A 210,106-nucleotide genomic window follows, 5' to 3' on the forward strand; every position below is an offset into this window, starting at 1 on the left:
GGACGGCGACGGGCTCGCGCTCGGGGTCGGGGACGCCGGGGCCGGCCGGGCCGACGCCGCGCTCGCCTCCGGGGACGCGGGTGCCGAGCTGGTCGACGCGTCCGGCACGCTCGCCCGGACCTCCTTCGGCAGCGCGCTGCCGCGCTCCGGGCTGTCGTACGAGAACAGGCCGCTCGCCAGGCCCGCCGCCGCGACCACCGTCACCAGGGCGACGCCGACCGCGCCCAGGACCAGGGTGCGGCGGCCGGGGGAGCGGGGTTCGTCGGGCGCGCCTTCGCCCGCGGGGTCCGGAGGGCTCTCGAAGAGGCTCAGGTCCGTGGTGCTCGGGCGGGGCGGCACGGAGATCGGGTGCAACTGCATCGTTGCGTCGGATGCGGATGCGGATGCGGATGCGGATGCGGATGCGGGTGCGGGGCCGGCTCCGGGTGCGGGGCCGGATCCGGGCGGGGGTGTGGCCGGGGGCGCGGGTGTGGGGGTGGCCGGGTGCGGGGGTGCCGGGGTGGGGGCTTCGGGCTCCCGGCTCTCCGCTGCCAGGTCGACGTACGGCCGTATGCGCAGCGGATCGAAGTCCTCCGCCGCCGCCTGCTCCGCCTCGCGCGCGTCGCGCAGGGCGTCGGACGCCCGCTGGGTGCACCCGCAGGACGGGGTGTTGTCGACCCCTCTGGGTGCCCCGCACTCCGGGCACAAGTGGCCGCTCGTCTCCGCCATGTGTTCGTCCCTCCCCTCGCGAACTCCAGAGATTATGCAGACCCTCTTCACACTCGCGTCCCGCCAACCCCCGGAACAGTGGATTCCAACAGGACTTGAGAGGCCAAAACTGGTCACACCGACCACGATGGAGTCGTCACGAGTCACACAGGAGGTCTTCATGGCCGCGGATGCGCACGCCAGGACGGGAGAGGTGCGGGGCGAGCGGGACGAACACGTGCCCGGGAACGTCCTCGTGTCGATCGGGGCGCTGCTGCTGGGGATGCTGCTCGCCGCGCTGGACCAGACGATCGTGTCGACCGCGCTGCCGACCATCGTCAGCGACCTGGGCGGGCTCGAGCATCTGTCGTGGGTCGTCACGGCGTATCTGCTCGCCTCCACGGCGGCGACCCCGTTGTGGGGCAAACTCGGGGACCAGTACGGGCGCAAGAGGCTGTTCCAGATCGCGATCGTGATCTTCCTGGTGGGGTCCGCGCTGTGCGGGGCCGCGCAGAACATGCCCCAACTCATCGCGTTCCGGGCGGTGCAGGGGCTCGGCGGCGGTGGGCTGATGGTGCTGTCCATGGCGATCGTCGGGGACCTCGTGCCGCCGCGTGAACGCGGGCGCTACCAAGGGCTGTTCGGGGCGGTGTTCGGGGCGACGAGTGTGCTCGGTCCGCTGCTGGGCGGGGTGTTCACCGAGCATCTGAGCTGGCGTTGGGTCTTCTACGTCAACCTGCCGGTCGGGGTCGTGGCGCTCGCCGTCATCGCGACCGTGCTGCGGATTCCGCGCAAGGCGACGCGGCATGTCATCGACTATCTCGGGACGTTGCTCATCGCGTCCGTCGCGACCTGTCTGGTGCTGGTCGCGTCTCTCGGCGGCACGACGTGGGCGTGGGGATCGCCGCAGATCGTGGGGCTGGCCGTGCTCGGGGTGCTGCTGGGAGTGGCGTTCGTGGCGGTGGAGCGGCGGGCCGCGGAGCCTGTGCTGCCGTTGAAGCTGTTCCGGATCCGGACCTTTGTCCTGTCCGCGGTGATCAGCTTCGTCGTCGGGTTCGCGATGTTCGGCGCGATGACCTATCTGCCGACGTTCCTCCAGGTCGTGCAGGGGGTCTCGCCGACCATGTCCGGGGTGCACATGCTGCCGATGGTGTTCGGGCTGCTGCTGTCGTCGACGGTGTCCGGGCAGGTCGTGAGCCGCACCGGGCGGTGGAAGGTGTTCCCGGTCGTCGGAACGGCTGTCACGACGATCGGGCTGCTGTTGCTGCACCAGCTCGACGAAGGCAGTTCCACGTGGGTGATGAGCAGCTGCTTCTTCGTGTTCGGGCTGGGACTCGGGCTCGTCATGCAGGTGCTGGTGCTCATCGTGCAGAACGCCGTGTCGTACGAGGATCTCGGCGTCGCGACGTCCGGGGCGACGTTCTTCCGGTCGATCGGGGCGTCGTTCGGGGTCGCCGTGTTCGGGACGGTGTTCACCAACCGGCTCGGGGACAAGCTGGCCGACGCGTTCGCCGGGGCCGGGGCCGGCGGCGGGGGTGTGTTGCCGGGCGGGGTGACCGTGGACGGGCTGGAGGCCGACCCTCGTGACATCGCGAACCTGCCGGCCGCGTTGCGGCCCGCCGCGCTGCATGCGTACGCGTCTTCCATCACCGACGTGTTCCTGTACGCCGCGCCGGTCGCCCTGCTGGGGTTCGTGCTCGCGTGGTTCCTCAAGGAGGACCGGCTGCGGGCGTCGGTCACCGCGCCCGATGTGACGGAGACGCTGGCCAGCAATCCGGTGGAGCGGTCGTCGTACGACGAGGTGTGCCGGGCGCTGTCGGTGCTCGGGACGCGCGAGGGGCGGCGGGAGATCTACCGGACGATCACCGTCCGGGCCGGGTACGACCTGCTGCCCGGGGCGAGTTGGCTGCTGCTGCGGATCAACAAGTACGGGTCGGTGGAGCCGGCGACCCTCGCCGCGCGGAGTTCCGTGCCGCTGGACGTCGTCATCGCGGCGGCTCGGCAGGTGGAGGAACGGCGGTTGGCGGTGCGGTCCGGGGTGGACCTGGTGCTGACGGCTGAGGGGGTCGCGGTCGCGGAACGGCTCGCGGCGGCTCGGGAGGCTTCGTTGGCGGAGCTGCTGGGGGACTGGTGGGGGGCTGACCGGCCGACCGATCTGGTGCAGCTGGTGGGGGAGTTGAACGCGGAGCTGTGCGGGTCGGATCGGGAGCAGCCGCAGAACGCCGGTGGGGGTCCGCCTTCGCGCTGACGGTCGGGGGTGGGTCGGGGCCGCGCCGGGGGGTGTCCGTCCTCGGAACGGCGCGGAATCGGTCACCTGTAGAGGGCGGCCGTGTTGACGCGCCAACCGCTGCGGGCGGACACCCCCCGACACGTCCCCTTCCCGCCGTGCGCGGGTGCGGCGTCGCTGGGCTACAGGTTCTTCGTGAACCAGTGCTCCGCGTACTTGTCGTCGTTGTGTGGCTCCGTCTCCTCGTAGTCCAGGCGCTCGTACAGCGCCCTTGCCTCTGTGAGGTCGTGGCGGGTGTCAAGGATCATGCGGGTGGCGCCCAGGGCTCGCGCTGTGTCTTCCGCTGCTGCTACGAGGAGGGCTGCGCCGCCCTTGCCGCGTTGCGGCTCCTGGATGAACACCCTTTTCAGTTCCGCCGTTTCCGGGGTCAGGAGGCGTACGCCTGCCGTGCCCGCCGGTTCGCCTTCATAGCGGGCCAGCAGGAGTTGGCCCTTGGGCGGGGTGAGGTCGGACCAGTCCGCCTTGGCGATCTCGCGTTCCAGCTCCTCCGGGGCTGTGCGGCGGTTCTCGTGGAGGAGGTAGTAGCGGTCGCTGACCTCCGTGTAGTACGCGCGCCAGAGGGCTGCTGCGGCGGGGGAGTCGTGGGGTTCCGGTGTGACGGTCCAGGTCATGTCCGTCATTCTCGGGTGGGGGCTGGGGCGGGGCACAAGCGGATATCGGGTGGGCGGCCCGTTTGAGGGGGGTGGTCGGGGCTACTCGTAGCGCATGACTACTGGCGTGATCATCGCTCTGATCGTGATCGTGGCGGCCGTCGTCGTGGTGGCGGTCGTCCTGGCCAGGCGCCGGCCCGGCGGGCAGGACCTGAAGCGGCGCTTCGGGCCCGAGTACGACCGGACCGTCGCCCGGCACGACGGGGACTCCCAGGCCGCCGAGCGCGAGCTGGCCGAGCGGGTGGACAAGCACGGGTCGCTGCGGGAGCGGGACCTGGAGCCCGCCCAGCGGCAGCAGTACGAGGCCCGGTGGGCGGCCGCCCAGGAGCGGTTCGTCGAGTCGCCCCGCGAGGCGGTGAGCGAGGCTGACCGGCTGCTCGCCGAGGTGGCCGGCGCCCGCGGGTTCCCCGACGGGGGGCAGTACGAGGAGCAGCTCGCCGCCCTCTCCGTGCACCACGCGCACCATGTGCACGGCTACCGGCGTGTCCACCGCGTGGCGCACATGCGGACGGAAGACGGCGCGCAGGGCGGCACCGAGGAGATGCGTGAGGCCATGGTCGAGGCCCGGGCCCTGTTCGAGGAGCTCGTCGGCGCCGGTGGGCGCAGGCGCGAGCTCACCGAATCGTCGTCCGGCGACCGGTCCGCGCGCCACAACGGCCACGGCCATCTGCCGTGGGCGTTCAGCCGGCGTCAGGCGAAGGGGAGTTGAGAGGCATGACGGATGCCGTGAGCGGCCCGCAGAAGGGCTATGGGGACGGTTCGCCCCTCGTGGCGGGGCATGAGGGGGAGGGACGCGGCTTCACCAAGGAGCGCGAGAAGGCTCCCCTGGTGGCCAGTCATGAGGCCGCGGGGCGTGAGGCCCACGGCGGGCGGTTGCTGGCCGACGAGCAGAGCGAAAAGCTCGCCGGACAGCTCCAGCACGCCATGACCGGGTTCGTCGACGAGCCCCGGGCCGCCGTCGAGGAGGCCGACCATGTGCTGGAGGAGATCACCTCCCGGTTCACGGAGGCCATGACCCAGCGGCGGCGCACCCTGCGCCAGTCCTGGCAGGGCGCCGACCACGGGGACGGGAAGCACAACGGTTCCGGTGACACCGAGCAGCTGCGGCTCGCCCTGCGTGACTACCGCGAACTCACGGAGCGGCTACTGAAGCTCTGAGTCCGGATTCTTCGCCGCCCGGCGCTCCCGCCACTGGCGTACGACCTCTTCGACGTCGTACGGCTTCATGCCCAGCGGGGGGCCGGGCGGTGGCCTGAACATCATGTCGCGGATCTTGACGTTGACGTCGGTGATCAGTTTGCGGACCGCGCGTTCGGAAGGGGCCGCGTAGGCGGCGGCCAGGGTGTCCTCGGCCTCCTTGCGCAGGGCGAGGGCCGGGGGGAGCGACGACAGGCCCTCGCGGGCCATCTTGCGCTTGATCCACCAGAGTTCGTCGTAGGGCGTGCTCAGTTCCGGGGCCAACGGCTCGCCCGCGCCCGGGAGTCGGTCGAAGTCGCCGCGGCGCTGCGCGTCTCGGATCTGCTTGTCGACCCAGGACTCGAACGGGACGCCGGGTGGCTTTCGCTCGGTCATGAGTCCATTGTGCCGGACGCGATGTGGCCGGGCGATTTATCATGCGGCCGCTGTGCAAGGACACTTGCTCGGGAACGGTTCAGGAACTGCAAAGGGAGCGCACGTGCTCGAACTCACCATGGCCGCCGTCTCCGCGGCGGAGGAGGGTGCCACGGCCGGCATGCTCATGGCCGACGCACCGAGCGAGCCCGGCGCGCTGCTGCGGGTGGGCCGCGACAAGTCCGTCTGCAGGCTCGCCACGCCCGACGACTGGCTGTTCGTCTCCCGGGTCCACCTGGAGTTCCTGTGCGGGCCCGAGGGCACCTGGCAGGTGACGTGGCTGCGCGGCTCGCAGGCCGAGCCGTCGAGTGAGGTGCGGCTGACCGTCGGGGAGTACGTCCAGCCGCTCGCCTACGGCGGGACCGTGCCGCTGCCCCGGGGCGGCAGCGGGGAGATCGTCGTCGTGGACCGCACCGCCCCGCGCAGCGTCAACGTCGGCTTCTATCACGAGGTCTGAGGGCTGCCGAGGGCTACGACCGCACCCGCGCGAGGGCGAAGCCGTCGTAGCCCTTCGTGCCCACCGTCTGGATCGCGGTCGCCGACAAGCGGGGGTGGGAGCCCAGGAGTTCGATGGCCTCGCGGGTGCCGACGACGTCGCGGTCGGTGTCGTCCGGGTCGGCGACGCGGCCGCTCCGTACGACGTTGTCCACGATGATCAGGCTGCCCGCGTGCGTGAGCTTCAGCGCCCACTCCACGTAGTGCGGGTTGTTCTCCTTGTCCGCGTCGATGAAGACCAGGTCGAAGGGGGCCGGGTTCTCGTCGGCCAGGCGGGGGAGGGAGTCGAGGGCCGCGCCGACGCGGATCTCGACGAGCTGGTCCAGGCCCGCCCGCGCGATGTTGCGGGCCGCCACCTCGGCGTGGTGCGGGCTGTACTCCAGGGAGATCAGCCGGCCGTCGGCGGGCAGGGAGCGGGCCAGCTGGATCGTGCTGTAGCCGCCGAGGGTGCCGACCTCCAGGATGCGCCGGGCGCCCTGGATCTGTGCCAGGAGCTGGAGCAGCTTGCCCTGCGGGGCGCTGACGGCGATCCGCGGGAGCCCGGCGGCCTCGCTGTCCCGCAGGGCGGCTTCCAGTGCCTCGTCGTCGGGGGCGAGATGGGCGGTGAAGTAGGCGTCCACGGCGTCCCAGTGCTTCGACTCGCTCATGATTCCTCATTCGTAGAAGTAGAGGTAGAAGTAGGTGGTAGCGCTAACCGGCCTGCGGGGTCATCGGTTCCGTGGCGGGTGCGGCGTACGACGAACACCGCCACCGCCGCCGTGAGCGCGGCCAGGGTGCCCGCGACCGTCAGCAGCCAGGCCGGGACGCCGGCCACCGTGCGCAGCCGGTCCTCGTAGATGACCTGCTGGAACGGGGTGTCCGTGGCGGTGCGGCGCAGGGTGTGGTCGCCGTCGATCAGGGACGGCTCCGGGAACTCCTGGCCGATCGCCGTCAGGAACGGGGTGCCCGCCGTCAGCTCGGCCAGGGGGCTGCCGCGCGGGGGTGCGATCCGGCCGGCGAAGGTGACGCGGGGGCGGGAGCCGCCGATCGCGGAGGCCGGTTCCATGCGGTGCGCGGCCAGGACGTACAGGCCCAGCGACTGGGGTGTGCGGGCGAGGCGGGACAGCCGCATCGGGTAGACCGGCTCGTCGGCCGTGAAGGACAGGCTCAGGGGGTCCAGGGTGCCCCGGAGGGGGGCGCCGGTGGTTTCCGGGGCCAGCCGGATCGCCACGTACTCCCAGCGGCGCGTCACGTACGGCTGGAGGGCGCCGCTGAGGCGGGGCGGCAGAGTGAAGCCGTTGTCGGCCAGCCAGTCGCCGAGGGCGGCAGGGTCGGTGGCGGTCAGGCGGGCCACGTCGAAGGGGCCGAGTTTCTGGCGGCCCACCACGCCCACACCGGGGGTCGCACCGACGCCGGGCGGGGGTGCGCCCGCGTCCCGGCCGCTGCCGGAGACCAGGGGCCAGTCGCCGTCCTGCGGCCAGAAATGGGAGCGGGTGCGGTGTACGGGCGCGGTGGCCGCGTCCAGCTCGTCGAAGACGGCCGGATCGCCGAGCGTCACGTCCGCGCGCCGCGGGACCGGCATGATCCAGGCCGCCCGGCCGCTGTCCCCGTCGACCGTCAGCCGCATCACGATCCGCTCCCGGCGGCCGTCCCAGCGCACCACCGACACCTCGCGTGCCACGGCGACCCGCCGGGCGGTGTCCGGGACCACGGCGCCGCAGCCGCAGGCGTACGCAGGGGCGATCAGGGAACCCAGCTGGGTGGCGAGTAACGCCAGAACGACCGCCGACAGGCGACGGCGCGCCCGGCCTCTCAGGAAACCGACCATTTCCCCACACCCTCCGCTGCGCCCTCAGACGGTTACGCGGAGCATACGGCTCCGTGCCCTGGAGCTACGCAAGTGATCCACCGCGCGCTCAGCGAGGCGGTACGAGCCGGTGCGGACTATCGTCTTTCGGACAAACGCAGGACGGGTGCCAGGCAAAGCGGAACCGTCTGCGTCTCTTCTCCGGGGGCGGTGCGGGCCTCATAGGCTGCGCACGACAACCTTCGCGTATCGGACGTGAAGGGCGAACGGGGCGGGAGGCCCGGGCACGTGGTGAACACGAACCCCAGCGGAGGACCGGCGGAAGCGTTCGGAGCGACGGCCGTGGAGACGGCCAGAGCGAGAATGCGCGTGGCCAGATTTCTGCTGTGGGTGGTCGCCGCGATACTCGCCGTCCGGCAGGTGGCCGTCGTCCTCAGCACCCCCAGCGGAGAGCGGCTGACCGACCTGGAGACGTGGGTCGGACCCGACGGCGTCCTCCATGTGAAGGGCTCGCTGTACGACTCGACGGAGTTCACCGGCACCCCCTTCGGCGGCCTCGTCCTGAAGCCGCTCACCAAGGCGGCCGAACAGACGCTCGGCTGGGGGTGGACCTTCGGCACGCTGCTTCTGGTCGTCGCGCTCGGACTTGTCGTCGCGCGGGCGCTGCCTCAGCCGGTGAACAGACGTACGTCCTTCTTCGCCGCGCCGGTCGCGATCAGCCTGCTGATGCTGTCGCTGCCGGTCCGCAACACGCTGTATCTCGGGCAGACCAGCATCATGCCGGTGCTGCTGGTGCTGGTCGGCTGCTTCGTCGTGCGCGGACAGCGCACCAGCGGCCTGCTGATCGGCCTCGCCGCCGCGCTCCAGCCGACGGTGCTGCTGTTCGCCGGGCTGCTGTGGTTCACCGGGCGGCGCCGGGCCGCGCTCACCACCGGCGCCACGTTCGCGGCGAGCACGGCACTGGCGTGGGCGGCGCTGCCGCACGACTCGTACACCTACTGGGTCCACCACATGGCGGGCGCCGGGCTTGGCGGGGACGCCGACGACCTCGCCAACCAGTCGCTGCACGGGGCGCTGCTGCGGGCCGGGTTCGAGGGGCCGGTCGAGGTCGGGCTGTTCCTCGCGCTCGGCGCGGCCGTGGCGGCGCTCGCCCTGCGGCGGGCCGTGCGCTACGCCCGCGACGGGCAGCTGCTGCTCGCGGTGGCGGTCACCGGCTGCGCGGCGATCCTGGTGGCGCCGATGGCCTGGCAGCACCAGCTGCTGTGGGTGCTGCTCGCGGTCGTCGGACGGGTCGGCAAGCGGGCCTCGGACCGGTACGTGTGGCCCGTCGCGGTGGTGCTGGTGATGACGCTGCCCGCGAAGATGATCCTGCCGAACATGGCCTCGCTGTACCCGCTGCGCGACAACGTCGTGCTGCTGGCGGCGCTGGCCGCGGCGACCGTCGTGCCGTTCCTGTCCCGGACCTCGCCGTACTACCAGACGCCGGTCCCGACGGAGTGCGCCGAGCCGGTCCCGGCCCGCTTCCGGCGGGTGCCGCTGCTGCCGTTCCTGAAGAGGGTGCTGACGCGGCCCAACCTGCTGCTGGAGTTGCTGCTTATTCGTGTCACCTACGCCGCCTACCAGAAGGTGCGGCTCGCGGCGACGGGCGGCACCAACTCCGAGGGGCGGGCGCGGGCCGAGGAGCACGGGCAGCAGATCCTGGACCTCGAGCGGTGGCTGCACATCGACATCGAGCACTGGGCGAACCACGCGGTCGTCAAGGTCGACTGGCTGCGGAACTTCTTCGACTTCTACTACACGTCCTTCCACTTCGTGGTCCCGCTCACCGTCCTCGGCGTCCTCTACTGGCGCCGCCCCGTCGACTACCGCTGGGCCCGTGCGTCGCTGGGCTTCGCCACCCTGCTCGCCCTGGTCGGCTTCTGGCTCTATCCGCTCGCCCCGCCGCGCCTGATGCCGGACCTGGGCGTCATCGACACCGTCCACGGCGTCCAGGACTTCTCCAAGCCGGACTACGGCACTCTGACCGCCCTCACCAACCAGTACGCGGCGATGCCCTCGCTGCACTTCGGCTGGGCGCTGTGGTGCGGGATCGTCATCGCGATCGTCGCGCCGAAGTGGTGGCTGAAGCCGCTGGGGCTGCTGCATCCCTTCTTCACGGTGACGGCGATCGTGGCCACCGGTAACCACTGGGTGCTGGATGCCGTGGGTGGTGCGGTGGTGGTGAGCGCCGGCTTCGGGCTGTCGTACCTCTTCCAGGGGCCGCGGGCGCGGATGGTGCGGGAAACCGCGGCGGCCGAGAAGCCGTCGCTGGTGCGTGCTCCCGGGAGCGGGTGACAGGCGCGCCTTCGTGGGGGTGCCATGGGGGCGCAGGCGCTGCCCGGCCGGGGCGCCGAGCATGTCGTCCGGCGCATCAGCGTCCGGCCGACGGCCGCGTCCACGTCCGTCGCGGCGGACGCCGTCCGCCTCGGGGGAGGCAGGAACGGGGCGTGAGGGTGGGGATGCTCCTGCCTCCCTCGGGGTCCGGACGGGCCGGCGGCGCCGGGAAGCCGCCGGCCCGGGAATGGGGGGAGTCAGACCACGCTGACCTGGAGTTCCTTCACGCCGTTGATCCATGCCGAGCGGAGGCGGCGGGGGTCTCCGGTCAGGGCGAGGTTCGGCATCGCGTCGGCGATCGCGTTGAAGATGAGGTCGATCTCCAGCACGGCCAGGGACTTGCCCAGGCAGTAGTGGGGGCCGCCGCCTCCGAAACCGAGGTGGGGGTTGGGGTCGCGGGTGATGTCGAAGGTGTCGGGGTCGGTGAAGACCTCGGGGTCGTGGTTGGCGGCGGCGTAGAAGATGCCGACCCGGTCGCCCTTCCTGATGAGCTTGCCGCCCAGTTCGGTGTCCTGGGTGGCGGTGCGCTGGAAGGCGTTGACCGGGGTGGCCCAGCGGACGATCTCCTCGGCCGCGGTCGCCGGGCGCTCGGCCTTGTACCGCTCCCACTGGTCGGGGTGGGTGAGGAAGGCGTGCATGCCGTGGGTGATGGCGTTGCGGGTGGTCTCGTTGCCCGCGACGGCCAGCATCAGCACGAAGAAGCCGAACTCGTCGGAGGCCAGGTTCCCTTCGTCCTCGGCGGCGACGAGGGTGGTGACGATGTCCTTCGCCGGGCACTGCTTGCGGTCGGCGGCCATGTTCATGGCGTAGGCGATGAGTTCGGTGGCCGACTCGGCGCCGACCTCCTCGGTGATCGCGTACTCGGGATCGTCGTACGAGATCATCTTGTTGGACCAGTCGAAGATCTTGGCCCGGTCGTCCTGAGGGATGCCGATGAGCTCGGCGATGGCCTGGAGGGGCAGTTCGCAGGCGACCTCGGTGACGAAGTCGAAGGAGCCGGGGTGTTCACGGGCGTGCGCCGCGATGGCGCCGGCGCGGGCGCGGAGGTTGTCCTCCAGGGCGCGGATGGCGCGCGGGGTGAACACGCGCTGCACGATGCTGCGGACCCGGGTGTGCTCCGGCGGGTCCATGTTGAGCAGGATCAGCCGCTGGGCGTCGATCGCGTCGCGCTCGATGTGCTCGTTGAAGCGGATGATCGCCGTGTTGAGGGTGGAGGAGAAGAGTTCGGGGTGCGTGGACACGTACTTGACGTCCGCGTGCCGTGTCACCGCCCAGTAGCCCTCGTCCTGGAAACCGGCGACATTGCCCGACTGGGGGATCCAGCGGACCGGTTCCGCCCGGCGCAGTGCGGCGAACTCCGGCAGCGGCACGCGCTGTTGCAGCAGATCGGGGTCGGTGAGGTCGAACCCGTCGGGGAGCTCTGGACAGGTCATGGGGCAGCTCCAGCCGTGTTCCAGCCATGTGCGGCGGTCTTCTGACGGTCCATCAGGTCGTGCGGTGAACGTAGTAACGGGTTCTAGAAGTAGCAAGAGGCGTGCACGACTCTTGCGGCGACGGACCCCCTGTCAGCAGACTGCACGTGGAACTAGAACACGTACTAGTTCCGCGTGGCGGGCCGGGCCGGGACGCCCCCGCGCCGCGCGGGTACGCAAGGAGAGGAACTCCTTTCATGGCCGCGGAACCCGTGATCGTCGAAGCCGTACGCACCCCCATCGGCAGGCGCGGCGGCGCGCTCGCCAACCTCCACCCCGCCTACCTCCTGGGCGAGACCTACCGTGAACTCCTCGGCCGCACCGGCATCCCCGCCGACTGTGTCGAGCAGATCGTCGGCGGCACGGTGACCCACGCCGGCGAGCAGTCCATGAACCCCGCGCGCACGGCCTGGCTGACGATGGGCCTGCCGTACGAGACGGCGGCGACGACGGTCGACTGCCAGTGCGGCTCCTCGCAGCAGGCCTCGCACATGACGGCCAACCTCATCGCGGCGGGCGTCATCGACGTCGGGATCTCCTGCGGTGTCGAGGCGATGTCCAGGGTGCCGCTGGGGTCGGGTTCGAAGCACGGTCCGGGGAAGCCGTTCCCGGACGAGTGGAACGTGGACCTGCCCAACCAGTTCGAGGCCGCCGAGCGGATCGCCCGCCACCGCGGTCTCACGCGCGAGAACGTCGACGCGCTCGGGCTGATCTCGCAGGAGCGGGCGGCCGTCGCGTGGAGCGAGGAACGCTTCAAACGGGAGACGTTCGCCGTGCAGGTCCCGACGACGGAGGACGAGCAGCACGCCGGGCAGGGCATGTGGCGGCTGGTGGACAGGGATGAGGGCCTACGGGACACGTCCATGGAGGCGCTGGCCGGCCTGAAGCCGGTCATGCCGACCGCCGTCCACACGGCAGGCAACTCGTCCCAGATCAGCGACGGCGCGTCCGCGATCATGTGGGCGTCGAAGCGGATGGCGCGGGCGCTGAAGCTGCGGCCGAGGGCGCGGATCGTCGCCCAGGCGCTGGTCGGCGCCGACCCGCACTTCCACCTCGACGGGCCCATCGACGCCACCAAGGCCGTGCTCGGCAAGGCCGGGATGTCCCTGAAGGACATCGACATCGTCGAGATCAACGAGGCGTTCGCGTCGGTGGTGCTGAGCTGGGCGCAGGTCTTCGATCAGGACCTGGCGAAGGTGAACGTCAACGGCGGCGCGATCGCGCTCGGGCATCCGGTCGGGGCGACGGGCGCCCGGCTGATCACCACCGCGCTGCATGAACTGGAGCGCGTGGACAAGGAGTTCGCGCTGATCACGATGTGCGCGGGCGGCGGACTGGCCACCGGCACGATCATTCAGCGGATTTAGACTCGACAGAAGTTGACGTGGGCTGATCAACTTGCCCGATGTTTCTCAATCTCATCCTCCGCGTTCTGCCCTTCTACCTCCGCGAGCCGATCGTCATCGCCATCTGCCTGACCTTGGCCGGTGCCTCCTTCTACTGGTTCGTCCAGGTAGGGGGCTTGGGCAGGGGCGGCTTCGGGCTGCTGTTCCTGGCGATCGCGGTACTGCGCGCGTACTTCTTCCGCAAGGAATGGAGAGCCCACCAGGCGGCGAAGGTGCTGGGGTTCAGACCCCAGGTGTAGTACCGCTCCAGGAGACGAAGTGGCGGAACGCGGCGGGGTCGATCGTGAGGATCGGGCCCGCCGGGTTCTTGGAGTCGCGGATGGCGACGAGGGCGGTGGCTTCGGCGACCTCTACGCAGTTGCCGCCCTGGTCGCTGCTGTAGCTGGACTTACGCCACTTGCTGCTCTCCATAGCGTTCCTCCATTACGCGCCGGATCATCGCCGCCGAGTCCCTGAGCGGGAGTGCGGCAGCCTGCAGATGATCGTAACGGAGTGTGCAGTTATTGACCGTGTCCGGGTTCGCGGTCGGATGCGCACTGCCGTAGCCCTCCGTATAGACGATGGTCGGGTCGCTCGCGAACCGGTAGACGTCGAACGAGCCTGTCAGTCCTGCATGTGCTCCGGCCGCGAACGGCAGGATCTGGATGTTGATCCTGGGGTTGGTCTCGAAGGTCAACAGGTGGGCGAGTTGACCCCGCATGGTGTCCGGGCCACCAATCCTCTGGTAGAGCGCGGATTCGCCCAGCACCGCCCAGAAGACGGGTGGCTTCTCCTTCTCGAAGATGCGCTGACGAGCGAGCCGGACCGCGGTGCGGTCGTCGAGGTTGGTTTCGTCCATTGCCCCGAGCACGGCACGGGCGTAGGCGTCGGTTTGCAGGAGGCCGTGGATCATGTGGGTCTCGAAGGAGCAGATCTCCGTGGCCCGCGACTGGAGCTCGGCCACCTGCCTGAACCACGCCGGGAGTTGACTCCGCAGCACCAGTTCCACGAGCCGCGACAACAGCCCGTCCGACCCCAGCGCCGCGTCCGCCCGCTCGCTGAACTCCGGTGTCGGGACCTTCCTCGCGGTCTCGATCTGGCCGACCAGGGAGCCGGTGTAGTTGAGGATGTCGCCGAGCTGTTTCTGGCTCAGTCCGGCCGATTCCCGTAGCCGCCGCAACTCGAAGCCGTAGTAGTCGAGCGGCGAGGCTCCCGGGTCAAGGACGTTGATGTGCGTCACGAACAGCCCCCACTCCAGAACGGGTTGTATCCAGCCTGTAGCCCAGCGTAGTCAAGCCAGTTCAGGCTCGTCCCGTGAACACATACTTTCCCCCCACCACGCACTACCGCATGCGTGTCACGGTCGGCGAGCACTCCGTCCGCCACATCCGCCGTATCGTCCGCTCGCTGCTCACCGAGTGGGAGATGCTCCATCTGGTCGACGCCGTCGAGCTGGGCGTGACGGAGTTGGTGACCAACGTCGTACGGCATGTTCCGGACCGGCGGTGCGAGGTCGTCGTACTGCGAAGGGCGGGGGTTCGGGTGGAGGTGACGGACGGGTGTGCTCAACGGCCGGTCATGAGACGTGAGTCGGCGTTGGACGCGGAGGGCGGTCGGGGGCTCGTGCTGCTGGACGCGGTCGTGGACAAGTGGGGTGTGGCCGGTGCGGCCGGGGGAGGGAAGACGGTCTGGTTCGAGTGCCGCCGGTGAGCTTCCTACTCGCGGCCCGACGCCACCGCTGCGAGCACGCCCACCACCGCGGTCGACACCAGCAGCGGAAGCCCCAGCCCGTGGTCGTCCACCAGCCACGCCCCCACCGCCGCGCCCGCGATCATCGCGGCGACCGCGGCGGTACGGCGGAACCGGTGCGTTCCCGGGCCGTCGGCGGCGAGGCCCGTCAAGGTCATCGTCAGGACGGTGGTGGTGAGGTCGGCGACGCCCAGTTTGCGGACCGTGGCGTTGCGCAGGCCCATCGCGAAGGCCGTGACGGCGATGAGGGTGTAGACGGTGGCGGTGTCGTCGGGCGCGGCGAAGGCGACCGCGGTGGAGGCGGCCAGGAGGAGGGCCTCGGCGGCGAGGGTGCGGCGCACCCAGGTGCGGCGCGGCCCGTCGCCGAGGCGCTGGGCGATACGGCCGCCGACCGCCGCGCCGACCATGAAGGCGAACAGCGAGGTCAGGGTGTGGGGGACGGAGAAGCCGGGGGCGCCGGCCGCCGCGAAGCCGAGGACCACCACGTTGCCGGTCATGTTCGCGGTGAAGACATGGCCGAGGCCGAGATAGCTGACGGCGTCGATCAGGCCGCTGACGAGGGTCAGGGCGAGCAGGACCGGGACCAGGCGCAGGCCGCGGTCCGGGTGGGTTTCGGTGCTCTGCGTGCTCACCGGGTCAGTGGACCACGTACGACGAAGGCGGCGACCCCCGGGAACGGGAGTCGCCGCCTTGATGCGTCGGTCGTCTGTCGTCAGACGGCTCAGTACCAGCCGTTGGCCTGCCAGAACGCCCAGGCGCCGGACGGGCTGCCGTAGCGGGAGTTCATGTAGTCGAGGCCCCACTTGATCTGGGTCTTGGCGCTGGTCTTCCAGTCCGAGCCGGCGGAGGCCATCTTGGAGCCCGGCAGGGCCTGGACCAGGCCGTAGGCGCCGGAGGAGGCGTTGGTGGCGTTGACGTCCCAGCCGCTCTCGTGCTCGACGATGTGGCTGAACGCGTTGTACTGAGCGGCGTTCGGGATCATCTTGTGCGCGATGGACTTGGCCTGGGTGGCCGAGTCGGTGGTGGCCGCCTGAGCGGGCGCCGCGGTCAGCACGAAACCGGCGGTGGCGGCGGCCATCGCGACGGTGGTGATGGCCTTCTTCGGGGAAGCGATGCGGCGAACGATGCGGGAGACGGACACGGAGAACCTTTTCTTCGGGGACGTGGTCTGTCGCGGGCCGTGCCGGTTGCGCGGGGCATCCGGTACATGCGTCGGCGCCGAGGCCCGTGGGCTTGTCGGCGCCGTGCGACGTTGTCCAGAGAAACAGGCTCGGAGCCCGTCCGCAATGACCCCTTTTGCTAGTGGTGGTCGTATCTGGGGCGGAAGGGGTGCGTGTGAGCTGGCTCTCAATGCGCAGGTCAGAGGCCGTTATGGCATGGGCATGGCGTCCGATATGTACTACTAGGGCGGTTAGTTCGTGATGTGGGTCATGTGGGGTGGTTCACCGGTCAACGGGGTTCGAATGTGACCGCGCTCTCGAAGGCGGCGCGGCGGGTGGCTCTGCGTAGCGCCCTGAGCACGGCCGGGCCGAGCGTGAAGGTGAGGACGACCGTGCACAGCGCCCGGCCCAGGTCCCAGCCCAGCGAGGTGGCCACGCAGTAGAGGAAGAAGCGGGCCAGATTGCCGGGGACGGAGTCGTCCGGCTGGAACGCGATGTTCGAGGCGGTGCCGCTCAGGAACGGCCAGCCGGCGAGGTTGGTGATCGTGCCGTAGGCGAAGGCGGCGAGGAAGCCGTATACGGCGAGCAGGACGAGTTCCGTACGTCCGCGCAGGCGCCGCGCGCCCGGCAGCAGCCCCGCGCCCATCGCGAACCAGCCCATCGCGAGCATCTGGAACGGCATCCACGGCCCCACCCCGCCCGTGAGCAGGGCCGACGCGAACATCGACACCCCGCCGAGCGTGAAACCGAAGCCGGGGCCGAGGACCCGGCCGCTGAGCACCATCAGGAAGAACATCGGCTCGATACCGGCGGTCCCGGCACCCAGGGGTCGCAGGGCCGCGCCCGTCGCGGCCAGGACGCCGAGCATCGCGACCGCCTTCGGGCCGAGGCCCGACTCCGAGATCGTCGCCGCGACCACGACCACGAGCAGGATGAGCAGGCCCGCGAAGAGCCAGGGGGCGTCAGTCGCGTGGGCGGTGAGCTGGGAGCGGGGCGGGGCGAGGAAGGGCCAGCCGAGGGCCGCGACGCCCACGGCGCTGACAAGGACGAGGGCGGCGATGGAGCGGGGGCCGAGGTGGATGACGTTCACGTTCATGAGTGCCCGGTGCTTCCCGTGCTTCCGGCGCCTCCGGTGCCCCCGGTGTCTCCGGTGCTTCCGAGGGCTTCCTTGACCTGGGCCACCGTGAGCCACTTCTGCGGGGCCAGGATCTTGCTGACCTGCGGGGCGAAGGAGGGGGACGCCACGACCACGTCGGCCGCCGGGCCGTCCGCGATGATCTCGCCGTCCGCGAGCAGGACGACACGGTCGGCGATCTCGGCGGCGAGTTCCACGTCGTGGGTGGCGAGGACGATCGCGTGGCCTTCGGCGGCGAGCGTTCTGAGCACGGCCGCCAGACGGGCCTTCGCCGCGTAGTCGAGGCCTCGGGTCGGCTCGTCGAGGAGGAGGAGCGGGGGGCGGGCGGTGAGGACGACGGCGAGAGCGAGGGTGAGGCGCTGGCCCTCGGAGAGGTCGCGGGGGTGGGTGTCGTCGCTCACGCCGGGGAGCAGGTCGGTGAGGAGGGTGCGGCAGGTGCCGGGCGCTGCGCTTGCGTCGGCGTCGGCTGCGTCGCATTCGGCGGCGACGGTGTCCGCGTAGAGGAGGTCGCGGGGTTCCTGGGGGACCAGGCCGACGCGGCGGATCAGGTCGCGGGGCGGGGTGCGGTGGGGGACGGCTCCGCCGGTGCGGACTCCTCCGGAGGTGGGGGCGATGAGGCCTACGAGGGTGTTGAGGAGGGTGGACTTTCCGGCGCCGTTTCTGCCCATGAGGGCGACGGTCTCGCCGGGGGTGAGGGTGAGGGTGATGTCGGTGAGGGCGTGGATGTGGGAGCGGCGGACCGAGAGGGCTTGGACTTCGGCGGCGTGGGGGGATTCGTGGATCGGGGCGGAGGTGCGTTTGAACCAGCGGCGGGCGGGAGGGGCGCCCAAGGGGGTGGGGGATGTGGGTTGTTGGCGGGTGCGGGTTGTGTGTGGCTGGTCGCGCAGTTCCCCGCGCCCCTCAAGGGCGTCAGCCGTGCCGGTGCTCAGTTGCTCCCGTAGGCCCGCTGCCCTTCGCCTTGCGTCTCTTACCGTCAGGGGGAGTGGTGACCAGCCCGCCAGCCGGCCCAGGTCCACCACCGGCGGGTACACCGGGGAGACGGCCATGATCTCGGAGGGGCTGCCCAGCCGCAGAGGTTCGCCACGGCCGGGCAGGAGGGCTATCCGGTCTGCGTACTGGATGACGCGCTCCAGGCGGTGTTCCGCCATGAGGATCGTCGTGCCCAGGTCGTGGACCAGGCGTTGGAGGACCGCCAGGACTTCCTCCGCCGCGGCGGGGTCCAGGGCGGAGGTGGGTTCGTCGAGGACCAGGGCCTGGGGGTGGGGGGTGAGGACCGAGCCGATCGCCACGCGCTGCTGCTGCCCGCCGGAGAGGGTGGAGATGGGGCGGGACCGGAGGTCGGTCAGGCCGAGGAGGTCCAGAGTCTCCTCTACGCGGCGGCGCATCACGTGCGGGGGCAGGCCCAACGACTCCATGCCGTAGGCCAGTTCGTCCTCGACCGTGTCCGTGACGAAGTGGGAGAGCGGGTCCTGGCCCACCGTGCCCACGACGTCGGCCAGTTCACGGGGCTTGTGCGTGCGGGTGTCGCGGCCCGCGACCGTGACCCGGCCGCGCAGGGTGCCGCCCGTGAAGTGCGGGACGAGACCGCTGACGGAGTTGAGGATCGTGGACTTGCCGGTGCCGGACGGGCCGACGAGGAGGACGAGTTCACCCTCGGGGACCTCGAAGTCGATGCCCCGGACGGTGGGTTCGGTCAAGCCGTCGTAGGTGACGGAGACGTCCTCGAAACGGATCACGACGGCTCCTCGGGAGGCGGGGTGACGAAGGCGGGCAGCAGGCCGAGGAGGATCGCGGCCGCGGGGTAGAGGGGGAGGGTGGGGGTGGTCAGGGGGATGACGCCGGGGTGGAGGGCCGCGGGGTCGTGGACGGAGGCCCAGGCGAGCGCCGCGGCCACCGCCGCGCCGGAGGCGGTCACCAGCCAGGCGCGGGCGCCCCAGGGGTCGGGGCGGTAGCGGGTACGGGGGGTGCGGCGGCCGCCCAGGCGGAGTCCGGCGAGGGCCGCGGTCACGCCGGCGAGGAGGACGGGAACGCCGTACGTGCCGCCTTCGGCGGTGAGCAGGCCGTACGTTCCCGCGCAGACGCCGAGCAGGCCGCCGAGGGTGAGGGTGTTCGTCGTACGGCGGACGCGGGGCGGGACGTCGGCGGTACGGCCGTAGCCGCGGGCGTCCATCGCGGCGGCGAGGGCGACGGAGCGTTCGAGGGCGCCTTCGAGGACGGGCAGGCCCACCTGGAGGAGGCCGCGGAGGCCGGAGTCGGGGCGGCCGCGGAGCCGGCGGGCGGCGCGCAGACGCTGGACGTCGGCGATGAGGTGCGGGGCGAAGGTGAGGGCGACGACCACGGCCACGCCCATCTCGTACAGGGCGCCGGGCAGGGACTTGAGCAGGCGGGTGGGGCTGGCGAGGGCGTTCGCGGCGCCTACGCAGATGAGGAGGGTGGCGAGTTTCAGGCCGTCGTAGAAGGCGAAGGTGAGGGTCTCCGCGGTCACTTTGCCGCCGAGGCGGATGCCCTGGGCCCAGTCCGGGAGGGGGACTTCGGGGAGGGTGATGATCACGTGCGTGCCGGGGAGGGGGGAGCCGAGGGTGACGGCGAAGGTGAGGCGGATGAGGAGGACGGCGAGGGCGAGCTTGACGAAGGCGGAGTAGGAGCGGGCCCAGGGGGTGTTCGGGCGGCGGGCGGCTACTACGTAGGCGGACGTGGCTATGAGGAGGGTGAGGAGGAGGGGGTTGGTGGTGCGGGTGGCTGCGATGCCGAGGGAGAGGGACCAGAGCCACCAGGCGGCGGGGTGGAGGGGGGCTTGGCGGGTGCGGCGGGTGGGGGTTGCGGTGGGGGGCGTTTCGCTTGCCCGCGCTGGCGGGGTGCCGCCTGTCTTTGGGCCGGGTGCCGCCCTGCGGCACGACTGCCCGCAGCTAGCGCTGGGCACTTCTACGCCGTCGAGCTTGCCGTGCCGCCGCAGCGCCCAGCGCCGCCACCGCTGCCGCGCCTGCCAGTAGGCCCACCGAGGGGCCGGAGTCGTTCTTGGTCTCCTTCTTCGCGGACGCCTCCTTCTTCCCCTTCTCGCCCGTCGCCACCTGCTCGCCGCACCCCTGCTCCGGATACCCGGCGATCGCGCACAGCAAGGCGTTCGGGTCGTAGCGCAGCGGCTTGGCCACCGAGGCCAGGGCCTCTGCCGTGGTGGCGTCCTCCGGTACGACCGCGCACTTCGTGCGCAGTGCCGGTGGGGTTTCGCCCGACGGGGCGTCCGTCGGCGTGCCGAAGTCGATGACCAGGGCGACGCGCTTCTTGCCGTCCTCGGTGGGAGTGTCTGCGCAGATCTTCGGGAACGACGCCGTGCCACGTGGCTTCGTCGCGTCCGACGAGTCCTCGCTCACCGCGAAGCGGAAGCCCTGGACGTCGCCGTCGGAGGGGACCGCGGTGGCGGGGCCCTGGGTGGCGTAGGTCCAGGTCGTGCCGGTTCGGTCCCAGAAGGACCAGTAGCGGTAGCCGGTGGCGTGGGCGGCCTGGGTGGAGAGGGGGAGGAGACAGAGGGCCGTCAGGAGGAGGGGGGTGACGCGGCGCATCACTGCTGGCGCTTCCGGCCGCGGAGCATCAGGCCGAAGCCGATGAGGGAGCCGAGAAGGAGACCGCCGCCGACGGTCCAGGCGACGGTGAGGGCGCCGTCGTCGTCGTTCTGATCGGACGCCTTGACGTCCTCGGCGGAGGCCGTGGGGGGCTCCGCATTGATGGCCCTCGGGGTCGGGCCGGTCGCGTTCAGAAGGGTGACCAGGTCCTTGCCGCCGAAGCTGTGGACGTCACCCCGGCCGGCCTTGGTGGCGAAGATCAGCTGGGCGTAGGCCGCCGGGCCGCTCTGCTCGGCCCACTTCACGGCGTTGGCCTCCAGCCAGCGCAGGGACGCGGCGGCCTGGTCGTTGTAGCCCGCCGAGGCGAGGGCGACGACCGCGTCGGCCGTGTTGCCGTAGTCGGGCTGGTCCTCGGAGCCGGGCAGCGCCGACTTGAGGTAGCCGTCCTTCTTGAGGGTCTTGGCGAGCCAGGCGGCGCCGTTGTCGGCGGCCACGTCGGCCAGGCCGTCGTCCTGCTTCCCCCGGCAACCCACGGAGGTGTCGGCGTCCTCCTGGGGCCCGGCCGCCAGCACCTCGCCGTAGCCTCCGAGCACCGCCGCGACGGTCGCGTCCGCGTTGGCCGTCAACTTGCCCTTCTTGTCCGGCTGGTAGGCGAAGGCGCCCGCGTCCTTGCTGTCGCACGGGAGGCTGAGCTGCCACAGCGCGTCGAGCGGGGACTTGCCCTCCTTGCGCAGGTTGGGGACCGTCACGCCGGCCTGCGCGAGGGCGCCGACCACGAGGGAGGTGGAGTTCGCGTCGGTGGCCGAGCCCGCGGAGTAGCCCCAGCCGCCGTCCTTGTTCTGCACGGACTTCAACCAGGTGACGGCCTTCTTGACCTGGGTGTCATAGCTCTCGGTGAGTGTGGTGAGCGCCTGGACCGCGACCGCCGTCATGTTCGTGTCGACCATGACCTTGGCGTCGCACGGCTTGTTGGTGTCCGCGCGGAAGGCGGGGAAGGCGCCGCTCGCACACTGCTGTCCCGCCAGCCAGGCCACCGCCGTGTCGGCGGGGTCGACGCTCACCTCGTTCTGCGCCATCAGCGCCAGCGACTGCCGCCACACCCCGTCGTACGTCGGATCACCCGTCCCGTACAACCCGTCCGGTATCACCACCGAGGGCGACGGCGAAGGCGAGGTGGACGGATCGGCGGCCACGGCCGGTGTGGCCGTGCCGATCACGGCGGTGGCGGCCAGGACCGCGGCGCTGCGGCGGACGTTCATGATCGGCGGATGCCTCTCCCTGCAAGGGAGCCGGGCGCACGGGAAACCCCCGGGCGGCTCGGCCCCGTAGACCTCGACGGTGCCGTGCACCGGCCGGATGCCGGTGCGCGTGAGCCGGTCAACTGCTCCGCGCGGGGCGATCCGGCTCGCCGCCCGGACGGGACGGCTCACGGTTGCGGGTCAGCGCCGGAATTGCACCGGCTTCCCCCCGTACGGGTGTGATGACGACGCGGCCACTCTACCCGGCCGTAAACAACCGGCTGAGGGGCTCCTGTGAGGGGCTCCGGGGCGGGGGATAAGTTCGGCCGCATGGAGATCACGGGGAGACTCATCGGCTCGGGGCGGGCGTCCGACGTGTACGAGGTCGACGAGGACTGGGTACTGCGGCGGGACCGGGAGGGGTATGCGGACGCCCTCGCGGAAGCGGCCGTCATGGAACATCTGCGCCGGCACGGCTACCCCGTACCCGAGGTCCGACTGGACGCCTCCTCGCGCAGCGACCTCGTGATGCGGCGGCTGCACGGGCCGACCATGCTGGCCGCCTTCGCCGCCGGCCGGATCGACGCCCGGGAGGCGGGGGCGGTGCTGGCCCGGTTGCTGCGGCAACTGCACGCCGTTCCGGGACGGATCGTCCACCTCGACCTCCACCCCGACAACGTGATGCTCACCGACGACGGGCCCTACGTCATCGACTGGGCCAACGCCGAGGAAGGCGACCCCGGCCTCGACTGGGGCATGTCCGTGGTCATCCTCGCCCAGGTCGCCGTCGGCGAGGAGGCGATCGCCGAGCCCGCCCGCGCGATGCTGGCCGCGCTGCTCGCCGACCCGTCCGAGCTCACGGAGGAGGGGCTGGCGGAGGCCCTCAGGCGACGGGCGGTCAATCCGACGATGAGCCGGAGCGAGACCGAACTGCTCGGTGCCGCCGCGGACTTGATCAGGACGTTCCTGCCCTGACCACCGGCGTCGGCCCCCCGAACGGCAGCCTCAGCCGTCGCGCCGCCAGCAGCCACGTACCCTCCGCCGACCTGCGGAACTCGTCCTCGTACTGACCCACCTGCACCGGCGGCCCCGGCGGGACCGGGCCCTGGCCGTCGCCCTCGTGGCCATCGACGCGGTACGTCGTGAAGTACGAGGTCGCCGTCGCCGTGTCCGGGGACGTCACCGTGACGAGGATGTTCGACATCACGCGGCGGGAGAGGCGGTCCGCCGGGCGGGAGCCGAAATACGTCCGCAGCGCCTCCCGGCCCTCGGCGCGCCGCCCGTCACCGCCCGGAGGCGGCCACTCCCAGACGCCGTCCTCGGTGAACAGCTCGGCGACGGAGCCCGGTTCGCCGAGGTCGAGGCGGTGGACGAAGTCGATGATCAGACGCTCGCAGGCGCGCTCGGCCAGCAGCCTCTCCAGAGGATCCATGCCGCCATGGGATCACACCGGCCAGGTGTCACACCGGCCACGGGTCAGACCGCCACGTACGTCACCGGCTCACTCCCCGCCACCGCCTCCGCGCGCCCCAGCTTCACCAGCCGCCGCAGGTGCGCCTCCGCCTCCGAGACGGCGATGTTCCGTGATCCGTAGGGGATTTCGGACCAGGGACGGTTCCACTCCATGCGTTCGGCGACCTGCCAGGGCGTGAGCGGCTCGACGAGCAGCATGCGCAGTCCGTCGAGGCGCTCCTCGTGGTGGGTCAGCAACTCCCGTACCCGGGCGGGCGCGTCGGTGAAGACGTACTGGTGGGCCGGGAGGATCTCCGCGGGGGCGAGGCGGCCGACGCGTTCCAGGGAGTCGAGGTAGTCGCCGAGGGGGTCGGTGACGGTGGCGTCGTCGGGGTCCTCGTACAGGCCGATGTGCGGGGTGATCTCGGGGAGCAGGTGGTCGCCGGAGAACAGGCGGCCGTGGCCGGGGAGTTGCGCGGGGTGCTGTTCCTCCAGGTGGAGGCAGACATGGCCGGGGGTGTGGCCCGGCGTCCAGATCGCGCGCAGCCGGCGGCCGGGGAGGGGCAGGAGGTCGCCGGGGACGATCTCGCGGTCCGGTACGGCGGGGGAGAAGCCGGGGAGGCGGCGGGGGCGGGCGGCGCGGAGGGGTGCCAGGTGGTCCTCGGGGGCGCCTGCCGCCTCCAACTTGGCTGTCATATAGGCGAACCAGCGCTCGGGGCGGGTCTCGCCGGTGCGGCGGACGATCGCCGCGTCCGCCGCGTGCATCGCGATCCAGGCGCCGGACGCGTCCCGCACCTGGCCCGACAGGCCGTGGTGGTCCGGGTGGTGATGGGTGATCACCACTCCGTGGATCCCGGCGGGCGAGGTGCCGCAGGCGGCCAGCCCCGCGGTGAGGGTGTCCCAGGACGCCGGGTCGTCCCAGCCGGTGTCGACCAGCACCGGGCCGCCGTCGGTGTCGACGACGTACACGAGCGTGTAGCCGAGCGGGTTGTCCGGGATCGGCACCCGGATGGAGCGGACGCCGCCGCCGTGGTCGGTGACCTGTGGGCTGACCTGTGCCATGGGTTCCCCCGTCTCCGCGTCCCGGCGTCCTCGCGGGCCGAGGCAACTATAACTAGAACGGGTTTCGATGGGAGCCCAAGTCATCCATCAGTCGCGTGTGCGGGGCTGTGGACTCATGGGAGTAGAACTGGTATCAGTTCCGGTAACTGAGTATCTGATGAACCGTCAGAGTCAGCTCCCGGGGAGGCAGTCGGCCATGACCGAGCTCGTGGAACACGGACAGCTGTTCATCGGCGGGGAGTTGACCGACCCCCATGGCAAGGACGTCATCGAGGTGATCTCCCCGCACACCGAGGAGGTCATCGGACGCGTCCCGCACGCCGCGCAGGCGGACGTGGACGCCGCCGTCGCCGCCGCCCGGCGCGCCTTCGACGAGGGGCCCTGGCCGCGGATGAGCCTCGACGAGCGCATCGAGGTCGTCACCCGCATCAAGGACGGCATCCTCACCCGGCACGAGGAGATCGCCCGCGTGATCTCCTCCGAGAACGGGTCGCCGTACTCCTGGAGCGTGCTCGCGCAGGCGCTCGGCGCGATGATGGTGTGGGACGCGGCGATCACCGTCGCGCGGAACTTCACGTACGAGGAGCAGCGCGACGGCGTGCTCGGCAAGATCCTCGTCCGTCGGGAGCCGGTCGGTGTCGTCGCGGCCGTGGTGCCGTGGAACGTCCCGCAGTTCGTCGCCGCCGCCAAGCTCGCGCCCGCGCTGCTCACCGGCTGCACGGTGATCCTCAAGCCGTCGCCGGAGTCGCCGCTGGACGCGTATCTGCTCGCCGAGATCACGCGCGAGGCCGGGCTGCCGGAGGGTGTGCTGTCGATCCTTCCCGCCGACCGTGAGGTGAGTGAGTACCTGGTCGGGCACCCCGGTGTGGACAAGGTCTCCTTCACCGGGTCGGTGGCCGCGGGCAAGCGCGTGATGGAGGTCGCGTCGCGGAATCTCACCCGGGTCACCCTCGAACTGGGCGGTAAATCGGCGGCGGTCGTGCTGCCGGACGCGGAAGTCGAGTCCACGGTCGCCGGTGTCGTCCCCGCCGCCTGGATGAACAACGGGCAGGCGTGCGTCGCCCAGACCCGCATCCTCCTCCCGCGCTCCCGCTACGACGAGTTCGCGGACGCTTTCGCGGCGGCGGCGAGCGCGCTCGTGGTCGGCGACCCGCTGGACCCGGCGACCCAGGTGGGCCCGCTGGTGGCACAGCGCCAGCAGCGCCGGAACCTCGACTACATACGGATCGGCCAGGAGGAGGGCGCGAAGATCCTCACCGGCGGCGGCCGCCCGCCCGGCCTGGACAAGGGCTGGTACGTGGAGCCCACCCTCTTCGGCGACGTCGACAACACCATGCGGATCGCCCGCGAGGAGATCTTCGGCCCGGTCATCTGCCTTCTCCCGTACGGCGACGAGGCCGAGGCCGCGAAGATCGCGAACGACTCCGACTACGGACTCAGCGGCAGCGTGTGGACGGCGGACGTGGCCCACGGCATCGAGTTCGCGCGCGGGGTGCGGACGGGCACGTACAACGTCAACACCTTCAGCCTGGACATGCTCGGCCCGTTCGGCGGCTACAAGAACTCAGGCCTGGGGCGGGAGTTCGGGCCGGAGGGCTACGGCGAGTTCCTCGAACACAAGATGATCCATCTGCCGGCCGGCTGGGAGGCGTGAGCGCGGCCATGGGGGACCGCTGGCAGGTAGAGGTCGACCGTTCGATCTGCATCGGCTCGGCGCAGTGCGTCCACCGCGCCCAGGGCGCCTTCCGGCTCGACTCCGGCATGCAGTCCCACCCCGTCGAACCGGAGACCGACGCCAACGAGAAGGTCCTGGAGGCCGCCGAGAACTGCCCGGTCGAGGCGATCATGATCACACTCCTGGGGAGCGGGGAGCCGGTGTTCCCGCCGGAGGAGTGAACACTTAGGCTCCTGCGGTCGTCATCAGGGACCGTAGGGGTGGGTGTGGAGAAGTCCGAGGCCAAGCAGCTGATCGAGCAGGCGTACGAGGCATGGGATGCCGAAGAGTGGCTGGGCGCGGCCGAGCTCTTCGAGCGGGTTCTCGCCCACTTCCCGGACGTGGAGCCGAGCGCGGTGTGGTGGTACGACGCCGCGCTCGCCCACAAGTTCCTGCGCAACTGGCAGAAGGCGTACGAGCTGGGGCGCGAGGCCGCCGCCCGCGCGCCGCGCGGGGAGGGTGACCCGGCGTACTGGAACCTCGGCATCGCGGCGACGATCCAGCGTGACTGGGCGACGGCGCGGGACGCCTGGGCGGGCTTCGGCATCGAACTCCCGGACGGGGAGGGCGAGATCGAGGTGCTGGGCGGGCACGCGTGCGTGCGGCTCGACACGGGCGGCGAGCGGGAGGTCGTATGGGTCGAACGGGTGTGTCCGACCCGCGGCCGGGTGGTGAGCGTGCCCGTCACTGGCGGTCGGCGCTACGGCGAGATCGTCGTCCACGACGGCGCACCCAACGGCGAGCGGATCGTCGACGGCACGGCCTTCCCCGTCTTCGACGAGCTGCTGCTCTTCCAGGAGTCCGAGCTGCCCACCCTGGAAGTGACGGTCGCCGCGGGCGAGCGTGCCGACCTGGAGGCGCTGGTCGGACTGTTCACCGAGCACGGCTACGGCGCCGAGCCCGCGAGCAGCGTCCGGATGCTGTGCGCCTGCTGCAGCGAGGGCACCCACGAGCAGGAGCGCGGCGTCGAGGCGGGCGCCCAGCAGGTCTCGCTCGCGGCCCCGCCGGAGGAGGCGCGCCGGTTGCTGGAGCGGTGGGCGGCGGAGGTGGCGATCGGGCGGAGCTGGAGCGGGCTGGAACCGGTCGGATAGGCGGGGTGGGGCCGCGAAAAAACATCCAGAATATCCAGATCGGGGGGTTTCATCCCCGCTCTGGCGTTCTATTCTGGAAGTGGCCTACGGGACGAGTGAGGGAGTCCGAGCGGAGTAGCCGACTCTGGCGCGACGCGGAAGCAGAGCATCCGCCGGTGCCGACGTCGACGGTCGGGCTGAGAGGCCGGAAGGCAGCGGTCAGGCCGGAAGGCGACCCCCAGCACCTGATCCGGACCATGCCGGCGAAGGGAACCCGTCTCGTAGGTTTTCTACGGCCCCTCGGGCGCCGTGAGGTCGATCAGTCGGCACACCGTCTCGATGTCGATCTTGACCTGGGCGATGGAGGCGCGCCCCGAAAGCCAGGTGATCAGCGCCGAGTGCCAGGTGTGCTCGATCACCCGGACCGCGGAGAGCTGGTCCGGGGTCGGGTCCGCGAGGCCCATCGCGTCCAGGATGATCACCGTGGTCTGCCGGGAGACCTGGTCGACCTCGGGGGAGACGCTGCGGTCGGCGAAGGTGAGGGCGCGGACCATCGCGTCGGCCAGGTGCGGCTCACGCTGGAGGGCGCGGAAGGCGCGCATCAGGGTCTCCGCGACCCGCTCGGCCGCCGTCTCGCCCTGCGGGGGCTTCTTCCGCAACGTGCCGTGCATGTGCTCCAGTTGGTCCTGCATGGTCGCGACCAGCAGATGCACCTTGGAGGGGAAATAGCGGTACAGCGTGCCGAGCGCCACCTGGGAGGACTCCGCGACCTCCCGCATCTGCACGGCGTCGAAGCCGCCCCGGCTCGCCAGCTGGGCGCTCGCGTGCAGGATGCGGCGTCGGCGGGCCGCCTGCCGCTCGGTGAGCGGCGGCGAGTCGGTCCGCACCGTACCGGCTTCGACCTTGACCGGCTTGACCGGTTTGGCCGGTGGCTTGGCTTGCGCAGGCATGGGTCGGGTCCCGTTCCGTGACAATCGGTGAGGGCGAATGATCGCACAGCATGACAGGGGCTTCGGCCGTGGCGCGAATCACCTGATCCACTGCTCACACCGCCCCTACCTGCCGGTAGATTCAGAGCCTCTTGGACGATCAAGTCTGAAACTTGTTCTAGATTAGCGTCCCGGCGTAATCTCGCGGGAAACAGCAGGAAGAAGGGGGCCCGGAGTGACCGCTGAGGCCAGTCAGGCGGGGTCCCAGGAGGACCCGGCCGCGGACGGCGAGCGACCGCTCAACATCGCACTCCTCACCTATAAGGGAAACCCGTTCTGCGGCGGCCAGGGCGTCTACGTCCGCCACCTCTCCCGCGAACTGGCCCGCCTCGGCCACCGCGTCGAGGTCATCGGCTCCCAGCCGTACCCGGTCCTGGACGCAGGCCTGGAGGACCGGCTGTCCCTCACGGAGCTGCCGAGCCTCGACCTCTACCGCTCCCCGGACCCCTTCCGCACCCCTAAGCGCGACGAGTTCCGCGACTGGATCGACGCCCTCGAGGTCGGCACCATGTGGACCGGCGGCTTCCCCGAGCCCCTCACCTTCTCGCTCCGCGCCCGCCGCCATCTGCGCGCCCGACGCGGCGAGTTCGACGTCGTCCACGACAACCAGACGCTGGGGTACGGGTTGTTGGGAGACGTGGGGGCGCCTTTGGTCACCACCATCCACCACCCCATCACCGTGGACCGGCAGTTGGAGCTGGACGCGGCCGAGGGCTGGAAGCGCCGCTACTCGGTCCGCCGCTGGTACGCCTTCACTCGCATGCAGAAGCGCGTCGCCCGCCGGCTGCCGTCCGTCCTGACCGTCTCCGGCACCTCCCGCCAGGAGATCGTCGACCACCTCGGTGTCCGCGACGACCGCATCCACGTCGTCCACATCGGCGCCGACACCGACCTGTTCAAGCCGGACGCGTCGGTCCGCCGGGTGCCCGGCCGGATCGTCACCACCTCCAGCGCCGACGTCCCGCTCAAGGGCCTCATCTACCTCATCGAGGCACTCGCCAAGGTCCGCGTCGAGCACCCCGAGGCCCACCTCGTCGTCGTCGGCAAGCGCGCCGAGGACGGACCCGTCGCCCAGGCCATAGAGCGGTACGGCCTCGAAGGCGCCGTCGACTTCGTCAAGGGCATCTCCGACGCCGAACTCGTCGACCTGGTCCGCTCGGCCGAGATCGCCTGCGTCCCCTCCCTCTACGAGGGCTTCTCCCTCCCGGCGGCGGAAGCCATGGCCACGGGAACGCCGCTCCTCGCGACGACCGGCGGAGCGATCCCCGAGGTCGCCGGCCCCGACGGCGAGACGTGCCTCGCCGTCCCGCCCGGCGACGCGGGGGCGCTGGCCGCTGGACTGGGCCGGTTGCTGAGCGACCCGGCCTTGAGAGCGCGACTCGGCTCGGCCGGGCGTGAGCGGGTACTGGCGAAGTTCACCTGGGCCAGAGCCGCCGAGGGAACGGTCGCCAGATACCGAGACGCGATGGCCCGCTCCGCGACCACGCTTCCAGGCCGCTCCGCGGCCTCAGTGACTGTTGCAGGCATCTCATCCGAAAGCAGGGCCACGTGCTGACCGTCGACTTCTCCCGGTTCCCGCTCGCCCCGGGCGACCGCGTCCTGGACCTCGGCTGCGGAGCCGGCCGGCACGCGTTCGAGTGCTACCGGCGCGGCGCCCAGGTCGTCGCCCTGGACCAGAACGCCGAGGAGATCCGCGAGGTCGCGAAGTGGTTCGCGGCGATGAAGGAGGCCGGCGAGGCCCCCGAGGGCGCCACCGCCACCGCCATGGAGGGCGACGCCCTCGCGCTCCCGTTCCCGGACGAGTCCTTCGACGTCGTGATCATCTCCGAGGTCATGGAGCACATCCCGGACGACAAGGGCGTCCTCGCCGAGATGGTCCGGGTGCTCAAGCCCGGCGGCCGGATCGCCGTCACCGTCCCGCGCTACGGCCCCGAGAAGGTCTGCTGGGCGCTGTCCGACGCCTACCACGAGGTCGAGGGCGGCCACATCCGCATCTACAAGGCGGACGAACTGCTCGCGAAGATCCGTGAGGCCGGCCTCAAGCCGTACGGCACCCACCACGCGCACGCGCTGCACTCGCCGTACTGGTGGCTGAAGTGCGCGTTCGGCGTCGACAACGACAAGGCGCTGCCGGTGAAGGCGTACCACAAGCTCCTGGTCTGGGACATCATGAAGAAACCGCTCGCGACCCGGGTCGCCGAGCAGGCCCTCAACCCTCTGATCGGCAAGAGCTTCGTGGCCTACGCGACCAAGCCGCACCTGCCGCGGGTGGACGCCAAGTGACCACTCCCCGGACAGAACACCTCGTCCTGCCCGGGGTGCTGACCGCCGAGCAGGCCGCCGCGACCGTCGCCGGCATCCTCGCCGTACAGCGCGAGGACGGCGCGATCCCGTGGTTCCGCGGCCACCACCTCGACCCGTGGGACCACACCGAGGCCGCGATGGCCCTCGACGCGGCCGGCGAACACGAGGCGGCGGAGCGGGCGTACGAGTGGCTGGCCCGGCACCAGAACGCGGACGGCTCCTGGTACGCCGCGTACCGGGACGGGGACTTCGCGGACGTCACCGACCGGGGCCGCGAGACCAACTTCGTCGCCTACATCGCCGTAGGGGTGTGGCACCACTACCTCTCGACGGGCGACGACACCTTCCTGGACCGCATGTGGCCGTCGGTCTACGCGGCGATGGAGTACGTGCTGCGGCTGCAGCAGCCCGGCGGCCAGATCGGCTGGAAGGGCGAGGAGGACGGCAGCTTCACGACGGACGCGCTGCTGACCGGTTCCTCGTCCATCCACCACGCCTTGCGCTGCGCCCTGGCCATCGCCGAACAGCGCGAAGAGCCGCAACCGGACTGGGAGTTGGCGGTAGGAGCCCTGCGCCACGCGATCCGCCGCCACCCGGAGCGGTTCCTGGACAAGGACCGCTACTCCATGGACTGGTACTACCCCGTCCTGGGCGGCGCGTTGACGGGCGCGGAGGCCAAGTCCCGGGTGGAGAAGGACTGGGAGCGCTTCGTCGTCCCCGGGCTCGGGGTGCGCTGCGTCGTCCCCAACCCGTGGGTGACGGGCGGCGAGTCGGCCGAACTCGCCCTGGCCCTCTGGGCGATGGGCGAGTCCGACCGCGCGCTGGAGATCCTCCAGTCCATCCAGCACCTGCGGGACGAGGAGTCCGGCCTGTACTGGACGGGCTACGTCTTCGAGGACGACGCGATCTGGCCGCGGGAACTCACGACCTGGACGGCCGGATCGCTGCTGCTCGCGGTCGCCGCGCTGGGCGGCGACGAGGCGACCTGCACGGTGTTCGGCGGGGAGCAGCTGCCGAGGGGGCTGGATCCGGACTGCTGCGCCTGATCCCCGTGAACAGCCGGGCGGGTGGTCAGTGCCGCGTCATCCGTCCGGCGATCGCGTGGCCGACGAACAGGTAGACCACCGCTGCCAGGCCGTAACCCGCGACCACGCGGGCCCAGGCCTCGTCGAAGGTGAACAGGTCGCGCGACCAGCCGGCCAGCCAGTTGGCCACGTTGTGGACGAACTGCACCAGCTCGTTGGCACGGTTGGCGTCCAACAGGTACATCAGAATCCACAGGCCCAGGATGAGGGCCATGACGTCGGCGACGATCGCTATGACCGCGCCGGCTCGATTACCGCTTCTGTATCGAGACATGCCTTTCGGATTGCCGCCGGATGCTATATGAAACCCGAACGGCTGCCCTCAGGAGTTCAGCTCCGCCAGCACGCGCAGCGACTCCCGGTCGGGGGAGAGGGCCAGCAGGTCCGTCACGGGCCCCTTGCGCCACGACTCCAGCCGCTCGGCGATGCGTTCACGCGGGCCGACGAGAGAGATCTCGTCGGCGAAGGCGTCGGGGACGGCCAGCACCGCTTCCTCCCTGCGGCCTTCGAGGAACAGCCGTTGAATCCGGCGCGCCTCCTCCTCGTACCCCATGCGGGCCATGAGGTCGGCGTGGAAGTTGCGGCGGGCGTGGCCCATGCCCCCGATGTAGAAGCCGAGCATGGTCTTCACGGGCAGCAGCCCCTCGCGTACGTCGTCACAGACGCGGACCTGGGCCATCGGCGCGACGAGGAAGCCGTCGGGCGCCTCGGCGAGCGAGGCCTCGTACACCTCGGGGCGGGTGGGGGACCAGTACAGGGGGAGCCAGCCGTCGGCGATACGGGTGGTCTGGGCGATGTTCCTGGGGCCCTCGGCACCGAGGAGGACCGGGAGGCGGCCGGGGCGGAGGGGGTGGGTGATGGGCTTGAGGGGTTTGCCGAGGCCGGTGGCGTCGGGGCCGGTGTAGGGGTGGGCGTGGAAGCGGCCGGCCAGCTCGACGGGGCCCTCGCGGCGCAGGACCTGGCGTACGACGTCGACGTACTCGCGCGTCGCGGTCAGCGGCGACGTGGGGAACGGGCGGCCGTACCAGCCCTCGACCACCTGCGGCCCGGACAGCCCCAGCCCGAGCATCATGCGGCCGCCGGAGAGGTGGTCGAGGGTGAGGGCGTGCATGGCGGTGGTGGTGGGGGAGCGGGCCGCCATCTGGGCAACGGCCGTGCCGAGCTTGATCGTTGTGGTGTGGGCGGCGATCCAGGTGAGGGGCGTGAAGACGTCCGATCCCCAGGACTCGGCGGTCCACACGGAGTCGTAACCGAGCCGCTCGGCTTCCTGCGCGAGCGGAACGTGCTCCGGGTTGGGGCCACGCCCCCAGTAGCCGAGCGCGAGACCGAGCCGCATGCCTGCCTCCTGACGGTACGTCAGACTCCGGTCGAGGGAGGCGACTGTACGACAACGGCCCCTCACCCGGAAGGGAGAGGGGCCGTGCGTTGGTTGTCGCTCCGGGCTCAGCCGCGCTGGATGCCCGAGGTGTCCTGCAGCACGCCACGGCGGCCGTCCTGCGTCTGGGCGACCAGGGCCGGGCCGCGCTGCTCGACGGCCAGGTACCAGGTGCCCGGCGCCAGTTCGGCGATCGGCGTCTGCGAGCCGTCCTCGGCGAAGAGGGGGCGCGGGACGGGTACGGCGAACCAGAACGGGGAGAAGTCCGACGCCGCCTGCGTGGGCTGACCCGGCTGCGGCTGCGGCTGGCCGGCGTTGAACGGGGCCGTCGGCTGCGGCTGGCCACCGCCGTAGGGCTGACCGGGCTGCGGGGCACCGGCGCCGGGGTAGCCGTAACCGCCCTGCGGCTGGGCGCCGTAGGGCTGGGGGGCGGCGGGGCCCTGGGCGGGGAGGAGGGCGCCCTTGAGGGCGGGGACGAGAGGGGTGGCAATGGCGCCGCCGGCGAGGAGCAGCGCGGCGATCATGCCGAGGATGAGACCGGCGCCCGCGCCGTCCGCGTCGATCGTCCACCACAGCAGCGCCCAGGCGGCCGCGACCGTGAGGGCAACACCGACGGTACCCAGGTCCAGGCCCGCGACCTTGCGAGGCTGGGGCAGAAGCCGGGCGAGCACAACGAGTGCGCCGCCGACCACGCCGGTCATGTAAGTACCGAGCCCGAGACCGAGGCTCAAGCCCCACGCGTTCGGAGCATCGACGCTGCCACAGTAGGGGCCGTCGCAGCTGGCAACGTCGAGGAGGGACGCGATGAACAGCAACACCGCTGCTCCGATCACCACGCCGTCGCCTCTAGTGAGGGAGCGGATATTCACTTCAAGGTCCTTCGGTTCAGTCGTCTCGTCATCGGCTCGCTGGAGGCGTCGCTGTCACCATGTCGCCGTCAGGCCCCGGTGTGAAGCGCGGGGGTGGCCCCTCATCGTAAAGACGACCTTATCGTCCGTCCGACGAGGCTGTCCGCAGGGATCAACCCGCGAACCGCTAGCCGCGCAGGAAACTCACGATTCCTTCAGAGATTCCCTGCGCCGCCTTCTGCCGCCAGGCACCGCTGGTCAGCTGTGCCGCGTCCTTGGTATCGCGCATGTTGCCGCACTCGATGAACACCTTGGGAACCGTTGACAGATTGAGACCGCCCAGGTCCTTACGCGTGACGAGGCCGGTGCCGTCGCCGACGTAGTTGGAGGGGGCGCTGCCCGTGACGCGGACGAAACTGCCCGCGATGCGCTCGCCGAGATCCGCGGAGGAGGCGACGATCGGCCGGGTGTCGGCGGCGCCCGCGTGGACGCTGCCCGGGAGGATGACGTGGAAGCCGCGTTGGCCCGCGCCCGCGCCGTCGGCGTGGACGGAGACGACGGCGTCGGCGTGGGCGTTGTTGCCGATACGGGCCCGCTCGTCGACGCACGGGCCGTACGGCCGGTCGCCGTCCTGGGTCAACTTCACCGTGGCGCCCTGCTGTTCGAGGAGCGTGCGCAGCCGGTGGGCGACGTCGAGGGTGAACTTGGCCTCGGTGTAACCGGAATTGGTGGACGTGCCCGTCGTATCGCATTCCTTCCAGTTCGTGCCGATGTTCACCTTCTTGTTGATCTCGGCCGTGTGCTGGAAGTTGCTCGGGTTGTGCCCGGGGTCGATGACGACGACCTTGCCCTTGAGAGGGCCGGAGGCGGCCGGGGCGGAGGTGGTCTTGCTCGGAGCCGGACTCGGGCTAGGGCTCGGCTTCGCGTCGTCGGTCGCCTTGGTCGTCCTGGGGCCGGAAGCCGAGGCCGGCGCGCTCGACAAGGAGGTCGGCGTCCCCACGGCCTCGCTCGCGCCGCCACCCGACCCGCCCACCGCCTCGTACACCAGCCAGCCGAGCAGCGCGCCCGGCACGAGAGCGGCCACCGCGACCGTGAGAGGGCGGCGCCTGGGACGGCGGGGCTGGGGAGGATCGAAGTCCGGGCCTACGTACGACACGACAGCCACCCTAGCGGCGGGTGAGTGGCGAGGCGGGGTGGTGTACGCCGGGCGGGTCGTTTCATCCGAACGGCACACCGGCGTCGCTCACGGCTGGGCGGTATGCGAAGAATCGCCCATGAGATCACATGTGCGCGTCATAGCCGGCGCTCTCACGACCGTCACCGTCGCCGCGACCGTCGCCCTGGGCGCGCCCGCGGCCCAGGCCGACCCGTTCCCCTGCACTCCGCCGGAGGACGCCTGCGCCGTCGACTACGTCTACAACCAGCCGGGCGTCGGCACCGGCAACGTCATCCAGACCCCGGTCGACATCGACATCAACGTGAAGCCCTGAAGCCCTTCAGATACCCACGCCCGTGCGCCGCAGCACGCGCAGCGTGGCGGTCGCCGAGACCTCCGTGAAGGCGCCGGACTCCAGCGCCCGCAGATAGATCCGGTACGGCGCCTGCCCGGTGAACTCGTCCTTCGGGTCCGGATGCACGTCGTGGATGAGGAGCAGCCCGCCCTCGGCGACGTGCGGGGCCCACCCCTCGTAGTCCGCGCTCGCGTGCTCGTCGGTGTGGCCGCCGTCGATGAAGACGAGGCCGAGCGGCGAGTTCCAGATCTTCGCCACCTGCGGGGAGCGGCCGACGAGGGCGACGATGTGGTCCTCCAGGCCCGCCCGGTGCAGGGTGCGGCGGAACGTCGGCAGCGTGTCCATCAGCCCGAGTTCGGGGTCGACCGTCTCCGGGTCGTGGTACTCCCAGCCCGGCTGCTGCTCCTCGCTGCCCCGGTGATGGTCGACGGTCAGCGCCGTCACCCCGGCCGCGCGCGCCGCGTCCGCGAGGAGGATCGCGGAACGCCCGCAGTACGTACCGACTTCGAGGAGGGGGAGCCCGAGCCGCCCGGCATCGACGGCCGCCTCGTACAGGGCAAGCCCTTCGTGCACGGGCATGAACCCCTTGGCACCCTCGAACGCGGCGAGGATCTCGGGCTTGGGTGCCGAGGCGGTCATGGGGGTCCCTTTCGGTCGTACGGGGTCATGGGCGCCCATGGTGCACCACACCCCCATCACGCAGGTGACGGGGGTGCAGGTCAAGGGCCCTTAGGGGCGCGGGGAACTGCGCGACCAGCCACAGTGGACCCGCACCCGACAACGAACCCTTACGCGGTCACCGTCTCCCCGGGCAAAGAAAGATCCACGTCCACGGCACTCTCATCCCCCGCATGCGTGGCCGACGAAGCAAGCGGCCCATGGCCGGAGGCCTTCGCGGCGAGCACGTACGCCCCCTCCGCCGGAACGGCGAGCGCATAGCTCCCGTCCTCCTCGGACAGCGTCGCCCCCGCCTGCCGCCCCCGCCGGTCGATGAGCGTCACCTTCGCACGCGCGACAGGCGAACCGTCGGCGCCGAGGACCCGCCCGCGGAAGCAGCGCAGCACCGCCTCCGCGCGCTCCAGGTTCGCGTCCTCCTCGCTGCTCGCGTTGAGCCGCGGCGCGCGGTCGGGCTTGGGGAGGAACAGGGCCATCAGCAGGCCCACCCCGACCGCGCCCGTCGCGATGAGGAACGAGACGCGGAAGCCGTGCATCGTGGGGATCTCGACGCCGTTCACGGTGTTCGCGGTGTTGGCGAGGACCATGCCGATGACGGCGCTGGACACCGACGTACCGATGGACCGCATCAGGGTGTTGAGGCCGTTCGCCGCACCCGTCTCCGACGCGGGCACCGCGCCGACGATCAGGGCGGGCAGCGAGGAGTACGCGAGGCCGATGCCCGCGCCCAGCACGACCGCGATGACCAGGCTCTGCCAGGCCGCGCTCATCAGGCCGAGGCCCGCGCCGTAGCCGATCGCGATGATCAGCATGCCGAGGATGAGGGTGAACTTGGGGCCGTACTTCGCGGACAGGCGGGCGTAGACGGGCGCCGTGAACATCATCGTCAGGCCCAGCGGGGCGACCAGCAGACCGGCGACGACCATGGACTGGCCGAGGCCGTAGCCGGTGGCCTTCGGGAGCTGGAGCAGCTGGGGAAGGACGAGCGAGACGACGTAGAACGAGACACCGACCATGATCGAGGCCAGGTTGGTGAAGAGGACCGCGGGGCGGGCCGTGGTGCGCAGGTCGACGAGGGGGGCCGCGGCGCGGAGCTCGTAGACGCCCCACAGGACGAGGACGACGGCGGACGCGGCGAACAGGCCGAGCGTGGTGCCGGACGTCCAGCCCCAGTCGCTGCCCTTGGTGATGGGCAGCAGGAAGAGGACCAGGCCGGTGGAGAGGCCGAGGGCGCCGAGGAGGTCGAAGGTGCCTTCCGCGCGCATCGTCGATTCCGGTACGACGAGCAGGGTGAGCACGATGGAGAGCGCGCCGAGGCCCGCGGCGCCGTAGAAGAGGGCGTGCCAGTCGGCGTGCTGGGCGATCAGGGCCGCGAGGGGGAGGGCGAGGCCGCCCCCGACGCCGATGGAGGAGCTCATCAGGGCCATCGCCGAGCCGAGCTTCTCGCGGGGCAGCATGTCGCGCATCAGGCCGATGCCGAGGGGGATCGCGCCCATGGCGAAGCCCTGGAGGGTGCGGCCGGTGATCATCAGGAGCAGGTCGCTGGTGAGCGCGCTGACGAGGGCGCCGACCACCATGACCGAGAGGCTGGCGATCAGCATGCGGCGCTTGCCGTACAGGTCGCCGAGACGGCCCATGATCGGGGTGGCGACGGCGCCGGAGAGCAGGGTCGAGGTCAGGACCCAGGTGGCGTTGCTGGGGGCGGTGTCCAGCAGCTGCGGCAGGTCCTTGATGACGGGGACGAGCAGGGTCTGCATCACCGCGACGACGATGCCCGCGAACGCGAGCACCGGGACGACGGCGCCGCTTGCGGTGCGGGCGGGCTGGTCGGTCGGCGTAAGTCTCATGTGTGCAATGAACTCGGTGTGCCGGGGCAACTATTCCGATGCTTCGAGCCACTAACGATTTCTTTATCTTCTCTTGACACTGGGACCACGGGCCGAGGGCCCTGGACCTAGACCCAAATCCCGATGCCAGGGGCGCAGAGCGGTTGAGAGTATGACGCCCATGTCCCGAGCCGCCGAAGTCCCGATCACCGTCGCGCCCCCTCGCCGTACCGCCCCGCCCGCCTGGGTGGTGGTGGCGCTCGCGTGCGCCGGACAGTTCCTCGTCGTGCTGGACGTGTCCGTGGTGAACGTGGCGCTGCCCTCGATACGGGCCGATCTGGGTATGAGCGCCTCCGGGCTGCAATGGGTCGTGAACGCGTACGCGATCGCCTTCGCCGGGTTCATGCTGCTCGGCGGGCGGGCCGGGGACCTGTACGGGCGCAAGCGGATGTTCCTCGTCGGGCTCGGTCTGTTCACGCTGGCCTCGCTCGCCGGCGGCCTCGCCCAGGAGGGCTGGCAGCTGCTGCCGGCGCGGGCCGCGCAGGGGCTCGGCGCGGCGGTGCTCGCGCCCTCGACGCTGACGATCGTCACCTCCGCCGTCCCGGAGGGACCCGCACGCGCGCGTGCCATAGCCACCTGGACCGCGGTCGGCGGAGGCGGCGGCGCGGCGGGCGGCCTGGTCGGCGGGGCGCTGGTGGACGCGTGGTCGTGGCGCTGGACCCTGCTGATCAACGTGCCGGTCGGGGCCGTCGTGCTCCTCGGCGCCCTGTGGTGGCTGAACGAGAGCCGGGCCGGGGACGGGCGGCGGCTCGACCTGCCCGGCGCGGTGCTGGTGACTGCGGGGCTGGCCACACTGGCGTACGGCATCTCCGGGACGGAAGCCTCGGGGTGGGCGTCGGCGGCGACGGTGGTGCCGCTGCTCGCCGGGCTCGCGCTGATCGGGCTCTTCCTCGCCGTCGAGGCGCGTACGGCCGCCCCGCTGATGCCGCTCGGGCTGCTCCGCGTCCGGTCGGTGGCCGCGGCGAACGTGGCGATGTTCCTGTCCGGCTCGGCGATGTTCTGCATGTGGTTCTTCATGACGCTGTACGCCCAGAACGTCCTCGGCTACTCGCCGCTGGAGGCCGGGCTCGCCCTCGTGCCCAGCTCGCTCGCCGTGATCCTGGGCTCCAAGACGGCACCGCGGCTGATGCGGGCCGTGGGCGCGCGCATGGCGGCGGTCCTGGGGACGTGCGTGGCGGTGGCCGGGTTCGCCTGGCAGTCGACGATGAGCGTCGACGCCGGGTACGTGGTGACGGTCATGTGCCCCGGCATCCTGATGATGCTGGGCGCGGGCCTGGCGACGACACCGCTGGCCGCACTGGCCACGTCGGGGGCGGCGCCCGGGGAGGCCGGGCTGGTGTCGGGGCTGGTCAACACCTCGCGCACCATGGGCGGCTCGCTGGGGCTCGCGGTGATGTCGACGGTCGCGGCGTCGCGCACGGGGGACCGGGCGACGGCGGAGGCGCTCACCGACGGGTACGCGCTGGTGTTCCGCACGGGGACCGGGGTGCTGATCGGCGGGGTGCTGCTCATGCTGGTGTGGCTGCCCCGGAGGGTGGTGGCGGCGCCGTCGAAAAAGTCCTCGAACTGAGGCAACGGTCCGAGGGGCCCATGGACTCCTTTGAACATCTAGGAGGTGCCCATGGGGGATCGCAAGGAGGCTCGGGACGCTGAGTTCCAGAGCTTCGTCATCGGCCGCTGGCCGCGGCTGATGAGGACGGCATTTCTCCTCACGGGGGAGCAGCACGCCGCGGAGGACCTGGTCCAGTCGACCCTGGAACAGGTCTACGTGGCCTGGCGCAGAGTCGGCTCGGCCGACGACCCGGAGGCGTACGTACGGCGCGTGATGATCAACGCGCACGCGAGAAAACACCGCAGAAAGCTCAGGGAGTTCCTGGCTCCCAAGGACGACTCGGGACTGGTCCGCGAGATCGCCGACACCGGTGACCGCATCGCGCAGGCCGAGGACCGCAGCGCTCTGCTGAAGGCGCTGGCCCAACTGCCGCCGCGGCAGCGCGAGGCCGTGGTCCTGCGCTACTGGGAGGACCTGACCGAGACCCAGACCGCCGAGGCGATGGGCTGTTCCGTCGGCTCGGTGAAGAGCAACGCGGCCAAGGGGATCGCGAAACTCCGCGCCATACCGGGGCTGGCCGACATGGTGACGCAGGGAGGGCGGAAGTGATGAGCGCGGACCGGGAGACGAACCACGACATGGCGAACAGCGACATCACCCTCCTGCTGGCCGACGCCACGGACGAGGTCGAGATCGGCATAGCCCCTTACGAGGCGGTGATCCGGGGCGGCCGCCGCCGCAAGGCCCGCCGCTGGGCGGTGGCCGCGGCCACCGCTCTGGTGATCGCCGGCTCCTCGGCGACGCTCGCGGTGGCGGGGCTGCCGGGCGGGAGCGGCACGGTGACACCACCGGCCACCCAGGCCCCCACGGCGACCCGGGCGGACCTCTACACCCCCCAGCGCACGACGCTCCGGACCGGCGTCGAGGACGGCAAGGAGTGGCGGGTCTTCATCGACGTCTGGGCGGCCCCGAGGAGCGAGGCCGAGGCCGCGGGCCAGCTGGCGGCGATGGGCGAGTACGGCGACGTCCCCACGGGCGTGACCAAGGCCTCCGAACTGATCGGCAAGAGCTCGTACGTCACGTTCTTCAGCGACGGCGACAGCGCCGACCGGGACAACCGCCGGGGCGTCTACGAGGACGCCTTCGAGGCGGCCGACGACCCCATGGGGAGCACGGACGTCCAATCCGCCGCGATTCCCTTCAGGACGACAAACGAGCATGTGCAACGCCTGGTCGTCGGCATGGTCGGCAAGGACGCCGAGCAGGTCACCTGCACCTGGAGGGACGGCACGAAGACGAAGGTCGATCGCCCGGGCCAGGACACCGAGGTCAGCACCGACCAGGCGGCGATCCGTACGGCGAAGGGCTCACCCGTGGACTGGTTCGTGTGCCTGGCACCGAAGGGCACCGGATACGGGACGGCCGATGTGACGGCGGTCAGGTAGGGGAGAAGGCCGGTCGGGGCCGGCCTGGGCGGGGCACGGGGGTGTCCGTCCCGGCCGGCGCCGGCGACACGCGGTGCGGGCGCGGCCGGCGTTCAGTGGATGTCGTGGTCCGGGTGGGTGCGGTCGTAGGCGTCGCGGGCCTCGGCGATGACGGGGCGGTGGGTCAGGGACCAGTCGGTGAGGGCCTTGACCAGGTGGGTGAGGCTGCTGCCGGTCTCGGTGAGGCGGTAGTCGACCTGGGCCGGGACGGTCGGGTAGACGGTGCGCAGGACGAGACCGTCGCGTTCCAGGCGGCGCACGGTGAGGGTGAGCATGCGCTGGGAGATGCCGTGGATCGCGCGCTGCAACTCCCGGAACCGGCGCGGGCCGGAGGCGAGTTCGACGATCACGTACACGGACCACTTGTCGCCGATGCGGTCGAGGACGTCACGGATGCCGCAGTCGGGGTGGTCCTCGTGGCCGCAGGGGTCGAGGTCGGCCGGGGCGGTGGTGAGGGGCGGGGCGGGCGCGGTGGTTACCTCCGTGTGCGTGGGTGACATGGAACTGCCTCCTTGTGGGCGGTAGTTGGCCGGGCAAGGATCAAGCGTAGTCACCGCGCAGATCCACGACGGGGGAGACATGACCGGCATGATTCTGGTGACCGGAGCGAACGGCGGCCTCGGCTCGGCCACGCTCGCGGCACTGCGAACGGGCGGTGCGACCGCGACCGGCGGCAGCCGCACCCCGGGCGAGGGGATGAGAAGGCTCGACTTCGACGATCCCGCCGGCATCGACCTCACCGGGGTGACCACCCTGGTGCTGGTCTCCGCCGGCTACGCCGAGGACGACCAAGTCGTCGCACGACACACGGCGGCGGTCGACGCGGCCGTGCGGGACGGCGTACGGCACGTCGTCTACACGAGCCTGGCGGGCGCCGGTGACCATCTCGGCTTCGCGCTGGCCCACCGCGCGACGGAGCGGCTGCTGCGCGCGTCGGGCCTGCCGTGGACGATCCTGCGCAACGGGCTGTACGCCGAGCTCTTCGGCGGGCTGCTGATGTGGTCGGCCGACGGGGCGGGCGTGGAGTCGGCGTTCGGCGACGGCGCGCTCGCCGCGGTCACGCGGGCCGACCTCGCCGAGGCCGCGGCGGTCGTGGCGGCGGACCCGGCCCGCCATGCCGGGCGCGTCCACGAGTTGGTCGGTACGCCGATCACGGCGGCGGACGTGGCCGGCCGGCTCGGGGTCCCGCACCGGGGCATCGGCCTGGGCGAGTACCGGCGCAGGCTCCTCGACGAGACGCCTGGGCTGCTGCCGTTCCAGCCGCCCATGCTCGCCTCGATCGCGACCGCCGTACGGCACGGCTTCCTGGACGGCACCCACCCCGACCTCGCCGAACTCCTCGGCCGACCGTCCGAGGACCCTCTGGAGACGGCGGTGGCGGCGGCGTCGGCTGCGAGGCCGCGGGTGGCGGCGTAGCCCGGCGGTCGTGCAGCGTCTCCCGCCGACCCCTACAACCACCCCTGCTGACGGGCCTCCCGCAGGGCCTCGGTCCGGTTGCGGGTGCCTGTCTTGCCGATCGCGGAGGAGAGGTAGTTGCGGACCGTGGACTCCGACAGGTGCAGGGCGACGGCGATGTCGGCGACCGTCGCGCCGTCCGCCGAGGTGCTCAGGACCTCGCACTCACGAGCCGTCAGCGGGTTGGGACCGGCGCTGAGGGCGGCCGCGGCGAGGGCGGGATCGATGACCGTCTCGCCGGTCAGCACCCGGCGGATCGACGAGGCCAGTTCCTCCACGGGGCCGTCCTTCACCAGGAAACCGGCGGCCCCGGCCTCCATGGCCCGGCGCAGATAGCCGGGGCGGCCGAAGGTGGTCAGGATCAGCACCCGGCAGTCGGGGGCCTGGTCGCGGAGCTCGGCGGCGGCGTCCAGGCCGCTCTTGCCCGGCAGTTCGATGTCGAGGAGCGCGACGTCGGGACGGTGCGTCAGCGCGGCGTCCACGATGAGGTCACCGGCCGCCACCTGCGCGACGACCTCGATGTCCGCCTCCATCCCGAGCAACAGCGCGAGCGCGCCCCGCATCATGCCCTGATCCTCCGCGAGGAGGACCCGGATGGACTTGGCGGGCCGATAGTCCCGCGGCATCTCGTTCACGGCCCAAGGGTAGGACGCGCTCGCCTGCGGCGCTGGGCGCGCGGGGGCATGTGCGGGTGGGGTGCGGGGCTGGGCGTGGGGGGCGTGTGCGGTTGGGGTGCGGGGCTGGGTGCGCGGGGGGTAATTGCGGGTGGGCTGCGGGGCTGGGTGCGCGGGGGCAATTGCGGGTGGGGTGCGGGTCATGTGCGGGTGGGGTGCGGGTCATGTGCGGGGGTGGGGTGCGGCTCTGGGCGGGGGGCAATTGCGGGTGGGGTGCGGGGCTGGGCGCGCGGGGGCAATTGCGGGTGGGGTGCGGGTCATGTGCGCGTGGGGTGCGGGTCATGTGCGGGGTCATGTCCCCGTGGGCACGGACACCCTCTCGCTGGCCGGACCGGCCGACGTCACCACGTGCCCGGCGTCCCCCACCCCCACCGGCAGCTCCGCCGTGACCACGAACCCGCCCCGAGCTCCCGCTCCGGCCTCCAACCGGCCCCCCGCCACCGCGAGCCGCTCCCGAAGCCCCCGCAAGCCGGTGCCGGTTCGTGTGCCGCCCTCGCCCGTCTCCCCGGCACCGGCTCCGATGCCGCTTCCCGCGGTGGCCGTACCGTCGGGCTCGCGCGTCTTCCCGGCGCCGACTCCGACGCCGCTCCCCGCCGTGGCCGTGCCGCCGCACCCGCCCCCGTCGTCCGTCACCCGCAGCCGAACCCTCCCGACCTCCCCCTCCACCGAGATCTCGCACCGAGCGACCCCCCGCCCGTGCCGCACCACATTGGTCACCGCCTCCCGGACCACCCACCCCAGCAACGCCTCCGTCTGGGCCGCGAGCGGCGGGCCGGAGTGGTGGACCACCGGCTGCACGCCCGCGGCCTCCAGGACCGACCTCGCCCGGTCGAGCTCCGTGCTCAGGCTGCCCTCGCGGTAGCCCGTCACCGCCTCGCGGATCTCCGTGAGGGCCTGGCGGCCGACGGACTCGATGTCGGTGATCTGGGCGACGGCCGCGTCCAGGTCGCGGGGGGCCAGGCGGCGGGCCGCCTCCGACTTGACCACGATCACGGACATGGTGTGGCCGAGCAGGTCGTGCAGATCGCGGGAGAAGCGCAGCCGCTCCTCCTCGACCGCGCGCCGGGCCAACTCCTCACGGGCGGCGCGCAGTTCCCGTACCGCCTCGGACAGCGACAGGATCGCCGCCGTCACCATCGTCGACAGGAACGTGGCGTAGGCGATGTTCACCGCGTCCCAGCCCTCCCGGTACGAGGCCACGGCCGCCGCCAGCGCGGTCAGGGCCAGGCCGGTCCTGCCGAGCCACGGCCCGCGGGTGACGGCTCCGGTGGCCAGGCCCAGCAGGGGGAAGAAGTACAGCCAGCTGCCGCCGTAGCCGAGGGCCAGCGCGCAGGTGAGCACGCCCATGAGGACCAGGGCCACCCGGGTCGAGCGGGCCTCCCGGGTCTGTTTCGTGAAAGCGCGGAAGACGACGTAGATGTAGAGGGAGTTGAAGACGAACAGGCCGATGCCGCCGAGCACCGGCTGCCGCGTGCCCGCCTGGAAGAGGTTGGAGAACGCGCCCATCCCCAGCAGCAGCCAGGGGAGGAGCGTGAACCCGGTGGGCGGTGGGCCGGGTGTCTCCGACGACTTGCGGGCCTGGCGCGCCTCGAGACGGCAGGACGCCGGGCCCCACCAGTGCCGCCTCTTCTTTGTCCCTTGCTTCCCCTGTGTCATGGCTCCACGCTACGAACCCCACCGACCCGCGCGGCAGAGCCGGTCGTACGGATTCCCGCAGGACAAATGTCACGGTGCCCGAAGCCGAGAAGGCATCGTCAGCTGACACTCCGTCAGTAGTCTTCACAACTTCCGTGCGCTGGGCTATACAGGGGGCGCCGGACTGGAACGCGTTCTAGATCGGCCCGTGACGACCTCGGTGCGGCCGACGGTGCGGACGGCCGTACCGGGGTCTCTGAGCCCGACTCCGAACCCGAGGGAGCCGCCTTGCCCATCGACGCCGCCAAGGCCCTTGCCGCTGAACCCCGTTCCGGCGAGATCTCCTGGAACTCCAAGGACGTGCAGCTCTACCACCTCGGCATCGGCGCGGGCGCGAACCCCGACAAGGCCAGCCCCGCCACCGACCCCGACGAACTGCGCTACACCCTGGAGTCCCGGCTGCACGTCCTGCCGAGCTTCGCGACCGTCGCCGGTTCCGGCTCGCCCGGCGTGATCAGCGGCCTGTCCATGCCCGGCATCGAGGTCGACCTGGCCCGCGTCCTGCACGGCGGACAGTCGCTGACCATCCACCGCCCCCTCCCCGTCGACGGCACCGCGACCGCCACCGGCCGGATCGCCGCGATCTACGACAAGGGCAAGGCCGCCGTCCTCGTCATGCGCACCGAAGTCACCGACGCCGAGGGCCCGTTGTGGACCAATGACGCGCAGATCTTCGTCCGGGGGGAGGGTGGTTGGGGTGGGGGCCGGGGGCCGTCCGGTCGGCTCGAACCGCCCGCCGGTGAGCCGGACCGGGTCGTCGAGCGGGCCGTTCGCCCCGACCAGGCGCTGCTCTACCGCCTCTCCGGCGACTGGAACCCGCTGCACGCCGACCCCGAGTTCGCCAAGGTCGCCGGGTTCGAGCGGCCGATCCTGCACGGCCTGTGCACCTACGGGATCGCGCTCAAGGCCGTCGTCGACACGCTGTTCGGCGGGGACGTGACGCGCGTGCGGTCGTACGACACCCGGTTCGCCGGTGTCGTCTACCCGGGCGAGACCCTGCGCATCCGCATGTGGCACACGCCCACCGAGACCCGCCTGGCCGTCAGCGCCGTCGAACGGGACGACGCGCCCGTCCTCGCCGACACCGTCGTCGCACACTCCTGAACTCCGCATGATCTGAGGGGAGCCGCACCATGCGCGCAGCCGTACTGCACGAGATCGGCCAGGACAAGCTGGAGGTCCTCGACGACGTCGAGGCGGTGGGCTTCGGCCCGGGCAAGGTCAGGATCCGGGTACGGGCCACCGGGCTGTGCCACTCGGACCTGTCCGCGATGAGCGGCGTCCTGCCGCAGCCCGCGCCCTTCGTGCCGGGACACGAGGGCGCCGGGGAGATCCTCGAAGTCGGCGAAGGCGTGAGCGACCTGAAGGCCGGGGACCGGGTCGTCGTCTGCTGGCTGCCCGCCTGCGGCGTCTGCCCCGCCTGCAAGCGCGGCCAGACCGAGCTGTGCCTGGCCGGGTTCATGAACGCCGGCACCCCCAACTTCAAGCGCCCCGGCGGCGACCTGTTCGGCTTCGCCGGCACCGGCACCTTCACCGAGGAGGTCGTCGTCGACGCCGGATGCGCCGTCCCGATCCCCGACGACGTGCCCTTCGACATCGCCGCGCTCATCGGCTGCGGAGTGACCACCGGACTCGGCGCCGCCCTCAACACCGCCGATGTGGCGGCCGGTTCGTCCGTCGCCGTCATCGGGTGCGGAGGGGTCGGCATATCCGCGATCCAGGGGGCGCGGCTCAAGGGTGCGGCCGAGATAGTCGCCGTCGACCCGGTCGCCTCCCGGCGCGAGTCCGCCCTCAAGTTCGGTGCCACTAGGGCCGTTTCCCCCGACGAGCTGCCCGACGCCAAGCAACAGGTCACCGGCGGCGAGGGGTTCGACTACGTCTTCGAGGTCGTCGGCAAGTCCGCCACCGCCCGCACCGCGTACGAGAACACCCGGCGCGGCGGCACCCTCGTCGTCGTCGGCGCGGGCGCCATGGACGACTTCCTCCAGCTCAACATGTTCGAGCTGTTCTTCGACGAGAAGCGCATCCTGCCCTCCATGTACGGCGGCGGCGACGTCCTCACCTCCTACGAGCGGACCATCGCGCTGTGGCGGGCCGGCCGCATCGATCTGGAGGGGCTCATCACGCACCGGGTGCCGCTCACCGACATCAACGAGGCCCTCGACCAGATGCGCACGGGCACCGCGCTCCGTACGTGCATCGAGATCTGAGGAACCCGAGCCATGTCACTGCCACTTGAGGGGCTGTCAGCGATCGTCACCGGCGCCGGCCGGGGGCTCGGCCGGGCCGAGGCGCTCGAACTCGCCCGGCTCGGCGCCGCCGTCGTCGTCAACGACTTCGGACAGCCCGGACGCGACGGCTCCGGCGCCGCCTCCGCAGGGCCCGCCGAGGAGGTCGCCGCCGAGATCCGCGCGGCGGGCGGCACGGCGCTCGCCCACACCGGGGACGTCGCCGACTTCCAGCAGGCCGGGGAACTCGTCGGGTCGGCGGTCTCCGAGTTCGGCAGGCTCGACATCCTCGTCAACAACGCCGGCATCCTGCGCGACCGCATGGTCTTCTCGATGACCGAGGGGGAGTGGGACGCCGTCATCCGCGTCCATCTCAAGGGTCACTTCAACACGACCCACTTCGCGGCCGCGCACTGGCGGGCCCGGGCCAAGGAGGCCGGGGGGCGGGTGTACGGGCGGATCGTGAACACCTCCTCGGAGGCGTTCCTCGCCGGTTCGGCCGGGCAGCCCAACTATGCCGCCGCGAAAGGCGGGATCGTCGGCCTCACCACCTCCACGGCCCTCGCCCTCGCCAAGTACGGCGTCACCGCCAACGCCATCTGCCCGCGCGCCCGCACCCGGATGACGGAGGACGTCTTCGCGGGCTTCCAGCAGCCGGACAGCGGGCTTGATCCTCTCGCCCCCGAGCATGTCGCCCCGCTCGTCGGCTACTTGGCCTCACCGGCGGCCGCCCGCGTCAACGGACAGCTCCTCGTCGTCCACGGCGGGATGGTCGCCGTAGTCGAACGGCCGCGGGTGCGGGCGAAGTTCGACAGCAAGCAGGAGACCTTCACCTACGACGAACTCGATGCGGCCCTCACCCCGCACTTCGCGCAGCGGCCGGAGGGAGAGACCTTCGGGGCGGCCGAAGTACTGGGACTGAAGCGCGAATAGCTTCAACTGGCTTCTGGCTTCAACAGAGAACGGCCCCGCTCACCACGAAGGTGAACGGGGCCGTACGTCCTGCGTCCTCAGGCCGCCGACTCGGTCTCCTCGGCCGGCTTCCTGTGCCGGCCACGAGGGGCCGACTCACCGTCGTGAGCCGAGACCTGACCGCGGTGCCTGCCGTGGCCGGAGGCATCCTGGGAATCGGTGTGCGGCGGCTGGATCGTGCGTGCGTCGCTCATCGGAAGAACTCACCCCGTCAACATGATCTTTCTAACAGCCGGGCGAGTTTAACCGGCACCCCACGGGCCGAATCCAGGCGGCCACGCCAACCGGCACTAGTTCGTTACAAGACGTGCCAGAGGCGCTTTGCCGAGCGGCACCGGACGAGGCACCACCGGTTCCACCGGCTCGGGTTCGGCGTCCGCCGCGGACTCCGTCGGCTCAGGTCCGGCACCCGCCGCGGGCCCCGGGGAATCCGGCTCCGACGGCCCGCCGGTACCCGAGTCCGACGCCGTATCCGGCGTCTGCCCGGCGGCCGCCCCGCCCCTGTCCGGATCCCCCGGGCCCGCGTCCCCCGCGGTTCCCCCGTTCCCGATGGCTCTTCCCCCCGCTGCGGGCATCGTCAACTCAGCGATCCCGCACGGCACTTCGTCCGTGGCGTACGGCAGCCGCAGCACCCTGTCCGGCGTCCACAGCCCGCTGCCCGCCAACCAGCCCACGGGCGCCGCGAGATGGTGCACCTGCCGCCCGTCCGGCCGCCACATCCCGACCCAGCTGCCCAGCGGCCCGTCGATGCGCAGCGCCACCGCGCAGCTCTCCGGCATCAGCACCTGCCCCGGCTGGATGGCGAACGGCGTCACCGTGCACTCCGGCAGCCGCAGGCTCTCCGGGAAGCGCACCGGCAGCGTGGAGCCCATGACCCCCCAGCCCAACCGTTCCTGCCCCGGCGACGGCGCGTCGGAGGCGATCAGCAGCAGCCCGCTGTCCGGGTCGGCCAGCAGCAGCCGGTCGTCGCTGCCCGCCGCGATCTGGAGCAGCGGCGACACCTCGCCGCCCCGCGCCAGGTCCACGACGATCGCCTTGGTGCAGCCGCCGACCTCCCGGTCCAGGGCCAGCATCCGCCCGGCCCGGTCCAGCCACACCCCGCCCGAGCAGCGCCCCGGGATCTCAGCGAGGTGCTCCGGGCCGAAGGCACCCCCCGCCACGAGCCACACCGCCGTCGTCCGCCGGCCCACGGCGAGGGCGTACGCCTTCTCCCCGCCCGGTGCCGGTGGCAGCAGCCGCAGCCGGGTCTCCTCGTCCGGGCACTCGACCGCGCCGAGGAGCAGCTCACCGGTGCCGGGGCCGGTCGGGTAGAGCAGCGAGAAGTTGTGCCGCCCGTCCGTGAACCGCCGGATCAGGACCCGGCCGTCGCCCATCGGCTGCACCTCGGTGCCGGGCTCCTCCGGCTGGTTGCCGGGCAGCGGCACCGTGTACGGCTCCGGGCCGTCCATCGTCCAGCGCTCCGGGAACCAGGAGTCGCCGTCACGCGTGAGGCGGGCGGCGTAGCCGCCGTCCGCGGTGATCACACAGCCAGCCTGCGGCGTACCGTCCTCGTCCGCCGCCGTGGGCTCGATCGCACAGGCCGTCATCGTTCGGTCACCTCCGGCCACGAAGCTAGTTTTCGCACGCACGGACGTGGGACCAGGCGATGACCGCTTCACACAAAGGGGTGGCCCAGGAACGATTCGCCTGAGGAAACGGAGATGGGTGTGCTGGGCGGGGCCAAGGGGAGCCACACCGGTACAAGGGCGCAGAACAGCCAGGTAGCCTTTTGTGCGTGCCCCGTCTGTCTGAAGTCTCCCCGCCCCGCCTCTCGGACGTCGTCGCCGCGCTGGAGAACCTCTGGCCTGCCGAGCGGGCCGAGTCCTGGGACGCGGTCGGCACCGTCGTGGGCGACCCCGACCAGGAGGTCACGCGAGTCCTGTTCGCCGTCGACCCGGTCCAGGAGATCGTCGACGAGGCGGTGAAGCTGGGCGCCGACCTGCTGGTCACCCACCACCCGCTCTACCTGCGCGGTACGACGACGGTCGCGGCCACCCACTTCAAGGGCCGGGTCGTCCACACCCTCATCAAGAACGACATCGCGCTGCACGTCGCCCACACCAACGCGGACACGGCGGACCCGGGGGTGAGCGACGCGCTGGCCGGCGCCCTGGACCTCCGGGTCGTACGACCCCTCGTACCGGACCCGACGGACGAGACCGGCCGCCGGGGACTGGGCCGGATCTGCGAGCTGGACCACCCGCTGACCGTGCGGGAGCTGGCCGCCCGCGCCGCCGAGCGACTCCCCGCCACCGCGCAGGGCATCCGCGTCGCCGGCGACCCCGAGGCCGTCGTCCGCACGGTCGCCGTCAGCGGCGGCTCCGGCGACAGCCTCTTCGACGTCGTACGCGCCGCGGGCGTGGACGCCTTCCTCACCGCCGACCTGCGCCACCACCCCGCCTCCGAGGCGCGGGCCCACAGTCCTCTCGCGCTGCTCGACGCGGCGCACTGGGCCACCGAGTGGCCCTGGTGTGAGCTGGGCGCCGCCCAGCTCGACGAGATCTCCGACCGGGAGGGATGGGGCCTCAGGGTCCACGTCTCCCGCACGGTCACCGACCCCTGGACCGCCCACGCGGCGTCCAATCCGACTTCTCACGCAATGGGAGCCCCCAACTGAACGCCGCGCCCGCCGACCAGATCCGTCTTCTCGACGTCCAGGCCCTCGACGTCCGCCTCCAGCAGCTCGCCCACAAGCGGAGGTCGCTGCCCGAGCACGCCGAGATCGAGTCCCTGACCAAGGACGCGACCCAGCTGCGCGACCTCCTCGTCGCCGCGCAGACCGAGGAGAGCGACACCGCCCGCGAGCAGACCAAGGCCGAGCAGGACGTCGACCAGGTCCGCCAGCGCGCCGCCCGCGACCAGCAGCGCCTGGACTCCGGCGCGGTCACGTCCCCGAAGGACCTGGAGAACCTCCAGCGCGAGATCGCCTCGCTCGCCAAGCGGCAGGGCGACCTGGAGGACATCGTCCTGGAGGTCATGGAGCGCCGTGAGTCCGCGCAGGAGCGGGTCGCCGAGCTGACCGAGCGGGTCGGCGCGGTCCAGGGCAAGATCGACGACGCGACGGCCCGCCGGGAGGCCGCGTACGAGGGCATCGACGGCGAGGTCGCCACGGTCACCAAGGAGCGCGAGGTCATCGCGGCCACCATCCCCGCGGACCTGCTCAAGCTCTACGACAAGCTGCGCGAGCAGCAGGGCGGCATCGGCGCGGCGAAGCTGTACCAGCGCACCTGCCAGGGCTGCCGCCAGGAGCTGGCGATCACGGACATCAACGAGATCCGCGCGGCGGCGCCGGACACGGTGGTCCGCTGCGAGAACTGCCGCCGCATCCTGGTGCGCACGGCCGAGTCCGGCCTCTAGGGGTCTGTGTCGTGCGGGAGTTCATCGTCGAGGCGGACGGCGGGTCGCGGGGCAACCCCGGCCCGGCCGGGTACGGCTCGGTCGTCATCGACGTTGCGACGGGCGAGACGCTGGCGGAGCGGGCCGAGTACATCGGCGTGGCCACGAACAACGTGGCCGAGTACCGGGGGTTGGTGGCCGGCCTGCGTGCCGCCGCCGAGCTCGACCCGTCCGCGTCCGTCCACGTCCGCATGGACTCCAAGCTCGTCGTCGAGCAGATGTCGGGCCGCTGGAAGATCAAGCACCCGGACATGAAGCCGCTGGCGATGGAGGCGGCACGGGTGTTCCCGCCGGGCCGGGTGACGTACGAGTGGATTCCGCGCGAGCGGAACAAGCACGCGGACCGGTTGGCGAACGAGGCGATGGACGCGGGGGCGAAGGGGGAGCAGTGGTCGGCTTCGACTTCGGTGGCGGAGTTGCAGGCGAGGGCTTCTGCGGGGGCGGCTTCGGCCGCTGCTTCTTCTGCCTCTTCGTCTGTCTCTTCTTCTCCCGGTCGGGCTTCCCGCCGCGGAGCGGCGGAGTCTCTGGGCGGCGGAGCCGCTAAGGCCGATGCTGATGTCCGGGCGGCTCAAACCGTCGCCAGCTCTGGCTGGGCCCCCGCGGACATGGGAGCGCCGGCGACCTTCGTGCTGTTGCGGCACGGGGAGACGCCGTTGACTCCGCAGAAGCGGTTCTCGGGGAGCGGGGGGACCGACCCGTCGCTGTCCGAGGTGGGGCAGGAGCAGGCGCGGCTGGTAGGGGAAGCGCTGGCCCGGCGTGGCACCGTACAGGAGATCCTGGCGTCGCCTCTCGCCCGTACCCGGCAGACCGCAGCCGCCGTGGCCGACCGCCTCGGGCTGGACGTGACCGTCGAGGACGGCCTGCGTGAGACCGACTTCGGGGCGTGGGAGGGGCTGACCTTCGGGGAGGTGCGGGAGCGTTACCCCGACGACCTGAACCGCTGGCTCTCCGACCCCGACGCCGAACCCACCGGCGGCGGCGAGAGCTTCGCGGCGACGGCCACCCGTATCGCCGCCACCCGCGACAAGCTGATCGCGACGTACGCGGGCCGAACCGTCCTGCTCGTCACGCACGTCACGCCGATCAAGACGTTCGTACGCCTTGCTCTCGGCGCCCCGCCGGAGTCCCTGTTCCGCATGGAACTGAGCGCGGCGTCACTGTCGGCGGTGGCGTACTACGCCGACGGCAACGCCAGCGTCCGCCTCTTCAACGACACGTCTCACCTGCGTCCCTGAGTTCAGCGGCAGCGCGGGCGAGTTCCTCGATCCGCGCCCAGTCCCGGGCGGCGAGCGCGTCCGAGGGGAGCATCCAAGTCCCGCCCACGCAGCCGACGTTGGGCAGGGAGAGGTAGTCGGGAGCGTTCGCCGGGCCGATCCCGCCCGTCGGGCAGAACCGCGCCTGCGGCAACGGCCCGGCGAGCGACTTCAGATAGGCCGTACCGCCGGCAGCCTGCGCCGGAAAGAACTTCATCTCCCGCACCCCGCGCTCAAGCAGCGCGACGACTTCAGAAGCCGTGGACACCCCCGGCAGGAACGGCACCCCGGACGCCCGCATGGCGTCGAGGAGTACGTCCGTCCATCCCGGGCTCACCAGAAACCGCGCCCCGGCCGCCACCGACGCCGTCACCTGCTCCGGCGTCACGACGGTGCCCGTCCCGACCACGGCCTCCGGAACCTCCGCCGCGATGGCCCGTACGGCATCCAACGCGGCCGGAGTCCGCAGGGTCACCTCGATCGCGGGCAGCCCCCCGGCGACGAGCGCCCGTGCGAGCGGTACGGCGTCGACGGCGTCCTCGAGGACGACGACGGGCACGACGGGGGCGAGATCCAGCACACTCATGGCGACATCGTGCCGAGGAGGAGCGGTGTGCGCAACGAACGTTGCAGAGGATGCAATGGGGTAGAGGTCAGTGGACCTCGTCCACCAGTACGTCCAGCGTCCACGCCTTCCCGGCCCCCTTGGGCGGCTCGACCTCGACGACGTACCCGAGGTCCCGCAAGGCCTCCACCAACTCGGCAGGCCCCGTCGGCGCGATGCCCGCCGACAGCAGACTCCGCACGATCCGCCCCTTGGTCGCCTTGTTGAAGTGACTGACCACCTTCCGCGTAGGCGCATGCAGCACCCGCACGCTCGCCGTCCGCCCGGCCACTTCCCCCTTCGGCTTCCACGAGGCGGCGTAAGCGGAGGACCGCAGATCAAGCACGAGTCCGGCCCCCGCCGCCTCCGGCATGACGTCCGCCATGGGCCCCCGCCAGTGCGCACTCAGCGCGCCGAGCCCCGGCAGCTTCACGCCCATGGAGCACCGATACGAGGGGATCTTGTCGCCGATCCCGACGGCCCCCCACAACCCGGAGAACACGAGCAGCTGCCGACCGGCCCGCCGCTTCGCGGCGCTGTCGAGCGTGCCGAGCCCGAGCGCGTCGTAGAGCACACCGGTGTAGATCTCCCCGGCAGGCCGCGCTCCGGCCCCCAGCAGCTCGGCGTTCTTCGCGACCTCGCCCCGCAGCCCCTCGCTCAGCCCGAGCACCTCGCGCGCCTTCTCTTCATCCCCGGCACACAGCTCGACGAGCTCAGCGAGCACGGCGGACCGCGCCTCGGTCAGCCCCGGCAGCGACAAGGACTCCAGCTTCACGGGGGCGCCACGGCCGGAGGAGGCCTTGCCTTCGGACGGCGGCAGCAGGACAAGCACGGGTTGGATCTCCTTCACGCCTTCACCTTGAGCTTCGCCATAGCGTACGGCGTGCCACCCCACGCCCTCCGCTCTACGCTCGCTGGTATGCCCCGCCGCCACATCAGCGTGACCGGCGCCCCCGAAGCCCCTCTCCGGGCCGCCCTCACCGCACTGCGCACGGAACTCGGCGTACCGGACGCCTATCCGCCGGAGGCCCTGGCCGACGCCGAGCGTCCTCCCGTACTCCCGACGTACGACGCCACCGACATCCCCCTCTTCACCATCGACCCGCCCACGTCCGTCGACCTCGACCAGGCGATGCACCTCTCCCGCCGGGGCAGCGGCTACCGCGTCCGGTACGCCATCGCGGACGTCGCAGCGTTCGTCGTACCCGGATCGGCCCTGGACGAGGAGACCCACCGTCGGGTGATGACCTTGTACTTCCCCGACGAGAAGGTCCCCCTGCACCCGCCCGTGCTGAGTGAGGGCGCGGCCAGCCTGCTCCCGGACCAGACCCGCCCGGCGGCCCTGTGGACGATCGACCTGGACGCGGAGGGCCGGACGGTGGCGGTGGACGTGCGCCGCGCACTCGTCCGCAGCCGGGCGAAGCTCGACTACGAGGGCGTGCAGAAGGAGATCGACGGGGGTACGGCGGAGGAGCCACTGGCCCTGCTGAAGGTGGTCGGCCGGCTGCGGGAGGAGCTGGAGGTGGCCCGGGGCGGCATCTCCCTGAACGTCCCCGAGCAGGAGATCGTCGAGCGGGACGGAGGCTATGAGCTGACGTACCGCGCCCCGCTCCCGGCGGACGGCTGGAACGCCCAGATCTCCCTCCTGACGGGGATGGCGGCGGCGGATCTGATGCTCGCGCACGGCACGGGCGTACTCCGCACGCTCCCCGCCGCCCCCGACGGCGCGGTCGGCCGCCTGCGCCGCACGGCACACGCCCTGCACATCGACTGGCCGCACCATGTCTCGTACGCGGCGCTGGTACGGTCGCTCGACCCCCATGACCCGCACCACGCGGCGTTCTTGCAGGAGTGCACGACGCTGCTGCGGGGCGCGGGTTACACGGTGTTCCGGGACGGGGTTCTTCCTTCGATCACCACCCACGCGGCGGTGGCGGCGCCGTACGCCCACTGCACGGCCCCCTTGCGCCGCCTGGCCGACCGGTACGCGTCGGAGATCTGCCTGGCGGCGGTGGCGGGGGAGGCGCCGCCGGAGTGGGTGCCGGCGGCGTTGGAGTCCCTCCCGCAGGAGATGGCCGACGGCGGCCGGCGTGCGGGCACGGTCGAGCGGGAGTGCGTGGACATTGTTGAGGCGGCGCTGTTGAAGGACCGGGTGGGGGAGGTCTTCGACGGGTGCGTGGTGGAGGTGGAGGAGCGGCGGCCGTCGGTGGGGGTGGTGCAGTTGGAGTCGCCGGCGGTGATCGGACGCATCGACGGAGACGATCTCCCGCTGGGGGAACGCCTGCGCGTCAGACTGCTGCAGGCCGATCCGGGGGCGGCGAAGGTGCGGTTCGCGCCTGCGTGAGGGCGCGGTGTGGGCGCCGATGGGGGGGTGCGGGCGTCGGCGGTGCGGGAGTTCATGGTTGAGGTCATCGCCGTTGGACAGCCACTCGGGTTCGGGCAGCAGCCCCTGATGGCGGTAGAGCGAGGCAAAGGTCTGGCGTGAGTCCGGCGTGCCTGACGGCGGCCGGGATCGTGTGCCACGATCGAGGGAACGGTTTCCGATGTCACGGACAGGTGATCAGCCGATGTCCCAGTCTGGCGAGCGACGCAAGGAGGGGCGTGACATGACTGCCGTGGCCCATGAGCCGCTCACGCCGGCGGATGTCCTGCTCGAGGGCTTTCTCGCCCTGGAGACGCCGGAGGGTTTCCGGGCTGAGCTGATCGAAGGGGAGATCGTCGTGACGCCGCCGCCGGACGGGGACCACGAGGACTACATCGGACTGATCGTGGAACAGGTGCTCCAGCAGTCCCAGACCAAGATGCAGTTCTCGGGCAACAAGGGGCTGAAGCTGGAGAGCAGAGGCGACTGCCCCAAAGACCGCGTGATCCCGGATGGCACCTTCGCTCCCAGGGAACTGCGGCTGTACCGCGGTGCCGACTCCTGGATGGCCTGCAAGGGCGTAGCCATGGTCTTGGAGGTGACGTCCAGCAGGCCGAAGGCCGATCGCGAGGCCAAGCGCCGTTGCTACGCCCGTGGTGGCATCCCCCTGTACCTGCTGGTTGACCGTGAAGCCTCCTCGATCACGCTCTTCAGCGATCCGGAGAAGGACGACTACCGCGAGCAGTGCACCAGGCCTTTCGGTAAAGCGCTCGCACTCCCCGAGCCCTTCTCCTTCGACCTGGAGACAGCGGACTTTCTCTGAACAGACCGGCGTTGCACCCTGAGGACGACGGAGGACAGGGGGCGCGGCGTGGAACAGGCACTGTGGACTCGGGCGAGGCTGGGCCGCTGTGGCCCACGCCTGGACCTCCTCACGGCCCGCTTCGACAAACACGTCTACGCCCCCCACGCCCACGACGAGTTCACGGTCGGCGTGTGCGTCGGCGGCTCGGAGATCATCGATTATCGGGGCGGGCACATCCGCACGGGCCCGGGCAGCATCGTCGTACTGGCACCGGGGGAAGTGCACACGGGAGGCCCGGGAAACAAGACGGACGGTTACGCGTACCGGGCCCTGTACGCGGCGACGCCCCTGCTGGCCGACGGCAGCGTCGGCTTCCCCCACTTCCGCGAGCCCCTGATAGACGACCCGGAACTGGCCACGGCCCTCCGCCTGACCCACACGGAACTCAGCGCCTGCCCCGACCCCTTGGAGGCGGAGTCGCGCCTGCCATGGCTCCTGACGGCACTGGCCCGCCGCCACTCGACGGCGCGGGCGACGTGCGATGAGGTGCAGGGCGGCGAAGGAATCGCCCTGCTAGTACGCGACCGCTTGGCGGACGAGTTGCTGGCCCCTCCATCCCTGGCGACGCTGGCCGAGGACGTGGGCCTGTCCCGCTACCAACTCCTACGGGCCTTCCGCACGACGATGGGCCTGCCCCCGTACGCCTGGCTGGCGCAGTACCGAGTCCACCGAGCCCGGACCCTGCTGGAATCGGGCCTGCGCCCAGCCGAGGCGGCGGCCGCGGTGGGCTTCGCCGACCAGGCGCACCTCACCCGCTGGTTTCGGCGGGTGCTGGGGGTGACGCCGGCGGCGTACCGCAACAGCGTTCAAGACGGACGCTGACCGCCGCGACGAGCATGGCGGTATGACTGCACGCGGCTGGTTCCTGTTCTCCCTGATGGGAGTGGTGTGGGGCATCCCCTACCTGATGATCAAGGTGGCGGTGGAGGCTCCGCTGTCCCCGTCGTTCGTGGTGTTCACGCGGTGTGCGCTGGGGGCGGCGCTGCTGCTGCCGTTCGCGGCGCGGGGGCTGCCGGCGACGGTCCGGGCCCATTGGAAGCCGCTCCTGGCCTTCGCGTGCATAGAGATCATCGGCCCGTGGTTCACGCTGACGGACGCGGAGAGGCATCTGTCGAGCTCGACGGCGGGACTGCTGATCGCGGGGGTCCCGATCGTGGGCGTGGCGCTGGCCCGCTTCTTCGGGGCGACGGAGCGGCTGGGGGCGCGGAGGGTGACGGGGCTGGGGCTGGGCCTGGCGGGGGTCGGGGTCCTGACGGTGCCGCATCTGACCGGGGGAGACGCGCGGTCGATGGCGGAGGTGCTGGTGACGGTGGTGGGGTACGCGACGGCGCCACTGATAGCGGCGCGCTCTTTGCGGGATGTCCCGTCACTGCAGCTCACGGCGTCGTGCCTGGCACTGGCGGCGGTGGTGTACGCACCGGCGGCGGGGGCGACGTGGCCGTCGTCGATGCCCTCGACCTCGGTTCTGCTGGCGCTGGCGGGCCTGGGAGTGATCTGCACGGCGGTCGCGTTCGTGGCCTTCCTGGAGCTGATCAAGGAGGTGGGTCCGACGCGGTCGACGGTGATCACGTACGTGAACCCGGCAGTGGCGGTGGCGGCGGGGGCGCTGTTCCTGGGGGAGGAGCTGACGGCGGGGGTGGGGGTGGCCTTCGTCCTGATCCTGGCGGGGTCGGTGCTGGCGACGGCGTCTGGAGTCCGGGGCTCTGGGCGCCCGGTAACATGGTCGACACGGCAGACGAGCCGGGCGGACGGCCGCGTGGAGTCCCCTTGACGGGGGGCTTCCCGAGGAACGTCCGGGCTCCACAGGGCAGGGTGGTGGCTAACGGCCACCCGGGGTGACCCGCGGGACAGTGCCACAGAAAACAAACCGCCTGGCGCTTCGGCGCCGGGTAAGGGTGAAACGGTGGTGTAAGAGACCACCAGTGCTCAGGGTGACCTGGGCAGCTAGGTAAACCCCACCTGGAGCAAGGTCAAAAGGGGCCGCCTTCTTGAAAGAGGGGCGGCTCTGCGGGGACGTTCGAGGGCTGCCCGCCCGAGTCCCCGGGTAGACCGCACGAGGCCGGCGGCAACGCCGGTCCTAGATGGATGGCCGTCGCCGAGACGTCCGCGAGGACCCTCGGCACAGAACCCGGCGTACAGCCTGACTCGTCTGCCGCTCCGTATTTCCGCAGGTCAGAGGCATTGTTTACCGGCTAAACAAACCCTTGGGGTCGAATCCGGGTCGAATCCGAGCTGTGAGTATCGTCGTTTCTGTCTCCTGCTCATGTGACATATTCGGGCATTCAGGGTGGTGAATGCGGTCCAGTGTCGCTCTCCAGCAGACATCTCGGATGCTGATGCAGTCGGAAGTACATGTACGAGGTGTCTCCTCGGGAGCCTCCTTTGGCATCGGTGGCGCGTCCTCCGGTGAGCCGTGGTCAGATCGAGATGGGTGGCACTGCTCGTGCGGCGTGTCGAGGCGGCCGTCAATGGCGCCCCCGCGGGAGTCGTTGGACACACCGGACTGAACCCCCGCCGAGACCTGTCCGTCTGTCCCTCTCCGTGCTGCTCCGCCGCGACCGGCCAGCTCGATGTCCGGGGCGCGCCCACGCATTTCTGCATGTGGGATCTCGGTGGTGGGTTCTGGGTGTCTACAAGGGGAGAGGGGCGAGGGCTCTGGCTGAGTGGTGGGGCCGAGGAAGGCGACGGTGCCCTCGCCCCCGGCGGCAGAGTGTGTGACCTGGACCCAACCCTGGCGGCGGTAGAAGGAGACGGCGCGTGGGGAGCGGGCAGAGGTCAGTAGTCAGGAGCGGCCTTCGGGGGCGTCCGCGATGACCGCTTGCAGCAGTGCAGCGGCCAGGCCGGTGCCATGAGCGGCCGGGTGTACGGCGAGTTCGTCGATCTCGCGCGCGCTGCACAGCCATTCCACGGCGCGCTGCGCTCCCAGGCCGGCGGCGGCCTGCGGGCAGCAGGGGTCGGTGGGGAAAGGCGCCGCCGTCGTCCACGCCGTGGCGAAGCCGACGGCTTGCGTTTCGGCGAAGGCGAGCGCGGCGGTGAAGCCGGGGCGCCGGACGTTGCCGACCAGCCGGCCGAGGAACTCGATCGCCTTCTCTTCGTCCTCGTTCGGTGGACGCTGTGGAGCGGGACGCCCAGCGCGTAGGCGAGTCCCTTCGCCGCGGCCAGGCCGACCTGGAGCGCACCGGACAGACCCGGCCCGGAGGTCACCGCCACCGCGCCGACGTCCGTCAACCGCAGTTCGGCCTCGTCCAGGGCGCGCTGGATCACCGGCCGGACCGCGTTGACATGCGCCCGGGCGGCGATCTCCGGTACGACACCGCCGTAGCGGGCGTGCTCGTCCATGCTCGACGCCAGCGCGTGCCCCAGCAGTTGCCCGTGCCGGACCAGTCCCACCCCGGTCTCGTCGCAGGACGACTCGGTAGACGGCCTGAACGGCTCGGGAGGCGTTCACGAGGCATGCGTGTTGCGGATAGGGTCGTACACCACGTGGCGGCCGTCATCCGCAGCCGGCCGTACTTGTCGAGGGCGCCCCTTTCCTCCGCGGAGAGGGGCGCCCCTCGGCACTGCCCACGAACGGGAGTGTCCGGCCTTAGAGAATCCGGAACCCCTCATCTACCTCACCGTCGCCGTCCCTGCCAGAAGATCGCCGCGACGCCGTTGGACAAGACGGCCAAAGTGATCTGTTGCGGGCCCCAGGTTGCAGCAGGGGCTCAGGGCCGGGCCGTCGCGACCCCGTGCAGGCGCTCTACACCCTGCTTGAACCGACGCAGCAGGAGCAGCGCGGTCGTGGCGAGGCCGGCGAGCAGGCCCAGCCAGATGCCGACGGTGTCCCAGCCGGTGGCGAAGCCGAGAAGTGCGGCGGCGGGCAGGCCGACGAGCCAGTAGCCGACGAGGGTGACGCGGAAGCCGCCCTTGGTGTCGTCGAGGCCGCGCAGCAGGCCGACGCCGATGTTCTGGGCGCAGTCGAAGAACTGCATCACCGCGGCGATCAGCAGGAGGTTCGTGGCGAGGTCGGTGGCTGTCCGGCTCTCGCCCTCGAAGAACGGCGCCAGAACCAGGCCCGGAAGAGCGACGTAGACGACCGCCACGACCGTCATGACCGCGGCGGCGCACGCGAGGGCCGTGGCCTTCAGCCGTTGGGCGCCCCTGGTGTTGCCGAGGGCGAGTTCACGGCTGACGCCGAGGGATGCGGCGTGGGAGAGGCCGACGGCAATCTGGAAGATGATGTAGACGAGTTGATTGACGGCGGTGTGCGCGGCCAGCGCGGCCGTGCCGAAGCTGCCCACCAGCAGGGCGACGACGGAGAAGAAGCCCGCCTCGGAACCGTAGGTGGCGGCGATCGGCGTTCCGAGTGCCGTCAGTCGGCGCAGGGTGGCCGGGCGGGTCTTCCAGATGCTCAGCGACAGCACCGGCGCCAGCCGTGGATCGCGGCGGGCGGAGAGGTACAGGGCGAGGAAGGAGAGTGCGTACACCGAGCTCGTCGCGAGCCCGATGCCCGGCAGGCCCAGCTTCGGCAGGCCCCAAGTTCCATGGATGAAGACCCAGTTGAGCCCCGCGTTGACGGCGATCGAGGCGATCGTGATGCGCAGTAGGGCCTGAGGGCGGCGCATGCCGACTGTGAACTGGCGTATCGCCTGGAACCACAGGCAGGGCACCAGGCCGGGCGCCATCGTGTACAGCACCGGCTTCGCCGCGGCGACCACGTCCGCGTCCTGGCCGAGGAACACCACAGCATGCCCGATCAGCACCATCAGCAGCGCGCCCGCGAGACCTGCGAGGGTGGACAGCAGCAGGCTCGCCCGGACGAGGTCCCGGACCTCCTCGCGAGCGGCCTCCGCCTCGGCGCCATCGGCCTCCGTGCCCCGCGTCTCGGCGCGCGCGTCCGCCGCGGCGACCTGGTTGCCGACGGCCGTGACGAGGCCGACGCCCATGGTGCGCAACTGGTTGAAGATCACCATGGCGAGGCCGCCGGCCGCCAGGGCCTCGGTGCCGATCAGGCCCATCATGATCGTGTCGGTGGTGGTGAGCGCGACCTGGGCGAGCTGGGTGAGCGCGAGCGGCACGGCGAGCGTGGCGAGGGCACGGCCGTCGGTGAGGAGGCGGGCGAGGGCGGGCTGCATCAGTCCTGTTCCTGCGAGGGGTCCGGCGAGGAGTGCGGCGACGTGGGGAGTCGGCGGAGTTTGGTCAGCAACTCGTCGACCTCGCGCTCCACCTGGGGGGAGAGCAGAGCACGGGCGGCCATCCAGTCGTCGTCGAAGACGGTGTCCATGTACTTCTCCCCGCCGTCGTTGATCAACGCGACCATAGTCGTGCCGGGCGGCAGCGCGGACAGCCGGGCCAGGGCCTCGTACACGACGCCGCCCGCCGAGCCGCCGAGGAGCAGTCCGGTGCGCCGGGCGACGGCCCGCGCGGTGGCGAACGCCTCGACATCGCCGACCTTCACGCCCTCGTCCAGCAGCGAGTAGTCGACCATCGCCCCGATCGTCGCGCCCTCGGGCGTGCCGGTTCCCGACTGGTGGTAGTCGTGCGCGGGCGGCCCGAACGCGATCGAGCCCTTCGGCTCCACGCCGACGATCCGCACCCCGGGTACCGTCTCCCGCAGCGGACCCCCGGTCCCGAACAGTCCGCCGCCTGTGCCCACCGCGCCGATGAGGATGTCGATACGGCCATCCAGCGCGGCGTGGAGTTCGCGGGCCACCGGGTGATAACCCACTCCGTTCGCCATGTTGTTGTGCTGCTCGGTGAAGTAGGCGTTGTCCAACTCGGCGGCCATCTTCTCCGCGAACTCCTCGCGGGCGGCGGTGGCCAGTTCTTCGTCCCCGTCGTCGGCGACGTACACCAGCTCCGCGCCGAGTGCCTTCATCGCGCGCAGCTTGTCGACGGCGGCGTGGTGGTCGACGACGGCGGTGAAGGTGTAGCCGCGCTCGGCGGCCACGACGGCGAGGCCGAGCCCGGTGTTGCCGGAGGTCGACTCGATGATCCGGCCGCCGGGGCGCAGCAGTCCGCGTTCCTCGGCGTCGACGACCATCTGCCGGGCCATCCGTATCTTGGCGGTGCCGGTCGGGTTGAACTGCTCCAGCTTCAGCAGCAGCCGGGCGTCGCTCTCCGTCCGGGCCAGCTCGAACAGCGGGGTGGCGCCGATGAGTTCGGAGACCTGCCGCACGATGGGCGGCCGGTACAGGGGGTCGTCCATGGAGGCTCCTGTGGTCTTCAGGCGGTCTTTGGTCGGTCGTCGATCGGTCTTCAGCGGGGATGGCGGTCGAGGCGCCAGCGGAAACGGGATCCCGAGAGCTCGACGACGACCTTCGGGGGCAGCGGAAGGTCGTGGAACGGCGACTCGTTGGAGTCCATCTGGTAGCCCGCCGTGTTCAGGTACACGAGCAGGTCACCGACGGCCGGCCGCACCGGGAAGGGGATCTTGCGCCAGGTCAGCATGTCCGACTCCAGGCAGGTCGCCGCCCCCACGCACGCCGGGTACGGCCCCGCGTCGGCGACTGGACGGGCAGTGGCGGGCACGAGCACCGGGTCCGGCAGGAACTCGCTGTCGAACCACTGTTCCGACAGGCTGAGGCTGCTGCCGTCCACGGTCAGGATCGCGTATCCGTCGCGCTCCTTCACGCCCTGCACGCGGAACACCGTGAACCCGGCCTGGTCCAGCAGCGCCCGGCCCGGTTCGACGAGGAGGGCGACCCCGGCCGCACGCAACAGCTCGGCCAGTGTGGTGACTTGGCCCGTCGGGGTGGCCGTCAGGATCGTGCGCAGAGCGTCGGCGCCGGCGACGGGGGAGTGGTACGGATAGAAACCCTCGAAGGACTTCTCCGCGTGGAAGTGTTCGGGGCGCTGGCTCTCCTCGAACCGCCGCCAGTCCTCCGCCGCCACGTAGTCCACGGCGAAGCCGCCGCCGACGCTGATCCGGTCGGCGCGCAGTCCGAGAGCCCGGGCGCGGGTGCACAGGGTAACCAACTCCGCGGCGAGGTCCGTGCGTTGGCGGACGTCGTAGCCGGAGAGATGGAAGCTGAACCCCTCCATGCCGACGGGCCCGTCGACGCATCGCCGCAGGGCCGTCTTCAGTTCGCCGTCGCTCAGACCGAAGCGGCTGTGCGGCTGCTCCGGAGGCAGGCGGCGCAGCAACACCCGTGCCGGACGGCCGAGTTCATCGGCCAGGGCGATGAGCCGGTCCAGTTCGTCCAGCGCGTCCACCGCGATCAGTGCGCCCTGGAGCACGGCGACCCGCAGCAGCCCGTCCGCCTTGGCCGGACCGGTCGCCACCAGGTCCTCGCCGCGCACCCCGGCTGCCAGGGCCTCGCGCAGCTCCCCATGGCTTGCCACGTCCACGCCCAGGCCGGCCACGGCCGCTCGTTCGGCGTAGACGGCCGCCTTGTTGGCCTTCTTCGCGTAGTACACGCGGCCGTCCACATCCGCCTCGGCGAACACGTTCCGGAACGCCGCGGCGTTCGCGTCGAAACGTTCGGGGAGCAGTACGTGGTACGGGCCGTCGAGGCCGTGGCTCAGCTCGTCCAGCAAGGGGCCGGCGAGCAGGGCCCGTACCGCGGGTGTCGTGTGCGAGGGGAGTGCCGTGGTCATCTCCACAGCGGCACCGCCGTGCCCAGCCCCTGGGCGAGGGCCAGTTGGGCGAAGCGGTGGCCCAGGGCGATGTCGGTGACGACCAGCCCGCTGTTGTAGGCGAAGATCCGCTGCTCCGGGTCCGTACGGCCCTCGGCGCGGCCCGCGAGGACCTCGGGGAACTCGGCGTCCACGTCACGGAGTTGACCGTCCGCGTCGGCCATGTCCACGCCCGTGACGCGCATCTGTGCCGCGCTGGTGGCGATCACCCGGTCGGCCCGGTGCAGGGTCGAGGGCCCGATGCCGTAGCCGATGAGGACGGACAGGGCGGCGGGCTTGAGCCACTCCGCGTCCACGGACGCCGGGGTGTTGGGGCCCGCCGTGGCGAGCACGATGTCCGCGTCGCCGGCCGCCGCGCGCAGATCGGTCACGATCTCCAGCTCCCGGTCGGGGAAGTACGTGTGCAGCTGCTCGCGCACCGCCCGGATACCGTCCGGATGCGTGCCGAAGAGCATCAGCCGCTCCAGGTCCGGCAGCGTGGTCAGCAGGAACGGCAGCGCGAGGCGCCCCTGTGTGCCGGTGCCGATGACCAGGGCGTTGCGCGCGCCGGGCACGGCCAGTTCGCGCGCCAGCAGCGCCGAGACCGCCGGGGTGCGCAGTGCGCCGACCCGGCCGCAGTCCAGCATCGCGACCGGCAGGCCGGTCGCGTCGTCGTACAGGGTCAGGGTCGTGTAGTAGTGCTGCTTGTCGCGGTCCTCGTGCAGGCCGTGCTTGTACGAGGTCTTCACCGCGACCACGCCCCGCTCGCCGTCGCGGCCGAGCATCGCGTACGCCACCGAGTGGCCGTCCTCCGGCTTGACGGTGAGCTTGCGAGGGTTGTCGGACCTGCCGTCGGCCAGCGTGCGGTACGCCTGCTCGACGACGGAGACGACGTCGGACAGGGTGATGTCGATGCCAGCCACGTCACTGGTGCTGAGGATCCGCAGGGCCGTGTCGTCGGACGCCATGGTGCTCCCCGTCTTCGCGATGTCGGTGTCTGTGCCGGTGCCGATGTCGGTCATGCGAACGCCTCGACGGCCGCCTGGCCGTAGCCGTGCTCGAACCGCTCGGCCTGCGGACGGGTACGGCGGCCCGGTACCCGCACGGAGGAACGTTTCAGCCATCGGTCGCTGCCGTCGTAGCGCGCCTTGAAGGGGACGCGGCCGTGGACGACGAGGTCGTTGTCGACGACCAGGACGTCTCCCGGCGTCAGGGCGACCGCCACGGAGACGCGGGAGAGCTCGGCCTCCAGTCGGCCGTAGGCCGCGCGGTGTTCCTCGGGCGCCTCGTCCAGGGGTGTGTAGGCGGGGTCGAAACGCAGGGTCGGCCCGTCCGGCGACTGCCACACCGTCGGCACGGGCGGCGGGGTGCCGTCGTAGCCCTGTGCCTCGGCGTAGGCGTCGTCGGGCAGGATCGGCAGTACCGGCAGGCTGAGCAACTTCTGGTCCTGTACGTCCAGTTCGACCCGGCGGATGCTGGCGGCCGTGGTCGCGACGGCGTCCGGGTTGCGCAGGCAGCCGAGGACCAGCAGATGGGCGCGGCCGGGGTGGAAGGCGTCCTCGGTGTGCGGGCTGAGCAGCACACGGCTGCTGGCGCCGGTCTGTTCGGCCTCGTGCCCCGGCGAGGGGACGATGTTGTGCACGAACCGGCCGTCCTGCTGGCCCTCCCAGGCCAGCGGCGTGCCCATCACCGTGGAGAGCAGGAGCAGGACCACGTCGTGCAGCGCGCCGGCGTTCCCGGCGGTCGACCAGTGACTGGGGGTGAGGCCGATCGCCTCGTCGTCGACCGGGAGGCCGCGCAGCACGAACAGTCCGTCGGCAGTGTCGACCGGGCGGCAGGCGTGCCGGATGCCGTCGCTCAACTTGGCGGCGGTATCGGGGACTTGGGTGAGCAGTCCGGGGTGGGTGGAGACGCCGTCGAAGGCGTCGAGCAGGGCACGGGCCGTGGTGAGGAGTTCGGTCACGGCCTGGGGGTGGAGCTGACGCACAGGTGTGGCTGCCGTCGGCATGGGTGAACCGTCCGTTCCGGTGCGGGTGAGGGGCGGGCGGTGGGCCTCTGTCGATGAAGAGGCCGCATTGGCCGAACGGAAACATAGCCACACCACAGCAAGTAGGCAAGGCTTACCTAAGTTGATCAGGATCACAGTGCGTGCCCTCTTGTGCGACAGCCGTAAATCAGGATAGGCAAACCTAAGCATTCGAGCCACGCGCGAAATCGAGGACAAAGTGGACCTGAACAGACGTCAACTCCTGTGGGCCGGTGGCGCCGTCGGCGCGACCGCTCTGCTGGCCGCCTGCGGCGGCGGCGATGACGCCGAACCGACCGGGTCCGCCACCGGCTCCGCCAAGCCCCGCAAGGGCGGCACCCTCCGTGTCGGCGCCCTGGGCCGGGCCGGTGCCGTCACCCGCGACCCGCACGGCTCCCAGGCCAACGAGAGCGACTACCTGATCATCAGCCTCGTATACGACACGCTCACCGTGCCCGGTACGAAGCCGAACACCGAACCCCGGCTGGCGGCGAGCTGGACTCCTTCCGGGGACCTCAAGACCTGGAAGTTCAAGATCGCCCAAGGGGCGACGTTCCACGACGGGGCCCCGGTCACCGCCAAGGACGTCGTCTACTCCCTCAAGCGTCTGCGCGCCACCCCCGCCGGCGCCTCCCGGCTGCCCGGGATCCAGGCGAAGAACATCACGGCCGAGGGCACCGACACCGTCGTCCTGGTCTCCGACTACGCCAACGCCGAACTGCCGCTGCTCACCCGCCTGACCACCTTCGTCATCCCCGACGGCACCACCGACAAGGAGATCGCCACGGCACCCGGCACCGGCCCCTTCAAACTCGACTGGTTCCGCACCGGCAACGCCCGCCTGGTCCGCAACGACGACTGGTACGGCGGCGACGTGTACCTCGACGCCATCGAGGTGAAGATCTTCGAGAGTCCGCAGGCCATGGCAAACGCCCTGTTGGCCGGGCAGATCGACCTCGCCTCCAACGTCGGCGCCGTCGCCGCCCGGACCGCCGAGTCCCGCAAAGACGTCCAGACCGTGCGCCGCCCCAACGACATGGCGATGCCGATCGTCATGCGCACCGCCGACGGCCCCTTCGCCGACCCCAAGGTGCGCGAGGCACTGCGCCTCGCCGTCGACCGCGAGGCCATGGTCAAGCAGGTCCTGTCTGGCTACGGCACCATCGCCAACGACATCCTCGGCACCGGCGACCCCGCCTACGACAAGAGCATCCCGCAGCGCGCCCGCGACCTCGCCAAGGCCAAGGAGCTGCTGAAGGAAGCGAAGTTCGACACCTCCAAGACCTACGAACTGCTCACCACCGAGGACATAGCCGGCCTCGCCGAGTCGGCCACCCTCTTCGCCACCCAGGTCCGCGAGGCCGGCGTCAAGGTGAAGGTCGTCAAGCAGGAGTCGGCCGTCTTCTGGGACAAGACCTGGCTCAAGGGCGACCTCTACACCACCTACTGGGGCACCAACGACTCCGTGGTCTTCTTCGCCAGCAAGACCATGGTCTCCGACAGCGGCCAGAACGAGGCCGGCTGGAAGTCCACCGAGTTCGACACGGCCTACCAGAAGGCCATCGGCACTGCCGACGCCGCCCAGCGCACCCAACTCCTGGGACAGCTCCAGCAGATCGAGTACGACAGCTCCGGCTACCTCCTGTGGGGCATGGCCGACGGCATCGACCTCGCCGGGGCCAAGGTGCGCGGCCTGCCGAAGCTGCCCGGGTACGGAAGGGTGCAGCTAGAAGGCGCATGGCTGGCCAGTTGACCTCCGAGCCCGTCGCACCGGCCGCTGCCCCGCCCGCCCCGGGGAAGCGGCCAGCCCGCGCGTCCGTCCTGTTCCTGGCACGGGTGGGGAGCGCGCTGCTGAAGCGGACGGCTCTGCTGGCGCTTTTGCTCGCACTGGTCTTCGTCGCCGTCGAACTGCTCCCGGGCGACGCCGCCGACGCGACCTCCGAACGCGGTGAGAGCGCGGCCGACCTCGCGGCGCGCCGCGAACTGCTGGGCCTCAACCGCCCTGCCCTGGAACGCTTCTGGGACTGGATGACCGGCCTGCCCACCGGCGACCTCGGCATCTCCGCGCGCGGCGAGAAGGTCACCGACCTGGTCTCCTCGGCCTTCCCCAACACCCTGCTCCTGGGCGGTGTCGCCCTGCTGCTCACCGCGGTCCTGTCCCTCGCCCTGGGCTGCTGGGCCGCCCTGAGGCCCGGCGCACGCCTGGACCGGGCAGTGTCGGGCTCGGCGACCGCGGTCCTCGCCCTGCCGGAGTTCGTCGTAGCCGTCGCTCTGGTCCTCGTGCTGTCCCTGTGGACCGGCTGGCTGCCCGCGGTCACCCTCACCGGCGCCGACGGATCCCCCGCCTCCTGGGACATGCTCGTGCTGCCCGCCCTCGCCCTGACCATCCCCCAGGTCGGCTGGAACACCATGATCGTGCGCGCCGCCCTCGCCGACGAAGCCCGCGCCCCCCACGTGGAGACCGCCGTGCTCGACGGACTGCCACCCCACCGCGTCCTCACCCACCACGTACTGCCCGGAGCCCTGCCCGCCATCGCCGCGGGCCTCGCCACCTCCACCGGCATGCTGCTCGGCGGCGCGGTCGTCGTCGAAACCGTCTTCAACTACCCCGGCATCGGATCAGTGCTCGCCTCGGCGGTCACAGACCGGGACAGCCCCGTCATCGCCGGCGTCACGGCACTGTCCGGCGCCGTCATCACCGCAGTACTGCTTCTGGCCGACCTGGTACGCACCGTGGTGACAGGAGGACGACGATGACGACGCCCGGCAGCGACGCCGAGCCGACAGTGAAGCCCTCCCGCAGCGAGGGGAGGCTGACGGCGAAGGCATCCCGCACGAGGGTCGCCCTGCGCGTCCTGCCGGCAATCCTCCTGACCGGCCTCGCCCTGATCGGCCCCTGGATCGCCCCGCACACCATCGGCACCCCGGTGACCGTGCCCTACGCGGAACGCGGCGTGGACGGTGCCCTGCTCGGCGGCGACCAGCTGGGCCGGGACGTGCTGAGCCGGCTGCTGGCCGGCGGACGCGACCTCGTCCTGTCCTCCCTGCTCGTCGCGGGCCTGGTCACGGGCACAGCCGCGCTCCTCGGAGCGATCGGCGCCGTACGCCCCCTCGTAGGACGGCTCGTGGAACGGACCGCCGACCTGATGATGCTGCTCCCGGCCGTCCTCGGCATCCTCCTCGTCACGCTGTCCTGGCCCGACGGCGGCCGGCTCGCCGTCATCGCCGCAGCCGTCGTGCTCGGTGTGCCCTACGCGGTCCGCCTCGCGGCGAGTGCGGCGGCGCCCATCGCCGAGGCCGGGTACGTCGAGGCGGCGGCAGCGGGCGGTGAACGCCTCTGGTACCTCGTCGCCCGGGAGATCCTGCCCAACCTGCGCGCCACCCTGCTCGCCCTGTTCGGGCTGCGCTTCGTCGCCGCCGTGTACCTCGTCGCCACGGCCGGCTTCCTCCAGGTCGGCCCTCAACCCCCGGCCGCCGACTGGGCGTTGATGATCCGAGAGAACTCCCCCGGCATCCTCCTCAACCCCTGGTCCGTGGTCGCCCCGAGTGTCGCCGTCGCCCTCCTCGCCCTCAGCGTCAACCTCGCGACCGCCGCCCTCGCCCCCCAGACCGGCCGGAAGGCGATGACCGCCCTGTGAGCCACACGCCCGACCGGTACGCCAAGCCCGAGAATCCGCCGAGCGGCACACCCGCCGTCCAGATCACCGGCCTGACGGTGACCGCGCCCGACGACCGCCTCCTGCTGCGCGACGCGTCCCTGACCGCACACCCCGGCCGACTGGTCGCCCTGACCGGCCCCTCGGGCGCCGGCAAGACGACCCTGCTGCGCGCGCTGACCGGGCTCCTGCCCCCCGGAACGAAACGCACCGCCGGCCACGTCGACGTTCTCGGCCACGACGTCTTCGCCCTCTCCGACCCGCAACTGCGTGCCCTGCGCGGCACCCGACTCGCCTACGTCGGCCAGGACCCGGGCTCCGGTCTCAACCCCCGTATGCGCGTCCGCGGCCTCGTTCGCGAACTCGCCGCGGACCGCAGCGCGGAGGCAGTCGCAGCACTCCTCACCGAGGTCCGACTCCCCGACGACGACGGCCGCCTGGCCGCGCGCCGCCCCGGCGCCCTCTCCGGCGGACAGCAGCGCCGCGTCGCCCTCGCCCGCGCCCTGGCCCGCCGCCCCGACATCCTCCTCCTGGACGAGCCGACCGCCGGCCTCCATCCCGAACTGCGCGACGAGATCGGCCAGTTGCTGCAGCACCTCGCCCGCGAACACCACCTCGCCGTCGTGTTCGCCTGCCACGACCCCGCTGTGGTCGAGCAGTTCGCCGACGAGGTTGTACAACTGGGTGTCCACCTGCCCCCGCCGATGCGTACGCCCGCCGCACGTCCCTCAGCAGCCCTGACGGCTGAGAGGAGAAGCGCACCCGCCCTCGAAGTACGGGACCTGCACGTGAGTTTCCGTGGAACGCCCGCCCTCACCGGCGTCGGCCTCACCGTCACCGCCGGTTCCGCGGCCGGCATCGTCGGCGTCTCCGGCTCAGGCAAGACCACGCTCGTCCGCACCGTCGTAGGACTCCAGCGCAGCACCTCCGGCACGATCCACCTGTCCGGCACGCCCCTGAGTACCGGCCTGCGCGGACGCACCCGCACACAGCGGCGTCGACTACAACTCGTCACCCAGAACCCGCTCGGCGCGCTGAACCCGAGCCACACCGTCGGCGCCGCCGTGGGGCGCCCGCTGCGGCTGCACCGCCGCTGCGCGGCCAGGGACGTCGGCGAACGAGTGGCCGACCTCCTGGAACAGGTCGGACTGCGGCCCGCCTTCGCCGCCCGCTACCCGCACGAGTTGTCCGGCGGGCAGCGCCAGCGCGTCGCCATCGCGCGAGCACTGGCCGCCGAGCCGGAGGTGCTGATCTGCGATGAGATCACCTCCGCGCTGGACCCCGACACAGGCCACGCGATCATGGACCTCCTCACCGACCTGCGCGAGCGTCGCGGCACGACCCTCGTCCTCATCAGCCACGACCTGCCCCTCATCGCCGACCGCACGGACACCGTCACCGTCCTGGAGGCGGGCCGCGTCGTCGAGTCGGGCCACACGGCCGATGTCTTCAGCGACCCACAGCACGAGGCGACACAGGCACTGCTGGGCACGTCCGCGCCTGCCGCGAGGCCCTGACTGCGATCCGCCGTGCACCGCCGAAGAGACTTGAAGCCGGTGACGCGGACTCGGCCCGTATGGGTTCTCGTGCGGTGTCCGTACGAGATCGATACAGGAGACTGGGGACGCTGCACGCTGTTTCGACCTGCCTGAGTCTCTGCAATCTTGTGTGTGCCCAAGTAGGAGCGTCGTGAGGACGAGCGTGAGCCACTGCGGCGAAATCCGGAGTTGAAGGGGGACACCGACAGCCGAGGCTCCCTCTTCGATCAAGCTCACCCCCTGGGAGGTCTTGCATACGCTCGGACGTGCCAGCCACCGTGCTGTCCCGGCAGGGGGTGGGCCGGAGTCGAGTACCTGGCAGGGGCAGATGGAGTATTGAGATGCGAGAACCTAGGGTCAGCACGTGGCTTTCATCCTGGTGTGCGAAGACGACGCGGCGGTTCGCGGCATTCTCCGGCGTGCCCTGGAGCACGACGGTCACACCGTCTCCGTCGCCGCCACGGCAGACAGCCTGCTACGGCAGCTCGCACCGGTGCCCCAGCTGGTCGTCCTGGATCTCGGGCTGCCGGACGCCGACGGCCGCGATGTCTGCCTGGCCCTGCGGGCTCGCGGCGTCGACGTGCCGGTGCTGATGCTCACGGCCCTGGACGGTCTGCACCACAAGGTCGGCGGGTTCGAGGCGGGCGCCGACGACTACATGACCAAACCCTTCGACATACCTGAGCTTCTGGTCCGCGTGCGGGCGCTGCTGCGCCGGGCCACCGCGGCGCCCGCATCGCACGAGGTCGTCCTCGATCCGGCGAAGCACATGGTGACCTACGATGCGGCGAGTATGAGCCTGACCCCCACCGAGTTCCGCCTGCTGGGCCGCCTGATCGCCTCGCAGGGCGACGCCGTGCGCCGCCATGCCCTCGTCGCCGCCGGCTGGCCGCACGGGGCGCACGTCAGCGACAACACCCTCGACTCCTATGTGCGCAGGCTGCGGACCAAGCTCGGTCCGCTGGGTGTCGCCGAGCGGCTGGCGACCGTCCGCGGCGTGGGCTACCGATGGCAGTGACGGGCTTTCGTAGAAGCGTCGTCGCGCTCACCGTCCTGATCGCCACCGCCGTGGTCGCCATCCTGGTCGTCGTCTCGCACGTGCTGCTGAGCAGGGTGACGGACGCCGACGCGCACGACCTGGCCCGTACGCGCGCCGAGGCGGTCGCGGCGAACGTCACCGCCGAGGGCGGTCGCGTCGTGCTCACGGAGAACGGCAGTGAGGCGCTGGACGAGGTCGCCTGGGTGTATGCCGACGGTCGTCTGATCGACGGGAACGTGCCGGCGAGCGTGGTCGGGCGGGTCGAGGAGCTGGTGGACTCGGGGCGTTCGCAGACCGCGACCGTCGGCGACTCCCTTCTGTACGCGCGGCGGGTTCCCGTCGACGGCCACCAGGCGATGATCGTCGTCCGGGTGGACCTCACGCCGTATGAGACGTCCGAGCAGCGCAGTCTGACCTTGTCGTTGATCCTGGGCGGCCTCACGATCGTCCTCGCCGGCGGTGTCGCGCATCTCGTGGTGCGGCGCGCGCTGCGGGTCGTGCACGAAATGGCCGCCCTCGCCGACGACTGGGGTCATCACGAACCCGGGCGCCGCTTCAACCTCGGCGTTCCCCGCGACGAGTTCGGGGAACTGGGACAGACCCTGGACCGCCTCCTGGAGCGTGTCGACAACGCGCTGGCGGACGAGCGCCGGCTCACCGACGAGATCGCCCACGAACTGCGGACTCCGCTCACGGTCCTGAGGGGCGAGGCGCAGCTGGCGCAGCTGTCCGGCGAGCCGGTGCCGCCGGAGGCGGTACTGAGCGAGGTCGCCCGTCTCGACGCGGCGATCACGACGATTCTGAGCGCCGCGCGCGCCCGCACGGACGAGGGGACCCGGTGCGATCTGCGCTCCGCCGCGCGGCAGGCGATCGGCGGTCGCGCGGTCGAGGTCGACGTTCCGGCGAAGATCGAGGTGGCCGTGGCGCCCGACGTCGCCGTGTCGCTGCTGTCACCCCTGCTGGAGAACGGCCTGCGGCATGCCAGGACGCGGGTGTGGATCACCGCGCGCCACCAGGGTGCGGCCGTCGTGGTCGATGTCCTGGACGACGGCCCCGGATTCGATCCCGCGGACGTCGAGCGGGTCTTCGAGGCGGGTGTGACCGGCGGCGACGGATTCGGGCTGGGGCTGCCGGTGGTACGGCGCATCGCCGCCTCGGCCGGTGTGGAGGTCCGCGCGATCGCGGACGGCCGCGGTCACGTCGAGGTGACGCTCCCGGCCGCGGGTGCGGTCACGTAGTCAGGTTGCTTGCAGGTTCCCCGCGCGAACCTGGCCCGCATGACAACGACAACGGAAGCGCGCACGCGCAACGGGCGCCTCATGCTCAACAAGGTCCCCGAGGTCACCATCTGGTTCTGGGTGATCAAGATCCTGTGCACCACCGTGGGGGAGAGCTTCGCCGACTGGATCAACATGAAGCTGGGCGTCGGCCTGGTGAACACGGCCTGGATCTTCACCGGGGTGTTCGTGGTGGTCCTGGCCGTTCAGTTGCGGCTGAAGCGGTACGTCCCGTTCCCGTACTGGCTGACGGTGGTCGTTGTCAGCGTCACGGGGACGCTGTACACCGACATCCTCACCGACCAGCTCAACGTGCCGCTGTGGATCAGCTCCGCGGTCTTCTCGGTGCTGCTCGCGGTGGTCTTCGGCGTGTGGTGGGCGCGCGAGCGCACGCTGTCGATCCACTCGGTCATCACGCTTCCGCGCGAGTCGTTCTACTGGCTCGCCGTTCTCGTCACCTTCGCGCTCGGCACCGCGACCGGCGACTGGACCCTGGAGCTCACCGGCTGGAGCCCGGGGGCCTCGGTGCTGCTGCCGCTCGGTCTCATCGCCGCGATCACGCTGCTGTGGAAGTTCGGCGCGAACCCGGTGCTGTCCTTCTGGCTCGCCTACATCCTGACCCGCCCGCTGGGCGCGAACATCGGCGACTGGCTCGCCTCCCCGAAGGTCGCACAGCCGGGCGAGCCGACCGGTCTCGCGCTGGGCACCTTCACCACCAGCCTGATCTTCCTCGGCCTGATCCTGGCGACCGTGGTCTACCTGACGGTGACGCGCTCGGACGTGACCGAGACCTACGAGGCCGCCCACGCCGCCCACACCACCGGCGACCTGCGAAAGGAGCGGGTCGGTCTGGCCGGCTTCGCCCTCCTCGCCGTCGCCACCACGGGCCTGCTGATCTGGGCCCACAGCCAGCCGCACACCGGCCCGGCGCCGGAGGAGGACAACACCTCCGCCGTCCAGATGGCGCCCGGTGAGGCGGTGAAGAAGTTCCCACCCGCCAAGGTCACCGCCCTGAAGATCCTCGCTTCCACCTCGCTCAAGGACGCCCGATCCGGAGACGCGAAGGGCGCGCACGCGGCCGCGCAGTCGCTGCGTGACCTGTGGGATGCCGACCAGGCCTCGCTGCAGCCGCTGGACCAGACAGGGTGGACCTCCATCGACGCCCAGATGGACAAGGTGCTGGGCACTTTCGGCATCGATCACTCGAACCCGCCGATGCCGGCCGCGCAGCAGGAGAAGGAACTGAGCGCCCTCCTGACGGACATGGGCTGACCGTCCAACGCCTCTCCGCGAATCCGTCGGGGCGGTCGAAGCCGGTGCTGACGGCTCCGACCGCCCTGTCCCTCACAGCCTCACCTCATACAGCGGCGTGCGCGCCCCTGTCGCGCTGTGACACCGCCAGGTAGCCGACGAATCCGATGATCGCCACCGTCCAGGCGAGGGTGACCGGTGCCAGGCCTAGGGCCAGGCCGCCACGGGTGCGGGGGAGGGCCATCCAGTCGGCGAGGGACGCTCCGAGGGGGCGGGTGATGACGTAGGCGGTCCAGAAGGCCGTCACCGCACCGAGGGCCCCGAAGCGGTGGGCCAGGGCGGGTACGCAGATGGCGGCCGCGAAAAGGGCGACCGAGCCCAGGTAGCCGAAGCCGACGGTGGCCGTGAGATCGCCCGCCGCGGTGCCGAGGGCGAAGGTGGCCAGGACGGCCGCCCAGTAGAACGCCTCGCGGCGCCTGGACCGGATCGTGTGGATGGAGAGGGTCCGTTCGCTCGCGTACCAGAGGGCGAACACCGCGGCCAGTGCGACGAGGAACGCCGGGGTCGAGACGGCGTACGGCACGCCGAGGCCGACGTGCAGGACATCGGCGGCCATCGTGCCGAAAACGCTGACCATGACGACGGCGGTCCAGTACGCCCAGGCGACATACCGGCGGAGCGTGAACTGCACGGCCAGGGACGCCACGAGTGCGAGGCCGCCGAGCGCCACCGCAGGGATCGGGCCGAGCGTGCGGGCCAAGAGGTCCGACGCCGTCTCGCCCATACCGGTGGTCAGCACCTTGATGATCCAGAAATAGACGGTCACCTCCGGCACCTTGTTCGCAAGTTGGCGTGCGGGGGTGAGGGGGCGTTCGTCGAGGACAGGCTCTGCGGTCATGATCCGCACGATGGCAGTCCGAGCATGAACGCAACCTGAACGGTCCACTACGCCGTTCGGGCCTCCTGCGTGGGCTGCGGCCCGCCCTCCCCTCACCGTGGACCGGGGTGAGGGAGACGACTCCTCTCACCCGTCTCTAACCGACGAGCCGTACGGTGAAGTGGCCTCCTACGACGTGTAGGAGATCATGGTTCCGGGGCGCGTGACGACGAAAGGTGCAGGATGGCCGATGGCTCGAACGTCACGATGACCGGTGCCTCCCGCACCGGTTTCCCGCCTCGGTCGGCCCGGCCTCGGCGCCGGTGGGGCGAACCTTGGCTCGCGGCGGTCGCGGGGGCTTTCACACTCGCCCAGCTCATCCTCGTACGACCGGATCTTGGTCTCGGCTGGGACGAGACGGTCTACGTCAGCCAGGTCAGCGGCCAGGTTCCTGCCGCCTTCTTCAGCGCGCCCCGTGCCCGTGGCATCTCTCTGCTCGTCGCGCCGATCGCGTCATGGTCTGACTCCACCGGCCTTCTCAGGGTCTACCTGGCGGTCCTCTCCGGTCTGGGCCTCTACTTCGCCCTGCGTGTCTGGCGAGCCCACGTCATGCCACGTGTCCTGGCGCTGGCGGGTGCCCTGTTTACCTCCCTCTGGGTGACCTTGTTCTACGGCCCTCAGGCCATGCCCAACTACTGGGTCGCCGTCGGAGCCCTGGTCGCGGTCGGCTGCTTCGTGCGGGTCCGGGAGAACGCACGTGACCGGGCGGCTTGGTGGGGCGTGTTCGCGGGCACGGCGCTGATGGCGTGGATGCGCCCGATGGACGCCGTCTACGTGGTGCTGCCGCTGCTCGCCCTCGCTGTGCGCCGCCCCCGCCTCCTCGCCGTGCTGGTCGCCGGTCTACTGGCCGGCGCCGGGGAGTGGGTGATCGAGGCGTACGTGAGTTACGGCGGTTTGGGTCAACGTCTGTCCGATGCCTCCCGCATCCAGGGCGGCCTCGGCTGGCATCTGGCGGTCGTCGACCAACTGCGCAGCCTCGGCGGGCGTACGCTCTGCCGTCCCTGCACCGGTTCGGCCCCCAACCCGGTGGTGACCCTGTGGTGCTTCGCGCTGCCCGTCCTCGCGGCGCTCGGCGCGGTCACCGCCGTCCGCGCCCGCCGCGCCCTGCCCGTCCTGCTGCCGCTGGCCTGCGCGGTCACGGCCGCCGTCCCCTACCTGTTCCTCATCGGCTACGCGGCCCCCCGCTTCCTGCTACCCGCCTACGCCCTGCTCGCCCTCCCCGTCGCCCATGGTCTCGCTCACCTGGTCGGCGCCCCGAGTCGGAGGACCGCGCGCATCGTCGCCGTGAGCCTCGTGGCGGCCTGCCTTGCGGCTCATATGGCCGTGCAGTACGTCGTCCTGGAACACACCGTGCGCAGTTCCGCCGCCAACCGCGACGGCTGGTCCCGTACCGCCTCGGCCCTCCACACGCTCGGCGTACGGCCGCCGTGCCTGCTCAGTGGCTATGAGGCCGTGCCCATCGCCTTCTACACCGGTTGCGGCTCGGCACAGACCGACGGCCACGACACCAGCACCACCGCGGCCGCACTGACCCGGGCCGCCCACCGGACCTCCCTCGCCGTCCTCACCCGGCCCGGCGACCGCCCGCCCGCCTACGCGCGCACCTGGTCCATGGAGCGGGCCGGCGCTCTCCACGCCTACGTCGCTCCCTTCGTCCGGCAGGGGCGGTGACCAGGGTGACCGTGTCCGACAGCATGACCGTGACCGCGGACAGGCGCCCCTACGTCCGGCTGGGCATCACCCTCGCGGTGCTCGTCGCCGCCGGAGGCATCCTCGCGGCGCACCTGGGCACACTCGACAGCGGTACCGACCAACTGGTCGCTGCCGACGGGGAATGGCTCGTGCTCGCCTGCTTCGCCACGCTCGCCACGTGGGTGTGCGCGGCTGTGGCGCAGCAGGGGGCGGTCGTCGAGCGGCTGCCGAAGGGACGGCTGGTGGCCGCACAGTTCGCAGCGTGCGCCGCCAACCACATCCTGCCCGCGGGAGCCGGGGCGAGCTTGGTCAACCTACGGTTCCTGACGCGGTGCGGCCTGTCCACCAGGCGCTCGGCGACCGCGCTGGCGGTGAAGGCGGCCGTCGGCGGGATCGTCCGGTGCGTGCTGGGCGTCGTCCTGCTGGTGGCGTCACCGGGCGCGGTCCCGCTGTCGGCGCGGGTCCCGCACGTGCTGGTCCTGGTGCCGGTGGTGGCGGCGGCCGTCGTGGTCGCGGTGGTGGCCAGCGGTCGGCTGAGGCGGGCTGTGGGGCGGGCCGTGACCGATGTGCGGGAGGTGCATCGTTCCCGAGGACGGGCCTGCGCGCTGTGGGGCGGCTCGGTCGGGTTCGCGTTGCTGCACGCGGCCGTGGTCGTGGCCGTGATTCACGCGCTCGGGCTCGCGCTGCCCACCAGCCATGTGGTGATGGCGTACCTCGTGGCCAGCGGGGCGGCGGCCCTGCTTCCCACGCCCGGTGGACTGGGGTCGCTGGACGCCGCGCTCGCCTTCGCACTCACGGCCGCCGGGGCACCGGGGCAGACGGCGATCTCGGCGGTCATCGGCTACCGCCTGCTCACCGGCTGGCTGCCGATGGCACCGGGACTGCTGGTCCTGGGGTTGCTCGCCCGCCGGTCGGCGCTCTGAGACAGCGGAACGCCCTCGCGCGGGCAGCTCCAGCGGCGGCGCACGTCCCGGCTCCGCTGTCCTCAGCGACGCGGCAGCCGTGTCATCAGCTGCCTCGCCCTGCGTGCCGCTCCTGTCGGCGTGCCGGGCAGCGGGCGGTGCAGGCGGTCGCGGGCGACGAGTTCGAGCGTCACCGCGACCGCGACGGACTGCACCGCCATGAGCGCGATCAGGACGAACAACTGCACCGCCCCGGCCATGACGGGACTCGCCCCTGCCATCAGCATGCCGACGAATGCGCCGGGGAGGGTGACCAGCCCCACGGTCCGAGTCTGGTCGAGGCCCGGCAGCAGTGCCTCGGACGCCGCCGGCCGTGCGATCTCCATCCGTGCGTCCCGGTCCGGGAAGCCCAGGGCCATCGCGGCTTCCACCTCCCCATGGCGCTGGGTCAGTTCGTCCAGGGCACGGCGTCCGGCGAGGACGGTCACGGTGAGTGCGCCGCCGATGAGGATGCCCGTGATCGGGATCAGTGCGATTCCTCGCAGCGGCACGAGCCCCGTCAGCAGCAGAGCCGCGACGACCGGCACCACGCCGGCGGCGATCGGGGCGGCCGTGAGCCACCAAGTGTGGTCGCTGGTGATTCTCCGTCCGGCCGTACGCACCGCCACCGAGAACATGACGACCAGGAACGCCAACAACCCTGGCACGGACTTGACGGCCCACGTGATGACCACCGACACGGCGGCCAGCTGGGCCGCGGCCCGCAGCCCGGCGACAATGATCTCCCGGGCCCGGCTCTTGTAGGGGTGCGGGTCGAGATGGAACCGCCCCGCGACCACGGCCGCCGCCAGGAGCAGAGCGGCGAGCAGGACGCCGAGGGTGAAGTTGACCGGTACAAGGGATGCCGCACTCGACGTCACGTTCCCCACCTGTCCATGCTCGCTGACACGTCAGCCGTTTCTCAACCCACCGGATTCGGCGGCCGTTCCAGCCGGTATCCATGCCCTCGCAGCGTAGTGATCTCCGGCAGGCGGACAGAACCGCCCCAGACCTGAGCCGCCTCGGTCAGCCTGCGTCGCAGCCCCGCCATCGTCACATCGAGCGTCTTGGTGGGCCCGAACCAGTTCTCGTCCCACACCTCGGCCATCAACGTCTCCCGCGACACCGCCTCGCCGACCCGCTCGGCCAGCACCGCAAGCAGGTCGAACTCCTTGGCCCGCAGGGGGATCTCGACACCGTGCAGCGCGCATCGCCGGGCGGAGACGTCGACCACCAGATCGCCCAGCCGCACCGGCTTCCGGACCGGGGCGGCCCCTGCCTGCCGCCGCAGATGCGCTCGCAGCCGGGCGAGCAGCACCGTCATGCTGAACGGTTTGACGAGATAGTCGTCGGCCCCGGCATCCAGACCGGCGATGACGTCGATGTCCTCGGTCCGTGCGGTCAGCACCACGATCAGTAGATGGGGGAGGCGGGCCCGCAGCTCCCGGGCCACGTCCAGGCCGTCCATGTCGGGCAGCCCCAGGTCCAGCAGCAGCACGTCGTACGGTGCCCGCGCGGCCTCGGCCAGGGCGCCCGCGCCCGTACGGCACCAGGTCGGCGCGTACTCGTGGCCGCGCAGGCCGGCTTCCAGGTGGCGGCCGATGGTGTCGTCGTCCTCGACGACGAGGACACGGTGGTGGTGGCGGTCCGGTGCGGCGGGCGTGCGCATGGACCACAGCCTAGGAGTGGACAGGGTGGGGAGCCCGTCGCGGGCGTGGGGAGCGTTCACAGGTCGCGGAGCTCCTCCACGGCGGGGCGTCGGGTCCTGCGGATGCCGTTGAGGGCCGCGGCGACGATGGCGGCGAGGGCGGCGGCGCCGGTGAGTGCGAGGTAGGCGCCGGGGACCGAGAGGCCGGCGGGTGGCGGATCGAAGACGCCGGTCAGGACCTTGACCAGCATCTGTGACAGGGCCCAGCCGATCAGGGCGCCTCCGGCGAGACCGCCGGCGGCCAGCACCAGGGCCTCGGTGAGGACCATGCCGCGCAGGTGACGTGCCCGCGCGCCGAGGACCGTGGCGATCGCGAAGGTACGGCGGCGTTCGGCGAGCCCGAGGGCGAGGACGAGCCCACCGGCCCCCGCGGCCAGCAGCACCGCGAAGGCGAGCTCGATGCGCGTCAGGCCCGCCAGATCGACCGAGGTCAGGCTGGTGCCGACCGTGCCGCGGGACTGGGTGAGGTCGGTGACCGTGGCACCGGTGCCGAGCTGCCCGCGCAGCTGTGCGGCGATCTGCTTCTGGTGGCTGCCGCCGGTGTCGAGGAGGAAGGCACCCACCGCGTCGCTGCCGGTGGCCTTGGCGACGTAGGAGGCGTTGGCGACGAAGAAGCTGTCCTTGGGGGCGGTGGGGAACTCCTTGGCGATGCCCGCGTAGTGGAAGGGCACCGTGTGCAGAGCTTTGGTGCGGGCGTCCTGGACGCGCAGGTTGACGGTGTCGCCGGGGGAGAGCTGGAAGTCGTGGACGGTCTCGACGCTGACCAGGAGGTTGTCCGGGTGCTGGGCAAGGCGTTGCATCAGTTGCCGGGCGGTGCCGCCGGCGAAGTAGGCGTCCTGGAGCGAGGTGGCCCCGGCGATGGTGTCCGGGCGGACGCCGTAGAGGTCCTGGAGGTCGGATCCGACGTAGGCGAAGCGGTGCTGGAGGGGTTCGACGTGCCGGACACCCGAGATCTTCAGGGCCGCCCCGGAAGCGGGTGGGACCCGGGCTCCGGGTGGTTCGGTGACGGTGACGTCGGCGCCGTTGGTGAGCCGGGCGTCGACCTCGGCCTGCTGGTGGTACGTGGCGTTGAAGACGGCGGTGGACACGGCGAAGGAGACGGCCAGGGCGAGCAGCACCACCGAGCGGGCGAGCGGTCGCCGGCGCCGGGTCAGTACGGCCGCGGTGGTCCCGGCCAGGGTCGCGGTCAGTGGGCGGGCCAGCCGGGTCAGCACGGGACGGCCACGGGTGAGGACCAGCAGGGTCAGGCGCCACAGCAGCAGGGCCGCGCCGATCCACAGCAGGGCGGGGCCGAGGAAGGCCCAGTAGGAGACGGAGATGCTGGGAACGCCCTCGGGGGCGAGGACCAGCGCGTACTGGTTGCCGGAGGAGGCACGGAAGACCAGCCACGAGCCGATCAGGAGCACGAGGTCCAGGCCGTACCGCAGCCACCAGGGCGACCGGGAGGGGCGTACGCCCTCCTGCTTGCGGGTGTCGGCGACGGTGACCGAGCGCAGGTCCCGCAGCGCGGGGACGAGAACGGCACCGGCGGCCACCGCGGCTCCCAGTACGAAGGCGATCGCGTACCAGACGACCCACTGCCCCGCGCTCGCGCCGAACGAGGCCGCACCGAACGCGAGGCGGCCGGTGAGCGCGGCGACACCCAGCCCCGCGAGGCCCCCGGCGAGACCGATGAGGGCGGCTTCCAGGCCCGCGAGGCCGGTGATCTGCCGGGGCCGCAGCCCGCGCAGGCGCAGCAACCCCTGTTCCTGGCGCCGCCGTTCACCACCGGCCGAGGCGACCGCCGCCGTCAGCGCGGCCGCCAGGACCGCGCCCGGCACGCCGAGGAAGAGGAAGAGGATCTGGGCGTACAGGGCGTCCTGGCGGGCGGAGTCGAGGGCGGCGCCGATGTTGTTGCCGACCAGGGCGGTGCCCGCCGAGCGGGCCTCCAGGTTGTGGGCGGCACCGGTGACCGAGGAGAACGCGGCGGCCGGGTCGGAGGGCAGCCCGGAGTTGCTGCGGGCGACGTGGATCTGGGTGGTGACGGCGGTGGCGCCGCGGGTGAGGGAGGCGAACCGGGCGGCGGGCAGCAGGACGACGTTGTCCGGGGGAGCGGTCGGCTGCGACTGGCTGGGGGCACCGACGGTCTGGAAGAGGGAGTCGGCCTGGGGCAGGTCGACCACGCCGTCCACCTTCACCCGGTGCAGTCCGGCACCGGGAAGCCGGATGGTGATGGTGTCGCCCGGGGCGGCGTGCAGGTTGGAGGCGGTCTGCTGGGCCAGCAGGACGCCGGTGGAGGAGCCCGACAGCGTACGGACGGCGTCCGGGAAGCGGGCCCGGTAGCCGTCGGGCAGTCCGAGGGCCACGCCGGGGCCGGTGGTCTGGGTGCTGCCCTGCACACGGGCCGTGAAGCCGCTGGTGTGGGCGAAGCCGACGGGCAGCGCGGTGCGGGTACCGGGAGTCTTCTGGACGAGGGACAGGACGGCGTTCGGGTCGGCGCCGGGCTGCACCTGGACCTGCCAGTCCACGGAGACCGAGCGCAGGGCGCGCTGGGTCATGGTCGCCTTGGACGCGGTGAGAAAGGAGCCGAGCGCGGCGACGAGGGCGACCGCGAGCGTGACGCCTGCCAGGGCGGCCAGCAGCCGGCCGGTGCGGTGGCGGGCCAGACCGTGCACCCATGCGGTGATCATGACACCTCCTCGGGTGCGAGCAGCCGTCCGTCGCGCATGCTGCGCCGGACGGCGAGCCGGGCGGCGACGGCCGGATCGTGGGTGGTGACGACGAGGGCCGCACCGGTGTGGTCGGCGGCCGTCAGCAGGGCCTCCAGGACCCGGGCGCCGGTGGCGTGGTCGAGGCGGCCGGTGGGTTCGTCGGCGAGGATCAGGCGAGGCGCCTGGGCCAGCACCCGGGCGGCGGCCACCCGTTGGGCCTGGCCGCCGGAGATCTCCTCGGGCAGCCGTTCGGCGAGGTCGGCGGCGTCCACCCGGGCGAGCGCGGCGAGCGCGGCCCGCCTGGCCTCGTCCTCCGCGCGGTCGGTGAGGACCAGGGGCAGGGCGGTGTTCTCGGCCACGTTCAGGGCGGGGATCAGGCTGTCGCCCTGGAAGACGAGGCCTATGTCGTACGGCCCGAGGGAGGCGGCGCGGGTGACGGTGCCGCTGGTGGGCTGTTCGAGTCCGGCGATCAGATGGAGCAGCGAGCTCTTGCCCGATCCCGAGGGGCCGACCACCGCGAGCCGGTCCCCGGCCCGGATCGTCAGGTCGGCGCCGTGCACGGCCACCACCGCCTGGGCTCCCCGGCCGAAGGTCAGGGCCGCGTCCGTGCAGCTGACGAGCACGTCATCCGACGACATCGGGTGCCTCCTCGCGGTCGTGCGGCTCCTCGCGGTCGTGCGGCGGAGGGGCACCGGCGGCCTTGCCGTCCGTCAGCGTGATCACCCGGTCCGCGACCCGGACCGCCTCCGCGCTGTGCGTGACGAGCAGCACCGCGCAGCCTTCCGCGGCCCGCTCCCGCAGCAGAGAAAGCACCAACTGTTCGGTCTCGCCGTCCAGTTCACCGGTCGGTTCGTCGGCGAGCAGCACGGCGGGCGCGTTGGCCAGGGCGACGGCGAGCCCCGCCCGCGCCAGCTCGCCGCCGGACAGCTGCCGGGGCAGGGCACGTGTCCGCCCCGCCAGCCCGACCTGCGCCAGCAGGGTCCGGGCCGGGACGGGGGCCCTGCGGCCCTGCGCCCGCTGCGGCAGGCGGACGTTGTCGAGCACGTTCAGGTGGGGCAGCAGATTGCGGGTCTGCAGCAGGACGCCGATGTGCCGGGCGCGCAACCGGGCCCGCTCGGTCTCCGGCCGGTGGCTGATCCGTACGCCGCTCACGTGGACCTCGCCGCCGGACGGTTCGTCGAGTCCGGCCAGGCACGCCAGCAGAGTCGACTTTCCGGCCCCGGACGGTCCCACCACCGCGACGGTCTCACCACGTCGCACCGTCAGCGACACCCCGCGCAGCGCGAGCGTCTCCTCCTCGCCGGCCCGGTAGAAGCGGTACAGCTCTCGGGCGGTCAGCACATCGTCGGCCGGGGTGCGGGAGTCGTACGAGTCGACTGGCATCGTGCTCACCGCCACGCGAAGGAGTCGCTGACGATGCGCCAGGGATCGACGTTGTCCGCGTTGACCGGGCCGGACAGGGTCAGGTCGACCTCGTGCCCCGCGCGATAGAAGGCATACCGTTCGAACGCGTCCCGCACGACCTTGCCGGTCACCGGGTCCTTCCCCGAGTCGCCCTGGTAGGTCAGCAGGACCACGCGGCCGGCGTGCCGCGTCACCTCCGACACCTTGGGAGCGGCGAACTTCGGCACCTGGGAGCGCAATTGCGGTATCACCTTGCTGGTGACCGAGCCGGTCGTCGGCGCGGCGGCGGCGGAAACCGCCGTGATCTTCACAGTGTTGAGCTTGTCCGTGAACACGGTGGTGCTGCCCTGGCCGGTGCGGGCCCAGCCCTCGGGCACCTTGACCGTGAAGCCGGTGAAAGAACCGCCGCTCGGCTGGTAGGCGACGAAGGCCTGGTTGTCGGGGATGTCGCCGGGAGGGTTGGACTCGGTGGGCGCCGCGTTGTTCTGCCCGCCGCCGCCCCCGCCTCCGCCTCCGGAGGAGGAACCGGCCGGGGACGTCGTCGAACTGGAGCCCGAACCCGAACCGGTCCCGGAGCAGCCCGCGGTCACCGCTGCCACCAAGGCCAGTCCGACGACTGCGTACGTCCGTGTGCGTGATGCCATGACCACTGCCCTCCAGCGGAGCCCTCGGACCTGATGACGGTCCACGTCACCGACGCTAGGGAGCGGCCGGTTAACGCCCTGCTCGCGACGGGTTAGAGGACGGCAAAAGCGTGTGGCGCAGCACGTCCGCCCAGGTGAACGGCCCGCATGATGGGCTCATGAGACAGCGCGTGGTGCGAGTCGCCCTGACCGCCGCTCTGGTCGCCGTCGTCCTCCTCGCGGTCCCGCTCGCCCTGGCCATCAGGTCGACCCTGTACGCCGACCAGCGCGACACCCTTGAGCGGTCCGCCCTGGCCGGGGCCGTACGGGTGAGCCCGGACTACGCGACCGGCGACCCGGCGGAACTCCCCAGGCCCCCGGTGGGCGGGCACCTGGGTCTGTACGACCCGCAGGCGCGGCTGCGGGCGGGCAGCGGTCCCCGTGCGGGCGACGCCCCGGTCCGACGCGCCCTGGGCGGAGAGGCCGTACGGGGCCACTCGGGCGGTGATCTGGTGGTCACCGTGCCTGTCTCCCACGCCGAGCAGGTGATCGGAGTCGTGCGGGTCTCGTCCCCCGCGGCCTCCGTGCGCGACCGCGTCCTCGTCGCGTGGGCGGTGTTGCTGGGGGTGGCGGCGTTGGCGCTGGCCGTCGCGGTGGTCGTGGCCCGCCGTCAGGCCCGGGCCCTGGCGGCCCCGTTGGAGGATCTGTCCCGCCACTGCCGGGCCGTGACCGAGGGCGACCTGAACGCCCGTGCCGCCCGCAGCAGCATCGGCGAGATCGACCAGGTCGCCCGCACCCACAACGAGATGCTGCGCAGCCTCTCCGAGCTCCTTCGCCACGAACGCGACTTCACCGCCAACGCCTCCCACCAGCTGCGCACCCCGCTCACCGGTCTGCAACTCGTCCTGGAGGCGGGCCTCGCCCAGGACGACGACGCCGGCCTGCGCCCCGTCCTGACCGAAGCACTGGCCACCACCCACCGCCTGCACCACACGGTGGAGGAGGTGCTGCGTCTGTCTGGTGCCGCCAAGGTGTCCCCCTCCGCCGCCGGGAAAATCGCGGTGGGGCAACTGCTGCGGGACGCCGAGGAGCGGTGGCACGGCCTGTTCGCCAGGGACGGCAGACGCCTGGAGTGCGCCGCGCGGGACACACCGACCGATGTCCTGGTCCCGGGCGCGCCTGTGTCGGAGGTGCTCGGCATCCTGCTGGACAACGCCCGCGTGCATGGGCGCGGGACGGTCCGGGTCACCGTGCGGGACCTGGACGACGCCCTCGCCTTCGACGTGAGCGACGAGGGTGCCGTGGCGGGGGAGCCGGCCCGGCTGTTCGACCGTGGGCACACCGGGGGCGGACCGGGGGCGGGTATCGGATTGGCGCTCGCCCGGGACCTGGCCGTCTCCCTGGGCGGCAGGATCTTCCTGGCCAGTGCTCGCCCCGCCACCTTCACCTTGCTCATTCCCGTCGACCGGGACGAGGGGCCGGAGTCGTCCGCGTGAGAGAACTGCTCGACAGGGCTGTGGCCGTCTCTCGGTCTTGAAGAAAAGCAGACCTGCCTTGATGAAGACCCGACCGCTTCTTCCGTGTGCGTTCACACATGCGCCGTTTCCGGTACGCAAGACGCGACTCTGATGGGCCCGCCTCGCAAATCGCCCCAAAGAGCCGGGAGATGCACACATGTCCAGAAGTCATGTCAGACTCGCAGCCGTTCTCGCTGCCGCCGGAGCCCTGACCGGCGTCACCGCCCTCCAGCCCCCGGCGTTCGCCGCCTCCCACCACCAGCCCCACGCCAAGCACGTCCTGCTGATCTCGGTCGACGGACTGCACCAGTCGGACCTGGCCTGGTACGTCTCCCGGCACCCGAACTCGGCACTGGCGCGCCTGGTCGGCGGCGGTGTGGAGTACACCCACGCCAAGACCACCACGCCGTCCGACTCCTTCCCCGGCATGGTCGCCCAGGCGACCGGCGGCGGCCCCGGCACCACCGGCATCTACTACGACGACACCTACAACGCGGCGCTCCTGCCCGCCGGGACCACCAACTGCAAGGCCGTCAAGCCCGGTGTCGAGGTGGACCTCACGGAGGACCTGGACAAGAACCAGGCCTCCATCGACGCCGGTCAGGGCCTCACCGGCCTGCCGGACAGCATCCTGTGGATGACCGGTAACCCTGCGAGTCTGATCAACGCCGCCAAGCTGCCGGTCGACCCCAAGACCTGTAAGCCGGTCTACCCGCACTCCTACCTCAAGGTGAACACCGTCTTCGAGGTGGCCCGCAGCGCGGGCCTGCGCACCGCATGGTCGGACAAGCACGCGGCCTACGAAATCCTCAACGGGCCCTCGGGCACCGGCATCCAGGACCTGTTCACGCCCGAGATCAACAGCGACGCCCTCGGCTACCCGGCGGGCGACGACTGGACCAAGGACAACCAGGCCACCGAGCAGTACGACGGCTACAAGGTGAAGGCCGTCCTCAACGAGATCGACGGCTACGACCACAGCCGTAGCCACAAGGTCGGCACCCCGGCGATCTTCGGCCTCAACTTCCAGTCGGTGTCCACCGCGCAGAAGCTGCCCGCCTCCGACGGCCTCAAGGGCGGCTACACCGCCAAGAACGTGCCCGGACCGCTGCTGGCGAAGAACCTGGACTTCGTCAACGCGCAGATCGGTGCCCTGACTTCTGAGATCACCAAGCGGCACCTGGCCGGCAGCACCACGGTCATCCTGTCCGCCAAGCACGGTCAGTCGCCCACCGACCCCACCGCGCTTACCCGGATCGACGACGGCCCGCTGCTGGACGGCCTCAACGCCGCCTGGAAGAAGCTCCACCCCGCCGCCGGCGATCTGGTCGCGCACTCCGTGGACGACGACGCGATGCTGCTCTGGCTGACCGACCGCTCGCAGGCCGCCACCGAGTTCGCCAAGACGTACCTGCTGGCGCAGAGCGGCACCGGCACCGACATCAACGCCGCGCCCAAGGGCTTCACCCGCAGCGGACTCAGCAAGGTCTACGCAGGGAAGGCCGCGGCCCACTACTTCCACGTCGAGGCCGGCGACGCCCGTGTCCCGGACATCTTCGGCATCGCGCAGTACGGCGTCGTCTACACCGGCGGTACCAAGAAGATCGCCGAGCACGGCGGCTCCCACGCCGACGACCTAGACGTTCCGCTGGTGGTGTCGGGCGCCTCGGTTCCGGACGGCGTGCGCAACTCCGCCCACGTGCAGACCAAGCAGATCGCACCGACGATCCTGAACCTGCTCGGTCTGAGCCCCCGCTCTCTGCAGGCCGTGCGCGAGGAGCACACCCCCGTCCTGCCGATCCGCTGAGTGGTTCAGTGAGCACCGGCCCGACGCGGGCGGGCCGCCCAGGTGGATGTCACCTGGGCGGCCCCGTGCCGGGCGGGGTCAGCCGTTCGGACCTGCCGGGGTCGTGGTGGTCTTGAAGCCTTCGGTCTTGTTGGCCTGGAGGGCGAAGTCGTTGGTGAACGTCTTGCCGAGATCCACCGACCCCTTCACGTTGCCGACCAGTTTCTCCGTCGCCAGGGAGGTCTTCGGACCGCCGGCCGGCATGATGCCGTCCGGGAGGAACTGACCCTTGTCCTCGGTCAGGGCCGAGATGTAGTCGGCCTTGGTCACCAACTGGTTCGACACGTACGACGCGGGCAGCTTGTTCGCTATGTCGGCCGCGCTGTGGGTGTTGATCCAGTGCATGGTGGCGACGAGCGCGTCGACGACCTTCTGCACGGTGTCCTTGTGCGAGTTCACCCAGTCGGTGCGGGCGAGCACACTGGCCGCGGGATAGGCGCCGCCCATCGCCGCCGTGGCACCCTGCGTGGTGGCCAGGTCGATCGCGGAGCTGCCGACGCCCTTCTTCTGGATCGCGGCGACCGTGGGCTGCGTCGTCATGGCGCAGTCGACCTTGCCGTTCTGCAGCGCGGCGATGGCGGTGGAGCCCGCACCGACCGCGATCCGGTGGAACTCGCTGCTCTTGACGCCCTGCTTGGCGGCCAGGAACTGGGTGAGGGTGTCGGTTCCCGAGCCCAGGTCGGTGACACCGAGTGTCTTGCCCTTGAAGTCGGCGCCCGAGGTGACGCCCGACTTCTTGGTGCACATCTCCCGCTCGCCCGGTGCACCGGACAGCTGGACGACGTCCTCGACGGCCTTGCCCTTGGCCTGGAACTCGATGGTGTGGTTGTACCAGGCGCCGGCCATGTCCACCTGCCCCGAGGCCATGGCCTCCTCGGCGCCGACGCCGCCGTCCTGCTCGGTGCTGAGCTCGACGTTGACGCCGTACTTCTTGTAGAAGCCCAGTTGCTGCGCGAGCTGGTACGGCAGGTAGATCTGCTTGTCGATGCCGCCGACCATCAGCTTGACGGTCGGCGTGCCACCCGAACCGACGGTCGAGGCGGAGGAGTTGCCGGAGGAACAGGCGCTGACCGCGCCGAGGGCGAGAACGGTGAGGAGAGACGCGGCGACGGCGACGGGTCGTCTGGACATGGCTGACCACATTCCTTTGCTGAGGGTGAGGGTTCCGGTACGGATGAGAGGCGGGGGCGTCAGATGGAGTTGGCGGCCTCTGAGGGGGCCGGCGGGCGCCAGGACAGCAGCCGGTGTTCGAGCTTGCCGATCAGCCACTCGGCGCCGAGCACGATGACCGAGATGACGAGCATCGTGGCGAACACGCCGTTGGGGTCGAAGTTGTTCTGCGCGGTCTTGATGACCAGGCCGAGGCCGCTCTGTGCGCCGAGCACCTCGCCGACCAGCGCGCCGACGATGGCGAAACCGAAGGCGCTGTGCAGGCTGGCGATGATCCAGGTGAGTGCGGAGGGCACGGTGACGTGCCGGATCGTCTGCCACTGCGAGGCGCCGAGGACCTTGGCGTTGGCGAGGATGTTGCGGTCGACCTCGCGGACGCCCTGGAAGGCGTTGAAGAAGACGATGAAGAACACCAGCACGGCGGCGAGCAGGATCTTCGGCAGCACACCGATGCCGAACGCGACGATGAAGATCGAGCCGAGGACGATGCGCGGGATCGCGTTGACCATCTTGATGTAGGGGCCGAGCACGTCGGCGAGGAAGCGGCTCTGGCCGAGCGCGACGCCGAAGACCACTCCGGTGACGGCTCCGAGGGCGAAGCCGGCGAGCGCCTCCTGGATCGTGGTCCAGATGTTGGCGTAGAAGGTCCCGAACTCGGTGCCCTGCCGGAAGAGATCGACCAGCCGTTGGGCGATGCCGGATGGCTGCCCGAAGAAGAACTTGTCGACGATTCCCCAGGCGGTGAACGCCTGCCAGCCACCGAGGACGAGGACGGCGAGACCGATGCGTCCCGCCCACACCAGCGCGGTGCGCCGCCGGACGGCGCTCCTGGCGGCGGCCGCGGCTGACACGGGTGAGCCGTCCTTGGCTGGGGCCGTGGAGAGGGTGGATGCCGTGGTCATGCCGTACCTCCTGCGGTGCGTGCGTAGGCGCGCTCCACCTCCTCGCGCAGCGAGTCCCAGATCTGGTGCTGGAGTTCGATGAAGCGGGGCTGGAAGCGGATTTCCTGGACCGAGCCGCGGGGGCGGGGCAGGTCGATGTCGAAGACGGCCTTGACGGAGCCGGGGCTGGACGTCATGACGACGACCCGGTCGGCGAGCGCCACGGCCTCGTCGAGGTCGTGGGTGATGAAGATGACCGACGGTCGGATCTGCTCCCACAGGCCGAGCAGTTCGGTCGACATGATCGCCTTGGTCTGCACGTCGAGGGCGCCGAACGGCTCGTCCATGATGAGGATCCGGGGTTCGTTGATCAGTGCCGCGGCCATCGCCACGCGCTTGCGCATGCCGCCGGAGAGCTGGTGCGGGTAGCGGTCCTCGAACCCCGTCAGGCCCACTCGGCGCAGCCAGTCGCGTGCCGATGCCTGGGCCTGCTGCTTGGGCACCCTGCGGAAGACCGGGCCCATCAGGACGTTGCCGAGGACCGTCTTCCAGGGCAGCAGCGCGTCGCTCTGGAACATGAAGCTGACGCCGTCGGTGACGCCGTCCACCTCACGGCCGCCGACCTTGACCGAGCCCTCGCTGGGCCGGTCGAGCCCGGACACCATGCTCAGCGTCGTCGACTTGCCGCAGCCGGTCGGGCCCACCACCGCGCAGAACTGGCCCGGCTCCACGGTGAACGAGACGTCCTGCAGCGCCGTGAACACCTCACCCGCGGGAGTCAGAAACCGTTTGGTGAGTCCTGAGATCTCGACTCGTGCGCTGTCCCGGCCGGTCTTCTCGGCGCCGGGGCTCGTCGCAACGTCGTTTCGCGAAGCCATCTGAGGCTGTCTCCTTCCTGACCTCGGAGGTCGAGGAAGGCAGACGCTAGAGGCCGGCGGGTGTTACGTCGCTGTTTCAGCCGTATCTCGCGTTAGCCGTGTTAGCCATGCTTTTGCTCGTTCTGCTCAGTAGGCCGGGGGTGGGCAGAAGGCCGGTGACGGGGGCACAATCACGCCACCACGGGTACGGCGCAGGGGCCGCGCCCGGGCCCCGTACGACAGGCAGAGACACCCGTGACACGCATCCGTATCCCGATCGGCCGCGGTGGGAAGGGGAGGCTCTCCGCGCGGATTCTGGCCAACCAACTGGCCATCCTCGCGCTGACCGGGCTGATCGGTTTCGGGCTGTTCGCCTTCGCGCAGCGAGGCGAGATCGACCGTGCCTACGAGAAGCGGGCCCTGGCCATCGCCGAGACCACGGCCGCCGAACCGCAGATCCGCCACGCCATGCAGTACGGGGGCGGCGGCGACGTGGTGCAGACGGTCGCCGAGCGGATCCGCAGGGCGTCGGGCGCGTCGTACGTGGTCGTGCTCGACCTGCGCGGTATCCGCCACTCGCACCCCGACCCGGCGCTGGTCGGTGAACCGACGGGGGACCGGATCGTGGTGCTGGACGGCAGGACGCACGTCGGCACCGACCAGGGCGCGACGGGGCGTTCCGCCAACGGCAAGTCCCCGCTGTACGGGCCCACCGGCAAGCTGGTCGGCGAGGTGTCCGCGGGGATCCCCGAGCACTATGTGCTGGGCGAGCTGTGGCGGGAGCTGCCCACCTTCGGCCTGTACAGCGCCATCGCCGTCGCCCTCGGCTCGGCGGCCGCGTTTCTGCTGGCCGGACGGCTCAAGCGGACGACGTTCGGGCTGGAGCTGGAGGAGATCGCCGGCCTGTTGCAGGACCGGGAGGCGATGCTGCACGGAATCCGTGAGGGAGTCGTCGCCTTCGACCCGGACGGCCGGATCACGCTGGTCAACGACGAGGCCCGCGACCTGCTCGGACTGGGCACCGCGCTCGGCAGCACGCTGGCGGAAGTCCTGCCCGACGGGCGGCTGCGCCGAGCCCTGGACGGCACCCTGGCGGGCGGCGACATCAGCGTGCTCACCGACGACCACTGCCTGGTCGTCAACCGGATGCCGGTCGCCTTGCACGGACGGGAACTGGGCGCCGTGGTCACGGTGCGGGACCGCACCGAGCTGATCGGTCTGCTGCGCGAGCTGGACTCGGTGCGCGGGCTGACGGACGCGCTGCGCGCCCAGCAGCACGAGTTCACCAACCGTATGCACACGGTGGCCGGGCTTCTGGACATCGGCGACCACGACGCCGCCTACGAGTTCGCCGTCGAAACGGCCGGTGCCGAGCAGGCGCTGACCGAATCCGTACGGGAACGGATCGGCAACCCGCTGCTCGTGGGACTGATCGTCGCCAAGACCACGGTGGCCGCGGAACGCGGGGTGCGGATCGTGCTCAGCGAGGACTCCGCCCTCGGCGCGGACCCGCCGCATCTGCCCCGGCTGCTGACCATCATCGGCAACCTGCTGGACAACGCGATCGAGGCGTCCGCGACCGGACCGGCGCCCTCGGGCGGTGCCGAGGTCTGTCTGTCGCTGATCGAGGCCGTCGACGTGGTGCGGGTGGAGGTGGCCGACACCGGCCCCGGCATCCCGCCGGACACCGCCGAGTCCATCTTCGAGGACGGCTGGTCGACCCGTCCGGACCGCGGCACCGCCCGGCGCGGCCTCGGCCTCGCGCTCGTCCACCGGCTGGTGCAGCGGCACGGCGGCACGATCGCCGTCACTGAAGGACGCGGCGCCGTCTTCACCGTGATGCTGCCGGTGCCCGACACCGCGCCAGGCCCAGGGGGCGGCCTGGTCACGACGGCTTCACCGGTACTGGACGGCGTGGGGGGAGGTGATCGCTGGTGATCCGGACGCTGGTGGTGGAAGACGACTTCCGGGTGAGCCGCATCCACTGCGACTACGTGTCCCGTGTCCGGGGCTTCGAGGTGGTCGGCCGGGCGGCGACGGTGGCCGAGGCGCTGGCCGCGGTGCGCGACCTCCACCCCGACCTGCTGCTGCTCGACATCTTCCTGCCGGACGGCAGCGGACTGGACGTGCTGCGCCGGCTGAGCGGCGACGAGGGCGGCGACCGCCCCGACGCCATCATGATCACCGCGGACCGGGACATCACCTCGGTACGGATCGCGATGAAACTCGGCGCCGTCGGATACCTGGTCAAGCCCTTCGGCGCACCCGACCTCGCCGAGCGGCTCACCGCCTACCGGGAACTCCAGCACCGTATGGACGCCCTGGGTACGGTCCCCGAGACCGATCAGGCCGACGTGGACGCCCTGTTCAGCGCCGCCCGGCCGCCGGCCGTGCCCCGTATCCCTGCGAAGGGGCACTCCGCGCCGACGCTTGCCCTGTTGCACCAGACCCTGCGCGGCGCGCCCGACGCTCTGTCGGCTGCGGAGGCCGCCGAACGTACCGGTGTCTCCCGTGCCACGGCTCAGCGTTATCTCTCCTACCTGGTCAAGGAGGGCATGGTCCGTCTCGAACTTCGCTACGGGGCGACCGGCCGCCCCGAGCACCTGTATCGCATCACGCACTGAGCGGACGCTCTTGTTCTTGAGCCTGTCCGCTTTGTTCATCGAGCCCGTCCGCGGTGTTCACGGTGACGCAGGGCAGGGCGGGTGCCGACGACCTGCCGTCCGCACAACCCTGCTCGCGGCTGTCTTCTGCAGCAGCCCGTAGGCGAGCACCGGCAGGAGCAGGTGTGGTTTGTCGGGCAGCGCGGTGGTGATCAGGACCGCGCTCGCGCTGCTGTTGTTCATGCCGCAGGCGAGCGTCAGCGAGGAGGAGGCGGGGCCGTCCAGATGGAGGAGCCGCGCGGCGGTCCGGCCCAACGCGAAGGACAACAGGCAGACGAGCGCAGCCACGGCCAATGCGGCGGCGAACAGGAGGGGGCGTGGGTGGGCGAGGAACGAGCCCAGGGCGCCACTGGCGTTGACGTAGGTCAGGACGAGTGATCCGGTCAGCGCCACGGGCACGATCACACGCAGGGACCGGTCGAGCCACGCCGTCGGCAGTGCGAGTCGGAACAGGATGCCGACGGCGCAGGGGAGGACCACGGTGACGAGGGCGAAGCCGCCGTTGACCGTGCGGCCGGTCGTTGCGAGCGTGTCCGCGTAGCCGCCGTCGAGGAGCGGCACCAAAGTGGTGATGACCAGCGGGATGGTGAGCGGGCTCAGGAGGGTGGAGGCGAGGACGAGTCCCACCATGGTGGGCTGGTCACCGGCACCCTGGCCGGTCCAGACGGTGGCTCCGGCGGCCACCGGCATCGCCACGATCAGGATCATCGAGGTGATCAGCCCGCTGCCGCCGTCGCTGTCCGGCGTGCGGTGCAGTCCGAACGCGACGACCGGGATGACCAGGAGCGGGATCGCGAGGTGGAGGACCATCCCGGCCAGCAGGGTGGTCGGCCTGCGGAGCAGACGGCCCAGTTCACGGACGGGTACCTGGAGTCCTGCGGAGAAGAGCACCAGGGACAGCAGCAGCGGGGCGGTGCTCAGGGGCAGGCCGGTGACCGTGCCGATCGGCACGATGTGGTCGCGACGCAGCCACAGGCCGGGGTCGGGCAGGAGGAGGGCGGCGACGTAGGACAGCACGACAGCCCGGCCGAGCCGACGGTGCAGCCAGGTCGTCACCGGGTCGGCAGGCGGTGGGGAGGCAGTCGGACGGCTCAAGGCGGCCTTCTTCCATGGCGGCGGAGGGGACGGGGCGGAGCGCCGCTATGCAGGAGCCGTGATCACGAGTCGTCATGTCACTGATAGTGCTCGGATGAGGCGGATGTGCCAGCCGATGACGCACGGCGGTCAGGATGCGTTCAGGTCTCCCGTGGCGCACCGGCCCCCTTCTGGCTGATGAAGGTGCCGAACGTGCTGCTGTAATCACGTCATCCGGCGGGCAGGTCGATCAGGAATCGTGCTCCGGGGGTGTGCTCGGGGTCGTGGGAGACCTCGCCGCCGACGGCGCGGGCCAGGCGCCGCGCGAGCGGCAGTCCCAGGCCCGCCCCGTCGTGCCCGTCGCCGAAGTCCGCGCGGCGGCCGGGCTGGAAGAGATCGTCGAGGAACTCCTCCGGTACGCCGGGACCGTCGTCGGTGACCTCGATGCGGACGCCGCCCGGCTGCTGCCGCGCGGACACGGTCACCGTGGCACCGGCATGGCGAACGGCGTTGGCCAGCAGCGGGCTGACGATGCGTTCGAGAAGAGCGGGGGCGACGCCCGCCTCCATCTGCTGGTCCGGCACGTCGACGACGGTCGTCAGCTGTTTCCGTGCGTCGAGGTCCTCGACCAGTCGCCGCAGCACGGGAGCGACAGCGGTGGCACCGACGGCCGTGGTGGTGTCCCGCGCGCCTTCGCGGGCGTCGTTCAACAGGGTGTCGCAGATGGTGCGCATGGTCTGGGCGGCCTCCGCGATCACCTCGTGGGTGGCGTTAGTCTCGGCGGCCGAGCGCGGGCGGGCCTGCCACCAGTCGAGCTCGACGACGATCCGGGTGAGCGGAGTGCGCAGTTCGTGGGACAACTCCCCGGTCAGCTGCTGCTCGTGACGCAGCACCGTGCGGATGCGGTCCAGCAGTGCGTCCAACGAGGTGCCCAGGCGGGCCAGTTCGGCCGGCTGGTCCTCGGCGCCGAAACGCTGGTCGGAACCGACGGCGCTCCACTGGGTGGCCTGGTCGGTCATGGTGCGCACGGGGCGCAGCGCCCGTCCGACAGCCAGCCGCGTCAGCGCGTAGGTGCACGCGAGCATGACGGCGTCCAGGATCAGCGAGCCGGACAGCAGGATGCCGGCGGAGTTGCGGTAAGGCGCGAGATCCACGGCTGTGACAACGGTGGCGGTGCTGCGAAGGCCGGACACGGGGTGGGAGCACAGGCGGACGAAACGGGGGTTGCCGGTCCGCACCGTCGCGCAGACCGGCCCGGCCCGCGCGGCGAGCCGGTCGGCGGCCCGGGTCAGCGCACTGCCGGCCGTGGCGGACGGTGGTTTCTCCAGCAGCCGTGTCCCGGCGTAGATCCACACGTTCGCGTCGAGCAGGCTGTCGTTGACGGTCTCCAGGACCCGCACTCGGGGCCCCCTGGTGTCGACGGTGGTGGCGACGGCGGCGGCACGGTTGCGCAGTTCGTCGTCGGCCTGGTGCTGGAGGTGCCGGTCCATCGCGGTGTTGAACACAACGGTCAGCACGGTCATCAGGAGCGCGGCGGTGGTCAGTGCCACGAGCGAGAGCCGACCACGCAGTGTGCGGGGCGCCAGTCGGCGCGCGAGCCGGTTCATGCCAGCCGGTGCCCGATCCCGCGTGTCGTGGTGAGGCCGAGGCCGCTGCCCGCTTCGCGCAGCTTGCGGCGCAGTCGGCTCAGATACTGGTCGAGGGTGTTGTCGCTGACCTGGGCGCCGTCCGGCCAGGCGGCCCTGACCAGGTCGCGACGGGACACGAGGGTGCCACCTGCGGCCATGAGCGTGGCCAGCAGACGGAACTCCGTGGGGGACAGGTCGATGTGGACGCCCCCGACGTGCGCGCTGTGCCGGGTCGCGTCCAGGACCAGGTCTCCGACGGTGGCCATGGCCGCTGGTGCGGCCCGTTTGAGTGCGGCCCGAAGCCGGGCGACGAGTTCGGCGAGATGGAACGGCTTGGGCACGTAGTCGTCGGCCCCGGCGGAAAACCCGGACAGCCGGTCGGTGAGGTGATGGCGGGCCGTCAGGAAGATGATCGGCGCGGCGAACCCACCCGCGCGCAGCGCCTGGCAGACGTCCCGGCCGTCCGCGTCGGGCAACCCGACATCCAGGACGACGGCCGCGATGTCGTCCGTGGCCAGCCGCAGGGCGGTGGCCCCGTCGGCGGCGGGCACGGGGTCGAAGTCCTCGTCGAGCAGGCCGCGACGCAACACGTCACGCAGGGCGTGATCATCCTCGACGACCAGGATCTTGTGGCGCATGGCCCTCCGTTGGACTGTCCGGCGCACGGGGCGTGCCGGAGACGAACGAGGCGGGCAGCCACCGGGCCATCGCGTACAGGCACACTCCGAGCCATCCGGTGGCGAACAGCCAGCCGCCGATGACGTCGGTGAACCAGTGCACGCCGAGATAGACCCGGGACAGGCCCACCAGCACGCCCCAGCACCCGATGACGACCCGGAGCGAGGTGGCGCCGCGCGGGGCGCGCAGTGAAACGGCGAGGATCAGCAACCCGGCGGTGAGGGCCGCTGTGGTGGTGTGTCCCGAGGGGAACGCCCAACCGCCTGCGGACGCCGCCCAGTCGGCATGGGCGGGACGCGGCCGCTGGACGGCTTCCATCACCCCGTAGCGCAGCGCCTGACCGGTTCCCAGACAGGCAAGGCCCAGCGCGGCGGCCCCCATCCGTCGCCGTGCGGTTCGTCCCGCGACCATGCCCGCCAGCACGGCGAGGACGTAAGGCACGACACCGCTGCCGGTATCGGTCACACCTCGGGCCAGAGCCAGGGCGACATCCGGCCGATGGCCGAGCGACCATCTCAGGAAACCGTCGTCCGGCCACAGCGGTGCGCCATTCTGGCCGATCACCACCATCGTGAGGACGCCGAACGCCACCCAAGCACCGAGACCGACCGTCCCGGCCAGGTCGCCGGCGTCGCGCCGATTCATGACGCGCTCAGCAGCCGGCGCAGGCTGCCGGAGCCGATCCACCGGGCCATCGATCCCGACCACCGTCGAAGTGCGAGCATCGCCACCAGGGAGACGAGGCCACCGACCAGCACGCCTGCCACGACGTCGTGCGGATAGTGCGCGCCGACCCACACCCGCGAGACCGCCATCGCCAGGGCCGCCACTGCAGCGACCGCCCCCAGCCGACGCGAGACGAAGAACAGGGCCACGGCAGCGGCGGCCGCGATCGCCGCGTGATTGCTGGGGAAGGACCAGTCGCCGGGCGCCGGACACGTCTCCAGGGTCTTCACCCGAAGGCTCTGGCATGGCCGGTCCTCGCGCACCGCCAGCTTCACCAGGGCATCCACGCCGTACGCGACGAGCACGAACACCGGTACGGCCAGCGCCCTCACCGCAGCCGCGTCACCACCCCGTCGAGCGAACCACCAGCCCACGATCGCGAGCACGGCGAACGCCGCGAGCCCGTACGTCGACCAGAACGACACCGCTCCGTCCAGCCAGGCCGGCGCATGCCGAGTCAGACGCACTACGTCCAGATACGCGGAGCCGTCGACAGACGACCCGTCGAAAGCCATGATCACCTGTATCCTCCCTCGGGCCGGCCGCTCCGGCGTGCCCTGTAGACCTCGGCTGCCAGGGGGATCAGCGACACGAAAACGATCAACGCCACGAGCGGGAGCAGGTAACGGTCGACGTTCGGGATCGACGAGCCGAGCGCGTACCCCGCGAGGGTGAGTCCGAGGCTCCACACCAGGCCGCCGATGATCTGCCACAACGTGAACGTGCGCACCGGTACCTCCAGCGCGCCGGCCATCGGGTTGAGTACGGTCCGCACCACCGGCACGAAACGGGCCAGCGTGATCGCCTTCGCATGGCCGTATCGCTCCAGCAGTTCCTCGGCGCGTTTCGCACCCTCGCGCAGGCGCTGCGAGCGGCTACGGGCCAGCAGTGCCCCACCCGCCTTCCGGCCGAGCAGATAGCCGCACTGCGCCCCGGCCAGAGCGCCGGCCGCAGCCGCGACCAGGAGTGGTCCCAGCGACAGGTGCACACCCGACTCCGCCGAGCCCGTGCACAGCAGACCGGCCGTGAAGAGCAGCGAGTCACCCGGCAGGAAGAAGCCGACCAGCAGCCCTGTCTCGGCGAACATCACCACTCCGACGCCCAGCACGCCGAACGCCGCCAGCAGCGAGTGAGCGTCCAGCACGTTCACGGCCAGCTGTGATGCCGGATGGATCGGTGTGGTCATGGCAAGGCGGCCTTTCCAGCAGGTGACTCGGTGTCTGCGATTCGACCAACCGCGTGTACGTGGCCTGGAGGGAACCGCACTCGCCGAGCCTACATCTACAAGATGTAGTAGATGTTCTGTGGGTGGCCGGATGCAAACGGCCACTCAAACGGAACCCGAGGCGGAGGAGACGGGCGTCATGGCTGACACCTATCGCACAGGAACCGGCACCTGGACTCCGCGGCGTGCGGCCACGAACCCGACGGCGCCACCCCCGACCCCCGGCCGGGTATCCGGTGTCCCGGGCGCCGGGCCCCAGCAGTTGCATCGAGGGATGACCCTCGTGGCCACGATCAGCCTGTTCATCGGGACACGGGCCGCCTGGACCACCGCCATGGCCTCACGCCCGGCCGTCGCCGGCCTCATCTCCGTCTGCTACGCCTCGATCCTCGTCTGCGCCGCTCTCAGCCTCCTCGTAGGGAGCCGTCGCGCGCTGACCAGGGTCGACGCCGTCGTACTGATGACCGCAGTCGCCCTGGTGATCTGCGGCTATCTGCTCGATCACGCGGGCACCGACGAGGGAGTGCTGACCGCCCAGGCAGCGAACGAGATCCTGCACGGCCGTCCCGTCTACGGCCAGCCGTGGCCCTGGCTGTTCGGCTCACCGCGCGTCGGGATCACCAAGACCATGTCCGGGGGCGCCGACTACACCTACGGCTACCCGCCGCTGACCGCGCTGCTCGCGGCCCCGGTGCACGCCGTCGTCCACTCGACGGCGGCCGCCACCCTGGTCACCACAGTCGCGCTCCTTGCCTCCTCGGCACTGCTGTGGTTCTTGCTTCCGGCACCCTGGAGGTCAGCCGCCACCGCGGTCTGTCTCGGCTTCGGCATCCTGCCCCACTACGCCTACGCCGGCTACCCGGCGATCACGGCTCTCGCCCTGCTCGTCCCCGTGGTGGTCCGCTGGCCCGCAACCGGTGAGGGCGGCCGCCTCGGCACAGGGGGAGTGCTGCGGGCGGCGTGCCTGGGTGCCGCCTGCGCGGCCCAGCAACTCGCCTGGTTCCTGGTCCCGTTCCTGCTGATCGGCCTGTACGCCGTCAGGCGCGGGGAACTCGGTCCGAGGCGGGCTCTGGCGGTGACCGCCCGTTACGCGGCTGCCGCCGCTCTCACCTGCGCGGCGGCCAACGGGTACTTCGCCGTCGAGGGCTTCTCCGCCTGGCTGCAGGGCGTACTCCTGCCGCTCGACCAGAAGGCGATCCTGCACGGCCAGGGCCTGATGGGCATCTCCTATTACTTCACACACGGCAGCGGCCGCCTCGACTACTACTCCTACGGCAGCCAGCTGCTCCTGCTCGGGCTGCTCGTCGCCACCCTGCTGTTCGTCCGGCGACTCGGCCCCGCCCTCACCGTCCTGCCATGGGTCGCGTTCTACCTCGCCATCCGCTCCCAGGACGGCTACTTCCTGCTGATGACCCCGCTGTGGCTCGCGGCCGCCGCCACCGTCCCGGCCGCCGCGTTCGCCACCGCCTGGCAGCCGCGACTGCCCCACGTCGCGAGCCGTGCGAAGGCAGTCTTGGCGGGCGGGTTGCTCGCGCCCGCCCTGGTGTGCGTCGCGATCGCCGCGGCGAGCCCGCCGCCCCTGCGCATGAGCCTGTCGCCGCGCTTCGCCACGCATCACGCGCGCGTCGGTGTCACCGCCATCGACGTGCGGGCCGTCAACACCACCGGTACGGCGCTGTCCCCGCACTTCGCGAGCCGTACCGGCCAGGGCGCCTCCAACTGGTGGACCATCTCCTCCGGCCCCGCAGTGCTCGCCCCGCACGCCTCCGCCGAGTACCACGTGAAACCCGCGGGAGGATTCCGTGCCCTGCCCGGCGGCCGCGGTCCCGGGACCTACCTCATAGCCGTCACTGGTACCCCGATGACGATCACCACGGCCCACATCTCGGCTGCTCCTCCCGTGATCCAGTAGCGAGGGCGCCAGGCGGGCCTGCACGCGCAGGCGCGCCTGGCGAAGCCGCGGCAGCTGCCGGCGGGGCGTGCTGCCGGGCCGGTACCCCGACTGTTCGGCGTTCGTGCTGGTCAGCCGTGGTCGCGTAGCGGGCCGACGTCGTAACCCCGTTCTTGGCAGGTGTCGAGGATCCGGGGCAGCGCGCCCAGCGCCGAGCGCCAGGCGCCGGGGGAGGAGGTGCAGTCGGAGTCGTGGAGCAGGATCGTGCCGCCGCCGTCCAGGTCGGTGGTGATGGTGCGGTGGACGGAGTGCGGGGTGGCGCGTGCCGTCCAGTCCTCCCCCCAGCAGGTCCACAGCACCGGGGTCAGGTCGAGGCGGCGGGCCGCGAGGTGGGCCGCGGTGGACATGACGCCGTACGGGGGCCGGAAGAGCGAGGGCTGCCGTCCGGTGATCGCGGCGACGGTGTCGCGGGCTCGGCGGAAGTCGTCGTAGGTGGCGCGCGGGCCACGCAGCAGCAGGGGGCGGTGCAGCCAGCCGTGGACGGCGACCTCGTGACCGGCCGCCGCGATCTCGCGGACCAGGCCGGGGGAGCGGTGTGCCTCGCTGCCGAGTAGGAAGAACGTGGTGTGCACCCCGCGCCCGGCGAGCAGCCGTAGAAAGTGCGGGGTGGAGCGGGGGTCGGGGCCGTCGTCGAAGGTCAGGGCGATGTGGTTGGTGCGGCCGCGGCCCGAGAGACGGGGCATGAGGCGGTTGCGCAGTGGTCCGAAGGTGGAGACGACGGGTGCGGCGTGGGCGGCGGCGAGGAGGGGTACGGCGGCGAGGGCGGCCGTGCGCAGCGTCGGGGCGATGTTCACGAGTGGTCGTCCTCCGACGGGGAGGTGTGTTCCGGTGGGAAGCCGTCCGGGTCGAGGTGGTGGCTGATGGTGTGGATGAGGTCGGGACCGTCGTAGGTCGTCGCCACCCCGGTGGCGACGGCGCCGGCGCACACGACGGACGCGAGGACGGCCGTGGCGGCGAGCCGGCGCGTCGTCCGGTGCCGGTGTGCAACCGGGCGGAAACCCCGGCCGGGGACTCCGGACCGGTGCACGCGCGCAATCTCGGCCGTCGGGCAGCCGTCGGGGGACTGAGCGAACAGGGCGAGTCCCGTTGCCCGTTGCCGGCGTCCGAGCGGGCCGTCGATCAGGTCGCACAGCACCGCCTTGAGGTCGGCCGGGTCGCGTATCCAGACGGCCGCACCGGCCTCGTCCAAGGCTGCGGCGTTGGTCAGCCCGTGCCCGGGTATGCAGCGGTAACTGGCGACGGGCAGGCCGCAGGCGAATGCCTCCAGGGAGGTGAGCCCGCCGGCGTTCTGGACGAGGACGTCGGCGGCGTGCATCAGGGAAGGCATGTCGTCGATCCAGCCGAAGGCATGGTCGATGCCGTCGGCGCGCAGCTGTTCGGCCAGGGCCTCGTTGCGGCCGCAGACGACGACCGGGACGGCTGCGCCGCAGTCACGCAGCTCCCGGGCCACCGTACGGACCGGGCCCACCCCCCAGGACCCGGCGACCAGCAGAGCCAGCGGTGCGTGGGACGGCAGCCCGAACCTCTCCCGGGCGCGGCCACGCTCCCGTACGTCGCAGGGCCGGAAACGGGGGTCCGTGACCGGCCCGCGCACTCGCACGTCCCGGGCCCCGGCCGTGCGCGCCTGGGCGGCGGGCACGGCGTGGGCGGCGAGGTGGACGTCCACGCCCGGCGCGACCCACAGCGGATGCACCGAGAAGTCGGTCAGATAGGTGAGGACCGGCACGGCCAGCCGACCGTCCAGGCGCAGGTTGCCCAGGACTCGGCTGGCCCCGGGGTAGGTGGAGACGACGGCGTCGGTGCCCGGCGGCAGGGCGCTCAGTACCCGGTCCTGTGCCGTGCGCAGCAGCGCCCGCGCCACCGGGCCGCCGCCCCCGGCCCGCTCGGTGCTGGAGTAGATCCGCTGGTAGGCCCAGGGGGCTCGCACCAGCATCCGGTGATAGCCCTCTTGGACCGTGCGGCCCAGGTGGGCGGGGAGCAGGTCCAGCAGGTCGAGGCGGTCCACGGCGTAGCCCTGCGCGGTGAGACGGCGGGCGAGTTCGGCGGCGGCACCGTCGTGACCGGCCCCGACGCTCGCGGAGACGATAGCGACCCGCCCCGAGCCGGGCGTGGCGGCGGACTGCGGTGGAGGGGTGCCCGTGAGTGTGGGTCTGGGCGCACTCGCGCGGTGGGGCATGGGTTTCCTCCGCAGGGACGGGAGCGATGGAACTCTACGAGTTGTAGTAGTTCGCGGATCGAAGCCCGGAGCATACCTCCTACAACTAGTAGGAGGTGGGCGGGTAGTCTGTGCGGACGGTCGGCGAACGGAGGCATCCGGTGCAGGAACGAGAGGACGGCGGCGCCCGCGAGGCGTCCGGCAGGCGGGCCCGCGGCGAACTGGAGAGCGATGTGCTCGCCGCGCTCTGGGGCGCCGACGGCCCCCTGACCGCCGGCCAGGTCCGGGACGCGTTGCCGGGCGACCTGGCCTACACGACCGTCCTGACCATCCTGTCCCGGCTGTACGACAAGGAGATGCTCGTCCGACACCGCGAGGGCCGCGGCTACGCGTACGAGCCTGTGCGTGACGAGGCGTCGCACACCGCCCAGCGCATGCGGTCGCTGCTTGAAGGTGGTTCGGACCGCGAGGCGGTCCTGGCCCGCTTCGTCTCGGAACTGTCCGAGCAGGACGAGCACGTGCTGCATCAGCTCCTGTCCGGGCACGACGCTCGCACCGGAGATGATCGCTCGGCAGGGAGGGCGTAAAGCCGTGCTGATCAGTGTCTACGTCCCCTTCGCAGTCACGGCTGTGCTCGCCGTGCTCGCACCCCGACTGGCGCACGTGCTGCCCCCGCGCCGCGCTGCCTGGGCCCTGGCCTGCGCCGCGCTCGTGACCGCGATCGGCTGGGCGGGGGCACTCGCCTTGCTCGCCTTCACCGGCGTGGCACAGATTCCGGAAGTCGCGGAGGAGGGCCGCTGGTCGGTGGCCGCCCTGCAAGCCGAGGATCCGGTCTACCTCGTCGTCGCGGGAGGCAGCGCCCTCATGCTGGCCGTGAGCGTCGTCTCGCTGGGCGTGGCCGTCGTGGAACAGGTCCGCCTCATCGTCCGGGCGCGGCGGGAGTGCGCCCGGCTGCCGGAGGAGACGGAGCTGGTCGTGATCGACGACGACGTCCCGATGGCCTTCGCGTTGCCCGGGTCACCGGGCCGGATCGTGGTCTCCCGGGGAATGCTGCGCTCTCTCAGCGACCGCGAGCGCGAGGCCCTCCTCGCACACGAGCGTGCTCACCTGCGTTGCCGTCATCACCTCTTCCAGATCCTGTGGCAGCTCACGGCGGCCTTGAACCCGCTGCTGCGGCCGCTGGCCATCGCGGGCGGATTCGTCCTGGAACGCTGGGCCGACGAGGAGGCCGCGCAGCGCGTCGGCGACCGAAAGACCGTCGCGCACGCCGTCGGGCGCGCCGCGCTGGCATCCGCCGGTACCTCGTTCCCGGCCGCACTGGCCGCGACCGGCGGGGCGGTGCCGCAACGGGTGCGGGCCCTGCTGGCCCCGCCGCCCCCGCGCCGGAACCTCCCCCTGGTCGCGGGTGGCCTTCTGCTCGCCGCGTGCTGCGCGAGCCTCGCCAACGCTGCATCCGACAGCGATCAGATGGTGGACAGTGCGCAGTGCGCGGCGTATGCCGCCACGGCGAGCGCACCAGTGGCCGGAGAACACCGGCATGGGCCCGACTTCTGCTTCGGGGAACACGATCGCCGGGAACTTCAGGAGCACCGCCCGTAACGAGGCGGCCGGACCTGTCGGCTACGCGTAGTCAGGTCGCCCGCAGTCCGCGGCCGAACCAGTCCTTGCTGTCGCGGAGCCGGGCAGGGCGAAGAAGCACAGTGAGCCTTTTCCAACCTCACGCTGATGCGTGGTGAAGGACGAGGACGGCCTTCACCACATCGGTGATTCGGTTGGTGCTGCAGCGGAGCTTCCGCAGGAGGCGCCAGCCCTTGATGGTGGCCATGGCCCGCTCGCCGAGGCAGCGGATCTTGGCGTGGGTGATGTTGTGGCGACGCTTCCATCGCTTGGGGCGGCGGCCCCGAAACGGAACCCGAACGGATCCGCCGGCGCCTTGATACGCCTTGTTCGCCCGATGATCCCGTGCTGCCGCGCGGCGGTCAGGTCGTGGGTCGAGCCGGGCAGAGCCAGCGAGGCCCAGAGCAGTCGTCCGAAGGGATCGGTGAGGACCTGGACGTTCATGCCGTGGCGTTTATGTTTCCCGGAGTAGTACGGGGTGTCGGCGGCGATGCGGTCGATGGGCAGCAAGGTGCCGTCGAGGATGACGAACGCCTTCGCCCGGATCGTCGTCATCGCCTCCTCCAGGGACGGGGCGAGGGCGGCCAGGGCCTCGACGGCTTCACGTATGTAGCGGTACGCGGTCGCGATCCCGATGCCGAACCCGGCGGCGAGCTGGGCGTAAGTGTCACCGCACCGCAGGTGGGCCAGGGCGAGCAGGGCCTGACGTCCGGCAGGAAGGCGCCGCCACCGCGTTCCGATCTCATGCCGCCGGGCTGTCAGTTGCCCGGTCAGGAACCGCAAGGTGCGGCTGGACAGATCAATCGAGGACGGGTAGACAAGCACGCGAAGCTCCTGGCGGACACGGGTGATCTTGGTCGAGAACCCGTCTACCAGGAGCTTCGCCGTTGCGCAGGACAGTCCAACTCGCGGTCAGCACCGCCAGCTTGAAAAGGGCTCACTGAACCCTGAGAGCGGTGACGACATGTCGTGAATGGGGGTGGGCGCTTTCGCGTGGCACGGACTTGGTGCGGTGATGGTCGGGCCCTCCCTGTGTGACCACCTGGGCCTGCCCGTCTCTGCGTCGACTTGTTGCGACCGACCGCCTCGATGTCCGGGGTGTCACGCGTTGGATGCACGTGGATCGCTCGTGGCCACCGATTGCGTACGGCTTGGGGCATGCCTGCGCTGGGCGAGGTAGTCCAAGACGCTGTGGCGGGCCTCGGCGGCGGGTTCTGGGTGTCTACAAGGAAGAAGGGGCGAGAGCTGTGGCGGGGTGGTGGGGTCCGAGGAAGACGACGATGCCCGTGCCCTCGGGAGAGGGGTGGGTGGCCTGGGTCCAGCCCTGCCGGCGGTAGAAGGCGACGGCGCGGGGTGAGCGGACGGAGGTGAGCAGCCAGGAGCGCCCCTCGGGGGTGTCGTCGGTGACCGCTTCCAGCAAATCGGCGGCCAGCCCTGTGCCGCGAGCGGACGGCTGGACAGCGAGTTCGTCGATCTCGCGGGCACCGCACAGCCACTCCACGGTGCGCCGCGCTCCCAGTCCGGCGGCGGCCTGCGGATAGCAGCGGTCGGTCGGGAAGGGGGCCGCGGTCGTCCAGGCGGTGGCGAAGCCGGCGACCTCGGTGCCTGCGAAGGCGAGCGCCGCGGTGAAGCCGGGACGCCGGACGTTGTCCACCAGCCGCCCCACGAACTCGACCGCCCGCTCCTCGTCCTCGTTCCAGGGCGGGGCGCAGAAGGCTTCGACGTATACGGAGTGCAGGGCGTCGGCGTGCTTCAGCAGGTCCTTGCCGCGGAAGACGCGGATGTCGAAGCGGCTGTTGGTGCCGGTGACCGCGGGGGAGCCCACATCTTCTCCTTGTAGCCAATCATTTGTTGTTGCGAGTAGTGTGCAATAAGCCTCCTCGGATGTGTACCCGGGCGCATGAGATCTGATCGACTGCGCCGGAGGAGCCGGCGGCACGGGCACCGGCCCGCGCCGCCGTCCCGTACCGGATGCGGGGCGCTGTTTCGCCTGACAGCGTCCGTCCCATGGCAGTGCCCCGCATCCATATGAACTTCGCCTACGGCTGGGCGTTCTCCAAGCCGGTCCGCAAGGTCTACTGCAACCTCACCATCACCGGCCTCTCCGTCGCCGTCGCGCTCATCATCGGCACCGTCGAGCTGCTGGGCCTGGTCGCGGAGAAGGCGGATCTGCATGGCCCGTTCTGGGACTGGGTCTCGGGCCTCGACCTGAACATCATCGGCTACGTCATCGTCGGCCTGTTCTTCGCCACCTGGGCGGTCGCCCTGCTGGTGTGGAAGGTCGGGCGGATCGAGGAGAAGTGGACGGCGGGCCTGGCGCAGTCGGCCCCCGTGGAACAGGCCGCCGACTAGGGCGATTCGAGCCCACTCGTCGCCGGTCAGGCGCAGCGGGCGCACTGGCCGTAGACGAGAAGCGCCCCCTCGGCGTCGGGACGCAGGCCAGTCAGTTCCGCGAGCCGGTCCACCGCCTCGGTTAGGTGACGGCTCGACAGGCCCGTGACGCTGCCGCACTCCCGGCACACGGTGTGGTGGTGCGGTTGTCCCGAGATGCCGTAGCGCGCCGGCCCGGGGCCGTGGACCGCGTGGACGAGACCCGCCGCCGTCAGCGCGTCCAGCGCGCGGTACACGGTGGTCGGGTCCACGGCATGCCCGGAGAGGGCGAGTTCCTCGCAGACCTCGGCTGGCGAGAGATGCCGATCCGACGCCGACAGCAGGACCAGTAAACCGAGGCGGCCCGGCGTACAGCGCAGCCCGTGCCGCTTCAGCCGCGCCCGGGCCTCCGCCCGCACTGCTGCCGCCGCGTCACGCGCCGGCTGCTGGACCACGCTCACGCTTGCGCCCCTTCCCCGCGGCCGGTGCCCGACGGCAAAGACTTGGTGGCAACTGCCCCGCCACGGCCCCGAGTCCTAGGTCCAATGCCTGACCGTCGGCGACACTTCTTGCTGCTAGCGTGCAGCTGCACATCATTCGCAATTATGTCGGAGGACGTTGGACATGCCGGTGTACACGCTCCCGGAACTTCCGTACGACCACTCGGCGCTCGCTCCGGTCATCAGCCCCGAGATCATCGAGCTGCACCACGACAAGCACCACGCCGCCTACGTCAAAGGCGCCAACGACACGCTGGAGCAGCTGGCGGAGGCGCGGGACAAGGAGACCTGGGGCTCGATCAACGGCCTGGAGAAGAACCTGGCCTTCCACCTGTCCGGGCACATCCTGCACTCGATCTACTGGCAGAACATGACCGGCCCGAAGGACGGCGGCGGCGAGCCCCTCGCCGCCGACGGTGTCGGCGACCTCGCCGACGCGATCACCGAGTCCTTCGGCTCCTTCGCCGGCTTCAAGGCCCAGCTGACCAAGGCCGCCGCGACCACGCAGGGTTCGGGCTGGGGTGTGCTCGCGTACGAGCCGCTGAGCGGGCGGCTCGTCGTCGAGCAGGTCTACGACCACCAGGGCAACGTCGGCCAGGGCTCGACCCCCATCCTGGTCTTCGACGCCTGGGAGCACGCCTTCTACCTCCAGTACAAGAACCAGAAGGTCGACTTCATCGACGCCATGTGGGCGGTCGTCAACTGGCAGGACGTGGCCAAGCGTTACGCCGCCGCCAAGGAGCGCGGCGACAGCCTGCTGCTCCGCCCGTGACGCCGTAGCAGCACCCCGCAGACGCCCTGCTCGTGATCGTCTTCTCACCCTTCACGCGGCAGGCGGTACAACGGAAGGCTCCCGCAGGCCCGATGCCCGCGGGAGCCTTCCTGTCGCTGGGGTTCCTGTGCGCCGTCAGGCGGTGGTGAACCGCAGTTCGGGCCGCTCCCAGCCGACCTTCGGTGGTGAGGGGGCGATCGTCCCCGCCCGCTCGGCGCCCAGGCGCCGGTAGAACTCCTCCGCCGGGGGATGGGAGACCACCCGCACCTCGGCCAGCCCGGCGGCCCTGGCCTGGGAGATCATGTGCTCGATGAGGAGCCGGCCGACGCCCTTGCCCTGCACGTTGTCCGCCACGAACGCCAGGTCCAGCTCCGGTGGCTCCAGTAACAGGGCGTAGAAACCCTGGAGTTGTCCGGCCGTATTGACGGCATCGACGGCCACGAAGACCTGGTGACGGGTGATGTAGTCGGCGGTGACCCGGTAGCCGGAGATGATCGAGGCGTATGTGCCTTGGTAGGTAGCGGAGTTGTGGATAGATCGGTGAGGCGGTCCGCGTCCTGTGCGTCGGCGCGCTTGATGATCGTGGACTGCATCCCTATCGGTCCCCGGCTTCCGCGGAGGTCAGTTCCTCCCAGTGGACGGTGCGCTCGCACCAGCGGTCCAGCAGCACCTGGTCGTGGCCGACGGCGAGCAGTCCGGCGCCGGTGGCGGTGCGGTAGTCCTCGACAGCGGCGACGAGGGCGGCGGTGGTGGAGGCGTCCAACATGGCGGTCATCTCGTCGCAGATCAGCCAGCGGGGGCGCAGGACGAGAGCGCGGGCCAGGCAGGCGCGTTGGAGCTGGCCGTCGCTGACCTCGTGGGGCCGGCGCTCCAGCAGGTCGGGGGTGAGCCCGACGGCTGAGGCCAACTCGGGCAGGCGCTGCGGTAGTTCCTCATGGCGGCCGGTGGCGCGCAGCGGCTCGGCGATCAGGTCGGCGAGCCGCAGCCGGGGGTCGGCGGAAAGCCGGGGCTGCTGGAAGACGACGCCGAAAGCGGTGCGCTGGGCGCGCGGGGCACGGTGCCGCCAGCGGCGTACGGGGTCGCCGCCGAGCGTCACGGTGCCGCTGTCGGGGCGGTGCAGCAGGGCCGCGACCCGGGCGAGAGTGGACTTGCCGCAGCCGCTGGGCCCGAGCAGACCGACGGACTCGCCCGGCGCGATGGCCAGGGAGGCGCCGCGGACGACGGGGGTTCCTCTGCCGTATCCGGCGGTGATGTCGTGCAGTTCAAGCACGGAGGTCCTCCGTCACGTGCGGGTGGTGGCAGGCGATGCCGCCGACCGCTTGAGGCAGCGCGGTGCAGGTGGTGGTGGCCCGCTCGCAGCGGGGGGCGAAGGCGCAGCCCTCGGGAAGGTCGCCGAGTTCGGGTGGCATGCCGGGGATCGGGGTGAAGGCGCGGTCGGGCAGGGCCTGGAGGAGACCGCGGCTGTAGGGGTGGCGGGGGCCCGGGGCGCCGAAGAAGGCTTTCGCGTCGGCGAGTTCGACGATCCGGCCCGCGTACATCACGGCCACGCGGTCGGCGATGCGCTCGGCGGCGGCCAGGTCGTGGGTGATCACGAGCAGGGCGTGCCGGCCGGTGTCGACGTGGCGGCGCAGTTCGTCGACCGTGTGGTCGACCAGGTCGCGGTCGAGGCCGGTGGTGGGTTCGTCGGCCAGCAGCAGAGGTGTCTCACCGACGAGGGCGAGGGCGGTGGCGGCGCGCTGGGCGAGGCCGCCGGAGAGTTCGTGCGGGTGACGGTCGAGGTGACCGGCGGGGAAGGCGGCCCGCTCGGCGGCGGCCTCGGCCGCCTTCCGTACGGCGGCCCGACCCCGTACGCCGGTCAACGCACGGACGGTTTCCTCCAGTTGGGAGCGGACCGTGCGCACCGGGGTGAGATGTGCGGCGGGGCTCTGCGGGATCAGGCCGATCAAGCGGCCCCGTACCGTGCGGGCGAGGATGCGTTCGTCGGCGGCCAGCAGGTCCAGGTCGCCCAGACGGGCCTGGCCCGCCGCCTGGGCGTTGGCGGGCAGCAGGCCGAGCAGGGCGGAGGCCAGGACGGACTTGCCGCAGCCGCTCTCGCCGATCAGGGCGAGACACTCACCGGCCGACACGTCGAAGCGGGCGTCGGTGACGGCGGCGATCCGCCGCCCGCCGGGCATGAGGAAGCGCACCGAGAGTCCGCGTACGGAGAGAACCGGCGGGGTCACAGCATCAGCTCCGATCGGCGCCGGGGGTTGATCCGCTCCCGCCAGGCGCCGGCGAGACCGGCGATGGCGAGCGTGGGCACGATGATGAACAGGCCCGGGAAGAGGGTCGGCCACCACTGCCCCGCCAGCAGCGAGCCCCGGGCGCCCTGGATGAGGTTGCCGAGGCTGGCCAGGTGGGTGGGCAGGCCGAGGCCGAGGAAGGACAGCGCGGACTCGTGCCACATGGCGTGCGGCACCATCAGGACGGCGGCCAGCGCGGCCTGCGGCAGCACCGCGGGCAGCAGATGCCGTACCGCCACCCGCCACCGCGACGCGCCCCCCGAGACGGCAGCGTCGATGTACGGCCGCGACCGCAGGGACAGCACCTCGGCGCGCACGATCCGGGCGGTGGACAGCCAGTGCGTGAGCGCGACCGACACCACCACCGGCCACACGCCGGGCCGGAACATGGCCACGATGAAGATGCCCAGCAGCAGGTGCGGCACGGAGGAGACGGTGTCGACGACCCGCATCAGGGCCCGGTCCGCCCAGCCGCCCAGCGCGCCCGCCGTGGCGCCGACGGCCGTACCGATCACGGTCGCCGTGAGCGCCGCCGCCACCCCGACCAGCAGGGAGACGCGCAGACCGTAGACGCAGCGCAGGAGGAGATCGCGGCCGAGGTCGTCGGTGCCGAACGGGTGCGACCAGCTCGGCGGGAGCAGTTTCGAGGACAGGTCTACGGCCTGCTGGTCGAGCTGGACCAAGGGCGGGACGAGGAGGACGGCCAGCACGGTCGCGGCCACCAGTGCGGCGGATACCCGTACCCGTATCGCCCGGGTGGAGCGCCGGCTGGTGCCGTAGGACCGCCAGACCGGCTCGGCCGTGGTCGTGGGTTCACATGTCACTGAACTTCACCCTCGGGTCGAACAGGCCGTACAGCAGGTCGGCGAGGAGGTTGCCGAGCAGCACGGCGGCGGTGGCCAGGGTCGTCAGGGCGGCCAGCAGCGGGAAGTCGACGGCGGTGGCCGCCTGAACGGTGGCCGCCGCGATGCCCGGCCAGCTGAAGACGCTCTCCACCAGCAGGGCGCCGGTGATGAGTTCGGGCACCCGGGAGCCGACCAGCGTGAGCACCGGCAGCAGCCCGGAGCGCAGAGCGTGGCCGAGCAGGACGGTGCGTTCGCTCAACCCCCGGGCCCGGGCGCCGCGTACGGGGTCCTCGGCGAGCGCGTCGCCGACGCCCTGCCGCACGTACAAGGTGAACCAGGGCAGCTGGGAGACGGCGAGTACCCCGGCCGGAAGGACGACATGGCTCGCGACCTGCCCGAAGGTGACCTGCTCGCTGGCCGTGTCGGTCAGACCGCCCGCCGGAAGCACCCCGAGCTGGAGGGCGAACAGCCAGACGGCCAGCAGCGCGAGCCAGAAGACCGGCGCCGCCTCCAGGGAGTAGGCGACGGAGGTGACCATCCGGTCGAGCGCGGATCCGGGACGGCGGGCGGCCAGCACGCCGAGCACCGTCCCCGCCAGCACAGCCACCACGAAGGCAACCGCGCACAACAGCGAGGACCAGACCAGGCGTTCGCCGATCACCTCGGCCACCGGCTGCCGTAGGACGCTGGACTGGCCGAGGTCGCCGCCGAGCGCGGCGGTCAGCCAGTGCCACCAGCGGGAGGTGAACGGCTGGTCCACGCCCAGGTTCTCCCGCAGCCGCGCCAGCGTCTCGGCGTCGGCGCCGAGCGCGGCCGTACCGGCGTACGCCTTGACCGGGTCGAAGGGGGAGGCCGCCGCGATCGCGAAGACGCCGAAGGTGACGACGAGCAGGATCGGGGCGGCGAACAACAGCCGCCGCCCCGCCAGCCGCGCCATCGCACCCCAGGGGACTCGGCTCACTTCTTCGGCTGCCAGGCTTCGAGGTTCCACCACGGGCCGGAGGCGAAGCCGTGCTCGTGCGGCTCGACCTGCGTGGTCAGACCGCTCCAGCGGTCGGCGAGGACGTAGACGTGGTTGATGTGGGTGAGGAAGGTGTAGCCGGGGTTCTTCACCAGCTCCCGCTGGAGGCTGTCGTACGCGCTCTCGCGGGTCGCCTGGTCCGAGGTGCGGCGGCCGGTGTCGAGCGCCTCGTCCACAACCGGATCGTCGTAGCGGGCCATGTTGTTGAAGCCGTCGCCGGCGAGCGAGGAGTGCAGCAGCGTGTAGAGGCCGTAGTCGGGGTCGCCGTTGCTGCCGAAGCCGGCCAGGACCGCGTCGTCCTTCATACGCGGCTCGATGACCTCCCAGGTGGCGCTCTCCACCTTCACCTCGATACCGGCCTTCTTGGCGTCGGAGGCGTAGGCGAGGGCGTGGTCCTGGCGGACCTTGTCGCCGGAGGGGTAGAGGAGGGTGAAGGAGGCGCGCTGCCCGGCCTTCGCGCGGATACCGCCGTCGCCGGTCTTCCAGCCGGCCTGGTCGAGGATTCGCTTCGCCTTCGCGAGGTCCTGCTCGCGCTCGATGCCCTGGGCGAACCAGGGGTCGTCGACGGGCAGTGGCCCGTACGCCGGGCGCCCGGCACCGTCGAGGATCTTGTCGACCATGGCCTGCCGGTCCAGGGCGGCATCCAGGGCCTCGCGGACGGCGCGGTCGGCGGTGACCTTGTTCTCCTGGGGGAGGGTGACCGTGCGGAAGTCGTAGGTCTTCGCGTCGTACGTCTTCTTGGTGCTGTCGCTCTTGAAGGCGGCGGCGAGGTTGGGCGGCAGGATCGCGCCGTCGAGGTCGCCGGAACGCAGCCGCGTGGCCCGCACGTTGTCGTCCTGGATGACCGCCATGGTCACCTTCTTCACTGTCGGCGCACCGCCCCAATAGTTGGGGTTGGCCTTGAAGGTGAGCTTCTCGCCCTTGCTCCAGGAGGCCAGGACATACGGGCCGGTGCCGACCGGCTCGGTGTTGAAGGAGCCGGTGTTGGGGTCCTGGCCCTTGGCTATGTGCTCGGGGACGACGGGCAGGACCGTGCGCCCGGCGAAGGGGGCGTAGGGGTACTTGAGGGTGAAGACGACGGTGTCGTCGCCGTCCGCGCGGACCTGCTTGACGGCGTCCAGCTCGCCGCGGTTGGTGTTGTTGGTCTTCGCGTCGAGGATCGTTTTGTACGTGAAGACCACGTCGGCCGACGTCAGTGGCTCGCCGTCGCTGAACTTCACGCCGTCGCGCAGGGCGTAGGTGTAGGTCAGGCCGTTGTCGCTCACCTTGGGCAGGGCCTTGGCGAGGGCCGGCTTCAGCTTCAGGTCGGTGTCCCGGGCCAGCAGGCCGTCGAAGATCTTCGAGTTGCCGTCCTTGCCGTAGCCGAGCAGCGGACTGAGCGTGTCCGGCTCGGAGGCCACCCCGATCACGACGGAGTCGGCGGCGCTGGCGCTGCCTGTGCTGTTGCCGGGGGCCGAGCAGGCGGCGACGCCGGTGAGTATCGCCGCCGTGGCGGCGGCTGTCCGTATCCGACGGACCGTCATGGACCTCACACCCTTAATGATGATCTTAAGCTGTTGCATATTAATTGCAATAAGGGCTACCCGGGCGGGTCGGAGGGCAGTCCGGTACCGGGAAGTTCTTCTCGGGCTTCATCCGGACCGGGACTGTGGGGGAGAGGGCGGCGTCCATGACGGAACTTGCGAGAGTCGCTGGTTGTCGTGGCGGCTGCCGTCGTGCGATGGGTCTCCGGTGCTGAAGACGGCGTTGACCTGGCTCCGGGCCTGATGGCGTGCTGAGCAGGCTGGACTTGGGCCGCCCGCCCCGTCGCTTCGGTGCGAGGAACACAGCGATGTCCGTTTCGTTGCCAGGCGGGGGATGTCTCCGTGACAGTCTGGAGTTCCCTTCTCAACGGCCCGTAGAATGCGGGGACTTCGTGAGCGCGCGACCGGGGGAAGCCGGTGTGAATCCGGCGCTGACCTGCAACCGTGATGGGTCCGCAAGGGGCCGTGAGTCGGGATACCCGGCGTGCGCAGTGAACTGCTTCTCGCTGTCATGGTCTACAGGAGGGCTCAGCCTTGCGCCGCACATCTGCACACCGCACCCTGATCACCGCGACCGCCCTCGGTCTCGCGCTCGCGTCCGCGCCGGCGGTCGCCCATGCTCAGGGCGTGGCCGACACGAACTCTCCCGTCAGGGTGACCCTCACGGTGCAGGGGCCGGACGGGCTTCTCTTCAAGGGGAAGATCAGAACCCGCGGGCATGACGTCACGACCGCGACCGGCGGTACCCATCACTGCGATGGCACCAATGGCGGCGCCAACCCCTCGGCCGTTCCGACGCCGACGGCCGCCCTCGATGATGCGGCCCGTAAGCGGCACTTCACCTGGGACGGGGCCTGGTACGCCTCGTTCGACGACTACTTCGTCGACACGATCAAGGAAGTCAGCGGCGGCAGCTCCGCCTACTGGAACCTCTCCGTGAACGGCACGTCCACGCCCGTCGGCGGCTGCCAGTTCAAGCTGAACGCCGGTGACAAGGTGGCGTTCACCTGGACCGCGTTCTGAGCCCAGCGGCTCACAGGGTGCGGGCCTCGGACGCCGTGACCGGCTCCCCGGCCCGCACGCCGTGCAGGACGTGGGCCAGTACCTCCGTCCCGCGCACCACCCGGGGCCCGGGCCGGTTGAAGTAGGACGGCCCGTCCAGCACCCAGACCCGGCCCGACCGTACGGCGGGCAGCTCCGCCCATCCCGGCAGCCCGGTCAGTAACTCCGTCTCCCGCAGAGTGCGTTCGGGCGGGAAACCGCACGGCAGGACCAGTACCACGTCCGGCCGTGCGGCCCGTACCGCCTCCCAGGTCATCGGTTTGGTGTGCTCACCGGGCGTAGCGAGGAGCGGGATGCCGCCGGCGGTCGTGATTTGCTCCGGGACCCAGTGTCCGGCCGGCCACAACGGGTCGAGCCACTCGATCGCCACCACCCGGGGCCGGTCGAGGCCGGCGACCGAGGCGCAGACTTGTCCGAGACGGGCCCGCAGCTCGGTCCGGCGCCGTTCGCCTCGCTCCCGTACGCCGAGGAGTTCGCCGACGGTGACCAGGCAGTCCAGGACGTCGTCGAGCGTGCGCGGCTCCAGGCTGAGGACACGGGTGTCTGCATCGAGCAGCCGTACGGAGCGGCTGACCTTCTCGTACGAGACCGCGCAGACGTCGCACAGGTCCTGGGTCAGCACCACGTCGGGGCGCAGGGCGGCCAGGGTCTCCGTGTCGAGGGTGTAGAGCGAGGACCCTGAGTGCGCCGAGCCCCCTACGGCGTCGGAGATCTCCCGGCTGGTGAGTGTGTCCTGGTCGAGGTCGGCTCCGGTCACCACGGGTACCGACGCGATCTCGCGCGGCGGCCAGTCGCATTCGTGCGTGCGACCGACCAGCCACGCGGACAGTCCGAGCCCGGCGACGATGTCGGTCGCGGCGGGCAGCAGGGAGACGATGCGCATGCCGCGACCCTACGGCTCCGAGGAGCCCGTCAGGCGCCCCAGCGCACCGCGATCGTGTCGCCGACGCCCACGGTCGTCTCCCGGGCGGCGGTGGTGAAGGTTCCGCCGTCGATGCTGGCCTTCCAGGTGTTGGAGCCGCTGTTGGCCTTGCCGTTGAGGGAGGTGATGGTGCCGGTGCCGAAGGACGGCGTCACGGCCGTGACGCAGCCGGAGGGGGTGGCCGCGCTCACGGCGGCGTCCAGGACCGCGCCCAGGGTGGTGGCGGAGCCGGTCGGTGTGAGCGCGACGGAGCAGACCTTCAGGTTCCCGGCGCCGTCGTCCACGGTCAGGGCCACCTTCGTCGCCGTGCCCGAGGTGAAGGCCGGCTGGCTGACCCACTGGGGCGCGCCGGACGTCACCGGCGTGGGCGGGGTGGCGGTGAAGCCGCCGCCGGCCACGGCCCGCAGGCCGTCGATCGAGGCGTAGGCGGAGGGGCTGGTGTCGCTGGGCAGGTATTTGAAGCCGCCGCCGGGGTTGAACTGCTGCGTGATGAGGAAGTCGACTGGGGTCTTGCCCTGGGCGGTGAGGAAGTCGCCGGTCTGCGGGTTGATGCCGCACGCGTTGAGGCCGGAGACGGCCCAGCCGTTGGAGTCGGTGTTGACGCCGAACAGGGCGTTGAAGGCGCCGCTGCTCGCGATGAGCTTGCTCTTGAGGAATGCCTTGGCCTGCACGATGTCGGTGTCGGTGTTCGGTACGCCGGAGACGCACAGGGCAGCCATCGCGGCGCCGGTCATGTCGATGTCGCTGGCGGCGGCGAGCTGGGTGGCGTTGCCCTCGGCCTTGCTGTAGTTCCAGCCGCCGTCGTTGTGCTGGTTGGCGCGCAGCCGGGTGATGATCGCGTCGCGCAGCGCCTGCGGGATACGGACCTGGCCCGCCGTCGTCTTTGCGCCGTTGAGGGCGAGGGCGGCGAAGACGGTGCCGTTGAAGTTGGCGGAGGGGCCGAAGTAGCCGGTCTCGGCGGTCTGCCAGTAGCCGTAGATGTCGGCGATCAGGTTGCGGGAGTCGGAGACGCGGGCGGGGTCGATGCCGGCGGCGTAGGCGTTGAGCGTGGCGCGTTCGTAGTCGGTCACGACGGGGGAGGAGGAGGGCCAGCCGCTGGTGGAGAGCAGGGTGCGGTAGACGGTTCTGGCGTTTTTGCTGGTGTCGCCGCCCGGTGTGACGTCCACGGCGGCGGTTCCGGCCGCGGCGAAGGCGCTGAACGCCCACTCGTTGGACAGCCCCGACCCGGCGTACGAACCGTCTGCGGCCTGAAGGGACTTGAGGTAGGTGATGCCGTTGGTCTTTGAGGTGGCGATCTGGGCCGGGGTGGAGGTCGCCGCCGCGGGCAGCGTGGTCAGTGCGAAGGCGCCGACGGCGGCGGCGACGGTGAGGGCGGAACGACGGGACATGGCCTGCTCCTTGTGGGGAAGGACGCCGACCGGACCCGTCTGGGATGGGTGGGGCCGCCGTCCGGGACGCGTGGATCGGCTTGGCAAAGGTGCTGCGCCGCTTGGGCATTCGGGCTCGGTCCGGCCCCCTGCCGTCCCACACCGCTGCGCGTCAGCCCCGGACTCCCACCGGGTTCCCCCACTCGGCAGTGCGGGACGGTACCCCAGCCGCCCGCCCGTCGCCAGAAGGCGTCCGGCCGACCTCAGGTGTGGCCTGTGTCCCGTCTTGACGGTGTCTGTGAACCATGTTCAAATCCGGCTGATACGCAAGAAGTTCCAGGGGAAGCCGGTCGAATCCCGGCGCTGACCCGCAACCGTAGGCCCGGCAACCGCTGGGCGAGCCGGACTGCCTGGAGCGTGTTCTTCAGCAACAGACGCCGTCGCGGACTACGGCGTGGTGCGACCAGCCTTCCCCGGCACGGGCCTGTCTCGTGCGGTGGAGGCCCCTCAGCCACGCCTGCGCGTCGGCCACACAACGAGGGGCCGTGGTGGGGACCGAGAAGCGAAGAGACGGGCGGGCGGCGAGCAGACCGCGAGCCCTGACAGCGATGGTGGCGGCGTGGCTGGCGGTGCTCGCCGCCTGCATGACCTTCCTCACGACGACCCCCGCGAGCGCCGACCCCGTCGGCGACTGCACCGCAGCCAAGGGCGCGATCGTCGCCGTCGACTTCGGCCCCTTCGGCGGCACCGTCCAGCGCGGCTGCGACACCACCCCGACCACCGGCTACGACCTGCTCCACGACCCCGGGTTCACCACCACCGGCACCGAGCACGACGGCCCCGGCTTCATCTGCCGCATCGGGTACGGCTCCTTCAACTCCGGTACGCAATACCCGACTCCGGACAAGGAGTCCTGTGTCCTGACGCCGCCCGCGACCGCGTACTGGTCCTACTGGACCGCCTCGCCCGGCCAGGACGAGTGGACCTACAGCCAGTACGGCGCGATGGACCGCAAACTGGGGGACGGCGACGTCGATGCCTGGGTCTACGGCGGCACCGACGTCGGCGGCTCCACCGGCGCGCCCACATTCAGCCCGGACGACGTCCGCGCGGGCGGGAACGGCACACCCAATCCCGGCGGCACGCCCACCGGGGGACCGGGGCAGATCGATACGAAGGCCGCTGTGGCCTGGCTCAAGGGCCGCCTGACCGACGGCGAGCGCATCGTCGACGACGGCGCCGACACCCCCAACTACCTGCTGACGACGGAGACGGCCTACGCTCTCGCCGCCGTCGACGGCCGCAGCGCCGGACTCGACAAGGTCACCGCCTTCCTCGCCGCCCACACCACCGACTACGCCTACCCGTCCGGCACCGGCCAGGCCCCGGACGCCACCGCAGCCGCCCGCCTTGCCCTCCTCGCCGAGAGCACCGAGGGCGACCCGCGCGCCGTCGGCGGCCACGACCTCGTCGGCGACCTGGCCGAGAACGTGTGCGCGGCGGGCCCCGAGTCCGGCGAGCCCACCCCCGGCTGCACCGCCAAGGGCGACTTCGCAAACGCCGGCTACGCCGAGGGACAGGCGCTGTCCGTCCTGGCCCTGCTGCGCGCCGGGGTGACGCCGCCCGCCGGGACAGTCGACCGGCTCACCTCACTCCAGTGCACTGACGGCGGCATCACCAGCATCCTCATCCGCCCCGGCGAGTACTGCGACGGCGACCCCGCCACCACCGGACTCGTCGCCCTCGTCCTGCACCAGACGGGCGGACACGACACCGCCGTCTCCAAGGCCCGCACCTACCTCACCACAGCACAGCGCACGGACGGCTCCTTCCCCGGCTACACCGGAGCCACCACCGGCAGCGTGTATGCGACCGCCTACGCCGCTCAGGCCCTGCGCGCGCTCGGCGACACCTCCCGCGCCGACGCGGCCGTGGGCTGGCTGTCGCGGCAGCAACTGGCGGGCGGCGGCTTCGGGTTCGAGGAGGGCGCCACCGACCCGGCTCTCTACACGACACCGCCTGCTGTCCTCGCCGGCACCGGCACGAGCCTGGTCACCCTCACGACGAAGAGGACCGAACCCACCGATCCGCCGACGACCCCCACCTCCCCGCCGGCCACGCCCGCACCGGGCGTCGGACCCGACCTGAAGAAGGGCGTCGCCTACCTCACCAGCGCGACCAACCTCAAGCAGGGCCTGTACTACACCTCGGGCCCCGGCACCTCGCGGGCGGACTTCGGCCTCACCATCGACGGTGCCTACGCCCTGGCCGCCACCGGGCTGAACAACGCCAAGCTGCGCGGCATCGTCGACTTCCTCGACCAGCAAGGGAAGGACGGCGAGGGCCGCACCGTGAACGACTGGACGGGGATCGGCACCGGCTACGCGGCCGGGGGTTCCCTCGGCAAGACGGCCCTGCTCGCCGAGGCCGTGGGCCGTGACCCGCGCGACTTCGCCGGGCACGACCTGATCGCCGCGCTGGACAAGGCCGTATGCGCCAAGCCGAGCACTGCACCGGACCGCTCCTGCGCCGCCAAGGGCGCTTACCGCTACGCGCCGTCGGTGTTCGCCCAGTCCCTCGCCGTCATGGCGCAGCTGCGGGCAGGGGAGAAGCCCGCCGAGGCGATCGCCTACCTGGAGGGCCTCCAGCAGGACAGCGGCGCCTGGCCGAGCCTGATCCCGGCCACCAATGACTCCGACGTCGACTCCACCGCGATCGCCGCCATGGCCCTTCACCTGACCGGCGGGCAGGAAGCGGAGAAGGCTGTCGACAAGGCGCTGGCGTGGATCGCGTCGAAGCAGCTGGCCGACGGCGGCTTCCCCGGGGCGGCCGGCAACTCCGTCAACTCGGCGGCCCTGGCGGTCCAGGGGTTGTCCCTGGACGCCGGGACATACGTGGACGAGATCGCCGGGGCGCGGAAGTTCCTCGCCTCCCAGCAGAACAGCGACGGCGGGTTCAACGTGGCGAAGGAGGGCCAGCGCGGCTCCGACCTGCGGGCCTCCACCCAGGCCGTGGGCGGCGCGACCGGGATCTCCTTCGGCACGCTGAAGCGCAGCCTCACCGGCACCTCGCCGCAGCCGACGCCCAGCCCGAGCGGCAGCGCCCCCGACATCATCACCCCCGACGACACGGCCGGCGGCTTGGGCGGGCCCACCGCCGACGGGGGCAGCGGTGGCGGCGCGCTGGCTTCCACCGGCGTGCAGATCGGGGCTCTCGCCGCGATCGCCGCGCTGCTGGTGCTCGCCGGATGGCGCACGGCAGTCGTGGCCCGCCGCCGCGTAGACGCGGGTGGTGAGCGGTGACCGGTTTCCTCAAGGCGACGGCCCGTGCCGTCGCCGCTCTCGCACTGACGGCCGCCGCCTGGGGTGCGACGGCCGGGTCCGCCGTGGCCGACCCGCAGGCGATGGGCCGCTGCACCACGACCTCCGGGGTGGTCCTCGCCGTCGACTTCAGCCACTGGGGCGGCCCGATCATGCGCTCCTGCGGCACCACCCCGACCACCGGCTACGCACTCCTCAACCAGGGCGGCTGGCAGACCACCGGCACCGGACACGACGGCCCGGCGTTCATCTGCCGGATCGGCTACAGCGGCTACAAGAACGGCAAGCAGTACCCCACCGCCGGCGAGGACGACTGCGTCCTCACCCCGCCCGCGTCCGCCTACTGGTCGTACTGGCACGCCGATCCGGGCGCGGACGACTGGCAGTACAGCCAGCTCGGCGCCATGCTCTACAAGCCGAAGCCCGGCAGCGTCGACCTGTGGGTCTTCGGCGCCACGAACGTCGAGGGCACCGAAGGGCGCCCCACGGTCACCCCCGACCAGCTGCGCGCCCACAACACCCGGCCGCAGGGCGGCACAGACCGGCCGACGTCCACCTCCAAGGCCCCCGAACTGCCGCCGGATGTCGACACCGGCCCCGCACCGGAGAAGCCCACCAAGTCCCCCTCGCCGAAGCCGAGAAAGCCAAGCCCCAGCCCGACCCTCACCCCGACATCCAGTCCGTCGGCGAGCCCTACGACGCCCCCGTCGGCGGTGGCGGCGCCGACCCCCGGTACCCGGGTGGTCGATGCCGCGCCGGCCGCCGACGCGGCGCACGATACCGGCTCGGTCGTGCCTGTGGTCGCCGGCGCCTCGCTCGTGCTGCTGATCGGCGGCGCCGCGGCTTACGAGGCACGCCGGCGCCGTGCCGAGTGATGGCGAAGGCCCGCACGACCGTCGAGTCGACGGCCGCCCCGTCCGGCCGCCCCGGGCAGCCGGAGAAGGACGGTCGCCGTCTGCCGCGGACACTGCATCCGGTCGCCTGGTGGGTGTGGGCGCTGGCCCTGGCCACCGCCGTCAGCCGTACCAACAACCCGCTGCTGCTGTTCCTCGTTTTGGCCGTCCTCGGCTACGTCGTGACCGCCCGCCGTACCGAGGCCCCGTGGGCGCGCGGTTTCCGCTACTACCTCTACCTCGCCCTGTCGGTCGTGGCGATCCGGGTCGTCTTCCGCGCGGTGTTCGCCACCGGGATCACCCCGCGTGACCACTTCCTCTTCTCGCTCCCGCACCTCCCCACCCCCGACTGGTACGCCGGGATCCGCATCGGCGGCCCGGTCTCCCTGGAGGCGCTGCTGTCGGCGGCGACCGACGGGCTGCGGCTGGCGTGCATGCTGTGCTGCATCGGCGCCGCCAACACCCTCGCCAACCCCAAGCGCGCCCTGCGGGTTCTCCCGGGTGCCCTGTACGAGCTGGGGGTCGCCGTCACCGTCGCGATCAGCGTGGCGCCGCAGCTCGTGCAGAGCGTCCAGCGCGTCGCCCGAGCCCGGAAGCTGCGCGCCGGACGGACCCAGGGGATGAAGGCCCTGCGCGGGATCGTGGTGCCGGTCCTGGAGGACGCTCTGGCGCGCTCGCTGCGGCTGGCCGCCGCCATGGACTCCCGCGGATACGGCCGCGCGGGCACGGCCACCCGCCGCTCCCGCCGGATCACCGGGGCGCTGATGCTGCTCGGCATGTGCGGGCTGTGCGCCGGGGCGTACGGCCTGCTGGACGCCACCGCACCCGCCTTCCTGGGCTTTCCCGCGATGGCGGCGGGCGCGCTGCTGTGCGTGGCCGGGCTGCGGCTGGGCGGACGCCGGATCACCCGCACCACCTACCGCCCCGACCCCTGGCGACTGCCGGAGTGGGCCGTCGCGGGCAGCGGGGTGCTGGCCGCCGTCCTGCTCTTCGCCGGCCTCGGCTACGACCCCGCCCAGCTCAACCCCACCTTCTACCCGTTGACCTGGCCCGCACTGCCCCTGGTGCCCACCGCGGCGATCCTGCTCGCCGGAACCGCCGGATTCCTCGCACCCCCACCCCGGAGAGCCGACACCCCGTGATCACCTTCGACCAGGTCACCGTCCACTACGACGGCGCACCCGAACCCGCCCTCCGCAACATCGACCTCACCGTTGAGGAGGGCGAACTCTGCCTCGTCGTCGGACACACCGGCGTCGGCAAATCCACCCTGCTCGGTGCCGTCAACGGGCTCGTGCCGCACTTCACCGGCGGCACCCTGTACGGGCGCGTCACCGTCGACGGCCGCGACACCGCCCACCACCCGCCCCGCGAACTCGCCGATGTCGTCGGGGTGGTGGGCCAGGATCCGATCGACGGCTTCGTCACCGACACCGTGGAAGAAGAACTCGCCTATGCCATGGAGCAGTTGGCGATTCCCGCCGCGACCATGCGCAAGCGTGTCGAGGAGACCCTGGACCTCCTCGGGCTTGCCGACCTGCGCCACCGTGCCCTGCACGAACTCTCCGGCGGCCAGCAGCAGCGGGTCGCCATCGGCTCCGTCCTCACCGCCCACCCCCGCGTCCTGGTCCTCGACGAACCCACCTCCGCCCTCGACCCGACCGCCGCCGAAGAGATCCTCGCCGCCGTCACCCGCCTCGTCCACGACCTCGGCGTCACCGTCCTCATGGCCGAACACCGCCTCGAACGGGTCGTCCAGTACGCCGACCGCGTCATCCATCTCCCCGGCGACGGCCAAGCCCGCATCGGGGCGCCCGCCGACATCCTGCGGACGTCCGACATCGCACCGCCGATCGTGGAGTTGGGCCGGGCGGCCGGCTGGTCCCCGCTCCCGCTGTCCATTCGCGACGCCCGCCGCGCCGCCGCACCCCTGCGCATTGCCCTCGCCGACCACCTCCCGGCCCCGGTCCGCCCGCAGCCGACGGAGCGGCGGCCCCGGCTGCTGGCCGCGCGCGGTGTCACCGTCACCTACCAGGGTGTGACAGCCGTCCGGGAGGTGGACCTCGACCTGCACGCCGGTGAGGTGACGGCGCTCATGGGCCGCAACGGCTCCGGCAAGTCCTCCTTGCTGTGGGCTCTGCAGGGCTCCGGCCCGCGCCGCGCAGGCAGCGTGAAAGTGACCGGACCGGGAAATGACGCCGATCCGCACACCGTGCCCGCCGCGCAGGCCCGCCGGCTCGTCGGCCTGGTCCCGCAGACTCCGGCGGACCTGCTCTACCTGGAGAGCGTCAAAGCGGAACTCGACCAGGCCGACACCGAGTCCGGCACCGAGGTGCGGGCCCGCGCCGTCCTGGACCGGCTCGCGCCCGGTATCGACGACGCCACCCACCCCCGCGATCTGTCGGAGGGGCAGAAGCTCGCCCTCGTCCTGGCGATCCAGCTCTCGGCCGCGCCGCGGATCGTCCTCCTGGACGAGCCGACCCGCGGCCTGGACTACCGCGCCAAGACCGAGCTGATCGCAGTGGTCGACACCCTGGCCGCGGAGGGGCGTGCGGTGGTCATCTCCACCCACGACGTCGAGTTCGCCGCCCGCGCCGCCGACCGTGTCGTCGTCATGGCAGAAGGGGACGTCGTCGCCGACGGACCGACCACCGAGGTCATCGTCGCCTCACCCGTGTTCGCACCGCAGACCGCGAAGATCCTCGCCCCACTGCCGTACCTGACGGTCGACCAGGTCAAGGCGGCGCGGTCATGACGGCTGCGGCAGCCGTCCGGCTGGGGCCGCGCGCCGGCGTGGTCATGACCCTGGCCGCCTTCCTGGGCCTGGTCGCGTTCTTCTGGCCGTTCGTGGTCGCCCCGGGAACGTTCGGCTCCAACTACGCGCCCCCGCTCATCTTCGGCGTCCTGCTGGTCCTCGTCCTGTGCGTGGTCCTCTCGGAGATCGCCGAGGGCGGCATCGACTCCAAGGCGCTCGCCATGCTGGGCGTCCTGTCCGCCGTCAACGCCGCCCTGCGCCCTCTCGGCGCCGGAACCGCCGGCATCGAGACCGTCTTCTTCATCCTCGTCCTCGCCGGACGCGTCTACGGCCCCGGCTTCGGCTTCACCCTCGGCTGCACCTCGCTCTTCGCCTCCGCGCTGATCACCGGCGGGGTCGGCCCCTGGATGCCGTACCAGATGTTCGGCTGCGCGTTCGTCGGCATGCTCGCCGGGTTCCTTCCCCGCGCCACCGGCCGCCGCGAGATCCTGATGCTCGCCGCCTACGGCTCCCTCTCCGGCTACCTCTTCGGCTTCCTCCTCAACCTCTCCTTCTGGCCCTTCTCCCTCGACCCGAACAGCTCCATCGCCTACCTGCCCGGCCTGCCCTTCACCGAGCAGTGGCACCGCTACCTCGCCTTCGACCTCGCCACCTCCCTGGGCTGGGACACCGGCCGCGCGGTCACCAACTTCGTCTGCGTCCTGCTGGCCGGCCCAGCGGTCCTCACCACCTTCCGCCGCGCCGCCCGCCGCGCCCGCTTCCGCGCCCCGGTCACCTTCGCGCCACCCCGAACGGACGCAACGGAACGCCGCTGACCAGTCACGACAACACCAGGCCGGGGCGAGCACCGGATTTACTATCAGTACGGGCACCACGCGACGGAGACCCCGCTGCCCCTGACCGACTCCAAGGGCACCATCGTCTACCCGGGCTTCCCGGCGGACGCCCTGTCTCCTTCCGCCTTTACTCGGTCGCCGCCCAGGCCCTGTTGTGGGCGAGTTTTTCCCTGGTCTTCGGACCGTTGGCCGAACGGCTACTCGATCCGGCCGTCCGGGCCGCGGTCAAGCCCGTGCCCGGACAGCCCGAGCCGGTCGCCGCGGTCTGACCTTCCGGAGGCGAGATGGATCACGCCAGGTCGCGCGGTATTGGCCATGTCCGCGACACGCGGTACCGTCACTGCGATATCGACGACGGCAGAACGGAAGCCGGTGGGAAACCGGCACGGTCGCGCCACTGTGTGCCACCCCGCCAGCGCGGGGCGGCGAGTCAGACCCGTAGCCGTCGTCATGTGCACCACCGAGATGGGACGCGAACTCCCAGAGGAGGCCCTGCCATGGCGCAGCATGTCGCACCGCCGACCGCCACCACCCCCGCTCTCCCCGCCAAGCTGCCGATCGGCGCGATCGTCCCGTGGGCGGTCTTCTTCGGCATCCTGATGCTGGTCCTGCTGTACTTCGTCGGCGCCGAGCAGGGCGCCACCTCCGTCGTCTCCGGCGAGGACGTCCACGAGTGGGTCCACGACGCCCGCCACCTCCTCGGCTTCCCCTGCCACTGACGCAAGGGACACCGACACCCTCATGAACTCCGCAACGGTAAGAAACCTCCTCGTGCGCGGCATGCTCGCCGGTCTCGCGGCCGGTGTGCTCGCCCTCGTCGTCGCCTACCTCCTGGGTGAGCCCAACGTCGACAAGGCGATCGCTTTCGAGGAAGCCCACTCCCACGAGCATGAGATGGAGATCGTCTCCCGCTCTCTGCAGTCCACCGCCGGCCTGGCCACCGGCGTCCTCATCTACGGGGTCGCCTTCGGCGGCATCGCCGCCCTCGCCTACTGCTTCGCCCTCGGCCGCGTCGGCCGCTTCAGCCCCCGCGCGACCGCGCTGCTGCTGTCCGGCTGTGCGCTCCTCGCCGTCTACGTCGTGCCGTTCCTGAAGTACCCGGCCAACCCGCCCGCCGTCGGAAACCCCGACACCATCGGCAAGCGGACCACCCTGTACTTCCTGATGATGCTGCTCAGCGTCCTCCTCGCGATCGCCGCCACCATCCTGGGCAAGCGGCTCCAGCCGACCTTGGGCACCTGGTGGGCGACCGTGACGGCGATCGCCGCCTTCGCGCTCGTGATCGGGCTGGCGTACGCCTTCCTGCCCGTCATCAACGAGGTGCCCTCGGACTTCCCGGCCACCGTGCTGTGGCGGTTCCGGCTCTCCGCGCTCGCCATCCAGACCACCCTGTGGACGGCGTTCGGACTCGGCTTCGGTGAACTGGCCGAACGCCTGCTGAACCCTAAGCCCGCCCCGGCCGCCCCGGCCTCGGCAGTGGCCGCTCCCAGCTGACCATGATCCGACCATGTGAGAGGGCCCGCGGAACCATCCGGGGGCCCTCTCGCGTTCTCCGGACACCCGATGGACCTGGACCAAGGACATGACCCATCGATCCGACCCATCCGGCCGATTAGACAGCGGCGGCGAAGGCGAGCAGCGGAGGAGCCGAGTGGCCAGACGACCCCAGCCCCGCCACATCACCCTGGGCGGCCACGAGGCCGTCGCCCTGACCGTCGAGGAGTACGAGCAGCTGATCGCGAGCCGCCGCCAGATCGGCGGGCAGAGCGCCCGTGTGCGGGTGCTCGCCTCACAGGCCAAGCGGACCGAGCAACTGCTACGCGACCTGGAGACACTCGTCGGGATACCGGAAGACGACTGCGGCGCTTCTGCCGGAGCATCCCCTTCAGAGCGCCCGGCGCCGTGTCGTGCCACCGCCCCGGACACCGACGCTGCCTGTCTGCGGTGCGCGATCGCCGCACTGCTGCGCCGGCACCGGGACCCGGCCGCCTGAACCGGCCGCGCTTCAAGATTCCTGTGGGCGCAGGGGGTGCCCCAGGCGCACGTTCCAGCGCCCGGCCCGTCCGCTGAGCTCGGTCGCCGTCAGCGGGAGAACGTCCGCACGCCAGAAGGACGCCAGCGGCGCGCCGAGCACGTGCACCACGGCGGCCCGTACGACATCGGGCTCCACCACGGCGAGGGTGCGGCCGTCCGACTGCGCCACGGCGTCCAGCCAACGGGCCACACGCTCGCACAGCTCCTTGACCGACTCTCCCCCGTGAGGTGCGGAGGACGGGTCGGCGAGCCACTCGCCGAGCGCCTCCGGCTCGGCCCGGCCGACCTCGTCGAGGGCGCGGCCCCGCCAGCGGCCCGCGTCCAGGCCGGCCGGTCCGGCACCGGATGCCTTCACGGCGAGGCCGAGTGCGGCGGCGGTCTCGCGGCAGCGCGCGCTGGGCGAGGTGACCAGGCGGGCGGCTGAGGGCAGCGAGCCGGCTGCCGCGCGGGCGTGCAGGGCGCCGGTGTTGTCCAGGGATGTGGCGCCGTCGTCGAAGCGGGCCTGGCGAAGGGACGGATTTGTCGCGGGGGTGATGAGGGTGACGCGGCTGGTCACGGGGCTGCTCCTGCTGCCTGGGTCAGGGGGTGCGGGCTTCCACCGGGTAGGGGACGTACGTACGCCGGTCGGGGTCGAGGGCGAGCCGCCCGCTGGCCGGAGGACGGGCCCGCTGCGCGCAGTCGCGGCGCTCGCAGATCCGGCAGCCTAGACCGATCGGGGTGGCCGCGCGAGGATCATTCAGGGCGATGCCCTCGGCGTAGACGAGGCGGTGGGCGTGGCGCAGTTCGCAGCCGAGGGCGACGGCGAACTCGGCGCGCGGGGCGTGGTGGCCGAAGCCGCCGCGGGTGATGGTGCGCGCGATCCAGAAGTACCGCTTGCCGTCAGGCATTTCAGCGACTTGGGTGAGGATCCGCCCAGGTGCGGAGAACGCCTTGTACACCGTCCACAGCGGGTACGTGCCGCCTAGCCGGGAGAAGTGAAATTCGGTCGCGGACTGCCGCTTGGAGATGTTCCCGGCCCGGTCGACCCGTAGGAAGGAGAAGGGCACACCGCGGTGGCCGGTGCGCTGGAGGGCGCTCAGGCGGGGACAGACGGTTTCGCCCCCTCGCCTCCTACGCGGGACCGCAGTAGCGGCCGGAACCGGCGGCGCCGTAGCCCTCAGGACGGCGTCACCAGCGGTCTTCCTTGGCCGCCTCCAGTGCCTCGAACACGGTGAGCGCGTCACGGAGGGCGGCGACGTCGTGGGTGCGGATGTAGTCCGCCCCACTGCGCGCGGCGTACAGTTCCGCCGCCAAGGTCGCCGGACCGATCCCGGACACGGCGCTCCCCGTGAGCGTGCGCAGGAACGACTTGCGGGACGGGGAGATCAGCACTGGCAGGTCGAAGCGGGCTTTGAGCTGTTCGAGCCCGGCCAGGGTCCGCAGGGACGGTTCGGGGCCGCTGCCCAGGAAATAGCCCAGTCCCGGATCGATGACGAGCCGGTCGCGGCCGATGCCGGCCGCCTCCAGCGCGGCCAGGCGGGCGGCGAAGAACTCCTCGATCCCCCGGCAGACCTCCCCGGGATCGGTCCGCACCTTGGTGGCGGGGCCGTGCCGCTGCACGGAGTGCATGACAATGAGCCGGCAGCCGGTGACCGCGAGCGCCTCGTACTGGTCCGGATCGTCGAAGCCCTGGATGTCGTTGAGGTACGCGGCGCCCCGCGCGGCGGCGAACAACTGGGTCCCGGGCCGGTACGAGTCGACCGACACCGGCACGCCCTCGGAGACCAGCTGGTCGAGCACGTCGGCCAGCCGTCTGATCTCCTCGGCCTCCGTCACCTGCTCGGCTCCCGGATGACTGGCGGCGGGCCCGAGTTCGATGACGTCGGCGCCCTCCGAGCGCAGCCGGCGCGCGTGCGCCACGGCGGCCTGAGAGGACAGGAACCTGTTCCCGTCCGAGAACGAATCCGTGGTGATGTTGACGATCCCGACCAGCGACGGCCGGCGGATTCCCACGGGCGAATAGGGGATGTGTTCAGCCATGGAGTCCGAGTTTCTGGTAGATCTCCGTCGTCACCGTCGAGAAGTTCATGGTCATGAAGTGCAGCCCCGGCGCCTCTTCGGCGAGCAGACGACGGCACATCCCGGTGGCGTGGTCGATTCCGAGCGCTCTGACCGCTGTCGGGTCGTCCTGCGCGCCGAGCATCCGCTCGGCCAACTGGGCGGGAAAGACCGCGGTGGAGAGGGTGGGGATGCGGCGCAGTGAGCGGATCGTGGTGACCGGCATGATCTCCGGGATGATCGGTGTCTCGCATCCGGCCGCCGCGACGCGGTCACGGAAGCGCAGATAGTCGTCGACGTCGAAGAACATCTGGGTGATGGCGTAGTCGGCTCCGGCCCGGCATTTCTCGACGAAGTGACGGATGTCGGCGTCCTGGCCGCAGGACCGCGGGTGCATCTCGGGGAAGGCCGCGACGCCCACGCAGAAGTTCCCGGACTCCTTGATCAGGGAGACCAGTTCGGCCGCGTACCGCACTCCTTGCGGGTGCTCGGTCCAGGGGCCGAGCGGGTCTCCTGGAGGGTCGCCGCGCAGGGCGAGGATGTTGCGCACGCCCTGGTCGGCGTAGTGGCCGAGGATGTTGCGCAGTTCGGCGACGCTGTGGTCGACCGCGGTGAGGTGGGCGACCGGGGTGAGGGTGGTGTCTTGGGCGATCCGCCCCGTGATGTTGACGGTCCGTCCTCGCGTGGAGCCGCCGGCACCGTAGGTGACCGAGACGAACGTGGGGGACAGGCTCTCCAGCCGGCGGATCGCGGTCCACAGTCCGGCTTCGGCCGCCGCGCTGCGCGGCGGCATGAACTCGAAGGAGTAGGAGCGGCCTCCCTGTTCGAGGAGGTCGCGGATGGATGCTGCGCTGTCTGCCCTGGTGCTGGGCATACCGAGAGCCATGGGCTGATGCTTTCTGCGATGCCGGGGGTGGGGCCGGGGGAGGGCGGCAGGCGCGTCCTCCCCCGGCCGATGGGGTCTGCGGTCAGGACGCGGCAAGCTCCGCACGGAGTGTGCGGGCGGCGGTGACCAGGTTCTCCAGCGAGGTGCGGGTCTCGGGCCAGCCGCGGGTCTTCAGTCCGCAGTCGGGGTTGACCCACAGCCGCTCCGGCGGGATCGCCTCAAGTCCCTTGCGTAGCAGGGCCGCCGCCTCGTCCGCGCCCGGCACGCGCGGGGAGTGGATGTCGTACACGCCCGGTCCCGCCTCGCGCGGGTAGCCGTGGGAGGCGAGTTCGCGGGCGACCTGCATGTGGGAGCGGGCGGCTTCGAGGCTGATGACGTCGGCGTCGAGGTCGTCGATGGCCTGGACGATGTCGCCGAACTCGGCGTAGCACATGTGGGTGTGGATCTGGGTGTCCGGGCGCACCCCGCTCGTGGTGAGCCGGAAGGACTCGGTTGCCCAGGCGAGATAGGCCGGGCGGTCGGCGGTCCGCAGCGGCAGGGTCTCGCGCAGTGCGGGTTCGTCGACCTGGATCACCGAGGTCCCGGCTGCCTCCAGGTCGCCCACCTCGTCGCGCAGGGCGAGGGCGACCTGGCGGGCGGTGTCGGCGAGGGGCTGGTCGTCGCGGACGAAGGACCAGGCGAGCATGGTGACCGGTCCGGTGAGCATGCCCTTGACCGGGCGTGAGGTGAGGGATTGGGCGTAGGTCGTCCAGCGGACCGTCATCGGCTCGGGGCGGGAGATGTCGCCGGCCAGGATCGGCGGGCGGACGTAGCGGGTGCCGTAGGACTGGACCCAGCCGTGCTGGGTGGCGAGGTAGCCGGTGAGCTGTTCGGCGAAGTACTGGACCATGTCGTTGCGTTCGGCCTCGCCATGGACCAGGACGTCCAGGCCCGTCTTCTCCTGGAAGGAGACCACCTCGCCGATCTCGGCCTTGATGCGCTCCTCGTAGCCGGCCGTGTCGATCCGGCCGGTGCGCAGGTCGGCGCGGGCGGTGCGCAGGTCGGCCGTCTGCGGGAAGGACCCGATGGTCGTGGTCGGCAGCAGCGGCAGCCCGAGGCGGGCACGCTGGGCGCCGGCGCGTTCGGTGTAGGGCTGCGAGCGGCGGGTGTCGGTGTCGGTGACCGCAGCGGCCCGGGCCCGTACGGCGGCGTCGTTGGTGATCGGCGAGCCCGCCCGGGAGGCCAGATCGGCGCGGTTGGCGGCGAGTTCGGCGGCGATGGTGTCGGTGCCCTGGGCGAGTCCCTTGGCGAGGGTGACGATCTCGGCGGTCTTCTGCTTGGCGAAGGCGAGCCAGCGCAGGATTTGGGGCTCGATGTCGCGTTCGGCGGCGGCGTCGAGTGGGACGTGCAGGAGGGAGCAGGAGGCGGCCACGTCCACCCGGTCCGCCAGGCCCAGCAGCGTGCCGAGCGTGGCCAGCGACTTCTCCAGGTCGTTGACCCAGATGTTGCGGCCGTTGACGACACCGGCGACCAGACGCTTGCCCGGCAATCCGCCGACCGATGCCAGGTCGTCGAGGTTGGCGGCGCCGGCCTCGGTGAAGTCCAGGGCCAGACCTTCCACCGGGGCCTGGGCGAGGACGGGCAGGGCCTCGCCGAGCCGGTCGAAGTAGGAGGCGACCAGCAGCTTCGGCCGGTCGGTGAGCGCGCCGAGATCCCGGTAGGCGCGGGCGGCGGCGTTCAGCTCGGCCCGGGTGCGGTCCTGGACCAGGGCGGGCTCGTCGAGCTGCACCCACTCGGCGCCGGCCGCCCGCAGGTCGGCGAGGACCTCGGCGTACACCGGCAGCAGCCGGTCGAGGAGGGTGAGCGGCTCGAAGTCGGCGGGGACGCCGGGCGCGGGCTTGGCCAGCAGGAGGTAGGTGATCGGGCCGACCACGACGGGCCGGGCCGTCAGGTCCAGTGCCAGGGCTTCCTTCAGCTCGGCGACCTGCTTGGTCGTGTCGGCGGCGAACACGGTGTCCGGGCCGAGTTCGGGGACCAGGTAGTGGTAGTTGGTGTCGAACCACTTGGTCATCTCCAGCGGCGCGACGTCCTGGGTGCCGCGGGCCATCGCGAAGTAGCCGTCCAGGGCGTCGGTGTCGACGGCGTCCCGGTGCCGCTTGGGGATCGCGCCGACCATGACGGTGGTGTCCAGGACGTGGTCGTAGTACGAGAAGTCACCGGTCGGAACCTCGTGGATGCCTGCCTCGGCGAGCTGGCGCCAGTTCGTACGGCGCAGCTCGGCGGCGGTGTCCTGGAGCGTGGCGGCACTGACGCGGCCCTTCCAGTAGCCCTCGATGGCCTTCTTCAGTTCCCGGCTCTGTCCCTGGCGGGGGTAGCCGTACACGGTGGCCCGTGCTGCCGCGGCTGCGGACTTCGGTGTCACGGAGATCTCCTTCGCGAGATGATTCCCTGAAATCCCGGCGACGGGACGCGAGCGCGAAGGGGTGACGGACCGGACGGAAACGCCTCGTCGGCCGTCCGCCCGCTCTGTACGCCGACCCGCCCACGAGGTCACCGGGATATCCACGCACGAGTTCGTACGCGGGCAACGGGCAGGTCTTCGGACTCACGGGCACGTCTCTGTCGTACGAGACACCTACTGGCCGTCGCTTCCCAGACCCCGTATCTCGGGTCCAGTGCGTATGACGGCGGTCGTTCCCGCTCACCGCTGCGGGGCAGTCCCGGATTCCCACCGGGTTCCCTCTTACGACGCATCCCGCCTGGCGGACGGGGCGAACCAGCTGCACCGGCCAGCCTAAAGGGCTGGCCAGGAGTCCGGAGGGTCGCGTCCACCATTCGGATGGTGAGCTGGTACACGCGGATCACAGGTGTGAAGCGGGCCGAGGGCGGGAAACGCCGCACACGCGTCACCCGCCCTTTCCCCTGTCAGCGCCTGCCGGACCCTCACCCGGCGGCGCGGTCCGGGCCCCTCAGCCCGGGTTCGCCAGGATGCTCAGTCCTGGGCGTAGGTGTGGAACCCCCGGCCGGTTTTACGGCCCAGCAGCCCCGCCTCGACCATCCGCTGGAGCAGCGGCGGAGGGGCGTAGAGGGGTTCCTTGAACTCGTCGTAGAGCGATTCGGCGATCGAGGCGACGGTGTCGAGGCCGATCAGGTCCGCCAGCTTCAGCGGGCCCATGGGGTGGGCGCAGCCCAGTTCCATCCCGGTGTCGATGTCAGCGGCGGTGGCGAAGCCGGACTCGGCCATCCGGACGGCGGACAGCAGGTAGGGGACGAGGAGGGCGTTGACGACGAACCCCGCCCGGTCCCGGGAGTGGATGACCGTCTTGCCCAGGGTTTCGGTGGCGAAGCGCTCGACGGCGGCCACGGTCTCGGGGGCCGTGTGCAGGGAGGTCACGACCTCGACGAGCGGCAGGACCGGGACGGGGTTGAAGAAGTGCAGGCCCATGACCCGGTCGGCGCGGCCGGTGGCCATGCCGAGCCGCATGATCGGCAGGGAGGAGGTGTTGGTGGCCAGGATTGCGTCCGGGTCCTCGACGATCTTGTCGAGGGCGGCGAAGATCTCCGTCTTCGCGTCGGCGTTCTCGATGATGGCCTCGATCACGAGCTGCCGGTCGGCCAGGTCGTCGAGCTCGCCGGTGAACACAATGCGCGCCAGGGCGCCCTGAGCGGCTGCGGGCTCCAGTTTGCCCCGTCGGACGGCGCGATCGAGGGAGGAGGCCACCCGGTTGCGGGCGGCGCGGGCGGCCGTGGCGTCTGCCTCGCAGACCACCGTGTCCAGGCCGGCCCGCGCACAGACCTCCGCGATGCCGGCGCCCATCTGCCCGCCGCCGACCACGCCAATGCGTGCGATGGCCGCGCTCATCGGCGGGCCTCCGCCCGCTGAACGAGGTGACGTGAGTAGGCGTCCGGGGTGAAGAACAGTGGCAACTCGGCGGCGAGCGCCGTCCGTTCAAAGAGCCTGCGTGCTTCCTCGACCGGAGCCCAGGGCCGGACCGCGGTCAGGGCGAGGGCCTCCTCGTCGAGCACGTTGAGAACTGACTCGCGGTCGATGACCCGGTGGCGCAGCCACTGCCAGATCTGCACCCGGGCGATCTCGGCGGTGGCCGCGTCCTCCATCAGGCCGTCGATGGCGACCGCGCCCTGCCCGCCCAGCCAGGCGTCGAAGTAGCCCAGCGCCACAGCGATGTTGGTGCGGACGCCCTCGGGCGTGGGCGGGCCGCTGACGCGGCGCACCGACAGCAGGTCGGCGGGGGTCACCTCGACGTCCTCCCTCGTGCGGTCGAGCTGGTGGGGCCGCTCGCAGAGGACGGTGTCGAAGACTTCCCGGCAGACCGGCACCAGTCCGGGGTGGGCGACCCAGGAGCCGTCGAAGCCGCCCTCCGCCTCGCGTTCCTTGTCCAGCCGCACCGTGGCGAGGACCGCTTCGTTCGCGGCCGGGTCCTTGGCGGGCACCTGGGCGGCCATGCCGCCGATGGCGTGCGCCCCGCGCCGGTGGCAGGTGCGGACGAGGAGTTCGGTGTAGGCCCGCATGAAGGGCGCGGTCATGGTGACCTTGGAGCGGTCGGGCAGGAGGAAGTCGGTGCGGTGGCCGAAGGTCTTGATGAGGCTGAACAGGTAGTCCCAACGGCCCGCGTTCAACCCCGCGCTGTGCTCGCGCAGTTCGTGGAGGATCTCCTCCATCTCGAACGCAGCGGTGATCGTCTCGATGAGAACGGTCGCCCGGATCGTGCCGCGCGGGATGCCGAGCAGATCCTGGGCGGTGACGAAGATGTCGTTCCACAAACGGGCCTCGTAGCGGTTCTCCAGCTTGGGGAGGTAGAAGTACGGGCCGTGTCCGGCGTCGATCTGCCGCTGCGCGCAGTGGAAGAAGTAGAGGCCGAAGTCGACGAGCGCGGCGGGCACGGGGCGGCCGTCGTACTCCAGGTGCTCCTCGTCGAGGTGCCAGCCGCGCGGCCGTACGACGATGGTGGCGAGCCGGTCGTCGGCGCCGAGCCGGTAGTGCTTGCCGTCGTCGGTGGTGAAGTCGATGCGTCGCTCGATGGCGTCCAGCAGGACGATCTGGCCGCCGATGATGTTGTCCCAGGTGGGTGCGGTGGCGTCTTCGAAGTCGGCCATCCACACATTCGCACCCGAGGTGAGGGCGTTGACGGCCATACGGCGCTGGGGTGGGCCGGTGATCTCGACGCGGCGGTCCATCAGGCCGGGGGCGGGTGGCGCGACGCGCCAGGTGGGGTCGGCGCGGACGGCGGAGGTGACCATGGGGAAGTCGAGCGGGGAACCGGCCGCGAGCCGGAGCGTCTGCCGCCGGCGTTCCTTCAGCAGGCCCGCGCGGCGCTCACCGAACTCGGCGGTGAGCCGGCCGATGAAGTCCAGGGCGGCGGGGGTGAGGATCTCGTCGTGCCGGTCGCCGGGCGCGGCCAGGACACGCGGACTCCGGGTGAGGGTGGTGGACATCCAGGACTCCTGAACGGGGAGCGGGTGGCGGGGACTGCCGCCCGGCCCCCGTTCGGACAGGGGGCCGGGCCGTGACGGGCGGCCTAGTGGAACTGCTCCTCCTCGGTGGAGCCGGCCAGCGCGGTGGTGGAGGAGGCGGGGTTGACGGCGGTGGAGACCAGGTCGAAGTAGCCGGTGCCGACCTCACGCTGGTGCCTGACCGCCGTGAACCCGTGTTCCTGGGCGGCGAACTCCCGCTCCTGGAGGTCGACGTAGGCGGTCATGCCGTGCTCGGCGTAGCCGCAGGCGAGGTCGAACATGCCGTGGTTGAGGGAGTGGAACCCGGCCAGGGTGATGAACTGGAAGCGGTAGCCCATCGCGCCCAGCTCCCGCTGGAACTTGGCGATCTGGTCGTCGTCCAGGGCGGCCTTCCAGTTGAAGGACGGCGAGCAGTTGTAGGCGAGCAACTGGCCCGGATACCGGGCGTGGATCGCCTCGGCGAACTCGCGGGCCTGGGCCAGGTCCGGGGTGCCGGTCTCCACCCAGATCAGGTCGGCGTACGGGGCGTAGGCCAGACCGCGGGCGATGACCGGCGCCATGCCGTTCTGCACGCGGTAGAAGCCTTCCGCGGTGCGCTCGCCGGTCACGAACTGGGCGTCGCGCTCGTCGACGTCGCTGGTCAGCAGGTTGGCGGCGAGGGCGTCGGTGCGGGCGACGATGACGGTCGGGACATCGGCGATGTCGGCGGCCAGGCGCGCCGCGTTGAGGGTGCGGATGTGCTGCGAGGTGGGCACCAGGACCTTGCCGCCGAGGTGGCCGCACTTCTTCTCGGAGGCGAGCTGGTCCTCGTAGTGGATGCCCGCCGCGCCCGCCGCGATCATCGCCTTGGTCAGCTCGAAGGCGTTCAGCGGACCGCCGAACCCGGCCTCGGCGTCGGCGACGATCGGCGCCAGCCAGTCGGTGGTGTCCCCGGCGTCCTCGGCGGTGGCGATCTGGTCGGCACGCAGGAGGGCGTTGTTGACCCGGCGCACCACCTGCGGAACGGAGTTGACGGGGTAAAGACTCTGGTCGGGGTAGGTGTGCCCGGCCTGGTTGGCGTCGGCGGCGACCTGCCAGCCGGAGAGGTAGATGGCCCGGAGACCCGCCTTGACCTGCTGGACGGCCTGGCCGCCGGTCAGAGCGCCGAGGGCATGGATGTAGTCGAGCTCGTGCAGCTGGCGCCACAGCCGCTCGGCACCACGCCGGGCCAGTGTGTGCTCCTCGCGGACGCTGCCGGACAGCCGTACGACGTCCTCGGCGGTGTAGGTGCGCTCGATGCCCTGCCAGCGGGGGTCGGTGGCCCAGCGCCGGGCGAGTTCCCCGGCCGCCTGCGTGCTCGTCCTCGCTTCTGCCATGACTGTCACCGTCTCCTCGGTCTGTTGCGTCTGCCAAGCTCCCGGTCCGGGCGAACAGGGATGGCACTGTGTGTCGTGAAGCTCGGGTGCGGCCCGCCGTGCCGCCCGTGCGGCGGAGGTGAGCAATGCTGCCGGTCAGACGCCCGCCCTCGCCGGGATCTCCGACGTCAGGGCATGAATCGCGCCCCGGTTGCGGGCGGTGGTCGCCGGGTTCCGGCGGGCCGCACAACGACTGTGACATTGGCACTCAGTGCCATCAACCGTGGATGATTGCCAATTTCTGCGAATCTTCGGCCCGCCGTTTGCCAAGTTTGCGAAGGATCCTCTCGCGGTCCTGATCACGTACGCTGACCGCACCCCGGACGCCGAGGAAAGGGAGGGAGGAGTGCGGTGAGCAAGATCTATGCGGGGGCGCGGCTGCGACGCCTGCGTGAGGAACGCGGGATGAGCCAGGCCGAGCTGGCCCGGGTGCTGGGCATCTCGCCGAGCTACCTGAACCAGATGGAGCACGACTCCCGCCCGCTCACCGTGCCCGTGCTGCTGCGGCTGACCGAGGCGTTCGGCGTCGACCCGGCCTTCTTCTCCGAACGCGACACCAGCCGCCTGACGGCCGACCTGCGCGAGACCCTGGCCGGCGAGATCACTGCGGCCCGGGTGAGCCCGACCGACCTCGCCGAGCTGGCCTCCCGGATGCCCAGTGTCGCCCAGGTCCTGCTCGACCTCGGCCGCCGCAACCACCTCCTCGCCGAACGCCTCGCCGGCGCCACCGACGCCCGCGACACCGACCCGGCCGCACCGCGCTCACCTCGCTCGCCGCACGAGGAGATCCGCGACTTCTTCTACCGCCGCCAGAACTACCTCCACGACACCGACCTCGCGGCCGAGGAACTCGCCCGGGAGATTGCCATCCGACCCGGCGACGTCCTGCGCGTCCTCACCGCACGCCTCGCCGACCACCACGGTGTCAATCTGACCGGTGAACCCGGCGACCGCCTGCACCACTACGACGAGGCGACCCGCACCCTCCACATCTCCGCCCGCCTGCGCCCCGGCCAGCGCGCCTTCCGCATGGCCACCCAGCTCGCCCTGCTCGAATACGGCGACGAACTCGACCGCCAGGCCGCCGAAGACTTCGCACCCGGCACCCCCAGCCACGCCCTGGCCCGCATCGGCATCGCCCACTACTTCGCCGCCGCGCTGATCCTCCCCTACACCGCCTTCCACACGGCAGCCGAAGAGGTGCGCTACGACATCGAACTCCTCACCGACCGCTACGGCCTCGGCTACGAGACCGTCTGCCACCGCCTGAGCACCCTCCAACGCCCCCGGCTGCGGGGCGTTCCGTTCTCCTTCGTCCGCGTCGACCGCGCCGGCAACATGTCCAAGCGCCAGTCCGCCACCGGCTTCCACTTCTCCCGCGCCGGCGGCACCTGCCCCCTCTGGAACGTCTACGAGGCGTTCGCCGCATCCGGCCGCATCCACGTCCAGATCGCCGAAATGCCCGACGGGCAGCGGTACTTGTGGACGGCCCGCGCGATCACCCGGCACCGCGGCGGCTGGGGGGAGCCCGGCAAGACCTTCGCCATCGGCCTCGGCTGCGAGATCCGCCACGCCCACCGCCTCGTCTACGCCGACGGCCTCGACCTCACCAGCGCCTCCGCCGCCACCCCCATCGGCATGGGCTGCCGCGTCTGCGAACGCCTCGACTGCCCTCAGCGGGGCGCACCACCGCTCGGCCGGCCCCTGCGCATCGACCAGCACACCAGCACCTTCGTGCCCTACCCCGTGACCGATCACACCACCTGACCGTACGACGCACTTGATAGCCTCAGCGGGCCAGTCGAGCCACACCCGAGGCCAGGGAATCCGGTGCGAATCCGGAACTGACGCGCAGCGGTGAGGGGGACGGGCGGGGCACGACGTCACTGGGAGACCGGGAAGGCGCCCCGGCCGGACGAACCCGAGTCCGAAGACCTGCTGGCACCTCCGCGCCCCGGCGCGGGGGACGTCCGTAGGCCAGGCTCCGCGTACGAGCCCCGACCCCGAAGGCATGCCCGTGCTCCGCGCCCTTGCCCCGCTCCGTACTCCGGCGTTCCTCCTCGCCTCCGCCCTGCTGCTCACCGCCTGCGGCTCCTCCGGCGACGGAGACGCGAAGTCGGAGGAAGCCTCCACCGCCGGCTACCCGGTGACCCTCGACAACTGCGGCCACAAGGTCGCTTTGAAGTCGGCTCCGAAGAAGGCCGTTTCCCTCAACCAGGGCACCACCGAGATCCTGCTCTCCCTCGGTCTCGCCGACCGCATGGCCGGTACGGCGACCTGGACCGACCCGGTGATGAAGGGCCTGGAGAAGGCCAACGCGTCCGTACCGCGCCTTGCCGACAACGCGCCCTCCTTCGAGAAGGTCCTGGACGCCGAACCTGACTTCGTCACCGCCTCGTTCGTCTCTACCCTCGGCAAGGGCGGGGTCGCCACCCGCGAGCAGTTCGAGAAGCTGGGCGTGCCCACGTACGTCTCCCCGTCTGACTGCTCGGGCAAGGACAACGACAGCGGCGGCGACGGATCGCGCAGCACGCCGCTCACCCTCGATGCGGTGTACGGCGAGATACGCGACCTCGCGCACGCGTTCGGCGTCGACGCCCGGGGTGAACAGCTGGTCGCGTCGCTGAAGAAGAGGGTGAGTACGGCGACCACCGGGCTGAACGCCTCTGGCGTCTCCCTCATGTATTGGTTCGCCAACTCCCAGTCGCCCTACCTCGCCGGCTGCTGCGGCGCGCCCGGTGCCATCACCCGCGCGGTCGGCGCGAAGAACGCCTTCGCCGACACCCACGACGAATGGCCCCAGATCAGCTGGGAGACCGTCGCCGACCGCGACCCCGACGTCATCGTGATCGGCGACCTCACACGCAAGCAGCAGACCGCTGAGACCGCCAAGGCCAAGATCCGCTTCCTGGAGACCAACCCCGCCACCCGCAACCTCACCGCGGTGAAGAAGAAGCGCTACGTCCTGCTCAGCGGGCAGGCCATGAACCCGTCCATCCGCACCATCGAGGGCATCGAGAAGGTCGCGGCCGGTCTGCGGGACTTCGGACTCGCCAAGTGAGCCTCCGTACGTCGCTGTTGACCGGCGGCGGACTGGCCGCGCTGCTCGCCTCGGTCGCCGTGGCCGTGACGTTCGGTCCGGCCGACATCTCCACGGGGGACGTCTGGGCGTCCGTCGCGGCCCATCTCGGCCTCGGTGAAAGTACGTTGGCGCCGCTGCGGGACGGCATCGTGTGGAACCTGCGCATGCCGCGCACCCTGCTCGCCGCCGTGTGCGGGTCCGGACTCGCCGTGTGCGGGGCGGTCATGCAGTCGCTGCTGCGCAACCCGCTCGCCGACCCCTTCGTCCTGGGTGTCTCCTCCGGCGCGTCCACGGGAGCGGTCGCCGTGGTCGTCCTCGGCGTGGGCGGGGGAGCGGTTTCCCTGTCGGCGGGCGCCTTCCTCGGCGCGCTGCTCTCCTTCGCCCTGGTACTGCTGCTCAGCCACACCCTCGGCGGCAGCACCGACCGGGTTGTCCTGTCCGGAGTCGCCGCCATGCAGCTCTTCTCCGCACTGACCTCGTTCATCGTCCTCACCTCGGCCGACGCCGAGACCACCCGGGGCGTGCTGTTCTGGCTGCTCGGCTCACTCACCGGCGCCGACTGGGGACAAGTACTGCTGTGCGCGGTCGTCCTGGCGGTTGTCCTCATCGTCTGCCTGGGATACGCCCGTACGCTCGACGCGTTCGCCTTCGGCGACGAGGCCGCCGCCGGCCTCGGCGTCCGGGTCGCCCGCACCCGCCTGGTCCTGCTGTGCGCTACCGCACTGCTCACGGCCGTCCTGGTCAGCTGCGCCGGCGCGATCGGCTTCGTCGGCCTGGTCCTCCCGCACGCCACCCGCGCCCTCACCGGTGCCGGACACGCCCGCCTGCTCCCGGTCACCGCGCTGACCGGAGCCGTCTTCCTGGTCTGGGCGGACACCCTCGCCCGAACCGTCCTCGACCCCCAGGAGGTCCCAGTGGGCGTGGTGACGTCCCTCATCGGCGTGCCGGCGTTCGTGGCCGTCCTCTACCGCAGACGGAGAAGGGCATGACCAGCCTGCACGCGGACCGCGTCGCACGCCGCATCGACGACAAAGTCATCGTCGACGACGTCACCCTCACCCTGCGCTCCGGTGAGACCATCGGCCTGCTCGGCCCCAACGGCTCCGGAAAGTCCACACTGCTCAGGCTGCTGGCCGGGATCCTCACACCCACCGCCGGAGTCGTGACCCTCGATGGGCACCCGCTCACCAAGATCGGCCGTCGAGCCACCGCCCGCCGCATCGCCACCGTCGAACAGCACGCCGATACCCAGACCGAACTGACCGTCCGCGACGTCGTCGCCCTCGGCCGCATCCCGCACCGCCGCGCCTGGACACCGCCGACGACGTCCGACGCGGAAGCCGTCACCGAAGCCCTGCGGCGCACCGCACTGACCGACCGGGCCGGCCAGTCCTGGCACACCCTCTCCGGCGGCGAACGCCAGCGCACCCAGATCGCCCGCGCGCTCGCCCAGGAACCCCGCGAACTCCTCCTCGACGAACCCACCAACCACCTCGACATCCAGCACCAGCTCGACCTCCTGGAGCTGATCGTCGGTCTGCCGGTCACCACCGTGATCGCCCTCCACGACCTCAACCTCGCCGCGATGTACTGCGACCGCCTCATCGTCCTGCGCGACGGCCGCGCGATCACGGAGGGCACCCCGGCCGAGGTCCTTACATCTGCGCTCATCGAGCAGGTCTACGGCGTCCGAGCCGAGGTCACCCACGACCCCGGCCACCCCGTGATCCGCTTCCTGCGCCCGGCAGCCCGGGACGGGTCTCCCCCGAAGAGGAGTGTGACAAGCGATGCCCCGACAGCACCCTGAAGCAGGCGGCACGGAGCACACCTCCGCCGCACCGGCACCGTGCCGCGTCGTCGTTTGCCGGGACTGCTGTTGCGGAACCCCGAAAGTCCCCGGTGTGGATCACGATCGGCAGCTCGCGCACCTGGCTGAGGAGGTCCCCGTGCGGGTCTCGGACTGCCTCGACGTGTGCGAACACGCCAACGTGATCGTCGTCCAGCCCTCCGCCGCCGCCCGTGCCGAAGGCGCTCGTCCGGTCTGGCTCGGACTCGTCAATGACCCTGACGCCACCGAAGACATCGCCGCCTGGGTAAAGGCCGGCGGCCCCGGCATCGCCCCCTGCCCCGATATCCTCGACCTCTACGTCTTCACCCCGCCCCGCAGGACGCAATGAGCGCGAAGCCAGCCCGATTGGGCTTTTGGCTTGCCTACATGTAGTAGGCATAGCGGGTGGCGATGCGAGCGTTGAGTGGGACGTGTTTGAGGATGGAACCGACTCGGTAGGCGGTGCGCAGGGTGAGGGGATCGCGTTCGTCGAGCTGAGCGTTGTTCCAGTTCATCTTGGTCAGGGCGAGGATGTCGGTGCTGGCGGTCAGCAGGTCTGTGCCGTGTGTTGAGGGCCGGATCAGCAGGGGCTGGGGGACGTACAGGCCGGGGTAGGTCCGGAAGTACGGCACGGAGCCGCGGGTGTAGAGGAGCAGGGAACGCGGGTCCAGTTGGACGCTGGTGCCGCGCAGCGGCGGAAGCTGCCCGGTGCGGTACAGGTGCGGGGCGCCGCGCCGCTGGATCCACAGCAGGTCGACGTGGTCGATGTCACGCATGTCGGCGGCCTCGTGGAAGCCGTCCATCTCGGTGGCGGTGAAGTTCGAGGTCTTGTGCACGACGATGCGTGCAGGCTGGTGGCCGTGGGTGGTGCGGTACTCGGTCAGCGCGTCCAGCAGCAGCTGCCGGGCGTCGGCGAGCGTCAGGTGGGGCTGGCGGTCGCTCTTGGAGATCTGCGCGGTGCCGCCTCGGACGACGACGCCGTCACCGCGTTCGTTGAACACCTGCGCGACGGCGGTGTGGGGCTCATTTTTGTTCGCGCTGCGGTAGAAGCTGACGCCGATGTAGCAGGTGGCCAGGTCGGAGCTGTGGCGCTGCATGCGCCAGGGAGTTCCGCCGGCTTTGTAGTACAGCGCGGTGTGCAGGTTCCAGGCCCTGGTGGCCTCGTCCTGCAGCGGGCGGAGTGTTTGCCCGGTGGTCCTGCCGGGGATTCCGGTCCAGGTCTCCTTGCGCATCAGCTGCAGGGGAGCGGACAGCGTGAGTGCGGTGGCCTTGAGCAGGTCGTGGAAGTCGCCTCCGGTCTCTCGCTCGTCCTGATCCTCTATGCGTTCGGTTGCGGACTCCTCCGACGGCAGCTGTTCTTCGCGGTCCTGGAGTTCTTCCGGGCGGGCGCAGATGACGACGCGGCAGCGCCCGGTCTCGGCCAGGGACCGGGCGGCGTCGGCGTACATCTCGACCGCATCCTTGGTGGCGGCGGCTGTGTCGGCGCGGGCCAGGTGGCGCAGTTGGCGTTCGGGGATCTCGCGGACGAGGGCGTCGTCGAAGACGAGCTCGGCGCCGAACGGGGAGTCGGTGCTGAAGCCGGGGAACGGCTGGTGGAGGTTCTCCTGGCCGGGTTTGGTGTCCTTGGCCTCGATGTGGTTCTGGCAGCGCTGGAGCCAGTTTCGGATGCCGTCGACGGCCTGGGCGGGGCCGACCAGAGCGATAGGGATCTGGTGTGGTCCGGTGGGGGAATCGGCGTCGGCGGGGCCGTACACGCTGATGCCGTAGCGTGGATCGATGTGGCGGTTTCCGGCGCGAACTCCAGTTCCGGCTCATGGAGCACGGGTGCTTTCATTGTGGCAGCTCCCACAGTCCCTCGGCCAGCCCGTTCACGCTCGGTTTCGGCGCTGGTTCTTGCGGGATCCAGACGCTTTCGTCGATGGCGGCGTCGCAGTCGAGCTTCAGGAGCTGGCCGAATCGGATGCGCTCATCGCGGCTTCTGAACAGGGTGTCGTCGCCTTGGAGGTAGTCGGCCCAGGCGCGTACGAGCTGGTAGACGGCGTTGTTTCGTTCGAGTCGCTTGATTTTCTGGACGTACTCGGCGTCGTACAGGGAGTCGCGGTGGCCGTCGATGGTGAAGTGGTAGGTGGGGTTGATCTCCAGGTACCACTGTTCGCTCCAGCGGCGGAAGTACAGGCTGGCGGCGTAGTGACGACAGAAGCTGATCTTGGTTGTGTCGTCCTTGCCGAAGTAGGGGGTGAAGAAGGCGCGTCCGCGGCTGCCTCGGTAGCGGCCTTTGATCTTCCGGCTGGATCGGTCCGGTGGGGCCTGCATATAGACGATCTTTTTCGTGGGATGCCACACCAGATCGGGATGGTGGGCGGAGCGCAGGGTGAAGTTCAACAGCGAAACGAAGCGCCGCTGGACATCCAGGTCCTCGGTGGTCGCCCAGTTCTGCGTCGGGATGGAGGTGACCGGCCCGTCGCACAGGACGGCGAGCGGGCCCTCGTCCAGTCGGCACAGTGAGAAGATCCGTCCGGCGGCCAGGACGAAGCCGCTCTCGAACTGGTTGCCGTTCGAGCGCATCCGCTCCCAGGCATCGCCGCGGTCACGACACGGTGTGGACGCCTCGTGGATGAGCGGTGCGAAGCCCTCAATCGTGAGGAGGTTCGAGACCAACTGTTCGCTTCCTTCGAGCCGTGGCAGCGGCTCTCCGGCAGGCACGCCGAGAGCCGACAGCTGACTGAAGGCGTCGAGGTCGACGCGGTCTGAGGTCTTGTCGAACTGAACGACGCGCCGTGCCTTGCGTTCAGGGTCGGCGAACCAGGTGTCGATGCGTTTCCACCACGCCTGCTGGATACGCAGGTCCACGCAGATGAGCACGACCGGACGGCCCAGCCGAAGCCAGTAGGCGATGTGGTCGGCCTTGCACGTGAACTTGAATTCGGTCGCGGTCTCGCCCCGAAAGCCGACTTCTGTGCCCTTCACTTGGGCGAGGACGGCCACACCGGTGACTTCGCGGTCAGCGTCCACGAACTCGATCTGACCGTCGATGGCGAAGTCACGTTTGGTGTCGTTCCACACATGACCGGCGTCGGAGACGGCTTTGTCGACGAATGCTTCGCCCCGGAACCCGGTCCGCTGCTGGACGCTGCGCTGCGGCATCCGATCAGTGCTCCGAGAAGGACACTGGAGTGCCCGCTGTAGCCCGGCCGGATCTGCGAGGCCGAGACCGCGCGTTGTTGTCCCACCCCATGCAGTGATCCTCCGTCGTTCACGCGCGGTCCAGGTCAACTCAGGATAGGAGGGACCACCGACAACGACCGGTGCACGCATGCGGGAGGAGACTCCGAGGAGGGCGCCGGGACATTTCGAAGGCTTCACTGACTTCGCCCAAAGTGCAGGGCATCGCAGGCCGGCTGAGTGATCACGGTTCTTCGGCCTTGGGTGGGGTGAGGTTGGGAGGGTAGCCCTTGGCGCGAAGGAATGCGTCGAGCGCTAGGGCGACGATGTCGCCGTGCTGGACGCCGTGGTCCGCGTGTATCGGTGATGCGCAGTTGGAGAGTGTCGGGGACGGCGTGTTGATCAGCTCACGACTGGCATGGCGCCATCGAGGACCTCCAGTGCGGCCGGGCGTGGTCAGGGGGTCAGCGGCCTTCGCTGGCCGCGTTCGCATCAAGGATCTTTGAGACCGGGCAACCCCAGGCCGTACCCGGTGTGTCGGGTCCGTAGAGCCTGAGCCCGCATGCCTGGAAGAACCCCTGTCGGCTGAGCGCATCGTCGCCGTCCTGGGGGACCAGGGCCAGGAAGGTGTGCCCTGCTTCCAGGGCCCGGCGGGCGATCTCGGCGAGAAGCGCCCGGCCGACCCCGCTTCGACGATCGGTATCAGCGACGGCCATGGTCAAGACGAACGTCTGCTCGCCGGGATGCGCCTCCCGGCCTTCGCCGTGTCCGAAGTCGCAATGGAGCCGGAACTCGGCGACCCTGACAACGGATCCGTGGCGTTCGGCCACGATGACGTCCAAGCCCTCGGGGTCGTAGAACCTGCCGTTTCCCAGATCGTTCGAGTACAGCAGGTCCTCCACCACCGAGTAGTCGACGTGGGTGATGTCACGGATGAGCGGCGTGGGACGAGTATCCGCGGGCAGCAGTGTGTACCCGCTCTCACAGCAGGAAGTTGGCGGGCATCGCCCGCCACTGGATGTCGTTGTGGTCTCGTTGGAGGAGGCCGTCGGCCACCGGTTCGCGGTTCGGGAGCGACACGACGTAGAGCGGCGGAGGCGAAGGTTTCCATCCCTGCATCAGCGCAGCACCCGCGGATGGCAGCGGCACCGGATTGTTGCCGCGGCTGAGTGACGCCACTCGTAGCGGGGCAGGTGCGCCTTGTAGAGCCGGCTGTGCCTCAGCAGCTGGAAATCCGGGTTTCTCTCCGGGAGGCCGGCGACCGTGCTGCAACTCACCCCCGGTTCTGCTGTATTGAACGGAAGGCATCGCCAAACGCGGTTATGCGCAGGCCTTCTGCCGCCCTCGGTGGGCGCGCATAGGTGTCCCATGTTTCGGTGAAGCGGGCGTGCCGTGAGAGCGCTTGGACAGTCTTCGGGTCGTGCTGGCCTGGTCCGCCGAGCGTGGTGGTGTAAAACACCTTGAGATCGTGGAAACGGGTGCCTACGGGTAGGCCGGCCAGGGCGACGACCCGTTGCCACTTTTCGTTGAAATCGCTGCTCTGAACTGGCCTTCCGTATCGGTTCGTCACGATAAGGTCTTCGTCAACTGGCTCGACGTGTCGGCGAGCCCGACGCTTGCGCGCGGTGGCTTGGGTGACGGGTTCCGGCTCGCTGAAGTGAGCCGCATGGGTCGTCAACTGCTCGATCAGGAATTGATCCACGGGCAGAGTCGCGTAGCTGGCCTTCGTCTTCAGTGGTGCGGCTTTGCCGCGTTGGCGCTGCTCTTGAACGTACAGGAGATTTTCCTGCCAGCCGACGCGTGTCCGTGTCAGGCCCAGAGCCTCGCCGGCACGCAGTCCTGCGCACGCGCCGAGCCACACCAGGACTTCGTAGCGTGGCTCGATCGTCCGCATGGCATGGGCTGCTGCGGCCACCTGCTCGGGGGTGAGGGCGTCCCCACTGCCGTCGCTGATCTCGGGAAGCTCGATGCGGGACACGATGTTTGCAGGCAGCGGAATGTCTTCGTCCATCATGTAGTGGATGAGAATGCGCCAGGTTTTAAAAATCTGGACAATTGTGCGAGGGGATCTGAGGTTGGGTTTTTCTAGCAGATGATCCACGAAGGCCATGGAGTCGCTACGCCGTAGCGATGTCGGTATGCGATTGCCTGCGAACGGCAGGATGTGATTGCGAAGATGACTCTCGTACGTATTGATCGTATTCGCTCTCTTATTCTTCTTCCGCTTTCGGTCGATCATCTGCGCGCCGAAGAAGGCTACTCGCGCACTGTGTGCTGGTTGGTTCCCTCTCGTCGTGGACGCAGCCTCGGCTGTCAGCTCGCCGAGCCGGTCGAGGGCTTCCTGCCATGTATCGAACGACTCTCTGCGCTCTTTTCCGAGGTGATCGACGTGGCGAGTCTGCCAGCGGAGTCCCCGTCCGTGATCTGCTGACGGGTAAAGGGGGCGGTTTCTGGTCCCGCACTTACAGGGGGCATCACCCCGGTCGGGTTTCGGATATGACTTGTGCCATCGGTCGAATGGCAAAATCGGTCTGGCCATATGTTCTCGTTCGTTGCTTGTGGGCTAGCGACCTCGCTGCCGCGCCGTGGGCTATCCGTTTGTGCCGAGCCGGTCGTACGAGTGATTGGGTTTCATAGCCGCCGGGCTGTTCGTGTGTGCTCACGTGCAGGATTTCCCGCCCAGAGCCTGATTATGCACAGCTGTTCATGGCCTGAGGGAAGTCGTACCGGTCGAGTCGCTGTGTGCCAGCACGCGAACCGTCACCAGACCCCCGACTCCTGTCCCTCGGTATGCAGATCCGACGGCTCCGGGAAGAGCGGGGCTACAGCTTGGAAGAACTCGCAGAGCGCAGTGGAATGAGCTTTCGCGGCCTCATCTACATTGAGCACGGCCAGCGCAGTCCCAGTGTGCTCACGCTCTTGGATATTGCAGCTGGACTCGACGTGCAGCCAGGGGAACTCGTTAACCACATCACACGGGAAGAATCCGGAAAATCCGAGCCCCGGTAATGGGGGTCGGCGATCAAGCGATCGTGTTTTTTCCAAGGCTGTGATGAGTCCGTAGGATCTGCTGATCGGGCCCCACGCAGGAGGTGCGCACGAACCCGTAAAAGCGCTCACTCCGCGCGGTGTCGACGCGCCCTGTGCGCAGGAGGCGCCCTGCTGTGGCACCTACCAGTCGTGAGGGTCCATCTCCCCCTTCTGGCTGTGCCGCAATGACGGTCGCGCACTGCTGTTTGGAGTTGACGACCTGACGTGTCCATTTCCAGTCGAGGGGAGGGATTCTACTAACGAGGCACGAGTGCCGCGATGAATCGTATGATGCGTCAGAACCGCATGCGGGTGGGGCACTTGAGGCGGTTACAACCGCCTGTGTCGTCGAGGGCGCGGGCCTCATCGCTCGGGGGATGTCGGTGTACCTTGCCTGCCTGTATGCGGAGAACTTCCGGATCTTCGGCGCGGCGCCGCAGAAGGACGGCGACAAGGACGCCAGCCTGAGCCTGGACTTCGGTCCCGCCACGAACGTCCTCGTCGGCGAGAACGACAGCGGCAAGACGGCCATCATTGATGCGATCCGCCTGTGCCTGCTGACGACCGCGGCTGACTTCTACCGCATCACACGCGACGACTTCCACGTCGGACCCGGCGGCCGCGCGGGCACCTTCAAGATCACATGCGGATTCAAGGACCTCACAACGGAAGAACAGGCCGTCTTCCTTGAGTTGCTCACCACGGACGCTGACGGCAACGTCGCCCTCTACGTCACCGTCAAGGCGGAGTTGATGGACCCGCTGCGGCCCCACCGCGTCGCGGTGACCACGCGCACCGGCCGCGATGGGCAGGGGCCGGCCCTGGACGGTGCCGCGCGTGAACTGCTGAAAGCCACCTACCTGCGGCCTCTGCGGGACGCCGAGGCGGAGCTGCGCTCCGGACGGGGATCACGGTTGTCGCAAATCCTGGCCGGCTACCCGGCCATGCGCGCACAAGGTGAGGACGACTTCGACGAGGAGGAAGACAGCGCCTCCACCCTGGTCGGGATCCTGCGCCGCGCGGAACGGCACATCAGCGACAACGAGGCCGTCAAGACGGCCCGGGACGACATCAACACCGGTTACCTGAAGAAGTTCTCCATCGGCTCCGACGTCCTGCGCGGCGAGATCGGCGTCGCCGGCGACGCCACCCTCGCCCGTGCGCTGGAGCGGCTGGAGCTCACGCTGTTCGCGGGCACGGGGGAGTGGACCCGGCACGGCCTGGGTTACAACAACGCCCTGTTCATGGCCGCCGAACTGCTCCTGCTCGGCAATAGCGCCTTCGCGCCCCTGCTGCTGATCGAGGAACCCGAAGCCCACCTCCACCCGCAGCTCCAGACCCGCATCATGGACCTCCTGCGGGATCGCGCCCAGACCGCGAACACAGCGGAGACACCGCCGGTCCAGGTCATCCTCACTACCCACAGCCCCAACCTGGCCTCGGCCATCCCGGTCGAACACCTCACCCTCGTCGCCCGCGGATCCACCTTCCGCCTGGCACCGGGCCTGACCCAGCTCGACGAGGGCGACTACGCCTTCCTCACCCGCTTCCTCGACGTGACAAAGGCCAACCTGTTCTTCGCCCGCAGCGTCGCCATCGTCGAGGGCGACGCCGAAGCCATCGTTTTACCCGCCCTCGCACAGGCGGTCGGCCGGTCCTTCAGCGAATGCGGCGTCAGCGTCGTCAATGTCGGCGGCGTCGGACTCTTCCGCTACAGCCGGATCTTCCAGCGCGACGGCGAGCAGATACCGGTCGCCGTAGCCTGCATCCGGGACCGGGACCTGGTTCCCGCCGGTACCTCCGCGGAGATGCGCAAGAAGCTGAAGTGCTCGGCGGAGATGACCAAGCAAGAGATCGACACACACATCGCAGGGTTGAAAGAGGAGGACAGCGGCCACGTACGCACCTTCGTCTCCGACCACTGGACGTTGGAGTACGACCTGGCCGCCGGCTCCTGGACCATGGCGACCCTGATGCACCAGGCCGTTCGTGCCGCTGTCGCCTCCAAGACCACCTGGCCCACCGCGGACAGACTCGTCGACCTGGACCGGCTGGCGCAGGAGGAGGTCGAGAAGTGGCGAGAGAGCAACGTTCCCCTGGAGAAGGCGGCCTTGGACATTTATGAGCCGCTGCGCATGGGCCGGGGCAGTAAGCCGATCGCCGCCCACCACGCGGCCCGGCTCCTGCAGACCACCTCCGTGACCGAGGACGATCTGCCGCCCTACCTCGTAGCTGCCTTCACGTACCTGTGCAGCGAGGTCTGAGCGATGACGAACCTCTACACGCCCGACGTCTTCATCAAGGACAAGGTCGAGGCCCTCGCCCAGCAACTCGGCCTTGAACTGCCGCACCAGGAGCAATGGAACTTCATCCAAAGCGGGGAATCCCTGGACTTGCAGGCAGCTCCCGGCTCGGGCAAGACCAGCCTGATCGGCCTCAAGCTCGCCCTCCTGGGCCAGGCATGGGCCTCGCCCACACGCGGCATCTGCGTCCTGTCCCACACCAACACGGCCAAGGACGAGATCACCCACCGCCTCACCGCCACACCGGCGGGACGCCGTCTGCTGCAGTACCCGCACTTCATCGGCACGATCCAGTCTTTCACCAACACCTTCCTCGCCCTGCCGGCCCTACGATCCCGGGGCATTGAAGTCCAGACCGTAGACGACGACGCCTACGCGGACGAGGCCCTCCGGCTGCTCGAACGCCACCCCCGGTTCCGGAAACTCAACACCGCACTCGGGCACCGCACGAACGGCCCCGCACTCGTCGCCGAGGCCCGCTACGTGTGCGACGCCGGAGACCTGATCGCGACAGGACCTGACGGCACCCCGCCCTTCAAAGCATCCAGCGACAGTGGCCAACAATTCGCCGCGCTCAAGGAAACGCTCACCGAGCGAGGCGTCTTCCGCTACCACGACATGTTCGCCCTCGCCGAGCACCACCTCTTTCATCACCCCCAGCTCGCGCAGGCCGCCGCCCACCGCTTCCCCTTCGTCCTCCTGGACGAAATGCAGGACACCAGCGACCTCCAGCAACGCCTGCTCGACAAGGTCTTCGGCCCGCCGGGCACGGTCGTCCAGCGCGTGGGCGACGTCAACCAGCGCATCTTCGCCGACGCACCGGATGCCACACAGCCCTCGTCGTTCCCCCTGCCGCACGCCGCCCAACTCCCCGTCAGCCGCCGCTTCGGCAGCAAGATCGCAGCACTCGCCAGCGACCTCACGGTCCGCCGCCGCCAGCGCATCGACGGCGCCGGCCACGACGGGACCGTCGCCCTCCTGCTCTTCGACGACGACACCGTCGCCGAGGTCGTACCGGCCTTCGAACGGATGGCAGCGGCCACGGTCCCCCGCCAGCTGCTGGACAACCCGCCTCGCGTCCTGGGCGCCCGCCTCATGCGGGGAAGCGCCAAGGTCTTTCCGCAGTCTCTCTCCTGCTACGTACCCAGCTTCACCAGCACGCCGGTCCAGACGACCGGCAGTCTCATCACGACGACACGCACCGCCCAGGCCCAGCGGCAATCCGGCGACAACCACGCAGCGATCACACTCCTGTGGAACGGGATCCGTGACGTAGCCCGACTCGCCAGCGTCGGCGGTTTGCCTCCGCTGAGGCGACTGGACCGGGACCCGGCCACCGCCGGAGGCAGGGCACGCCTGCTTCTGCACGACATGCTGACGAGCCCACTCGACAGCCACGTCGAATGGGCTGTCCTCACCGCACGGCTTCTGCGGCTGCTGCCGGACCTGACCCAGAGCCCCCTGAAAGGTGTCGCCCGCCTCGCAGATCCCCTCGCCCACACCCCGTACATCGCCCAGCCGGCGTCCGTGCCCGAGGCGTCGGCTGATGCGGACCAGGGGGTGGTGGCGTCGGTTGCGGGATCGATCCAGAGTGCCAAGGGCGAAACTCATGCCGCCACGCTCATCCTCGAATGCCTGGAACGCAGCGGCAAGAAGTACGACGTACACGAGGTCCTCGGACTCCTGAGCCGACAGCAGGACGCCTCCAAGGCCCTGGTCACGATCCAGCGCGCGGCACAGCTCGTCTTCGTGGGCGCCACCCGCCCCACGCACCTGCTCGCCTTCGCCGCGCACCGCACGCGAGCCGAACCGCATATCGAGGCGATCACGGCCCGCGGCTGGTCCGTCCACGACATCCACTCGCTCAAGGTGATGCCGATCTAGCGACAGGGGGCTCGGGCGTATCCGCAAGGCGCGGGCGCCGGATCCTCCTCGGTGATGCGGGTGGGCAGGGCGCCGCCGGGAACCCGGAGTTCTCGGAGCATCAGAAGCACCTTGGGCGCCTTAGAGGTCCTAACAGAAGTCGGTTGATCATGTGACTGTCGGTGTGGTGGTTCGTTGGTGCAGTCGTGGGGAAGCACCAGCCGAGGCCGTGGGTCGTCTCGGATGAACTGTGGTCGTTGATCGAGCCGTTGCTGCCCGAACCGGGTCCGAAACTCGTGGCGGGCCGGCCTCGGGTTCCTGACCGGCAGGCACTGTGCGGGATCCTGTTCGTGCTGCATACCGGGATCCAGTGGGAGTACCTGCCCCAGGAGCTGGGCTTCGGCTCGGGTATGACCTGCTGGCGTCGCTTGGCCACCTGGAATGAGGCGGGCGTGTGGGATCAGCTGCACCTTGTGCTGTTGAGGAAGTTACGGTCGGCGAAGAAGTTGGACTGGTCGCGGGCGGTGATCGACTCCTCTCACGTGCGGGCGGCCCGGCGCGGCCCAAAAGCGGTCCCAGCCCGGTCGACCGCGCACGGCCGGGCAGCAAGCACCACGTCCTCACCGACGGGCAGGGCATTCCGCTTGCCGTGTCGCTGACCGGCGGCAACCGCAACGACGTCACCCAACTGCTGCCGTTGCTGGACAAGGTCCCGGCCGTGGCCGGCGTCGTGGGCCGGCCCAGACACCGGCCCGACATGCTGTTCGCCGACCGCGGCTACGACCACGACAAGTACCGGCGGCTGCTGTGGCAGCGCGGCATCCGCCCCGTCATCGCCGCCCGCGGGCAACAACACGGCACCGGCCTGGGCAGCTTCCGCTGGGTGGTCGAGCGGACCATCTCCTGGCTCCACGGCTTCCGCCGCCTGCGGATCCGCTGGGAGAGACGAGACGACATCCACGAAGCCTTCCTCGGCATCGCCACCTGCCTCATCACACACCGCCACGTCCAACGCCTTTGTTAGGACCTCTTAAGCTCTGTCGTCCTCAAGGGTATATAGAGGGATGAAGGGCTCATACAGGCGTAGTTCATCCTGTTCTGTATTTGCGCCATTCTTGTCGACGGCTGCGGCCCGGTGAGGCAATCCCGGCTGGCCTATGCATTTCGAACTGGTTAACGCTTGCTGGATGAGACCTGGGCCTGCTGGTGGACAGGCCAGCAGTATCCGGCCATTGGGTATGACCCGGTGTTTGACCGTGCAAAGTCGGATTTCAGACGCTTCCGCGAGCTTTGGTTGCTGTCGGTCCGGTACGTCTCGCAGGCTGTCCCAGGCCTACTCCAGGCGTGAAGATCGGGGGATCATGAGCCAAGAGCTGGACGTGATGGTGCTGGCCACGCACGGGGCGCAGGTGCTCATCACAGAGATGCTCACCGGCGGCTGGCAGCTTCTGCGCGAGAAGATTGCGCGTTTCCTGCGCAGGGACGGCCAGGAGACGTCAAGCCGTCAGCTGGAGATGCTGGACGAGATCGAGCGAAGCCTGCCGGAGGCGTCCGAAGCAGACCGGGAAGCGATCCAGGAACGTCTGGTGCGGCAGTTTGCCGCCTACCTCGACCGCTTCCCCGAGATGGCCAACGAACTGCGTGAGCTGCTGCCGACCCAGGACGAAGCCTCTTCACCTGCGTCCACGATGGCCGCGTACAACAACACGAACAGCCAGATCCTGCAGTCCCTCGGCGACATCGATGCTGGAGACGGAGGCATCAACTACGGCGTTCCCTCAAGGAAGGGGGAGCGCTGAGGTGACCGTTGCCGCTGCGAGCGTCGAGAGAAACGGTGGCGTGCCCGCTCACCAGCTCAGCGCCGCCGATATCTCGGACTCCGTCCTGTACATGGCCGGGCGGGACATCAACCTCCACACGCGTCAGACGTTGAGCACGGTCCCCGTGACCCGCGATGAGCGGGCAGCAGTCAGGCGTGCCTGGGCGAAGCGTGACCGGCAGGGGGACCTTCTGACGACGGCTCCCGCGGTGCTGGAGTTCCTGAAGCAGGAGGAACCGGTCGTGGTGATTGCCGGAGCACGCGGCATGGGTAAGACCGCTGCTGCGGTCAAGGCGCTCAGTGATTACGGCCGTGACCACGTCGGCGAGCAGGCGGAGGCGCCGTGGGTCCTGGAGCACGTCCTGCCTGACTGGGAGCAGCCAGGTGAGGGGCTTTTGCCGTCCAAGCGCTGCCGCGGCTACATCCTCGACGTCTCCGAGGAGATCGACGGGTGGGCTGACCCCGTGGCCGTGGCCAAGAAGATCGTCGCTCACGGCGACGCTCTGCTGAAAAAGGGCTCGCGCCTGATTGTCATCGCCAGCCAGGACGGCTGGCCCGCCAGCCAGACCCCGGGGCTTGGCCGCATCGTTGTCCGTGCCACGGCCGCGCCGTCGGGCAGGGAGATCGTTCAGACCCATCTCGCCCGTCTGTACCCGTCGGTGGCGGAGCGGGCCTGGCTGACGGCAAACGCTGACGACCAGGGCCACGTTCTGACCGACCTGTTGGGCGTCGATATGTATCCAAGCGACGCTGCGGCCCTGGCGTTGGAACTGAGCAGAATCGACGACTCTCCCCATGCGGTGGAGACGGCGCGTGCCGCCGCCACACACTGGCGGGACGTCGTCAAGAAGGTGTTCACCGCCACCCGCGAGAACGCAGATGACCGAGCGTTGCTGCTGGCAGCCATCGCGCTCGAAGGCCTCGCGCCGCCCGACGTTCTCGCGGCGTCCCGCCTGCTGCTGAAGGAGAAGACCTCCAAGAGCGTCCGCCAGATCCTTACCGGACCCGACCTGGTGACACGTCTGGAGGAAGTCGAAGCACGTGTCGCTTCCGGCAAGGTCTCCTTCGCGCACAAGCCCGGATACCCCAACGCAGTTCTCGGCTATGTCTGGCGTCAACTGAGCGACGTGCAGAAACCTCTGCTGGCCTGGGTGAAGCTCCTCACCAAACACGGTGCACTCGGGTTCAGCCGGCTCTCCCAGATCGCCGACCTCCTCGTACAACTCGCGACCGACGAACAGGACCTCGGCCCACTCGACGTCGCCCGTGCCTGGGCGACGTCCGGAGACCAGGCCGGCCGCGAGGCGGCGGCGTCGATGCTCGCCACGGCCGCGGCCGACCCCACCTTGGGGACCGTGACCCGCGCCAGACTGCGGGACTGGGCCCAGCAGGATGTGGACCCGGCACGGGTTACGGCCGTGGTCTGCCAGGGCAGCTTCGCCGCCATCTATCCCCGTCAGGCGCTCACATGCCTCCGCCACATCATGGGACGCCCCATCGTGGATGAAGCCGTCGCCGACGGTGAGAAGGCCCTGCGGGCCATGGCCGAGGACGACTTTCTGCTGCCACAGGTATGGGAGGCGATCACAGGCTGGATCGAAGGCAAAGCGAAGCCAGCCGGATGCCGGGCCTTTCTCGCCCTCCTCGACCCCAAGGCCGCACCGTCCACCGTCACCCTCCTGCTGAACGACGCCTTGGCGCACCCTGAGACCGCCGACGAACTGGTCACCGGCTGGTGTGCCTGCCTGGCTGATCCCGCCCTGGCCGATCGCTGCGAACGGCTGCTTGAGAAATGGGCCGAAGCAGTGGCCGACCACGATCTCGCCGACGACGCAGTCGTCCACGTTCTCGACCGAGTCGTCGATGAGCACATGGTCACCGGGCCGATGGCCGCATTCCTGCTCGGCAAGGAAGGCGTCGCCTACAACTCCCCCGCCGTCATCGCCATGCGCGAACGACTCATGCTTCGCCGCCACGAGCGCCGAAACCACACCCCTCATGCAGGAGACGAGGGGGCTGCCGCCCTATGACGTACCGATCGGCGCGATCGCGGCGGCGTGCTCTCAGGCGCGGCATCACCGAGTTCCCCGCCGTCTTGTCGAGCCTGCGCCCAGGCATTCGCTTCACCACGACCATCACCGCTTACCCCGAGGCCGGCCCATCCGGTGCCTACGACCCCGATGCGCTCGCGGACCAGGTCCGCCTCGCCCTGCGGGCAGCGGCAGCGGACGCGGTACGGCACATGGACCCACGGGACCTGCCAGCAGCCCAGGATGCATGTGCGCGAAGCCTGCGGCGATCACGCCGCATCGACACAGAATCCGGTCTTGAGGTGAGAGCCGAGTGCCGTCTCACGCTCGCATCTGACGATGATGAGGCGGTCCGGGCACTGCTTGAGGCCAGCAGGAAGCAGGGCATTCAGGAAGCCCTGACACGCCAACGCAACCGGGCCCTTGTACGCGAACTCGCGCACCCAGCGGGGGTCTTTGCCTGGTGGCTGCAGCAGGCAGCGCAGCCGGCGGCCGGACTGCCGGATCCCCCGAGCGACGAGGTCCTGCGCCAGACAGCCGATCGCCTGCGGAACTACCCCCTTGACGATGAGGAGCCCTTCGAGGCCCAACTGCTCGAAGTTCTGCGGGACTTCCTCACCACCTTCTCCCGCAACGAGCAAAAACGCATGCTGCTCAGCCTCCTTGCCGACGGCATGCGGGCCGCTCGGCAACCCGAACACGCTGTGGCCATCGAAGTCATCGCCGCTCAGAACGGAACGGGATCCAGCGGTCCCGGAAGCCCATGACCACGTTACTGAGGTGGATCCTGGCGCCCCTCACCAGCTGCAGCGCCCTCCGCCTGATGTGGACCAGCCCTGACAAGCCGTCCTTCGACGTCGCTTGGCGGCAAGCACGTATCCGGCGGCACCCGGATGAGGCCCCCTTCCGGCAACACGGTCACGGCACCCCCGGTGCTCGGCGTCCCTCCGCGGCAGACGATCGGCACACTCAGAGCAGGGACTGATGCTGTTCACGCAAGCGGCAATGAAGAGGCCGCTGGCAGCCTCACCGCGTCGAGGTGCCCGAGGAGAGCTGTTCGTCGTCAGATTGCCTGCCGGCGGCCAGCAGATTTCATTTCCCCGCTCGCGGCCACTTCAGCTCCCCACCGTGGCCACTTCCCTTCCCCGCTGGCGGCCACTTCGAGTACGCAGCGTGAGGTCAACCTCGGCGGCGCTCGCCCCACCACGGCAGGATCGGGGGCAGATCGCTGAGCCCGCGGGCCGGCCGCCTCGGCATCGGCGACTCCCCGTCGTCCCCGTCCCAGCGGCGTGCGTACTGGTCCGGGAGGCTGCCCCAGCCCCAGTAGGGAACCGGGAGGTCGGGCCCCTCGCCGAGTTCGTCGAGGGGATCGATGCGCTTGTCCGCCACCGTGCACAGGTGGGCCCAGTCATCACCCATGTCGAAGACATAGGCGAACCGCTCGCCGGCCTGCAGCCTGCTCAACTTGGTCGCATGGCCGTCCATGGTGCCGTCCGGGGCCTCGTCGTCCCACCAGTCCAGGGGGCTGACCCGGGCGCCGTCGGACAAAGTGAACAGGTGCAGATGGGCCAGATCCCAGCGGCCGAAAGCGAGATCGATGGCCGTGGCGAACTGGGCGAAGGAATGCGAAGGCGCGCCGGCAAAGACCCGGCCGGGGCGAGGCCACAGGTCCGCACCGTGCCCAGAGACCAACTCCACCCGGATGGACAGCCAGGTACGTGCCACGATCAAAACCCCTTCATGCGCCAGATCCACGAGCCAGCACCGAGGCTACTGAGTGTGACTGACCCATAGGGAAACGCGCTGCACGTACGCGGGGAATTTCCAACCGGCAGCTGACAAGCTCGGGCGTGGTCTTGCCGAAGGGGCACGCTGCAGTGTCGTGGCGTGGGAGGGCGAGCACCGAATCGGGGACCTTGGCCAAGAGGGCAGTCTCCCTTTACGCCGGTCCGGCAGCAGTCGATTGGTTCACCGAGGTTCACACGGCATCGTTGCCGATCTTCACCCGTGGGATGCCACGTGGCGAACCCGTCCGCTGGCCTGCCGGGCTCCTGGCCTCCATCTGTGCGGGCAGCTCCACGGCGAGGACTGTCAGTGGCGAGTGATACACATATCACTCGCCATCGTGAATCAGACGGGTAGAATTGATTCAGAAGGAGGTGCTACGTGGATCTTGAGCTTGTGGGGGAGCGGATCCGCCGTGAGCGTGAACGCGCTGGGTTCAGCCAGCGCGACCTCGCCGCTCGCGCTCACCTCTCCCAGCCAACCTTGACACGCATCGAAAATGGCGCCCGCGCCAACGTGACGCTCGCTGAGCTGGATCGCCTCGCAGTTGCCCTGGACATTCCGGTGCGGCTGTTGACCAGCGGAGATCCTGTACGCAGCAGAGTGCGCATCGCGGCCAGGGTCAACGACGTGGTGACCGAGGAGCGTGAGGAGGCCCTGCGGCACACCCTGGAAGTGCTTGAGCTGGATGCTCGTCTGGACAAGCTAGGGCCCGCGGCCACCCAGCAGCGCAAGCCGGATGGCTTTTTGCCCGTGCCGGATGAGCGCCTGCCGCGGGAGCAGCAGGCGAAGGAACTGGCGCAGTGCGTTCGGGTGGCTCTCAACCTCGGCAGTGCGCCCATCGCTGACGTGGATGAGCTGATCGAGCAACTCACCGGCGTAGACACAGCAGTGCTGCAGCTGCCCAGGACGACGGACGGATTCACCGCCACAGATCCAGAGCGTGAGACCACACTCATCGCTGTGCGTGCCTGCGACGTCCCAGAACGTCAGCGGTTCAGTTTCGCTCACGAGCTTGGTCACCTGCTGTGGAACGACGGTGCCCAAGTGCACGAGCTGGATGACGGACGAACGCCCGGGGAGCGGCGGTGTGATGCCTTCGCTCGCCACCTCTTGGCGCCGGAGGAAGGAATTAACACATGGCTATCCGCCGCTAGGCTGTCTGAAAAGGGCAGTATAAACGAGCGTACGGTAGCGCTCCTGGCCCGCCACTTCCGAGTCAGCTTCGTCGTGATTCTCATCCAGCTTGAATTGATGTCGCTGATCACGGAAATCCAGAAGAAGGAACTTCGCGGGCCGACCGGCGCCCAGCTGGCACAGCGGTATGGCTGGGGGCCAGCATACAAACAAGAACAACAGGCTGCCGAAGCGGTAAGGGCTCCTCGGCGTATCCTGGAGCGCGCGGTCGAAGCGTACCGTCGGAATATGATTGGAGTCCGCGCTCTGGCTATGCTGGAAGGGCGTCGTCCGGAAGAGGTCGAAGCCGGACTCAGGGAAGCTGGCATAGTTCCCAGCCCTCCGAGTCCAAAGCGCGCTAATCTCTCTCGGTTGGTCGCCCGCGGCTTGGCGAAGGACTAGTAGAGTAGTCCAGACGGAGGCGTCGAAGGGGTGGGGCTTGCCCGAGGAGCGGATAGAGGCATCCGGTGAGGACGCTTCACTGGAGCAACAGGAACCGGTCTGCATTCTGGACGCGGTCATCTGCGTGCACTTCGTCGGCGCAAACCTCCAGCGCCTCCTGGTGGACGTCCTGCAGAAGGCCGACCTCGTGCTCCTCGTGCCACAAGAAGTCTGCGACGAAGTCGCACGTAAAGACCGGAAGTACAAGGGGATCAAGCTCAGATGGGCCCGCTTCACGAACAGTGACTGCGTCAGGGTGCTGCCGGCGCTCCAAGCCCAGTCAGCACCCGACCGCGTGGTTGAGGTCTTCGTGGAAGTGCGAGGTCGTCAACTCGAAGATGCCCTGCGGGAGTCGAAGGATCTCGGCGAAGCAGTCGTCGTAGCCCACGGAGTGCACTACCAGGACCAGGGGCACGAGGTCCTGGTCGCCATCGATGACCAGGGCGGCCAGGCCCTCGCGGCAGACCGCGATCTCCAGATCATTACCGTCGAGGATGTTCTGGAAATGGCTGTCGAATTCGGAAAATTCCCCACCGAGGGTGACCTCAAGAAGATCTACGAAAAGCTTCGTAAATTCGGCGACGGGCTGCCACCCTACGGGTACACGTCACTGTCCGTCCGTTTCAAGGAATGGCTGGCCCGTAAGTCGGAGGGGTAGCGGCAGGCCCGGTTCCACTCCGTTACTCGCCTTCATCGCATCAACGAAGCAATTACTCCGTCCCCATTATCTCATGTGTGCGCCGGACAAGTGACAGATGATTGGCTCAACTGAGGGCCAGGGTAATTCGCCCAATGCCTCCCGATTCCGGTGGCGCTCAGCACTCGTGGGAAGCGACCTGCCAGCCCTGTGACCCTCGGTGGGATCCAGGTTGTCAGTGGGCGTCAGTACGATCTCGGGAGACGAGCCACATGCCCTTCGTGATCAAGGAGCATGCGGACGGCCGACACTGCAGTACCGCGTTTCGGTAAGGGGCAGGACATGACTTTCGACACGAGGTTGATTCAGACAGCAGTCCTGGGTGATCCCGACTCAGACGAGCCGGTGATCTGTCCAGAGGACCCGATCGAACTGGACATCTTCAAGGAGGAGACGCAAGGGGCCACATTCTGGTGCAGCCCCTTGTTGGGGGGATGCGGCCGGCAGTTGGGGACACGGAGATGCGTTACCCGCGCGTCCCACTTCTTCCATCTTCACGATCCGGAGGGTGTGCAGTCTGATTGCACCCGGCGTACACGGGGCGGAGGTATCGGCAGCGCCGATCACCTCTTCGTCAAGAGCGCGATGCAGAGGGTGTTCCACCGCCAGGGACTGGAGCCGCGGTACCGGTTCGTAAGCCTTGATGACGCACCGGTCGGCTCGGTGGTGGACATCGAGCTCAACGGCCACAGACTACGCGTTCATATGAACAAGGACGTCCCTATCGATTGGAAAGCGGTCGGGACTGGTGAACTCATCCTGGGGCCCGGAGTCCAGATCAGCGACGACCTGCTGCAGGTGCTGCGGTATGTCAACCGCGTGAAGTTCAGGAGCGAGGGCCGTCGACGGATCATGGTCATCGGTACACAAGTCGCAGGGGAAGCCACGACCTGGGGCATCGATCCATCAGACTGCAAAATCGCAGATGACGGCTGGCTCGTGACACCCGTCGTGGAACGAGTCTGGAACACCGAGGGCCACGACCCCGCACGGCTGCAGGACGTGTGCAGGAGAGCAGGCGATGAAACGGCATCCGAAGCTTCGCCGCAGATCGGGGAGCTGATCCGCCTGATCAAGTTGGACATGCATGCCGGGCTGACAGGCTCAGTGCAGAGCTTGTGTGAACAGGCCGAGCAAGAAATCAGTAGATGTCGGGGTACAGCCCTCAGCCGGCTGAGGGCGGTGCTCGCGGAGGCCCGTGACTGGCTCAACGGACAGGACCGTGATCGGCAACGCCTCTTCAACCTCCTCGGCAAGGCTCAGCGAAACCGCGACGTTACCCAGACACGCGCTCTGGTCGCCCGGGCAGAAAAGCTCCTCAAGCGGGGCACGCCAGCCTCACAGGCAGAACAGGACATCCTGGCGTCCGCGAGGCGAATGATGGCGACACCTGCTCCGGTGCCAACGCCCAGGCCTCCCACTCCGTCTCTCACGGTCAACGTTGTCCCTCCCCAGCCCGAGCACCAGTCCCCGGCAGACCGTTCACGGCAAAAGCAGCGAGCTGAGCGCGAAGACCTGACGAAAGCCAAGGAAATTATCGTTCGTCTGCGCAGCAAGAGACTGTCTGACAAAGAACGGCTGGACCTCCTTACCCGACTGGTCTCGCTGGAGGAGACCGTCGGCCACCGTTTCTCCGTCCGAGAGCGACACGACGTACAGCGCTGGAAGAGGAGGTTTCCCTCCCTGCGCGGTAGCGCCGCAGGCACGGCCGTTACTGACAGTGGCGCACCGGCGGCCGCTGCCATGACCGAGTGATGCTGCACCTACTCAGGGAAGGATTTGCCGTTCCCTCTTCTCCGGAGCGAGGTAAAGAGCGATGCCCGGCATGGCTGGGAGCGGTCATCTTCGCCCGGCAGCACCCCTCGACGACGGCCCAATGTGACCCAAGCAAGGCGCTCGCCTCCAGTCGGCATCGTGACCGCAGCCGCCGTGCCCAAGACATGCTGCGCGACCAGGTCGCAGGAACGGCCGAGAAGGCCGGTCAGGAAACGTCTGTCTCTTGTGGCTTGAGGTCGGGTGGGTAGCCCTTTGCGCGGAGCCAGGTGTCGAGGGCGAGAGCGACGATGTCTCCGTGGGGTACGCCGGTGTCGGCGTTGTAGTGGCGGATCCGGCGCTGGAGCTGGAGGATTTCGGGGACGGCGTGGTTGAACTGTCCGCGTTTGGTGTGCCGGTTTCTGATGACGTTCAGGGTGTCCGGGTGCGGCGTGAGAACGTCATCGGTCGGTTGGGGCTCGGCGTCGAGCGCGTCGGCGATTTCACGTAGTCGGCGGGCGTAGGGGGAGTGATCAGGCATGCGAGCTGCTCCGGTCGGTCCGGATAGGCGGATAGCTATCCGCCTATTGGGTTATTGGAATAGTCGGCACGGGGCGGCCGCCCTCTTGCGTGAGGGTGGCCGCCCTGTGCCTTGAGGTCGGGTCAGAACCCGCGGGTGGTGAGCCACTCGTCCAGGGCGACCGAGACGATGTCGCCGATGGGCAGGTGGTCGAGTTCGTTGTCCAGCGCGAAGCGCTTGAGCCGCTTCTTCAGCTTCAGCGCTGTGGGGACCGACGAGTCGAGACTCTCGCGCGTGATGATGCGCTGGTTGAGAACGACGGCGGTCTCAGGAATGTCCTTGGGACGGCCGGATCCCTGAGCCCACGGTGTTCCTTGGCTGGGCGCTGCCTGTGATTGCGCCTCCTGTTCCTGGTGAGCCCGTGGAACATCGGTCCTCACCGGGAACCCGTTGCCGCCTGCGGCCGTCGGGGAATCTGCAGGGCGAAGCGCTACCTCGGCGCCCCAGGCTGCGCCGGGAGCCGCGGATGTGCCGTGCTGCACAACGGGTGCGGCTGGCTGCGTGGGCTGGATGGCAGGTGCTGCGGGCTCGGCAGCCGGGAGTGCAGGCGATACCTGCCGCTCCATCGGCTGACCGGCGAATTCCGGCCCCGCCTCGGTGGCGGCGACGGCCGGGCGAACTGGCTGACTGGCGGCCGGCTCCGGGACGGGCCTGTTCGGGGCCTCTGCAGTCGGCTGGGCGGAGGTCTGTGCTACTTCGGGCATCGCCTCGGCCCGGCCGTGTGCTGACCCCTCGGGGTTGGGAACAGCGAAAGGAGCGGGCTGAACCTGCGGCTCGCCGGCCGCGGGACGGCCTTCGCCCGGGGTAGCGGCCTGTTCGGCGGCGTACTGCTCGTGGGTGAGCTCGGCGGCCGGGGGAGGGGGCGGAGGGGTCGTCTTCCTTGCTCCGCCCAAGGCACGACCGCCCGGGCGTCGGGCCGGAGGCCTGATCCTTTCATTCTTCTCGCTCATGCCGCGGTCAGCTCCTTCATCAGGTTGGCGTACTCGCTCAGCTCGGTCGGGATCTCGCCGAAGGCCTCCATGTAGTGCACCCAGGAGTGGATGGTGGTCTCGGCGAGCGGGAACGCCTCGTCGCGGTCCGGGCCGATGCCCTCGCCCTCGGCGGGGTCGAGCAGCTGGTCCTTTGCCCGGCCGGGCAGGCTGGTGCGGTCGTCGGCCTTGACCATCACGACATGGGCGGTGACGCCGTGCTCGTTGCGGGCGGCGGCGCGCTCAGCCTCGTCGAAGGTGGCCACAAGCTTGCGGCGCTCGATCTTGGTGGGGGCGACCGGGACGAGCAGCAGGTTCGCCTCGGTAACAGCCTCGTGGAAGATCCGGGCGCTGCCGCCGCCAGCGTCGACCACGATCGCGCCGAACTCGGCGCGCTTGGCACGGATGTACTCGGCGATGTCGTCGAACGGGTACCGCTCGACAACCAGGTTCTCGGGAATCTCGAAACCGGCGGCCTGGGCGACCTTGAACCAGTCGTAGGCGGACTGACTGGTCGCGTCGGCGTCCAGCAGCAACGTGGGCAGGCCGAGGACGACGGCGTAATAGAGGGCGATGAACCAGGCCGAGGTGGTCTTGCCGGTGCCGCCCTTGAGCATGCCGACGACGATCACGAACGCGTCGAAGGCGCTTGCTGTGGCTGCGGCCAGGGTCTTGTGACGGGTGTTCTCGTTCACGTGTGCTTGATCTCCTGAAACGGGAAGGGGTGTTGTTTGGTACGTGCGTTGTCGAGCGGGCCGACGACGGGGGTGCCCGTGCTGCCACGTGGCGGCCGGATTGGCGCATGGCCGCCTTTTTGATCTGCCAGGCGGGGTGGGGCGCACCTACGAGGACGTGGGGGTTCATGGCCGCTTCCTCGGGGTGTGGGCGGGTCCGTGGTGGTGCTGGGCCCGCATGTGGGTGCCTGCTTGGTGCAGGAGCCGGTAGACGGTGGCGATGGAGTAGCTGTGCTCCCTGGCGAGGTCCGGGACCGTGGCGCCTGCCTCGTACCGTGCGCGCAGGGACAGTGCGACCTTGTGCCGTTCGGCGGCCCGCGCTGCGGCGCGCATCCGCAGGGTCTGCTGGGTGGTGCGCACGGTGCCGCCGGCTTCGATCAGCAGGCGCCGGGCACCGCGCCTCGTCTCTCCCGCGGTCGCGGCGAGTTCGGTGAGGGTTGCGCCGTGCTGCTCGTACAGGGTGCGCAGACGGGCCGCGAGTCGCCTGCGGGCTTGTGGGTTCTGCCGCATCCGGCGTGTCTGCCAGGAGGTGCGCATGACGGTTCCGGCGTCGTGCAGCCGGTTGAGGACGGTGCCGTAGGACAGGCCGCTGGCGGTGACGAGTTCGTCGACCGTGGCACCGGACTCGTACTGCTCGCGCAGGGCTTGGGGCGTCACCGCTTTGCTCGCGTCGGACGTGACCGGGGGATGTGGGTTCATGCGACGGACTCCCATTCGCTGAGGGCTTCGGCATGGGCGGCGGCCAGCTCGTCGTAACTGCGCTGGTCGGCGGAGGTGATGAGGATCAGGCGGCCGTCGGTGGCGATGCGCCAGTCGGCGGCCGGACGACCGGTGGCCGGGTCGAGGACGCGCCCGTCCGGGGCGTGCCACGGCGGTGGGATCTCGTCGGGACGCGGCACGGGTACCAGGACTTGACGGCCGTCGCGGACGATCACGAGAGCCCTGCTGCGGTGCTCCGCAAGCCGGTTCAGTGCCTCCTGGTAGGCCGCCCGCTCGGCCGCGTGCAGGGCCTTCCGCCGGGCCGCGATGCCCCAGGTGCCGTGTTGCTCGGCGACCTTGTCCCAGCCCTGTGCCGGCGCTGTGGTGCGGCCGCTGTCGGCGTCCGGGAGGCGGATACCGAAGCCCTCCAGAGCACGTGGTGCGAGGGTCCAGGTCTCCCCGGTGTGCTGGACGAGGCCGTGGTCGGCGAGGCGTTTCAGGGTCCGGTAGGTGGTGGCGCGGGAGACCGAGGAGGTACCGACGAGCTCGGCAACGGTCTGATCCTGGCGTACGCGTAGAGCGCTGATGATCATGAGGGCAGCGCTGCCGAGGCCGTGGTGGGCAAAGGCGTCGTGGGCCATCAGGCGGCCGAGGACGGTGGAGTCGATGTCGGCGTTCGTGGCCGTCTCAGGGGTGGTCCACTCCTCAAGTGCCGGGTCGGGGGGGAACTGAGTGGACCGGAAACGAGACAGCAGAGCCGGGCAACCGTGACCGGGGATGTTGCCGTCGCCCAGGTACCAGGTGGAGCCCTCCCGACCATGACCCACCCGCAGACGCCGCAGCCAGCCACGCGGCCGGAGGACCGTCTCGTAGACGACCCGCAGTGTCGTGCGGGACACCCCGGCTTCCTCCGCGGCCTGCCGCTCACTGGCGTGGTGCAGCGGGCCGCCGGCGACCTCGGCGAAGTTCAGGTGCGCTCTCAGGACCCGCAGCGCTGTCCGTCCTCGTTCCCCGCGCCACGGTGTCGTTTCGATCCGGTCGCGCAGTGCGGCGAGAACCTCGTACGCGGCGTGCCGGGAGCCCAGCGCACTGGTGCTGCTGATCGCGTCCGAGGCGCTGGCCCACACCCGACGGATGTAGTCCAGGGCGCGGGACTGCCCGGAGCGCAGTGCAATGTTGCGGGCGTGACGTCCGCCTTCGTGCTCGGGGTGCAGCAGGAGCTGCGTCAGCTGGTCGACGGTGCCGCCGGCGCGGGCCACGTGGCAGGCGATGGCCGCCGTGATTCTGTGGCCGTGCTCGGCCGCGCCCTGGCGATCCGCGCGCAGGACCACGCTCCGACGGTCGGAGCCGAGTTTGCTGTAACTGCCGGAGGCGTAGCGGCCGGTGAGGTCGCCGAGCAGGACGAGATTGGCCGCGGCGGGAGGCAGCCGGTGAAGACCCAGTCGCTCGCTCGGGTGAATTGGTCGTCGGGGTGAGTCTGCCTGGTGGGTGTGGTGTGGCACTGTGGGGTCGTCTCGCAAGGACGTGGACGCCACCTGGGCCCGCTAAAACCACGGGTGGTGTCCGGAACCGACCTCCAATCGGTGCCAAGCGAAGCCTCCAGGATTGCCGTCCTGGAGGCCTTCGTATGCCTGGCCCCGCATCAGAGGCAGGCGTCCCCATCGCGGCTCGACCGAGATCGATTCGGAGTGTCGCCAGAGGAGTCCAGATCCGTTCGACACCGCCCTGACCTCGGCCGATTCGGGGCCAAACAGAGGGCGATTGCCTCTGGCTGGCTCCGAGCAGCTCGGGTCGAACCCGGGTCGAATCAGAGCGGTTTCCTCTGACTGCCTCCGATCGCCTCTGCAACCCGACCTAGCAGGTCACAACCGATCCAGCCCGCAAAGGCGCAGGTCAGAAGGGTGCTCAGGAATACCCGGCGTACAGCCCGACTCGTCTGCCTCCCGGCTTTGTCCGCCTAGCGGAGTCGATGGGCGTCTGTCTGGAGTCCTCCGACCCGGTCGGTCCCGTAGGTAAGCTTGATCGCACCGTAGTCGCGGCCCGACGGGCTTCCGCTCCACTCTGGTGGAGTCTCGAAGGACATGCCCCCACCCGCACGAGTCATTTCGTGCTGCCTGGGGGAAGTCCTTGCTGTTCCGCGCGTCCGCCGAAACGGTCGCCGTCATGGCGCTCGACGGCTCGCTCTTCCTGCATCTCACTGAGCAGTTTGCGCATATGCACGGCTATTCCCCCGGTCTGTCCGAGGTTCGCTCCTGGGAGCGAAGTCTCCCGGTTCTCGCGTCCGCTCTGAACGAGGCTGGTCTCGGCGCTGTCGAGGTCATGATCGAGTATGCGCTGCCCCTGAACAGCAAGCGCGCCGATGTCGTGCTCGCCGGCGTGCACCCGGCCACGGGGGAACCGTCGTACGTCGTGGTGGAACTGAAGCAGTGGAGCCAGGCAGAGCCCGACGAGGATGATCCGATCCTGTGCCATGTGGACGCCTACGCGCACCCGGTCCTCAACCCCATTGAACAGGTGCGTAGATACAGCGAGTACCTCGTCAATTTCAATGGCGCGGTCGCTGAGCACCGTCAGCGTGTCAGTGGAGTGGCATTCCTGCACAACGCCACCGAGTTCGGGGTGAGTGGACTGCGTGAGCTCGAGGTCGACGGCCAAGGGCAGTTGTTCACCGCCGAGCGTCGAGGAGAATTTTTCAGCTACCTCCGCGCCAGGTTGAGCGACAAGCATCCGGGAGCTCGGGCAGCGGACGAACTCCTCGCGGGCAAAACGGTCCCCTCGAAGCAGCTGATGTCCGTCGCGGCCCAGGAAGTGCGCGACCGTGAACAGTTCATCTTGCTGGACGAGCAACAGGTCGCCTACCGCATGGTCCTCAACGCCGTTCGCAAGGCGAAACGGTCCGACCACAAAGAAGTCCTGATCGTCACCGGAGGGCCCGGAACGGGCAAGAGTGTCATCGCCCTCTCCGTGCTCGGTGAGCTGTATCGGCAGGGTGTCCCGGCCCTGCACGCCACCGGCTCCCAGTCGTTCACGAAGACCATGCGCAAGGTGGCCGGGGCCCGTAAGCGCGAAGTGCAGGACCTGTTCAAGTACTTCAACAGCTTTATGACGGCCGAGAAGAACTCTCTCGACGTAGTGATCTGCGACGAGGCTCATCGCATTCGTGAGACCTCCGCCAACCGCTACACCCGGGCCGCCCAGCGCACCGGGAAGCCGCAGATAGACGAACTCATCGACGTCGCGCGCGTTCCCGTGTTCCTCCTCGACGAACACCAGGTGGTGCGCCCGGGCGAAATGGGCACGGTGGCCGAGATCAAGGCAGCGGCCGCCCGCAAGGGGGTCGCCTGCCATGTCATCCCGCTGGAGAGCCAGTTCCGTTGTGGCGGTAGCGACGCCTATCTGCGATGGGTGGTACGGCTGCTCGGCTTGGAGCCGGGCGGCCCTGTGACCTGGGACCCCGACGACCGCATGCGGCTACTGGTCGCCGAGAGCCCTCAGGAGATGGAATCCTTCCTGGAAGCCCGTCGCACCGAGGGCTACGGAGCCCGCATGTCTGCCGGCTACTGCTGGCCGTGGTCCCCGGAGCCCAAGCCCGGCCATCCGCTCCCTCTGGACGTCGTCATCGGCGAATGGGCCCGGCCCTGGAACCTGCGCGGCGAACGTGCGGTGTCGGGGGCGCCGCCGTCGGCCCTGTGGGCTACCGACCCGGCGGGTTTCGGACAGATCGGCTGCGTCTACACGGCCCAGGGCTTCGAGTACGACTGGTCCGGCGTCATCATCGGCCCGGACTTGGTCTGGCGGGGTGACCGCTGGGTCACGGATCGCACGGCGTCCAAGGACCCGGTGTTCAAGAAGTCCACGTCGGATGCCGAGGTGGACCGGCTGATCCGCAACACCTACAAAGTCCTGCTGACCAGGGGCATGGTCGGAACCGTCGTGTATGCGACGGACCCGGAGACCCAGGAGAAGCTGCGCGAGCTGGTGGGAGCGGAGAAAGTGGCAGCTGCGGTGTGAAAGTGGCGACGCCTTCTGGGCTTCCGCGATCGCATTCACACACCGCCGTGTTTTCGCCAACGGTGCTGCCCCGCCGTAGCAACCTCGAACAGAAGCCGTCCGCGTGGATCAGCGGTCTGCCTAAGATCACCCGTACCGGATGCGGCCCGACGGGCTTCCCTCAGCAGGACACGCCCCCACCCGCACGAGTCACTCGTGCCCTGGGGGAACCTCCTCGTGTCGATGCTCCTGCTGAAACTCTCGGCAAGGGACCTGCTCACACTCAATTCGAGGCGCAGAATGGTGCCTCATCTCGCAGAGCGGTGGAAGCATTTCCGGCGCACCGAGGCGTCACTGACCGAGCGCAGCGCTTGGGCCGAGAGCCTGGTCAACCTCGCCAACGACTTGGTGGCGGCGGATCGTGGCAACGTACAGATGGTCGTCGAGTGCGCGGCGACGGTGGATCAGCCCGAGGATGCGAACGACCTCCGTCTCGTCGACGTCGTTCTCATCGGCAGACACCCGGACAGCCACGAGCTGTCGGTGCAACTCGTCGAACTGAAACGATGGTCCACGGTGACCCGGGTCGAAGCGGCCACCGCCGACCTGGTTCACGTACCCGGAATGATGGAGCCCAAGAAGCACCCCGCCCTCCAACTACGGGAGTACTACCAGCTCTTCACCGGTGACCGAGGGCCGCTGAGCGGACTGGCCTTCGAGTGCGGGGGCTTCGCCTACCTGCACAACGCCACGGACGAATCCGTCAAGCCCCTGATGGACATCGCCGCGCCCACGGGCGCGTACGCGCGCCTGTACACCAACGACGGCCGCGACCGGCTCCTGATGGATCTCCGCAAGCACTTCGCGCGGGAGGGTGGTGACTCCGCGGCCGAAATACTTCTCAGCCGGATGAACCTGCGGAACACCCCCTTGCTCGACGCGATGATCCGGTCACGCGGTGAGGACACGGTATTCACTCTGCGCGGGCGGCAACGGCAGGTTGCGGAGGACATCCTGGGCACTGCTTCCGCGGTTCTGGGAGAACCGGGCCAACCTGCTCTTGTCCCGGATGACAGACGTGTCGTGTTTCTCGTGACCGGTGGCGCCGGGACCGGGAAGAGCGCCATCGGCCTGCAGGTGAAGGCGGAACTCGAAGCCCAGGGGCGAACTGTGAAGTACGCCAGCGGCAGCCGGGCCTTCAACGGCGCGATGCAGGAGCACGTCGGTTACGGTGACCGGGAGTTCAAGGAGAGCTTCACCTACTTCAGCAGCTTCGTCACGCCGCCGGAGCCTCCTCTGGACGTACTGATCTGCGACGAGGCACATCGCCTCCGGGACCGCTCGACGAGCCGTTTCTGGAAACCCGAACAACAGGGCACACAGCCTCAGGTTGACGAGCTGCTCGACGCGTCTCGTCTGACCGTGTTCTTCCTGGACCGGAGTCAGACCGTACGGCCGAACGAGGTCGGCACGGTCGAGCTGATCGAAGACGCCGCGAAGCGGCGCGGTGCCGCATTGGTCCCCTATCAGCTCCGCGAACAGTTCCGCTGCGGAGGGAGCGACGCATACGTCCGCTGGGTACGAGCAGTCCTGGGGTTGTCGGAGGACCAGCCGGCGGAATGGACGCCGGACGGGCTGATGCACATCGAAGTCGCCGACACCCCGGCGGAGTTGGAGCGGATCATTCGCACGGAGGCCCTTGCCGGTGCTTCGGCCCGTATGGTCGCGGGCTATTGCTGGCCCTGGACCAAACCGCAGGGCAAGGAGAAGCGCCTCGAGGCCGACGTCCGCATCGGCGGTTGGCATCGCCCGTGGAACGCGGACAGTGACAGCTTCTGCGAGAACGGGGCACCCCCGTCGAGGATCTGGTCCGTGAACGAGGCGGGGCTCGACCAGATCGGCTGTGTGTACACGGCGCAGGGCCTCGAATGGGACTGGTGCGGCGTCATCATGGGCGACGACATGGTGCGCCGCGACGGCCACTGGGTGTTCCGGCGTGGCAAGGACTTCAAAGAGCCGGGAACCAGCATCAGACGAGTGGCGGAGTCAGGGTCGTTCGACCCGAAGGTGCGGGCGAGCAGTCTCACCGATGACGAATTCGCCCGGTGCGTCCGCCACGCCTACCACGTGCTGATGACGCGTGCGAGCCGTGCCACTGTCCTCTACTCCACGGATGACGAGACGAGGGCTTACCTGAAGGAGCTTGTGGGCGAGGTGCACGTCCACGGGCTGCGCCCCACGTGGGAAAACCTCCCGCCCGAGGCCCGGGTGCCGCATCTTCCGCGCCCGACACGTGGTGGTAGGCGCCGCTCGCGCAAACGGAGGATCACCGCGCCGTCCGGACAGCATCCGTTGTTCTGAAGGGGGTCCGAACGCTGTCCTGACGCGCATGGAGCCGGGCGTGAAAGAGTGGCGGGCTCACCGGGCCCGCCACTTGCCCGCGTCAGAAGAGCAGGCGCGCTGCCGCCGCCAGCGCCGCCAACACGAGGTTGGACACGACTCCGGCGGCGGCGCCCACCAGGACCTCACGGGGCCAGGTGCGACGCGCAGACTTGTACTCGTCAGTGTTCACTGGGGCCACTCCTCGGTGATGGATTCGGAATGGCAGGGATCGCCCTACCGGGCAGCCGCCCTCACCGTGAAGTGAGGTCCACTTGGTGGCACCACCGTTCGTCATCCACGACCGCTGAGGCGGCTCGCGAACTCTGCTCGCGTACCCTCCGGGAAGGTGCGCAGCGTGAACGCACCTTATCGCACGGTGCAGTTGAGGAGTCCCCGCCGTGAGTTGGAGTGGTCGTGGCACGTGGGAACGACGATAGGGCTGCTTTCCGCTGCCAGTTACCGCAATGCTTCAGCGCTCTGGGCGTGATCGGGCGGTGGGCGCTCGCTCGTCCAGCCGATCGTCGTCACGCCGGCCATGGCGACGGGGTGGCCGCATTCCGTCTGTAAGCGTGTCCCCAGCACGCCGGGCTGACAGGCAGCGGAGGTGGTTGCGCGGCGAGGTAGCGTCAGATACTGCGAAGAGCCACTTCAGGAGCCGACGATGGACGACGACCTTCAGTTGATCAGCGACGGTGACGGCCTGGCCGTCATCGGAAGCCCGACGGCTGTCGAACGCTTCCTCGTCTCCGAAGGACTGCCGTCGAAGGATCTCGGACTGTCAAGGCTCGGCCCCATCCTCGGTGCTGCGGCGGGAGCCGCGCAGGCTGGCGCCGAGGTCGCGGCCGGCTCGGGGCGCTGGGTGAAGTTGACCGAGCAATCGGCGCACGCCATCGAGAAGTACGGGCTGATGAAGGGCTCGAACTCGGGTGTAAGCCGTGCCGTGTTGATGAAGAACGGCAAGATCAAGGGGCTCCTCGAAATGGAGAGGACGCCTGGATCGTTTCTCACCAATCCGGCACGTCTGGCCGGTGCGGCGGGGCTCATGGCGCAGCTTGCGATGCAGCAGACCATGGACGAGATCACCGACTATCTCGCGGCGATCGATGCGAAGGTCGACGACGTCCTCCGCGCTCAGAAGGACGCCGTGTTGGCGGACATGATCGGAGCTGGCCTCGTCATAGAGGAAGCCATGACCGTCCGAGAGCAGGTGGGCCGGGTCTCCGCGGTCACGTGGTCGAAGGTGCAGGCCACGGCGATGACCATCGCGCGGACCCAGGCCTACGCACTGCGTCAACTCGACGCGCTCACCGAGAAGATGGAGCACCAGACCAAGATCGGTGACCTCGCCAAGGTCTCCAAGGACGCGGAGGTCGCAGTGGGGGAGTGGCTCGCCGTTCTGGCTCGTTGCTTCCAGCTCCACGACGCCATCTCGGTGCTCGAACTCGACCGCGTACTGGACGCGTCTCCGGATGAGCTGGACCGGCATCGCCTCGGGCTTCGGGTAGCCCGGCAGAACCGGAGGGAACTCATCTCGCAGACCACCGAGCGTCTACTGGTCCGCGTGGACGCGGCCGCCGGCAGGGCCAACACGAAGGTGCTGCTGCACCCGACCACGTCCCCGGCTGTCGTACATGCGGGCAATCATGTCGCGGTCGCCGTCGTCGACTTCCACGGGCGGCTCGGGATCGAGCACGGTCGACGGTCGGTGGACGCGAGACGGTGGTTGGACGCGGCCGCCGAGGTGAGGGACAAGGCGCTCGACACGGGAGCCGGAGGCGTCAACGCCGCGAGGCGTCTCGGTAACGAGACCCTCAATCGGGCCAGGTCGGTGACGAGCAGACTCTCCAGCGAGATCGGCGACCGAGCGCTCCGTCGGCGTCGGGATGACGAGGAACGCGACGAGAAGGGAGACGAGGAGGGAGACGAGAAAGGGGACGAGAAAGGCTGAGATCTCGGTATGAACGGGGACAGCACGACACCGTGCGCTTCGACTGGGTGATCGTGCGGAGACCTCCGGCCTCTGGAGGCCGTCGGCTTCGACTTCGTGCCCCTGGACGACGAGGGCCGGATCGTCGCCGACCACCAGTACTTCGACACCCCGCTCAGCTACGTGGTCCCGGCGCCCGGAGAAGCCGCCTGGCCTGCTCTACTCCGCAGCGGCGTGCACACGGGTCAGAAGTGCCCCCGTGTCCGCGTCGGCCGGCAGGAACGCCTCGACGGCCAACTCGGCGACGGTCACGTCCAGCGGCATGCCGAAGGTGGCGATCGTGCAGAACAGGGAGAGCTCCATGTCCCGGTAGCGCAGGCGTAGCGGCAGGGTCAGGTCGGCGTTGTCGCCGTGCGGTGGGTGAGTGGGCTCGGGGCCCGCCGGATATGTGCACAGCTCGTCGTACAGCTCCGACAGGCCCGGCTCGGCGGTGAGTTCCACGCGTCGGCGCAGCCGCTGCATCAACTGCGCGCGCCAGTCGGGGAAGTTGAGGATGCGCGGCTGCATGCCCTCGGGGTGCAGGGCGAGGCGGAGTGCGTTGACCGGGGAGCGCAGCAGATGGGGCGCGGCGCCCTCCGCGAAGAGCGCGAAGCCGCTGTTGCTGAGCACGATGTTCCAGTGGCGGTCCACCACGAGGGCCGGGAAGGGTTCGTGCCCCGACAGGATCTGGCGGAGCGCATCGTGTACGGGGCGCATCTCGGCGGCATCCAGGGGAGAGTCCGTGTAGGCGGGCGCGTAGCCGGCGGCCAGCAGCAGCTGGTTCTGGTCGCGCAACGCCAGTTCGAGGTGGCGGCCCAGTCGCAGCACCATCTCGCGGCTGGGCTTGGAACGCCCGGTCTCCAGGAAGCTGAGATGACGCGCGGAGATCTCGGCCCGGGTGGCCAGTGCGAGCTGGCTGTAGCCCCGCTGCTCCCGCCACTGCCGCAGCAGCTCGCCCACGGGGCGGGCCACTTGCCGGCTCACCTGCACCTCGGTCATCTCTTCACCCTGCATCATTCCGGGCGTTGGGGACAACGGTTGAAGACGGTCACCCGAGCGGTCCGTGAGCGGTCCGTGAGCGGAGACGGGGGACACCGCTCACGGAGCGAGGGTTCTGGGGGCCGCGGGTTCACCGAAGAGGCTCAGCCTCATACCGGTGGCTCACGCGAAGTACCGGCCCGCCCCCACGAAGCGGCGATGCTCGCGGACCAGGCCCTGATCGTCGCGGAGCAGGAAGTCCACGCCGGTCTCGCCCGTCGCCGTACGCCACGGGTAGCGGAAGGCGTCGTGCTGAGCCGAGGCGCTGCCCGCCCGCTGCCGCGCCCCGCTTGTCACGAGGGCCGCGGCGATGGCGTCCACACCGTCGTGCGCGCCGGTCTCGTCGACGTACAGCGCGCCCGGCAGATAGAGGTCGGCGACCTTCTTGCGCGGTTCCTCGGCCGTACCGGCCGCCAGGTACCGATCGGCCTGCGCGTCCAGTTCGTCCGTGGGCAAGGGCGGCTCGGTGAACTGGTAGTCGGCGATGATGCGGCCCTCGTCGTCGAGGAGTACGACGTCGAAGCCGAGGGCAAGCACGGTGTCGGAGTCACCGGGTGTCATCAGCCAGTTGAACGTCAGCGCGCCGGCGTGGCCGACCGGGTTGTCCCCGGACCGGAAGCGCAGGCCCTGTCCGGCCACGAACTGGTCGTGCGCCTCGGTGACCCGGACCACCAGCTGCTCGGTGCCCTGGAAGCGGCGGGTCTGGGTGTGGTGGAGCCCGTCCGGGGTCCACAGGCTCGCCACCTCGGCCCCGCGCGCGGCGGCGTCGGGCTCGTTCCAGACGGCGACGTAACGCTTCAGCAAGTCGTCACGCTTCAGCAAGTCGTCACGCTTCAACAGGTCGTCACGCTTCAGCAGGTCGTCATGCTTCAGCAGGTCGTCGGCGTTCAACGTCAACTCTCTCTGTGTGTGAGTGTCGGAGCGGCGGCACGACGGCCGCCGCTCGCAAGGGGTGGTGCGGGAGCTACTTCCCGGCGTTCGTCCGCGGCAGCGCCTGCACCAGCAGGGCCAGGGCCGCGGCCACCCCGACGAGGAAGCAGATCCCCATGTCGAAGGCGTGCGCGTAGGTCGAGGCCACGGGGTGGTCGCCCAGTGTGTTGTAGAAGATCACGCCGATGACGGCGACACCGATGGAGTTGCCGATCTGGAGGCCGGTGGTCAGGACGCCGGCGGCCGAGCCCGCGTACTGCGGGTTGACCCGGGCTAGCACCGCGGACGCCAGCGGCGCGACCGCCAGGCTCATGCCGGCACCGTCGATCGCCAGGCCGGGGATCAGCCACGCGGTGTGGCCGCCGTCGCCGAGCTGGGCGGCGGTGATGCCGATGACAGTCAGCCCGACGGCCATGATCAGGGCGCCGACGGCGATGACCTGGCGGCCGAGCCTGGCGGCGAACTTCGTCGCGTTCATCGAGGTGTACATGTAACCGGCGCCGATGGCGGCGAAGAGCAGCCCGGCCTCCAGCGCGCTCAGCCCGCGGCCCGCCTGCATGTACAGGGCGAGCACCAGGAAGAACGACGCCTGGCCCATCCAGAAGACCAGCTGGCAGCCGAGGCCCACGACGAACGCGCGGTCCTTGAACATCGCGATGTTCACCAGCGGGGAGCCGCCCCGTGCCGCGAACGACCGTTCGGCGCCCACGAACACGGCCAGCAGTACCGCGAACGCCGCGAAGCAGCCCCAGGTCCAGGCCGGCCAGCCCTTCTCGCGGCCCTCGATGAGCGGCAGCACCAGCGCGACCAGCGCGAGCGTGATCACGCCGACGCCGAGGACGTCCAGCTCGGGCTTGCCCTCGGCCTTCGACTCGGGGACCAGCTTGACGGTCAGGGTCATGATCAGCAGGCAGATCGGCAGGTTCACCAGGAAGCAGGCACGCCAGTCGAGGCCCGCGATGTCGGCCTCGATCAGGAGACCGCCGATCAGCTGCCCGAAGACGGCGGCCAGACCCATGGCCAGGCCGTACCCGGCGAACACCTTCAGCCGGGCCGGGCCGGTGAAGATCGTGCCCAGCAGGGCCAGCACCTGGGGCGCGAGCAGTGCCGCGGCGAGGCCTTGCAGGACCCGGGAGAAGACCAGGAACTCACTGGTCTGTGCCACACCGCACAGCAGCGAGGCGATCGTGAACAGTCCCATGCCCAGCAGGAACATCCTGCGGCGGCCGAAGAGGTCGCCCAGCCGGCCGCCGGTGATCAGGCCGACGCCGTAGGCCAGTCCGAATCCGGCGACCACCCACTCGATGGCCGAGGAACCCGCCCGCAGATCCGTCTGCAACGAGGGGATGGCGACATTGACGATGAAGAAGTCCAGCGTGGTGATGAAGACACCGGCGAGCACCGTCGGCAGGATCAGCCGATGCGGTACGGCCGGGGGCGCGGCCGCCGGTGCGCCCGGGGACGACGCGGGTACGGCCGGGGGCGTGGCCGACGATGCGCCCGGGGACGACGCCGGGGCGCTGCGGTTGGTCTCGGTGGTCATCCTTCGTAACTCCCAACGAACACACGGGCGTTCAGCTGCGCCCCGGCCGGATGGCCGATGGTCGAGTGCGAACTCCAGCGTGTCGTCGCGGCGTTCCGGGGGTCAATTACCTACCAGGTAGGCGAGGTCCGTCACTCGCGGCGCACGAGCGTCGCGCCGACCACCATTCCCACCGCGATCGCCATTACGATCGTCACCAGCTTCAGCAGATCCTGGAAGCCCTCGATGACGTAGCCGCCCGCCAGTGTCGTCAGCCCCCGCATGCCCAGGGAACCCACGGTCAGCGTGAAGAACCCGGGCAGCAGGAGGACCAGCCGGGGCGGCCGCCGCGGGGCCCGGGCCAGCACCGTGGCCGTCGCCGACAGCACCACCGCGGCCACGAACGTACCGCCCGTCTCCCCGATCAGCTTGGTGACCAGCGACTGCACCGCGACCGTCAGGTACACCAGGGCCAGCAGCGGCCAGAAAAGGCGGTACGGCACCGCGAACGCGAGCACCGTGCCGACGGTGAACACGATCCACGACAGGAACAGCGCCCAGCGCGGCAGATCGGCCTCCGCGGCGACGTCGAAGAGGGCACGGGTCGAGGCGCCCGTCGCGTACACGCCCAGCAGGACGCCCAGATACAACTGCACCAGCAGGAACACCGAGTTGACCAGGCGGATCGCGCCGGTCGTCATCCGCCCGGCGGCCAGCTCGGCCGTCGCCGCGCTCAGGTAGTCGCCGGGGACGAAGTAGAAGAGCGCCGGGAGCATCAGCAGGACCGGACCGCCGTGGGACGGGGAGCGGGCGAACACCTCGATAGTGACGATCGAGATCACCGTGGCGGCGACCAGCGGCAGGATCGCCGCGAGGCGCGGCACTCGGTCCGCGACGACCGCCAGAGTCGCCGCGATCGTGCCGAGCACCGCCGTGCTCGCCACCTCGTACGAGGTCGACTGCATCAGCGGCGCGAACCCCAGCGCGAACAGCACGATGCCGATCAGCTTCGCCCACCAGGGATACGGCGGCCCGGACTCCTCGATCGCCGCCAGCCGCGCGCTCGCCCGCGTGATGTCGGTACGACCGGCCCGCACGTCCGCCAGTAGCGGTTTCAGCGCGGTGACCTGGTCCAGCCGGAAGACCTCCGGAACGCCACGCGCGATGACGGTCCGCGCGGCGCCGTCCCCGGCGGTGACCGTGAGCGTTGCCGCGTCCGGGACGAGGAGCAGCGACGCCTCACCGCCCAGCGCCCGGGCCGTCGTCGTCACCGTCTCCTCGATGCCCTCCGCGCCCTCGCCGCTGGTGTTCAGCAGCAGCCGGGTCAGCCGGGTGAGGAAACCGGCGAGCTCGTCGAGGTCCGGGGCGACCGCACGGGACGACTCCACCCAGCTCCTCAAGGACTCCGACGTGGGCCCGGGGCGACCGCACGCGATGTCTCCACCCAGGCCTCCTCAGGGACTGCGATGCGGGCGTGGGGTGACCGCACGGGATGACTCCACCCAGGCCTCCTCAAGGACTCCGACGCGGGCCCAGGGTGACCGCACGGGACGACTCCACCCAGGCCTCCTCAGGGACTCCGACGTGGGCCCGGGGCGACCGCACGCCACGACTCCACCCACGGCCTCCTCAAGTACCCCGACGCGATCGACGCCCCTCCCGCACGAGCCCCTCCAGCCTCCCGTTCCGCCGACCGGAACGGCCAGGCGGGTGGGCCGTACGGGCGATGCCGGCGAGAGGAGGAGCGCCACCCTGCGTCACCCCTACGGCCTAAGCCGTCATGCGGGCACCTCGGAAGCGCCCGAGGCTGGCAGCACCCCAACTGCCCAGCCCCGGGAGGGCTTCATGGCATCGATGGACGTGCCCGCCGACCTGCCGGAGCGGACGCAGACGGCGCCGCAGGCGCAGGCGGCCGTGACGGCCACTCCCGCCCCCGTTCTCACCTGGGTGACCCTCGCGCTGATGACCACCGCCTCGGTGGCCAGCCTGCGTGCCGCCCCGACGATGGCCGTGTACGGGCTCGCCTGTGTGTTCCTCTACCTCGTCCCGGCGATCGTGTTCCTGCTGCCCACCGCGCTGGTGTCGGCGGAGCTCGCGTCCGGGTGGAACGGCGGCGTCTACCGGTGGGTGAGCGAAGGGCTGAGCAAGCCGCTCGGCTTTCTCGCCGTGTGGTGCCAGTTCGCGATGACGATCTTCTACTATCCGAGCCTGCTCGCGTTCGTCGCCAGCACCATTGCGTACGTCATCGACCCCTCCCTCGCCTCCAACGGCCTCTACACCGCCATCGTCATCATGGTCCTGTACTGGACGGGCGTGTGGGTGTCCTCGCGGGGGACCAAGGCCCTTGCCGGGCTGTCCAGTTGGGGGCTCATCATCGGAACGCTGGTGCCCGGCACGATTCTCGTCGTGCTCGGCATCGTGTTCCTCGGGCAGGGCAACCCGTCCGCCGCGCCGATGACCGCCGACCACCTGCTGCCGCAGTGGACCGGCCTCGCCAGCCTGGTCCTCATCGTCAACAACTTCCTGTCCTACTCCGGCATGGAGATGAACGCCGTCCACGTCTCGTCGCTGAAGGACCCGGCCAAGGAGTACCCCAAGTCGATGTTCCTGGCGATGGGGTTGGTGCTGCTCATCTTCATCCTCCCCGCGCTGGCCATCAGTTGGGTCGTGCCGGCCGACCAGACCAGCCTCACCGCCGGTGTGATGCAGGCCTTCAACGCCTTCTTCTCCTACTTCCACATCGGCTGGATGACCCCGATCGCCGCCGTGATGCTGGTGGCCGCCTCCCTCGGCGGCATGCTCACCTGGCTCGCCGGCCCGTCCAAGGGTCTGCTGGAGATCTCCCGCAGCGAGGGCTATCTGCCGCCTTACCTCCAGAAGCTCAACAAGTACGGCATCCAGCAGAACATCCTGGTCACCCAGGGCCTCGTCACCACCGTCATCGCCCTGATGTACGCGCTGATCCCGAACGTCTCCAGCGTCTACTGGATCTTCTCGACGATCACCACGCAGGTGTACCTCATCGTGTACCTGCTGATGTTCGCCGCCGCCGTCCGCCTGCGGAAGACCCAGCCCGATCACCCCCGTGGCTACCGCGTCCCCGCCCTGCATCTGATCTGCACGGTCGGCCTGCTCTCCTCCCTCGCGGCGCTCGCGATCGGCTTCGTGCCGCCCTCGCAGTTCGGCGGCAGCAGCGTCCTGTCGTACGTCCTGTTCATCGGCGGCGGTCTGGTCGTCCTCGGCCTGCTCATCCCGTACGCCTTCCTCAAGTTCCGCAAGCCCGGCTGGCGTTCGGAGGAAGCGGCCACCGAGGGGAGTGCATCATGAGTCCCACCCGGTTCGCCTCCGAACACAAGTGGGTCTACGTCGGAGCGATCGTCCTCCTCGTCGCCCTCGCGATCATCGGCGTCATCCAGTACGAGAGCGTGAAGTCCACCAACGAGGCGGCGGAGAAGGCCAACAAGCTCGCCGACGCCGCCGAGGACGCCGGCTATCCGCGCCCCGACACCGAGGTGATCCAGCGGGCGCTGGGCACCGACGGCGGCATCGTCTGCGAGGACCCCGCGACCGCCCTGCGGTCCGCCCTGTGGAAGATCAACGTCTCCAACGGGGCCGCGTTCGTGGGCCAGCGACCGGTCATCGGCGACACCAAGGCGCTGCGGGCGGAGGCCAAGATCCTGGAGATCTACTGCCCGGACAAGCTCGACAAGTTCAAGGACCGGCTCGACGACCTGAAGACCGACGACACGGTGAGGCGGGACGCATGACGACCACGACCGAACTGGCCGCCACCATCGCCGCGTTGATGCCCCGCGCGAAGCAGGACCTCACCGACCTCGTCGCCATCCCGTCGGTCGCCGACCCCCGCCAGTACCCGCCCGAGGAGTGCCACAAGGCCGCCCGGTGGGTCGCCGACGCCTTCGCCGAGGCCGGGCTGCGCGACGTCCACCTCGCCGAGACCCCCGACGGCAGCCACGCCGTCATCGGGCACCGCCCGCCCCCGCCCGGCGCCCCCACGGTCCTGCTCTACTGCCACTACGACGTCCAGCCCCCGCTCGACGACGACGCCTGGACCACCCCGCCCTTCGCGCTCACCGAACGCGACGGCCGCTGGTACGGGCGCGGCACCGCCGACTGCAAGGGCAACATCGTCATGCACCTCACCGCGCTCCGGGCGCTCGGCGAGGACATCCCGGTGGGCCTGAAGTTCGTCGCGGAGGGCTCGGAGGAGCAGGGCACGGGCGGCCTGGAGGCGTACGTCGCCCAGCACCCGGAGCTGTTCCTCGCCGACGCCCTGCTGGTGTGCGACACCGGCAACGCCGAGGTCGGCACCGGCACCGCCACCATCACGCTGCGCGGCCTCGCCAACCTCGTCGTCACCGTCGAGACCCTCGACGGGGAGGTCCACTCGGGCATGTTCGGCGGCCCGGCCCCCGACGCCCTCGCCGCCCTCATCCAGATGCTGGCCACGCTCCGCGACCCCGCGACGGGCGCCACCCGCATCAACGGCCTCGACTGCGACGGCACTTGGGACGGCGTCGGCTACGACGAGGCCCAGTTCCGCGCCGACGCCGGCGTCCTGGACAGCGTCCGGCTCACCGGCACCGGCACGGTCGCCGACCGCCTCTGGGCCCGCCCGGCCGTCACCGTGCTCGGCGTCGACTGCCCGCCGGTCGTCGGCTCCGCCGCCGCCGTGCCGCCGACCGCCCGCGCCCGCGTCAGCCTGCGCGTGCCGCCCGGCACCGACGCCAAGGCCGCGCTCAAGGCCCTCACCCAGCACCTCACGGACGCGGCGCCCTGGGGCACCCGGGTAACGGTCGAGACCGAGGGCACCGGCTCCCCGTTCCGGGCCGCCACCGACGGCCCCGCCTACACGGCCCTCGGCAAGGCGATGCAGCAGGTCTACGGCAAACCCCTCGCCTTCCTCGGCCAGGGCGGCTCGATCCCGCTGTGCAACGTCCTCGCCACCACCTACCCCCGCGCCGAGATCGTCCTCATGGGTGTCGAGGAGCCGCGCTGCCTCATCCACGCGCCCAACGAGAGCGTCGACCCGTCGGAGATCGAGCACATGGCACACGTGGAGGCCCTGTTCCTGCAGGAGTACGCGGCCGCGCACGGTCGTTGAGAAGGCCGGGCGCCCCCAGCGGGTCCTAGCGGGGGCCCAGCGACCTTTCCCGCACCCGCTCCAGATGCCCGGCGAAGACCTCACGGGCGTCCGGCGTCAGAGTGCGCAGGGCGATCAAGGCGGTGATCACGACATCGCACAACTCGCTCTCGACGTCCTCCCAGGTATGGGAGTTGCCCTTGCGCGGGTTGCGGTTCATCGCCCCGATCACCGCCTCGGCCACCTCGCCGACCTCCTCCGACAGCTTCAACACCCGCAGGAGGAGGCTCTGTCGCCCGTCCGAGGAAGGCTCGTCGGACGGGCGGTGCGAGTCGAGCCACGCCCACAAGTCGTCGATGCCCGACCAGATGCCGGGGTCCTGATCACTCATGGACGCAGCTTGGCACGCTCGACAGGAGCTAGCCGAGGAGCTTGTTCATCTCCTCGATCTCCGCGGTCTGCCCGGTGACGATGTCGTCGGCCATGGCGGTGGCGGGCTCGTAGGCGCCCTTCGCCTTCTCGGTCCTGGCCATCGCGACCGCGCCCTCGTGGTGCTCGACCATCATGGTCAGGAACATCGTGTCGAAGGCCTCGCCGGACGCCTTCTCCAGCTTCGCCATGTCCGCGTCGCCCATCATGCCGGGCATCCCGGCGTCCGCACCGTGGTCCATGCCCGGCATCGACTCCGCCGACCCGGTCGCGGCCGGGACGTCCTCGCCCCACGCCTTCAGCCAGCCGGACATGGTCTCGATCTCCGGGTCCTGCGCCTTCTCGATGCGCGCCGCGAGGTCCTTGACGTCCGCGGACGAGGCCCGGTCGGCGGCGAGTTCGGCCATCTCCAGCGCCTGCCGGTGATGCGGGATCATGCCCTGCGCGAAGGAGACGTCCTGCGCGTTGTGGCCGGCGGACGCGGACGCCGACGTGGAGGGGGAGGCGGACGTGCCGTGGCCGGCGGCCGCGTGACCGCTGTCGTCGCCCCCGCACGCGGTGAGGACGAGGGCGGCGGTGACGGTCGCCACGGCCAGAACGGCAGCGCGACGCGTACGGATGGTGCTCATACTGGAACTCCTGCTGGATGAAGGGGATCTGGACTCCGGGCATGCCGAGGCGCACGACGTGCGCACGGCAGCCGTGTCTAGATCCGCAGGAGTTGGAGTTCCGCCAGGGACGGGGGAGCGCGGGCCCCGTCCGGGTCCGCGACCGCACACGCCCGCAGTACGTCGTCCCGTACGACGCCGACGACCGGGTCGGCCACCAAAGCGGGCAGCGCCGGGCCCCCGCTCACCGCGGCCGCGGAACAGGCCGCGTCGGCATGCGTCACATGCCCGGAGCCGCAGTGGCCCTCGCCACCGCAGTCGTCGTGGGCCGCCGACACGGAGACGACGCCGGCCATCGGGGAGGAGTGCGGATGATCGCCCGGGAGGGCCATGCCGGGGGCCAGGGCGTGCATCGCCATGACCCCGGCCAGCACCGCCAGCACGAGCAGCCCCCGCCACCGCCGCAGGGGCGGTCGTACGCGGAGGCGCTCGGGACGGTTCACGGGGCACAGCCTAGGGGCACGGGGGAGGGCAGTTCCGGGTGGGGCGGTCAGAGGTGAGGCGGGTCACTCCTCGGCCTCACTCCTCCCCGAACAGCGCCTCCTGCTCGTCGAACCCCTCCGCCGCCTCCTCCTTCTTCCCGTCCCGCACCCGCCGGTTCCGAGCCCCCACGACCACCGCCGTCAGCGCGGCGGTCGCCGCCAACGCCGTGGGGACCATCCAGCCGCGGTCGAACACGTGCCCGACCGCATGGTCGAGGGAGAGGCGCCCGGGACCCGCGACGGCGAGACCCGTGGCCGCCAGGCCCAGGGTCGCCGCGTACTCGAAGCCGCCCTCGGCGTTGAAGAAGCCGTTGGGGGTGTGCACGGCGGACGCCCCCGCCATCGCACCGGCCGCCGCCGCGCCCGCGGCCGGCGTCGCCAGGCCCAGCGCCAGCAGCGTCCCGCCACCGGCCTCGGCGAGGCCCGCCGCGGTCGCGCTGGCCTTGCCCGGCGCGTAGCCGACGGACTCCATGAACTGGCCGGTTCCCTCCAGGCCATGGCCGCCGAACCAGCCGAACAGCTTCTGCGCGCCGTGCGCGGCCAGCACACCCCCGGTTCCCAGGCGGAGCAGCAGCAGGCCCAGATCACGTCGGTCGTACGTCGTCACGATGACTCCCGGAGAAGATGGAGAAGACGGCAAGAACAGCCCCTCCCGCGTTTCCACCGTCGCACCCCTGACACCTCCCGGGGCCGCCCAGGGCCGCCGTTCGGGTGGCGGGCCCGGAACGGTGGTGTGAGTCTGACTGACATGACGATTCAGACGTCCAAACTCAGCGACCCGGCCGTCCGCGCCTTCGTCGGTGCCGTCAACGCGCACGACCGCGACGGGTTCATGGCCCTCCTCGCCCCCGGCGCGACCATGTCGGACGACGGTTCCGACCGCGACCTCACCGACTGGATCGACCGGGAGATCTTCACCTCGCACGGCCACATGGAGGTCGACAACGAGTCCCGCGGCGGCCGCGACCTCATCGCCCGCTACAGCAACGACACGTGGGGCGAGATGCGCACCAAGTGGCACTTCGAGGTCGAGGACGACGGCAAGATCTCCCGCTTCGAGACCGGCCAGGCGTGAACCACCGGCAGTGAGCCCGCGCTTCTAGTACTGCGCGTACGACTGCTGTCGCTGCTGCCCCCGTTGCTCGGTCAGGGTGATCTGCCCGGCCTTGATCGTCGCCAGCCGAGGTGCCCGCCGTGCGATCGACGAGTCATGGGTGACCATCACGAACGTCAACCCGTACTCGTGCCACAGCCCTTCCAGCAACGCCATGATCTCGTCCCGCATCGACTCGTCGAGGTTGCCGGTCGGCTCGTCGGCGAGCAGCACCTTCGGCTTCTTGACCAGGGCCCGCGCGATGGCCACGCGCTGCTGCTGCCCACCGGACAGCTCGGCGGGGGCGTGTCCCAGCCGCTCACCCAGCCCCACGGACCGCAACGCCTCCGCGGCCCGCTCACGGCGTTCGGCGGGCTTGACGCCGAGCGGCACCAGCGCCGTCTCCACGTTCTCCTGCGCGGTCAGCGTCGGGATGAGGTTGAACGACTGGAAGATGATGCCGATCTTCTCCGCCCGCAGCCGGGTCAGTCTGGCCTCGCTGATCTTCGCCAGGTCGACGCCGTCCAACTCGACGCTGCCCTCGGTGGGGCGGTCCAGTCCGCCGATCATCTGGAGCAGTGTGGACTTGCCGCCGCCGGTCGGGCCCTGGATGACCAGCTGGTCGCCGTCCTCGATGGTCAGGTCGACGCCGCGCAGCGCCTCGACCGTCTCCTTGCCGCGCGTGTAGCGCTTCGTGACGCCCGTGAGTCTGTACATGTGAACTCCGTAGAGAGGAAGAGTGGGGTGGTGCGACAGCGCGGGCGCCGTCAGGACACGCTGCGCAGCGCGTCCGCCGGCCGCATGCGCGAGGCCCGCCAGCCGCCCATCGCGCCGGCGATCAGACCGCCGGTCACCGCGAGGCCGACCGCGAGGGCGATGGTGGTCGGCGAGACGGGCGCGGAGAGCGCGATCTCCATGGTGTTCTGCGCGGACTGCTGCCCGGGGCCACCGCCGCCGGGGCCGCCGCCCATGCCACCACCACCGGTGTTGCCGAGCTGTGCGGTCAGCTTCGGGCTGATCGCGGTCACGGTGTAGGCCGCCGCGAGGCCCAGGCCGATGCCGAGGGCGCCGCCGAGCAGACCGTTGACCATCGATTCGCCGACGACCTGCCGGGTGACCCGGCGGCTCGGCCAGCCCAGCGCCTTCAGGGTGCCGAACTCGCGCACGCGCCGGGACACGGCGGACGAGGTGAGCAGCGCGGCGACCAGGAAGGCCGCGGCGAGCACCGCGATCGACAGCCACTTGCCGACGCTGGTGGCGAGGTCGGAGGCGGTGGAGAGGGAGCCGGAGACGGTGTCGGCGAGGTCGGCGGAGGTCGTCACCGTCGTACCGGAGATGTTCTTCTGGATGGTCGCCTTGACGGCGTCGATCTGCTTCGAGTCGGTCGCCTTGACGTAGATCGTGGTGACCTGGTTCTTGGCGTCGGCGAGCGTCTGGGCCTGCTTCAGCGGCAGGTAGACGTCGGTGGTGGACTCGCTGCTGGAGGCCGTGGCGATGCCGATGACCGTGTACTTGGTGCCGGAGATCTTCAGGGTCTTGCCGATCTTGTACTTGTTCTCCTTGGCGTACGACTTGCTGAGCACCGCGACCTTCGCGTTGGTCTGCGCCGCCGTGAACGTCTTGCCGGAGGTGATCTCCATGCCCGCCAGCGGGCCGAGGGTCTGGTCCGTGACGTCCACGCCGGCGACCGAGTAGGAGTTGACGTCGAACGAGGCGCCGCCGCCCTGCACCTGGGGCGCCGCCGTGCTGTTGCCGCCGCCACCGGGGCCGCCCTGGTCCTGCGACTGGCTGTTCCCGGTCGTGGACTGCGCCTTGCCCTGGGTGAAGGAGCCGTTGACCTTGGTGACGTTGAGGGTGAGGGCGCCGACGGCGTTCGCGACACCGTCCTGCCCGGCCACCTTCGCGACGAGCGCGGCCTTGAGGGCCTGGCCGCCCTGGGTCATCACCCGGTCGGAACTCTGCTCCTCGTCACTGTCGTTCGACTTGGCGTCGAACTCGAAGTTCGGTCTGCCGGAGCTGTTGCCGGTGGGCGCCGACCGGGCCTTGGTGACGGTCATGTCGGTGCCGAGGCCGTACAGCGACTTCAGGACCTTGTCCTGAGCCTGCGTCATGCCGGCCGACACCGAGTTGACGGTGATGACCAGCGCGATACCGAGCGCCAGACCCAGTGCGATGACCAGGGCCGCCTTCTTGCGCCGGCCCAGCTCGCGCTTGAGATAGATGCCAAACATCCCGTTCCTCGAGGTTCGTGGCGCCCGCGTGGTGGGCGCGGCCTCAAGTTAGGGACGAAAGGTTGAGCGGCCGTGAGGAAGCGATGTGCGCTGCCTGAGAGGCGATGTGCGGGAGCTGAGAATCCGCGCCGCCGGCCCGAAGCGCACGGCAGCCGTCGCCCCGAACTGCACGGCAGCCGTTCCACCCGCCGGTGTGCACCCCGCGGTCCCACGCGGAGCCCACCCCCAACCGGCGTGGTGGAACGGCTGCCGTCTCCCCCCTCGGTGTGGCCGGAATGCCTCCACTCCAACTGTGAAGCTCTTGTGGAGAGGAATTGAGCATAAGTCCGCGACCGGCCGTGATGGTGCGGAGTGAACGATTCCGGTTGTGCAAATTGTCAGTCGGCGATGGCGGTGGGTGAGGCTCAGCCGCGCCCCACGTACGGCATGGCCGTCGCCAGTACCGTCGCGAACTGCACGTTCGCCGCGAGCGGCAGCTCCGCCATGTGCCGCACGGTGCGCGCCACGTCGGCGACGTCCATCACGGGCTCGGGCGCGATCTCGCCGTTGGCCTGCAACGCACCCGTCTGCATGCGTGCCGTCATGTCGGTGGCCGCGTTGCCGATGTCGATCTGCCCGACCGCGATGCCGTACGGCCGCCCGTCCAGGGACAGCGACTTGGTGAGGCCGGTCAGCGCGTGCTTGGTCGCCGTGTAGGCGACGGAGTGCGGGCGCGGGGTGTGGGCGGAGATCGACCCGTTGTTGATGATCCGGCCGCCCTGCGGGTCCTGCTCCTTCATCTGCCGGTACGCCGCCTGCGCGCACAGGAACGCCCCGTTGAGATTGGTGTCGACGACGTGCCGCCAGGCGTCGTACGGCAGCTCCTCGACCGGCACGCCACCGGGCCCGAACGTACCCGCGTTGTTGAACAGCAGGTCCACCCGCCCGAACCGGTCCACGGTCGCCGCGAACAGCGCGGCCACCTCGTCGGGACGTGAGACATCCGTCCGTACGGCGAGACTGGGGCCCTCGGGCGCGAGCGCAGCGGTCTCCTGGAGCGTCTCGGTGTGCCGTCCCGCCAGCGCCACCGACCAGCCCGTACGCAGCAGTTCCACGGCGACCGCGCGGCCGATGCCGGAGCCCGCTCCGGTCACAACGGCGATCCTCACATTTTTGGTGTCCATGAGCGCGCAGCGTAGGTGAGCCTCCGCGATACGGAAGCCACTGTCCGCCATCCGGGTGCTGCCAGCCCCGTGACCGTGTGTCGCCGCCGGGCGCGCGCCCTTCCCCTCCCTCAACTGTGACGGGAGGAACGAATGACCATCACACCGGGCCGACCGGACGGGCGCAGCCGTGAACTGCGCGCCGCCGCCCGCCACATCGGCCGCCGCCGCTTCCTGGGCCTGACCACAGCGGCCGCCGCACTCGCCTTCGCCGTGGACCTGCCCGCCACCGGGACCGCGGCCGCCGCCGAGCTCGACGCGAAACGCATCACCGACTTTCCCTTCACCCTCGGCGTCGCCTCCGGGGACCCGCTGCCCGGCTCGGTCGTCCTGTGGACCCGGCTGGCGCCCACGCCCTACCAGGCCGACAGCGGCATGCCCGCCGAACGCGTCGACGTCGACTGGGAGATCGCCGAGGACGAGACGTTCGCGACGGTCACCGCCAGGGGCACGGCCGTCGCTCATCCGGAGTTCCACCACAGCGTGCACGTCGAGGCCGAGGGCCTGGCACCCGGCCGCGTCCACTACTACCGCTTCCGGGTCGGCGACTGGCTCAGCGAGACCGGCCGCACCCGCACCGCGCCCGCCGCCGACAGCGCGGTGTCCGCCATGACCCTGGCCGCCGTCTCCTGCCAGGCGTACCACGACGGCTACTTCACGGCCTACCGCCACCTCGCCGAGGACGACGTCGACCTGGTCCTCCACCTCGGCGACTACCTCTACGAGTACGCCGTCGACCCGGCGGGCGGCGCCCGCGGCTACACCGACCGGTCGCTTCCGGCCCTCTTCGACCACGAGACGGAGACGCTGGAGGACTACCGGCTGCGTTACTCCCTCTACAAGAGCGACCCGGACCTGCGGGCCGCGCACGCCAGGCACCCCTTCGTCGTCACCTTCGACGACCACGAGACCGAGAACAACTACGCCGGTGCCGTGCCCGAGAACGACGTTCCGGAAGAGCAGTTCCTGCTGCGCCGCGCCGCCGCCTACCGCGCCTACTGGGAGAACCAGCCGCTGCGCCTCGCCCAGCTGCCCGTCGGCCCCGACATGCAGCTCTACCGACGGCTCCAGTGGGGCCCGCTGGCCCAGTTCGACGTCCTCGACACCCGCCAGTACCGCTCCGACCAGGCCTACGGCGGCGCCAAGCACGTCCCCGGGCCCGAGTCGGAGGACCCTTCCCGCACGATGACCGGGGCGGCCCAGGAACGCTGGCTGCTGGACGGCTGGAGCACCTCGCAGGCCCTGTGGAACGTGGTGCCCCAGCAGGTCTGCTTCGCGCAGCGCCGACTGGACCTCAACCCGGTGGCCACGGTCTCCATGGACGCCTGGGACGGCTACCCGGCCGCCCGCCGCCGCATCCTCGACGGCGTCAAGGCGGCCGGGATCCAGAACCTGATGGTGCTCACCGGCGACCTCCACCGCGGGTACGCCTTCGACCTCAAGGACGACTTCGACGACCCCTACTCCCGCACCCTCGGTACCGAGGTCGTCGCCACCTCGGTCAGCAGCGGCAAGGACGGCGAGGAGAGACCCGCGAACTGGACCACCTACCTGGCCGCCAACCCCCACCTGCAGTTCTACGACGGCCGGCGCGGCTACACGACCGTCACCCTCGACGGGGCCGGGGCCCGCGCCGACTTCAAGGTCCTGCCGTACGTCACCACGGCCGGGGCGCCCATCTCGACGGCCGCCTCCTTCGTGACGGAGGTGGGCAACCCCGGGTTCACGCCGGCCTGACGGCCTCCCCGGCGAGCTCTCCCGGGTAGCGGACGCCGACGCGGTCCCTGACCGCGTCGAGCGTCCGCATCACGGCCAGGGTCCCGTCGAGCGGGACGAGCGGTGACTCGGTCTCGCCGGCCCGCAGGGCCCGCATCACCTCGGCCGCCTCGTGCTTGAGGCTGTTGCGCGGACCGGCGGCCGCGTCCGCCTTGAACTCCTCGGGGTCACGGCCGTCGCGGTGCAGCACGAACCGGTCCGGGAAGAAGAACCCGTACGGCACGTCGATGCGGCCCTGGGAGCCGGTGACCGAGGCCGAGGTCGCCGTACCGCCGATGATGGAGCAGTGCACCGAAGCGAGAGCGCCGCTCTCGAAGGAGAGGAGCGCACCCGTCTGGAGATCGACCCCCTCGTCCGAGAGCACCGCTCTCGCCGCCACGTCGGACGGCTCCCCGAGCAGCAGCTGAGCGAACGACACCGGATACACGCCGAGGTCCAGGAGCGCGCCACCGCCCTGCGCGGGGTCGCGGAGCCGGTGCGAGGGCGGGAAGGGGCCGGCCAGCCCGAAGTCGGCCTGCACACTGCGCACCTCACCGATCGCGCCGTCGTCCACCAGCGCCTTCAGCTGCCGGATCAGCGGGTTGCAGTACATCCACATCGCTTCCATCAGGAAGCTCCCGCGCTCCCGCGCCAGCCCGACGAGCTCCTCCGCCTCGCGCGCGTTCAGCGTGAACGCCTTCTCGCACAGCACGTTCCGCCCGGCCTCCAGACACAGCCCGGCGGCGGCCCGGTGCGCCGAGTGCGGCGTGGCGACGTACACGACATCGATGTCCGCGTCCGCGGCCAGCGCGCCCCACTCCCCGTACGCCCGCTCGATCCCGAACCGCTCCGCGAACGCCCGGGCCGACTCCTCGCTGCGCGAGGCCACCGCCACGACCTCCGCGTCCGGCAGATCCACCAGATCCGCCGTGAACGCCGCCGCGATCCCGCCCGTCGCCAGAATGCCCCAGCGCACGCTTCTCTCCGCCATCCCGCTGCCCGCCCCTGCTCGCGTTGGTTCGCGTGACCCTCGCCACTGTGTACGAACTGAGAGCATAGGTGCCGGACCACGCGAGACATCGGGAGAGGGAGAGGGAGGGGCGCATGGCCGAACGCGGGGCATCGACACCGGACCTGAACCAGGCGGCCGTACCGGCGACGGAGGCGGCCGCCCCCGCTGTGCGCCGCACCGGACTGCTCGTCACCTTCATCCTCGGCGGGCTGACCGCGACGCCCCCGCTGGCGATGGACATGTATCTCCCCTCGCTCCCCGAGGTCACGACATCCCTGCACGCGCCCGCGGCGACCGTCCAGCTCACCCTCACCGCCTGCCTCGCCGGCATGGCCCTCGGGCAGCTGGTGGTCGGCCCGATGAGCGACCGCTGGGGCCGCCGCCGCCCGCTGCTCATCGGCCTGGCCGTCTACGTCCTCGCCACCGCCCTGTGCGCCCTCGCCCCGACCGTCGAGACGCTGGTCGCCTTCCGGCTGACCCAGGGCCTCGCCGGCGCGGCCGGGATAGTCATCGCCCGGGCCGTCGTACGCGACCTCTACGACGGCGACGCCATGGCCCGCTTCTTCTCCACCCTCATGCTCATCGGCGGCGTCGCCCCGATCGTGGCACCCCTCATCGGCGGCCAGATCCTGCGGGTGACCGACTGGCGGGGCGTGTTCGTCGTCCTCACGGTCATCGGGGCGCTGCTCGCCGGGCTGGTGTGGGCACGGCTCCCGGAGACCCTCCCGGTCGAGGTCCGGCACGTCGGCGGCGTCGGCGAGGCCCTGCGCTCGATGCGCGCCCTGCTCGCCGACCTGCCCTTCGCCGGTTACATGCTGACCGGCGGCTTCGCCTTCGCCGCGCTGTTCGCCTACATCTCGGCCTCGCCGTTCGTGGTCCAGGAGATCTACGGCGCCTCCCCGCAGACCTTCAGCCTGCTGTTCGGCGTCAACTCGGTGGGCCTGGTGGCCGTGGGCCAGATCAACGGCAAGCTGCTGGTCGGGCGGGTCAGCCTGGAGAAGGTGCTCGGCGCCGGCCTGCTGGTCGTCACGGCCGCCGCGGCCGCGCTGCTGCTGATGTCCCTCGGCGTCCTCGGCGAGATCGGCCTGGCCCCGGTGGCGGCGGCGCTCTTCGTCCTGATGTCGGCGATGGGCCTGACCCTCCCCAACGCCCAGTCCCTCGCCCTGCTGCGCATCAAGCACGCGGCGGGCTCCGCGTCCGCCCTGCTCGGCACGTCCTCCTTCCTCATCGGCGCGATCGCCTCCCCGCTGGTCGGGATCGCCGGGGAGGGAACCGCCGTCCCGATGGCCGTCGTCCAGTTGTCGGCGGCACTGGTAGCGCTTACCTGTTTCATGGCAATGTGCCGTCCTTGGAACAGACGTGCGAGTGCGGAGGGAGCGGAGAGCTGAGCGCGCCGAGACTGCGCAGCGACACACCGGAACGGGCCGGACTGGACCCCGAGGAACTGCGGTTCCTCGCCCAGGACGTCCACGACCTCACCACCGGCGAACGCCCCTGGGCCGCGGGCGCGGTCGTCATGGCCGGCCGGGGGCCGGTCGTCGCCGTGGCGGAGGCGGCGGGCTGGGCGGTCCGGTACGCGTCGTACGACCCGGAGGCGGACGCGGGCGTGGAGCTGCCGCGCCGGAGCCGGGTCCCGATGACGACGGACACGCCCTTCGACCTGGCCTCCCTCACCAAGCTGTTCACGGCGGTCGCGGCGATCCAGCAGATCGAGCGGGGCACGCTCGGCATCGACGCCAGGGTCGGCGCGTACCTCCCCGACTTCCGGGCGGCGGCCGCGCACGGCATCACCGTCCGCGAACTGCTCACCCACACCTCGGGCCTGCGCCCCGAACTCCCGCTGTACGACTACCCGGACGACACGGCCCGCCTCGCGGCCCTCCAGGCGGAGCCCCCGATCGGCGTGCCGGGCACCTACTGCTACTCCGACCTCAACCTCCTGCTCCTCCAGCACGTCCTGGAGCGCGTCAGCGGCCGCACCCTCGACGTCCTGATCCACGACGGGATCACGCGCCCCCTGGGCATGACGTCCACGACCTTCGGCCCCTGTCCCGGGGCGGCGGCGACGGAGGACCAGCGCCGGCCCTGGGCGAAGGCGGACCGGGGGATGCTGCGGGGTGTCGTCCACGACGAGAACGCGTGGGCGCTGGGCGGCGTGGCCGGCCACGCCGGCCTGTTCTCCACGGCCCACGACCTCGCGGTGTTCTGCCGCGCGATCCTGGCCGGCGGCTCGTACGGCCCGGCCCGCATCCTGGGCCCCGACTTCGTGGAACTCCTGCTGACCCCACCGGGCCTCGGCTTCGCCCTGGACCAGCCGTGGTTCATGGGCGAACTGGCGGGCAGAGGCGCCGCCGGCCACACCGGCTTCACGGGCACGTCCCTGGTCCTGGACCGCGCGACGGACACCTTCCTGGTCCTGCTGGCGAACACGGTCCACCCGAGACGCCGCCCGCCGGCGAACGGGCCGAGGGCGCGGGCGGCGACGCGGGTGGCACGGGCGGTGCGGGAGAAGTGACCTCATCGGGGCCGGGTCGGCAACCGTAGAATCACCGGGTGAACGCCCCCGTACCCCCGGCCGAAACCCTCCGCGCCACCCTCGCCGGCCTCCTCGACGGTCTCCCGCCCCGGCAGGCCGCCCAGGCCGTGGAGCGGCTGATCGCCACCTACCGCGGGGCCACCCCGACCGACGCCCCGATCCTCCGCGACCGCGCGGACGTCGCCGCGTACGCCGCCTACCGGATGCCCGCCACCTTCGAGGCCGTGCGGTCGGCCCTGGAGGAGTTCGCGGCGGCCGCCCCCGACTGGTCCCCGCACAGCCACGTCGACGTCGGCGGCGGCACCGGCGCCGCGACCTGGGCCGTCACCGCCACCTGGGACGGCACCCGCCCGGTCACCGTCCTCGACTGGGCCGAACCCGCACTGGCCCTGGGTCGCGAGATCGCCGGCGCCAACCCGGCGCTCGGCGAGGCGACATGGCAGCGCTCCCGTATCGGAGCGGCGCTCACCATCGAGAGCACCGACCTCGTCACCGTCTCCTACGTCCTCAACGAACTCACCCCCGCCGACCGCACCGCCCTCGTCGACGCCGCCGCGACCGCCGCGCAGGCCGTCGTGATCGTCGAGGCCGGCACCCCGGCCGGCTACGCCCGCGTCATCGAGGCCAGGGACCGGCTCATCGCCGCCGGCTTCCACATCGCCGCCCCCTGCCCGCACAGCGCCCGCTGCCCGATCGTCCCCGGCGAGGACTGGTGCCACTTCTCGGCCCGGGTCAGCCGCTCCTCCCTGCACCGCAAGGTCAAGGGCGGCTCCCTCGCCTACGAGGACGAGAAGTTCAGCTACGTCGCCGCCACCCGCTTCCCCGTCACCCCGGCCGCCGCCCGCGTCGTGCGCCGCCCCCAGATCCGCAAGGGCCAGGTCCTCCTCGACCTGTGCGAACCGGACGAGCGCCTGGTCCGCACGACGGTCACCAAACGCCACGGCGACCTGTACAAGGCGGCACGGGACGCGGACTGGGGCGACGCCTGGCCGCCGGACGCCGAGGAGGCGTGACGCCGGCAGCGGTACGGTCGCTCCATGGTCAAGAAGCCCGCCTCCGACCCCACCCGCCGCAGCGAGAAGTCCCGCCGCGCCATCTACGACGCCGCCCTCGCGCTGGTCGGTGAGGTCGGCTACCCGAAGACCACGATCGAGGGCATCGCCGCCCGCGCCGGTGTGGGCAAGCAGACCATCTACCGCTGGTGGTCCTCGAAGGCGGACGTACTGCTGGAAGCCTTCCTCGATCTGTCCGGGCAGACGGGCGGCGAGACGTACGCCATCCCCGACACCGGCGACCTCGCCGCCGACCTCAAGGCCGTCCTGCGGGCCACCGTCGACGAGCTCAACGACCCCCGCTTCGAGAGACCCTCGCGCGCCCTGGCCGCCGAGGGTGTCGTCAACGAGGCGCTCGGCCGGGAGTTCGTCACCAAGCTCCTCGACCCCTCGCTCCGGCTCTACGCCGAGCGGCTGCGGGCCGCGCAGGCCGCGGGTGACGTCCGCCCCGAGGTCGACCCGCGCATCGCCCTCGAACTCTTCGTCTCCCCCCTCGCCCAGCGCTGGCTCCAGCACACGGCCCCGATCTCCTACGGGTACACCGACACCCTCGTCGACTACGCCCTCCACGGCCTCGCGCCCCGCTGAACCGGCCGCGCGGCCCCCCGCACCGGCACCCGCGCCAGCCGCCCCGGCGCGTCCGTGATCACGCCGTTGCAGCCGAGGGCCAGCACCCGGTCCCGCTGCCCCGGCGTGACCACCGTGTGCGCCCACACCCACCGGATGCCGGACCGCACCGCCCGCCGCAGATCCCGGTCGCGCCCCCTGAAGTCGACGTCGAGGAGATCGACGTACGACCGCCACCGCTCGGGCCGGTCCTCGCGCAGCTGCTCCGCCGAGCGCCACAGCTGCGTCAGCAGCCCAAGGGCGTGCGCCCGCCGGGCCAGTGCCGGGTCGTTGGAGTTCACGAAGACCGAGCGGGTCAGCCCGCGTGAGCGGAGCAGGGAGGCCAGCGGACGCAGACTGTGCGGGTCCTTCGCCTCCAGCATCAGCAGGATCCGCCCGCCGAGGCGGTCCAGGACCTCCGCCACCGTCGGCGGCCGCTCCGAGCGCCAGCTGCCCGGCAGGGACGCCTTCGGCCGCAGCCGCACGCCCCGCCACTCCCGGCCGTCGAGGCCGCGCACCTCGCCGCCCAGATAGGTCGTGCGGTTGAGCAGCGGGTCGTGCATCACCACCAGCGTGCCGTCGCGCAGCATCCGGGTGTCGAAGTCCAGCACCTGCGCGGTACCGCGGCCGTAGGCCGCCATCAGGCCGGACATGCTGTTCTCGGGAACCTCGCGGGCGCCGCCGCGATGGGCGACGTACGTCACACGCGGCAGCGAGTCCACCGTCAGCGGGCCGGTGCCCCACTCCAGCGGGGCCGTCGGCCCGGTGAGCGGGACCAGGGAGGCCGCCGACGCCAGGACCGTCAGCGTGATCCTTGTGACCATGGCGACAACCGTAGGTGCGGCAGGGGGCTAAATCCCGCCAAAGCGGGCCATGACGCGCGATCCATGGCCCCGGTACGCCCTGTCCCACCTACCCCGCTTGTCGGCTCCGGCCCCCCGGAGCGCAGGATGGTGGGACCATAGGGCATGCTGTCCGCACACAGCGAGGCGAGGGGATAGATGAGCCAGGAGTTCGGCGGCCGGACCGGCCTTCAGGGCAAACTCACCCAGTGGCTGCGCGGACGCCGCCCCAAGGAGGCCGCCGACGACAGCGGCCGTGAGGCCCTGCTGCTGGCCGCCGCCGGAGCGGGACTGCCGCTCGCGCCCGCCGCGCACCCGGCTCCCGGCTACCGCTGTTCCTGTGACCGGGTCGGCTGTCCGACCCCCGCCCGGCACCCCGTCTCCTTCGCGTGGCAGACGCAGTCCACCACCGACCGCGGCCAGATCGAGCGCTGGGCCCGGCATCAGCCGCAGGCCAACTTCATCACCGCCACCGGCATGGTCCACGACGTCCTCGACGTCCCCCTGGAGGCGGGCCTGGAGGCCATGGAACGGCTCCTCGCCTCCGGCATCGAGGTCGGCCCGGTCGCCGAGAGCAGCGACGGCCGCCTCCTCTTCTTCACCCTCACCCGCGGCACCCCCGAGGACGAGGACGAGTGGTGGCCGTGCGAGCTGGACTGCCACCCCGAGACGATGGACGAGCACCCCGGACTGCGCTGGCACTGCCGGGGGTCGTACGTCCTCGTACCGCCCGCGCGGCTGCCGGGTGACGGACAGTCCGTGCACTGGGTCCGCGGCCTCGAACACCCGCTGCCCGACCCGCTGAGCCTCCTCGAGGTCCTCACCGACGCCTGCGCCCGCCACGCCGGCGCGGAGCCTGACCACGCCTCCGCGGCCTGGCCCCTGCGCGGCTGACTCCTCTTAAGAGGGGCTCACTTCAAGAGGGGCTCACTCGCCCTTGCCGGCCGTCAGGCCCTGGATGCGGCCCAGCAGCTTCACCTGGCCGCCCGCCGTGCTCTTCGGCGGATCGAGGGCGATCTCGTTGGAGATCGACTCCAGCGTCAGCGACTGCTTGACCTCACCGGTCGTCAGCGCCCGTACGGCCGCCGTCTGGGTGGGCACCGAGGTGCCGGGCGCGGCGGTCTGCTTCTCGTAGTGCCGCGTGGTGAAGAACACCGCCGCTCCGCCGTCCTCGGTCCGCAGCGCGAGCGGGGCGTACGCGCCGCTGGTGAGCGGCTCGTCGATGTACTGCTTGACCAGGCCCGGCTTCTTGGCCGCCTTCTGCCGATCGGTACGCCACCCGCTGGTGTGCGTGCCGTCCGCGAAGACCTTCCCCTTGCCGTCCTGGAGATACGTCGCGTAGTCCTGGCTCAGGTCCGCGGGCGCGACGGTCAGTTCGGTGGAGTTCACGGGGACCGCCTCGGCCCGGCCGTCCGCGTCCGTCTTGAACTTCGGTACGTCGTCCGGGGCGACCAGCGTCAGATACGCCGCCTGGAACGGCTGGTTCAGGCCGCTGCGGGTGAACACGAACAGCCAGCGCGCGCTGCCGCCCTTGTTGGCGGCCGCGTCCACGACGAACCAGCGCGGCCAGCCCGCCTTCTCGGTGATCGTGTACTTCACGTCCGTCAGCTTCAGCGGCGTGTGCGACGGGTTGCCGTCCGGGCTGGTCACCGAACCGGCCTTCAGACGCGCCGCGTCGATGTCGCCGAGGGGGCCGGTGACATGGTCCGCGTCCAGTGAACTGTCGTAGGCCTTGTCCGCGGCGTTGTACGCGGTCGTGAACTCCTGAAGTGCCTTCGCGGCCTCGGCCTTGGTCGTCGCGGGGAGTACTTCGCGTTCCCCGTGCACCACCACGCACCCGCTCGCCGTCAGCGACAAAGCGGTCACCGAGGCCGCTGTCAGCGCCCTTCGGTCAATCCACCGAAGAAGACGTGGCCTTCGAGGGCTGCGATCCCTGCTCATCGGGTACCTTCACCTTCCCCTTCCCGGAGGCGAACCCTACCGGGGCGAGGAACAGGGCGAGCGTCGGGATCACGTACAGCAGCCACACCGTGACCTGGAGGACCGTCGGGTCGGGCTGGAAGTTGAAGACACCCTTCAGCAGGGTGCCGTACCAGCTGTCCGGCGGGATGGTGTCGCTGATGTCGAAGGCCCGGTTCGTGAGCCCCGGCAGCCAGCCCGCCTCCTGGAGGTCGTGGAAGCCGTACGCCAGCACACCGGCGGCGACGACGACCAGCATGCCGCCGGTCCAGGTGAAGAACTTGGAGAGGTTGATGCGCAGGGCACCGCGGTAGAAGAGCCAGCCCAGGACGACCGCCGTGAGGATGCCCAGGGCCGCCCCGATGAGCGGGCGCGGGGTGCCGTCGCCGGCCGCGTGCACGGACGTCCACACGAACAGGGACGTCTCCAGGCCCTCCCGGCCGACGGCGAGGAATGCGGTGGCGACCAGCGCGCCGGTGCCCATCTGGAGGGCGGCGTCCAGCTTCCCGTGCAGCTCCGTCTTCAAGTGCCGGGCGGTGCGCCGCATCCAGAAGACCATCCACGTCACCAGGCCGACCGCGATGACCGACAGGGAGCCGCCGAGCGCCTCCTGCGCCTCGAACGTCAGCTCCTGGGAGCCGAATTCGAGCGCGCAGCCGAAGCCGAGCGCGAGCGCGACGGCGACGCCGATGCCGGCCCAGATGGGCTTCAGGGCGTCCGTGCGGCCCGTCTTCACCAGGTAGGCGATGAGGATGCAGACGACGAGAGAGGCCTCCAGGCCCTCGCGCAGACCGATCAGATAGTTGGAGAACACGGTCGCTCACGCCTCCTTGGAGAACAGCGTCCGGCCCCACCAGTCGTCCTTGTCCCGGACGCCGGGCGGGACGGCGAAGACGGCCGAACCCACGTGCTGGATGTACTCGTTGAGGGCGTCCGTGGCCAGGTTGCGCTGGATGCGGATGAAGCCCTCGCGGACGTCCTTCTGGTACGCGAGGAAGAACAGGCCCGCCTCCAGACGGCCGAGGCCGTCCGTGCCGTCGGTGAAGGAGTAGCCGCGGCGCAGGATCGTCGACCCGTGGTTGGAGGTCGGGTGCGCGAGGCGGACGTGCGCGTCGGGCTTCATCGCCTTCAGGAACGGCTCGTCGCGCTCCTTGGCCTTGCCGACCGGGGCGCCCTCGCCCTTGTCACGGCCGAAGATGTCCTCCTGCTCCTGCAAGGAGGTGCGGTCCCAGGTCTCGATGTGCATCCGGATGCGCCGGGCGACGAGATAGGACCCGCCGACCATCCAGTCCGGCCCGGCTTTCTCGTCGACCCACACGAACTTCTTCAGGCGGTCCGTCTCCGTGCCCGCGATGTTGCGGGTGCCGTCCTTGAAGCCCATGAGGTTGCGCGGGGTCTGCTCCTCGGGCGTGGTCGACGAGGTCTTGCCGAAGCCGAGCTGCGACCACTTGATGACGACCTTGCCGAAGCCGATGCGGGCGAGGTTGCGGATCGCGTGCACGGCGACCTGGGGATCGTCGGCGCAGGCCTGGACGCACAGGTCGCCGCCGCTGCGGTTCTTGTCGAGCGCGTCCCCGGCGAAGTGCGGCAACTCGACGAGCGCGTCGGGCTGTTGGTCCGCGAGGCCGAACTTCTGGAACAGGGAGGGACCGAACCCGATGGTGAGGGTCAGCCGCGACGGCTTGAGCCCCACGGCCTCGCCGGTGTCGTCCGGCGGTGCCTCGGCCAGCCCGCCGAAGGCCCCGTCCCCGACGGCCTGGCCACCGGTCATCCGGCGGGCCGCGGCCGTCCAGTCCTTCAGCATCTGCACGAACTCGGCGCGGTCCTCGGTCTTCACATCGAACGCGGCGAAGTGCAGCCGGTCCTGCACGGGCGTGGAGATACCGGCCTGATGAGCGCCGTGGAACGCGATCGCGGCACCCGCGTCGGCGGACACGGTGTCGACGTCGTCGCCGCCCCGGGTCATGGCCACCGCGCCGCCGGCCGCGACGGCACCGAGCGCGAGCCCGGCACCGCCCCAGCCGATGAGCGAACGCCGGGACGGGGCAGGCGAGGTGTCGGTCTGCGGGTTCTCGCTCATCGGGTGCCCCCACTCACTTCACGACGACGGCGGCGGCGAGCTTGGACAGCGGCTCCGCGAGCGCGTTCACCGCGTCCGACAGCTCCTTGCGGTCGGCCTCGCCGACCTTGTCGTACGAGGTGAAGTCGTACGACGACTTGTCCGCCCGGTACTTGTCGAGCAGCGTGTTCAGCGCGGCGAACTGCTTGTCCAGCTCGGTCACCAGGGCGGCGTCGTTCTCCTTGGCGACGGGCTTCAGCAGCTCGTACGACTTCTCGGCGCCCTCGACATTGGCCTTGAAGTCGACGAGGTCGGTGTGCGAGTAGCGCTCCTCCTCGCCGGTGACCTTGCCGGTGGCGACCTCGTCGAGGAGCTCCTTGGCGCCGTTGGCCATGGAGGTCGGGGTGATCTCCGCCTTGCCGACCCGCTTCTGCCAGTCCTTGAGGTCGGTGATCAGCTGGTCGGCCAGCTCGGAGTCCCGCGCGGTGAGCTTCTTGTCCTTCCAGAGGGACTTCTCCAGCCGGTGCCAGCCGGTCCAGTCCTTCGCCGGGTCCTGACCCTCCTCCAGGCCGTCCTCACGGACGTCGACCTTGGGGTCGATGTCACCGAACGACTCGGCGACGGGCTCGGTGCGCTCCCAGCCGATGCGGGAGGGGGCGTAGGCCTTCTGGGCCGCCTCGAGGTCGCCGTCCTTGACCGCCTTGGCGAAGGTCTCGGCGAGCGGGAGGGTGGCGTCGGCCTGCTCCTGCACGTAGGTGCGGTAGGAGGCGACGGCCTTGTCGAGGCGGGGGTCGCGCTTGGCGGCGGTGCCGCCGGTGGCCTTGACGTCCTGGCGGATGCCGTCGCCCTTCATGCCGGGCTTGCAGGCGATGGTGTAGTCACCGGCCTTCACCTCGGCGGTGACCCGCTGCTTGGTGCCGGCGCCGATGTTCTCCCGCTCGGTGACGATGCGGTCGTCGGGGAAGAGGAGGTAGACCTCGGTGACCTTGGAGCCCTTGTTCTCGATGGCGAGCTCGACGTGCCCGGCCGGGAACTCCTTGGTCGACACCTCGCACTTGCTGTCGGTGGCGGTCACGTTGATCACCCGATCACTGCTCGCGTCGCCGCCCTTCTCGGTGCATCCGGTGAGGGCGGTCAGAGCCGCCACGGTTGCGGTGGCGGTGACGGCGGACAGACGGACGGCTCGCATGCAGGCTCCCGTGGGTGGCTATGGGTGGCCGAAAAATCACGTGACAGCGCTCACACGGATTGGTGAGGCTGCCCTAACTTAACCGAGGCTTACCTGCGTGATACCCGGTCGTGCCGTGATTCACCTCTCATAGACGCTGTAAGGGCACGAGCCGATCACGCTGACCTAAAACGGACCCCAAGAGAATCCCAAGAGAAACTCAAAGGGAGCTCACAGGCGTATGACTGGTCCCCATGACCAGGGGACATCGGGAACTGCTGGGGCCGGGACGGCTGGTGCTGAGCGTGTGCGGCCGTCCAGGTCCGCCGCCGTTGCGCTTCGAGACCGCGGGTGACGGCGGGATACTGCTGCGCCAGTCGGAGCGGCCCGTGCTGCTGGGCCGGACGGTGGGCAGGCACTGCTGCCGTGACCTGTATCTGCACCGCCTCGACGGCTACCGCTCCCCGCTGCCGCCGCTGCGCGCGGCGGACTTGAGGTCCGCCGTCAACTGGCCGCACCGGTACGGACGGTGGCTGGAGGACGCGGACGGCACCCCGTTGTCCGACGGGCGCTGGGAGCTGGCCCTGCGGACCGAGTTCCCGCCGTACGTCTGGGGCGAGGAGTTCGTACGGGAGTGGCCGGGCGGGCGGTTGGAGCTGTCGTGCGGGGGCGGCTGGAACGGAGTCCTTCCCCTGCGCCGCCTCTCCCCGCCTGACGCCGGGCGCGTGAAGGCGTACCGCAAACACGCCCGCGAGGGCACCCTCGCGCCCGTCCTGCTGTGGACCGTGGCCTTCCTGGACGGCTGTGTGATCCTGGACGGCCATGACCGGGCGGTGGCGGCGCTGGCCGAGGGGCAGACGCCGGAGTGTCTGTTGCTGAGCCAGGTACCCGACGAGAAGGACTGGCGGCGGGCGGCCGAGACCATGGCCGAGGGCCACGAGCACCGCCTCCGCGGACTGGCCGGCGGCCCGGGGGCCGAACACCGGCGGACCGCCCTGGAAAAGGGATACGCGGAAGCGATCGCCACCCTGCCCTACGGCCTGCCCCCGACCCGTTTCTGGCCCCTCCCCGGCGGAGCCCCCACCTGGGAAGCCCTCGCAGCCCGCGCAGTGTTTCAATGCCCCCGTGACTGACTACGACGTCCTCCGCGTCTTCTGTGCGCCCAATGGCGGATACGGCAACGAACTCGGCGTCGTCCGTGAGGGCTCCGTGATGCCCGGCAGGGACGAACGCCAGGCGTTCGCGGGCAAGCTCGGCTTCAGTGAGACCGTGTTCGTCGACGACCCCGAGCGCGGCGTCATCGACATCTACACCCCCACCCTGCGGCTGCCCTTCGCCGGGCACCCCTGCGTCGGGACGGGCTGGCTGCTGGACGTGCCCGAACTGGTCACGCCCGCGGGACCCGTCGGCGCCCGGCTGGACGGGGAGTTCAGCTGGATCGAGGCGCGTGCGGAGTGGGTCCCGCCGAGGACACTGCGGCAGTACGCGTCGGCAGCGGAGGTCGACGATCTCCCCGTACCGCCCAAGGGGGAGTGGATCTACGCCTGGGCCTGGGAGGACGAGCCCGCCGGCCGGGTCAGGGCGCGCGCCTTCCCCGGCCGTGACGACGGCATCGACGAGGACGAGGCGACCGGCGCCGCGGCGATCCTGCTCACCGATCTGCTCGGCCGCGCGCTGAACATCACCCAGGGCGCGGGCTCCCAGATCCTCACCGCCCCCCAGCCGTACGGCTGGGTGGAGATCGGCGGCCGGGTGGTGCTGGAGCGCGAGCCGGAGCGGTAGGCCGCCCGGGCGCGTCTCAGGCGCTCAGCGGGAATTCGTCCCCCAGTGCCTGGAACACCGCCGTGTTCAGCGCGAACGCCCGCTTGCACTCGGCCACGATCCGCTGCTTCTCCAGGTCGTCCGCCCGGACCGCGTCCAGCAGCGCGCGGTAACCCCGCTTGAACGCGGCCGGGTTGGCGATCCCCTCGAACACGTAGAACCGCACGCCGTCGCCCTTGCGTGCGAAGCCCCACGTCCGCTCCGCCTTGTCGCGGATGATCTGGCCGCCGGACAGGTCGCCGAGGTAGCGCGTGTAGTGGTGGGCGACGTACCCGGCGGGCCAGCGCTCGGCGCACTCGCGCACCCGGTCCGCGTACGCCCGCGTGGCGGGCAGCGCCGACCGTCCCGTACGCCATCCGGGGCCCCGCAGATGCTCCAGGTCCCGCTCCAGCGCGGCCAGCCGGTACAGCTCCGGCCGGATGAAGGGCCCGGCCACCGGGTCCGACGCCAGCCGGTCCGCGCCGGACTCCAGGGCCTCGTACACGAACCAGAGCTGCTCGGTGTAGCGCGCGTACGCGTCGACGCCCAGCCGGCCGCCGAGCAGGTCGCTCATGAACGACGAGGTCTCCGCCTCGACGTGCTGTTCGTGGGACGCGGTGCGGATGACTGTCGAGAAGGAGTCCATGCGCCCTATCCTCTGAGGTTAGGCTTACCTAAGTCAATATGTTTGCCGACAGGCTGTCGGTAAAACGGTACAAGAAAAGACCCGCCCCCAGCAGGGGACGGGTCTCGGCGGCCTACGGCAGCGTCAGGATCTCGGCGCCGGTCTCCGTCACCACCAGCGTGTGCTCGAACTGTGCCGTCCGCTTGCGGTCCTTCGTGACGACCGTCCAGCCGTCGTCCCACATGTCGTAGTCATGGGTGCCCAGCGTCAGCATCGGCTCGATCGTGAACGTCATGCCGGGCTGGATGACCGTCGTCGCGTGCGGGCTGTCGTAGTGCGGGATGATCAGGCCGCTGTGGAAGGACGAGTTGATGCCGTGCCCGGTGAAGTCGCGGACGACGCCGTAGCCGAAGCGCTTGGCGTACGACTCGATGACCCGGCCGATGATGTTGATCTGGCGGCCCGGCTTGACCGCCTTGATCGCGCGGTCGAGGGATTCGCGGGTGCGCTCCACCAGCAGCCGGCTCTCCTCGTCGACCTCCCCGACCAGGTACGTGGCGTTGTTGTCGCCGTGCACCCCGCCGATGTAGGCCGTCACATCGAGGTTGACGATGTCGCCGTCCTTGAGGACCGTCGAGTCCGGAATCCCGTGGCAGATCACTTCGTTGATGCTCGTGCACAGCGACTTGGGGAAGCCGCGGTAGCCGAGCGTCGAGGGGTAGGCGCCGTGGTCGCACATGTACTCGTGCGCCACCTTGTCCAGTTCGTCGGTCGTGACGCCGGGCGCGATCTTCTTGGCCGCCTCGGCCATCGCGCGGGCCGCGATCCGGCCGGCGATCCGCATCGCCGCGATCGTCTCGGGCGTCTGCACCTCCGGACCGGTGTACGGCGTCGGCGCGGGCTTGCCGACGTACTCGGGGCGACGGATGTTTCCGGGCACGGAACGGGTGGGGGACAGCTCCCCTGGGACGAGCAGCGACTGGCCAGACATGCCAGCGAGTCTAACGAGCCGCGGTGGGGGAACATGTCCCTGGCGAGAGGAGCAGGTCATGGCGTTGTTCAAGAAGCGCACGGTCGGCAAGCCGGGCGAGTGGTACTACTGCCTGGAGCACAAGAAGGTCGAGGAGGGGCCGGACTGCCCCGCCAAGGACCGCTTCGGCCCGTACGCCTCCCGGCAGGAGGCCGAACACGCGATGCAGACCGCCCGCGAGCGCAACCTCCAGTGGGAGAACGACCCCAAGTGGCACGACGCCGCGAAGGGTGCGGACGAGGACTGATCAGGCCTGCGCCGCCGCCTCGCGCTGAGCCCGGACCCGGGCCGCGTGGTCGTCCGTGCGGGCGTCGTACGTCATCAGCTTCGGCAGGCACAGGGCCAGCAGCCCCACCGCGCCCGCGCACAGCAGCCCGCCCGACCACACCGACGCCCGCACCCCCCACCAGGCGGCGAAACCGCCCGACCTGACCTGGCCGAGGGTCGGGCCGACCGAGTACGACAGCAGCTCGATCCCGGCGAGCCGGCCCCGCAGCTCGTCCGGGATCGTCTGGTTCCACATGACCCCGCGGAAGATCCCGCTGACCATGTCGCAGCCCCCGGCCACGGTCAGGAACAGCAGCACCAGCCATACGTTCCCCACGACCCCGGCCGCCGCGATCGCCACGCCCCACAGGGCGGCCGCCAGGACGACCATGCGACCGTGCCGGTGGACGCGTGCCGTCCAGCCGCTCGTCACGCTCACCAGCATCGCGCCCAGCGGCACCGTCGCGTACATCAGCCCCAGCGACCACTCGGCGTCCAGCTCGTCCGCGAGGAACGGCAGCACCGCCAGTGGCATCGCCAGCAGCATCGCGACCACGTCGACGGCATAGGTGCCGAGCAGCTCCTTGCGGCCCCATGCGTACCTGGCGCCCTCGGCGATCGCCTTCAACGACGGCTTCGCCGCCTCGTGCGCGGCGGGGGCGGCCGCGATCGGGATCATCAGGGCCACCGAGATGACGAAGGTCGCCAGGTCGACGGCGTAGGCCCAGCCGAGGCCCGCGTACGCCACGACCACACCCGCCAGCGCCGGGCCCGCGACCCCGCCGACCGTCCAGCGGAAGGAGTTGAGGGAGGCCGCGGCCGGCAGGTGCTCATGCGCCACGATCCGCGGCCACAGCGAGTCGAGCGCGGGCCGCTGCACCGACGTCAGCGCCGAGGAGAGCGCGGCCACGACATACAGCGGCCACACGGCAGGCTCCGGCAGCAGCGCGTTGAGCAGCAGCACCCCGCTCAGCAGGCCCTGCCCGGCCTCCGTCCAGATGATCAGGCCGCGCTTGTCGAGCGCGTCGGCGAGCGCACCGCCGTACAGCCCGAAGACGATCAGCGGGACGAGCTCCACCGCGCCGATGGCCCCGACGGCCGCAGCCGACCCCGTCAGCTCCTTGATCTGCACCGGCAGCGCGACGAACGTCAGGAAGCTGCCGAAGTACGAGATCAGCCCCGACACCCACAGCCGCCGGAAGTCGGCCGAGGCATGCCAGGGGGTCAGGTCGGGCAGGACGGAGCGGATTCGGGAGCGGGCGGGATCGGCGTCGGTCACGAGCGGCCATGCTCGGGCGGAGCGTCCGACCCGGCAACCGAATTTCCCGCTACCAGCGCGCCGGCGGCGGTGCCGTCAGCTGTTCCGTCAGCCGGGAGAGCCGGTCGCGGAAGCGGCGCGGGCCGCGGGGCGCGGGCAGGGCGTTCTCCCCGGCCGCCGCGCTCACCAGATGCTGCACGGTGTCCAGATCGAGGTCCGTGCCCGCCGGCACCGCCAGCGACTCGTGGGCCATCGCCGCCAGGCCGCCCTCGCCGGGGCCGAGGGCGAGGACGGTCGCACCGGCCCGCCGGGCGTCGTGCACCCGCTCCAGCAGCGGGGCGTCCGGCTCCTCCGGCGCCACCACCAGCAGCGTCTCGCCGCGCTTCGCCGCCGCCAACCGGCCGGGGCCGACGGCCAGATGGGCCGGATCGGAGGGGCGCGCGTCATGCCGTACGAGGGTGGGGGCCAGCTCCGGGGTGCCGGACCAGGCCGCCTCGTCCACCAGATGGGCCGCGAGATGCCAGGGCTCGTACTCCGGAGTGCCGACCAGCAGCAGCCCGCCCCCATGGGAGACCACCGACCCGCGCAGCACCCCCGCGAACCGCCGGGTCGTCCCCAGCCACTCCGTCCCGGCGAGCACTTCGCGCAGCAACGCGACCCGTACGGCGTCCATGCGACCGCATCCTGCCGCAACCGGTCGGCCGCGACCCCGGGTTCCCTTCGAATTCGCCCGTATCGGTCAGGGCAGCGTTTTGGAGCGCACCCCCGCGCTCACCTGATCGGCCGGGGTGCGGGAGGCGCACGTAAAGTCAGCCCATGACCTCTACCGACAGTGCTGCACAGACCCCCGCGAAGGCGCCCGCCAAGGACCCCTGGGACCTCCCCGACGTGTCGGGGCTGGTCGTCGGCGTGCTCGGCGGGACCGGCCCCCAGGGCAAGGGCCTCGCCTACCGGCTCGCCAAGGCCGGCCAGAAGGTGATCATCGGCTCGCGGGCCGCCGACCGCGCGCAGGCCGCCGCCGCCGAACTCGGGCACGGGGTCGAGGGCGCCGACAACGCCGAGACCGCGCGGCGCAGCGACATCGTGATCGTCGCCGTGCCGTGGGACGGGCACGGCAAGACGCTCGAGTCGCTGCGCGAGGAACTCGCCGGGAAACTGGTCGTCGACTGCGTCAACCCGCTCGGCTTCGACAAGAAGGGCGCCTACGCCCTGAAGCCCGAGGAGGGCAGCGCCGCCGAACAGGCCGCCGCCCTGCTGCCCGACTCCCGGGTCGCCGCCGCCTTCCACCACCTGTCGGCCGTCCTGCTCCAGGACCCGGAGATCGACGAGATCGACACCGACGTCATGGTGCTGGGCGAGGAGCGGGCCGACGTCGAGATCGTCCAGGCCCTCGCCGGCCGCATCCCCGGCATGCGCGGCGTCTTCGCGGGCCGGCTGCGCAACGCCCACCAGGTCGAGTCGCTGGTCGCCAACCTGATCTCCGTGAACCGCCGCTACAAGGCACACGCGGGACTGCGCGTCACGGACGTGTGAGGGGATGGGGGACACTGGACGCCGTAGCGCAGCAGTGTCCCCCGACGTGTCCCGCGACGGGGCCCCCGACAGGAGAATCGCCCTCATGCCCCGCCTCGCCCTCTACGCCCTGATCGTCTGCCTGCTCGCCGTCGCCGCGGCGGTCGTCTCGTTCGTGCAGGGCAGCTTCCTGGGGATCGTCTGGGTGCTGATCGCGGGCCTGTCCAGCAACATGTGCTGGTACTACGTGAAGCGGGGCAAGGTCACGAGCTGACCGAGCAGAAGTCGCTGGTCTGCCAGAAGCGGTAGAGGTCCTGGCCGCAGTACGTCTCGAAGTCGCTGATCCCGAGGCCCGCCAGGATCGAGTCGACCACGTCGAAGAACGCGTGGTTGACCGACGGCACCCACAGCAGCGCGAAGACGAACAGCAGGCCGAACGGGGCGAACGGCTCCACCTGGCGCTTGATGTTGTGCGACAGCCAGGGCTCGATGACGCCGTAGCCGTCCAGGCCCGGCACCGGCAGGAAGTTCAGGATCGCCGCCGTCACCTGGAGCAGGGCGAGGAAGGCGAGCGCGAACCGGAAGTCGGCCGGCACGCCGTCCAGGGCGTCCAGCCAGAACGGGGCGGTGCACACGGCCGCGAACAGCACGTTGGTCAGCGGTCCCGCCGCCGAGATCAGACTGTGCCGCCAGCGGCCCCGGATGCGGCCCCGCTCGATGAACACGGCACCGCCCGGCAGGCCGATCCCGCCCATGATCACGAAGAGGACGGGCAGGACGATGCTCAGCAGGGCGTGGGTGTACTTCAGCGGGTTCAGGGTCAGATAGCCCTTCGAGCCGACCGAGATGTCACCGCTGTGCAGGGCCGTCCGCGCGTGTGCGTACTCGTGCAGGCACAGGGAGACGATCCACGCGGCCGTCACGAACAGGAACACCGCCACCCCGGGCTGCTCGGCGAACCCGGTCCAGGTCGCCCACCCGGTCACCGCCGTCACGGCGAGAATCCCGACGAAGACGGGGCTGATCCGCCGGTCGCTGCGGCGGGCGGCAGTGGCTGTCATGGGGTTCCCCCGACTCTCGTACGCGCTGTGGGACTGCCCGACCGTACCGGGCGTACGGGGAAAACGTCTCGCGGGCGGCCATCGGTTCCAGAGAAGGTGGGGGACGAGGCGGACCGCCTCCGTAACCCCGTGACCGGCCCTCGAACTACCAGAGACAATGGACCCCGTGCGCTATCGCATCCTCGGCACCACCCAGGCACTCCGTTCCGACGGCACCCCCCTTCCGGTCGGCGGGGCGCGGCTGCGTGCCCTGTTGACCGTGCTGGCGCTGCGGCCCGGCCGCACCGTGACCGTGGGGCTCCTGGTCGCCGAGGTGTGGGGCGCAGACCCGCCCGCGGACGCGCCCGCCGCCCTCCAGGCGCTGGTCGGGCGGCTGCGCAGGGCCCTCGGCGCGGACGCCGTCGCCTCCGTCGACGGCGGCTACCGGCTCGTCGCCGCCCCCGACGACATCGACCTGCACCGCTTCGACCGGCTCACCGGCGAGGGCGCCCGCGCCCTGGCGGACGGCGACGCGACCAAGGCGGCCGGCGTCCTGGACGACGCCCTGGCCCTGTGGCGCGGCCCCGCCCTCGCCGACCTGCCCGACCGCACCGCCGAGTCGGCCCGGTGGGAGGCCCGGCGTCTGGACGCCCTGCGCGCCCGCCACACCGCCGCGCTCGCCCTCGGCCACGCCGAACAGTCCCTCCCCGAACTGACGGCCCTCTGCGACAGCCACCCCCTCGACGAGCCCCTCCAGGCCCTCCGCCTGCGCGCCCTCCGCGACGCGGGTCGCACGGCGCAGGCGCTGGCCGCCTACGAGGACGTACGCCGGTTGCTGGCGGACCGCCTCGGAGCGGACCCCGGGCCGGAACTGCGCGCGCTGCACGGGGAGTTGCTGGCCGGGGCGCCCACACCCGCTGAGGCGCCCACACCCGCTGCGGCGCCCGCCCCGGCCCGGCCCTCCGAAGGGGGTGCCCCCCTTCGCGGCAATCTCCGCGCCCGGCTCACCTCCTTCGTGGGCCGCGAGGCCGACATCGAAGCCATCCGCGGGGATCTCGCCACGGCCCGGCTCGTCACGCTGCTCGGACCCGGTGGAGCCGGGAAGACGCGGTTGTCGCAGGAGGCGGCCGAGACCGTGCGGGACGCGGCGCCGGGCGGGGTGTGGCTGGTCGAGCTCGCTCCCGTCGACGACCCCGCCGACGTGCCGCAGGCCGTGCTCACCGCCGTCGGCGCCCGCGAGACCGTGCTGTACGGGGCCGGCGCCGAAGCGATGCGGGCCGGGAACGAGCGGCACGACGACCCCGTCGAGCGGCTCGTCGAGCACTGCGGCAGGCGGCGGATGCTGCTGATCCTCGACAACTGCGAGCATGTCGTCGAGGCCGCCGCCCGGCTCACGGAGGCACTCCTGGAGCGCTGCCCGCAGCTGACGGTGCTGGCCACCAGCCGTGAACCGCTCGGTGTGCCGGGGGAGTTGCTGCGGCCGGTCGGCCCGCTGCCCGAGCCCGTCGCGCTGCGGCTGCTCGCCGACCGCGGGGCCGCCGCCCGGCCGGGCTTCCGGGTCGAGGCCGACGAGGAGACCGCCGCGGCCTGCGCCGAGATCTGCCGGCGCCTCGACGGGCTCCCGCTCGGCATCGAGCTCGCGGCCGCCCGCCTCCGCATGTTGACGCCACGTCAGATCGCCGACCGGCTCGACGACCGGTTCCGGCTGCTCACCTCCGGCAGCCGCACCCTGCTGCCCCGCCAGCAGACGCTGCGGGCCGTCGTCGACTGGTCCTGGGAGCTGCTGGACGAGGCCGAACGGGAGGTGCTGCGGCGGCTGTCGGTA

194 protein-coding genes, 1 other RNA gene, 6 pseudogenes and 6 riboswitches (1 of these 207 running past the window's edge) are annotated in these 210,106 nt (G+C 70.6%); of the genes and pseudogenes, 95 read left to right on the top strand and 106 right to left on the bottom strand.

Annotated features, from left to right (window positions below; all coding sequences use genetic code 11):
- A protein-coding gene (locus ACFUO4_RS14415; protein WP_383483982.1) for a peptidoglycan-binding domain-containing protein crosses the window boundary here: on the bottom strand, nt 1-708 show its 5' portion. The gene continues 354 nt to the left of window position 1, outside the view; only the first 708 of its 1,062 coding nucleotides appear in the window; the start codon lies at nt 706-708; its stop codon lies beyond the left edge, outside the window.
- Nucleotides 709-868: 160 nt separating this feature from the next.
- Here ACFUO4_RS14415 and ACFUO4_RS14420 point away from each other — a divergent pair, with 160 nt between their 5' ends.
- Complete coding sequence (locus tag ACFUO4_RS14420) at nt 869-2,935, top strand: DHA2 family efflux MFS transporter permease subunit (protein ID WP_383483985.1); 2,067 nt, start codon at nt 869-871, stop codon at nt 2,933-2,935.
- 161 nt (nt 2,936-3,096) lie between these two features.
- Here ACFUO4_RS14420 and ACFUO4_RS14425 read toward each other — a convergent pair whose 3' ends face one another.
- On the bottom strand, nt 3,097-3,585 hold the full coding sequence (locus ACFUO4_RS14425) for a GNAT family N-acetyltransferase (protein ID WP_383483988.1): 489 nt from the start codon (nt 3,583-3,585) through the stop codon (nt 3,097-3,099).
- Between the two features lie 94 nt (nt 3,586-3,679).
- On the opposite strand from ACFUO4_RS14425, the gene ACFUO4_RS14430 reads away from it, so the two are divergent.
- Both ACFUO4_RS14430 and ACFUO4_RS14435 read left to right on the top strand, forming a co-directional pair.
- Nucleotides 3,680-4,333, top strand: a complete 654-nt coding sequence (locus tag ACFUO4_RS14430; RefSeq protein ID WP_079312707.1) for a hypothetical protein — start codon at nt 3,680-3,682, stop codon at nt 4,331-4,333.
- Nucleotides 4,334-4,338: 5 nt separating this feature from the next.
- A complete protein-coding gene (locus ACFUO4_RS14435) occupies nt 4,339-4,782 on the top strand; it encodes a hypothetical protein (protein ID WP_383483991.1) in 444 nt (147 codons plus the stop codon).
- Here ACFUO4_RS14435 and ACFUO4_RS14440 read toward each other — a convergent pair.
- Nucleotides 4,768-5,196: a DUF1992 domain-containing protein gene (locus tag ACFUO4_RS14440; protein ID WP_079312703.1), complete on the bottom strand. Its 429-nt coding sequence runs from the start codon at nt 5,194-5,196 to the stop codon at nt 4,768-4,770. The genes ACFUO4_RS14435 and ACFUO4_RS14440 overlap by 15 nt on opposite strands.
- Before the next feature lie 103 nt (nt 5,197-5,299).
- Between ACFUO4_RS14440 and ACFUO4_RS14445 the strand changes: the two genes are divergently transcribed.
- A complete protein-coding gene (locus tag ACFUO4_RS14445; RefSeq protein WP_079312701.1) occupies nt 5,300-5,692 on the top strand; it encodes a hypothetical protein in 393 nt (130 codons plus the stop codon).
- A gap of 13 nt (nt 5,693-5,705) precedes the next feature.
- On the opposite strand, the gene ACFUO4_RS14450 is transcribed toward ACFUO4_RS14445, so the two are convergent.
- Both ACFUO4_RS14450 and ACFUO4_RS14455 read right to left on the bottom strand, forming a co-directional pair.
- The gene (locus tag ACFUO4_RS14450; protein WP_383483995.1) at nt 5,706-6,377 is read right to left on the bottom strand and encodes an O-methyltransferase; all 672 of its coding nucleotides are present in this window, start codon (nt 6,375-6,377) and stop codon (nt 5,706-5,708) included.
- Nucleotides 6,374-7,537 carry a DUF2330 domain-containing protein gene (locus tag ACFUO4_RS14455; protein ID WP_383483998.1) on the bottom strand — a complete coding sequence of 388 codons (1,164 nt, stop codon included), beginning with the start codon at nt 7,535-7,537 and terminating at the stop codon, nt 6,374-6,376. Before ACFUO4_RS14455 ends, ACFUO4_RS14450 begins: the two co-directional genes overlap by 4 nt.
- A 342-nt stretch (nt 7,538-7,879) precedes the next feature.
- Here ACFUO4_RS14455 and ACFUO4_RS14460 point away from each other — a divergent pair, with 342 nt between their 5' ends.
- On the top strand, nt 7,880-9,850 hold the full coding sequence (locus tag ACFUO4_RS14460; RefSeq protein WP_383484001.1) for a bifunctional glycosyltransferase 87/phosphatase PAP2 family protein: 1,971 nt from the start codon (nt 7,880-7,882) through the stop codon (nt 9,848-9,850).
- A gap of 24 nt (nt 9,851-9,874) precedes the next feature.
- Nucleotides 9,875-10,006 carry a hypothetical protein gene (locus ACFUO4_RS14465; protein ID WP_383484004.1) on the top strand — a complete coding sequence of 44 codons (132 nt, stop codon included), beginning with the start codon at nt 9,875-9,877 and terminating at the stop codon, nt 10,004-10,006.
- An 80-nt stretch (nt 10,007-10,086) separates the two neighbouring features.
- Here ACFUO4_RS14465 and ACFUO4_RS14470 read toward each other — a convergent pair whose 3' ends face one another.
- Complete coding sequence (locus ACFUO4_RS14470) at nt 10,087-11,322, bottom strand: cytochrome P450 (RefSeq protein WP_383484007.1); 1,236 nt, start codon at nt 11,320-11,322, stop codon at nt 10,087-10,089.
- A 236-nt stretch (nt 11,323-11,558) separates the two neighbouring features.
- On the opposite strand from ACFUO4_RS14470, the gene ACFUO4_RS14475 reads away from it, so the two are divergent.
- Together ACFUO4_RS14475 and ACFUO4_RS14480 are read left to right on the top strand one after the other, a co-directional pair.
- The gene (locus tag ACFUO4_RS14475; protein WP_079312691.1) at nt 11,559-12,728 is read left to right on the top strand and encodes a steroid 3-ketoacyl-CoA thiolase; all 1,170 of its coding nucleotides are present in this window, start codon (nt 11,559-11,561) and stop codon (nt 12,726-12,728) included.
- 38 nt (nt 12,729-12,766) lie between these two features.
- On the top strand, nt 12,767-13,006 hold the full coding sequence (locus ACFUO4_RS14480) for a hypothetical protein (protein WP_079312689.1): 240 nt from the start codon (nt 12,767-12,769) through the stop codon (nt 13,004-13,006).
- On the opposite strand, the gene ACFUO4_RS14485 is transcribed toward ACFUO4_RS14480, so the two are convergent.
- Together ACFUO4_RS14485 and ACFUO4_RS14490 are read right to left on the bottom strand one after the other, a co-directional pair.
- Nucleotides 12,990-13,178 (bottom strand): DUF397 domain-containing protein, encoded by a 189-nt coding sequence (locus tag ACFUO4_RS14485; RefSeq protein WP_079312687.1) that lies wholly within the window; start codon nt 13,176-13,178, stop codon nt 12,990-12,992. The genes ACFUO4_RS14480 and ACFUO4_RS14485 overlap by 17 nt on opposite strands.
- Nucleotides 13,156-13,986 carry a helix-turn-helix domain-containing protein gene (locus tag ACFUO4_RS14490; RefSeq protein ID WP_383484012.1) on the bottom strand — a complete coding sequence of 277 codons (831 nt, stop codon included), beginning with the start codon at nt 13,984-13,986 and terminating at the stop codon, nt 13,156-13,158. The genes ACFUO4_RS14485 and ACFUO4_RS14490 overlap by 23 nt, the downstream gene beginning before the upstream one ends.
- Before the next feature lie 110 nt (nt 13,987-14,096).
- Here ACFUO4_RS14490 and ACFUO4_RS14495 point away from each other — a divergent pair, with 110 nt between their 5' ends.
- Nucleotides 14,097-14,456 carry an ATP-binding protein gene (locus ACFUO4_RS14495; RefSeq protein ID WP_079312683.1) on the top strand — a complete coding sequence of 120 codons (360 nt, stop codon included), beginning with the start codon at nt 14,097-14,099 and terminating at the stop codon, nt 14,454-14,456.
- A 5-nt stretch (nt 14,457-14,461) separates the two neighbouring features.
- Here the strand turns inward: ACFUO4_RS14495 and ACFUO4_RS14500 are convergent, their stop codons facing one another.
- From ACFUO4_RS14500 to ACFUO4_RS14530, 7 genes are all read right to left on the bottom strand, one after another.
- Entirely contained in the window at nt 14,462-15,127 is a 666-nt protein-coding gene (locus ACFUO4_RS14500; protein ID WP_383484015.1) for a YoaK family protein, read from the bottom strand.
- Between the two features lie 89 nt (nt 15,128-15,216).
- The gene (locus tag ACFUO4_RS14505) at nt 15,217-15,636 is read right to left on the bottom strand and encodes a transglycosylase SLT domain-containing protein (protein WP_079312679.1); all 420 of its coding nucleotides are present in this window, start codon (nt 15,634-15,636) and stop codon (nt 15,217-15,219) included.
- 308 nt (nt 15,637-15,944) lie between these two features.
- Nucleotides 15,945-16,751 (bottom strand): ECF transporter S component, encoded by an 807-nt coding sequence (locus ACFUO4_RS14510; protein WP_079312677.1) that lies wholly within the window; start codon nt 16,749-16,751, stop codon nt 15,945-15,947.
- Nucleotides 16,748-18,526 (bottom strand): ABC transporter ATP-binding protein, encoded by a 1,779-nt coding sequence (locus tag ACFUO4_RS14515; RefSeq protein WP_383484020.1) that lies wholly within the window; start codon nt 18,524-18,526, stop codon nt 16,748-16,750. The genes ACFUO4_RS14510 and ACFUO4_RS14515 overlap by 4 nt, the downstream gene beginning before the upstream one ends.
- A complete protein-coding gene (locus ACFUO4_RS14520; RefSeq protein WP_383484023.1) occupies nt 18,523-19,710 on the bottom strand; it encodes an energy-coupling factor transporter transmembrane component T in 1,188 nt (395 codons plus the stop codon). The genes ACFUO4_RS14515 and ACFUO4_RS14520 overlap by 4 nt, the downstream gene beginning before the upstream one ends.
- On the bottom strand, nt 19,697-20,347 hold the full coding sequence (locus ACFUO4_RS14525; protein WP_383484026.1) for an SCO2322 family protein: 651 nt from the start codon (nt 20,345-20,347) through the stop codon (nt 19,697-19,699). Before ACFUO4_RS14525 ends, ACFUO4_RS14520 begins: the two co-directional genes overlap by 14 nt.
- Nucleotides 20,347-21,606: a prenyltransferase/squalene oxidase repeat-containing protein gene (locus tag ACFUO4_RS14530; protein WP_383484029.1), complete on the bottom strand. Its 1,260-nt coding sequence runs from the start codon at nt 21,604-21,606 to the stop codon at nt 20,347-20,349. Before ACFUO4_RS14530 ends, ACFUO4_RS14525 begins: the two co-directional genes overlap by 1 nt.
- Before the next feature lie 112 nt (nt 21,607-21,718).
- Nucleotides 21,719-21,854, bottom strand: a riboswitch (cobalamin riboswitch).
- Nucleotides 21,855-21,915: 61 nt separating this feature from the next.
- On the opposite strand from ACFUO4_RS14530, the gene ACFUO4_RS14535 reads away from it, so the two are divergent.
- Nucleotides 21,916-22,560: a phosphotransferase gene (locus tag ACFUO4_RS14535; RefSeq protein WP_383484032.1), complete on the top strand. Its 645-nt coding sequence runs from the start codon at nt 21,916-21,918 to the stop codon at nt 22,558-22,560.
- Here the strand turns inward: ACFUO4_RS14535 and ACFUO4_RS14540 are convergent.
- Nucleotides 22,541-23,017, bottom strand: a complete 477-nt coding sequence (locus ACFUO4_RS14540) for a nuclear transport factor 2 family protein (RefSeq protein ID WP_383484035.1) — start codon at nt 23,015-23,017, stop codon at nt 22,541-22,543. The genes ACFUO4_RS14535 and ACFUO4_RS14540 overlap by 20 nt on opposite strands.
- Before the next feature lie 44 nt (nt 23,018-23,061).
- The gene (locus ACFUO4_RS14545; protein ID WP_383484038.1) at nt 23,062-24,099 is read right to left on the bottom strand and encodes an MBL fold metallo-hydrolase; all 1,038 of its coding nucleotides are present in this window, start codon (nt 24,097-24,099) and stop codon (nt 23,062-23,064) included.
- A gap of 196 nt (nt 24,100-24,295) precedes the next feature.
- Between ACFUO4_RS14545 and ACFUO4_RS14550 the strand changes: the two genes are divergently transcribed.
- Genes ACFUO4_RS14550 through ACFUO4_RS14560 form a run of 3 tightly spaced genes read left to right on the top strand, consistent with a single transcriptional unit; the run spans nt 24,296 to nt 26,904 of the window.
- The gene (locus tag ACFUO4_RS14550) at nt 24,296-25,753 is read left to right on the top strand and encodes an aldehyde dehydrogenase (RefSeq protein WP_383484041.1); all 1,458 of its coding nucleotides are present in this window, start codon (nt 24,296-24,298) and stop codon (nt 25,751-25,753) included.
- An 8-nt stretch (nt 25,754-25,761) separates the two neighbouring features.
- A complete protein-coding gene (locus tag ACFUO4_RS14555) occupies nt 25,762-25,995 on the top strand; it encodes a ferredoxin (RefSeq protein WP_059191465.1) in 234 nt (77 codons plus the stop codon).
- 45 nt (nt 25,996-26,040) lie between these two features.
- Nucleotides 26,041-26,904 carry a tetratricopeptide repeat protein gene (locus ACFUO4_RS14560; protein WP_383484044.1) on the top strand — a complete coding sequence of 288 codons (864 nt, stop codon included), beginning with the start codon at nt 26,041-26,043 and terminating at the stop codon, nt 26,902-26,904.
- 269 nt (nt 26,905-27,173) lie between these two features.
- On the opposite strand, the gene ACFUO4_RS14565 is transcribed toward ACFUO4_RS14560, so the two are convergent.
- The gene (locus ACFUO4_RS14565) at nt 27,174-27,833 is read right to left on the bottom strand and encodes a TetR family transcriptional regulator (RefSeq protein WP_383484047.1); all 660 of its coding nucleotides are present in this window, start codon (nt 27,831-27,833) and stop codon (nt 27,174-27,176) included.
- A gap of 214 nt (nt 27,834-28,047) precedes the next feature.
- Between ACFUO4_RS14565 and ACFUO4_RS14570 the strand changes: the two genes are divergently transcribed.
- The 3 genes from ACFUO4_RS14570 to ACFUO4_RS14580 are packed head-to-tail and all read left to right on the top strand — an operon-like array spanning nt 28,048 to nt 31,222.
- Complete coding sequence (locus ACFUO4_RS14570) at nt 28,048-29,427, top strand: glycosyltransferase family 4 protein (protein ID WP_079312113.1); 1,380 nt, start codon at nt 28,048-28,050, stop codon at nt 29,425-29,427.
- On the top strand, nt 29,421-30,155 hold the full coding sequence (locus ACFUO4_RS14575; protein ID WP_079312111.1) for a class I SAM-dependent methyltransferase: 735 nt from the start codon (nt 29,421-29,423) through the stop codon (nt 30,153-30,155). The genes ACFUO4_RS14570 and ACFUO4_RS14575 overlap by 7 nt, the downstream gene beginning before the upstream one ends.
- Entirely contained in the window at nt 30,152-31,222 is a 1,071-nt protein-coding gene (locus ACFUO4_RS14580; protein WP_079312109.1) for a prenyltransferase/squalene oxidase repeat-containing protein, read from the top strand. The genes ACFUO4_RS14575 and ACFUO4_RS14580 overlap by 4 nt, the downstream gene beginning before the upstream one ends.
- 25 nt (nt 31,223-31,247) lie before the next feature.
- Here ACFUO4_RS14580 and ACFUO4_RS14585 read toward each other — a convergent pair whose 3' ends face one another.
- From ACFUO4_RS14585 to ACFUO4_RS14600, 4 genes are all read right to left on the bottom strand, one after another.
- Complete coding sequence (locus ACFUO4_RS14585) at nt 31,248-31,535, bottom strand: hypothetical protein (protein WP_079312107.1); 288 nt, start codon at nt 31,533-31,535, stop codon at nt 31,248-31,250.
- Between the two features lie 48 nt (nt 31,536-31,583).
- Nucleotides 31,584-32,597, bottom strand: a complete 1,014-nt coding sequence (locus ACFUO4_RS14590; protein WP_383484052.1) for an LLM class F420-dependent oxidoreductase — start codon at nt 32,595-32,597, stop codon at nt 31,584-31,586.
- A gap of 107 nt (nt 32,598-32,704) precedes the next feature.
- Nucleotides 32,705-33,505: a DUF5336 domain-containing protein gene (locus ACFUO4_RS14595; protein ID WP_383484055.1), complete on the bottom strand. Its 801-nt coding sequence runs from the start codon at nt 33,503-33,505 to the stop codon at nt 32,705-32,707.
- Nucleotides 33,506-33,671: 166 nt separating this feature from the next.
- Nucleotides 33,672-34,640, bottom strand: a complete 969-nt coding sequence (locus ACFUO4_RS14600) for an N-acetylmuramoyl-L-alanine amidase (protein WP_383484058.1) — start codon at nt 34,638-34,640, stop codon at nt 33,672-33,674.
- 118 nt (nt 34,641-34,758) lie between these two features.
- Here ACFUO4_RS14600 and ACFUO4_RS14605 point away from each other — a divergent pair, with 118 nt between their 5' ends.
- Nucleotides 34,759-34,974 carry a chaplin family protein gene (locus ACFUO4_RS14605; protein WP_383484061.1) on the top strand — a complete coding sequence of 72 codons (216 nt, stop codon included), beginning with the start codon at nt 34,759-34,761 and terminating at the stop codon, nt 34,972-34,974.
- Between the two features lie 6 nt (nt 34,975-34,980).
- Here the strand turns inward: ACFUO4_RS14605 and ACFUO4_RS14610 are convergent, their stop codons facing one another.
- Both ACFUO4_RS14610 and ACFUO4_RS14615 read right to left on the bottom strand, forming a co-directional pair.
- Nucleotides 34,981-35,634 carry a class I SAM-dependent methyltransferase gene (locus tag ACFUO4_RS14610; RefSeq protein WP_383484064.1) on the bottom strand — a complete coding sequence of 218 codons (654 nt, stop codon included), beginning with the start codon at nt 35,632-35,634 and terminating at the stop codon, nt 34,981-34,983.
- 149 nt (nt 35,635-35,783) lie between these two features.
- Complete coding sequence (locus ACFUO4_RS14615) at nt 35,784-37,517, bottom strand: MFS transporter (protein WP_383484067.1); 1,734 nt, start codon at nt 37,515-37,517, stop codon at nt 35,784-35,786.
- A gap of 160 nt (nt 37,518-37,677) precedes the next feature.
- On the opposite strand from ACFUO4_RS14615, the gene ACFUO4_RS14620 reads away from it, so the two are divergent.
- The 3 genes from ACFUO4_RS14620 to ACFUO4_RS14630 are packed head-to-tail and all read left to right on the top strand — an operon-like array spanning nt 37,678 to nt 40,553.
- Nucleotides 37,678-39,126, top strand: a complete 1,449-nt coding sequence (locus tag ACFUO4_RS14620; protein ID WP_383484070.1) for an MFS transporter — start codon at nt 37,678-37,680, stop codon at nt 39,124-39,126.
- A 51-nt stretch (nt 39,127-39,177) separates the two neighbouring features.
- Entirely contained in the window at nt 39,178-39,717 is a 540-nt protein-coding gene (locus tag ACFUO4_RS14625) for a SigE family RNA polymerase sigma factor (protein WP_079312095.1), read from the top strand.
- Nucleotides 39,717-40,553 carry a hypothetical protein gene (locus tag ACFUO4_RS14630; protein ID WP_383484074.1) on the top strand — a complete coding sequence of 279 codons (837 nt, stop codon included), beginning with the start codon at nt 39,717-39,719 and terminating at the stop codon, nt 40,551-40,553. Before ACFUO4_RS14625 ends, ACFUO4_RS14630 begins: the two co-directional genes overlap by 1 nt.
- Nucleotides 40,554-40,645: 92 nt before the next feature.
- Here ACFUO4_RS14630 and ACFUO4_RS14635 read toward each other — a convergent pair whose 3' ends face one another.
- Nucleotides 40,646-41,092: a winged helix-turn-helix transcriptional regulator gene (locus tag ACFUO4_RS14635; RefSeq protein ID WP_383484077.1), complete on the bottom strand. Its 447-nt coding sequence runs from the start codon at nt 41,090-41,092 to the stop codon at nt 40,646-40,648.
- A gap of 88 nt (nt 41,093-41,180) precedes the next feature.
- On the opposite strand from ACFUO4_RS14635, the gene ACFUO4_RS14640 reads away from it, so the two are divergent.
- Nucleotides 41,181-42,008 (top strand): NAD(P)H-binding protein, encoded by an 828-nt coding sequence (locus tag ACFUO4_RS14640; protein ID WP_383485687.1) that lies wholly within the window; start codon nt 41,181-41,183, stop codon nt 42,006-42,008.
- A gap of 32 nt (nt 42,009-42,040) precedes the next feature.
- Here the strand turns inward: ACFUO4_RS14640 and ACFUO4_RS14645 are convergent, their stop codons facing one another.
- Entirely contained in the window at nt 42,041-42,673 is a 633-nt protein-coding gene (locus ACFUO4_RS14645) for a response regulator (protein ID WP_383485690.1), read from the bottom strand.
- 339 nt (nt 42,674-43,012) lie between these two features.
- Nucleotides 43,013-44,377, bottom strand: coding sequence for a histidine kinase (locus tag ACFUO4_RS14650; RefSeq protein ID WP_383484080.1), 1,365 nt, complete (start codon nt 44,375-44,377; stop codon nt 43,013-43,015).
- Between the two features lie 267 nt (nt 44,378-44,644).
- Between ACFUO4_RS14650 and ACFUO4_RS14655 the strand changes: the two genes are divergently transcribed.
- Genes ACFUO4_RS14655 through ACFUO4_RS14665 form a run of 3 tightly spaced genes read left to right on the top strand, consistent with a single transcriptional unit; the run spans nt 44,645 to nt 47,577 of the window.
- The gene (locus ACFUO4_RS14655; RefSeq protein WP_383484083.1) at nt 44,645-45,520 is read left to right on the top strand and encodes a MaoC/PaaZ C-terminal domain-containing protein; all 876 of its coding nucleotides are present in this window, start codon (nt 44,645-44,647) and stop codon (nt 45,518-45,520) included.
- 29 nt (nt 45,521-45,549) lie between these two features.
- Nucleotides 45,550-46,626, top strand: a complete 1,077-nt coding sequence (locus tag ACFUO4_RS14660) for a Zn-dependent alcohol dehydrogenase (RefSeq protein ID WP_383484086.1) — start codon at nt 45,550-45,552, stop codon at nt 46,624-46,626.
- A gap of 12 nt (nt 46,627-46,638) precedes the next feature.
- Entirely contained in the window at nt 46,639-47,577 is a 939-nt protein-coding gene (locus tag ACFUO4_RS14665; RefSeq protein ID WP_383484089.1) for a 3-oxoacyl-ACP reductase, read from the top strand.
- Nucleotides 47,578-47,906: 329 nt separating this feature from the next.
- Here the strand turns inward: ACFUO4_RS14665 and ACFUO4_RS14670 are convergent, their stop codons facing one another.
- Nucleotides 47,907-49,202 carry a hypothetical protein gene (locus ACFUO4_RS14670; protein WP_383484092.1) on the bottom strand — a complete coding sequence of 432 codons (1,296 nt, stop codon included), beginning with the start codon at nt 49,200-49,202 and terminating at the stop codon, nt 47,907-47,909.
- A 188-nt stretch (nt 49,203-49,390) separates the two neighbouring features.
- Between ACFUO4_RS14670 and ACFUO4_RS14675 the strand changes: the two genes are divergently transcribed.
- From ACFUO4_RS14675 to ACFUO4_RS14685, 3 genes are read left to right on the top strand one after another with little or no spacing between them, the layout of a single operon-like run.
- The gene (locus ACFUO4_RS14675) at nt 49,391-50,272 is read left to right on the top strand and encodes a Nif3-like dinuclear metal center hexameric protein (RefSeq protein WP_179143262.1); all 882 of its coding nucleotides are present in this window, start codon (nt 49,391-49,393) and stop codon (nt 50,270-50,272) included.
- Nucleotides 50,269-51,012 carry a zinc ribbon domain-containing protein gene (locus tag ACFUO4_RS14680; RefSeq protein WP_383485693.1) on the top strand — a complete coding sequence of 248 codons (744 nt, stop codon included), beginning with the start codon at nt 50,269-50,271 and terminating at the stop codon, nt 51,010-51,012. The genes ACFUO4_RS14675 and ACFUO4_RS14680 overlap by 4 nt, the downstream gene beginning before the upstream one ends.
- An 11-nt stretch (nt 51,013-51,023) precedes the next feature.
- Nucleotides 51,024-52,286 (top strand): bifunctional RNase H/acid phosphatase, encoded by a 1,263-nt coding sequence (locus tag ACFUO4_RS14685; RefSeq protein WP_383484095.1) that lies wholly within the window; start codon nt 51,024-51,026, stop codon nt 52,284-52,286.
- Here ACFUO4_RS14685 and eda read toward each other — a convergent pair.
- Nucleotides 52,258-52,890, bottom strand: a complete 633-nt coding sequence (eda, locus tag ACFUO4_RS14690; RefSeq protein WP_383484098.1) for a bifunctional 4-hydroxy-2-oxoglutarate aldolase/2-dehydro-3-deoxy-phosphogluconate aldolase — start codon at nt 52,888-52,890, stop codon at nt 52,258-52,260. The genes ACFUO4_RS14685 and eda overlap by 29 nt on opposite strands.
- Nucleotides 52,891-52,957: 67 nt before the next feature.
- Nucleotides 52,958-53,740 (bottom strand): peroxide stress protein YaaA, encoded by a 783-nt coding sequence (gene yaaA / locus ACFUO4_RS14695; protein ID WP_383485696.1) that lies wholly within the window; start codon nt 53,738-53,740, stop codon nt 52,958-52,960.
- Between the two features lie 87 nt (nt 53,741-53,827).
- On the opposite strand from yaaA, the gene ACFUO4_RS14700 reads away from it, so the two are divergent.
- The 6 genes and pseudogenes from ACFUO4_RS14700 (at nt 53,828) to ACFUO4_RS14725 (ending at nt 59,274) form a co-directional block, all read left to right on the top strand.
- Nucleotides 53,828-55,252, top strand: coding sequence for an RNB domain-containing ribonuclease (locus ACFUO4_RS14700; RefSeq protein ID WP_383484101.1), 1,425 nt, complete (start codon nt 53,828-53,830; stop codon nt 55,250-55,252).
- 262 nt (nt 55,253-55,514) lie between these two features.
- A complete protein-coding gene (locus tag ACFUO4_RS14705; RefSeq protein WP_383484104.1) occupies nt 55,515-56,093 on the top strand; it encodes a Uma2 family endonuclease in 579 nt (192 codons plus the stop codon).
- A gap of 48 nt (nt 56,094-56,141) precedes the next feature.
- On the top strand, nt 56,142-56,957 hold the full coding sequence (locus ACFUO4_RS14710) for a helix-turn-helix domain-containing protein (RefSeq protein WP_383484107.1): 816 nt from the start codon (nt 56,142-56,144) through the stop codon (nt 56,955-56,957).
- Between the two features lie 85 nt (nt 56,958-57,042).
- Nucleotides 57,043-57,756: pseudogene (locus ACFUO4_RS14715) on the top strand (DMT family transporter); the annotation flags it as partial.
- 115 nt (nt 57,757-57,871) lie between these two features.
- Nucleotides 57,872-58,287: RNase P RNA component class A (gene rnpB / locus ACFUO4_RS14720), an RNA gene on the top strand.
- Between the two features lie 696 nt (nt 58,288-58,983).
- A complete protein-coding gene (locus ACFUO4_RS14725) occupies nt 58,984-59,274 on the top strand; it encodes a hypothetical protein (RefSeq protein ID WP_383485778.1) in 291 nt (96 codons plus the stop codon).
- Here the strand turns inward: ACFUO4_RS14725 and ACFUO4_RS14730 are convergent.
- The 6 genes and pseudogenes from ACFUO4_RS14730 to ACFUO4_RS14755 form a co-directional block, all read right to left on the bottom strand.
- Nucleotides 59,241-59,525 (bottom strand): annotated as a pseudogene (locus ACFUO4_RS14730) (tRNA (adenosine(37)-N6)-threonylcarbamoyltransferase complex transferase subunit TsaD); the annotation flags it as partial. The gene ACFUO4_RS14725 and the pseudogene ACFUO4_RS14730 sit on opposite strands and share 34 nt — an antisense overlap.
- A 317-nt stretch (nt 59,526-59,842) precedes the next feature.
- Complete coding sequence (locus tag ACFUO4_RS14735) at nt 59,843-61,252, bottom strand: MATE family efflux transporter (RefSeq protein WP_383484110.1); 1,410 nt, start codon at nt 61,250-61,252, stop codon at nt 59,843-59,845.
- Nucleotides 61,252-62,325: a cysteine synthase family protein gene (locus tag ACFUO4_RS14740; RefSeq protein WP_383484113.1), complete on the bottom strand. Its 1,074-nt coding sequence runs from the start codon at nt 62,323-62,325 to the stop codon at nt 61,252-61,254. The genes ACFUO4_RS14735 and ACFUO4_RS14740 overlap by 1 nt, the downstream gene beginning before the upstream one ends.
- Before the next feature lie 50 nt (nt 62,326-62,375).
- Nucleotides 62,376-63,716, bottom strand: a complete 1,341-nt coding sequence (locus ACFUO4_RS14745) for an alanine racemase (protein WP_383484116.1) — start codon at nt 63,714-63,716, stop codon at nt 62,376-62,378.
- Nucleotides 63,713-64,702: an ornithine cyclodeaminase family protein gene (locus ACFUO4_RS14750; protein ID WP_383485699.1), complete on the bottom strand. Its 990-nt coding sequence runs from the start codon at nt 64,700-64,702 to the stop codon at nt 63,713-63,715. The genes ACFUO4_RS14745 and ACFUO4_RS14750 overlap by 4 nt, the downstream gene beginning before the upstream one ends.
- Nucleotides 64,703-64,752: 50 nt before the next feature.
- Nucleotides 64,753-65,742, bottom strand: coding sequence for a TauD/TfdA family dioxygenase (locus ACFUO4_RS14755; protein ID WP_383484120.1), 990 nt, complete (start codon nt 65,740-65,742; stop codon nt 64,753-64,755).
- A 217-nt stretch (nt 65,743-65,959) separates the two neighbouring features.
- Between ACFUO4_RS14755 and ACFUO4_RS14760 the strand changes: the two genes are divergently transcribed.
- The 7 genes from ACFUO4_RS14760 to ACFUO4_RS14790 all read left to right on the top strand — a co-directional run bounded on the left by ACFUO4_RS14760 (nt 65,960) and on the right by ACFUO4_RS14790 (nt 74,542).
- Entirely contained in the window at nt 65,960-67,513 is a 1,554-nt protein-coding gene (locus tag ACFUO4_RS14760; protein ID WP_383484123.1) for an ABC transporter substrate-binding protein, read from the top strand.
- Nucleotides 67,498-68,517: an ABC transporter permease gene (locus ACFUO4_RS14765; protein WP_383484126.1), complete on the top strand. Its 1,020-nt coding sequence runs from the start codon at nt 67,498-67,500 to the stop codon at nt 68,515-68,517. The genes ACFUO4_RS14760 and ACFUO4_RS14765 overlap by 16 nt, the downstream gene beginning before the upstream one ends.
- Nucleotides 68,514-69,398: an ABC transporter permease gene (locus tag ACFUO4_RS14770; protein WP_383484129.1), complete on the top strand. Its 885-nt coding sequence runs from the start codon at nt 68,514-68,516 to the stop codon at nt 69,396-69,398. Before ACFUO4_RS14765 ends, ACFUO4_RS14770 begins: the two co-directional genes overlap by 4 nt.
- Nucleotides 69,395-70,933, top strand: a complete 1,539-nt coding sequence (locus ACFUO4_RS14775) for an ABC transporter ATP-binding protein (RefSeq protein WP_383484132.1) — start codon at nt 69,395-69,397, stop codon at nt 70,931-70,933. Before ACFUO4_RS14770 ends, ACFUO4_RS14775 begins: the two co-directional genes overlap by 4 nt.
- A 385-nt stretch (nt 70,934-71,318) precedes the next feature.
- Entirely contained in the window at nt 71,319-71,972 is a 654-nt protein-coding gene (locus ACFUO4_RS14780) for a response regulator transcription factor (RefSeq protein ID WP_334478298.1), read from the top strand.
- A complete protein-coding gene (locus ACFUO4_RS14785) occupies nt 71,963-73,231 on the top strand; it encodes a sensor histidine kinase (protein ID WP_383484137.1) in 1,269 nt (422 codons plus the stop codon). Before ACFUO4_RS14780 ends, ACFUO4_RS14785 begins: the two co-directional genes overlap by 10 nt.
- Before the next feature lie 39 nt (nt 73,232-73,270).
- Nucleotides 73,271-74,542: a hypothetical protein gene (locus ACFUO4_RS14790; RefSeq protein ID WP_383484140.1), complete on the top strand. Its 1,272-nt coding sequence runs from the start codon at nt 73,271-73,273 to the stop codon at nt 74,540-74,542.
- Nucleotides 74,543-74,627: 85 nt separating this feature from the next.
- Here the strand turns inward: ACFUO4_RS14790 and ACFUO4_RS14795 are convergent, their stop codons facing one another.
- Nucleotides 74,628-75,419, bottom strand: a complete 792-nt coding sequence (locus ACFUO4_RS14795; protein WP_383484143.1) for a hypothetical protein — start codon at nt 75,417-75,419, stop codon at nt 74,628-74,630.
- A 222-nt stretch (nt 75,420-75,641) separates the two neighbouring features.
- Here ACFUO4_RS14795 and ACFUO4_RS14800 point away from each other — a divergent pair, with 222 nt between their 5' ends.
- Nucleotides 75,642-77,129, top strand: a complete 1,488-nt coding sequence (locus tag ACFUO4_RS14800; RefSeq protein WP_383484146.1) for a hypothetical protein — start codon at nt 75,642-75,644, stop codon at nt 77,127-77,129.
- Between the two features lie 23 nt (nt 77,130-77,152).
- Nucleotides 77,153-78,073, top strand: a complete 921-nt coding sequence (locus tag ACFUO4_RS14805) for a YbhN family protein (protein ID WP_383484149.1) — start codon at nt 77,153-77,155, stop codon at nt 78,071-78,073.
- Nucleotides 78,074-78,135: 62 nt separating this feature from the next.
- On the opposite strand, the gene ACFUO4_RS14810 is transcribed toward ACFUO4_RS14805, so the two are convergent.
- From ACFUO4_RS14810 to ACFUO4_RS14835, 6 genes are read right to left on the bottom strand one after another with little or no spacing between them, the layout of a single operon-like run.
- The gene (locus ACFUO4_RS14810) at nt 78,136-78,972 is read right to left on the bottom strand and encodes an ABC transporter permease (protein ID WP_383484152.1); all 837 of its coding nucleotides are present in this window, start codon (nt 78,970-78,972) and stop codon (nt 78,136-78,138) included.
- A 41-nt stretch (nt 78,973-79,013) separates the two neighbouring features.
- Nucleotides 79,014-79,760, bottom strand: a complete 747-nt coding sequence (locus ACFUO4_RS14815) for a response regulator transcription factor (RefSeq protein ID WP_383484155.1) — start codon at nt 79,758-79,760, stop codon at nt 79,014-79,016.
- Nucleotides 79,761-79,816: 56 nt separating this feature from the next.
- A complete protein-coding gene (locus ACFUO4_RS14820; protein WP_383484158.1) occupies nt 79,817-82,468 on the bottom strand; it encodes an FtsX-like permease family protein in 2,652 nt (883 codons plus the stop codon).
- Nucleotides 82,465-83,127, bottom strand: coding sequence for an ABC transporter ATP-binding protein (locus ACFUO4_RS14825; RefSeq protein WP_383484161.1), 663 nt, complete (start codon nt 83,125-83,127; stop codon nt 82,465-82,467). Before ACFUO4_RS14825 ends, ACFUO4_RS14820 begins: the two co-directional genes overlap by 4 nt.
- Entirely contained in the window at nt 83,114-83,872 is a 759-nt protein-coding gene (locus ACFUO4_RS14830; protein ID WP_383484164.1) for an ABC transporter ATP-binding protein, read from the bottom strand. The genes ACFUO4_RS14825 and ACFUO4_RS14830 overlap by 14 nt, the downstream gene beginning before the upstream one ends.
- 5 nt (nt 83,873-83,877) lie before the next feature.
- On the bottom strand, nt 83,878-84,537 hold the full coding sequence (locus tag ACFUO4_RS14835) for a hypothetical protein (RefSeq protein ID WP_383484167.1): 660 nt from the start codon (nt 84,535-84,537) through the stop codon (nt 83,878-83,880).
- A 158-nt stretch (nt 84,538-84,695) separates the two neighbouring features.
- Here ACFUO4_RS14835 and ACFUO4_RS14840 point away from each other — a divergent pair, with 158 nt between their 5' ends.
- Entirely contained in the window at nt 84,696-86,012 is a 1,317-nt protein-coding gene (locus ACFUO4_RS14840; RefSeq protein ID WP_383484171.1) for a histidine kinase dimerization/phospho-acceptor domain-containing protein, read from the top strand.
- A 178-nt stretch (nt 86,013-86,190) separates the two neighbouring features.
- Nucleotides 86,191-87,840, top strand: a complete 1,650-nt coding sequence (locus tag ACFUO4_RS14845; RefSeq protein WP_383484174.1) for an alkaline phosphatase family protein — start codon at nt 86,191-86,193, stop codon at nt 87,838-87,840.
- A gap of 78 nt (nt 87,841-87,918) precedes the next feature.
- Here the strand turns inward: ACFUO4_RS14845 and ACFUO4_RS14850 are convergent, their stop codons facing one another.
- Genes ACFUO4_RS14850 through ACFUO4_RS14860 form a run of 3 tightly spaced genes read right to left on the bottom strand, consistent with a single transcriptional unit; the run spans nt 87,919 to nt 90,808 of the window.
- Nucleotides 87,919-89,010, bottom strand: coding sequence for an ABC transporter substrate-binding protein (locus tag ACFUO4_RS14850; RefSeq protein ID WP_383484177.1), 1,092 nt, complete (start codon nt 89,008-89,010; stop codon nt 87,919-87,921).
- Nucleotides 89,011-89,069: 59 nt separating this feature from the next.
- Nucleotides 89,070-89,951, bottom strand: a complete 882-nt coding sequence (locus tag ACFUO4_RS14855) for an ABC transporter permease (RefSeq protein WP_383484180.1) — start codon at nt 89,949-89,951, stop codon at nt 89,070-89,072.
- Nucleotides 89,948-90,808 (bottom strand): ABC transporter ATP-binding protein, encoded by an 861-nt coding sequence (locus ACFUO4_RS14860; protein WP_132837391.1) that lies wholly within the window; start codon nt 90,806-90,808, stop codon nt 89,948-89,950. The genes ACFUO4_RS14855 and ACFUO4_RS14860 overlap by 4 nt, the downstream gene beginning before the upstream one ends.
- Nucleotides 90,809-91,042: 234 nt before the next feature.
- Between ACFUO4_RS14860 and ACFUO4_RS14865 the strand changes: the two genes are divergently transcribed.
- Both ACFUO4_RS14865 and ACFUO4_RS14870 read left to right on the top strand, forming a co-directional pair.
- Nucleotides 91,043-92,725: an ATP-binding protein gene (locus ACFUO4_RS14865; RefSeq protein ID WP_383484183.1), complete on the top strand. Its 1,683-nt coding sequence runs from the start codon at nt 91,043-91,045 to the stop codon at nt 92,723-92,725.
- Complete coding sequence (locus tag ACFUO4_RS14870) at nt 92,722-93,411, top strand: response regulator (RefSeq protein WP_383484186.1); 690 nt, start codon at nt 92,722-92,724, stop codon at nt 93,409-93,411. The genes ACFUO4_RS14865 and ACFUO4_RS14870 overlap by 4 nt, the downstream gene beginning before the upstream one ends.
- A 57-nt stretch (nt 93,412-93,468) precedes the next feature.
- Here ACFUO4_RS14870 and ACFUO4_RS14875 read toward each other — a convergent pair whose 3' ends face one another.
- From ACFUO4_RS14875 to ACFUO4_RS14900, 6 genes are all read right to left on the bottom strand, one after another.
- A complete protein-coding gene (locus ACFUO4_RS14875) occupies nt 93,469-94,545 on the bottom strand; it encodes a sodium-dependent transporter (protein ID WP_383484189.1) in 1,077 nt (358 codons plus the stop codon).
- Between the two features lie 209 nt (nt 94,546-94,754).
- Nucleotides 94,755-96,131 (bottom strand): sensor histidine kinase, encoded by a 1,377-nt coding sequence (locus tag ACFUO4_RS14880; RefSeq protein ID WP_383484192.1) that lies wholly within the window; start codon nt 96,129-96,131, stop codon nt 94,755-94,757.
- The gene (locus ACFUO4_RS14885) at nt 96,128-96,790 is read right to left on the bottom strand and encodes a response regulator transcription factor (RefSeq protein ID WP_383484195.1); all 663 of its coding nucleotides are present in this window, start codon (nt 96,788-96,790) and stop codon (nt 96,128-96,130) included. Before ACFUO4_RS14885 ends, ACFUO4_RS14880 begins: the two co-directional genes overlap by 4 nt.
- Nucleotides 96,759-97,475 (bottom strand): phosphatase PAP2 family protein, encoded by a 717-nt coding sequence (locus ACFUO4_RS14890; RefSeq protein WP_383484198.1) that lies wholly within the window; start codon nt 97,473-97,475, stop codon nt 96,759-96,761. The genes ACFUO4_RS14885 and ACFUO4_RS14890 overlap by 32 nt, the downstream gene beginning before the upstream one ends.
- Complete coding sequence (locus ACFUO4_RS14895; RefSeq protein WP_383484201.1) at nt 97,472-98,077, bottom strand: phosphatase PAP2 family protein; 606 nt, start codon at nt 98,075-98,077, stop codon at nt 97,472-97,474. Before ACFUO4_RS14895 ends, ACFUO4_RS14890 begins: the two co-directional genes overlap by 4 nt.
- Nucleotides 98,074-98,742: a DedA family protein gene (locus ACFUO4_RS14900; RefSeq protein WP_383484204.1), complete on the bottom strand. Its 669-nt coding sequence runs from the start codon at nt 98,740-98,742 to the stop codon at nt 98,074-98,076. Before ACFUO4_RS14900 ends, ACFUO4_RS14895 begins: the two co-directional genes overlap by 4 nt.
- Before the next feature lie 313 nt (nt 98,743-99,055).
- On the opposite strand from ACFUO4_RS14900, the gene ACFUO4_RS14905 reads away from it, so the two are divergent.
- Nucleotides 99,056-100,693 carry a hypothetical protein gene (locus ACFUO4_RS14905; RefSeq protein ID WP_383484207.1) on the top strand — a complete coding sequence of 546 codons (1,638 nt, stop codon included), beginning with the start codon at nt 99,056-99,058 and terminating at the stop codon, nt 100,691-100,693.
- A 110-nt stretch (nt 100,694-100,803) separates the two neighbouring features.
- Here ACFUO4_RS14905 and ACFUO4_RS14910 read toward each other — a convergent pair whose 3' ends face one another.
- Both ACFUO4_RS14910 and ACFUO4_RS14915 read right to left on the bottom strand, forming a co-directional pair.
- Entirely contained in the window at nt 100,804-101,526 is a 723-nt protein-coding gene (locus tag ACFUO4_RS14910; protein ID WP_383484210.1) for a polysaccharide deacetylase family protein, read from the bottom strand.
- Nucleotides 101,523-102,908, bottom strand: a complete 1,386-nt coding sequence (locus ACFUO4_RS14915) for a glycosyltransferase (RefSeq protein WP_383484213.1) — start codon at nt 102,906-102,908, stop codon at nt 101,523-101,525. Before ACFUO4_RS14915 ends, ACFUO4_RS14910 begins: the two co-directional genes overlap by 4 nt.
- A 140-nt stretch (nt 102,909-103,048) precedes the next feature.
- Here ACFUO4_RS14915 and ACFUO4_RS14920 point away from each other — a divergent pair, with 140 nt between their 5' ends.
- Together ACFUO4_RS14920 and ACFUO4_RS14925 are read left to right on the top strand one after the other, a co-directional pair.
- A complete protein-coding gene (locus ACFUO4_RS14920) occupies nt 103,049-103,474 on the top strand; it encodes a BlaI/MecI/CopY family transcriptional regulator (RefSeq protein WP_383484216.1) in 426 nt (141 codons plus the stop codon).
- A 4-nt stretch (nt 103,475-103,478) separates the two neighbouring features.
- Nucleotides 103,479-104,486 (top strand): M56 family metallopeptidase, encoded by a 1,008-nt coding sequence (locus ACFUO4_RS14925; RefSeq protein ID WP_383484219.1) that lies wholly within the window; start codon nt 103,479-103,481, stop codon nt 104,484-104,486.
- A 118-nt stretch (nt 104,487-104,604) separates the two neighbouring features.
- Here ACFUO4_RS14925 and ACFUO4_RS14930 read toward each other — a convergent pair.
- Both ACFUO4_RS14930 and ACFUO4_RS14935 read right to left on the bottom strand, forming a co-directional pair.
- A pseudogene (locus ACFUO4_RS14930) lies at nt 104,605-105,329 on the bottom strand (transposase family protein).
- Nucleotides 105,330-105,726: 397 nt separating this feature from the next.
- Complete coding sequence (locus tag ACFUO4_RS14935; protein WP_383484222.1) at nt 105,727-106,329, bottom strand: GNAT family N-acetyltransferase; 603 nt, start codon at nt 106,327-106,329, stop codon at nt 105,727-105,729.
- Nucleotides 106,330-106,532: 203 nt separating this feature from the next.
- Here ACFUO4_RS14935 and ACFUO4_RS14940 point away from each other — a divergent pair.
- Nucleotides 106,533-106,856: pseudogene (locus ACFUO4_RS14940) on the top strand (HoxN/HupN/NixA family nickel/cobalt transporter); the annotation flags it as partial.
- Nucleotides 106,857-106,882: 26 nt separating this feature from the next.
- Here the strand turns inward: ACFUO4_RS14940 and ACFUO4_RS14945 are convergent.
- Nucleotides 106,883-107,335 carry a Fur family transcriptional regulator gene (locus tag ACFUO4_RS14945; protein WP_383484225.1) on the bottom strand — a complete coding sequence of 151 codons (453 nt, stop codon included), beginning with the start codon at nt 107,333-107,335 and terminating at the stop codon, nt 106,883-106,885.
- 163 nt (nt 107,336-107,498) lie between these two features.
- On the opposite strand from ACFUO4_RS14945, the gene ACFUO4_RS14950 reads away from it, so the two are divergent.
- Nucleotides 107,499-108,146: a superoxide dismutase gene (locus ACFUO4_RS14950; RefSeq protein WP_383484228.1), complete on the top strand. Its 648-nt coding sequence runs from the start codon at nt 107,499-107,501 to the stop codon at nt 108,144-108,146.
- 135 nt (nt 108,147-108,281) lie between these two features.
- Here the strand turns inward: ACFUO4_RS14950 and ACFUO4_RS14955 are convergent.
- From ACFUO4_RS14955 to ACFUO4_RS14980, 6 genes and pseudogenes are all read right to left on the bottom strand, one after another.
- Nucleotides 108,282-108,739: pseudogene (locus ACFUO4_RS14955) on the bottom strand (GNAT family N-acetyltransferase).
- Nucleotides 108,740-108,741: 2 nt separating this feature from the next.
- A complete protein-coding gene (locus ACFUO4_RS14960) occupies nt 108,742-109,416 on the bottom strand; it encodes an ABC transporter ATP-binding protein (protein ID WP_383484231.1) in 675 nt (224 codons plus the stop codon).
- Nucleotides 109,409-110,368: an ABC transporter ATP-binding protein gene (locus ACFUO4_RS14965; protein WP_383484234.1), complete on the bottom strand. Its 960-nt coding sequence runs from the start codon at nt 110,366-110,368 to the stop codon at nt 109,409-109,411. The genes ACFUO4_RS14960 and ACFUO4_RS14965 overlap by 8 nt, the downstream gene beginning before the upstream one ends.
- Entirely contained in the window at nt 110,365-111,252 is an 888-nt protein-coding gene (locus tag ACFUO4_RS14970; protein ID WP_383484237.1) for an ABC transporter permease, read from the bottom strand. The genes ACFUO4_RS14965 and ACFUO4_RS14970 overlap by 4 nt, the downstream gene beginning before the upstream one ends.
- Nucleotides 111,242-112,210 (bottom strand): ABC transporter permease, encoded by a 969-nt coding sequence (locus tag ACFUO4_RS14975; RefSeq protein ID WP_383484240.1) that lies wholly within the window; start codon nt 112,208-112,210, stop codon nt 111,242-111,244. Before ACFUO4_RS14975 ends, ACFUO4_RS14970 begins: the two co-directional genes overlap by 11 nt.
- Before the next feature lie 20 nt (nt 112,211-112,230).
- Nucleotides 112,231-113,817 (bottom strand): ABC transporter substrate-binding protein, encoded by a 1,587-nt coding sequence (locus ACFUO4_RS14980; protein WP_383484243.1) that lies wholly within the window; start codon nt 113,815-113,817, stop codon nt 112,231-112,233.
- A 407-nt stretch (nt 113,818-114,224) separates the two neighbouring features.
- A riboswitch (cobalamin riboswitch) is annotated at nt 114,225-114,298 on the top strand.
- A gap of 53 nt (nt 114,299-114,351) precedes the next feature.
- On the opposite strand from ACFUO4_RS14980, the gene ACFUO4_RS14985 reads away from it, so the two are divergent.
- Nucleotides 114,352-114,840: a DUF4430 domain-containing protein gene (locus tag ACFUO4_RS14985; RefSeq protein WP_383484246.1), complete on the top strand. Its 489-nt coding sequence runs from the start codon at nt 114,352-114,354 to the stop codon at nt 114,838-114,840.
- A gap of 10 nt (nt 114,841-114,850) precedes the next feature.
- Here ACFUO4_RS14985 and ACFUO4_RS14990 read toward each other — a convergent pair whose 3' ends face one another.
- Both ACFUO4_RS14990 and ACFUO4_RS14995 read right to left on the bottom strand, forming a co-directional pair.
- Nucleotides 114,851-115,762 (bottom strand): cobalamin-binding protein, encoded by a 912-nt coding sequence (locus ACFUO4_RS14990; RefSeq protein WP_383484249.1) that lies wholly within the window; start codon nt 115,760-115,762, stop codon nt 114,851-114,853.
- A gap of 29 nt (nt 115,763-115,791) precedes the next feature.
- The gene (locus ACFUO4_RS14995; RefSeq protein ID WP_383484252.1) at nt 115,792-117,189 is read right to left on the bottom strand and encodes a hypothetical protein; all 1,398 of its coding nucleotides are present in this window, start codon (nt 117,187-117,189) and stop codon (nt 115,792-115,794) included.
- A 278-nt stretch (nt 117,190-117,467) separates the two neighbouring features.
- Nucleotides 117,468-117,597, top strand: a riboswitch (cobalamin riboswitch).
- Between the two features lie 179 nt (nt 117,598-117,776).
- Here ACFUO4_RS14995 and ACFUO4_RS15000 point away from each other — a divergent pair.
- The 8 genes from ACFUO4_RS15000 to ACFUO4_RS15035 all read left to right on the top strand — a co-directional run bounded on the left by ACFUO4_RS15000 (nt 117,777) and on the right by ACFUO4_RS15035 (nt 126,965).
- Complete coding sequence (locus ACFUO4_RS15000; RefSeq protein ID WP_383485702.1) at nt 117,777-120,470, top strand: prenyltransferase/squalene oxidase repeat-containing protein; 2,694 nt, start codon at nt 117,777-117,779, stop codon at nt 120,468-120,470.
- Nucleotides 120,467-121,363 carry a hypothetical protein gene (locus ACFUO4_RS15005; protein ID WP_383484255.1) on the top strand — a complete coding sequence of 299 codons (897 nt, stop codon included), beginning with the start codon at nt 120,467-120,469 and terminating at the stop codon, nt 121,361-121,363. The genes ACFUO4_RS15000 and ACFUO4_RS15005 overlap by 4 nt, the downstream gene beginning before the upstream one ends.
- On the top strand, nt 121,363-122,523 hold the full coding sequence (locus ACFUO4_RS15010; protein WP_383484258.1) for an energy-coupling factor transporter transmembrane component T: 1,161 nt from the start codon (nt 121,363-121,365) through the stop codon (nt 122,521-122,523). The genes ACFUO4_RS15005 and ACFUO4_RS15010 overlap by 1 nt, the downstream gene beginning before the upstream one ends.
- Nucleotides 122,520-124,136: an ABC transporter ATP-binding protein gene (locus tag ACFUO4_RS15015; protein ID WP_383484261.1), complete on the top strand. Its 1,617-nt coding sequence runs from the start codon at nt 122,520-122,522 to the stop codon at nt 124,134-124,136. Before ACFUO4_RS15010 ends, ACFUO4_RS15015 begins: the two co-directional genes overlap by 4 nt.
- Entirely contained in the window at nt 124,133-124,951 is an 819-nt protein-coding gene (locus tag ACFUO4_RS15020; protein WP_383484264.1) for an ECF transporter S component, read from the top strand. The genes ACFUO4_RS15015 and ACFUO4_RS15020 overlap by 4 nt, the downstream gene beginning before the upstream one ends.
- Before the next feature lie 333 nt (nt 124,952-125,284).
- A riboswitch (cobalamin riboswitch) is annotated at nt 125,285-125,434 on the top strand.
- Between the two features lie 35 nt (nt 125,435-125,469).
- The gene (locus tag ACFUO4_RS15025) at nt 125,470-125,691 is read left to right on the top strand and encodes a CbtB-domain containing protein (protein WP_383484267.1); all 222 of its coding nucleotides are present in this window, start codon (nt 125,470-125,472) and stop codon (nt 125,689-125,691) included.
- A gap of 22 nt (nt 125,692-125,713) precedes the next feature.
- Nucleotides 125,714-126,466 carry a CbtA family protein gene (locus ACFUO4_RS15030; protein ID WP_383484270.1) on the top strand — a complete coding sequence of 251 codons (753 nt, stop codon included), beginning with the start codon at nt 125,714-125,716 and terminating at the stop codon, nt 126,464-126,466.
- 157 nt (nt 126,467-126,623) lie between these two features.
- Entirely contained in the window at nt 126,624-126,965 is a 342-nt protein-coding gene (locus ACFUO4_RS15035) for a hypothetical protein (protein ID WP_383484273.1), read from the top strand.
- A 12-nt stretch (nt 126,966-126,977) separates the two neighbouring features.
- Here ACFUO4_RS15035 and ACFUO4_RS15040 read toward each other — a convergent pair whose 3' ends face one another.
- From ACFUO4_RS15040 to aceA, 8 genes and pseudogenes are all read right to left on the bottom strand, one after another.
- Nucleotides 126,978-127,562: a histidine phosphatase family protein gene (locus ACFUO4_RS15040; protein WP_383484276.1), complete on the bottom strand. Its 585-nt coding sequence runs from the start codon at nt 127,560-127,562 to the stop codon at nt 126,978-126,980.
- A 22-nt stretch (nt 127,563-127,584) separates the two neighbouring features.
- A pseudogene (locus ACFUO4_RS15045) lies at nt 127,585-128,109 on the bottom strand (short-chain fatty acyl-CoA regulator family protein); the annotation flags it as partial.
- A gap of 64 nt (nt 128,110-128,173) precedes the next feature.
- Nucleotides 128,174-129,025 (bottom strand): dihydropteroate synthase, encoded by an 852-nt coding sequence (gene folP, locus ACFUO4_RS15050; protein WP_383484279.1) that lies wholly within the window; start codon nt 129,023-129,025, stop codon nt 128,174-128,176.
- Nucleotides 129,018-129,929 carry a methylenetetrahydrofolate reductase [NAD(P)H] gene (metF, locus tag ACFUO4_RS15055; RefSeq protein WP_383484282.1) on the bottom strand — a complete coding sequence of 304 codons (912 nt, stop codon included), beginning with the start codon at nt 129,927-129,929 and terminating at the stop codon, nt 129,018-129,020. The genes folP and metF overlap by 8 nt, the downstream gene beginning before the upstream one ends.
- A gap of 82 nt (nt 129,930-130,011) precedes the next feature.
- Complete coding sequence (metE, locus tag ACFUO4_RS15060; RefSeq protein WP_383484285.1) at nt 130,012-132,330, bottom strand: 5-methyltetrahydropteroyltriglutamate--homocysteine S-methyltransferase; 2,319 nt, start codon at nt 132,328-132,330, stop codon at nt 130,012-130,014.
- 150 nt (nt 132,331-132,480) lie between these two features.
- Nucleotides 132,481-132,704: riboswitch (cobalamin riboswitch) on the bottom strand.
- A 196-nt stretch (nt 132,705-132,900) separates the two neighbouring features.
- Nucleotides 132,901-133,770: a 3-hydroxybutyryl-CoA dehydrogenase gene (locus ACFUO4_RS15065; protein ID WP_383484287.1), complete on the bottom strand. Its 870-nt coding sequence runs from the start codon at nt 133,768-133,770 to the stop codon at nt 132,901-132,903.
- Nucleotides 133,767-135,362, bottom strand: coding sequence for a malate synthase A (gene aceB, locus ACFUO4_RS15070; RefSeq protein WP_383484289.1), 1,596 nt, complete (start codon nt 135,360-135,362; stop codon nt 133,767-133,769). The genes ACFUO4_RS15065 and aceB overlap by 4 nt, the downstream gene beginning before the upstream one ends.
- Nucleotides 135,363-135,445: 83 nt before the next feature.
- The gene (gene aceA, locus ACFUO4_RS15075) at nt 135,446-136,735 is read right to left on the bottom strand and encodes an isocitrate lyase (RefSeq protein ID WP_383484292.1); all 1,290 of its coding nucleotides are present in this window, start codon (nt 136,733-136,735) and stop codon (nt 135,446-135,448) included.
- A gap of 390 nt (nt 136,736-137,125) precedes the next feature.
- On the opposite strand from aceA, the gene ACFUO4_RS15080 reads away from it, so the two are divergent.
- The 5 genes from ACFUO4_RS15080 (at nt 137,126) to ACFUO4_RS15100 (ending at nt 142,033) form a co-directional block, all read left to right on the top strand.
- Nucleotides 137,126-138,541: a short-chain fatty acyl-CoA regulator family protein gene (locus ACFUO4_RS15080; RefSeq protein WP_383484295.1), complete on the top strand. Its 1,416-nt coding sequence runs from the start codon at nt 137,126-137,128 to the stop codon at nt 138,539-138,541.
- Nucleotides 138,542-138,555: 14 nt separating this feature from the next.
- Nucleotides 138,556-138,732: riboswitch (cobalamin riboswitch) on the top strand.
- Nucleotides 138,733-138,785: 53 nt separating this feature from the next.
- Complete coding sequence (locus tag ACFUO4_RS15085; protein WP_383484298.1) at nt 138,786-139,835, top strand: ABC transporter substrate-binding protein; 1,050 nt, start codon at nt 138,786-138,788, stop codon at nt 139,833-139,835.
- Nucleotides 139,832-140,845, top strand: coding sequence for a FecCD family ABC transporter permease (locus ACFUO4_RS15090; protein ID WP_383484301.1), 1,014 nt, complete (start codon nt 139,832-139,834; stop codon nt 140,843-140,845). The genes ACFUO4_RS15085 and ACFUO4_RS15090 overlap by 4 nt, the downstream gene beginning before the upstream one ends.
- Nucleotides 140,842-141,663, top strand: coding sequence for an ABC transporter ATP-binding protein (locus ACFUO4_RS15095; RefSeq protein WP_383484304.1), 822 nt, complete (start codon nt 140,842-140,844; stop codon nt 141,661-141,663). The genes ACFUO4_RS15090 and ACFUO4_RS15095 overlap by 4 nt, the downstream gene beginning before the upstream one ends.
- The gene (locus tag ACFUO4_RS15100; protein WP_383484307.1) at nt 141,644-142,033 is read left to right on the top strand and encodes a (2Fe-2S) ferredoxin domain-containing protein; all 390 of its coding nucleotides are present in this window, start codon (nt 141,644-141,646) and stop codon (nt 142,031-142,033) included. Before ACFUO4_RS15095 ends, ACFUO4_RS15100 begins: the two co-directional genes overlap by 20 nt.
- Nucleotides 142,034-142,067: 34 nt before the next feature.
- Here the strand turns inward: ACFUO4_RS15100 and ACFUO4_RS15105 are convergent, their stop codons facing one another.
- From ACFUO4_RS15105 to ACFUO4_RS15120, 4 genes are all read right to left on the bottom strand, one after another.
- The gene (locus ACFUO4_RS15105) at nt 142,068-143,438 is read right to left on the bottom strand and encodes a hypothetical protein (RefSeq protein WP_383484310.1); all 1,371 of its coding nucleotides are present in this window, start codon (nt 143,436-143,438) and stop codon (nt 142,068-142,070) included.
- Nucleotides 143,439-143,514: 76 nt separating this feature from the next.
- Entirely contained in the window at nt 143,515-144,828 is a 1,314-nt protein-coding gene (locus ACFUO4_RS15110) for a DUF4365 domain-containing protein (protein ID WP_383484313.1), read from the bottom strand.
- Nucleotides 144,829-145,310: 482 nt separating this feature from the next.
- Nucleotides 145,311-145,748: a GNAT family N-acetyltransferase gene (locus ACFUO4_RS15115; RefSeq protein ID WP_383484316.1), complete on the bottom strand. Its 438-nt coding sequence runs from the start codon at nt 145,746-145,748 to the stop codon at nt 145,311-145,313.
- A gap of 371 nt (nt 145,749-146,119) precedes the next feature.
- Nucleotides 146,120-146,956: a tyrosine-type recombinase/integrase gene (locus ACFUO4_RS15120; RefSeq protein WP_383484319.1), complete on the bottom strand. Its 837-nt coding sequence runs from the start codon at nt 146,954-146,956 to the stop codon at nt 146,120-146,122.
- A gap of 66 nt (nt 146,957-147,022) precedes the next feature.
- Between ACFUO4_RS15120 and ACFUO4_RS15125 the strand changes: the two genes are divergently transcribed.
- The 8 genes from ACFUO4_RS15125 to ACFUO4_RS15160 all read left to right on the top strand — a co-directional run bounded on the left by ACFUO4_RS15125 (nt 147,023) and on the right by ACFUO4_RS15160 (nt 156,658).
- Nucleotides 147,023-147,277, top strand: coding sequence for a hypothetical protein (locus tag ACFUO4_RS15125; protein ID WP_383484322.1), 255 nt, complete (start codon nt 147,023-147,025; stop codon nt 147,275-147,277).
- Nucleotides 147,278-147,636: 359 nt separating this feature from the next.
- Nucleotides 147,637-147,855: a helix-turn-helix domain-containing protein gene (locus ACFUO4_RS15130; protein WP_232646711.1), complete on the top strand. Its 219-nt coding sequence runs from the start codon at nt 147,637-147,639 to the stop codon at nt 147,853-147,855.
- Nucleotides 147,856-148,253: 398 nt separating this feature from the next.
- Nucleotides 148,254-150,140 carry an ATP-dependent endonuclease gene (locus ACFUO4_RS15135; protein ID WP_383484325.1) on the top strand — a complete coding sequence of 629 codons (1,887 nt, stop codon included), beginning with the start codon at nt 148,254-148,256 and terminating at the stop codon, nt 150,138-150,140.
- 3 nt (nt 150,141-150,143) lie between these two features.
- Entirely contained in the window at nt 150,144-152,063 is a 1,920-nt protein-coding gene (locus ACFUO4_RS15140) for a UvrD-helicase domain-containing protein (RefSeq protein ID WP_383484328.1), read from the top strand.
- A gap of 185 nt (nt 152,064-152,248) precedes the next feature.
- A protein-coding gene (locus ACFUO4_RS15145) for an IS5 family transposase (RefSeq protein WP_383484331.1) occupies nt 152,249-153,066 on the top strand; the annotation gives its coding sequence in 2 pieces (ribosomal slippage) (nt 152,249-152,612 and nt 152,612-153,066; 819 coding nt in all).
- 337 nt (nt 153,067-153,403) lie between these two features.
- Nucleotides 153,404-153,841 carry a hypothetical protein gene (locus ACFUO4_RS15150; protein ID WP_383484333.1) on the top strand — a complete coding sequence of 146 codons (438 nt, stop codon included), beginning with the start codon at nt 153,404-153,406 and terminating at the stop codon, nt 153,839-153,841.
- Nucleotide 153,842: 1 nt separating this feature from the next.
- Nucleotides 153,843-155,891, top strand: a complete 2,049-nt coding sequence (locus tag ACFUO4_RS15155; RefSeq protein ID WP_383484336.1) for a hypothetical protein — start codon at nt 153,843-153,845, stop codon at nt 155,889-155,891.
- Nucleotides 155,888-156,658 carry a hypothetical protein gene (locus ACFUO4_RS15160; protein ID WP_383484339.1) on the top strand — a complete coding sequence of 257 codons (771 nt, stop codon included), beginning with the start codon at nt 155,888-155,890 and terminating at the stop codon, nt 156,656-156,658. The genes ACFUO4_RS15155 and ACFUO4_RS15160 overlap by 4 nt, the downstream gene beginning before the upstream one ends.
- A gap of 412 nt (nt 156,659-157,070) precedes the next feature.
- Here ACFUO4_RS15160 and ACFUO4_RS15165 read toward each other — a convergent pair whose 3' ends face one another.
- Complete coding sequence (locus ACFUO4_RS15165; protein ID WP_383484342.1) at nt 157,071-157,616, bottom strand: hypothetical protein; 546 nt, start codon at nt 157,614-157,616, stop codon at nt 157,071-157,073.
- Nucleotides 157,617-158,057: 441 nt separating this feature from the next.
- Between ACFUO4_RS15165 and ACFUO4_RS15170 the strand changes: the two genes are divergently transcribed.
- From ACFUO4_RS15170 to ACFUO4_RS15180, 3 genes are all read left to right on the top strand, one after another.
- Entirely contained in the window at nt 158,058-159,254 is a 1,197-nt protein-coding gene (locus ACFUO4_RS15170) for a helix-turn-helix domain-containing protein (protein ID WP_232646719.1), read from the top strand.
- Between the two features lie 37 nt (nt 159,255-159,291).
- Nucleotides 159,292-159,951 (top strand): hypothetical protein, encoded by a 660-nt coding sequence (locus ACFUO4_RS15175; protein ID WP_232646720.1) that lies wholly within the window; start codon nt 159,292-159,294, stop codon nt 159,949-159,951.
- Between the two features lie 321 nt (nt 159,952-160,272).
- The gene (locus ACFUO4_RS15180; protein WP_383484346.1) at nt 160,273-161,745 is read left to right on the top strand and encodes a hypothetical protein; all 1,473 of its coding nucleotides are present in this window, start codon (nt 160,273-160,275) and stop codon (nt 161,743-161,745) included.
- Between the two features lie 226 nt (nt 161,746-161,971).
- On the opposite strand, the gene ACFUO4_RS15185 is transcribed toward ACFUO4_RS15180, so the two are convergent.
- The 5 genes from ACFUO4_RS15185 to ACFUO4_RS15205 all read right to left on the bottom strand — a co-directional run bounded on the left by ACFUO4_RS15185 (nt 161,972) and on the right by ACFUO4_RS15205 (nt 166,225).
- Nucleotides 161,972-162,283, bottom strand: a complete 312-nt coding sequence (locus ACFUO4_RS15185) for a hypothetical protein (protein ID WP_383484349.1) — start codon at nt 162,281-162,283, stop codon at nt 161,972-161,974.
- A gap of 122 nt (nt 162,284-162,405) precedes the next feature.
- Nucleotides 162,406-163,272, bottom strand: a complete 867-nt coding sequence (locus ACFUO4_RS15190; protein ID WP_383484352.1) for a hypothetical protein — start codon at nt 163,270-163,272, stop codon at nt 162,406-162,408.
- Complete coding sequence (locus ACFUO4_RS15195; protein WP_383484355.1) at nt 163,269-163,985, bottom strand: ParA family protein; 717 nt, start codon at nt 163,983-163,985, stop codon at nt 163,269-163,271. The genes ACFUO4_RS15190 and ACFUO4_RS15195 overlap by 4 nt, the downstream gene beginning before the upstream one ends.
- A gap of 165 nt (nt 163,986-164,150) precedes the next feature.
- On the bottom strand, nt 164,151-164,723 hold the full coding sequence (locus tag ACFUO4_RS15200; protein WP_383484358.1) for a helix-turn-helix domain-containing protein: 573 nt from the start codon (nt 164,721-164,723) through the stop codon (nt 164,151-164,153).
- A complete protein-coding gene (locus ACFUO4_RS15205) occupies nt 164,720-166,225 on the bottom strand; it encodes a transcriptional regulator (protein WP_383484361.1) in 1,506 nt (501 codons plus the stop codon). The genes ACFUO4_RS15200 and ACFUO4_RS15205 overlap by 4 nt, the downstream gene beginning before the upstream one ends.
- Nucleotides 166,226-166,850: 625 nt before the next feature.
- Between ACFUO4_RS15205 and ACFUO4_RS15210 the strand changes: the two genes are divergently transcribed.
- On the top strand, nt 166,851-168,734 hold the full coding sequence (locus tag ACFUO4_RS15210) for a DNA/RNA helicase domain-containing protein (protein WP_383484364.1): 1,884 nt from the start codon (nt 166,851-166,853) through the stop codon (nt 168,732-168,734).
- 222 nt (nt 168,735-168,956) lie between these two features.
- A complete protein-coding gene (locus tag ACFUO4_RS15215) occupies nt 168,957-171,074 on the top strand; it encodes a DUF2075 domain-containing protein (protein WP_383485705.1) in 2,118 nt (705 codons plus the stop codon).
- A gap of 82 nt (nt 171,075-171,156) precedes the next feature.
- Here the strand turns inward: ACFUO4_RS15215 and ACFUO4_RS15220 are convergent, their stop codons facing one another.
- Nucleotides 171,157-171,285 (bottom strand): DUF6408 family protein, encoded by a 129-nt coding sequence (locus ACFUO4_RS15220; protein WP_383484367.1) that lies wholly within the window; start codon nt 171,283-171,285, stop codon nt 171,157-171,159.
- Between the two features lie 471 nt (nt 171,286-171,756).
- Between ACFUO4_RS15220 and ACFUO4_RS15225 the strand changes: the two genes are divergently transcribed.
- Nucleotides 171,757-173,043, top strand: coding sequence for a hypothetical protein (locus tag ACFUO4_RS15225; RefSeq protein ID WP_383484370.1), 1,287 nt, complete (start codon nt 171,757-171,759; stop codon nt 173,041-173,043).
- Nucleotides 173,044-173,241: 198 nt separating this feature from the next.
- Here ACFUO4_RS15225 and ACFUO4_RS15230 read toward each other — a convergent pair whose 3' ends face one another.
- From ACFUO4_RS15230 to ACFUO4_RS15245, 4 genes are all read right to left on the bottom strand, one after another.
- Nucleotides 173,242-174,060 carry a helix-turn-helix domain-containing protein gene (locus ACFUO4_RS15230; RefSeq protein WP_383484373.1) on the bottom strand — a complete coding sequence of 273 codons (819 nt, stop codon included), beginning with the start codon at nt 174,058-174,060 and terminating at the stop codon, nt 173,242-173,244.
- 162 nt (nt 174,061-174,222) lie between these two features.
- On the bottom strand, nt 174,223-174,990 hold the full coding sequence (locus ACFUO4_RS15235; RefSeq protein WP_383484376.1) for a hypothetical protein: 768 nt from the start codon (nt 174,988-174,990) through the stop codon (nt 174,223-174,225).
- Between the two features lie 73 nt (nt 174,991-175,063).
- Complete coding sequence (locus tag ACFUO4_RS15240) at nt 175,064-176,572, bottom strand: MFS transporter (protein ID WP_383484379.1); 1,509 nt, start codon at nt 176,570-176,572, stop codon at nt 175,064-175,066.
- 131 nt (nt 176,573-176,703) lie between these two features.
- Entirely contained in the window at nt 176,704-177,939 is a 1,236-nt protein-coding gene (locus ACFUO4_RS15245; protein WP_383484382.1) for a threonine/serine exporter family protein, read from the bottom strand.
- 457 nt (nt 177,940-178,396) lie between these two features.
- Between ACFUO4_RS15245 and ACFUO4_RS15250 the strand changes: the two genes are divergently transcribed.
- From ACFUO4_RS15250 to ACFUO4_RS15260, 3 genes are read left to right on the top strand one after another with little or no spacing between them, the layout of a single operon-like run.
- On the top strand, nt 178,397-179,878 hold the full coding sequence (locus ACFUO4_RS15250; RefSeq protein WP_383484385.1) for an APC family permease: 1,482 nt from the start codon (nt 178,397-178,399) through the stop codon (nt 179,876-179,878).
- Nucleotides 179,875-180,318, top strand: coding sequence for a hypothetical protein (locus ACFUO4_RS15255; RefSeq protein WP_383484388.1), 444 nt, complete (start codon nt 179,875-179,877; stop codon nt 180,316-180,318). The genes ACFUO4_RS15250 and ACFUO4_RS15255 overlap by 4 nt, the downstream gene beginning before the upstream one ends.
- Complete coding sequence (locus tag ACFUO4_RS15260; protein ID WP_383484391.1) at nt 180,315-181,676, top strand: dipeptidase; 1,362 nt, start codon at nt 180,315-180,317, stop codon at nt 181,674-181,676. Before ACFUO4_RS15255 ends, ACFUO4_RS15260 begins: the two co-directional genes overlap by 4 nt.
- Before the next feature lie 25 nt (nt 181,677-181,701).
- Here the strand turns inward: ACFUO4_RS15260 and ACFUO4_RS15265 are convergent, their stop codons facing one another.
- The 4 genes from ACFUO4_RS15265 to ACFUO4_RS15280 all read right to left on the bottom strand — a co-directional run bounded on the left by ACFUO4_RS15265 (nt 181,702) and on the right by ACFUO4_RS15280 (nt 183,841).
- Nucleotides 181,702-182,046: a MazG-like family protein gene (locus tag ACFUO4_RS15265; RefSeq protein ID WP_383484394.1), complete on the bottom strand. Its 345-nt coding sequence runs from the start codon at nt 182,044-182,046 to the stop codon at nt 181,702-181,704.
- 28 nt (nt 182,047-182,074) lie between these two features.
- Entirely contained in the window at nt 182,075-182,713 is a 639-nt protein-coding gene (locus ACFUO4_RS15270; protein ID WP_383484396.1) for a DUF305 domain-containing protein, read from the bottom strand.
- Nucleotides 182,714-182,790: 77 nt separating this feature from the next.
- Nucleotides 182,791-183,195 (bottom strand): DUF6153 family protein, encoded by a 405-nt coding sequence (locus tag ACFUO4_RS15275; protein ID WP_383484399.1) that lies wholly within the window; start codon nt 183,193-183,195, stop codon nt 182,791-182,793.
- Between the two features lie 76 nt (nt 183,196-183,271).
- On the bottom strand, nt 183,272-183,841 hold the full coding sequence (locus ACFUO4_RS15280) for a DoxX family protein (protein ID WP_383484402.1): 570 nt from the start codon (nt 183,839-183,841) through the stop codon (nt 183,272-183,274).
- A 141-nt stretch (nt 183,842-183,982) separates the two neighbouring features.
- Between ACFUO4_RS15280 and ACFUO4_RS15285 the strand changes: the two genes are divergently transcribed.
- On the top strand, nt 183,983-184,309 hold the full coding sequence (locus ACFUO4_RS15285; protein ID WP_079306418.1) for a hypothetical protein: 327 nt from the start codon (nt 183,983-183,985) through the stop codon (nt 184,307-184,309).
- A 24-nt stretch (nt 184,310-184,333) separates the two neighbouring features.
- Here the strand turns inward: ACFUO4_RS15285 and ACFUO4_RS15290 are convergent, their stop codons facing one another.
- The 3 genes from ACFUO4_RS15290 to ACFUO4_RS15300 all read right to left on the bottom strand — a co-directional run bounded on the left by ACFUO4_RS15290 (nt 184,334) and on the right by ACFUO4_RS15300 (nt 187,721).
- Nucleotides 184,334-185,044: an ABC transporter ATP-binding protein gene (locus tag ACFUO4_RS15290; RefSeq protein ID WP_383484405.1), complete on the bottom strand. Its 711-nt coding sequence runs from the start codon at nt 185,042-185,044 to the stop codon at nt 184,334-184,336.
- 50 nt (nt 185,045-185,094) lie between these two features.
- Nucleotides 185,095-186,558 (bottom strand): ABC transporter permease, encoded by a 1,464-nt coding sequence (locus tag ACFUO4_RS15295; protein ID WP_383484408.1) that lies wholly within the window; start codon nt 186,556-186,558, stop codon nt 185,095-185,097.
- A 404-nt stretch (nt 186,559-186,962) separates the two neighbouring features.
- Entirely contained in the window at nt 186,963-187,721 is a 759-nt protein-coding gene (locus tag ACFUO4_RS15300) for an SDR family oxidoreductase (protein WP_383484411.1), read from the bottom strand.
- Nucleotides 187,722-187,853: 132 nt separating this feature from the next.
- On the opposite strand from ACFUO4_RS15300, the gene ACFUO4_RS15305 reads away from it, so the two are divergent.
- On the top strand, nt 187,854-189,497 hold the full coding sequence (locus tag ACFUO4_RS15305) for an alkaline phosphatase (RefSeq protein WP_079306426.1): 1,644 nt from the start codon (nt 187,854-187,856) through the stop codon (nt 189,495-189,497).
- Here the strand turns inward: ACFUO4_RS15305 and ACFUO4_RS15310 are convergent.
- Entirely contained in the window at nt 189,484-190,506 is a 1,023-nt protein-coding gene (locus tag ACFUO4_RS15310; protein WP_079306428.1) for a Gfo/Idh/MocA family protein, read from the bottom strand. The two genes, ACFUO4_RS15305 and ACFUO4_RS15310, sit on opposite strands and share 14 nt — an antisense overlap.
- 113 nt (nt 190,507-190,619) lie before the next feature.
- Between ACFUO4_RS15310 and ACFUO4_RS15315 the strand changes: the two genes are divergently transcribed.
- Genes ACFUO4_RS15315 through ACFUO4_RS15330 form a run of 4 tightly spaced genes read left to right on the top strand, consistent with a single transcriptional unit; the run spans nt 190,620 to nt 194,703 of the window.
- The gene (locus ACFUO4_RS15315; protein WP_383484415.1) at nt 190,620-191,915 is read left to right on the top strand and encodes a multidrug effflux MFS transporter; all 1,296 of its coding nucleotides are present in this window, start codon (nt 190,620-190,622) and stop codon (nt 191,913-191,915) included.
- Nucleotides 191,867-193,042 carry a serine hydrolase domain-containing protein gene (locus ACFUO4_RS15320; protein WP_383484417.1) on the top strand — a complete coding sequence of 392 codons (1,176 nt, stop codon included), beginning with the start codon at nt 191,867-191,869 and terminating at the stop codon, nt 193,040-193,042. The genes ACFUO4_RS15315 and ACFUO4_RS15320 overlap by 49 nt, the downstream gene beginning before the upstream one ends.
- 38 nt (nt 193,043-193,080) lie before the next feature.
- Nucleotides 193,081-194,076, top strand: a complete 996-nt coding sequence (locus ACFUO4_RS15325) for a small ribosomal subunit Rsm22 family protein (RefSeq protein WP_383484419.1) — start codon at nt 193,081-193,083, stop codon at nt 194,074-194,076.
- A gap of 24 nt (nt 194,077-194,100) precedes the next feature.
- A complete protein-coding gene (locus ACFUO4_RS15330; RefSeq protein ID WP_383484421.1) occupies nt 194,101-194,703 on the top strand; it encodes a TetR/AcrR family transcriptional regulator in 603 nt (200 codons plus the stop codon).
- On the opposite strand, the gene ACFUO4_RS15335 is transcribed toward ACFUO4_RS15330, so the two are convergent.
- Complete coding sequence (locus ACFUO4_RS15335) at nt 194,673-195,545, bottom strand: glycerophosphodiester phosphodiesterase (protein WP_383484423.1); 873 nt, start codon at nt 195,543-195,545, stop codon at nt 194,673-194,675. The two genes, ACFUO4_RS15330 and ACFUO4_RS15335, sit on opposite strands and share 31 nt — an antisense overlap.
- A 177-nt stretch (nt 195,546-195,722) precedes the next feature.
- Here ACFUO4_RS15335 and ACFUO4_RS15340 point away from each other — a divergent pair, with 177 nt between their 5' ends.
- Complete coding sequence (locus ACFUO4_RS15340) at nt 195,723-196,457, top strand: bifunctional DNA primase/polymerase (protein WP_383484425.1); 735 nt, start codon at nt 195,723-195,725, stop codon at nt 196,455-196,457.
- Between the two features lie 33 nt (nt 196,458-196,490).
- On the opposite strand, the gene ACFUO4_RS15345 is transcribed toward ACFUO4_RS15340, so the two are convergent.
- Genes ACFUO4_RS15345 through efeO form a run of 4 tightly spaced genes read right to left on the bottom strand, consistent with a single transcriptional unit; the run spans nt 196,491 to nt 200,770 of the window.
- Nucleotides 196,491-197,504, bottom strand: coding sequence for a hypothetical protein (locus tag ACFUO4_RS15345; protein ID WP_079306440.1), 1,014 nt, complete (start codon nt 197,502-197,504; stop codon nt 196,491-196,493).
- Nucleotides 197,455-198,336, bottom strand: a complete 882-nt coding sequence (gene efeU / locus ACFUO4_RS15350; protein WP_079306442.1) for an iron uptake transporter permease EfeU — start codon at nt 198,334-198,336, stop codon at nt 197,455-197,457. The genes ACFUO4_RS15345 and efeU overlap by 50 nt, the downstream gene beginning before the upstream one ends.
- Before the next feature lie 6 nt (nt 198,337-198,342).
- A complete protein-coding gene (efeB, locus tag ACFUO4_RS15355) occupies nt 198,343-199,602 on the bottom strand; it encodes an iron uptake transporter deferrochelatase/peroxidase subunit (protein WP_079306444.1) in 1,260 nt (419 codons plus the stop codon).
- Between the two features lie 13 nt (nt 199,603-199,615).
- Nucleotides 199,616-200,770, bottom strand: coding sequence for an iron uptake system protein EfeO (efeO, locus tag ACFUO4_RS15360; RefSeq protein WP_079306446.1), 1,155 nt, complete (start codon nt 200,768-200,770; stop codon nt 199,616-199,618).
- A 233-nt stretch (nt 200,771-201,003) separates the two neighbouring features.
- On the opposite strand from efeO, the gene ACFUO4_RS15365 reads away from it, so the two are divergent.
- Together ACFUO4_RS15365 and ACFUO4_RS15370 are read left to right on the top strand one after the other, a co-directional pair.
- Entirely contained in the window at nt 201,004-201,882 is an 879-nt protein-coding gene (locus ACFUO4_RS15365; RefSeq protein WP_383484429.1) for a hypothetical protein, read from the top strand.
- Nucleotides 201,875-202,531 (top strand): PhzF family phenazine biosynthesis protein, encoded by a 657-nt coding sequence (locus tag ACFUO4_RS15370; protein WP_079306448.1) that lies wholly within the window; start codon nt 201,875-201,877, stop codon nt 202,529-202,531. The genes ACFUO4_RS15365 and ACFUO4_RS15370 overlap by 8 nt, the downstream gene beginning before the upstream one ends.
- A 16-nt stretch (nt 202,532-202,547) precedes the next feature.
- Here ACFUO4_RS15370 and ACFUO4_RS15375 read toward each other — a convergent pair whose 3' ends face one another.
- Both ACFUO4_RS15375 and map read right to left on the bottom strand, forming a co-directional pair.
- Nucleotides 202,548-203,195, bottom strand: a complete 648-nt coding sequence (locus ACFUO4_RS15375) for a heme oxygenase (biliverdin-producing) (protein ID WP_383484432.1) — start codon at nt 203,193-203,195, stop codon at nt 202,548-202,550.
- 112 nt (nt 203,196-203,307) lie between these two features.
- Nucleotides 203,308-204,165 carry a type I methionyl aminopeptidase gene (gene map, locus ACFUO4_RS15380; RefSeq protein ID WP_383484435.1) on the bottom strand — a complete coding sequence of 286 codons (858 nt, stop codon included), beginning with the start codon at nt 204,163-204,165 and terminating at the stop codon, nt 203,308-203,310.
- A 58-nt stretch (nt 204,166-204,223) separates the two neighbouring features.
- Here map and ACFUO4_RS15385 point away from each other — a divergent pair, with 58 nt between their 5' ends.
- Complete coding sequence (locus tag ACFUO4_RS15385) at nt 204,224-204,451, top strand: hypothetical protein (RefSeq protein WP_383484438.1); 228 nt, start codon at nt 204,224-204,226, stop codon at nt 204,449-204,451.
- Here ACFUO4_RS15385 and ACFUO4_RS15390 read toward each other — a convergent pair whose 3' ends face one another.
- The gene (locus ACFUO4_RS15390; RefSeq protein ID WP_383484441.1) at nt 204,452-205,750 is read right to left on the bottom strand and encodes an MFS transporter; all 1,299 of its coding nucleotides are present in this window, start codon (nt 205,748-205,750) and stop codon (nt 204,452-204,454) included.
- A 49-nt stretch (nt 205,751-205,799) separates the two neighbouring features.
- A complete protein-coding gene (locus ACFUO4_RS15395; RefSeq protein ID WP_383484444.1) occupies nt 205,800-206,402 on the bottom strand; it encodes a hypothetical protein in 603 nt (200 codons plus the stop codon).
- Nucleotides 206,403-206,545: 143 nt separating this feature from the next.
- On the opposite strand from ACFUO4_RS15395, the gene npdG reads away from it, so the two are divergent.
- Together npdG and ACFUO4_RS15405 are read left to right on the top strand one after the other, a co-directional pair.
- On the top strand, nt 206,546-207,262 hold the full coding sequence (gene npdG, locus ACFUO4_RS15400) for an NADPH-dependent F420 reductase (protein ID WP_079306458.1): 717 nt from the start codon (nt 206,546-206,548) through the stop codon (nt 207,260-207,262).
- Between the two features lie 85 nt (nt 207,263-207,347).
- Entirely contained in the window at nt 207,348-207,515 is a 168-nt protein-coding gene (locus tag ACFUO4_RS15405; protein WP_179143267.1) for a hypothetical protein, read from the top strand.
- Here the strand turns inward: ACFUO4_RS15405 and ACFUO4_RS15410 are convergent.
- The gene (locus ACFUO4_RS15410; protein WP_383484449.1) at nt 207,505-208,302 is read right to left on the bottom strand and encodes a site-2 protease family protein; all 798 of its coding nucleotides are present in this window, start codon (nt 208,300-208,302) and stop codon (nt 207,505-207,507) included. The two genes, ACFUO4_RS15405 and ACFUO4_RS15410, sit on opposite strands and share 11 nt — an antisense overlap.
- Nucleotides 208,303-208,459: 157 nt before the next feature.
- Here ACFUO4_RS15410 and ACFUO4_RS15415 point away from each other — a divergent pair.
- Nucleotides 208,460-210,106: BTAD domain-containing putative transcriptional regulator (locus ACFUO4_RS15415; protein WP_383484452.1), on the top strand; the 1,647-nt coding region annotated here is incomplete at its 3' end.

The organism is Streptomyces sp. NPDC057280 (assembly GCF_042668605.1).
In the GTDB taxonomy this organism is placed as follows: domain Bacteria; phylum Actinomycetota; class Actinomycetes; order Streptomycetales; family Streptomycetaceae; genus Streptomyces.

Bases quoted from the DNA above. Each gene is read 5' to 3' on its own strand.
- ACFUO4_RS14420 (WP_383483985.1), top strand. From the start codon at position 869: ATGGCCGCGGATGCGCACGCCAGGACGGGAGAGGTGCGGGGCGAGCGG.
- ACFUO4_RS14425 (WP_383483988.1), bottom strand. From the start codon at position 3,585: ATGACCTGGACCGTCACACCGGAACCCCACGACTCCCCCGCCGCAGCA.
- ACFUO4_RS14430 (WP_079312707.1), top strand. From the start codon at position 3,680: ATGACTACTGGCGTGATCATCGCTCTGATCGTGATCGTGGCGGCCGTC.
- ACFUO4_RS14435 (WP_383483991.1), top strand. From the start codon at position 4,339: ATGACGGATGCCGTGAGCGGCCCGCAGAAGGGCTATGGGGACGGTTCG.
- ACFUO4_RS14440 (WP_079312703.1), bottom strand. From the start codon at position 5,196: ATGACCGAGCGAAAGCCACCCGGCGTCCCGTTCGAGTCCTGGGTCGAC.
- ACFUO4_RS14450 (WP_383483995.1), bottom strand. From the start codon at position 6,377: ATGAGCGAGTCGAAGCACTGGGACGCCGTGGACGCCTACTTCACCGCC.
- ACFUO4_RS14455 (WP_383483998.1), bottom strand. From the start codon at position 7,537: ATGGTCGGTTTCCTGAGAGGCCGGGCGCGCCGTCGCCTGTCGGCGGTC.
- ACFUO4_RS14460 (WP_383484001.1), top strand. From the start codon at position 7,880: ATGCGCGTGGCCAGATTTCTGCTGTGGGTGGTCGCCGCGATACTCGCC.
- ACFUO4_RS14465 (WP_383484004.1), top strand. From the start codon at position 9,875: ATGGGGGCGCAGGCGCTGCCCGGCCGGGGCGCCGAGCATGTCGTCCGG.
- ACFUO4_RS14470 (WP_383484007.1), bottom strand. From the start codon at position 11,322: ATGACCTGTCCAGAGCTCCCCGACGGGTTCGACCTCACCGACCCCGAT.
- ACFUO4_RS14475 (WP_079312691.1), top strand. From the start codon at position 11,559: ATGGCCGCGGAACCCGTGATCGTCGAAGCCGTACGCACCCCCATCGGC.
- ACFUO4_RS14480 (WP_079312689.1), top strand. From the start codon at position 12,767: ATGTTTCTCAATCTCATCCTCCGCGTTCTGCCCTTCTACCTCCGCGAG.
- ACFUO4_RS14485 (WP_079312687.1), bottom strand. From the start codon at position 13,178: ATGGAGAGCAGCAAGTGGCGTAAGTCCAGCTACAGCAGCGACCAGGGC.
- ACFUO4_RS14495 (WP_079312683.1), top strand. From the start codon at position 14,097: ATGCGTGTCACGGTCGGCGAGCACTCCGTCCGCCACATCCGCCGTATC.
- ACFUO4_RS14510 (WP_079312677.1), bottom strand. From the start codon at position 16,751: ATGAACGTGAACGTCATCCACCTCGGCCCCCGCTCCATCGCCGCCCTC.
- ACFUO4_RS14525 (WP_383484026.1), bottom strand. From the start codon at position 20,347: ATGCGCCGCGTCACCCCCCTCCTCCTGACGGCCCTCTGTCTCCTCCCC.
- ACFUO4_RS14530 (WP_383484029.1), bottom strand. From the start codon at position 21,606: ATGAACGTCCGCCGCAGCGCCGCGGTCCTGGCCGCCACCGCCGTGATC.
- ACFUO4_RS14535 (WP_383484032.1), top strand. From the start codon at position 21,916: ATGGAGATCACGGGGAGACTCATCGGCTCGGGGCGGGCGTCCGACGTG.
- ACFUO4_RS14540 (WP_383484035.1), bottom strand. From the start codon at position 23,017: ATGGATCCTCTGGAGAGGCTGCTGGCCGAGCGCGCCTGCGAGCGTCTG.
- ACFUO4_RS14545 (WP_383484038.1), bottom strand. From the start codon at position 24,099: ATGGCACAGGTCAGCCCACAGGTCACCGACCACGGCGGCGGCGTCCGC.
- ACFUO4_RS14550 (WP_383484041.1), top strand. From the start codon at position 24,296: ATGACCGAGCTCGTGGAACACGGACAGCTGTTCATCGGCGGGGAGTTG.
- ACFUO4_RS14555 (WP_059191465.1), top strand. From the start codon at position 25,762: ATGGGGGACCGCTGGCAGGTAGAGGTCGACCGTTCGATCTGCATCGGC.
- ACFUO4_RS14565 (WP_383484047.1), bottom strand. From the start codon at position 27,833: ATGCCTGCGCAAGCCAAGCCACCGGCCAAACCGGTCAAGCCGGTCAAG.
- ACFUO4_RS14585 (WP_079312107.1), bottom strand. From the start codon at position 31,535: ATGTCTCGATACAGAAGCGGTAATCGAGCCGGCGCGGTCATAGCGATC.
- ACFUO4_RS14590 (WP_383484052.1), bottom strand. From the start codon at position 32,597: ATGCGGCTCGGTCTCGCGCTCGGCTACTGGGGGCGTGGCCCCAACCCG.
- ACFUO4_RS14605 (WP_383484061.1), top strand. From the start codon at position 34,759: ATGAGATCACATGTGCGCGTCATAGCCGGCGCTCTCACGACCGTCACC.
- ACFUO4_RS14610 (WP_383484064.1), bottom strand. From the start codon at position 35,634: ATGACCGCCTCGGCACCCAAGCCCGAGATCCTCGCCGCGTTCGAGGGT.
- ACFUO4_RS14615 (WP_383484067.1), bottom strand. From the start codon at position 37,517: ATGAGACTTACGCCGACCGACCAGCCCGCCCGCACCGCAAGCGGCGCC.
- ACFUO4_RS14620 (WP_383484070.1), top strand. From the start codon at position 37,678: ATGTCCCGAGCCGCCGAAGTCCCGATCACCGTCGCGCCCCCTCGCCGT.
- ACFUO4_RS14625 (WP_079312095.1), top strand. From the start codon at position 39,178: ATGGGGGATCGCAAGGAGGCTCGGGACGCTGAGTTCCAGAGCTTCGTC.
- ACFUO4_RS14630 (WP_383484074.1), top strand. From the start codon at position 39,717: ATGAGCGCGGACCGGGAGACGAACCACGACATGGCGAACAGCGACATC.
- ACFUO4_RS14635 (WP_383484077.1), bottom strand. From the start codon at position 41,092: ATGTCACCCACGCACACGGAGGTAACCACCGCGCCCGCCCCGCCCCTC.
- ACFUO4_RS14640 (WP_383485687.1), top strand. From the start codon at position 41,181: ATGATTCTGGTGACCGGAGCGAACGGCGGCCTCGGCTCGGCCACGCTC.
- ACFUO4_RS14645 (WP_383485690.1), bottom strand. From the start codon at position 42,673: ATGCCGCGGGACTATCGGCCCGCCAAGTCCATCCGGGTCCTCCTCGCG.
- ACFUO4_RS14650 (WP_383484080.1), bottom strand. From the start codon at position 44,377: ATGACACAGGGGAAGCAAGGGACAAAGAAGAGGCGGCACTGGTGGGGC.
- ACFUO4_RS14660 (WP_383484086.1), top strand. From the start codon at position 45,550: ATGCGCGCAGCCGTACTGCACGAGATCGGCCAGGACAAGCTGGAGGTC.
- ACFUO4_RS14665 (WP_383484089.1), top strand. From the start codon at position 46,639: ATGTCACTGCCACTTGAGGGGCTGTCAGCGATCGTCACCGGCGCCGGC.
- ACFUO4_RS14670 (WP_383484092.1), bottom strand. From the start codon at position 49,202: ATGACGGCCTGTGCGATCGAGCCCACGGCGGCGGACGAGGACGGTACG.
- eda (WP_383484098.1), bottom strand. From the start codon at position 52,890: ATGAGTGTGCTGGATCTCGCCCCCGTCGTGCCCGTCGTCGTCCTCGAG.
- ACFUO4_RS14700 (WP_383484101.1), top strand. From the start codon at position 53,828: ATGCCCCGCCGCCACATCAGCGTGACCGGCGCCCCCGAAGCCCCTCTC.
- ACFUO4_RS14705 (WP_383484104.1), top strand. From the start codon at position 55,515: ATGACTGCCGTGGCCCATGAGCCGCTCACGCCGGCGGATGTCCTGCTC.
- ACFUO4_RS14725 (WP_383485778.1), top strand. From the start codon at position 58,984: ATGAGCGGCCGGGTGTACGGCGAGTTCGTCGATCTCGCGCGCGCTGCA.
- ACFUO4_RS14735 (WP_383484110.1), bottom strand. From the start codon at position 61,252: ATGCAGCCCGCCCTCGCCCGCCTCCTCACCGACGGCCGTGCCCTCGCC.
- ACFUO4_RS14740 (WP_383484113.1), bottom strand. From the start codon at position 62,325: ATGGACGACCCCCTGTACCGGCCGCCCATCGTGCGGCAGGTCTCCGAA.
- ACFUO4_RS14745 (WP_383484116.1), bottom strand. From the start codon at position 63,716: ATGACCACGGCACTCCCCTCGCACACGACACCCGCGGTACGGGCCCTG.
- ACFUO4_RS14750 (WP_383485699.1), bottom strand. From the start codon at position 64,702: ATGGCGTCCGACGACACGGCCCTGCGGATCCTCAGCACCAGTGACGTG.
- ACFUO4_RS14755 (WP_383484120.1), bottom strand. From the start codon at position 65,742: ATGCCGACGGCAGCCACACCTGTGCGTCAGCTCCACCCCCAGGCCGTG.
- ACFUO4_RS14765 (WP_383484126.1), top strand. From the start codon at position 67,498: ATGGCTGGCCAGTTGACCTCCGAGCCCGTCGCACCGGCCGCTGCCCCG.
- ACFUO4_RS14770 (WP_383484129.1), top strand. From the start codon at position 68,514: ATGACGACGCCCGGCAGCGACGCCGAGCCGACAGTGAAGCCCTCCCGC.
- ACFUO4_RS14785 (WP_383484137.1), top strand. From the start codon at position 71,963: ATGGCAGTGACGGGCTTTCGTAGAAGCGTCGTCGCGCTCACCGTCCTG.
- ACFUO4_RS14790 (WP_383484140.1), top strand. From the start codon at position 73,271: ATGACAACGACAACGGAAGCGCGCACGCGCAACGGGCGCCTCATGCTC.
- ACFUO4_RS14795 (WP_383484143.1), bottom strand. From the start codon at position 75,419: ATGACCGCAGAGCCTGTCCTCGACGAACGCCCCCTCACCCCCGCACGC.
- ACFUO4_RS14800 (WP_383484146.1), top strand. From the start codon at position 75,642: ATGGCCGATGGCTCGAACGTCACGATGACCGGTGCCTCCCGCACCGGT.
- ACFUO4_RS14805 (WP_383484149.1), top strand. From the start codon at position 77,153: ATGACCGTGACCGCGGACAGGCGCCCCTACGTCCGGCTGGGCATCACC.
- ACFUO4_RS14815 (WP_383484155.1), bottom strand. From the start codon at position 79,760: ATGCGCACGCCCGCCGCACCGGACCGCCACCACCACCGTGTCCTCGTC.
- ACFUO4_RS14820 (WP_383484158.1), bottom strand. From the start codon at position 82,468: ATGATCACCGCATGGGTGCACGGTCTGGCCCGCCACCGCACCGGCCGG.
- ACFUO4_RS14825 (WP_383484161.1), bottom strand. From the start codon at position 83,127: ATGTCGTCGGATGACGTGCTCGTCAGCTGCACGGACGCGGCCCTGACC.
- ACFUO4_RS14830 (WP_383484164.1), bottom strand. From the start codon at position 83,872: ATGCCAGTCGACTCGTACGACTCCCGCACCCCGGCCGACGATGTGCTG.
- ACFUO4_RS14835 (WP_383484167.1), bottom strand. From the start codon at position 84,537: ATGGCATCACGCACACGGACGTACGCAGTCGTCGGACTGGCCTTGGTG.
- ACFUO4_RS14840 (WP_383484171.1), top strand. From the start codon at position 84,696: ATGAGACAGCGCGTGGTGCGAGTCGCCCTGACCGCCGCTCTGGTCGCC.
- ACFUO4_RS14845 (WP_383484174.1), top strand. From the start codon at position 86,191: ATGTCCAGAAGTCATGTCAGACTCGCAGCCGTTCTCGCTGCCGCCGGA.
- ACFUO4_RS14850 (WP_383484177.1), bottom strand. From the start codon at position 89,010: ATGTCCAGACGACCCGTCGCCGTCGCCGCGTCTCTCCTCACCGTTCTC.
- ACFUO4_RS14855 (WP_383484180.1), bottom strand. From the start codon at position 89,951: ATGACCACGGCATCCACCCTCTCCACGGCCCCAGCCAAGGACGGCTCA.
- ACFUO4_RS14860 (WP_132837391.1), bottom strand. From the start codon at position 90,808: ATGGCTTCGCGAAACGACGTTGCGACGAGCCCCGGCGCCGAGAAGACC.
- ACFUO4_RS14880 (WP_383484192.1), bottom strand. From the start codon at position 96,131: ATGAACCGGCTCGCGCGCCGACTGGCGCCCCGCACACTGCGTGGTCGG.
- ACFUO4_RS14885 (WP_383484195.1), bottom strand. From the start codon at position 96,790: ATGCGCCACAAGATCCTGGTCGTCGAGGATGATCACGCCCTGCGTGAC.
- ACFUO4_RS14890 (WP_383484198.1), bottom strand. From the start codon at position 97,475: ATGAATCGGCGCGACGCCGGCGACCTGGCCGGGACGGTCGGTCTCGGT.
- ACFUO4_RS14900 (WP_383484204.1), bottom strand. From the start codon at position 98,742: ATGACCACACCGATCCATCCGGCATCACAGCTGGCCGTGAACGTGCTG.
- ACFUO4_RS14905 (WP_383484207.1), top strand. From the start codon at position 99,056: ATGACCCTCGTGGCCACGATCAGCCTGTTCATCGGGACACGGGCCGCC.
- ACFUO4_RS14915 (WP_383484213.1), bottom strand. From the start codon at position 102,908: ATGCCCCACCGCGCGAGTGCGCCCAGACCCACACTCACGGGCACCCCT.
- ACFUO4_RS14950 (WP_383484228.1), top strand. From the start codon at position 107,499: ATGCCGGTGTACACGCTCCCGGAACTTCCGTACGACCACTCGGCGCTC.
- ACFUO4_RS14975 (WP_383484240.1), bottom strand. From the start codon at position 112,210: ATGGCGCGGCTGGCGGGGCGGCGGCTGTTGTTCGCCGCCCCGATCCTG.
- ACFUO4_RS14980 (WP_383484243.1), bottom strand. From the start codon at position 113,817: ATGACGGTCCGTCGGATACGGACAGCCGCCGCCACGGCGGCGATACTC.
- ACFUO4_RS14990 (WP_383484249.1), bottom strand. From the start codon at position 115,762: ATGCGCATCGTCTCCCTGCTGCCCGCCGCGACCGACATCGTCGCCGGG.
- ACFUO4_RS14995 (WP_383484252.1), bottom strand. From the start codon at position 117,189: ATGTCCCGTCGTTCCGCCCTCACCGTCGCCGCCGCCGTCGGCGCCTTC.
- ACFUO4_RS15000 (WP_383485702.1), top strand. From the start codon at position 117,777: ATGGTGGCGGCGTGGCTGGCGGTGCTCGCCGCCTGCATGACCTTCCTC.
- ACFUO4_RS15010 (WP_383484258.1), top strand. From the start codon at position 121,363: ATGGCGAAGGCCCGCACGACCGTCGAGTCGACGGCCGCCCCGTCCGGC.
- ACFUO4_RS15020 (WP_383484264.1), top strand. From the start codon at position 124,133: ATGACGGCTGCGGCAGCCGTCCGGCTGGGGCCGCGCGCCGGCGTGGTC.
- ACFUO4_RS15025 (WP_383484267.1), top strand. From the start codon at position 125,470: ATGGCGCAGCATGTCGCACCGCCGACCGCCACCACCCCCGCTCTCCCC.
- ACFUO4_RS15030 (WP_383484270.1), top strand. From the start codon at position 125,714: ATGAACTCCGCAACGGTAAGAAACCTCCTCGTGCGCGGCATGCTCGCC.
- folP (WP_383484279.1), bottom strand. From the start codon at position 129,025: ATGGCTGAACACATCCCCTATTCGCCCGTGGGAATCCGCCGGCCGTCG.
- metF (WP_383484282.1), bottom strand. From the start codon at position 129,929: ATGGCTCTCGGTATGCCCAGCACCAGGGCAGACAGCGCAGCATCCATC.
- ACFUO4_RS15065 (WP_383484287.1), bottom strand. From the start codon at position 133,770: ATGAGCGCGGCCATCGCACGCATTGGCGTGGTCGGCGGCGGGCAGATG.
- aceB (WP_383484289.1), bottom strand. From the start codon at position 135,362: ATGTCCACCACCCTCACCCGGAGTCCGCGTGTCCTGGCCGCGCCCGGC.
- aceA (WP_383484292.1), bottom strand. From the start codon at position 136,735: ATGGCAGAAGCGAGGACGAGCACGCAGGCGGCCGGGGAACTCGCCCGG.
- ACFUO4_RS15085 (WP_383484298.1), top strand. From the start codon at position 138,786: ATGCCCGTGCTCCGCGCCCTTGCCCCGCTCCGTACTCCGGCGTTCCTC.
- ACFUO4_RS15095 (WP_383484304.1), top strand. From the start codon at position 140,842: ATGACCAGCCTGCACGCGGACCGCGTCGCACGCCGCATCGACGACAAA.
- ACFUO4_RS15100 (WP_383484307.1), top strand. From the start codon at position 141,644: ATGCCCCGACAGCACCCTGAAGCAGGCGGCACGGAGCACACCTCCGCC.
- ACFUO4_RS15110 (WP_383484313.1), bottom strand. From the start codon at position 144,828: ATGCCGCAGCGCAGCGTCCAGCAGCGGACCGGGTTCCGGGGCGAAGCA.
- ACFUO4_RS15120 (WP_383484319.1), bottom strand. From the start codon at position 146,956: ATGGCCTTCGTGGATCATCTGCTAGAAAAACCCAACCTCAGATCCCCT.
- ACFUO4_RS15125 (WP_383484322.1), top strand. From the start codon at position 147,023: ATGACTCTCGTACGTATTGATCGTATTCGCTCTCTTATTCTTCTTCCG.
- ACFUO4_RS15130 (WP_232646711.1), top strand. From the start codon at position 147,637: ATGCAGATCCGACGGCTCCGGGAAGAGCGGGGCTACAGCTTGGAAGAA.
- ACFUO4_RS15135 (WP_383484325.1), top strand. From the start codon at position 148,254: ATGTCGGTGTACCTTGCCTGCCTGTATGCGGAGAACTTCCGGATCTTC.
- ACFUO4_RS15140 (WP_383484328.1), top strand. From the start codon at position 150,144: ATGACGAACCTCTACACGCCCGACGTCTTCATCAAGGACAAGGTCGAG.
- ACFUO4_RS15150 (WP_383484333.1), top strand. From the start codon at position 153,404: ATGAGCCAAGAGCTGGACGTGATGGTGCTGGCCACGCACGGGGCGCAG.
- ACFUO4_RS15160 (WP_383484339.1), top strand. From the start codon at position 155,888: ATGACGTACCGATCGGCGCGATCGCGGCGGCGTGCTCTCAGGCGCGGC.
- ACFUO4_RS15180 (WP_383484346.1), top strand. From the start codon at position 160,273: ATGACTTTCGACACGAGGTTGATTCAGACAGCAGTCCTGGGTGATCCC.
- ACFUO4_RS15185 (WP_383484349.1), bottom strand. From the start codon at position 162,283: ATGCCTGATCACTCCCCCTACGCCCGCCGACTACGTGAAATCGCCGAC.
- ACFUO4_RS15190 (WP_383484352.1), bottom strand. From the start codon at position 163,272: ATGAGCGAGAAGAATGAAAGGATCAGGCCTCCGGCCCGACGCCCGGGC.
- ACFUO4_RS15200 (WP_383484358.1), bottom strand. From the start codon at position 164,723: ATGAACCCACATCCCCCGGTCACGTCCGACGCGAGCAAAGCGGTGACG.
- ACFUO4_RS15215 (WP_383485705.1), top strand. From the start codon at position 168,957: ATGCTCCTGCTGAAACTCTCGGCAAGGGACCTGCTCACACTCAATTCG.
- ACFUO4_RS15225 (WP_383484370.1), top strand. From the start codon at position 171,757: ATGGACGACGACCTTCAGTTGATCAGCGACGGTGACGGCCTGGCCGTC.
- ACFUO4_RS15230 (WP_383484373.1), bottom strand. From the start codon at position 174,060: ATGACCGAGGTGCAGGTGAGCCGGCAAGTGGCCCGCCCCGTGGGCGAG.
- ACFUO4_RS15240 (WP_383484379.1), bottom strand. From the start codon at position 176,572: ATGACCACCGAGACCAACCGCAGCGCCCCGGCGTCGTCCCCGGGCGCA.
- ACFUO4_RS15250 (WP_383484385.1), top strand. From the start codon at position 178,397: ATGGCATCGATGGACGTGCCCGCCGACCTGCCGGAGCGGACGCAGACG.
- ACFUO4_RS15255 (WP_383484388.1), top strand. From the start codon at position 179,875: ATGAGTCCCACCCGGTTCGCCTCCGAACACAAGTGGGTCTACGTCGGA.
- ACFUO4_RS15260 (WP_383484391.1), top strand. From the start codon at position 180,315: ATGACGACCACGACCGAACTGGCCGCCACCATCGCCGCGTTGATGCCC.
- ACFUO4_RS15265 (WP_383484394.1), bottom strand. From the start codon at position 182,046: ATGAGTGATCAGGACCCCGGCATCTGGTCGGGCATCGACGACTTGTGG.
- ACFUO4_RS15270 (WP_383484396.1), bottom strand. From the start codon at position 182,713: ATGAGCACCATCCGTACGCGTCGCGCTGCCGTTCTGGCCGTGGCGACC.
- ACFUO4_RS15285 (WP_079306418.1), top strand. From the start codon at position 183,983: ATGACGATTCAGACGTCCAAACTCAGCGACCCGGCCGTCCGCGCCTTC.
- ACFUO4_RS15290 (WP_383484405.1), bottom strand. From the start codon at position 185,044: ATGTACAGACTCACGGGCGTCACGAAGCGCTACACGCGCGGCAAGGAG.
- ACFUO4_RS15295 (WP_383484408.1), bottom strand. From the start codon at position 186,558: ATGTTTGGCATCTATCTCAAGCGCGAGCTGGGCCGGCGCAAGAAGGCG.
- ACFUO4_RS15300 (WP_383484411.1), bottom strand. From the start codon at position 187,721: ATGGACACCAAAAATGTGAGGATCGCCGTTGTGACCGGAGCGGGCTCC.
- ACFUO4_RS15305 (WP_079306426.1), top strand. From the start codon at position 187,854: ATGACCATCACACCGGGCCGACCGGACGGGCGCAGCCGTGAACTGCGC.
- ACFUO4_RS15310 (WP_079306428.1), bottom strand. From the start codon at position 190,506: ATGGCGGAGAGAAGCGTGCGCTGGGGCATTCTGGCGACGGGCGGGATC.
- ACFUO4_RS15315 (WP_383484415.1), top strand. From the start codon at position 190,620: ATGGCCGAACGCGGGGCATCGACACCGGACCTGAACCAGGCGGCCGTA.
- ACFUO4_RS15330 (WP_383484421.1), top strand. From the start codon at position 194,101: ATGGTCAAGAAGCCCGCCTCCGACCCCACCCGCCGCAGCGAGAAGTCC.
- ACFUO4_RS15335 (WP_383484423.1), bottom strand. From the start codon at position 195,545: ATGGTCACAAGGATCACGCTGACGGTCCTGGCGTCGGCGGCCTCCCTG.
- ACFUO4_RS15340 (WP_383484425.1), top strand. From the start codon at position 195,723: ATGAGCCAGGAGTTCGGCGGCCGGACCGGCCTTCAGGGCAAACTCACC.
- ACFUO4_RS15345 (WP_079306440.1), bottom strand. From the start codon at position 197,504: ATGAGCAGGGATCGCAGCCCTCGAAGGCCACGTCTTCTTCGGTGGATT.
- efeB (WP_079306444.1), bottom strand. From the start codon at position 199,602: ATGAGCGAGAACCCGCAGACCGACACCTCGCCTGCCCCGTCCCGGCGT.
- efeO (WP_079306446.1), bottom strand. From the start codon at position 200,770: ATGCGAGCCGTCCGTCTGTCCGCCGTCACCGCCACCGCAACCGTGGCG.
- ACFUO4_RS15365 (WP_383484429.1), top strand. From the start codon at position 201,004: ATGACCAGGGGACATCGGGAACTGCTGGGGCCGGGACGGCTGGTGCTG.
- ACFUO4_RS15375 (WP_383484432.1), bottom strand. From the start codon at position 203,195: ATGGACTCCTTCTCGACAGTCATCCGCACCGCGTCCCACGAACAGCAC.
- map (WP_383484435.1), bottom strand. From the start codon at position 204,165: ATGTCTGGCCAGTCGCTGCTCGTCCCAGGGGAGCTGTCCCCCACCCGT.
- ACFUO4_RS15385 (WP_383484438.1), top strand. From the start codon at position 204,224: ATGGCGTTGTTCAAGAAGCGCACGGTCGGCAAGCCGGGCGAGTGGTAC.
- ACFUO4_RS15395 (WP_383484444.1), bottom strand. From the start codon at position 206,402: ATGGACGCCGTACGGGTCGCGTTGCTGCGCGAAGTGCTCGCCGGGACG.
- npdG (WP_079306458.1), top strand. From the start codon at position 206,546: ATGACCTCTACCGACAGTGCTGCACAGACCCCCGCGAAGGCGCCCGCC.
- ACFUO4_RS15405 (WP_179143267.1), top strand. From the start codon at position 207,348: ATGCCCCGCCTCGCCCTCTACGCCCTGATCGTCTGCCTGCTCGCCGTC.
- ACFUO4_RS15410 (WP_383484449.1), bottom strand. From the start codon at position 208,302: ATGACAGCCACTGCCGCCCGCCGCAGCGACCGGCGGATCAGCCCCGTC.